Below are 230,686 nucleotides of genomic sequence, written 5' to 3' on the forward strand. Positions count from 1 at the left end.
TTCCTTCGTACTCACCCCAGCCATTCGGCTCAGGCTTTCCTCCGGGCGCTTCCCTTCGGTGTTTCAAACTCTACCAGGTCTTTTTCCGCTCCCCGACCCGCATCTCGCAGACATGCGAAAGGGAATCCGAAGAAAGGGAATCGAACTCTCATAGAGACTGCCCTGACACAAGCGCCTGAAGAGGCGGTCGGCTGCGGGCAGGAGTACGACTGTACAGGGGGCTTGACAGCAGGCGCAAATCAGCAGTGCACCGGCCTCCAGCTTCGCCAACCGGGAGCTCTCATGCGGAACCCGGACTTTTCATGACTTACCCTGCTGAACAGTGCGCCGTTCCTGGACAGACAGTGACGGCCCGGTGATTCCCAGCCTGGGAGGCTTGCCCATGACCAGCGTGACAGCCCCTGTGTCCGGCCGTGCCATCGGACTGACCGAGGTGCCGGACCCCGTCTTCTCCGGCGCGATGGTGGGGCCGGGGACGGCGATCGATCCCGACCGTGTCCCCGCCGAGGCGGTGTCCCCCGTCTCCGGTGTCGTCGTCTCCCTGCATCCGCACGCGTTCGTGGTGGTCGACGGCGACGGGCACGGTGTGCTCACCCATCTCGGTATCGACACCGTGCAGCTCAACGGTCAGGGTTTCGAGCTGCTGGTGAACAAGGGGGACACCGTGCAGCGCGGGCAGGCCGTGATCCGCTGGGACCCCGTAGCGGTCGAGGCCGCCGGGAAATCACCGATCTGTCCGGTGGTGGCGCTGGAGGCGACGGTGGACTCGCTGTCGGACATCACGGAGAGCGGGGACGTCAAGGTGGGCGACGTGCTCTTCGACTGGCAGTAGCACAGGGTGCCGTCAGGCCGACGGCAGGCAATCATCCCGGCGGGAGGGCCCGCCGCACCTATCGGAGACGGTGAGATGGAGACAACGCTGCGAGGCGTCGGCGTGAGCCACGGTGTGGCGATCGGCGAGGTACGGCACATGGGGACGGCGGTCCTCGAACCGCCCGCGAAGCAGATCCCCGCCGAGGAGGCGGAGCGCGAGCAGGGGCGGGCCCGTCAGGCCGTGGAAGCGGTGGCCGCCGATCTGATCGCACGCGGCAACCTCGCCGGCGGGGAGGCCCAGGCGGTGCTCGAAGCACAGGCCCTCATGGCGCAGGACCCGGAGCTGATCGCCGATGTGGAACGGCGGATCGTGGTCGGCAGCAGCGCCGAACGCGCGGTGTACGACGCGTTCGCCTCGTACCGCGCGCTGCTCGCCGGGGCCGGTGAGTATCTGGCCGGGCGGGTCGCGGACCTGGACGATGTGCGCAACCGTATCGTCGCGCGGCTGCTGGGGGTGCCGATGCCGGGCGTGCCGGACAGCGACGAGCCGTATGTGCTCATCGCGCGGGATCTCGCACCGGCGGACACCGCCCTGCTCGATCCGTCCCTGGTGCTCGGCTTCGTGACCGAGGAGGGCGGGCCGACCAGCCACAGCGCGATCCTGGCACGGGCGCTCGGGGTCCCCGCCGTGGTGGCGCTGCCCGGGGCGGGCGAGATCACCGAGGGCACCGTGGTCGCGGTGGACGGCAGCACGGGTGAGGTCTTCGTGGACCCCAGTGCCGAGAAGCGGGCCGTGATGGAGGCCACGGCGGCCGAGCGGCGGGCGGCGCTGTCGGCCTCCACCGGTCCGGGGGCCACGTCCGACGGTCACAAGGTGCCGCTGCTGGCCAATATCGGGGGTCCGGCGGATGTCCCGGCCGCGGTCGAGGCCGGTGCGGAAGGGGTGGGGCTGTTCCGTACGGAGTTCCTGTTCCTCGACGACAGCGCCGAGGCGCCGTCGCAGGAGAAGCAGATCGTGGCGTACCGGCAGGTGCTGGAGGCGTTTCCGGAGGGCCGGGTCGTCGTCCGGGTGCTGGACGCGGGGGCCGACAAGCCGCTGGCCTTCCTGACGCCGGCCGATGAGCCGAACCCCGCGCTGGGTGTGCGGGGGCTGCGGTCCTTGCTGGAGCATCCGGAGGTGCTGCGGACCCAGCTGACCGCGCTGGCGAAGGCCGCGGAGGGGCTTCCGGTGTATCTGGAGGTGATGGCGCCGATGGTGGCGGACCGCGTCGATGCCAAGGCGTTCGCGGACGCGTGCCGTGCGGCGGGGCTGCGGGCGAAGTTCGGGGCGATGGTGGAGATCCCGTCGGCGGCCCTGCGGGCGCGTTCGATCCTTCAGGAGGTGGAGTTCCTTTCGCTGGGGACGAACGATCTGGCGCAGTACACCTTCGCGGCGGACCGCCAGGTGGGGGCGGTGGCCCGGTTGCAGGACCCCTGGCAGCCCGCGTTGCTCGACCTGGTCGCGCTGTCGGCCGAGGGGGCGAAGGCGGAGGGCAAGAGTTGCGGGGTGTGCGGTGAGGCGGCGTCCGATCCGTTGCTGGCGTGTGTGCTGACGGGGCTGGGGGTCACGTCCTTGTCGATGGGTGCGGCGTCGATCCCGTATGTGCGGGCGGCGCTGGCCACGTACACGCTGGCGCAGTGCGAGCGCGCGGCGTCGGCGGCCCGTGCCGCGGACACGGCCGAGGACGCGCGGAGCGCCGCGCGGGCGGTGTTGTCCGGCGAGTAGTCGTGCGGGAGCCGGGCCCGGGGCGCTCCGCCGCGGCGGGGCGCCCCTTGGGCTGTCGTGCCTTGTCGGGGCGACGGCCCGGCCGGTCAGTGGTGGTGTTCGTCGGTGCCGGGGGCGATTCCGTCGATGTCGGGCGGGGCGCAGTAGTCGACGCCCGACTCGGGTGAGACGAGTTCGCCGGTGAGGGCGTCGGTGCAGTAGGCGTCGAAGACCTCGGCCGCGGTGAGGGGTGCGAGGCCGTCACCGCTGAGGCGCCAGCCGTGCACCCGGTCGTCCTGGTCGAGGGTGGTGGTGCGCATGACGAGGCCGCCGGGGCTGCCGGCCGCGAGCCCGGCGGCGAGGACCGTGGCGAGTTCGACGGCCTCGGTCTCGTCGATCTCGGTGATGCCGGTTTCGTCGCTGTGGGCGGTGAGGGTGCCGAGGAGGGGTTCGGCGGGGGTGTCGACGCTGCACACCAGGTGGTGGGAGCCGGGGCGGGCGGCGCGCAGGATGCGCAGTAGCAGGTCGGACGCGCGGACGAAGGAGGCCCGGCCGATGTCCTCGCCGCAGGAGGCGCACTCCCCCGCCCGGGCGAGCACATGGGTGGCGTACTCCCAGGTGGCCTGGCGGGCGGCCTCGTCGACGAGGTCGGGGAGCAGTTCGGCGAGGGGCTGTCCCTCGTAGGGGACGGTGGGGCCGGTGGCGGCGAGTTCGGCGGTGAAGCGGGTGCGGGAGGCGCGGGCGTCGGGTTCGATCCCGTGGCGGGTGCAGTAGGCGGCGTACTGGTCGGGGTCGAAGAGGGTGAGGGTGGTGTGCCGGCCCTGGTCGGTGCGGGTGCGCAGGACGGCTTCGATCTGGTCGAGGTAGGTGTCGTGGTCGTCGAAGGTGAAGGTGCGGTAGCGGCGCATGGCCGTGAAGTCCGCTTCGTCGGCGAGCAGGCCGATGGTGCCCGCGATCTCGTGGTGGAGCTGGTCGCGGACGGTCCGGTGGTGCTGGGTGTGCGTCATCGTTCCCCCTGGTGCACAGTCATCGATGCTCACTCACCGTAACCGGGGGCACTGACAACGGGGCCCGGGGACGGGCGCCGGGGGGTGCGGTCGGCGGGGCGGCCGGAGCTCCGGGCCGGGTGGTCCGGAGCTCCCGGGCCGGTGGGGTCAGGTCCGTCGGCGGGCGAGGTCGACGTAGAACTGGAGGAGTTCGATCCGGTCGACGGAGCCGGGGTTGACCGCTTTGTCGAGCGGGGTGCCCTGGAGGAGTCGTTTGACGGGGACCTCCAGTCGTTTGCCGGTCAGGGTGTGGGGCACGGCGGGTACGTCGATGATCTCGTCGGGGACATGGCGGGGTGAGAGGTTCTCGCGGATGGTCCGCCGGATGCGGGTGCGCAGCTCGTCGTCGAGGGTGGCGCCGGGGGCGAGGTGGACGAAGAGGGGCATCCAGTACCCGCCGTCGGGCTGTTCGACGCCGAGGACGAGGGATTCGCGGATCTCGGGGAGGCGTTCGACGGCCTCGTAGATGTCGGCGGAGCCCATCCGGACGCCCTGGCGGTTCAGGGTGGAGTCGGAGCGGCCGTGGATGACGACGGAGCCGTGGGAGGTGACGGTGATCCAGTCGCCGTGCCGCCAGATCCCCGGGTAGGTGTCGAAGTAGCTGTCGTGGTAGCGGTGGCCGTCGGGGTCGTTCCAGAAGCGGGTGGGCATGGAGGGCATGGGCTGGGTGACGACGAGTTCGCCGACCTCGCCGGTGAGGGGTGCGCCCTGGGGGTCCCAGGCCTGGAGGTCGGTGCCGAGGCAGGCGGCCTGGAGTTCCCCGATGTGGACCGGCAGGGTGCGGACGGCGCCGGCGAAGCAGGAGCAGACGTCCGTGCCGCCGCTCACGGAGGCGATCCACAGGCCGCCGGGGCGGTCGGTGAACTGGTCGCGCAGCCAGCGGAATCCGTCGGGGGGCAGGGGGGAGCCGGTGGTGGCGACGCAGTGGACCCGGCTGAGGTCGAAGTCGCGGGCGGGGTGGATGTCCGCCTTGTGGCAGGCCATGACGTAGGCGGCGGAGGTGCCGAAGAGGGTGGCTCCGGTGCGTTCGGCCACCCGCCACTGGGCGCCGGTGTCGGGGTACCCGGGGCTGCCGTCGTAGAGGACGATCGTGGTGCCGGTGAGCAGGCCGGAGACGAGGAAGTTCCACATCATCCAGCCGGTGGACGTGTACCAGAAGAAGCGGTCCTCGGGGCCCAGGTCGCAGTGGAGCGCGAGCTGTTTGCAGTGTTCCAGGAGGATGCCGCCCTGGGGCTGGACGATCGCCTTGGGCAGTCCTGTGGTGCCGGAGGAGTAGAGCACCCACAGGGGGTGGCCGAAGGGGACCTGCTCGAAGACCGGCTCGGTGTCGCCGGCGGTGAGCGCGGACCATTCCAGGGTGCCCTCGGGGGCGGGGGTGCCGAGGAGGGGGACGTGGACCACGGCGCGCACGGTGGGCAGGGCGGCGCGGAGTTCGGCGACGGTGCCGGTGCGGTCGTGCTCCTTGCCTCCGTAGCGGTAGCCGTCGACGGTGAACAGGACGACGGGTTCGACCTGCTGGAAGCGGTCGAGGACGCCGCGTGCGCCGAAGTCCGGGGCGCAGGAGGTCCAGACGGCGCCGACGGCGGCGGTGGCGAGGAAGGCGACGACGGCCTCGGGGATGTTGGGCAGGTAGCCGCTGACGCGGTCGCCGGGGCGGACGCCGAGGTCACGGAGCGCGGCGGCGAGGGAGCCGACCTGGCGGCGCAGTTCGGCCCAGGTGACGGGGGTGGGGTCGTGGGTCTCGTCGACGTGGAGCAGTGCCGGTTCGCCGGGTCGGTCGGCGGCGGCGCGCAGGGCGTGTTCGGCGTAGTTGAGGGTGGCGCCGGGGAACCATTCGGCGCCGGGCATGTGGCGGTCGCCGAGCACGCGCGCGTAGGGCGTCGAGAAGCGGATGTCGAACCACTCGGCGACGGCCTGCCAGAACGTGTCGAGTTCGTCGACGGACCACTGGTGCAGGGCCGGGTAGCCGCCGTCCCGTGGGGCGCCGTGGTGTTCGGCGGCCCAGGTCTGGAAGCGGGTCACGCGCGCGTGGTCGATGGTGTGCTGGTCGGGTCGCCAGAGCGGCTCGGGGTTCGCTGAGGACATGGAGGGTGCTCCCCTGGTGGGTGCGTCGTGGGCGTCTTCGACGCACGGGGGGGGTGCTGCGCGCGTCGGCGGCTGAGGGGGACGATGCCATGTGATCGACTCCGGCACCAGGGTCGTGCGGTCGGGTGTGGCCGGGTCGTGGGGAACTGCCGGTGCCGGGGGTGAACGACAGTTGAACGCGGCGCGTGGCCCGGGGCGGCGGTGGCAGGCTGATCGGTATGGATGGTCGTGACCTGTGGCGTTCGGTGAAGACGGTCGGTTCGGTGGGTCCGGCGCGGGGGTTGCGGGCGCTGCGGGCGGCGCTGCGCAGGCAGCGGACGGACGCGGTGGGGCTGACGGTCCGGGGGGCCGAGCGGGCCCGGGTGCCGGGTGGGGTGACGGGGGTCGAGTCGGGGCCGGGCGGTGGGGTGATCCGGTTCGCGCGGTCGGATCTGCGCATCCTGGTGACGACGACGGGGGCGGTGTTCTGGGGGTGGGACGGGGTGGGGCCGCAGCCGTCGTACGCGCTGTCGGGGGCGGCTCCGGAGGCCGATCCCCGGGCGATGCTGGAGCCGGACAAGGACGGTGGCTGGCGGGTCGTGTCGGAGCGGGTCACGCTCGCGGTGTCGCGGAGCGGCGCGGTCGAGGTGCGTACCCCGGGCGGGGTGGTGCTGCGGCGGGATCTGCCGCCGCGCTGGTGGGAGCCGGTGGCGGGTGAGGGCGGGGCGCGGTGGGTGCAGCGGTCGGAGGTGGCCGCGGACGCGCGGTTCTTCGGGCTCGGGGGGCGGGCCGGCGGGCCGCGGCTGAGGGGTGGTGTGTACCGGCTGTGGAACAGCGATCCGGGGGGTTCGTCCGGTCCGGGTGGCGATCCGCCGCATCTGACGATGCCGGTGCAGTGGGTGGTGGCCGACGCGGGTACCCATCTCGTCTTCCATGACACGACATGGGACGGGACCGTGCGTCTGCGGGAGGGCGAGGAGGGCGCGGGGTCGGGGCACGACCGGGCGGGGGCGTCGGAGCTGCGGGCCGACGGGGGGCCGCTGCGGTGCTGGGTGGTGGTGGGGTCCCCCGCGCGCGTGCTGCACGCGTGGGTGTCGTTGACGGGTGCTCCGGCGGTGCCTCCGTCGTGGGCGCTGGGGCATCATCACGCGACTCCGGGGTCCGGCGGCGCCGAGGAGGTGCGGCGGGTGGTGGCGGGGTACCGGAGCCGGGGGCTTCCGCTGGACGCGGTGCATCTCGGCGTCGACCATCTGGACGGGCGTCGGGTCTTCACGGTGGACGAGGCGCGGTTCCCCGATGTGGAGGGGCTGGCGCGGGATCTGGCGGACGACGGGGTGCGGCTGGTGTCGATCGTCGATCCGGCGGTGAAGGCGGAGCCCGGGAACGCGGTCCATGAGTCGGGGCGGGCGGCGGACGTGTTCGTGCGGGACGGTGCGGGGCGTGCGGTGACGGGCACGGGGTGGGCGGGCGAGTCGGTGTACCCGGACTTCACGGACGCGCGGGTGCGCGCGTGGTGGGGCGGGTGGTATGGGGAACGGCCGGCCCGGGGGTTCGCGGGGTTCTGGCACGACAGGAACGAGCCGGTCGCGTTCGTGGCGTTCGGGGAGGCGACGCTGCCGCGTTCGGCGCGGCACGCGCTGGAGGGCCGTGGCGGTGACCACCGGGAGGCCCACAACGTGTACGCGTTGGGCATGGCGCGGGCGGGGTACGAGGGGCTGCTGCGGTCGCGGCCGGGCGAGCGGCCGTTCCTGTTCTCGCGGTCGGGGTGGGCGGGGCTCCAGCGCTACGGGGGGACCTGGTCGGGGGATGTGGCGACGGGGTGGGCGGGGCTGCGGGCGTCCCTGTCGCTGGTGATCGGGACGGGGTTGTGCGGGGTGCCGTACTCGGGTCCCGATGTGGGCGGGTCGACGGGTGATCCGTCGCCGGAGCTGTATCTGCGGTGGCTCCAGCTGGGTGCGTACATGCCGTTGTTCCGGACGCGTTCGGCGTCGTGGGCGGGCCGCCGGGAGCCGTGGGAGTTCGGGCCCCAGGTGCTGGAGCACGCGCGGGAGGCGTTGCTGGAGCGGCGGCGGCTGTCGCCGTACTTCGTGACGCTGGCGCGGCTGGCGTCACGTACGGGGGCGCCCTATGTGCGTCCCTTGTGGTGGGGTGCTCCGGAGGACCGGGCGGCGCGGGAGTGCGAGGACGCGTTCCTGCTGGGTGACGCGTTGCTGGTGGCGCCGGTGCTGGAGCCGGGTGCCGACCGGCGGGCGGTGCGGCTGCCGAAGGGGCTCTGGTACGACGCGGTCACCGGTGCGGGGTTCTCGGGGCCGGGGCAGGCCCTGGTGGACGCGCCGTTGTCCCGGGTGCCGGTGCTGGTGCGTGCGGGGGCCGTGCTGCCGGTCCGGGGCGCGGACGGGGGGTTGGAGCTGGAGGTGTGGCCTCCCGCGCGCGGGCGCGCTGGAGGGGGGCTCGTGGTGGCCGACCCGGGTGACGGCTGGGACGTGCCGGAGGTGCAGCGGTTCACCACCCGGGTGCGGGACAGCCGGGTGGTGGTGGAGCGGGAGGGCGGTGGGCCGGTGGGGTACCCGGTGCGGCTGCGTGAGGTGTGACGCGGGGCCGGGGCGGGTCGCCGTGCCGGTGGCCCGGACGCCGTCGTCCGGGCCGGTGGGTGCGGCCGGGGGTCAGTGGTAGCGGCCCTCGAACCAGGCGTGGACGGCCAGGGTGTGCAGGGGGAAGGCCATCTCCTGGGGGCGGCGCAGGAGTTCCCAGCCCTCCGTCTCGTCGGTGGCGGTCGAGGGGGGCAGCTCGGCCACGGGGCGGTCCGGAAGGGCACCGAGGAGGAGCAGGTATCCGTCGGCCGAGCTCAGGGCGTCGACGATCCGTACGTCACGGCTGGCGGCGTCGATGCCGGTCTCTTCCTTGAGCTCGCGGACGAGGGCGTTCCGCCAGTCCTCGTTGTGGTCGACGTGGCCGCCGGGCAGGGCGAGGCCACCGCGCGCGGGTGGCACGGTCCGGGTGATGACGATCAGGGCGGAGCCCGAGGCGTCGTAGACCGGCTGGAGGACGATCGCCACGGGCAGCGGGTTCCCGTAGGCGGTGCCGCCGCACGGGACGCAGGTTCGGGGCCAGCCGGTGTTTCCGGCGTCGTAGGGAGCTCCGCAGTGCGAACAGTGGGAGTTCCGTACGGGGTTGGTGGTCGGGGTTTGCGATTCGGGCACGCGCGGACTGTATCCGATCAGCGGATGGTCGGACCGCCATGATCGCCGGGTCCGGGCGGGGAAAGGGCGGTTACGTGCCTTTCGCGTCCGTTCCAAGGGGCGTCGCGGGGTGCGACGGGGCGGCGGGCCGGGGCCGGCAGGGGGCGGGGCCGCAGGGTGAGGGTGGCCGGAACCACCCCCGTCGGCCCCGGCCACCCTCACCGAATAGACCTGACGCAATTCACCCCTGTGCGGTTCTCCTGTTGCCCGGCCGTCTGCCCGGGGACGCTGTCGCGCAGGGGCCGCCGACGGTCGTGGCGTGGCGTGCCGCAGCCCGGCCGGGACGCCGTGCCGCGGGGGTTCACGTCCGGGCGTCCGCGGTGCCCGGTGCGGCCGTACGGGGCGCGCTGCGCCCCTCGTGGACGCCTGTGCGGCCCAAGGGGCGTTCAAGCCGGGAAGGGTGCCGTGACGCGCGTGGGCGGGCCCGGGGGGCCGTGCGCGGGCGTGGGGGATCAGGTGGCCGTGGCGGCCGCCCGCCGGGAGGCCGCGAGCTTCATCGCGTGCTCGACCACGTCGATGAGGACGTCCTTCACGGATTCACGGTCCCGCGCGTCGCACAGGACGACCGGGACGGCGCTGTCGAGGTCGAGCGCCTGGCGTACCGAGTCGGCGGGGTAACGGGCCGCGCCCTCGAAACAGTTGACGCCGACCACGAAGGGTATGTGCCGTCGTTCGAAGTAGTCGACGGCCGCGAAGCAGTCCTCCAGGCGGCGGGTGTCGGCGAGGACGACGGCGCCCAGTGCCCCGGTGGCCAACTCGTCCCACAGGAACCAGAACCGGTCCTGTCCGGGGGTGCCGAACAGATACAGCACCAGGTCCTCGCGGACGGTGATGCGGCCGAAGTCCATCGCCACGGTGGTGGTGGTCTTGCCCTCGACGCCACTGATGTCGTCGATCGGACGACCCGCCTCGCTCAGGGTCTCCTCGGTGCGCAGTGGCTTGATCTCGCTGACCGCGCCGACCAGGGTCGTCTTGCCCACACCGAAGCCGCCCGCCACGAGGATCTTGAGCGTGACGGGTTCTATGGGGGCCTTGCCGCGCTCAGTACGCCCCAGGATCATCGCTTTCTTCTCCTGCCTCGGTGGAATTGAGCGTCGGTGGACCATACCCGCCGCCGCCCGGTGTCTCGACGACGAGTACGTCGCCTGGGCCGACCGTCACCGAATCGCTGCCGTCGAGCGGCTGCACGGTGCCGTCGGCCCGTTCGACGCGGGAGGTGCCGAGCGCGCCCGGCGCGCCGCCCGCGAGGCCGTAGGGCGCGATCCTGCGGTGCTGCGCCAGGAGGGACACGGTCATGGGCTCCAGGAACCTGATGCGCCGCAGCGCGCCGTCACCGCCGTGCCAGCGGCCCGCTCCCCCGCTGCCGTGCCGGACGGAGAACTCCTCCAGGAGGACGGGCAGCCGCCACTCCAGGACCTCGGGGTCGGTGAGCCGTGAGTTGGTCATATGGGTCTGCACGACGGACGCGCCGTGGAAGCCGTCCCCCGCGCCGGAGCCCGAGGCCACCGTCTCGTAGTACTGGTGGCGGTCGTTGCCGAACGTCACGTTGTTCATGGTGCCGGAGCCCTCCGCCTGGACGCCGAGTGCCGCGTACAGGGCGCCGGTGATGGCCTGTGAGGTCTCGACGTTGCCCGCGACGACCGCGGCGGGCGGTCGTGGGGCGAGGAGACTGCCGGGTGGGACGACGATGCGCAGCGGGCGCAGACAGCCGTCGTTCAGCGGGATGTCGTCGGCGACGAGGGTGCGGAACACGTACAGGACCGCGGCGTTGACGACCGCGTAGGGGGCGTTGAAGTTGGTGGCGAGCTGGGGTGAGGTGCCGGTGAAGTCGACCGTCGCGGAGCGGTCCGCGCGGTCGACGGTGACCCGTACGTGGATGACGGCGCCGGAGTCGGTCTCGTAGCCGTACTCGCCGTCGTCCAGGGCGTCGATGACACGGCGTACGGATTCCTCGGCGTTGTCCTGGACGTGTCGCATGTACGCCTGGACGACATCGATGCCGAAGTCGTCGATCATGCGCCGGACCTCGTCGACGCCCTTCTGGTTGGCGGCGATCTGGGCGCGCAGGTCGGCCAGGTTGGTGCGCGGGTCACGTGAGGGGTGGGGGGCCTCGGTGAGCAGGCGCAGGGTCTCGTCCTCGCGGAGGCGTCCGTCCTCGGTGAGGAGCCAGTTGTCGAGGAGGACGCCTTCCTCGTCGAGGGTGCGGCTGTCGGCGGGCATCGAGCCGGGGGCGATGCCGCCGATCTCGGCGTGGTGGCCGCGTGAGGCGACGTGGAAGAGGAGGTGTTCCCCCGCCGGGTCGAACACGGGGGTGATGACGGTGACGTCGGGCAGGTGGGTGCCCCCGTGGTAGGGGTCGTTCACCGCGTAGGTGTCGCCGGGGCGCATGGTGGTGCCGCGTCTGCCGATGACCTCCTGGACGCTGGTGCCCATCGAGCCGAGGTGCACGGGGATGTGCGGGGCGTTGGCGACGAGGTTGCCCTCGGGGTCGAACAGCGCGCAGGAGAAGTCCAGGCGTTCCTTGATGTTGACGGACTGGGCGGTGGACTCCAGCCGGGCGCCCATCTGTTCGGCGATGGACATGAACAGGTTGTTGAAGAGTTCGAGGAGCACCGGGTCGGCCTCGGTCCCCGGCCGGGAACTCCCGGGCGGGACGGCCCGTTCCAGGATCAGATGGCCCAGGGGGTGCGGGGTCGCCCGCCAGCCGTCGTCGACGACGGTGGTCGCGCCGTCCTCGGTGATGACCGCCGGTCCGGTGACGGTGCGGCCGGGCGGCAGCTGCGCACGGCGCAGCAGGGGTACGTCGTGCCAGGTGCCGCCGGTGTGCAGGGCCGCGGTGTGCGGGGGGCCGGGTGCGGTGGGGTGCTCGGTGAGGGTGGACAGATCGGGGGGTTCGGTGAGGCCGGTGGCTTCCACGGAGAGGGATTCGACGACGACGGGGCGGTCGAGGGCGAAGGAGTACATGTCGCGATGGCGGTCCTCGAACGCCTCGGCCATCGGGCCGGGTCCGGTGAGATCGACGGTGAGGGCGGTGTCCGTGCCGTCATAGCGGAGCTGGGCGCGCCGGGTGACCCGGACGCGGTCGTCGGGTACTCCCTCGGCGCGCAGCTGGCCGCGGGCTGCCTGTTCCAGTTCGTCGGCGGTCGCGAGGACGCGGGGCATGGCGCGGGGTCCGAGTTCCGTCTCGACGGAGCGTTCGCGCATGGCGGTGGTGTCCGCGAGCCCGATGCCCAGGGCGGAGAGCACTCCGGCCAGGGGTGGGACGAGCACCGTGCGGATGCCCAGCGAGTCCGCGACCATGCAGGCGTGCTGGCCGCCGGCTCCGCCGAAGGTCGTCAGGGCGTAGCGGGTGACGTCGTGGCCCTTCTGCACGGAGATGCGTTTGACGGCGCCCGCGATATTGGCGACGGCGATCCTGAGGTAGCCCTCGGCGACCTGTTCGGGGGTGCGGTCGTCGCCGGTGCGGCGGGTGATGTCGGCGGCTAGCGCGGTGAAGCGGTCGCGGACGAGGGCCGCGTCGAGGGGCTGGTCGCGGCCGGGGCCGAAGACGTGCGGGAAGTGCGCGGTCTGGATGCGGCCGAGGGCGACATTGGCGTCGGTGACGGTGAGCGGTCCCCCGGCGCGGTAGCAGGCGGGGCCGGGCACGGCTCCGGCGGAGTCGGGGCCCACCCGGTAGCGGCTGCCGTCGAAGCGCAGTACGGAGCCGCCGCCCGCGGCGACGGTGTGGATGTCGAGCATCGGCGCCCGCAGCCGGACCCCGGCGACGGTGGTCGTGAAGACGCGTTCGTAGGCGCCCGCGTAGTGGGAGACATCGGTGGAGGTGCCGCCCATGTCGAAGCCGATGACCCGGTCGTAGCCCGCGAGCTGCGACATCCGGGCCATCCCGACGATGCCGCCGGCCGGTCCGGACAGTACGGCGTCCTTGCCGCGGAACTGTCCGGCGTCGGTGAGTCCGCCGTTGGACTGCATGAACATCAGCCGCGGGCCGCCGGGGGCGTCCGGATCGCCGGTCGCGTCGAGGTCGTGCGCCAGCCCCCGTACATAGCGGCGCAGCACGGGCGAGAGATAGGCGTCGGCGACCGCGGTGTCCCCGCGCGGGACGAGCTTCATCAGTGGGCTGACCTCGCTGGACAGTGAGATCTGCGGGAAGCCGATCCGGGCGGCCAGTTCGCCCACCCGCTGTTCGTGGGCGGGGTGCTGGTGGCTGTGCGCGCAGACGACGGCGAGCGCGCGGATGCCGTCGGCGTGGGCGGCGCGCAGGGGGCCTTCGAGGGCGTCGAGGTCGGGCGGGCGCAGGACCTCGCCCTGGGCGGTGACGCGTTCGTCGACCTCGATGACCCGTTCGTACAGCGGTGGCGGCAGGACGATCTCACGGTCGAAGATCCGCGGCCGGTTCTGGTAGGCGATGCGCAGGGCGTCGTGGAAGCCCCGGGTGATGACCAGGGCGGTGCGTTCCCCGGTGCGTTCGAGGAGGGCGTTGGTGGCGACGGTGGTGCCCATGCGGACGGATTCGACGGCGGCGTCGGCGTCGGAGGGGTGGTCGCGCAGGATGCGGCGGATGCCCTCGACGGCTGCGTCGGCGCCGGGGGCGGCGGGCGCCGCGGCGGCCGACGGTGGGTCGTCGGTGGCCGGGGCGGGGTCCTGGGCCGCTTCGGGGTGGGCGGACAGAAGTTTGCGGGTGAGGAGGCGGCCGTCGGGGCGACGCGCGACGATATCGGTGAAGGTGCCACCGCGGTCGACCCAGAACTGCCAGCCCGTCATGTCGTTCTCCCCGCTGCCGCGCTGTTCAGAGCGCCCGGAGGCCGTTGATCACGTCGCGCAGAATACTCTCGTCCGGCAGTTCGGCGGGCGGTACGGGACGGGTCACATGGACGAGTTCGTCGTCGACGAGGTCCCCGATGAGGACGCGTACCACGCCGATCGGGAGGTCGAGTTCCGCCGCGAGTTCGGCGACGGACTGGGGCGTGTCGCGGCACAGCTCGACGATGTCGACATGTTCCGGGGAGAGGGTCTGGTCGGCCTCCGGGTCGGCGGTGTGAGGTTCGGTGACGACCACCGCGATGAGATCGAGGCGGTGCTGTGCGGCGCTGGTGGTACGGCCCCGGGTCATGGCGTACGGGCGTACCACGGGGCCGGCGTCGTCGTCGAACCAGTGGGGGGGTCCCTGACCGTCTGGTCTCATGTCATCCCACTACCCTCCCGCGGGCAGACCGGTGCGCGGAGCGGCCCCCAGATGCACGCCGACCCGCTTGACGAGCAGGGTCATCTCGTAGGCGACCTGTCCCACGTCGGAGTCCGCGTCGGACAGCACGGCGAGACAGCTGCCGTCCCCGGCGGCGGTGACGAAGAGGAACGCGTCGTCGAGTTCCACCACGGTCTGGCGGACGCTGCCCGCGTCGAAGTGGCGTCCCACACCCTTGGCGAGGCTGTGGAAGCCGGACGCGACGGCGGCCAGGTGTTCGCTGTCCTCCCGGGTGAGGCCCTGCGAGACCCCGGTGGGCAGGCCGTCGCCGGACAGGACGAGTGCCTTGCGGATGCTGGCGACGCGTTCGACGAGTTCGTCGAGCAGCCAGTTCAGATCGTTGTTCCCCCCGGGGCTGTCGAGCCCGTCGGCCTTCGGTGCGGTCATCGACCGTCCCCCTCAGATGTCGTTCCCTGTGCTGTGCCGTCCGGGGCGGTGTCGCCCTCGGCGTTCTCCTCACGGCCGCGTGCCCACCCGCGCTGGAGCGAGGCCATACGGCTGCGTACTTCGTCGGCGTCCCGCTCCTCGGCGGGACGGACCGGCCCGCCGCCGCCTCGGCGGGTGGGGGCCTTCTTGAGCTGGGGGGCGAGATTGGCCTGGCGGACCCGGCGGGGCAGTGCTCCGTCGGCGGGTTCGGCCGGGCCGTCACCGGCGCGGGGGACCCGTTCGCCGGTGACCCGGTCGAGCCGGGCCAGGCCGGGTGCGCCGCGGTCGGGTGCGGCGCCGCGTGGGGAGGCGCTGGGGGGTGCGGCGTCACCGCCGCGCGCGGGGGTGCTCGTGGTGGCCTCCGGGAAACGGCGGCGGCGCGGCAGGACCGGCGCGGTGGTGGGGGTCTCGGGGGTGGGGCGGTCCGTGGCGGGGTCGGGTACCCGGTGCTCGGGGTCCACGACGGGCCGGCCGTGGGAGCTCACGAGTTTGGGGGTGTGCCGACGGGGCAGCGGGACCGCGCCACCGAGGCGTTCGTCGTCGGAGCCCCGCGTGGCGCCGTCGGGGTCCTCGGCGGGCTGCTGTTCGTCCGGGAGCGCGGTGACGGTGCGGCGCGGTCCGAGCAGCGCGTGTTCGCGTTCGGTGTCCCTGCGGCGGGCGGGGAACATCTCGATGTCGTCCGCGGAGCCGACGGGTGCTTCCAGTTCGACGGGGACGTCGAGCAGGGAGGGGGGCAGTCCGGGGAGCTTCGCGGCGGACCTCCCGAGCGCGGGGCGGCTCCCCGCCTCGGCGAGGGACCGTCCGGTGCGCAGACCCGCGTCCTCGGCGTCGGCGGCGGTGATGCCGCCGGCGTCGGTGAGCAGGGTCTCGGGCAGGAACACGACGGCGGTCGTGCCTCCGTACGGCGACGGCTGGAGCGAGACGCGGACGTTCTGGCGCTGGGCGAGACGGCTCACCACGAAGAGGCCGAGCCGGTCGGTGTCGGAGAGTTCGAACTCGGGGGTCTCGGAGAGCCGGAGGTTCGCGTCGAGGAGCGCGTCGCTCGCCATGCCGAGGCCCCGGTCGTGGATCTCCAGGGTGAAGCCGTTGGCGACATAGTCGCCGTGGACCTGGACCGCGGTGTGCGGCGGTGAGTAGAGGGTCGCGTTCTCCAGGAGTTCCGCGACGAGATGGGTGAGGTCGGCGACGGCGGGACCGGTCACGGCGATCCTCGGCAGCCGGCGGACCTCGATGCGCTCGTAGTCCTCGACCTCGCCGACGGACGCGCGGACGACGTCCATGAGCTGGACGGGCTTGCGCCACTGCCGGGACGGGGCGGCGCCGGAGAGGATGACGAGGCCCTCGGCGTGGCGGCGCATCCGGGTGGTGAGGTGGTCGAGGCGGAAGAGGTCCGCCAGTTCGTCGGTGTCCTCGGTGCGGCGTTCCATCGTGTCGAGGAGAGTGAGCTGCTTGTGCAGCAGGACCTGGCTGCGGCGGGCGAGGTTCACGAAGACGTCGGAGACACCGTGCCGCAATTCGGCCTGTTTGACGGTGGCTTCGACGGCGGCGCGCTGAAGGGTGTTCAGGGCGAGTCCGACCTGGCCTATCTCGTCCTTGCCGAACTCCAGCCGGGGTGCTTCCGTCTCGACGTCGACCTGTTCGCCGGCCGCGAGGCGCCGCATGACGCCGGGCAGCCGCACGCCGGACGCCTCATGGGCGTCCAGGCGCAGGGTGCGCAGGTCGCGGATGAGACCGCGGCCCACCCGTACGGAGAGGAAGACGGAGAACAGCAGGGCGATGAGGCCGAGGATGCCGGCGATGACCGCGCGGGCGATGACCCCGACGGCGATGGGGTGGACGCGGTCCTGGTAGCGGTCGTTGGCGGCGGCGTTGCGGGTGGCCAGCTCGTCGAGGACGGCATCGGTGGCGCGGTTCCAGCTCGCCGCGGTGAACATGCTCGCCGCGCCCGGGGACGCGGCGGAGACGGACTCCTCGGCGACCCGCAGCGGGGTGGCGTCGGCGCTGCGCCAGAAGCGCTCGTAGCGGACGCGTTCCGCCTCGGGCAGCAGGGTCAGGTTCACCTCGTAGAGGAGGGTCCGCTGCGCCACGAGGTCGGAGATGTCACGGATCTCGTGCCGGGTCAGGCGTCGGGCGGCGAGGGCCGAGCCGAGCAGGGCGTCCTCACGGGAGAGCAGTTCACGGGCGCGGGCGAGACCGACGAGGGCGCGGCCCTGCTTGTCCATCTCGGGGTCGTCGAGACCGTGGACGGTCATCAGCAGGGCGTAGCTCGGGTCGATCAGCCGGTTGTAGAGGTCGAGCGCGGTGCTGCGGCTGACGGTTCCCTCCTCGACCGCGTGGCGCAGCGATTCGAGGCCGTCGAGCGCGTCGAGGAGTGCGCTGAGCCGGCCGCGGGACTCGGTGTCCAGGTCCTCGGCGACACCGGAGTCGGTCGCGTTGCCGCGGATCTTCGCCACGAGCTTGTCGGTACGTCCGCGCAACAGCCGCAGGTCGGACAGGGCTTCGGAGGCCCGGGGGTCGGCGAGGTAGGTCAGGGACTGGCGCCGTTCCTCCTGCACCGCCTGGACCATGTCCTCGATGGGGTAGCCGATCTTGTCGACCACCTCGGCGACCGTGAGCAGACGGACCGCCTCACGGCTGGTGATGATCGTGGAGAAGCTCCACAGGGCGGTCAGGGAGACAAGCGGCACGAGCAACAATGCCACGATCTTCCGACGGATCGACTTCCCGCGAAAGCGCATGGCCTCCCCCACATCGAGCCCCCGCTCAGGGGGGATACACAGGTGCGTCAAGAAACGGCGTGAGCCTACTACTCACGTGGGAACAACTCGAAGACGTGTCCGGATGCTTTTGCGTCGCGACCAGCGGTCCTGATCATGAGTTGTCCGGGTATGAGGGCAGATTTCTGCCCGGTTCGGACGGCCAGGAAGCGGGGCCGACGCACACATTATTCACGATCACTTGGCTGAAAACGTTCGCCCCCAGGGAATCTTCGCGGCCGTTCGTTCGTCTACCTCACAGGAGTTGGGTCACGGGGCGGGATCACCGAGGGACGAGTGGGGCGGACGCCGGGGGGAACAAGGCGTGGAGGTCCGCAGGTCTCCAATGGATCACATCCGCCCCATGCCGCTCCCAGGTGGCGTAAAACAGAGCAAGACGGGCAGCCACTTGGGTGTCGATGCCTGTGGCACCAGGGGGTTGGCCGGTGAACGGTGGGGAGTGACGAGGTCATGAACACGGCAGAGCGGCAGCCGTCGGCCGTCCGGGGGGCCGCGGCCGTCCGTCCCGGCGCGGGGGGCGGGGCCGAGGGAGCCCGGGGGGCTCGCCGTGCGGGCGGCGCGGGGGACGGCCGTGCGGCGCCCTCCGCGAGGGCGCTGTGGGTCGAGGAGCCCGCGAACAGGTTCCGGATGGCGGACCCGGTGCGTACGGCGGCGGTGCGGGCGGTGATCATCGTGTCGCTGACGCTGATTCAGGCGATGGTCGCCTTCTTCTGCACCCTCGCGGGGTCGTGGCTCGCGTTCCCGATGGTGCTGAGCAGCGTGGCCAGCACGGTGGTCGCGACCTGGGGCGTGCTCGACGTCTGGGTGACGCGGCAGGTGTGGAAGCAGCGGCACGGCGTGGTGTCCATACCCAGCAGCACCGCGCGGGCGCTGCGGCGTGAGCGGCGTCGGGCACGGCGGCGGGCCAGGTCGGCGGAGCGCGCGCGAATACGCGGCGAGCGGCGCGGTGGACAGCAGTTGTCCCACTCGTAGGCGACGTCCGGACGGTGCGACCGCGGCCGTGCGTCCGGACTATGGGTTGTGGGCTGTGGGCCGGTGCACCGGGAGCGGGTCGGCCGTGGCCGTGCGGCGAGACGGTCGGCCGTGGTCGTCCGGCGGGCGGACCGGCATCCGGACGGGCGGACGGGCGGACGGGCGGACGGGCGGACGGGCGGACGGGGCATGGTCGTCCGTCGCGCGGGTGGGGTTTCGCCGTACCGGGTGAGCCGCCTCAGGAAGGCCCGGGAGCGCCGGGGGCTGCCCCGGGGCGGCCGGAGCCGCCCCGGAAGGGCTGAGGGCGGCCCGCCGGATGGGGTGGGAGCGCGGCGCCGCCCTGGGATGCCGCCCACCGAGGCGGGGGCTTTGAACTCAGATCGCTCCGGTGGGCCGCTTGTACATCCGGGTCGCGGTGATCTCGCCATGGACGCCCTCGTCGGAGGCCGTCCGGTTCGGCAGACCGGGGCGCAGATGTTCCTCGACGCTGATGTACTTCAGACCGGCCCGCAGGTCGGCGTCATTGCGCAGCCGGATCACCAGGGGGAACTCCGCCAGCGCGGTCGTGTCGAAGAGACCGGTCGTGTAGAGCAGCTGCACACCGAGCGCGTCCGACACCGCGCGCTGGAGCTCCAGCAGATAGGTGGCGTTGGCGCGGCCGATGGGGTTGTCCAGGAACAGGGTGCCCGCGTGCCGGTGCTTGTCGCGGCCCCGGTCGTTGGATCGGAGCGCGGCCATCGTGCAGTACAGCGCGATGGCGGCGGTCAGCAGCTGACCGCCGGAGAAGACGTCGCCCATCTGTCCGACGGGCACCCGCTCCGCGCGCAGCACGGCGTCGGGCTTGAGGATCTCGACGGAGATCCCGCGTGGCTGGAGCGCGGCCTGCACCCCGCGCAGCAGCAGGGACATCCCGTCCCGCCGCAGATCGGAGTTCTTGCGGAGGGCCGCGCGGGTGGCCTCGTCGATGACCTCGCCGAGCCGTTCCACGAGGGTGGTCTGGTCGGGCTCCTCGAAGCGGATACGCAGGAACTCCTGGCCCGACCAGTCGCCCAGCCCTTCCGGGAGCCGGGAGAGCCGCTGCGCGGACCGCAGGGTGGCCAGCGCGGACTCCACGAGACCACGCAGCCGGTCCACGATCGAGTCGCGGTTGCGTTCCAGCTGGGCCAGTTCGTCGGTGAGGACGCGCAGCCGGGGTGCGAAGGCGTCGGCCCACTTCTGCGCGTGGTCGGGCAGCGCGGCGGCGGGCAGTTCACGGATCTGCTGCCGGGCCGGGGTGCGGACCTGCTCGTAGCGGGTGGAGTTGGCGTGCCGTACGAGGGTGTCGCTCGCCTCGCGCACCGTGCCGTCGGCGGTGGACAGGTCGGTCGCGCAGCCGCGCAGTGCCCGCCGGGTCTCGGCGGCGGCCCGGCGGGCCTCGTCGAGGGTGCCCGGGTAGGGCTCGGCGGTGTCCGCGGCGCTCTCGTCGTCCTGGTGGTCGCGCAGCAGGTCCCGCAGCAGGGCGGCGGTCTCGTCGAAGCCCCCGGCGGCGTCCTCGGCGGCGCGGTGCGCCTCCAGCAGGGTGGTGTGCGCTTCCCGGGCGGAGGCGACCGCCCCGGTACGGGTGGCGAGTTCGCCGGTCGCGGTCCGCAGCAGGGCCTGGGCGTGCTCGGCGTCCTTGGGTGTGAGCTCGTCGGGCAGCTCGGTGTGGGAGCCGCCGTCGTCGGGGGCGTGGCGCTCGGCTTCGCCGCGCAGCCGTCCGAGCTGCTCGCTGGCGAGCGAGGTGCGGTTCTCCAGGAGTTGGACGAGTTCGTCCGCGCGGGCGGCGGCGGCCTGCCGGGACGGGCCGTCGGACCCGTCGGGTGACTGGAGGAGCTGTGCGGCACGGGTGCGGACCTTGTTGCTGAGGCGGTCCAGTTCGGCGAGCGCGGCGCTCTCGTCGCTCTCGGCACGGGCCTGTTCGGCCCGCAGGTCGGCGCCGACGCCGACCTTCTCGTAGAGCTGTGAGGCGGCGCGGTAGGCCTCGCGCAGCGCCGGGAGCGACGCCTTCGGGGCCTCGTCGTCCGGGGCGGTCCGCGCCGACAGGTCGTCGGGGGCGCCCGCGATCTCGGCGCGTTCGGCGCGCAGGGCGCGGGCGGTGCGCCGGGCGTCGTCGGCGCCGCGCTGCGCGGCGCGGCGGTCCTCGTCGGCGGCGCGGGCGCGGTCCAGACAGGTCTGGGCGCGGGCCTCCGACTCGACGGCGTCGTCGGCGAGTTCCCGCAGTCTGACCTGCCAGCCCGCGCGTTCCCGCAGCCGGAAGGCGAGGCCCGCGAGGGCGTCGGCGGCGCGGCGGGCGCGCTGGGCGGTCTCCTGGCGGGCCTCGCGGAGCCGGGCGGCCTCGGTGGCGGTCTCCTCGGCCTCGGCGCGCGCGGTGCGGGCCTCGGCCAGTTCGCCCTCGGCCTCCTCGGCGAAGGTGTGCGCCTGGCGGGCCGCCGTGGCGAGTTCGGTGAGGCGCCCGGCGGGGCATCCCGCGCGCCAGGAGGTGAGCCGGGAGGCCAGCTCGCGGTCGCCTGCGAGCCGGGCGGCGAGCGCGCGGATCTCCTCGTCGCGGGCGGTGGCGCGGGTGCGCAGGGCCTGGCGTTCCTCGTCGGCGGCGTGCTCGTCGTGCATGGCCGGGTTCGGCGGGACGAGGAACACCCCGGAGTCGTCGCCGGTCCCGCTGGCCGGGGTGGGCGCGAGGAGGGCGGCGGCGGTGCCCACGGCGACGGCGGAGCGCGGGAGCAGGGCGGCGCTGCCGAGGGTCTCGCGGGCCCGGGTGTGGGTGTCGGGGTCGGTGATGACGACGCCGTCGACGAGTTCGGGGCGCGCGGCGAGCACCCGCGCGTGGTCGGCGGGGTCGACGGCCTGGGCGAGGTAGCGCCAGCCGGGCAGGGCGGGGATGCCGTGCTCGCCGAGGTATTCGACGGTCGCGAGGACGTCGGGGCCGGGGGGCAGGAGTCCGCCGTCACCGAGGGCGCCGAGGATGCGGGAGTCGTCGGCGGCGGCGGTGCGCAGGTCGAACAGCTGGCGTTCGGCGCCGGCCACGCCGTCGTCGAGGAGGCGCCGCAGCTCGTCGGCGACCCGGTCGAGTTCCTCGGGTGACAGGGGCAGGTCCGGGGCGGAGCCGTCGTCGTGGCCCGGACGGCCTCCCTGGGCGGCGGGACCCGTGGCGGTGTCCGGGCGGGCGCCCGCCGGTGTGCCCGTGCGGGGCTCGCCCGCCTTGCGGGGCTGCGGGACGGCGGCGCCGTCCGGGGTGCGGACGGGGGCCCCGGGCAGGCTGAGGAGTTCGGCGAGGCGTTCCTCCGCGGCGAGAGCCTCGGCGGTCAGCCGCTCGGCGTCGTAGGCGCGTTGGGCGGCGCTCGCGGCGTCGGCCGCGCGGGCGGCGGTGAGTTCGGCGCGGGCTTCGGCGGACGCCGTGCCGCGGGCCTCCTCGGTGGCGCGGTGGGCGGTCTCACGGGCGGCGTCCCAGGCGGCGACGGCGGTCTTCTCGGCGTCGCTGGCGGCGAGCGCGGCCCGCGCGGGGTCGGCGTCGGGGGCGGCGTCGTCCAGCCAGCCTGCGCGGACGGCCTCGGTGGTCTCCTGCTCGACCTCGTCGAGCCGCTGGCGCAGATGTCCGGCCTCGCTGCGGGCGCGCTGCGCCTCGGTGGCGGCGGCGGTCGCGTCGCGGTGGGCGGCCTCCCCGGTCTCCTGGAGGACGGCGGAGCGCTCCTCGCCCTCGTTGGCCAGGTTCTCGGCGCCCTCGGCGGCGGAGTGCAGGGCGCGGACGAGGTCGGCGGCGGCCCTCGCGCGGGCGGCGAGCGCGGGGGCCGCGTCCCGCTCGGCCTCCAGGATGGCGGCGGCGACCCGGCCGGAGCGGTCGGCCGCGGCACGGTGCCTGAGCACGTTCTCGGCGGCCTGCCACGCGGCGTGCAGCGTACGGGCGTCCGCCAGCTCGCGCTTCTGCGCGGCGGCGGTCCTCTCGGTGGCGGCCAGGGCGAGCGAGGCGTGCCGGTAGGCGAGTTCGGCGGCGATCAGCTCCGTACGGCCGCGCTCCCGGTCGGCCTCGGTGACGGTGTGCGCGGCGGCGGTGACCCGCTGGGCCAGTTCGGCGGTGCGGTGGCGTTCGCCCGCGCCCCGGGCGGACAGCGCGCGGGCGAGGGTCCGGGTGCGGCGTTCGGCGGCGCTGTGGACGTCGCGCGCGCGGGCGCGGGTGGCCGCGGCGTCCACGATCCGGCCGAGGAGGTCGACGGACCCCGCGGTGAAGTCGCGTTCGGCGATGAGCTCGTCGCGGCGGCCGAGTTTGTTCCCGAAGCCGCTGACGAGGTCGGCGAGGCCGTCGGTGTCGCGGGTGTCGGTGACGGCCCGCAGCAGCAGATCGGTGAAGTCGGAGTCCTTCTTGACGGCGAAGAGCCCTGCGGCCTCGCCCTCGTCGGCGTTCATCTCCCGCTGGTAGCGGAAGAGTTCCGGGTCGAGGCCGAGTTCACCGAGGTGCTCGGTCCAGCGCTCGTGGATCTCCTCCCAGTGCACATCGAGGTGCGGGTACGCCTTGCCCGCCTCGGTCAGGGCGTCGCGGAAGCCCTTCATGGTGCGGCGGCGGCCCTGCGCGCCGGAGGCGCCCTCCACCGGCGGGCGGACGGCGGTGGACTCGGCGACCGGCAGATTGTCCAGACCGAGGCCGGGACCGGGGCGCAGGGAGTACCACGCCTCGGCGAACTTGCGGGGGTCGCCCGAGACCTGGCGGCCCCGCCATTCGCTGACCTTGCCGACGACCACGCACTCCCCGGTCAGGGTGTGCTGCCACTCCAGGGCGACATGGCCGCAGTCGTCCGCGAGCAGGAACTTGCGGAGCACCCCGGAGCTGGCACCGCCGAGGGTGTTGCGGTGGCCGGGGAGCATCACCGAGAAGATCAGCTTGAGCAGGACGGACTTGCCGCCGCCGTTCTCCAGGAACAGCACGCCCGCGGGCGCGGGGCGGCGGGGCGGACCGACGGGCTCCGCCGCGAAGAACTCCGCCTGGGTGGGGGCGGGATCGGGCACGGGGGCGCCGACACCGCGCAGGTCCAGCACGGTGTCGGCGTAGCGCGCACCGGCCGGCCCGATGGAGTAGAGGCGGACCCGGGACAGCTCGTACATGGCGGCGGACTCTCGTCGAGGACCCGGACGCAGGGGGGCGTCCGGCGGATGGGGCGGGGGCGGTCGGGGCGGCGGAGGCGGTCGGTCAGGGCGGTGGGATCGGGCGGGTACCGGGGGTGGGGCGTTGACGTTGGCGTCGGGGGCGGGGTACCGGACAGGCGGGGCGGGGCGGGGCGTCAGGAGTGGAACGGGAGGCCCGCCCCGGCGACCAGCTCCAGGTCGTCGGCCTCGTCGGCGGGCAGCAGCGTCGCCGTGCCGTCCGACACGGGGACCACCCCCAGCTCCAGCAGCTCGCCCAGCGCGGCACTGCCCGCCAGGTCACGGACCTGGAGCTGATAGCGCGCGGTGGTGCGGTACGTGCCCCCGGAGTCGTCGCCGGTGCGCTGGAGGAATCCCGACTCGGTGAGGAACGCGACGGCCTTGGCGACGATCCCGGTGGTCGAACCGGCGAGTCTGCGGGCGTCCTTGGTGGCACCGGTCGAGCTGCGGCGGGCCCAGATCCGCCAGGCGGCCTCCAGTCCGGGGGCGTCGGTCGCGGGGTCGGTGTTCTCCCCCTGTGCCTCGGCGCGCTCCTCCAGCCGGTGGCACGCCTGCCGGACGAACGCGTCGACGCCGTTGACGGTGACACGGCCGATGTACGCGTCGTCGGCGAGGTCCTCGGGGCGGGGGAAGGCCAGCGCGGCGACGGCGAGATGGGCGAGGCCGTGCAGGAAGCGGTCGGCGGAGTCGGCGGCGGTGCGCCGGGCGTAGTCGCCCATCCGGACGGCGAACACCGAGTCCTCGGCGGCGGTGACGGCCATCCCCGCGCGCGGGGAGACCTCCAGGACGATCAGTCCGAGCCCGGTGGCGACGGCGTCCGCGAGGCGCGCGAACGGCGGGTCCTCCCGGTAGCGGCGCAGCAGTTCGGCGTACTCCTGGTCGCGGGCGGGCTGGAGCTTGGGCTGAAGGCCGAAGGCGACGAGCCGGGCCGCGTCCGCGGTGTCGGCGGGGGTGACGGGCGCGGCGGCCGTGGGCTGCTGCCGCTCCTCCGGCTCGCTCCACGCGGCGGTGTCTGCGTGGTGGTCGCTCACGGCTGGTGCTCCTCGGTGCGGTGGTGTGACGGTGTGCGGGGTAGGGCGACGGCAGGGCGGCGGCCGGCGGCCGGACCGGGGGCAGGTGCCCGACCGGCGGCGGGTGCCCGACCGGCGGCCCGACCAAGGGCGGGTGCCCGACCAGGGACGGCCGTCGGACCGGGTGCGGGTGCCGGGTGGAGGGGCTTCCTCATGCCGCCTCCTTGCGGTCGGCGGCCATGCCCGCCGCGTCCAGCAGCGCGGTGCCGACGATGAGGTCGGCGCCGCCGAACTCGATGTCGTCCAGCTCGGTGCCGTCGTCGACGGCGAACACCAGCTTCTCCTCGCCCTGCCGGTAGGCCGTACCGACCGGGGGACTCGCCGCGTGCACCGCGAGGAGGGCCACGAGGTAGGGCAGCTCGGGGTCGCCGCGCCGGGCCTCGGCGAGCAGCCCGGACAGCCGCCTGGGGGCGTCGGCGGGCAGGTCGAGCAGCCGGCGCGCGCTCGCGAACTGTTCCTCGCTGAACCGGCTGTCGTCGGGGGTCGCGATCAGATCGGGCTCGGGCATCTCGGCGCCGAGGTGCTCCCGCTCCTGGGGCGGGGTGAGCAGGATGTCGACCAGATCGGTCACCCGTACGGACACGGGGGTGCGCAGGCCGGTGCCCCCGGCGAAGAACGCGTCGGTGACCCGCTTCGCCTGCTCGACGGGCAGCGGCAGGGTGGGGGCCACGAGCTGGCCGTACAGATCGAGTCCCGCGCGCGCGGTGGGCGCGGCGAACGCCTGGCGGTCCTGCTCGGCGCGGAACAGGGGGCCCGCTTCGAGGAGACGGGACTGGAGCTGGGTGTGCCGGCGGATGCAGTCCTTGACGATGTCGACGAGCTCGGCGGCGCGGCGCTTCTGCTCCGGCTCCTCGGACTCGTCCCGCGCCTTTCGGATGTTGGTGAGGATGGCGTTCTCGTGGCGGTAGCGGTCGGCGACATGGTCGAGGGCTTCGTCGATCATGTCGGGGACGCCGTGGAGCCAGTCGACCGCGCGGACGTTGCGCCGGGTGGCGTCGAGGGCCCTGCGGAGCGTCTCGGAGTACTGCACCGTGCGGTACCGGGCCTGCTCGGCGGCGAGTTGGGCGTCGGCGAGGCGGCCCCTGCGGATCAGGACCTCCAGCTTGACCTCGGCGGCGATCTGCGCGCTGGTGACGTCGGTGTCGAGGGCACCGACGAGGACGTTCACCGCCTCGTCGGTGGTGCGCAGGAAGACCCCGCCGCCGTAGCCGGGGACCTCCTCGACGAGTTTGAAGTCGTAGTCCCGGCGCACATAGGTGCCGTCCGGCGCGAAGGTGCCGTACACGGCGCGGAAGCCGCGGTCGACACTGCCGACGTTGATCAGGTTCTCCAGGACCCAGCGGGCGACCCGCTCGTGCTCCTCGCCGGGGCGGGCCGGGGCCTGGGCCGCGATCCGGGGGACGAGCCGGGCGACGATCTGTTCGTGGTCGGCGCCGGTGTCGAAGTCCATGTTCAGGGTGACCAGGTCGATGGCGGCGAGCGCCACCTCCGCCATGCCGTACCCGGAGTACTCGCCCGCGAGGTTGGCCTTGCGGGCGTCCAGGTCGTGCAGCGGGGCCGTGCACGCGAGCGCGCGCAGCCGCCGCGCCAGGCCCTCGTCGGCGGCCGGGCCCGGGGCGGGCCGCGCCGCCGCGCTGAGCTGGGGCGGAACGGATTCCGTCGAGGCAGGCGAAGTCACGTGGCACAGCCTAGGTCCTCGGTCTGACATCGACCCAAACGACGCAGAAGCCACGGGCGCCGCCACGGGAGCGCGGCGCGAGGCGGGTCGGGCCGCGGGTGCCGACGAGCGCGGGGGAACGCCGGCCGCCACCGGGTCCGCGGCCCGCCTCCGTCGGGGATTGAGGGATCGTCGAACGATCCTCTACCGTGCTCGGCAGGACACCGCCCGCTCCCCCCGCTCCCCCACTCACCCGCGCCCCGTCCCCGGCACTCGGCTCCCCTCATCCCCACTCCCGTCACCCAGCGCCCCGCCGCCTCACCTCAGCCCGCAACCCGCAACCCAGCGCCCCGACCCCGCCACCACGCCCCACCCAGCCGCTCCCAGGTCGAGAGAGGTCCCATGAGCACCGTCGACGACCGCACGCGCGCGGGACGGTCCATCGAGGCACACCCGGGGGTCATCGACCTCAACGCCGATCTCGGTGAGGGCTTCGGCCGCTGGACGCTGACCGACGACAAACAGCTGCTGTCCGTCGTCACCAGCGCCAACGTGGCCTGCGGATTCCACGCCGGGGACGCCGTGACGATGCGGCGGGTGTGCGAGCTGGCGGCGGCCCGGGGGGTGCGGATCGGCGCCCAGGTGTCGTACCGCGACCTGGCGGGGTTCGGGCGCCGCGCGATGGACGTGCCGTCCGACGAGCTGGCGGCCGAGGTCGCCTACCAGATAGGCGCGCTCGGGGTGTTCGCGCGCGCGGCGGGCACGCGCGTGGCGTACGTGAAGCCGCACGGGGCGCTGTACAACCGGGTCGTCGGGGACGGGGAACAGGCCCGTGCCGTGGTCGACGGGGTGCTCCTCACCGGGGAGCCGCTGCCGGTCCTGGGGCTGCCCGGTTCACGGTTGCTGGAGGCCGCCGCGGGGGCCGGACTGCCGGTCGTCACCGAGGCGTTCGGGGACCGTGCCTACACCGACGAGGGCACCCTCGTCCCGCGCGGCCTCGACGGTGCCGTCGTCACGGACCCGGACGCCGTCGTGACCCGGTCGGTGGGGCTCGCGCGCGAGGGCGCGGTCGTCGCGCACAGCGGACGCGAGATCGAGGTACGGGCACGGTCGCTGTGCCTGCACGGCGACACCCCCGGGGCGGTGCTCCTGGCCCGCCGGGTGCGCGCGGAGCTGGAGCGGTCCGGGGTACGGGTCGAGGCGTTCGTATGAGGCCGCTGGAGGTCGGGGCGCACGCGCTGCTGGTGGAGCTGGACAGCGGTGAGGAGGCGCGGGCCCTGCACGCCGAACTGCTGCGCCGCCGCGCCGCCGGGGAGCTGCGGGTCCGGGAGATCGTCCCCGCGGCCCGTACGGTGCTGCTGGACGGTCTGGACGATCCGAGGGGGCTGGCGGCCCGGCTCCCGGCCTGGTCGGTCCCGCCGCCCCGGTCCCGCGCGCGGGACGTCGTGGAGTTGGCGGTGCGCTACGACGGACCGGACCTCGCGGAGGTCGCGGCACTATGGGGTGTCAGCCCCGGTGAGGTGGCCGCGATCCACTCCGGGACGGAGTTCCGGGTCGCCTTCTGCGGGTTCGCGCCGGGCTTCGGCTATCTGACGGGCCTGCCGGACCGCTACGGGGTGCCGCGCCGCGCCACCCCCCGTACGGCGGTGCCCGCGGGGGCGGTGGCCCTCGCGGGGCCGTACACGGGGGTGTATCCGCGGGCGTCGCCGGGCGGCTGGCAGCTCATCGGCACGACCGACGCGGTGCTGTGGGACCACGCGCGCGTGCCCGCGGCGCTGCTCGCCCCGGGCACCCCCGTACGGTTCGTGCCCCAGGAGCGGCCGTGAGCGGCCACCCGGGCGGGGTGGGGTGTTGACGACCGGCCGCGCGGTGGTCGTCGTACGGGCGGGCGCGCTGACCACCGTGCAGGACCTGGGGCGCCCGGGGTACGCGCATCTCGGGGTGCCGCGGTCCGGGGCGCTCGACGCGCCGGCCGCCGCCCTGGGCAACCGGCTGGTCGGCAACGCGCCGTCGGCCGCCGTTCTGGAGACGACCGTGAACGGCTGCGCGGTGCGTACCCGCCAGGGCGTCACGGCGGCCGTCACGGGGGCGCCCTGCCGGGTGACCGTGGACGGTCGCCCCGCCCCCTTCGGCGCGCCCTTGTGGGTGCCCGCCGGGGCGGTGCTGGACGTGGGGTCGGCGGTGGCCGGGGTGCGGACCTGTCTGGCGCTGTCCGGCGGGGTCGCCGTCGAGCCGGTGCTGGGGAGCCGGTCGGCGGATCTGCTGTCAGGGCTCGGGCCCGCGCCGCTCACCGACGGGTGCGTACTGCCGCTGGGGCCGGAGAACGCGCCCCACGCGCGCGTGGACGTCGCCCCGCAGCCGGGACCGCCCGCCGAGCTGGTGCTGCGGGTGCGGCTCGGGCCGCGCGCCGACTGGTTCACGGCCGACGCGCTGCGGACGTTCGGCACCCGCGTGTACCGGGTCTCCTCGGCGAGCAACCGGGTCGGGCTGCGTACCGAGGGGCCGCCGCTGGAGCGGGCGGTGAGCGGGGAGCTGCCCAGTGAGGGCATGGTGCTGGGCGCGGTGCAGGTTCCGCCGGACGGGCGCCCGGTGGTGTTCCTCGCCGACCATCCGACGACCGGCGGCTATCCGGTGGTCGCCGTGGTCCTCGAGGACGGTCTCGCGGCGGCGGCCCAGGCACCTCCGGGCACACCGGTGCGCTTCGTCCCGGTCGGCCCGGGCGCGATCGGCTCCCGCCCGGTCGGTTCCGTTCCGCCCGCGCGCCGCCCCTGACCCGGCCGTCCTGACCGGGCATCCTGACCCGAGCCGTCCTGATCCGGCGCCCCTGATCCGTCCGGTCCCGACGGACGGCGACCGCAGCCGCGAGGTCGCCGCGGCGGGCCTGCCCGCGAGGGTGCGACGGGCGGTTCGCGGCGGTATGTCAGCCGATCGCCCGGCGACGCGGCGGGCCGCCGGGCGCGGCGGCCGCGAGCGTCTGCGTCTGCGGGTGCGTCCGCGGGTGGATGTACCCGTCGGCGGACTCACACGTGGGTGGGTGTACCCGTGGTGGCGGTACCGGTGGTGGAGGTACGGCCGGGCCCGGCGGCGCTTCGGGGGCGCGGCGGGGTCAGGCGGCCTCCGGTCCGATCCGGCTGCGCACGGCGGTCTGGACCTCGTCCTCCTCGGCGGGGTCGGCCGCGAGCCTGCGCAGCTGCTCCACCACGCGCGCGTCGCCGGTCTCCGCGTGCCGTGCGGCGATCTCGCGGGTGGTCTCCTCGCAGTCCCAGAGGCATTCGACGGCGAACCCGGCCGGGAACGAGCCGTCGGTCGCGGCGAGCGCGCGGGCGGCGCGTCCCCGCAGCTGGGAGGAGGCGGTCTCCCGGTACACATGGCGCAGTACGGGTGCCGCGCAGACGATGCCGAGGCGGCCGGCCCCGTCGACCAGGGTCCACAGGGTGGGTGCGTCGGGGCCCTCGGCGCGCACCGCCTCGCGGAGGGCGTCGAGGACGAGCATGGTGTCCTGGGTGCCGCCCCGGCAGGCGAGCACGCGTCCCGCGGCGGCGCCGAGCGTGTCGGGCCGCTGGACCCAGGCGCGGGCCCGGTCGACGGCGGCGGGCCCGCGCATCCGCTCGAAGGACTCGACGGCCGCTTCCGCCACGGTCGCCGAGGGGGAGGCGACCGCGATTTCGATCAGGTCGAGGGCGAAGGGGTCGTGGGTGTCGGCGAGATAGCGCAGGGCGGTGCAGCGGGCGCCGTCGGCGCCGTCGCGGGCGGCCCGCACGATCTCGGCGTGGTCGTCGGGTCCGGCGACCGCCGTCAGGCAGCGGGCGGCGGGCACATGCAGGGGGGTACCGCGTTCGGCGCCGCGTTCGGCCCAGTCGAGGACGGCCCGCACGCTCCAGTCGGGGCGTGGCCCCGTGGAGTCGAGCTGGCGCTGCCAGCGGTCGAAGGAGCCCTGTTCGCGGGCGGCCCGCACCCGGGCCGCGACGGATTCGCGCGGGTCGTCGGCCCACAGCCGCCAGGGCCGTGGCTCGAAGGCGTCCCGGACGGTCGCGGCGAGCGCGGCCTCGCCCTCGGTGTCGCGGGCGAAGCGGGCGAGGACGGGGGCGGCCAGCGAGCGCAGCCCGGCGTCGTCGTCGCGCAGCGCCAGTTCGTCGAGGGCCCAGGCCCAGTTGCTGCCGACGGTGGCGTACCGGCGGAGCAGCTCCAGGGCGTCGCGCCGGCCGTAGGCGGCGAGGTGGCCGAGGACCGCGAGGGCGAGTCCGGTGCGGGACTCGTCCGGGTCGAGGACGTCCTCCGGGTGGAAGAGGTGGGCCTCGACCGCGTCGAGCTCGCCGTCCAGGTCGAGGTAGAGGCGGGCGTAGTAGAGGGAGCGGTTCTCCGCCTGCCAGTCGTGGCGGGGATCGTGGAGGACGCAGTTGTTGAGTGCCGCGAGCGCGTCGGCCCGCGGGGCGGTGAGCGCGTGCAGTGTGCCGTCGCCGCGGCCTCTCTGAAGGAGACCTAGCAGCGTGCCACTGGGCGCTATGACCGAATCGAACATGGGAAACAGCCTCACATCAAGCGTCGACGTGACCAGGGACTCGCGACTACCAGGTCTCGCGGCAACACGTCGGGGCGCCCGTCGTCTCATGCTTGTGGTAGACCATCTCTTCCTCTGCCTCTCGTCGGTGGCCCGTGCCGGGCCGTTCAGGGCCCGCGCGGTGCGGCAACACCTGCCCCGCCGTCGCGTCCGTGAATCACCTCGTCATGATGACCCAGGCGTTCACAATGCCGCGACCGATTTCCCGGACCGGCGTTCCGCCTGGTCAGGGGGCGGTGCTCAGCCTGTACCGAAGAGTGCCAGCAGGTGTGTCCGGCCGAACATGCGGGCCGTGTCGACGGCGGAGGGCGTACCCGCGGTGGGGTCCGCGCCGCCCTCGACGAGGGCCTGGACGACGGCGTCCTCGCTCTTGAAGACGGCGCCCGCGAGCGGGGTCTGGCCCCGGTCGTTGACCCGGTCGGGGTCGGCGCCGCGCTCCAGCAGGGCGCGGACCGTGGCGACGTGGCCGTGGTAGGCGGCGAGCATCACCAGGGTGTGGCCCTGGTCGTTGGTGAGGTTCGCCGGGACCCCGGCGTCCACGTACGCGGCGAGCCGCTCGGTGTCGCCCTGCCGGGCCAGACCGAAGAGCTTCGTCGCCAGCTCCACGACCTCGGCGTCGGGGGTGGGGGCGGCCCCGGGCTCGGAGGCTTCGCTCATCGGTCGGACCTTCTTTCGGGCAGCGGGCAGGGGCGGGGGGCCGTGCGGGTGAAACGTCAGGGTACTGCCCGTCGGGGCATATGACGGGCCGAGTCCTCGGTTCGGTGCCGGGCGGCCCGGGGCGTGGCCGTGGGGATGTCCGGACGGGGTGACCGGGAGGGTCCGGACGGGGGTCGGCTCCCCGCCGTCCGGGTGAGCGGATGTCCGCTGTTCAGGCGAAACGTCCAGCAATTCACCCAGTTGCACCTTTTATCGTATGGATACCTCCTGTGAGCCTGGAACAACTCATGGTGTCTGTCCCCACCGACCAGGAGAAACCTCATGATCCTCTCCATCTCGGGCGTCGTGCTGCTCGGAATCATCGTGTTCCTGTTCTTCCGGAAGGACGGCCTCAAGGGCTCGCACGCCGTGGTGTGCGCGCTCTTCGGCTTCTATCTGGCGAGTACCGCCATCGCGCCGAGCATCAAGGCGGGCGGGGCGAGCCTCGCCAGCCTGCTCGGCGGGATCAAGTTCTGACCCAGTCCCCCGCACCCCCTCCGCACGCACCTTCAGGAGACCGATGTGGCCCGGCGCCCCCTTGCCCGCGTCCTGCGTGACGGCAGCGCACAGATCGCCCGAAGCCGGGAGCTGGCCCGGTCGGCGGCCGACAGCGCCACCGATGTCCTCCATCCGCTGATCACGATCACTCGCGGACTGCACCGCCTGGCCGGGGCCGGGCGGCGCAGATGGACCGACACCCCGGCCGACCGCCGGGGCGGACTGCTGTTCCTGGCGGCCTCCGTCGTCCTGGTCGTGGCACTGCTGCCGTACGGACCGCTGCTGGCCGTCATCACCCTGATGGCGGCGGCGGCCTGGTACGGCCGGGACCGGGCACCCGCGACCCCGGCGGGCCCCGACGAGTCCCAGGTCCAGCGGCTCACCTCGCTGTACGAGGCGCTGGTCCCGTACTTCTCCGTCGCCGAGGACCCCAGCCCGCTGTACGCGCACGGCGGTGACTGGGAGAAGGCCTTCGACGCCTTCGAGTTCGACGGCGACGGGCGGATCAGCCGTCTCCTGGTGCGCTACCCGGCGTACTTCACGGACGGCGAGCCCGCCGCGCGCGCCCGGATCGAACATCTGCTGCACGCGAAGTCCGGGCGCGGGCGCGAGTACCGGTTCGACTGGGACGAGGAGGGCAACGAGCTGACGGTCGCCGTACTGCCGCCGCTGCCCACCGACATCACGGCCCAGCCGTTCGTCACGGCCCCCGGCGAGATCGTGCTCGGCTTCACCGACCCCACCGGTGTGCGGCGCACCCTCCCCGTCCGGCACGGCGACGGACACCGGGACGAACCGCCCGTCGTCTGGCGCACCGGGTACCGGTCCACCGAACCGCATCTGCTGGTGGTCGGCGCGCCGGGCAGCGGTACGTCGACCCTGCTGCGCTCGATCGCCCTCCAGGCGCTCCGGCACGGTGACGTCCTGATCGTCGAGGGCACGGGCACCGGCGAGTTCGCGTGTCTGGCCGGACGGGCCGGGGTACTGGCCGTCGCCTGCGGACCGGCGGGCGCGCTCACCGCGTTCCAGTGGGCGGCGGACGAGACGGAGCGGCGGCTGGTCGCCGCCAACCAGGCCCGCCAGGCGGGGCATCCCCCGCCCGAGGACGTCACCCGCCCGCTGTACGTGCTGGCCGACCGGCCCTCCGCGCTCGGGCGGCTCGCGGCGGACGGGCAGGGCGAGGGGGACCGCGATCCGCTGTCCCTCCTCCAGGTCCCGCTGCGGCACGGCCGGGCGGCGGGTGTCACGGTCGTCGTCGCCGATCAGTACGACAGCTACGACGGCACGATCACCGTCCCGGACAGCGTGCTCCCCTGCACGCGCGCGCGGGTCGTGCTCGGCCCCGTGGCCGACCGGCTCGCCGGGGTGCTGGGCGCGGCGCCGTCCACCACGCCCGCCCCGCGGATGCCACCGGGCCGGGGGCACGCCCGGCTCGGCGACGGACCCGTGCTGCGCTTGCAGGTGCCCGCCACCCCCGACCCGTACGACGACGCCACGAGCGACGCGCACCGGCAGGCCGTGCTGGCGCTGCTGCCGCCCCGGGCCGCCGCGCCGGGCGGCGAGGGCGCCGCGGACGTCGAGGGCCCGCCGACCCAGGAGGTACGGACGGCCCGCGCGGACAGGGTCCCGATCGAGACGGCGGCCGCGGAGGGCTGACCGCCCCGGCGACCGTCCCGCAGCCGTCGCCCACCCCCACCGGCCCCGCGCGTCCCCGACACCACGCGTTCCTGGTGGACGGTGGACGGTGAGCGGTGCGCGGTGCGCGGTGGCGGCTCGAACCACGAACGGGCACATCACGCCGTATGAACGGGCGCCCCGGGCCACGAACGGCACCCGAGGGCCACGGCGACGTACGCCCAGGCCGCGAACCCGCGCTCAGGCCACGAACGTGCGCGGGGGCTCGGCGCCGTGCGCCCCGCCCGCACCGCCGCGCACCAGCCGCGCCGCCGCCGCGAGACGGGACGCCGCCTCCTCCGCGACCGGGCCGCCGACCGTGAACGGCAGTCGTACATAGCCCTCGAAGGCGCCGTCCACCCCGAACCGCGGCCCGGAGGGAACCCGTACCCCGACCCGCTCCCCCACCTCGGCCAGCCGCGATCCGGACAGACCGCCGGTGCGCACCCACAGGGTCAGACCGCCGTGCGGCACCTCGAACTCCCAGTCCGGCAGCTCCCGGCGCACGGCCGCCACCAGGGCGTCCCGGTTCTCCCGGGCCTGGGTACGGCGCAGGGCGACCGCCTGCTCCCAGCCGTCGCCGCGCAGCAGCCAGTTGACGGCGAGCTGTTCCAGTACGGGGGTGCCGAGGTCGGCGAAGGCGCGGGCCGCGACCAGACTGCGGATCACATCGGGGGCCGCGCGGACCCAGCCGATACGCATACCCGCCCAGAACGCCTTGCTCGCGGAGCCGACGGTGATCACCGTGGAGCCCGCGGGGTCGAAGCCGCACACGGGCCGCGGCATCGGCAGATCCGGGTCCAGCCGGACCTCGCTCATCGTCTCGTCCACGATCAGGACGGTCCCCGCCGCGCGGGCCGCCTCGACCAGGGCGCGCCGCTGGTCCTCGGGGATCAGCGCCCCGGTGGGGTTGTGGAAGTCCGCGACGACGTACGCGAGGCGGGGCGCCGCGTCCCGCAGGACCTGGCGCCAGCGGTCCAGGTCCCAGCCGCCGAGCCGTTCGGCCATGGCGACGGGGACCAGCCGGGCGCCGGCCTCCCGCATCAGCTGGAGGATGTTGGCGTAGCTGGGCGACTCGACCGCGATGCGTTCGCCGCGCCCGGCGAAGAGATGGCAGATCGCGTCGGTCGCGCCCATCGCCCCGGTGGTGACCATGATCTGCTCGGGCATGGTGGGGATGCCGCGCGCGGTGTAGCGGGCGGCGATCATCTCCCGCAGGGCGGGCAGCCCGGCCGGGTAGTCGCCGTGGGTGTGGGCGTACGGCGGCAGTTCCTCCAGCGCGCCGTGCACGGCGCGGGTCAGCCAGGGCTCGGGGGCGGGGAGCGCCGCGCAGCCGAGGTCGATCATCGACCCCAGGGCCTCGGGGGGCAGCGGTTCGAGGCCGCGCGCGGGGAGGGGGTTCCCGGCGGGGACGGAGGTCCAGCTGCCGGCGCCGCGCCGGGACTCCAGGAAGCCCTCGGAGCGCAGTTCCTCGTAGGCGGCGGCGACGGTGGTGCGGCTGACGGCGAGGGAGAGGGCGAGTTCGCGTTCGGCGGGGAGGCGGGCGCCCACCGGGACCCGGCCCTCCAGCACGAGCAGCCGGACGCCGTCGGCGAGCGCCCGGTAGGCGGGGGGCTTGCGGCTGCCGGGGCCGGCGGGGCGGTCCTGCTGGGAGCTGAGCAGCCGGGCGAGCTGTGCCGCTCCGACCGTGGAGGTCCACTGCACCATGCTTTTCAGTCCACCTTTATCGGATTGGCCATGGATCGATGGTTCCTGCAAGCCACAGAGTGACATGAGCCAGGCCACCATCACCACAGAGGGGCACTGCTTTGCCGATCACACGCTTCACCCGGAGTCCCCGCGACCCGCAGGCCGCCCCCGCCCGTCTCCCCCGCCGCCTCACCCAGCTCTACGGCGGCCTCACGCTGTACGGGGTGAGCTGTGCGCTGATGGTGGAGGCGGGGCTCGGTCTCGAACCATGGGGTGTGCTGCACCAAGGCCTCGCCGAGCTGACGGGCCTGACGATCGGCGTGGTCACGATCGTCGTGGGCGCGCTGGTGCTGCTGCTGTGGATACCCCTGCGCCAGCGCCCCGGTCTCGGCACCGTCTCGAACGTGATCGTGGTCGGCGTCGCCATGGACGCGACGCTCCTCCTGTTCCCGGACACGCGAACGCTGGCCGTCCGCGTTCCGCTGATGGTGCTGGCCGTCCTGCTGAACGGCGCCGCGACCGGCCTCTACATCGCGGCGAACTTCGGTCCGGGCCCGCGTGACGGGCTGATGACCGGACTGCACCGCCGCACCGGGCGGTCCATCAGACTGGTGCGCACCGCCCTGGAGGTCGCGATCGTGGCCACCGGCTTCGCGCTCGGCGGCACCGTCGGCGCGGGAACGGTCCTGTACGCCCTGGCGATCGGACCGCTCGCCCAGCTCTTCCTGCGGATGTTCGCCGTCGCACCGGCCTCCGACCTCGCCGATCCCCCCGCGGACCGGACTCCCGTCACCGGGGTGTCGCCCGGACACGCGATAATCCGGCCGTGACCTCCCGTACCCGGCACCCCTATCTGGACCATCCCGCGCCGCTCGCGTTCGCCCATCGCGGCGGCGCGGCGGACGGCCTGGAGAACACCGTGGCCGCGTTCCGGCGGTCGGTGGCCGCGGGCTACCGCTACATCGAGACGGACGCGCGCGTCACCGCGGACGGCAGACCGGTCGCGTTCCATGACGCGACGCTGGACCGGGTGACGGACGGTGCCGGGCGTATCGCGGACCTGCCCTGGTCGCGGGTGCGACGCGCGCGCGTGGGCGGCACCGAACCCGTACCGCTCTTCGAGGAACTGCTGGAGGAGTTCCCCGAGGTCCGCTGGAACATCGACGTCAAGGCGGACGCGGCCCTCACCCCCCTGCTGGCGCTGATCGGCCGCACCGGCGCGTGGGACCGGGTCTGCGTGGGCTCGTTCTCCGAGGCCAGGGCCGCCCGCGCCCAGCGGCTGGCGGGCCCCCGCCTCGCCACCTCCTACGGGATGCGCGGGGTGCTCGGGCTGAGGCTGCGCGGGTACGGCGTGCCCATGGCCCCGCGCGGCTCTGCGGTGTGCGCGCAGGTACCGGAGAGCTGGGCGGGGGTGCGGGTGGTGGACCGGCGCTTCGTCCGGACGGCCCACGCGCGCGGGCTGCCCGTGCATGTGTGGACGGTGAACGACCCCGCGCGGATGCACGCCCTCCTCGAACTCGGCGTGGATGGCATCATGACCGATCACATCGACACACTGCGGTCGGTCCTTCAGGACCGGGGCGTCTGGGTCTGAGCGCGCGCCCGGCCGGGCACCGCGCCGGGCCCACCAGGGGGAGGCGAGGGGCCGGTGGGTGCGAAGACCGTGCGGGCGGAACCGGACGACGGACCCGGGGACCGGCGGCGCGAACAACACGGGTGGTACGTCTACGACTGGGCGTGCTCGGTCTACTCGACGACGGTCCTCACGGTGTTCCTGGGCCCCTATCTGACAGAGATCGCCAAGGCCGCCGCCGACAGCGACGGCTATGTGCATCCGCTGGGCATCCCGGTGCGCGCGGGATCGTTCTTCGCCTACTCCGTGTCCCTGTCCGTGGTCGCCGCGATCCTGGTGATGCCGCTCGCGGGAGCCGCCGCCGACCGCTCGGGACGCCGCAAGCCCCTGCTCGCGGTGTCCGCCTATGTGGGGGCCGCCGCCACGACCTGCATGTTCTTCCTCGAAGGCGACCGCTATCTTCTCGGCGGACTCCTGCTGATCGTGGCCAACGCCGCGCTCGCCGTGTCGATGGTCCTGTACAACTCGTACCTCCCGGTGATCGCCGGGCCCGAGGAGCGCGACACGGTCTCCTCACGCGGCTGGGCCTTCGGCTACGCCTCCGGCGCGCTGGTCCTGGTGGCCGATCTGATCCTGTTCACCCAGCACGACCGGTTCGGGGTGACGGAGAGCACGGCGGTGCGGATCTGTCTGGCGACGGCGGGTCTGTGGTGGGGCGCCTTCACCCTCGTCCCGCTGCGCCGTCTGCGTGACCGGCGGCGGCCCGCCGCCGGCGCGGGAACCGCCCTCAAGGGCTGGCGGCAGCTGGCGGCGACGATCCGGGACATGCGCCGCTATCCGCTCACCCTGGCGTTCCTGCTGGCGTACCTCGTCTACAACGACGGGGTGCAGACCGTGATCACCCAGGCGTCGGTGTACGGCTCCGAGGAACTCGGACTCGAACAGTCGACGCTGATCGTCGCGGTCCTGCTGGTCCAGGTGCTCGCGGTGGCGGGCGCGCTCGGGATGGGCCGGCTGGCCCGTACGCACGGGGCGCGCCGCACGATCCTCGGGTCCCTGGTCGTCTGGACGCTGCTGCTGGCGGCGGGGTACTTCCTGCCCGCCGGGCGGGCCGTGTGGTTCTTCGCCCTGGCCGCCGGGATCGGCCTGGTCCTGGGCGGCACCCAGGCCCTGTCCCGGTCGCTGTTCTCGCATCTGGTGCCGCCGGGCAAGGAGGCCGAGTACTTCTCGGCGTACGAGCTGAGCGACCGGGGGATGTCCTGGCTGGGGCCGCTGCTGTTCGGTCTGACGTATCAGCTGACCGGGAGCTACCGGGACGCGATCCTGTCGCTCGTGGCGTTCTTCGCGCTCGGTTTCGTCCTGCTCGCCCGGGTGCCCGTACGGCGCGCGATCCAGGACGCGGGCAATCCCGTACCGGAACGGATTTAGCGCCTGCGGGCAAAGGGCGGTAGTGTACGCCTTTGGCCTGCCAGGCGTACCGTTACTGCGCGCGAAACCAGCCTCAACGCTGGGTGACATCTCACGCCAGGTGTGACAAACCGGGCGTCGGTGGGTATTGCATTGGTCAACAAGGCTGCGGCTACGACGGCGACGCAGGACCCGGAACGGGAATCTTTACCGCCGACCGGACGTTGACCGGATGACGACGACAGCGACACCTGTCCTGTGGGCGACAAGCCCGGGAGGCACGATTCATGAGTGAGCGAGCTCTTCGCGGCACGCGCCTCGTGGTGACCAGCTACGAGACGGACCGCGGCATCGACTTGGCTCCGCGCCAGGCCGTGGAGTACGCATGCGAGAAGGGCCATCGATTCGAGATGCCCTTCTCGGTAGAGGCGGAGATCCCGCCGGAGTGGGAGTGCAAGGTCTGCGGGGCCCAGGCACTCCTCGTGGACGGCGACGGCCCTGAGGAGAAGAAGGCGAAGCCCGCGCGCACGCATTGGGACATGCTGATGGAGAGGCGCACCCGAGAGGAACTCGAAGAGGTCCTTGAGGAGCGGCTCGCCGTCCTTCGCTCCGGGGCGATGAACATCGCCGTACATCCGCGGGACAGCCGCAAGTCCGCCTGACCCTTACGGGGAAGGTCGGCAGAGAGCTTCAAGAGCCGCGGGCGGGTGCCATATCAGGTGTGGCACCCGCCCGCGGCTCTTGAGCTGTCCCCGGGCCCCTTCGGCGGCCCATCTGTGCAGATACGGGTACTGCCCCGTGCCGTTCAGCGGCACGGGGCAGTACCCGTATCTGCACAGATGCGTGAAGCCGGTGTCAGGGGCCCGCGGTCACGGCGTCAGCGGAGGGTTCTGACCCGGGTTCGGGTCCCTGCGGGGGTCGGCCTTGTCGTGGATGACCTCGCCCGGGACGACCTTGCCGTCCGGACGGCGCATCCGGGCCTGCTGGAAGGCGTCCCCCAGGGTGCCCGGGGAAGCGGCCCGCATCCTGCGCTCCAGCGCCCGCTCACCGCGGCGGCTCACCGCCTTCCGGACCGGGGGCACGAGCAGCAGCAGCCCCAGCGCGTCCGTGACGAGCCCGGGGATGATCAGCAGCAGACCGGCGAGCATCACCAGTCCGTTGCCCTCGCCGGAACGGCCGCCTTCCGGCGGCATCACACCGCTCTGGGCCTGCTGGACCGCCTCGCTCAGATTCTTGAAGGCCCGGCGCCCGGCGGCCTTGATCACCACGCCGCCGAGCACGATCGCGCCGACGAGCAGCAGGAAGACGGTGAACCCGCCCGCCGCGTCCGCGACCAGGGTCAGCAGCCAGATCTCCAGCACGAGCCAGGCCACCAGGGCCAGCGGAAGAAACCTCCGGACCTTGGAGGGCCGGGGGCGGGTCGGGTACGGCGGGTTCGGTGCACCGGTCGTCATACGTCCAGTGTGCCTGGCCGCACATCGGTGCGGGATAAAGCGATGCGGTCAACAATCCTGCGCGGGGCGGACTCAGGGTCCGACGCACCGCCGTACGGACGGCGGGGCGGCCCGCCTCAGCGGTCCTGGGCGCCCGAGGAGTGCCGCTCGGCCGGGGCGGAGGCGGCGGACGAGGAAGAGGCGTCCACGGAGCTCTTCGCGGCGGACGGGGCACCGGAGGGGCCTGCCGGGGCGGATCCGTCGGACGCTCCGGCGGGGCCGTGGGACCTCAGCTTGCCGAAGCGCTCCGCGACCCCCCAGGAGGTGACCCGCCACAGGGCCTCGACCAGGATGTCCTTGCTCATCTTGGAGTCGCCGTGCACCCGCTCCACGAAGGTGATCGGGACCTCGACCACATGGAAGCCCGCCTTGACGGCACGCCGGGCCAGGTCGACCTGGAAGCAGTAGCCCTGCGAGGCGACCTCGGCCAGTCCGAGCCCTTCGAGGGTCTCGCGCCGGAACGCGCGGTAACCGCCGGTCACATCGCGGATCGGGACGTCCAGCAGCAGCCGGGAGTACGTGCTGCCGCCCCGGGAGATGAACTCACGGGACTTGGGCCAGTTCACGACGCGCCCGCCCGGCACCCAGCGGGAGCCGAGGACGAGGTCGGCGCCCTTCAGCGCGGTAAGCAGCCGGGGCAGTTCCTCGGGCTGGTGGGAGCCGTCGGCGTCCATCTCGACGAGGACCCCGTAGCCGTTCTCGATGCCCCAGCGGAAGCCCGCGAGATAGGCGGCGCCGAGCCCTTCCTTGCCCTTGCGGTGCAGGACCTGGACGTGGTCGTCCTGGGCGGCCAGCTCGTCGGCGAGCTTGCCGGTGCCGTCAGGGCTGTTGTCGTCGGCGACGAGGACGTGCGCCTCGGGCACCGACTCCCGGACCCGGCCGACGATCGACTTGATGTTCTCGGCCTCGTTGTAGGTCGGGATGATCACCAAGGCCGTACCGAGCGGGCCGAACCGCCGCTCTTCGGCACCGGCCGAGGAGATCTCGTCGCCGTCGTTCACAGGAGCCCCTTCGTGCAGGTCGTACGCAGATGACCACCATAGTGGGCGCGGCCTGCGTGGCAGCGCCGCGACGGGCCCGTACGGGCACACGCTTGGTGACGGTGCCGTGGGGCTGCGGATCGGGCCCGGCGCCCTTCGGTCCGGCCCGGGACCCGCTGGCTGCGGATCGACCGGGGCCGTTGTCTACTGAGCTGCCGGGCCCACCCGGGTCACAACCGGCCCCGGGCTCCAGTGGAGCAAGGGGGGACCCCCGACCGGCCGGAACGTTCCCTCGCCCCCGAGGCGCGGGAACTGGGCCTGGCTCCCAGCGGTGCGGCACCGGTCGTGGCGCCGTACCCCTGACCCAGCGGCGTTCGACGACTGCGTGGACGTTCGCCGGTCGGACGTCCTGTGGTGGACCCGGCCGAACCTACCCGGCATCGGCGGCTCCGTGTCAACAGCCCTCCCACCTGGGTCGTTTCCAGGAACCAGCAGGTCAGCGAGGAGACCCGCAGGTCGGGTGCGGCGGTACGGCACCCCCGGCCGGGTGCGCGCCACCCCGGCACATCACTCGTTAGGCCGCACGAAGACCGTGCGGCCGCCGACCACGGTGCGCAGACAGACGGGGAGTTCGGCGCCCGGGGAGAGGTCGGGCAGTCCCGGGGTGCCGGAGCGCGGGTCGGTGGACCAGCGGGCCACCCGGTCGTCGGGCGCCTGGACGAGCAGGGCCCCGGTACGCCACAGAGCGTAATCGGCGGGGGCGCCGGGGACGAGGATCCCGGCGTCATCCCGCCCGACGGCCCGCCAGCCGCCCCGGGTGTGGGCGGCGAACGCGGCCCGTACGGAGACCCCGTGCCCGGGGGTGCGGTGGAAGGCCGCCGCGCGGACGGCCGCCCAGGGGCCGAGCGGGGTGACCGGGCTGTCGGAGCCGAAGGCCAGCGGGACACCGGTGCGCAGCAGCGCGGCGAACGGATTGAGGGTGCGGGCCCGTTCGGTGCCGAGGCGGCGCGCGTACATGCCCTCGTCGCCGCCCCACAGGGTGTCGAAGAGCGGCTGGACGGAGGCGGTGAGGCCGAGTTCGGCGAAGGCGGCGATCGTCTCGGGGGTGAGCATCTCCGCGTGCTCGACCCGGTGGCGGGCGGCGCGGATCCGGGCGAGCCCGAGCTTCTCGGAGGCGGCGCGTACCCCCTCGACGACGGCGGTGACAGCGGCGTCGCCGATGGCGTGGAATCCGGCCTGGAGGCCCGCCTCGGTACAGACGACGACATGGGTGGTGATGTCGGCGGCGTCGAGGTATGCGGCGCCGGTGTGCGGGGCGTCGGCGTACGACTCACGCAGACACGCCGTGTGGGAGCCGAGGGAGCCGTCCACGAAGAGGTCGCCCGCGGCGCCGACGGCGCCGAGCGCGCGCACCCGTTCGGCGTCCTTGGGGCCGGTGAGGCGTTCGCCCCAGTAGCCGACGACCCGGGGGCCGGGTTCCGTTTCCGCGAGGCGCAGCAGGTCCGTCAGGTCGTCCTCGCCGGAGATGTCCGGGCCCGCGCACTCGTGGACGGAGCCGATCCCGAGGGAGGCCGCGTGGCGCAGGGCGGCGCGCTGGGCCTCGGCGCGCTGGGCGGGGGTCACGGCGCCGTAGGCGGCGGCGCGCACCGCGTGGTGGGCGTCGCGGGTCAGCGGGGCGTCGGCGTCGTAGCCGTCGCGGGCGGTGACACCGGGGACGAGGTCGAGCAGGGCGGTGGTGGCCGCGGCGGAGTGGACGTCGATCCGGGAGAGGTAGAGGGGGCGGCCACCGGTGGCGGTGTCCAGTTCGGTGCGGGACGGGGGCCGGGTGTCGGGCCAGCGGGAGGCGTCCCAGCCGTGTCCGAGCAGGACCGGGTCGCGGGGGCGGGCCGCGGCGTGCGCGCGGACCTGTTCCAGGGCGGCCTCCCTGGTGGCGGCGCCGCTCAGGTCGAGTCCGGTGCGGGTCAGCCCGGTGGACGTGGTGTGGACATGCGCGTCGGTGAAGGCCGGGGTGACGAGGGCGCCCGCCAGATCGACGGTCTCGTCGGCGGTCGCGGCGAAGGCGTCGGCCGCGCCCTCGGAGCCGACCCAGGCGATCCGGCCGTGGGAGACCACCATGGCGGTGGCGAAGGGGTCGGCGGGTGAGTGGATCTCTCCCCCGCGCAGAAGGACGGTTCCCTGGTCCTGGCCCTGGTCCGTCCCGGGGGCTGTGCGCTGGCTCATGCCCCCAGTGTCCTCGCCCCCGGGTCCGTCCTCGTCCCGGGGTTCGCGCGGCGGGCGGTACCGGCCGGCGGCCCGGGATCAGATGACGCGGGGCGGGCGGGACTCGTAGGGGGTCGACAAGACGACGGTGGTGCGGGTGGAGACCCCGGCGAGGCCGCGGAGCCTGCTGAGGAGGTGTTCGAGTTCCCTCGGGGTGGCCACCCGGACCTTGAGGATGTAGTTCTCGTCGCCCGCGACGCTGTGGCACGCCTCGATCTCCGGAACGCCCGCGAGGCGCTCCGCGATGTCGTCCGGCGCGCTGGGATCGAAGGGTTTCACCGAGATGAACGCGGTGAGCGGCAGACCGACGGCCTCCGGGTCGACGACCGCCGCGTAGCCGCGGATCACTCCGCGCTGCTCCAGTCGGCGTACCCGCTGATGCACGGCCGAGGTGGACAGGCCCGTGGCCTTGCCCAGGTCGGTGTAGCTCATGCGCCCGTCCTTGACGAGCAGCTCGACGATCTGACGATCCAGCTCCTCCATGGCGGAAACCTACAGCTCCGATGATCGCCCGGGGGACCGGAACGGCATTCGGCTCCGTTCCGAGACCATTCGGTGACGCGCGGGGCGCACACGACCCTTCGCACGCCCCGCCGGACACCATCTATGTGACGAACGCCACAGCCCTATGGGGGGGTCCAGGACCTTGGGGTGATTATCGCCCTGACCGGACGGGAAATGCTTGCTGTGGCCGAGGACACAGCGCCCGGCCCACCCATCGAGGGGGAGAGTTCCCAATATGCAGAGTGTGAAGCGTCCAGGCCGCCCCGCGCGTGCCAAGCAGCAGCCCGTCGTCGAGTCCGCGCCGGAGGGCGTCGAACCCGGTGACGACGAGTTCGACGAGTACGACACGTTCGAGATGTACCGGGTGATCTGCCCGGACTGCGCCCAGCCCATCGCGCTGCTGGCCGACGAGGACACCCTCCCGGAGCACGCGCGGTGCCCCACCCCGTGGAACCCGTTCGGCCTCCAGGTCTGCGCCGGTACGGGCCGGCTCGCCACCGGTACCCGGCCCGCCGACGAGACCCGTGAGGTCCAGGAGCAGGACACCGCCCTGCTGCTGACACTCCCCCAGGGCCTCGACTGGCGCACCCAGCCCTTCTCGCACGTCGGCGGCCCCGGGTCGCGGCCGATGCGGGTCCCCCAGATGCGGCGCGACGCGGCCTGAGCGCCCCGCACCCCGTACCCCCGCACCACCCCCACCCCGTATCTCCCGCGCGCCGGTCGTCACCCGGCGTCCGTGTCCCGGACGCCCGGTCAGCCGTCCCGCGCGCGACCCCCCTTCACCGAGCCGCCGCCGCGTCGGCGGTGTCCTGACCGTGCCGCAGCGCGGGCACGGCACGGCCCTCGCCCGCCCGGTGGTGACAGCGCGTCAGGTCCGTCAGGGCCGGTGGCCGACCGGCCGACTACCGGTCGGCCGCGGCGAAACCCGGGGTGACGGCCGCGCTCAGGCGCCGTCGAACTCCCGGACCTCACGGACCTCCGCGGTGATCGTGAGGTGGTCGTCATGGGCCGCGAGGAACCGGCGGACCCACTCGACGGCCTCGGCCCGGTCCCCGGCCTGGATCATCGAGTAGCCGAGGATGGCGTCACCGCCGCCGAAGGGGCCTTCGGTGTCGGTGAGTCCACCGCCGGACCAGACGACCCGCACGCCCTCGGCGGTCGGGGCGAGACCGGCGGTGTCGAGCATCACGCCCGCCTTGGAGATCTCTTCGAACAGCGTGCCCATCCGCTCCGCGAAGGCGGGTGAGCGGGGTGCGGCGGCGGCGGTCTCGTCGAGCTGGATCAGGGTCAGGAATCGGGGCATGGAAAGGCTCCTCCACGAAAGGGCGGGACTCTCCCGCCTCTGCCTCTACGTCGAACGGAGGGCGCCCGGATCGACAGACCGGGGGAAAGTCGTCCCGTTCCGGCAGGAGGGCGCGTGTCCGTTCACGGGGATCGAACTCACGCGCACCCGGGCCCGAGGGTGACCCGCGCGGGGGTCGCCGCGTTCGCCGGGTATGACCTCGACCCTTCCCGGTCCGGGCAGGCTGCGCCGCGTCCTGTTCTCCGCGCCCGAAGAATCGGTTCCGCTGTCGGCGCCCCGGCAGCGGGGACCCGAGCAGTCCGGCCCCCCGCCACGGCACCCGTATCCGGTGCGCGCCACGCCCGCGCCGCCGGGCCCGGCCCCGGAGCCGTCGCCCCGGCCCGATCCGCCCCTCTACCACGAGCTGCTGGCCCAGTGGACGGAACGGGGACGGACGCTGCCCGGCCACCCGGACCCGGAGTGGGACCGGCTGACGGCCCCGCTGGTGCGGCCCGGTGAGTTCGGCGGGACGGGGGCCGCGGGGGCACCGCGCGGCGGCGGCCGGTGAAGGGCTCCGCGGACGGCTTCGGTGGTGGGTGCGGGGTTCCGGGCACCGCGTCGGCGGCCGGTGCGGGCGTTCCTCGGACCGCGTCGGTGGCCGGTAGGGGCGTTCCGCGGCACGCCGGGGTGTTCCGGGGGCCGTATCCGGCCGCCGGTGGTGGAGCAGCGGCTCTCAGCGGCTCTCCGGGCCCGCCAGGTGCCGGGCGATGACCATCCGCTGGATCTGGTTGGTGCCCTCGACGATCTGGAGGACCTTCGCCTCCCGCATGTACCGCTCCACGGGGAAGTCGGCGGTGTAGCCGTAGCCGCCGAGCACCTGGACCGCGTCGGTGGTGACCTTCATCGCGGTGTCGGTGCACATCAGTTTGGCCATCGCGGCCTCCTTGGCGAACGGCAGCCCCGCGTCACGCAGCCGGGCCGCCGCGAGGTAGAGCGCCCGGCCCGCCGCGATCTGGGTCGCCATGTCCGCGAGCAGGAAGCGCAGTCCCTGGAAGTCGGCGACGGGACGGCCGAACTGGCGCCGTCCGGTGGCGTACTCGACCGCCCCGTCCAGCGCCGCCTGGGCCACCCCGATCGCGCAGGCGGCGATGCCGAGCCGGCCGGAGTCCAGGGCGGCGAGGGCGATCGTGAAGCCCTGGCCCTCCTCGCCGAGACGGCGGGAGTCGGGGACCCGGACCCCGTCGAAGTGGACCTGCGCGGTCGGGGAGCCCTTCATCCCCATCTTCCGCTCGGGCACCGCGGCGCTCAGGCCCGGCGCGTCCCCGGGCACCAGATACGCGGTGATGCCCCGGGCGCCCGGACCGCCGGAGCGGGCGAGCACGGTGTAGAAGTCGGCGATCCCGCCATGGGTGATCCACGCCTTGGTGCCGGTGAGCACCCAGTCGTCACCGTCCCGCACGGCCTTGGTCCGCAGGGAGGCCGCGTCCGAGCCCGCGGCGGGCTCCGAGAGGCAGTAGGCGCCCAGCAGGCCCCCGCCCAGCATCGCGGGCAGCAGTTCGGCGCGCTGCTCCTTGGTCCCGAAGCCCGCGAGGGCGTGACAGGCGAGGGTGTGGACGCTGGCCCCGAGACCGACGGTCAGCCGGACGGCGGCGAGTTCCTCCAGGACCTGGAGATAGACCTCGTAGGGCTGGTCACCGCCGCCGTACGCGGAGTCGTAGGGCAGTGCGAGCAGTCCTGACCGGGAGAGCAGGGTGAAGACCTCACGGGGGAAGCGGCCCGCCTCCTCCTCGTCGGCCGCCGTCGGGGCGATCTCACGCCGGGCGAGTTCGCGGACGAGCGCGAACAGCTCCCGGGCCTCGTCCGTGGGGGCGATCCGGTCCACGGGCTGCGGGGCGTGGTCGGGCATCTGCGGTCCTCCCTGTCGGGCTGATCGGGGACGACCGCACTAGGGTGTGGCGGCGCCTCCGGTGGGTCCGCGGCATCGTTCCGGCGCCAGGCGCACGGTCCGTCCCCGGAGATACGGCACTGCCCGGCCGATGGTGCCCTTCCGGATCACGGAGGGGCGCTGACCAGCGACTGTGGCGCGTCGAGTATGCCCGATCGGAGGCAGTTCGTCACGGGTGCGCGATCACCTGGCACCACCACGGAAATTGGTCCGCACCATTGACCCCACTGGTCTAGTCCTCCTACTGTTCCCTGCGAACGCCCCACGCGTTCATGCCAAGAGGAACAACCGCGTTGTCCCACAAGGCCATTGTGGTGCTCCGCGCGGCCTCCACGGCTTGCCCCCCACCGTTCTCCTCCCCCACGAGGTGACCACCGCATGTCCGCACCACACCGTCCCCGAGGCCGCTTCCGGGCGCTCGTCTCCACCGTCTGCTGCGCCGTGCTCGGCGCCGGACTGCTCGCCGGGGCCACGACCGGCGCCAGCGCGAGCGCCGAGGACACCACCGCCACGACCCAGGCCGCGGCGGGCTCGAAGGTCATCGGCTACTTCCCCGAATGGGGCGTGTACGGCCGGAACTACCACGTCAAGAACATCCAGACGTCCGGCTCCGCCGCGAAGCTGACCCACATCAACTACGGATTCGGCAATGTCCAGGGCGGCCGCTGCACCATGGGTGACGCGTACGCCGCGACGGACAAGGCGTACCCCGCCGCCGGTTCCGTGGACGGCGTCGCCGACACCTGGGACCAGCCGCTGCGCGGCAACTTCAACCAGCTCAAGAAGCTGAAGGCGAAGAACCCGAACCTCAAGGTGCTGTGGTCCTTCGGCGGCTGGACCTGGTCCGCCGGGTTCACCCAGGCCGCGCAGAACCCGGCCGCGTTCGCCCAGTCCTGCTACGACCTGCTCAACGACCCGCGCTGGACAGGGGTCTTCGACGGGATCGACATCGACTGGGAGTACCCCAACGCCTGCGGTGCCGGCTGTGACACCAGCGGACACGCCGCGTACCGGAACCTGATGCAGGCGCTGCGCGCCAAGTTCGGCTCCACCAAGCTGATCTCCTCCGCGATCCCGGCCGACGCGTCGGCGGGCGGCAAGATCGACGCCGCCGACTACGCGGGCGCCGCGCAGTACGTCGACTGGTACAACCCGATGACGTACGACTACTTCGGCACCTGGTCCGCCAAGGGCCCGACCGCCCCGCACTCGCCGCTGAAGAGCTACCCGGGCATCCCGAAGGCCGAGTTCCACTCGGACGCGACGATCAAGAAGCTGAAGAACCTCGGCATCCCGTCGAACAAGCTGCTCCTGGGCGTCGGCTTCTACGGCCGCGGCTGGACCGGCGTCACCCAGTCCGCGCCCGGCGGCACCGCCACCGGCCCGGCCCCGGGCACGTACGAGCAGGGCATCGACGACTACAAGGTGCTCAAGACGAAGTGCCCGGCCACCGGTACGGTCGGCGGCACCGCGTACGCCAAGTGCGGCAACGAGTGGTGGAGTTACGACACCCCCGCCACCCTCGCCACCAAGATGGCCTACAAGAACGAGCAGGCTCTCGCCGGCACGTTCATCTGGGACCTGAGCGGTGACACCGCGAACGGTGAGCTGATCAAGGCGATCAACTAGCCTTCGCGGAAACCGGGGCGGCGGCCCCGGCGCACGAACCAGCATCACAACGGTGGAGGGGCGGGACCCGGTCGCGGGTCCCGCCCCTCCACCGTGTGCGTGGACTTCTCCGGTACGTGGACCGCTCCGGTACGTGGAACCTACGCGGGCCGCACGCGCGGGGGCGCCGGGCAGGACGGTTCCAGCTCCTCGATGGTGCGCAAGGTGCTGCCGAGCAGTCTGACCAGCAGCTCACGGACGGTGTCGCGGGGCGGTCCGTCCCGGCCGATCCAGTCGAGGGTGACGCCCTCCACGCTCCACTGCCAGCCCAGGATCGCGAGCCGGGCGAGCCGCGGGATGTCCCGGCGGCCGTAGGCGCCCTCCGCGATGGTGTCGACGATCGCCTCGCGCACCCCGTCCCGGATCGCCTGCACCTCGGCGTCGAAGCCGACCCCGCCGCTGACGATGGTGCGGTACGCGGCCTGGTTCTGCTCCGCGTAGCGCAGATAGCCGTCGATGGTCCGCTCGACACGGGCCCGGCCCGGCAGTTCGGTGCCGCTCGCCGCCCGGGAGACCAGCTCGGCGACGGCGTCCTCCACGATGGCCAGGTAGTAGCCGCGCTTGGACGTGAAGTAGTAGTAGATCAGCCCCTTGGCGACATGGGCCTGACGTGCGATGTCGTCCATCGACAGGGCGTCGTAGGACGTGTCGGCGAACAACTTCCGCCCGATCTCGATGAGTTCGGCCCGGCGGGCGTGGGAACGGTCCGTGCCGCGCGGGCGGGGCCGCTCGGGGTCGGGAGACCGGGAACCGCTGACGCCCTGCTGCTGGCTGGTATCCAAATGGGGCCTTTGTCTGCTGGCTGGCGACGAAACACCGGCAGTATGGCAGAACGGAACGCTCCGCAACGGGCGTCCGGGAGACCTTCCCCCGCCACACCGGACAGCACCGGCCACATCGGTCCCACGCGACGGCATCCGTCCCACCCGGCCCGGCCGCATCGGTCACGGCGCCCGGCCCGGAGGGACCGGGCCCGGCTCACATCAGGCCGAGGCGGGTGACGAGCATCGCGATCACCACGACCAGGGTCCAGCCGAGGACGTGTTCGAGGACGCGGGGGCCGTCGGTGCGCGGGCCACCCGTGCGGGCGGCGGCGCGGCGGGTCTGGAATGCGGTCGCGTTCATGGGGTCTCGCTTCGTCGAGCGGAGGGAAATGTCCCCGAATGGTCGCGCCACTGTGCCACCCGCACCGGGGATCGCGATAGGACGCCGGTCACGTCCCCGCCGGGCCCCGGTGCCGGAGGGCGCGCGGGGCGCGTCGGGCGCCCGGGGGCGTGCGACCGGCGCGCGTGGGCGCCGGTTCACTCCCACGGGTGGTACCTGGCCGGTTCCCGGGCCAACGATCTCCACGCGCCGGTCGTCCTCCTCCCAGGGGGATGAACCGGCCCGGCCGACCACCGGGCGCCGCCGTTCCCGCGACCACCGACGACAGCGTGCACGGAGGGGATCTCGATGAGCTCGCACCACACGTCCCGCCGCCGACCCCGGCTCGCCCTGGCCACCGCGATCACCGCGCTGGCGGCCCTGGCCGGGCCCGCCGCCCAGGCCGACCCCGCGGGCCGTCCGACCTCGCCCCAGGCAGCGCCCCCGGCGACGGCTCCCACGCCGGGCGCCCCGGGAGCGGGCGATCCGCTGTTCCCGCTCGACGGGAACGGCGGCTACCGGATCAGCCGCTACTCCCTGGACTTCGACTGGCAGGCCCCGCGGACCGCGTTCCCGGCGAGCGCCACGATCACCGCCCGCACCACCCAGGCCCTGTCCCGCTTCAACCTCGACTTCGCCGGGAACACGCTGCGCTCGGTCACGGTGGACGGCGCCGAGGCCCGGACCACCCGCGACGGCGACGAGCTGGTCATCACCCCGGCCCGCCCCCTCGACAAGGGCAGCCGCTTCACGGTGGTGGTCCACTGGACCGCCGACCCGACCCAGATACGCCACCGGACCGACGCCATCGAGGACTACGGCTGGATCCCCACCCCGGACGGCACGGTGGTGTACCCGCAGCCCAACGGCGCCCGCATGCTCTTCCCCGCCGACGACCACCCGAGCCGCCGCGCGCCCGTCACCTTCCGGATCACCACCCCGCCGGGGATCCAGGCCGTCGCGGGCGGCCGGCTCACCGAACGCGCCGAGCGGCCCGACGGCCGGGTCCGGTGGACCTACGACTCCGGGCAGCCGGTCGCCGCGCAGCTCGTCCAGCTCGCGATCGGCCGGTTCACCTTCGTGGAGAGCGAGGGGCCGCGCGGGCTGCCGATCCGGGACGTGGTCCCCGACGCGCTGGTCGCGCCCACCGAGCGCTACCGGGCCCTGACGCCCACGCATCTGGCCTGGCTGGAGGAGCGCCTCGGCGCCTATCCGTTCGACCGGTACGGAATCCTCGTCGGTGACACCGGTCTCGGGGTCGCCCTGGAGACCCAGACCCTGTCCCTGGCGCCCAAGGCCGATCTGCTCGGGAACCAGGTCGACGCCGAGCGCAATCTGGTGCACGAACTGGCGCATCAGTGGCTGGGAAACAGCAACGGCATCCGCGAGTGGTCCGATCTGTGGCTGAGCGAGGGGCACGCCCGCTTCTACGAGCGGCTGTACTCCGAGGAGCACGGCGGGACCTCGCTGGAGGCGTCGATGAGGACGGCGTACGAGCAGCACGACCAGTGGCGGCGCGACTTCGGCGCGCCCGCCGAGCCGACCGAACCGAACCTCTTCAAGCGGATGCGCTACGACGGCTCCGCGCTGGTCTTCTACGCGCTGCGCCAGGAGGTCGGTGACCGGATGTTCCGGAAGATCGAGAAGGAGTGGGCCAAGCGCTACCAGGGCAAGGTGACCGGGAGCCGCGAGTACTTCGCGCTGGCCTCCGAGGTGACCGGGCGGGACATGGACGCGTTCCTGCGGCCGTGGGCGTACGGGCCGAAGACACCGCCGATGCCGGGGCACCCGGACTGGGTGGTCCGGCCGGCCATCCGGTGACCGCGCGGGCGACGGCTCAGCCGATCCCGGCGGCGGCCAGGGCCCGGCGCTGCCGCTCGTCCGGTTCGGCCGGGAAGTACAGGTAGCACACCCCGCCGGAACCGCCGACGGCCTTGCCCGCCGCGTTGTACCGCCGGGTCCGCAGCCAGACGTTCTCCCATTCGCGTCGGCGGTAGACCCGGCGGACCTCGGCGTTCGACGGGGAGGACGGGTCGTTGGCGATCACATCGCCGTCCGCGGTGAAGCCGACGACCGTCATCAGATGCCCGGCGGTGCCGTACCCGGCGCCGGTCAGCTCCTCGGCCCGGAAGGACTGCGAGGTGATCACCGGGAGCCCGGCCGCGATCAGGCCCTCCAGCTCGGTGAGCGTGGCCAGCCGGGTGACGACCGCCTGGAGACCGGGGTGACTCGCCGCGTAGGCCGCGTTGAACGGCCAGTTCCCGCAGCCCCGGTACGTGTGGTCGTACGTGGCGCGCGCCGCGTGGCACACCTGCGGATCGGCGTACGCGGGGTCCACCCAGGCCAGGTCCTCCGGCGCCGGGCGGTGCCCCCAGTACTCGACCACCATCTGCGAGGACGTGGGGCTGCACCAGGCCTCGCCCCCGTTGTCGTACTCCGGGTACTGACCGATGTGGGTGTTCTGCGAGTAGCGGGGCACCGCGAGTTCCCGCGCGGTCGCCGGGACGGAGGCGGGCACGGTGAAACGGTCCGGGATGTCGGAGCCCATCAGATGCAGCCGGTGCACCCTCGGGGTGAGCGCGGTACCGGCCCGCCGGTGCAGGGTGAGCCGCGCGCGGCAGGCGGTCAGCCGCAGTCCCGAGGCGGGATCACCGATCGCGAGGGTGTCGGTCAGGACCGCGCTGCGGCCGTCGCCCTGGCCGTCGGCCGAGGCCCGCCGGATGTCCTGGTCGCCCGAGGCCCAGTCGCCGAGCGAGTACCAGGGGGTCAGGGTGCCGTCGGAGTAGGTGCCGCGTACCTCGGTCCGCAGCCAGGTCCCGGCCGGGGTGTGCGCGTTCCAGGAGACGACGGCCTCCGTCGAGGGCACGGCGAGCGGCTGCTCGGGGCCGGTCCACACCGCGTGTTCCCAGGTCACCGCCCGTCCGGAGACCGGGTCGGCACGCTGGACGCGGCCCGCCGCTGCGGCGATCGCCAGATACGGGCGGGCCCCGGCGACGGTACGGGTGCCCTCGGCGGCGCCCTGCTCCCAGTCGGCGTACGAGGCCCAGGCGTGATTGGCGACCCCCCGGCCGCCGGCCCGGCCCGCCGGGAGGGCGGAGCCGCTGGCGGGACCCGCCGAGCCGCCCGCGGTGACGGCGACGGCCGCCGAGCAGACGGCCGTCAGCAGTGCGCGGCGGGAGGTCCCCGCTGATCCGGTCATGGACGGCTGCTCCCGGTCGGCGGGCCCGCGGTGGAGCGGCGGGCGGGGCGATGGCGACCGGCATCCGCCGGTCCGCCGTGGGGACACTATGTCCGCCGGACCGGCCCCGGCCAGCACCTCCGCCCCCGCCACGCCCACCGGACCCCGCCCGGACCAGCCGTACGAGCCGCACGGGAGACCCCGCCCGGACCAGCCGCACGTGAGGCCCGGGGGCGGCCCCCTACCCTGGGAAGGGTGACCGGAACCACCCCGCCCGCACCACACGCCCCAGCCGCCCCGCCGCCGGGGCTCGCCGGGGAACTCGCCCTGCTGCCGCCGTCCTGCGGGCCGGTCCGGCTGATCGCGGTCGACGGCCACGCGGGCTCGGGCAAGACGACCTTCGCCGCCGCCCTCGCCGCCGCGCTGGGCGGTGCTCCCGTGCTGCATCTGGACGACATCGCCACCCACGAGGAACTCTTCGGCTGGACGGACCGGCTGCTGAGCCAGGTCGTGGCACCACTGCGGGACGGGCGGCCCGCGCGCTACACACCGTACGACTGGACCGCCCGCGAGTTCGGTCCGCCGCGGCTGCTGCCCCCGGCCCCGGTGGTGCTGGTCGAGGGGGTCGGCGCGGGACGGCTGGCGCTGCGCCCGTATCTGGCCCGGGTGCTGTGGATGGAGTTCGAGCCGGACGCGGCCTGGGAGCGGGGACGGCTGCGGGACGGTCCCGCCCAGCGCGCGTTCTGGCGCGGGTGGGTCGCGGCCGAGCGACGGCACTTCGCACAGGACCCTTCGCGCCCCTACGCCACCCAGCTGATCCAGCAGGGACAGAAGGGGTACGTGGTGTCTCCTGGGCCCGCCGCGCCGCGTGGGACGCGGGAATCGCCCGTTCCGTGACCGAGGGTGAAGTCCGGCAGGGAGGCTGAGAAGCGCCCGGAAAGTGGTTTTCGTCAGTGCTTCAACTCCGCTTGACCAGTGGGCCGTACACGTCCTACGTTCTCAATGTGCGGCCTTTCGGGTCGCCCGCAGTCGCGAGGCCCCCGGTTGTTCCCCCGTGACCGGGGGCCTCGTTCTGCCCGTCACGCCCCGCTTCGCCCCTTCGGTCCGTCCCGGTACGGCGTCGCCCGCTCACCCTCGGTCACCGCCGGGTATCCGTCCGGTCCCCGTGCCGGATACCGGACTTCGCGGAACCGGCATTGCGGGCACCCGTAGGCCCAGCCTGATCGCGCGGGTACGATGCGTGCGGTGCGGCCAACGGACACTGCTCACCGCACCGCGTCAACTCCCGTGCCCGGCTATGCGGTTCCGAGGGGCGGGACGGGGGGAGAACACGGACTGAACCGACGAGCAGCGGCAGGGCACACCATCGGGGGCAGGGCTTGTGGGGGACGTGATGGACTTCGGCACCCAGGGCACACCGGCCCCGGCGGATCTCGCCTGGCTGCGCGGGGTGGACGCCTACACCATGGGCGCGTATCCGCAGGCGGAGGAGGAGTTCCGGGCCTCCGTGCGGATGGACCCCGGCATGTCCGACGGCTGGCTGGGGCTGCACGCGCTGCGGGTGGACACCACGACCGCGCTGCTGCGTATGTACCAGCACCGCGACCGCTTCGGTGAACAGCGCTCCCGCCACCGGCGGACCCTCAACTCCTGGTACTGGCTCGGCTGGTGGGTCCAGCCGGTCCTGGAACGGCCCCGCGATCTGCTGCTCGCGCACGCGTCGCACTGGCTCGACGGACGCCATGTCCCCGAACTGGACCGGGCGTTGGCGGGGCTGCCGCCCGTGGACACCGACCCCCAGGTCCGCTTCCTGCACGCCTGCCGTTCCTATCTCGTCAAGGACTGGGAGCAGCTGGTCCGCCACACGGACTCGCTGCTGGAGGACCAGCTGCTGGGGATCGAGGCGGGGCTCTTCGGCGGTATGGCCCGCGTCCGGCTGGAGATGTTCGGCCACGCGGAACCCCTGCTGGCGGCGGCCTTGATGCGATGTCGCAGCGAACAGCCACAGCGCAAGGAACTGCGGTACTGGCTGGCCCGCGCGCACGAGGGCACCGGGCGCAGCGCGGCGGCACTCCCCCTGTACCGGGCGGTGCACCGGGTCGATCCCGCGTTCATGGACACCTCTGCCCGGCTGGCCGCGATCTCCGAGGGCGACGGGTACGACGAGGCGATGGACCTCGGCGCGGTGGCGCTGCCCGGTTTCGGGCCGGACGCCACGGACGGGGTGGACCCGCTGTTCGACGCCGAGGGACGTGACCTCAAGGTCAGCGAACCGGCGCCGCCGGGTGGCGGGGCGCCCGGTCCGGGGGACATCGTCCGTGAGAAGGCAGCCGGTCCCACGCAGCACCGGCAGCCGGCCGGGCCGGCCGGACCGGCCGGCCCCCCGGTGACCGCCGATCCGGCGCTGCTCGCCGACGCGCTCGCGGAGCTGGAGCGGATGGTCGGGCTGGAGCCGGTGAAACGCCAGGTCAAGGCGCTGTCCGCACAGCTCAACATGGCGCGGCTGCGGGCGGGTCAGGGCCTGCCCGTGCAGCCCCCGAAGCGGCACTTCGTCTTCTCCGGCCCCTCCGGCACCGGCAAGACGACGGTCGCCCGAATACTGGGCCGGGTCTTCTACGCCCTCGGGCTGCTCGGCGGTGACCATCTGGTCGAGGCGCAGCGCGCGGACCTGGTCGGCGAGTATCTGGGCCAGACGGCGGTGAAGGCGAACGAGCTGATCGACTCCGCCATCGGCGGGGTGCTGTTCCTGGACGAGGCGTACGCGCTGTCCAACTCGGGGTACGGCAAGGGGGACGCGTACGGGGACGAGGCCCTCCAGGTGCTGCTGAAGCGCGCCGAGGACAATCGCGACCATCTGGTGGTGATCCTCGCGGGCTATCCCGAGGGCATGGACCGGCTGCTCGCCGCCAACCCCGGACTGTCGTCACGTTTCACCACGCGGGTGGACTTCCCGTCGTACCGGCCGCTCGAACTCACCGCGATCGGTGAGGTGCTCGCCGCGGAGAACGGGGACGCGTGGGACGAGGAGGCCGTGGACGAGCTGCGCTCGATCAGCGGCCATGTGGTGGACCAGGGGTGGATCGACGAACTGGGCAACGGCCGGTTCCTGCGGACGCTGTACGAGAAGAGCTGTGCGTACCGGGATCTGCGGTTGTCCGGCTACACGAGTACGCCGGGCCGGGACGATCTGGCGACCCTGCGGCTGCCGGATCTGATGCAGGCGTACGGCGAGGTGCTGTCGGGCCGCAGCCCCACCGACCCCCGCGCCACCTAGGCCGGGGGCGGCGGAGCGGGGACCGGGGAACGGAGACCGGGCCGACAGCCGGGCCGGAACCGGAAGCGACGGCACCGGTCCCGTGTCCGGCATCCGGGGCCCCGAGGTCCCGGGCCCCGAGGTCCCGGGCCCCGGCATCCGGGCTACCGGCTACCGGCTACCGGCTACCGGCTACCGGCTACCGGCTACCGGCTACCGGCTACCGGGGAGGGTGTCACCCGCCGCGGAGGTGTGCCGGGTCCCGGGACTCGCCGACCAGGAGGGCGAGGACGTCCTCCAGGGCGATCACCCCCAGCGCCCGGCCCGACGCGTCCGCCACCTCCGCGAGATGCGCGGACGCGCGTCTCAGCGCGGCGAGTGCCTCGTCCAGCGGCAGTCCGGCCGGCAGGGTCGTCATCGGACGCCACAGCCGCCGGGGCAGGGGCCGTTCCCTCTCCGCCGGTCCCATCAGGTCCAGGACGTCCTTCACATGGACGTAGCCCAGGAGGGGACCGTCCCCGGCGCAGACCGGGAAGCGGGAGTAGCCGGTCCGCCCGGTCAGCTCCACGATCCGCGCGGGGGTGACCCGCGGACCGACCGTGACCAGCGAGGACCGGCGCAGCAGGACGTCGGTCACCGGGCGGGAGCCCAGCGACAGCGCGTCCCCGAGGCGTTGGCGTTCCCGGGGGCCGAGCAGTCCGGCGCGGCCCGCGTCACCGACCAGCCGCCCCAGTTGCTCGCTGGTGAAGACCGCCTCGATCTCGTCCCGGGGCTCGACCCGGAAGACGGCGAGGACCAGCCGGGCGCACACCCCGAGCGCACCGGTCACCGGCCCGCACAGCCGGGCGAAGGCGACCAGGGCGGGACCGAGCCGCAGCGCGGTCCGTTCGGGGTCCGCGAGCGCCAGGTTCTTCGGCACCATCTCCCCGATGACGAGATGGAGGACGACCACGAGGGCCAGCGCGATGGCGTAGCCGAGCGGATGGACCAGGCCCTCGGGGACCCGGGCCCCGGCGAAGACGGGTTCCAGCAGCCGGGCGACGGTGGGTTCGGCGATCGCGCCGAGGGTCAGCGAGCAGACGGTGATGCCGAGTTGGGCGGCGGCCAGTATCTCCGGCAGATGCGCGAGCCCGTACAGGACCTGGCGGGCCCGCGGGGTGCGCAGCGGCTCGATCTGGCTGCGGCGGACCGACACCAGTGCGAACTCGGCGCCCACGAAGAAGCCGTTGGCGAGGACCAGCAGTCCGGCGAAGAGCAGATGCAGCAGGCTCATCGGGCCGCCTCCGGGGTCCACGCGGCGGTGCCGGTCGCGGTCGCCGGGCGTCCGGCGGCCACGCGCGCGCGGCGGTCCCGGGCGGTCGGGAGGTCCTGGGCCGCCGGGTGGTCCGGAACTGCCGGTATACGGATGAGGCGTACCCGGTCCGCCCGGTTGCGGGTGACCCGGCGCACCGACAGCCGCCAGCCGGGGAGTTCGGCGTGGTCGCCCGGTACGGGGACCCGGCCGAGCAGCTCGGCGACCAGTCCGGCGACCGTCTCGTAGGGGCCGTCGGGGGCGTCGAGTCCGATCGGGCGCAGGGCGGCGACCCGGCAGCGGCCGTCGGCGTCCCACGCGGGGCGGCCCTCGTCGGGGGCGGCGGCGGTGAGCCGGGGCGGCGGGGGGCCGTCGTGCTCGTCGCGGACCTCTCCGACGAGTTCCTCGACGATGTCCTCCAGGGTGACGACCCCGGCGGTGCCCCCGTACTCGTCCACGACGACCGCCAGCGGCCGGCCGTCGCGCAGGATCTCCAGCAGCGACTGGACCCCGGCGGTGCCCGGGACCAGCAGGGGCGGTCCGGCGATCCGGCCTACGGGGGTGCGCAGCCGGTCGGCGGCGGACAGCGCGAGGGCGTCCTTCAGCTGGACCACACCGGCGATCTCGTCGATACGGTCGCGGTAGACGGGGAACCGGGAGAGTCCGGTGGCCCGGGTCAGATTGACGACGTCCTCGGCGGTCGCGGTCACATGCAGCGCGCTGACATGGACCCGGGGCGTCATGATGTGCTGCGCGGTGAGGGAGCCGAGCGCGACCGAGCGGACGAAGAGCTCGGCCGTGTCCTGTTCGAGGGCTCCGGCGCGGGCGGAGTGCCGGGCGAGGAAGACCAGCTCACCGGGGGTGCGGGCGGAGGCGAGCACTTCGGCGGGCTCGACACCGACGAGCCGGACGAGCCGGTTGGCGACGGCGTTCAGCGCGGCGATCACCGGCCGGAAGACCCGGGCGAACGCGTGCTGGGGGCCGGCGGCGAACCGGGCGACCTGGAGGGGCCGGGAGACCGCCCAGTTCTTGGGGACGAGTTCCCCGATCACCATCTGGGTGACGGTGGCGAGAAGCATCCCGACGACGACGGAGATCCCGGAGACGGCGGGGCCGGACAGCCCGAGCGCGGTGAGCGGTGCGGTGAGCAGCCGGGCGAGCGCGGGTTCGGCGAGCATGCCGACGACCAGCGAGGTGAGGGTGATGCCGAGCTGGGTGCCGGAGAGCTGGAAGGACAGCTCCCCCAGGGAGCGCACGACGGTACGGGCGCGGCGGTCACCGGCGGCGGCGGCCCGTTCGGCGTCGGGGCGGTCGACGGTGACAAGGCCGAACTCGGCGGCGACGAAGAAGCCGTTGGCGAGGATCAGCAGGAACGCGGCTCCGAGGAGCAGCAGCGGGACGTTCATGCCACCGCCTCCGCAGGGACACGGAGCGGGTCCGGGTCCGGGGAGGGGGTGGCGCAGGTACTACAGGACGGTCCGTCCATCGCCGGAGGGGGTCACTCCTCGGGTGGGGGGAGCCCCGGCGCGGTCCGGGCGGGCCGGCGCGGGGGCGGGGTCCCGGAAGGGGCACCCCGCCCACAGCGTAGTCACGGTCCGGTCACCCTGCGTAGACCTTGTCAGCCTCGCGCGGCGGTGCCGTGCGTCTGGACGAGGGCGCGCAGGGCGCGGGCGTCCGTGATGGCGCGTTCCCGGGAGACGCCGGGCTGGATGCCCATCGCGGCGAGGCTGGTGCCGTCGCTGAGGTCGAGGAAGACCCAGGGGTCACCGGGGCGCAGATTGACCTGGAGGATCTGTGCCCACTCCAGCCGCCGGGAGGAGGCGACGTTGACGACGGTGAGGCCGGTGTCGTCGGCGACGATCTTCGGCCGGCCGAGCAGGGCCAGTCCGGCGAGGCAGAGCGCTCCGGTGAAGATGAAACTGCTGCGCTCCCCCGGGCTCAGCTGCGGCAGGACGAACGAGATCACCGTGAGCAGGACGAGGATCGCCACGCCCGCGGTGATCAGGATGATCCGGACGAGGGAGGGCCGGAAGGTCACCGGGAGCGCGGGCGGCGGGGGCGTGCCCTGTGCGGCCGGGGAGGGGGTGCCGGGCGCCGGGGTGTCGGACATGGTGTGGGGCCTCTCAGAGACGGCAGGCGTGGATGGCCGTGGTGAGGATGGCCCGCGCCCCGATGTCGTAGAGGTCGTCCATGATCCGCTGGGCTTCCTTGGCGGGGACCATCGCGCGGACGGCGACCCAGCCCTCGTTGTGCAGCGGCGACACGGTCGGGGACTCCAGACCGGGGGTGAGGGCGACGGCCTGCTCCAGGTGTTCGGCGCGGCAGTCGTAGTCCATCATCACGTAGGTGCGGGCCACCAGGACGCCCTGGAGGCGGCGGAGGAACTGGCCCGCCTTGGCCTCGTCGGCGGCGGCCCCGGTGCGGCGGATCACGATGGCCTCGGAGGTCATGATCGGCTCGCCGAAGACCTCCAGGCCCGCGTTGCGCAGCGAGGTGCCGGTCTCCACGACATCGGCGATGACCTGGGCGACCCCGAGTTCGATCGCGGTCTCGACGGCGCCGTCGAGGTGGACGACGGACGCGTCGACCCCGTGGTCCGCGAGGTGCTTGGCGACGATGCCCTCGTAGGAGGTGGCGACGGTGAGTCCGGAGAGGTCCTCGATGGCGCTCGCGGTGCCGGGCTTGCCGGCGAAGCGGAAGGTGGAGCGGGCGAAGCCGAGCGGCAGGATCTCCTCGGCGTCGGCGCCGGAGTCGATCAGCAGATCGCGGCCGGTGATCCCGATGTCGAGCCGCCCGGAGGAGACGTAGATCGCGATGTCCCGGGGGCGCAGATAGAAGAACTCGACCTCGTTGTCCGGGTCGACGATGACGAGTTCCTTGGACTCGCGCCGCTGCTGGTAGCCGGCCTCATGGAGCATCGCCGACGCAGGTCCGGACAGTGAACCCTTGTTGGGGACGGCGATGCGCAGCATGAGGCCAGTTCCTTCGCGTGAGGCACGCGGATGATCGCGTGCGGGTGAATCCGAAAGGCGCGGACGTGCGGGTACGGGGCCCGGCGAAAGGGCCGGTCACCACCGGCCGCGGGGTCGCGGGCGGTGGTGCGCGGGGTGGTGGAGCGCAGGCGCGGTCGCGGCGTGCGCTCTACAGATGGGCGTACACGTCGTCGAGGGAGATCCCGCGCGCGACCATCATCACCTGGACGTGGTACAGCAGCTGCGAGATCTCCTCGGCGGCGGCTTCCTTGCCCTCGTACTCGGCTGCCATCCACACCTCGGCGGCCTCCTCGACGACCTTCTTGCCGATGGCGTGGACGCCCTTGTCGACCAGTTCGGCGGTGCGTGAGGTGGCGGGGTCGCCGTGGGCGGCCTTCTGCTGGAGCTCCGTGAAGAGCTCCTCGAACGTCTTCTTGGACATGGTGCGGAACATTCTACGGGACCGGGGGGTGCCCCCGGCCCGGCAGGGTCACCGCCAGGGTTCGGCGACGGTACGCAGGGTGGTGGCCGTCGCGACGGCGGCGGTGACCGCCTCGTGTCCCTTGTCCTCGCGGGACCCCTCGATCCCCGCGCGGTCGAGTGCCTGCTCCTCGGTGTCGCAGGTCAGGACGCCGAAGCCGATGGGGACCCCGGAGTCGACGGCGACCTGGGTGAGGCCCTGGGTGACGCCCTGGCACACGTACTCGAAGTGGGGGGTGCCGCCGCGGATGACGACGCCGAGGGCGACGATCGCGTCGTAGCCGCGGCCCGCGAGGACCTTCGCGACGACGGGAAGTTCGAAGCTGCCGGGCACCCGCAGCAGGGTCGGCTCGTCGATGCCGAGTTCACGCAGGGCGCGCAGGGCGCCGTCGACCAGACCGTCCATGACCTTGTCGTGCCACTGGGCCGCGATCACGGCGACCCGCAGGTCCCCGCAGTTCTTCACGGTCAGTTCGGGTGCGCCCTTGCCGCTCACGTGCTGCTCCTGGTGCTGGGTTGCGGACGGCCGACCGGGTGGGTCCGGGGGCCGGTGGTGCGGTGGTGCGGTGGTGCGGGTGACCGCCGGGGTCACTGGTTGCCGCAGGCGGTGGTGACGGGGGTGTCCAGCCCTGGCAGGTCGTGGCCCATGCGGTCGCGCTTGGTGCGCAGATAGCGCAGGTTGTGCTCCCCGGCGGTGACGGGCATCGGTTCCCGGCCGTGGACGGTGAGGCCGTGGCGGACCAGGGCGTCGGTCTTCTCGGGGTTGTTGGTGAGCAGCCGCAGACCGCGGACGCCGAGGTCCTTCAGGATGCGGGCGCCCGCGCCGTAGTCGCGGGCGTCGGCGGGCAGTCCGAGTTCGAGGTTGGCGTCGAGGGTGTCGTGGCCGCGCTCCTGGAGTTCGTAGGCGCGCAGTTTGGACATCAGACCGATGCCGCGGCCCTCGTGGCCGCGCAGATAGACGACGACGCCGCGGCCCTCGGCGGCGACCCGGGCCAGGGACGCCTGGAGCTGGGGGCCGCAGTCGCAGCGCAGCGAGTGGAAGACGTCGCCGGTGAGGCATTCGGAGTGGACGCGGACCAGGATGTCCTCGCCGTCGCCGAGGTCGCCGTGGACGAGGGCGACATGTTCGACGCCGTCGGTGGTGGAGCGGTAGCCGTACGCGGTGAACTCGCCGTACTCGGTGGGCAGCCGTACCCGGGCCTCGCGGCGGACGGCGGGTTCCTGGGCGGCGCGGCGGTAGGCGATCAGGTCCTCGATGGAGATGATCGTGAGGCCGTGCTTGCGGGCGAAGGGGACGAGTTCGGGCAGCCGCAGCATCCGGCCGTCCTCGCCCGCGATCTCCACGATGGCTCCGGCGGGCCGCAGTCCGGCGAGCCGGGCGAGGTCGACGGCGGCCTCGGTGTGGCCGTTACGGGTGAGCACTCCGCCGGGGCGGGCGCGCAGCGGGAAGACATGACCGGGGCGGACGAGGTCGCCGGCCGTGGTGGTGCCCTCGGCGAGCAGCCGCAGGGTGGTGGCGCGGTCGGCGGCGGAGATGCCGGTGGTGACGCCGTGGGCGACGCTCGCGTCGACGGAGACGGTGAACGCGGTCCGCAGGGACTCGGTGTTGTGGTCGACCATCTGCGGGAGCTGGAGGCGGTCGAGCTCGGGGCCTTCCATGGGCGCGCAGATCAGACCGCGGCACTCGCTCATCATGAAGGCGACGATCTCGGGGGTCGCCTTCTCGGCGGCCATGACGAGGTCGCCCTCGTTCTCGCGGTCCTCGTCGTCCACGACGACGACCGGACGGCCGGCCGCGATGTCACGGATGGCCCGCTCGACGGGGTCGAGGAGGGGACGCGGGGCGTCGTCGGCCCCGGGGTCCGTGGTCCAGGGGGACGTGGGCCAGGGGGACGGCGGAAGGCCGGTCGGGTCCTGGTCCGGGGTGACACCGGGGGCCGGGCGGGTCGTCATGCGGGGGCTCCATTCAGGGTGGGCGGCGTCGCCGCGCGGGAGCGCAGCCACCAGTCGCGCATGCCCCACAGGACGAGGGCGAGATAGATGACGTAGACGAGGCCCGAGAAGGCGAGGCCGCTGCTGAACGCCAGGGGGACGCCGACGAGGTCGACGAGGAGCCAGGCGAACCAGAACTCGATCAGACCGCGGGCCTGGGCGACCATCGCGGCGAGGGTGCCGACGAAGATGTACGCGTCGGGCCACGGGTTCCACGACAGGCTGGGCACGGCGGTGAAGAGCAGTCCGACGGCGGCGGTGCCGAGGGCGGTGCCGCCGAGCAGCAGTCCGCGTTCGCGCCAGGTGGCGAAGCGCACGGCGATGGAGCCGTCCTGGGCCTGCTGCCGTCCGTTGGTCCACTGGCGCCAGCCCCAGATGGCGACCCCGATGACGAGGAGCTGCTTGCCGACACCGCCCGCGAGTTCGGCGGAGGCGTAGGCGGCGACCAGGATCACCCCGGACACCAGCTGGGCGGGCCAGGTCCAGATGGAGCGGCGCCAGCCGAGCGCGAGGGCGATCAGCCCGATGGTGTTGCCGATCATGTCGGACCAGATGACGCGCTGGCCGAGGACGGCGAACGCCTCGCTCTGGAGCCAGTCGAGCGCGCTCATCCGGCACCCCCTCGGGCGCCGAGCAGCCGCTCGACGTACTTGGCGATCACGTCGACCTCCAGGTTGACCGGGTCGCCGGGCTGCTTGAGGCCGAGCGTGGTCAGGGCGAGGGTGGTGGGGATGAGGCTGATGGTGAAGCGGTCGGTGCCCGCGTCGACGACGGTGAGGCTCACTCCGTCGACGGTGATGGAGCCCTTCTCCACGACGTAGCGGGAGAGGGTGTCCGGGAGGGAGACGGTGACGATCTCCCAGTGCTCCGAGGGCTCGCGGGCGATGATCCGGCCGGTGCCGTCGACATGGCCCTGCACGATGTGGCCGCCGAGCCGGTCGCCGACGGCGGTGGGCCGTTCCAGGTTGACCCGGGAGCCGACGGTCAGGTCGCCGAGGCTGGAGCGGCTCAGGGTCTCCGCCATCACATCGGCGGTGAACTCGTCACCGGTGAGCTCCACGACGGTCAGACAGACCCCGTTCACCGCGATGGAGTCGCCGTGCCCGGCGTCCTGGGTGACGACGGCGCCACGCAGCCGGAAGCGGGAGGCGTCACCGAGCTCCTCGATCGCGGTGACGTGGCCCAGCTCTTCGACGATTCCGGTGAACACTCAGATCTCCTTCGTGGAGGTGGGACGGCCCGCGGTCCCGGTCCCGGACCCGCTCCGGGGGACCGCGGTGATCCGGAGGTCGGCTCCGATACGGACGGCCTCCGTCATGTCGAGCCGCAACGCTTCGGGGAGGGTGGTGATTCCTGCGCCGTCCAGGGCGGCCGGTCCTGCGCCGAGCAGGACGGGCGCCAGATAGCCGATGACACGGTCCACCGCCCCGGCGGCGACGAAGGCCCCGGCGAGGGTCGCCCCGCCCTCCAGCAGCACGGACCGCACGCCCCGGACGTGCAGCTCGGCGAGCAGCGCGGGGACGGCGAGCCCGCCGCCGGGGGCGCGCGGCAGCCGTACGGTCCCGGGCCGTGCGCCGGGGTCGGCCGGACGGTGGGGGTAGGCGGGGGCGGGGGCGTCCTCGGCGATGGCGACGAGGGTGGGCGCGGCGTCGTCCAGGACCCGGGCGCCCGGCCGTACGGCGGTGGCGGAGGTGTCGACGACGACCCGCAGCGGCTGGACGGCGCCCTCGACGCCGCGGACCGCGAGATGCGGGTCGTCGGCGCGGGCGGTGCCGGAGCCGACGACCACGGCGTCGGACTCGGCGCGCAGCCGGTGGACGTCGGCGCGGGACTCGGCGGAGCTGATCCAGCGGCTGGTGCCGTCGGCGGCGGCGGTGCGGCCGTCGAGGGTGGCGGCGTACTTCCAGGTCACATGGGGGCGGCCACGGCGTACGGAGGTGAGCCAGGCGGCGTTCCCGGCGGCGGCCTCGGCGGCGAGGACGCCCGCCTCGACGTCGACACCGGCCGCGCGGAGGGTCGCGCCGCCGCCGGTGGCGGCCGGGTCGGGGTCGCCGACGGCGTAGACCACTCGGGTGACCCCGGCGGCGACGAGGGCCTGTGAGCAGGGGCCGGTGCGGCCGGTGTGGTCGCAGGGTTCGAGGGTGACGACGGCGGTGGCGCCCCGGGCGCGTTCCCCGGCGGCGCGCAGGGCGTGGATCTCGGCGTGCGGTCCGCCCGCGCGCTGGTGGTGGCCCTCGCCGACGACCTCGCCCCGGGCGTCGAGGAGTACACAGCCGACGACGGGATTGGGGCTCGTGGCGCCGAGTGCGCGCGCGGCGAGCGCGATCGCGTGCCGCATGGCGGCTGTTTCGGCTGGGGTGGCCACCGGATGCTCCTGCCTCTTGGGGCACGGACTCCGGGGCCTGTCACGAGGACAGTGGACACGGACGGGAACACACCGGGAACGCCTGCTCGCGGACCGTCCCCACAGGGAACGGAACCGACGGCGGCGCACACTGGTGCATGCCTGCCCGCCGCGCACTGCCTCCCATCCGGACTTTAACCGTCGGTCCAGGAATTTCACCTGGTCAACCGGCCACTGGACGTGGCCGGGTCGCGGACTGTAACCGCCGGTTCGGACTTTCACCGACCCCGGAGTGCGCTGCTACTGGTACCCAACCAGTTTGCCACGGTCGCCGCGCGGCCATGCGGGCGAGCTGTTGTGTGCTGGCTCACAGGGCGGCGCAGAGGGGCGTACGGCACCCGTCCCGGGCATCAACTCCGCTTCCGGACAACTGGCTTGGAGCAGGTACATACCTATTGACGGGGTCGCGGCGGGCTCCCTACTGTCTGCGTGACCCCCGAGGGGAGTCCTGCCCGAGGGCGCGTCCCGCGTCCGGCGGAACGCCCGGCGGCGGACTCTCGGCCCTTGCCCGCCGCCGGGTCCAGGGCCTGCCGAAGACGGCCCCTGAGCCCCTGCCGGTCCGCGTCACGACCTCCGGGCCCGCCGGGCCGGTGACCAGCGCGCGCCGCCCGGGAGGCGGATACAGCAGTGCCCGGGTGCCGGACGGCGGCGGATGCCCCCAGGGCCGGGGCCACGGGCCCGTACACGGTGCCGAACCCCGGCAGGCTCATCCGTCCGGCGCCGGGCACCGACCCGGGGACCGGCAAGCGGCCGTGCGGGGCCGATCGGGTGCGCCGTGGCGGGGGGTTGTCACAAAAGCCGGGGCCCGCCGGTTCTCCGTGGTGAGCGGTGTCCCGGCCGGGGCACCGGCACCGGGTGGCGAAGGGCGGACGGACGATGACGACGATGCTGGTGACCGGGGGAACGGGCACGCTCGGCAGGCTGGTGGTGGAGCGGCTGCGGGGCGCGGGGCACGAGGTCCGGGTGCTGAGCCGGTCCTCGCAGCCGTACGCGGTCGACCTGGTCAAGGGCACCGGGCCGCTGGACGACGCGGTCACCGGGGTGGAGGTGGTCGTGCACTGCGCGAGCGGGCGGCGCGGGGACGAGGCGGCGGCGTGGAACCTGATCGAGGCGGCCCGCCGGGCCGGGGTGCGGCATCTGGTGTACATCTCGATCGTCGGCGTCGACCGGGTGCCGTTCGGCTACTACCGCGCGAAGCACGCGGTGGAGGGGCGGATCGCGTCGTCGGGGCTCGGCTGGACCGTGCTGCGCGCGACCCAGTTCCACGATCTGGTGCTGACCCTGCTGACGGCGCTCGCCAGGCCGCCGGTGATGTTCGTGCCGGCGGGTGTCGCGGACCAGCCGGTCGAGGTGCGGGAGGTCGCGGACCGGCTGGCTCAGCTGGCGGCCGGGGAGCCCGCCGGGCGGGTGCCCGACCTGGGCGGGCCGCAGGTGCTGGAGTTCCGGGAGCTGGCGGCGGCGTATCAGGCGGCCGGTGGGCGACGGCGGCGGATCGTGCCGGTACGGCTGCCGGGGAAGCTGGTGGGGGCGCTGCGCTCAGGTGCTCATCTGGCCCCGGAACGCGCGGTCGGGCGGGTGACGTTCGCGGATTTCCTGACCAGCGTCCGCGGGCCGTCGAAGGGGGCGGGCGGGGAGAACAGCTCGTCCTGAGCGGCGTCCCGGGCGGTGAACAGGGCGCCCCGCAGCACACCCGAGCCGCCCAGTTCCCCCGCTCTGACCTCGGTGGGCAGGGGTGACATCGCGGCGAGGCGGGCGCCGACCCGGGCGGCGAGTCCGGCTCCCCCGGCATGGCCGACCTCGCCGCCGAGCACCACGCAGCCGGGGTCGAGGACGGCGGTGACGGACGCGGCGGCGAGCGCGATCCGTCCGGCGAGTTCGTCCAGGAACGCGTCCGCGTCCGGGGCACCCGCGTCCGTGGCCGCCGCGGCCACCGCCGCGCGGACCACGGCGGCGGCGGGCGGTTCGTGCGGCTGCGGCTCGGCCGTCAGCCCGTGGCGGGCGGCGAGCGCGACGACGGCCGCCGACCCGGCGAGGGTGTGGAACCCGCCGTCGCAGGAGGTGGCGGAGGGCAGACCGCCGGTGCCCGGCACCGGCAGGAAACCGATCTCGCCGGTGCCGCCGGAGGCTCCCCGGCGCAGGACGCCGTCCAGGACGACGGCCGCGCCCACGCCGTGGTCCAGCCAGAGCAGGACGAAGGTGTCGCGGTCCCGGGCCGCTCCGGCGCGCTGTTCGGCGAGGGCCGCGAGATTGGTCTCGTTCTCCACGAGGACCGAGGCGGGCACGCGTTCCTGGAGGGCGGCCATCAGTCCCCGGTGCCAGGCGGGCAGTCCCGAGGCACCGCGCAGCACCCCGGTCACCGGATCGATCAGACCGGGCGCGCCGATGCCGACGCTGTGCAGGGCCGGGGCCCCGGCCCTGCGGACGGCCCGCTCGACCAGGGCGACGGCCCGGTCCACGGCCTCCTCGGTGGCCGTCCCGGCGGGGACGGGTGCCGCCGCCTCGGCGCGGACCCGCCCGAGCAGATCGGCGACGACGACGGCGACGCTGTGGGTGCGCACGTCGAGCGCGCCCAGGTACGCGTACTCGGCGACGATCCCGTAGAGCCGGGCGTTGGGGCCGCGCCGCTCGGCGCCGGCCTCCCCGACGACGGTGATCAGACCGCTGTCCTGGAGTCGTTCGACGAGGTCGGAGACGCTCGGCCGGGACAGTCCGGTGAGCTGTTTGAGCTGGGCCGCGGTCAGCGGGCCCTCGCTCTGGAGCAGCCGCAGCGCGAGCCGGTCGTTGATGGCGCGGGCCGTACTCGGGGATGCGGGCATGCGGCGATCCTTCCAGATCCGTGCGGCCCCCGGCCTGCGACCCGGGGTCTATTTATCAGGCAGGGTTCCTGATAGTTTACGCGGCGGCCGTTCCTCCTGGACCGGTCCGGGTACGGGAACCAGGGCCGGCAGGCCGGGGAGAGCGGGAGGGCGGTACCTGATGGGCAGCACGGGGAGCGGGAAGACGCACGACATCACGGAGGTGCGCCGGGCGAGGTTCGCCGTGGCGGCGGTGTTCTGTGTGCACGGCGCGGTGACGGGTTCGTTCGCCACCCGGGTGCCGTGGATCGCGGACCACGCGTCCGTGAGCGCGGGCCAGTTGGGGGTGGCGCTCGCCTTCCCGGCGATCGGCGCGGCACTGGCGATGCCGCTCGCGGGCCGGATCAGCCACCGGTTCGGCGCGCGGGCCGCGCTGCGCGGGCTACTGGCCCTGTGGACCCTGGCGCTGGTACTGCCCGCGCTCGCGCCGAACCTGCTGACGCTGTGCGCCGCGCTCCTGGTCTACGGGGCCAGCGCGGGGATGTCCGACGTGGCGATGAACGCGCTGGGTATCGACATCGAGAACCGGCTCGGCAAGTCGATCATGTCCGGGCTGCACGGCTGGTGGAGCGTGGGCGCCCTGGTCGGCTCGGCGGGCGGCACCCTCGCCGCCCATCTGGGCACCGACGCACGTATCCATCACGCCCTGGCGGCCCTGGTGCTGACCGCGCTCGGGCTGCTCGCCTGCCGCCACGTACTGGATCTGCGGGCGCGGGCGGACGAGGAGCCGCCGCCGCGGTTCTCGCTGCCGCCGCGTTCGGCGCTGCTGATCGGCATGGTCGGCTTCTGCGCGGTGTTCGCGGAGGGCGCGAGCCTCGACTGGTCGGCGGTGTACCTGCGGGACGTGCTCGGTTCCTCGGCCGGTCTCGCGGCGGCGTCCACCACGGGCTTCACCCTGACGATGGCGGTGGCGCGGATCGCGGGCGACCGGATCGTGGACCGGTTCGGCGCGGTGCGCACGGTACGGGTGAGCGGCGCGCTCGCCACTCTCGGCGGGCTGCTGGTCGTGACGGGGAACAACGCGGCGGTGGTCATGAGCGGGTTCGCGCTGCTGGGCCTCGGGGTCGCGGTCGTCGTACCGCTGGCGTTCGCGGCGGCCGGGCGCAGCGGCCCGAACGCGAGTCAGGCCATCGCGGGGGTCGCGACCGTCACCTACACCTCGGGGCTCATCGCGCCCTCGGCGATCGGGACGCTCGCGGATCTGACGAGCCTGGTGGTGTCGTTCGGGGTGGTGACGGTGCTGGCGTTCGGGCTGATCGCCTTCGCGGGGGTGCTGCGGTCGGCGGAACGGACCACGGCCCCTGCCGGGATCACCCCCGCGGAGACGGCGGTTCCCGACCCGCGGGCCTGAAGCGCTCGTTCCGGCGGACGGGGACGGGGACGGCGACGGGGCGCGGGTGAGAGCGGGGCGCGGGCGGGGCCCCGGGTGAGAGCGAGGCCACGGGCGGGGCCTCGGGCGAGGGCGTCCGTCGCGGGCGGCCAAGGGTGCGCGGGCGGCGGAGGGTGCGCGGCGGAGGGTGCCGGGCTCGCCGGACATCCGAGCCGGACCGTACCCGTCCGCACCCGGCCCGCTACCCGGCCGCACCGGTCCCCACCCCTCCGTACCGGTGCTGACCTGGCCGGTGCCGTCCGACGGGGAGCGATCGGCGGACGCTTAACATGTCCACGATCATCCCCGGCGTACAGAAAGTGACCTCTTCCATGGATCTCGGTGTGCGCTGGAAGCTGCACGGTGACGGACGGACCCCCGCCCCGGGCGCCGTCGTCCGGCCGGACGAGCGGCTTTCGTGGCCGCGGACGTTCGGTCTGGGCGCGCAGCATGTGGTGGCGATGTTCGGGGCGTCGTTCGTCGCACCCGTGCTGATGGGTCTGGACCCCAACCTCGCGATCATGATGTCCGGGGTCGCGACGGCCATCTTCCTGCTCGCCACCAAGGGCCGGGTGCCCAGCTATCTGGGCTGTTCGCTGTCCTTCGTGGGCGTCGCCGCGGTGATCCGGGCGCAGGGCGGCACCAGCGCGACGGTGACCGGCGCGGTGTTCGTGGTCGGCGTGGCGCTGTTCCTGGTCGGCGTCGCGGTGCAGCGGTTCGGGGCGCGGATCATCCACGCGGCGATGCCGCCGATCGTGACGGGCGCGGTCGTCATGCTGATCGGCTTCAACCTCGCACCGGTGACGGCCGCCACGTACTGGCCGCAGGACCAGTGGACGGCTCTGCTGACGATGCTGTTCACGGGCCTGGCCGTGGTGTGTCTGCGGGGCTTCTGGTCACGGATCGCGATCTTCCTCGGGCTGATCTTCGGGTACGCCGTCTCCTGGCTGTTCGACCTGGTCTTCGGGCGTATCCACTCCAACGACGGCTCGGGCAAGGTGGTCGACCACTGGCGGCTGGACCTGTCGGCGGTGGGCCCGGCGGACTGGGTCGGGCTGCCGTCCTTCCACGGCCCGTCCTTCGAGTGGTCCGCGATCCTGGTCGCGCTGCCGGTCGTCATCGCGCTGGTCGCGGAGAACGCGGGCCATGTGAAGGCGGTCGGTGAGATGACCGGTGACCCGCTGGACGACAAGCTGGGTACCGCGATCTCGGCCGACGGCGCCGCGTCGATGCTGTCCACCGCGGTCGGCGGGCCGCCCAACACCACGTACTCCGAGAACATCGGGGTGATGGCCGCGACCCGGGTCTACTCGACGGCCGCGTACTGGGCGGCGGCCGCCTTCGCGCTGCTGTTCGGGCTCTGCCCCAAGTTCGGGGCGGTGGTGGCCGCGATCCCCGGCGGGGTGCTCGGCGGGATCACCGTGATCCTCTACGGGATGATCGGGCTGCTCGGCGCGCAGATCTGGATCAACGCGGGGGTCGATCTGCGCAATCCGCTGAACCTGGTGCCCGCCGCGGCGGGCATCATCATCGGCGTCGGCAACGTCACCCTGGAGTTCACCGACACCTTCTCGCTGAGCGGTATCGCGCTGGGCACCATCGTCGTGATCACCGGCTATCACGTGCTGCGCGCGCTGGCCCCCGCCCATCTCAAGACCCAGGAGCCGTTGCTGGACTCGGGCACGTCCGCGTACGACACACCGCCCGGCGGCGGTTCGAAGGACGAGGAGAGCGGCACCGGGAAGTAGCCGCCATGCCCCGGTGGTCCCCCGGTGTCAGGAGCCGCCCGTGGCCAGGTCGTAGGCGTAGCCGGGGACGAACGTCCCCGGGCGGCCCCGGCAGCCGTCGGACTCGCCGGGGAGCTTGACCCACAGGAACGCGTCGATCCGGGCCTGACCGGTGGTCAGGGTGGGCGGAGCGCCCAGTTCGCGGCCCCTCGGGTCGCACCACGCCCCGTCCGGCGGCGCGCCGTTGCCGTTGCGGCTGGTGTCGACGACGGCGCCGAGCCCGGGGGCCCCGCCGAGGGCGTCCAGGACCCGGCGGGCGAACGCCACCTCGTCGGCGGTGCGGTGGAAATTGGACACATTGGTGAAGATGCCGTCCGACGCGTCCGCGGCGCCCGCGCCCGCCGCGCGCAGCCGTTCCGCGATCGTCGCGGGCGCGTGCCAGGCGGAATGCCCGGCGTCGAAGTAGACCCGGGCGTTCGGATTGGCGGCCTTGAGCACCCGTCCGGCGCGCGCCAGCGACCGGTAGCGGCGGTCCCTGTCGTTGCCGGACAGGCATTCGGCCAGGGCTATCGAGTCGGGCTCCAGCACGACGACGACCTCGTCCTCACCGAGTCCGGCGGCGAACAGATCGATCCACCCGTCGTACGCGGCCAGGTTCGGCGCCCCGCCCTGGGAGGCGCCGCCGCAGTCCCGGTCCGGGACGGTGTACGGGACGAGCACCGGGACCTGGCCGTTCGCGGCCCCGCCGGAGGTGACGTCACGGACCCGGGCGGTGATGTTCTCCGGGGTGTAGTCCGCGAACCACACGGCGGCGGGCCGGTCCGCGATCCGGTCCCGGATCACGGCGGCGCGGGGGTCACCGGGGTTGGCCCGCACCCAGTCGAGCACCTGGGACCCGGGGTGCCGGTAGAGCCCGGCGGACGAGGGCTGGGCCCGGGTCGTGGGCGCGGCCGTCGTACGGGACGGGGCCGGGCGGGTCGGCGGCGGGGCCGGGGCCGTGGTGCGGGTCGGCGCGGGCGCCGGGGTCGGTGAGCCGGTCCTCGCGGACGGGGAGGGCGACGCGGAGGGTGAGGGGGTGGGCGTGGGGGTCGGCGGCCCGGACGTCCGGACGGGCGGCGGCAGCGGGGCGGGTACGTCGGTGACCACCGGCCTCGCCTCCTCCCGGGGGCGCCGGCCGTCGTCGTCCAGCGCCTCCAGCGTCCCGGCGACCGTGCCGAGCAGAGCGACCACCGAGGCGGCCACCACCATCACGTTCCGGCCCCGTCCGGGTACCCCGCTCCCCGGTCGCCGGTATGTCCGGCCCCTCGGCTTCCCGTGCTTCCTCGCGTGCGTGCCGGGCACGACGCCTCCCCTCCCCCGGCGCCGCACCGGACCGTTCCCCCGTGCTGGGGACAGCCCCCGGCCCCGCGGCACCGGCGCCAGCCTAGAGCCGCGACGCCGCCCCCACGACACGCTCGGACGAGTTCCCGCCTCCGGTACGTCCACGGCGGGTCAACGGCCGTGTGACCTGGGGGACTCAGGACCAGTAGTGGGTCCCGTGGTCGAGAACGGTCCCGAGGTGCCCGTCCCGGGGGTCGTGCCCCGGCTCACGGGCGCACAGCACGACGAGGTTCGACAGATCCCGTCCGGTGATGTGCCGGTGCGACACCAGCATCTCGTCCGGCAGATACGTCAGCGCCCCGCACACGTCGTCAAGGACGCCGTCCGACTCCTCCGACTCCTCCGGCGGCTCCGCGTCCTCGACCGTCCCGTCCACGGGGATCATCCGCCACACCGATGTGGCGACCCCCTTGTACGCGGTGTGCGACGGATGGTGGCCCGTATGGTCCATGGCCCATTCCTCCGCCTCGGTCCGGTCCTCCCAGTCGACGGCTGCGGAGCGCGCGCCGCACGACGAACAGACAGCCCGCACCTCGGGCGACGGCGGAACCGTGACGAGCCGCCACCGGACGTACCGGAACACGGAGCGGGTCATCGGACCGCCCCCGTGGACCGCGCGTTGACGAGTGCGACCTTCGCCGCCGGCACTTCCGCCTCCGTCGCGGGCCGTACGTGACCCGGGTCGGGGGTCCACTCCCGGCCTCCGCCCAAAGGGCGGAGGTGGATTCGGCCATCCACGGTGTCCATGACCTGGCCCATGCGTTCGCGTGCTGTGTCGATCACGAGGCCGCCCGGTGTGGGACGCTCCATCGCGCACCGCCTCTCCTCAGTTGACTGGCATGGTCCACCGGTGGACTAGTCAGGTCAAGAGGTGCGGAAAAACGACCCCTGCCGGGACAGGGGCCGTTGAGGGAGCGTCAGCAGTCAGTTCCCCATGGGGTATTCCTCGGTCCGGGACCAACGTCCGGCGGGGACCACACCCACTTCGTAGGCCAGTGGCAGGCCGTCCGCGTCGTACGCGATGTGCCGCACCTCGCCCACCGCCTGGGGACCCTCAAGCTCCAGAATCCGCAGTTCATCGGCCGTCGCCAGGCGCGCGGTCCACCAGTCCCGACCCGTGTGAGGGGTCCGGCCGGTCTGCATCTCGACGTAGCGGGTCGTACCTTCACGCACGCGCTCCGCCTGAAGCAGCCGAGGAGCCGCCCCGGCAACCTCGGCGGTGAACCAGGAGAACGATGCCGCCGTGGCCGTTTCACCCTCCCGGGTGACGCGATGCCTGCGGGCCACCTGATCACCAGCAGCCACCCCGAGAGCGGTCGCGACATCCTCCGGGGCGGGAACCATCTCGGCGGAGAGGATGTCCGCGTGCTCTCCCGCGGTGTAGATGAAGCCGGTCGCCCGAGCGGTCCGGTAGCGCTCGCCCGCCGTACGGGCAAGCGGCAGCCGCTCGCGGACCAGGGTGCCGACGCCCTGGCGGGTCTCCACCAACTCCTCCTGCCGCAGCACCTGGATCGCCCTGACGACCGTGGCCCGCGCCACCTTCCAGCGTTCGGTCAACTCCCGCTCCGACGGCAGCACGTCCCCGGGCTTCAGATCACCACGAACGATCTGACCGCGAAGGTCAGCGGCGATCTGGTCGTACTTCGGCAGCGCCATTTCGCGTCTCCCCTGACTAGTGGACTGGTCCAGTAGTCATGTTGGTCATCCCACGCCGCGCGGTCAAGGGTGATTCCCGACGCCGACGGACCACCGAGACCTCGTCCCTCCGGGCGAGTTGAGCGCGGTACGGAGCGAGTGACGTACCCCCGTTCCGGCGAAGCGGCGGCCCTTCGGCGCCCGCGCGGGCAGGACGGCTGCGACGCTGCGTCCATGACGCGGTTGGAGGAGTTCCCCGCCCCGGCGCACGGGATCGACGGGGTGGTGCGCAGGATGCGCGCGCTGGGCGACGGGTGGCGGCCGGACGACGGGGTCGCGGTGTTCAACCGGCTGTATCTGACCGTCACCGAGGCCATCGGCCGGGACATCGACGGCGGCGGCTTCGCCGACCGGCGGGCCGCCGTCACGCTGGACGTCCGGTTCGCGGAGCGGTACCTGGCGGCGGTGGACACGGTGGCGGGCGGCGGACGGGCGCCCGCGTGCTGGCGGCCGCTGTTCCAGCTCCGGAGTCATCCGGGGGTACGGTCCGTCCAGTTCGCCCTCGCGGGCGTGAACGCCCATATCGGGCACGACCTGGCGCTCGCCGTGATCGACACCTGCCATACGCTGGGCTGCGAACCGGCCGACCTGGAGGACGAGTTCGAGCGGGTGGGCGAACTGCTCGCCCTGCTGGAGGAACGGGTCCGCGAGGAGCTGATGCCCGGACCCGATGTACTCGAACTCGCCGATCCGCTGACCCATCTCATGGCCTCCTGGAGCCTGGACCGGGCCCGGGACGCGGCCTGGGCGGCGGCCCGGGGACTGTGGGCCCTGCGCGGGCTGCCCTCGCTCGCCGCGGAGACGGCCGTCCGTCTCGACTCCGCGGTGGGCCTCGTGTCCCGATTCCTGCTGACCCCGGCCCGCTGAGCCGCCCTCCCGGGCCCCGCTCCCCCGCCCCCCGCGTCGGCGCACCCCGCTCCCGCCCGCCACCTGGGAGAATGGCGGGACGCGACATGGATGAGTGCGTACACACACGGAGGAGGCACGAGGGATGGCGCGGACGAATGCCGACGCGATGTCCCGGCCGTTCAAGGTCGGGGTCTGGCGCACGCTCATGGAGGTCCACAACGAGGTCCTGCGGGAGATCGAGCGGGAGCTCGCGGACCGCCACCGGCTGTCCGTCAGCGAGTTCGACGCGCTGGTGAACATCCCCCTGGCGGGGACCCGGATGAAGGACCTCAAGCACCGGATCGTACTGACGGCGAGTGCCGTGAGCAGGCTGTGCGACCGGCTGTCGCAACGGGGCCTGGTGACCCGTACGCCCGTCGAGGAGGACCAGCGCGGGGCGCTGATCCAGCTCACCGACGAGGGCCGGAAGCTGCTGCGGGCGGCCGTGCGGACCAATGCCGAGGTGGTGGAGCGGATGTTCGCGGACCGGCTCACCCCCGATGAGCTGCGGATGCTCGGCGGTGTCCTGGGCCGGCTGAGGAGCGGCGAGGGCCCGGAGGCATGCGACACCGAGGTGTGACCCGGATCACCTGACCTTCCCGCCGGAAGGCGGAAATAGGAAGGGCACTGTCTCGGTTAAGGTGATTGCGCAAGCAACAAACGGGGCTTGCGGAACCCCATCGACAGGGAGCCTCGCGGAACACCCGCCCGGAGCCCGAGGGAGACACGACGACATGAGCGGCAACAGCTACGTGACGAACCGGCTGACACCCGAGAACACGGGCATCCTGCTGGTCGACCACCAGAGCGGACTCCTCCTCGGCGTCCAGGACCACGACCAGAACGAGGTCCGCCGCAACGCCCAGGCGCTGGCCCGTACCGCGAAGGTCTTCGGCCTGCCGATCGTGGCCACCACCTCCGCGCCGCAGGGCCCCAACGGCCCGCTGCTGCCGGAACTGGCCGCCGAGCTGCCGGCCGGGGCGCCGGTCATCCACCGCTCCGGTGAGGTCGACGCCTTCGACGACCCGGCGTTCGAGGCCGCCGTACGCGCCATGGACCGGCCGAACCTGGTCATCGCCGGTGTCATCACCGACGTCTGCTTGATGTTCGCCTCGCTGTCGGCCCTGGGTCACGGCTACCACGTGCACTCCGTGACGGACGCCTCCGGCACCACCAACAAGCTGGCCCGTGAGACCTCCCTGCTCCGCCTCCAGAACGCGGGCGCCACCCTCAACAGCACGGTCGGCGTGATATCCGAGCTGCTGCGGGACTGGAAGAACCCCGGCGGTCCGGGTACGGCCGACATCTTCGCCAACCTGGCAATGCCGTTCTACGGCGCGGTCATCGCCAGCCACTCGGCGGCGAGCGGCAACAACAACGGCTGACACCACCCGAAGCCCCCGGTGCCGCCGAAGGGACAGCGGTCATGGCACCGGGCACAACACGGCGCCGTCCGGCACCGGCCCCACACGGGCCGGACCGGACGGCGCCGCGCGTCCACCCCGGCGACCGCGGCACGGGCCCGGGTGCGGGTGCGGGTGCGGCGCGGGCGCGGCGCCGCCCGTTCGCTCCAGGCCCGGCACCTCCCCGTTCGCTCCGGGCCCACGACCGGGGACTCCGGGGCGCAACCATTCACCCCGGGCCCGCCCGGCACGCGCCACCAGCACCGGGGCGGGCCCGCACGCACGCCCCGCACCGCCCCGGACACACCACCCGTACGCCCGCCCCGCCCAGGGGCCTACGCGTTGCTGCCCGCGTCGACCGTCAGCGCCGCGCCCGTGATGTTGCGGCCTCCGGGACCCGCCAGATGTGCGATGGTCGCCGCGACGTCGTCGGGGTCCATGAAGCGTCCGAGTGCCGCCAGCGCCCGCTGTTCGTCGGCGCCTTCGGCGTCCACCGGGTTCATTTCGGTGTCCGTGGACCCGGGGTGGACGACGTTCACGGTGATCCCCCGGGGGCCGAACTCCCGGGCCAGCGCCCGGGTCAGACCGCTCAGGGCCGCCTTGGTCATCGAGTACAGCGCGATCCCGCCGAACGGCGCGCGCTCCACCAGGCTGCTGCCGACGCTGATGATCCGGCCGCCCTCCGGCAGATACCGCGACGCCGCCTGGGCCGCGAGGAACGCGGCGCGCGCGTGCACCGCCAGCGCCCGGTCCAGCTCGTCGAGCGTCACGTCCTCGACCGGTCCGAACGGGAAGATGCCCGCGTTGTTGACGAGGATGTCCAGCCCGCCCAGCTCCGCCACCGCGCGTTCCACCGACGCCACGACCGCCGCCGCGTCGGCCGAGTCCGCCTCCAGCATCACCGCGCGCCGGCCCATCGCCTCGACCTCGGCGACCACCCCCTTGGCCCGCTCCGCACCGAGCGGACTGACGTACGTGAACGCGACATCCGCGCCGTCCCGGGCGAGCCGCCGCACCACCGCCGCCCCGATCCCCCGGCTGCCACCCGTCACCAGCGCGACCTTGCCCCGCAGCGCGTCCATATGTCCCACTCCCCTGTTCCCCTGATCGTTCCCACGACCTCGGACACTATTTCTGTGTCGGTCGACACAGAATATATTCACGCGCCACCCCGGCACGTCAAGGCATATATTTGTCACTCGACACAGAAAGACAGCCGACCGGTACGCGCGACGGCGGACCGGGTACGGCGAGCAGCGGAGGAGGAGCGCCATGCCCCCGGCACGCGGACGCCCCCGGGCCTTCGACCGGGACATCGCCCTGGCCCGCGCCATGGAGACCTTCTGGGAGTACGGCTACGAGGCCACCTCGATGACCGACCTCACCGCCGCGATGGGCATCAGCTCGCCCAGCCTCTACGCGGCGTTCGGCTCCAAGGAGCGGCTGTTCCGGGAGGCCGTCGAGCTGTACGAGCGGACGGCGGGCGAGCCGGTGAGCCGCGCCCTGGTCGAGGAGCCCACCGCGTACGACGCCGTGGCCGCCATGCTGCGGACCAACGCCCGGGACTACACCGGGCCCGGGCATCCGACCGGCTGCATGATCGTGCTCTCGGCGCTGAACTGCTCGGAGTCCGGCGCGGGCGCCCGTGACCATCTCGCCGGTATCCGCCGGGACGGGGCCGACGCCCTGCGCGCACGGCTCGACCAGGGGGTGCGCGAGGGCGAACTGGCGCCCGGTACCGACACCGGCAGCGCCGCCGCCTTCTACACGGCCGTCCTCCAGGGCATGTCGGTGCAGGCCAGGGACGGCGCCGGACGGGCGGAGCTGGAGCGGATCGCGGACCGCGCGCTGGCCGCCTGGGACGCGGTGACGGCGCCCACCGGCTGAACGGGGGCGCCGTCGGGAACGGGCGGGGAAACGGTCCGGGTCCAGTTTCGGTCCGGGTCCCCGGGGAGGGTCAGTCGTCGGGGAGTTCCACCGGGGCGATCTCGTCGTACCGGTCGCCCGGGCCCGGGTTGGTCGCGTCGGTGGCGCCGCCGAACTGGCGCATCACACCCCATACGGCGTTGAGCGCGGTCTGCACGGCGCCCTCGGCCCAGCCCGCGGTCCAGGAGATGTCGTCGCCCGCGAGGTAGATGCCCCGCTTGTCCTCGGGCAGCCGGTCCTGCATGAAGTGGGTGAACAGCCGCCGCTGGTAGCGGTAGTGGCCGGGCAGGTTGGCCTTGAACGCGCCCATGAAGTAGGGCTCGTTCTCCCAGGACACGGTGACCGGGTTGCCGATGATGTGCTTGCGGATGTCGACGTTCGGATAGATCTCGCCGAGCGACTTCAGCATGACCTCCATCCGCTCGTGGGCCGACAGCGGGAGCCACTTGAGGCTGTCGTCGCACCAGGTGTAGGAGAGGCAGATCACGGCGGGCTTGTCCGGGCCGTCGTCGAGCAGGTACGTACCCCGGGTCATCCGGTCGGTGAGCGTCATCGACATCACGTCCCGGCCGGTCTCCTCGTCCTTGTCCAGCCAGAACGGCCGGTCGACGGGGACGAACAGCTTGCTGGACTCCATGTAGTGGGTGCGCTCGATGGCGGTCCAGTGGTCGATGGGGAACAGCTCGTCGTCGCACTCGATCTTCGACAGCAGCATCCAGGACTGCGCGGTGAAGACGACCGCGGGGAAGGTCCGGATGTCACCGGAGGAGTCGGTGACCGTGATCCGGTTGCCCGCCGTACGGTGCAGCCGGGTCACCGCCGGACGCGGGGTGCCGCCGTGCAGCGAGGACAGCGAGGTGCCCTGCGCCCAGTGGACGATCTTGCCCGGCTCGCGCTCCCACAGCCGCAGCGGAAGCTGCTGGCTGCCGCCGACGATGCCCCGGTGGTGGTCGTCGGCCTCGGTGTAGACGACACGGAGGATCTCCAGGATGGAGTTGGGGAAGTCGGTGTCCCAGCCACCGGTCCCGAAGCCCACCTGGCCGAAGATCTCCCGGTGCCGGAAGGACTTGAACGCCTCCGAGTCGCAGAGGAAGCCGTAGAAGGTCTGGTTGTCCAGCTTCTCCACGAGCTTCGCCCAGATCTCGCGGATACGCGGGACGTCGCGCTCACGCATCGCCTGGTTCATGTCGGAGAAGTCGGCGCCCTCCTCCAGACAGGCGCTCCACGCCTCGGCGACCTGGCGGTACACGCCGGGCAGGTCGTCCAGGGTGCGCGCGTAGTGCGACTCGCCCTTGAGGTCGACCACCGTGGACGGGGTGACCTCGGCCAGCGGGTTCGGGAACGGGCGGGTCGTGAGGCCCACCAGGTCGATGTAGTGCTGGAGCGCGGTGGACGACGGCGGGAACCGCATCGCGCCCATCTCGGCGGTGAGCTCCGGGTCGCAGCCGTCGAAGCCGACGGTCCGCAGCCGCCCGCCGATCATGTCCGCCTCGTAGACGACGGGCCGCAGCCCCATCTTCATCAGCTCGTACGCGGTGACGATCCCGGACAGCCCGCCGCCGATCACGGCCACCTCACGGCCGTGCTCCGTCGCCGGGATCTGCCCGAGCCCGGCCGGGTGCGCGAGGAAGTCGTCGTACGCGTACGGGAAGTCCGGGCCGAACATCGTGATCGGCGGCTGCGCGTCGGTGTGCTGGACGGCGGTGGGCACCGTGGACGTCATGGGGCGGGGACTCCTTGCACGGGAAAGCCGCGCGGGGCGCGAGGGGGCGGGACGACCCCGGCCGGGCGCGGGGGGATCACTGAACGGCGCGGGGACGACATCGACGGTACGTTCCGGCGTTCCACCGGGACAAGACGCGTCCGTTGCGCTCCACCTGGCGATTCATTGCGTACGGCGACGCCCGTGCGGCGATTCGTTGCGTGGCGGGGAGAGAACGGGGAAAGGGTGACGGCGGCCACACCGGTGCCAGCCCCTACGGGGGTGTCACCGCAGGTCGGCGGCGGTGGGCCCCGGCGCTCAGCCCGGGGTGCCGGAGGCGAAGCGGCGCAGCAGCGGGGACAGCACGAGCACCGACTTGGTGCGCTCCACGAAGGGCTCCGCCGCGATCCGTTCCAGGACCCGCTCGAAGTGCCGCATGTCGGAGGCGAGGACCTGCACGATCGCGTCGGCGGCCCCGGTCACCGTGGAGGCGGCCATGACCTCCGCGTACGGTTCGAGGCCCCGGTGGATCTCGTCCGCCGAGGTGTTGCCGCGGCAGTAGATCTCGATGAACCCCTCGGTCTCCCAGCCCATCGCCGCCGGGTCGACGCGCACCGTGAACCCGGTGATCGCACCCGTCGCCCGGAGCCGGTCGACACGGCGTTTCACCGCGGGCGCCGAGAGGCCCACCTGCTGGCCGATGTCGGCGTAGGAGCGGCGGGCGTCCTGGGCGAGGGCGTGCACGATGGCTTCGTCGAGGTCGTTCAGTCGCACGGGGGTCGTTCGCTTCTCTTCGCTGGCCCCGGGGACACGGGGACGGCGGTGGGCCGTACCCGCAGTAGAACACGGCCGCCGGGGAGGACCTGCCGGGCCGGCCGGGTGTCGTCCGGCGCCCGCCGCGGGACGGCCGGCTACCGCCCGGGAGCCGCCCAGGGACGGCGCGTGCGGGCGCGGGACGGCTCCCGGACGACATCCGAACAGCTCCGGACGGCTCCCCGAACGCGGCGGGGAGCCGTCCGGACGGGCCGTCGGCCCGGGATCAGTTCCAGCTCGCGTGCAGCGGCTTGCCCTCGGCGTACCCGGCGGCGCTCTGCACCCCGACGATCGCCCGCTCGGCGAACTCCTCCAGGGAGCCCGCGCCCGCGTAGGTGCAGGACGAACGGACGCCCGCGATGATCGAGTCGATCAGGTCCTCGACACCGGGCCGGGCCGGGTCGAGGAACATCCGCGAGGTGGAGATGCCCTCCTCGAACAGGGCCTTGCGGGCCCGGTCGTACGCGGACTCCTCGCTGGTGCGGTTGCGGACCGCGCGGGCGGACGCCATGCCGAAGGACTCCTTGTAGAGCCGTCCGTCGGCGGCCTGCTGAAGGTCGCCCGGGGACTCGTACGTACCGGCGAACCAGGAGCCGATCATCACGTTCGACGCCCCGGCGGCCAGCGCCATCGCCACATCGCGGGGGTGCCGGACCCCGCCGTCGGCCCAGACGTGCTTGCCGTACTTCTTGGCCTCGGCGGCGCACTCCAGCACCGCGGAGAACTGCGGGCGGCCCACTCCGGTCATCATCCGGGTGGTGCACATCGCGCCGGGGCCCACCCCGACCTTGATGATGTCGGCGCCCGCCTCGATCAGGTCACGCACCCCTTCGGCGGCCACGATGTTGCCCGCGACGACCGGGACCGCGGGGCCGAGGGCCCGTACGGCGCGGACCGCGGCGATCATCGACTCCTGGTGGCCGTGCGCGGTGTCCACGACGAGGGTGTCGACCCCCGCGTCGAGGAGCTGCTTCGCCTTGCCCGCGACATCGCCGTTGATCCCGACGGCCGCGGCGATCCGGAGCCTGCCCCGGTCGTCCGTCGCCGGGGTGTACAGCGTGGCGCGCAGGGCACCGCGGCGGGTGAGGATGCCGACCAGCCGGCCCTCGGCGTCCACGGCGGGCGCGTAGCGGCGGTTGGCGGTGTCGAGCTGGTGGAACGCCTCACGGGGGTCTATGTCCGCGGCGAGGAGCAGCAGGTCCCGGGACATGACCTCGGTGAGCTGGGTGAACCGGTCGACCCCGGTGAGGTCCGTGTCGGTGACCACACCGACGGGCCGGTGGTGCTCGTCGACGACGACACCGGCGTTGTGGGCCCGCTTCGGCAGCAGCGCCAGCGCGTCGGCGACGGTCTGGTGCGGGGCCAGCACGATGGGGGTGTCCAGGACGTGATGACGGCTCTTGACCCAGCCGACGACCTCGGTGACGACCTCGATCGGGATGTCCTGGGGGATCACGACGAGCCCGCCGCGCCGGGCCACGGTCTCCGCCATCCGGCGGCCCGCGATCGCGGTCATGTTGGCGACCACGAGCGGGATGGTGGTGCCCGTACCGTCCGGCGACGCCAAGTCCACGGCCTGCCGGGAGCCGACGGCGGACCGCCTCGGCACCATGAAGACGTCGTCGTACGTCAGGTCGTACGGGGGCTGGAGATCATTGAGGAAACGCACGTGCTGCTCATCCCAGTCGATCAGAGGTGGCCCCCGGACAGGTCAGCCGGGGGGAAGAGCACGTACTTCAGTGTCCCATGACGGGGGTCCCGTCCGACCTGGGACGATCATCCAGGGCCCTCGACGCCCCCTTCGTCACTTCCTCCAGCCCGGACCTCCCCCAGGCCAGGACCCCGCTGCCGACTTGCACCTTCCCCGGCCAGGACTCCCTCAAGCCCGGATTCCCGCAAGCCCGGATTCCGCAGTTCACGGTTCACATCCCGGCTGCCCGGCTTTGCCCGGTCCGGTCCGGTTCCGTTCCGATCCGTTCCGGTGCCCCGGCCCCGGCACGTCGTCGTGCCCGGAGCGGTCCGGCACGGAATCGTGTGCCGTGCGGCGCATCCGGTGCGCCGCCGGGGCCGGAATGGTCGGCGGACGGACCGGGCCGGGGTCACCGCGAGCGGCAGGCGCGCCGCGGCCGGGGCGGCGGCCCGGGACCCCGGGCGAGCGGAAGGGGAGGCGGGTCGGGATGTCCCGTACGGACGTGGTGATCGTGGGGGCGGGCGCCGCCGGGCTCTCCCTGGCGCACTGGCTGACCGAGCCGGGAACGCCGGGCAGCGGCCCCGGTACGGGGACGGGTTCCGGTACGGAGCGGGGTACGGGGACGGGTGGCGGGCCGCTCGATGTGACCCTGGTCGAGGCCCCCGGGGGTCCGCTGCGGCCCGCGCCCCGGACCTGGTGCTACTGGGAGCCGCCCGGCGGTCCCTACGACCATCTGCTCACCGCGTCCTGGGACCGGCTGCGGGTCCGGGCGCCGGACGGGAGCGGCGAGGTCCGGCGGACGGACCCGCTGCGGTACAAGATGCTGCGGTCCACCGACTTCGAGGCGGCGGTCGGCGCCCGGCTCGCACAGGTGCCCTGGGTACGCCGGGTGACGGCCACCGTCGACACCGTCGTGGACTCGCCGGGCGGCGCGGAGGTGGTGGGCACCCGCGCGGACGGCTCCCCGCTGCGGCTGCGGGCCCGCTGGGTCCTCGACTCCCGCCCGCCGCGCGTCCTGCCCCCGGCCCGTACCGTGCTGCTCCAGCACTTCCGGGGCTGGTTCGTGACGACGGACGACCCGGTGTTCCGCCCCGGTACCGCCGACCTGATGGACTTCCGGACCCCGCAGCCCGACCGGGGCCTGTCCTTCGGGTACGTCCTGCCCACCGGCCCCCGGACCGCGCTGGTCGAGTACACGGAGTTCTCCCCCGGGGTGATCGGCGACGCGGCGTACGACCGGGCGCTGCGGCACTACCTCGGCACGGTCCTGGGGGTCGGGCGCTACACGGTCACCGGGACCGAGCACGGGGTGATCCCGATGACGGACGCGCGGCTGCCGCGCCGCACCGGCGCCTCGGTGTTCCCGATCGGGGCCGCGGGCGGCGCGACCCGGCCCGCGACCGGGTACACCTTCGCCGGGACCCAGCGCCAGACCCGCGCGGTCGCCGCCGCGCTGCGCTCCGGCCGCACGCCCCTGCCGCCGCCCGCGCACGGCGCCCGTTCCCGGGCCATGGACGCCGTGCTGCTGCGCGCCCTGGACACCGGACGGGTCGGGGGCGCCGACTTCTTCGCCCGGCTGTTCCGCACCGTCCCCACCCCGGTCCTGCTGCGGTTCCTCGACGGGGGGACCGGGCCCGTACGGGATGTGTCGATCGGGCTGCGCACCCCCGTCCTGCCGATGCTGCGCACCGCCCTGGAACTCCCGCTGCTGCGGCGCCGCCCCCATCCCGGGGCACCCGCCGCACCGGCGTCCCCGCCCCCTCCCACCCCCCACCGTGAAGGGTCACCGTGATGACACTGCTGCGCGACGACGACCTGTCGGACGCGTTCGACCACGCGTCCCGCACCTACGACCGGCTGGTCGCCGTCAACCCTGGCTACCACGCCCAGCTGCGGCGCTCCGCGCGGCGCCTCGGGCTGCCCCACGGGGGCGCCGGGCTGCGCGTCCTGGACCTGGGATGCGGCACCGGCGCGTCCACGGCCGCGCTGCTGAGCGTGGCGCCCCGGGCCCGGATCACCGCCGTCGACGTGTCGGAGGGCATGCTGGACCGGGCCCGCGCGAAACGCTGGCCGCCGTCGGTGTCGTTCGTCCGCTCACCGGCCGAGGCGCTCTGCGACCACCAGGTCGGAGGGCCCTTCGACGCGGTGTTCGCGGCCTATCTGTTCCGCAATCTCACCGACCCCGACCGGGTACTGACCTCGCTGCGCGCCCTGCTGGCGCCCGGCGGGCGCTTCGCGGCGCACGAGTACGCGCTGAGCGGCCGTCCCGCGCACCGCGCCGTGTGGCGGGCGGTGTGCGCCGGGGTGGTCCTGCCCGCGGGCACCCTCACCGGCGACCGGGTGCTGTACAAGCATCTGCTGAGCAGTGTCACCCGCTTCGACACGGCGCCCGCGTTCGGTGAGCGGGTGCGGCGGGCCGGGTTCGAGCGGGTGCGGGTGCTGCCCGTGTCCGGCTGGCAGACCGGTGTCGTCCACACGGTCGTCGCGGCGGCCCCGGGCGGAGGAGCGGCGTGAACACGTATCTCACCGGCGCCGGCGGCATCCGCCGTCCGGCGCCGCGCCGGGGCCGCGACCGCCGGGCCGTGGCCGTCCGCGCCGCCGCCGGGCGGCCCCGGGTCGAGGGGCCCGCGCCCCGGGCGGCCGTGGTCGGCGGGGGGATCGCGGGGCTCGCCGCGGCGACCGCGCTCGCCGAGCGGGGGGTCCGCGTCACCCTGTACGAGCGCGAGCCCGTCCTCGGCGGACGGCTCGCGGGCTGGCCGGTCCGGCTGGCCGACGGGTCCACCGCGACGATGAGCCGCGGCTTCCACGCGTTCTTCCGGCAGTACTACAACCTGCGGGGGCTGCTGCGGCGGGTCGACCCGGGACTGGACGTGCTGCGCCCGCTCCCCGACTACCCGCTGCTGCACAGCGACGGACAGACCGACGGGTTCGCCCGGGTCCCGCGCACCCCGCCGTTCAGCGCGCTCGGCTTCGTCGCGCTGAGTCCGTCGTTCGGCTGGCGGGACCTGGCCCGGATGAACCCCCGGGCCGCGCTGCCGCTGCTGGACGTGGGGGTGCCCGGGGTGTACGACCGGCTGGACGGGATCAGCGCCTGGGACTTCCTGGAGCAGGTGCGGTTCCCGGCGGCGGCCCGGCATCTGGCGTTCGAGGTGTTCTCCCGCAGCTTCTTCGCCGACCCCCGGCAGCTGTCCGCGGCGGAACTGGCCCTGATGTTCCACATCTACTTCCTCGGCTCCAGCGAGGGCCTGCTGTTCGACGTGCCCGCCGAGCCGTTCCCGGCGGCGCTGTGGGACCCGCTCGCCGGATATCTGACCGGGCACGGCACCGAGGTGCGCACCGGGTCGGGCGTCGACGAGGTGACGCCCCTGGACGACGGCGGGGTGTCCGTCACGGGCGACGGCCGGAGCACCCGGTACGACGCGGTGGTGCTGGCGCTGGACCCCGCGGGGCTCACCCGGCTCGTCGCCGCCTCGCCGCGCCTCGGTGACGGCCCCTGGCGGGAACGGGTCCTCGCGCTGCGGACCGCGCCGCCGTTCCTGGTCTCCCGGCTGTGGCTGGACCGGCCGGTCGCCGCGGACCGGCCCGGGTTCCTGGGCACCAGCGGGTTCGGCTCGCTGGACAACATCAGTGTGCTGGACCGCTGGGAGGGCGAGGCCGCGCGGTGGGCCGCCCGGCGGGGCGGGGCGGTGGTGGAGCTGCACGCGTACGCCCTCGATCCGGGGGCCGACCGGGCGGCGGAGGAACGCGCGCTGATCGGGCAGTTGCACCGGGTCTACCCGGAGACCTTGCAGGCCCGGGTCGTCGACCAGCGGCATGAATGGCGGGCGGACTGTCCGCTGTTCCCCGTCGGGGGGTACCGGGAGCGGCCCGCGGTGCGGACGCCGGACCCTGCGGTGAGCCTGGCGGGGGATCATGTGCGGACGGGGCTGCCGGTGGCGCTGATGGAGCGGGCCGCGACCAGTGGGTTCCTGGCGGCGAACTTGCAGTTGGCTCGGTGGGGGGTCGGGGGGCAGCACCTCTGGTCCGTCCCCACCCAAGGCCGCACCCCGGCCCTACGCGCCCTGACCCGAGCGTTTTCCGCATAGGCGTTCGCTTGTGCGTTCGGGGTATGTCCGGGTGAGCGCACTCCGTCCCTGCGCCGTCGCTCGTGGGTTTCGCGCAGTTCCCCGCGGGTCGCCTTCGCTTGCGCTTCCCAGGTCCGTCCGGCGGGGCGTACTTCGTCCCTGTGCCCTCGCTCGTGGGTTTCGCGCAGTTCCCCGCGGGTCGCCTTCGCTTGCGCTTCCAAGGTCCGTCCGGCGGGGCGCACTTCGTCCCTGTGCCGTCGCTCGTCGTTTTCGCGCAGTTCCCCGCGCCCCTTTGGGGGCGCTGCCTGCCTGGTGCTGTCGGTCAAGTGCGGGCCTGTTCTCGTTTTCGCGCAGTTCCCCGCGCCCCTTTGGGGCGCCTTCTGCCGGTTCTTCGGGTCGGTGCCGGTCGGGATTCTCCGTCCTCGCTCCAACGCGCTCGGTAGGGACGGGAAGGTGACCCCACTGGTGGCGTCGGAGTCTGCGGGCAGAGATTCCCGCCCACCCCCTCCCGCAGCAGCGCGACCGCGCCAGGAGGGGGGCCCGCACCCGAAAGACAACGGGAATGGGGCGCCCCGTCAGGGGCGCGGGGAACTGCGCGAGCAACCAAGAGCTATCCGCAGCCGAGCAGGTACCGGAAGGGGCGCGACCTCAGGGGCGCGGGGAACTGCGCGAAGACGAGGGCAGACCCGCACCCGACGAACAAGCCCGAAGGGGCAGCATCCAGGGGCGCGGGGAACTGCGCACCCCACGAACGACGGCACAGGAACAAGTGCGCCCGGCACAGGAAACCCAGGGGCGCGGGGAACTGCGCGCCCACGGACGACCCGGACAGGGACAAGTACGTCCAGCACAGGAGACCCAGGGGCGGGGGGGAGGGCACCCGTGGGGGGCGGGGTCAGCCCGGGAAGCGGCCCGCCGCTCTCAGGCGCCAGCGGCGCTCCGCATACGCCAGGTCGTCCCGCCAGAGCCGCCCCGCGGCCCTCCGCACCAGCGGCCGCAGCACCGGCGCCACGGCCCGCGCCACCCCGAACCCGGCCCGGTCGGACGCCGCGATCACCGCCTCCACCACCGCCGTACGCGGCACCCCCGCCGCGTCCGCCCCGAGCGGTGTCGCGTGGGACTCCACGACCGACCCCCGCCCCTCCCCCCGCACGATGCGCATGACGACGGTCCGCGGCTCGGGCGCGGTGAACTCCGCCCGCACCGGGACGACGGCCCGCCCGGCGACCTTGAACGAGACGTCCACCACGAACGCGTCGTCGTCCTCCGCCGCCCCGTCGGCCGGCGCGCTCACCACCGTGAGGTCCACGAAGGAGTACGGATGGAACCAGGCACCGTGCCAGGGGTCGAGCCGGTTGGCGACGATGTCCTCGGGTTCGCAGCGGCCGACGGCGGTGTACACCGCGTCCACCACGCCCCGCGCCAGGTCCGGCCGAGGGGGCACCACGGGGCGTTCGGTGGCGGGCTCGCCGCCCACCTGGTCGAGCCGGACCCAGACAAGGACCCCGTCGTCGTGCGCGGGATACGGTTCCCAGCCCGCGAACGGCCGCCCGTCGAGGGCCATCCCGTGCCAGTGGCACACCAGCGTGCCGCACCGCACCGGACTGTCCTTGAGGGGTGCCCCGAGATGGGGACACGCGCCCGGCCCGGCCCGCAGCCCGCCCGTCGCGTCCCGCCAGACGACGATCTCCGTGCCTTCCACGGTCCGGCCGAGCGGCCGGTCCCGGGGCACGTCACGGGAGGCACCGACGACGTACCAGTTGCCGGAGGGGCGGGCCTGGGCCCGTTCGAGGGCCTGGGCGATCAGCGCGGGCCGCGCGTCCCGCCAGGTGGGACGCATGTGCTCCCAGGGCACGACCGCACGGCGCAGCCGCAGCGGGACCCGGGGCCGCCGGGGGGAGGACGGATCCGTCACGCGGCACCCCTCCCGGAGCCTGTCGAAGCGGAGGCGGAGGGCATAGGGGCGGGCGACGGGGATGGCGCCGTCCGGAAGCGGGCGCGGCCCCGGGCGAACAGGGCGCCCGTGAATCCCCGGAGCGCGACGGCGGCCCGCCGCCGGTCGCTCACCACGGCCCTGCGGTGCAGTACCGCGTACCCGTCGGCCGCGATGGCGTCGAGGATCTCCCCGTACAGCACGAACGCCGTCCGCACGCATGGCCGGGACACCGGGTCGAGGAGTTCGACGCCGGGCGCGGCGGCGGTGTAGACCCGGCGGGTCAGCGCCTCCGCGTCGGTGAGGGCGGCGGTGATCCGCGGGTCGCGGTGCCCGGTGGTCCTGCTCCAGCCCAGCAGGTCCCGGTCGACGCCGTGCGCGGCGAGCAGATCGGCGGGGAGGTACACACGGCCCCGGTCCAGGTCCTCCCCCACGTCCCGCAGGAAGTTGGTGAGCTGGAAGGCGACCCCGAGGTCGGCGGCGTACGGCTCGGCCGTGGCGCGGGGGACGACGGTCCCGAGGACGGGCAGCATCTGGAGGCCGATCACCGCGGCGGACCCGTGCATGTAGCGGCGCAGCTCGGCGTAGGTGGCGTAGTCGGTGACGGTGAGGTCGCTGCGCATCGACGTCATGAAGTCGCTGAACAGGCCGGGGTCGATGGCGTACCGGGCGGCGGTGTCGGCGAGGGCGGTGACGACCGGTTCCCCGGTGCGTGCGCCGCGCAGCCCGGCCAGCAGCCGCTGGTGCAGGGCGTCGAGGGCGTCGGCCCGTTCACCGGGGGTGGCGGTGGCGCCGAGGTCGTCGACGATGTCGTCGGCCCGGCGGGCGAAGCCGTACAGGGCGTGCACGGCGGGCCGGCGCGCGGCGGGCAGCAGCCGGGTCGCGAGGAAGTACGTCCTGCCGTGGCGGGCGTTGAGCGTGCGGCAGCGGGTGTAGGCGGCGCGCAGGGCGGGGTCGGTGATCCCGGCGGCGTCCAGTTCACGGTCCGTCATGCGCGGTGGCCTTCCTTGGCGGACGGGGAGCGGGGGGCCGTGACGGTCGTGGGACGGCCGTGCCGGACCAGACGGGGGCCGGTGACCCGGGCGGCGGCGAGCTTGCCGGAGAGCAGCACCGTGGGTACGCCGACCCCGGGGGTGGTGCCGCAGCCCGCGAGTACGGCGTTGGCGGTGCCGTTCACCAGGTTCCGGGGGCGGAACGGGCCGGTCTGCGCGAAGGTGTGCGCCACCGCGAACGGGGTGCCCGCCGCGTGTCCTTCGGCCGTCCAGTCGACGGGGGTGACCAGGCACTCCTCCTCGATCGCGGCGGCCAGGCCGGGCATCCCCCGCCCCTCCAGCTCGGTGAGCAGGGCGTCCCGGTAGCGGGGTCCGAGCCGCCGCCACTCGTCGGTGCCCGGTCCGATGTCGGTGTTGGGACAGGGCGCCAGCACATAGTGGAGATGGCGGCCGGGCGGGGCGAGGGAGGGGTCGGTGGCGGTGGGCCGGGTGATGAGCAGGGACGGGTCGCTCATCAGACGCCCGGTGCGGGTCAGTTCACGGAACGTCTCCTTCCAGGCGCCGCCGAAGGAGATCGTGTGGTGCCCGAGGTCCGGCCAGGTGCGGTCCGTCCCGGCGTGCAGCACCACGGCGGACGGGGCGTGCCGCAGCGGGCGGACACGCCGTGGGGCGCGGCCGAGCAGCCGGTAGCTGACGGGCAGGTCCGGGGTGAGGACGACGGCGTCGCAGGCGATCCGGCCGTCCTCGGTGTGCACGGCGGTGATCCGCTCGCCGCGCCGCTCCAGCCGGGTCACCGTGCTCCCGTACCGGAGGTCGGCGCCCGCGTCGGCCGCCGCGTCGGCCATGGCCCGGGGCAGCGCGTGCACCCCGCCGCGCGGGAAGTACACCCCGGCGACGGTGTCCATGTACGCGATGACGGCGTACGCAGCGAGCGCGCGGGCCGGTGCGACACCCGCGTACAGGGACTGGAAGGAGAAGACCCTGCGCAGCCGTTCGTCGGAGAGGAACCGTCCGATCCGGGCGTCGAGGCGGCCGAATCCGCCGAGGGCCGCGAGCCGTACGAGGTCGGGGTGCAGCAGACCGAGCGGCGAGTCGAAGTTGGTGTCGATGAACCGGGCCTTCTGCGCCCGGTAGACCGCCTCCAGCCAGCTCCGCAGCCGCCGGTATCCGAGGGCTTCGCGGGCTCCGGCGAACCGGTGGATCTCGGCCTCCATCGCCGCCGCTCCGGTGTGCACGTCGAGGGCGGAGCCGTCGGCGAAGCGGGCCCGGTAGGCGGGGTGGAGCGGGATCAGGTCGAGCCGGTCGCGCAGGTTCTCCCCGACGGCCTCGAACGGCTCCGCCATCAGGTCGGGCATCGTGAGGACGGTCGGCCCGGTGTCCATCCGGTACCCGGACCGGGTCATCGTCCCGGCCCGGCCGCCGGGCCCGGTGTGCCGTTCCACGACGGTCACCCGCCGTCCGGCGCCGAGCAGATGCAGGGCGGCGGCCAGCCCGCCGAGTCCGGCACCGACCACGACGACATGGTCGGTGGGTCCCTTCAGGGCTCTCATCGGGATGCTCCTTCGTGGGGTGCGGTGCGGGGACGCCCGGCGGCGGAAGCGGGACGCGCCGGGGGGCGGGGCGGGTCCGACGGGCCGCCGCGGGGGGCGGGCTCGTCCGGGGCGGGCGCGGGCTCGTTCGAGACGGGTGGGGGAAGCGGGTCGGGGGCCGGGGGCCGATCGGGCGGGGGGTCGCCGCGGGCGATGGTGGCGAGCAGGTGCCCCAGGCGTTCGGCGGCCCGGGGCGAGCCGCCCGTCACGGCCGCCAGATGGCGGCCCGCGAGCGTGACGAGGTGGTCGATCCGGGCCTCGACGACCTCCCGCGCCCCGGTCGTCACGAGCGTGGCGCGGACCCGGTCGAGGTCGCCGGCCGAGAGCTGCGGGTCCCCGAGTGCCGCGTCGAGGACGGCCACCGCCGCCCGGTCCCCCGACGACTGCGCGCGAGCCCGGCCCACCGCCGTCAAATAGGTCAGCTTCCCCTCCCGGATGTCCTCACCGGACGGTTTGCCGGTGGCCTCCGGGTCCCCGAACACCCCGAGCAGATCGTCGCGGAGCTGGAAGGCGATCCCGGCGCAGCGGCCCGCCGCGCCGAGGGACCGCGCGGTGCGTTCGTCGGCCCCGGCGAGCGCCGCGCCCAGGGCGAGGGGCCGTTCCACCGTGTAGAGGGCGCTCTTGAGCCGGGCGACCCGCAGTGCCTGGGCGCGGGAGCGGGCGCCCGTCACCTGGCCGTGCAGGTCGAGGTACTGCCCGGCGACCATCTCGGTGCGCAGCGCCCGCCATTCGGCGCGGACCCGGGCACGTACGGCGTCCGGCAGGTCGGTGTCGGCGACCGTGTCATCGGCCCAGGCCAGTGCGAGGTCCCCGGCGAGGACGGCGGCCGAGCTGGCGAAGTCGGTGCCGCCGGGGCGCCGCGCGCCGGAGCCGTACTGCTCGCGCAGGGCGGTGTGGAGGGCGGGACGGCCCCGGCGCAGCGGTGAGCCGTCCATCACGTCGTCATGGACGAGGGCACAGGTCTGGATGAGTTCGAGGCCCGCCGCGAACCGCAGCGCGGGGGCGACGGTGCCGGGGTGGGCCCCGCAGGTGCGCAGGGCCCACCACAGGAACTGGGACCGCAGCCGTTTCCCGCCGTCCAGGGTGAAGCGGGCGACCCGTTCCGCGAGGTCGCGGGCGAAGAGCGGGTCGAGGTGCGCGGCTTCCCGGCGCCGCTCGCCGAGCACGGCGGCGAGGGTGCGTCCGACGGCGGCGGGCACGTCCGAGTCGATCAGCCGTGCCTCGCTCTCCGGGGACGGTACGCGGCGGTGGCCGGGCGGGGGTTCGCGCAGCGACGCGGGGCCCGTGGGCGGGCAGGGGGCGGCGGCGGGGTGGTCCTGCGCTGCGGTGCGACGCATCGCGCATCCTCTCGTCGCGTGGTTCGGCTGTCTCCCGGGACCTGTTCGGGACGAGGGCCTCGTTTGGATGCGGGGTGCCGTGCGGCAAGCTGTTCGGGTGCCACGCGTCTGGCCTACCAGCGCGGTGCGGTGGGCGGCCCGAAACCCACCGTGGGTGGGCCACGTTCCACACCACCGGCCCATCGGGGGTGCGCTCGCAGGTCGCCTTCGCTTGCGCTTCTGAGGTTTCCTGGGCTGGGCGTACTTGTTTCCTGTGCCGTCGCTCGTGGGGTGCGCGGTTCCTCGCGCCCCTGGGTACGCGGTGCTGGGCGTACTCCGTTCCTGTGCCGTCGTTCGTGGGTTTCGCGCAGTTCCCCGCGCCCCTTTGGGGCGCGTTCTGCCGTCTTTCGGGTCGGTGCCGGTCGGGATTCTCCGTCCTCGATCCGACACGCTCGGTACGACGTGTCGTTGCCCGACTGAAGAGCATCGGAGTCTGCGAGCAGAGATTCCCGCCCACCCCCTCCCGCAGCAGCGCGACTGCGAGAGGAAGGGGGCCGCACCCGAAAGACAGCAGCAATGAGGCGCCCCGTCAGGGGCGCGGGGAACTGCGCAAAAGACGAGGGCAGACCCGCACCCGACGAACAAGCCCGAAGGGGCAGCATCCAGGGGCGCGAGGAACTGCGCGAGCAACCACAGGCGACCCGCACCCGAACAGGAACCGCAAGAGGCGCGCCGTCAGGGGCGCGGGGAACTGCGCAAAACGAGGACAGCCCCGCACCCGAAGAACAACCCGAAAGGGCAGCATCCAGGGGCGCGGGGAACTGCGCACCCACGGACGGCTCGCACGGGCACAAGTACGCCCAGGGGTGGAACCCCAGAAGCGCGAGCGAAGGCGACCTGCGGGGAACTGCGCACCCACCGAGTGACGGGGCCGGGACAAGTACGCCCGGCACCGGAGACCTGGGGAGCGCAAGCGAAGGTGACCCGTGTGGAGACGGTCAGACGCGGGTCAGGGACCCGGGGCGAGCTCCGTCAGACGCCGCCGCTGGTCCGCGTCCAGGGTCAGCCCGGCCGCGGCCACGTTCTCCTCAAGATGCGTGATCCGGGACGTGCCCGGGATCGGGAGGACCACGGGCGAGCGGTCCAGGAGCCACGCGAGGGCGACCTGGGTGGCGGTGGCGCCGAGCTCCGCGGCCACCGCGGCGACCTCCTCCCGCTCCCCCGCGCCACCCCAGGCGATCGGCCGCCACGGCAGGAACGCGATGCCCGCGGCCGTGCACGCGTCGAGCACGGCGTCATGCTCACGGTCGAGCAGGTTGTAGCGGTTCTGGACACTCGCGATGTCGACGATCTCCCGTGCGCGCGCGAGTTCCGCGACGGTGACCTCGGACAGTCCGACCCGGCCGATCTTCCCCTCGGTACGGAGGTCGGCCAGGGTGCCGAGCTGATCGGCGAAGGGGACCTCCGGGTCGACGCGGTGCAGCTGGAGCAGCTCGATCCGGTCGGTACGCAGTCGCCGCAGGGCCAGGTCGACCTGGTCGCGCAGCACGGCCGGGCGGCCGTCCAGGCCCCACTCCCCCGAGTCGGCCGAACGCGCGAGCCCGACCTTCGTGGTGACGAGCAGTCCGTCCGGGTAGGGGTGCAGGGCCTCGGCGACGAGTTCCTCGTTGGCGCCGCCGCCGTACATATGGGCGGTGTCGATCAGGGTGACGCCGAGGTCGACGGCCCGCCGGAGGACCGCGAGGGACGTGGCCCGGTCGGCGGCGGGTTCGGTCGGCAGCTGCATCGCGCCGAAGCCGAGCCTGCGCACGGTCAGGTCCCCGCCGATGCGGAATGTGGTCGGATTCATGTGCGGTGCTGCTCCCTTTTCGCTCAAGCGGCCACGCTAGCAGCGGCTTTGAGGGCGGCGAACCCCCGTTCGGGGGGTCCGCGCTCACCCGGGCAGGTCCCGCCCGTACAGTGCGCCGAGCATCCGCAGCGCCTCGCCGAGGCTCGCCGGCTGTACGGCGCCCTCGACCGGGGCACCCGCCCAGCCGGGCCCGGCGGCCATCACCGTCGCCCGGGTGCGGGCGCCCCGTACGCCCCAGGTCATACCGCCGACGCGCCGGACCAGCGCGCGGCCGGCGGTCGCACGGGACTGCGACCACAGCACCACCGCGGCCGGACCCGCCCGCCGGACCGCCTCGTCGAGGGCGTCCGCGGGCACCGCCGCGCCGAACATCCGTACCGGCACGCCCCGTTCGGCCAGGCCCGCCGTGAGCGCCTCCAGCGGCAGGGTGTGCAGCTCGCCCGGCGCGCACGCGACCACGACGGGCGGACCGGGCTGCGGCGGGACGGGCCGCGCGGGGACCCGGCGCAGCGCGGACGAGATGTGCCACGACAGCAGATGCTCCACCTCGACGTACCGCTCCCCCGATGTCTCCCACTTCCGGCCGACCGCGCGCAGCGCGGGCATCATCACCTCGTCCCAGGCGGTGACGAGTCCGTGTGCGGCGAGCACCTCGCCGAGCAGCGCGTCGACGGCCCCGGAGTCCAGCCGGACGGCGGCCCGCGCGAGGCCCCGGCACTCCGGGCGCACCCGGCCGAGCGGCAGCGCGCCCCAGTTGCCGGGACGGGCCGGACGGCGCGCGGGGCCGTCGGCGGGACCGTCCGGCGGGGCGTCGGGGCCGGTGGGAGCCTCGGCGGGTGCCGCGGCGACGGCGCCGGGCGGGCCGGAAGGGGCCACCGCGGCGGACCGGGCCGTCCGTGCGGCCTCCGCCGGGGGCACACCGGCCGCGGTGAGGCGGCACATGGTCTCCAGGACGGCGATGTCCGCCGGGGTCCAGCGCCGGTGCTTGGCGCCCTCGTGGTGGACCGGTCCTATCCCGTAGCGGCGGTCCCAGGACCGCAGCGTGGTCGGGGCGACACCCAGCCGACGGGCGACGGCACCGGTGGTGAGCGCGGCGCCGTACGGGGTGTCGGGCACGGCGGCCGGACCGCCGTCCCCGGCGGCGGATACCGGGTCGGGGTCGGCCGCCGCGACGGTGATCGTCGTGGACGGGCGGGCGGTGCGCCGGGACGCGGGGGACGACGGAGTGCGGTGGGGCATGCCCACAGCCTAGGACCGACGCACAAACGACGCGTGTTGCGCCGGATGTACGGGGAACCCGAGGGTCGGACCGGGCGGCGGCGCCCGAGCGCGCCGTCATCCGTATTCCGCACGCCAGCTCAGAGGAGTCACCGTGGTGGCCACCGACGTACCGCGCGAAGCACCCAGCGCGCTCCCCCGGCGTGCGCCGGCCGAGGAGACAGGGCAGGACGAGCGGTTGTCGGCCGCTCTGGTCGCGGGCGACCCGGACGCCCTCACCGATGCCTACCGCCGCTGGGGAACCCTGGTGCACACCCTGGCGACCCGGGCCATCGGTGACGCCAGGGAGGCGGAGGACGTCACCCAGCAGGTGTTCCTCGCGGTGTGGCGGGGCCGGGCCGGATACCGTCCGGAGCGCGGACCGCTGGTGGCCTGGATCGTGGGCATCACCCGCCGGAAGACCGCCGACGCGCTGTCCGCGCGGACCCGGCGGGGCACCCTGGCCGCCGCCGCGGCGGCCGTCGCGGCCCCCGAGCCGTCCCGGCCCGAGGCGGACCCGGAGTCCGCTCTCGACCGGGTGCTGGTGACCCAGGCGCTGCGTGGTCTGACACCCGTCCAGCGGGATCTGCTGTGCCTGGCCTTCTACGAGGATCTGACCCAGGCCCAGATCGCCCGGCGCACCGGGCTTCCGCTCGGCACGGTCAAGAGCCATGTCCGCCGTGGCCTGCACCGGCTGCGCGGCAGCCTGGCACCGGAGGAGCGCCCCGCCCTGCGGACCGCCGCCTGACCCGCGGGGCGTTGTCACACCCCTCTGCTACAACTTCCGGCCATGAGCACTCAGACCCACGACGCACCGACCCCCTCCGAGCTGGAGTCCTTCATCGTGCGGGCCAAGTCCGCCACGTACGCCGCGGGCGGCGGCCGGATCGCACCGGTCCGCACGGCTTCGCACGACCTGGAGTACCGGGAGGACGGACTCGTCTACCGGGACAGCTACTTCGGGGGCACCGACTTCCTCGGGCAGGAGACCGTCCACTCCCATGACCTGCCGGTCTGGGGCATGAACTACCACGGGTACCTGCTGACCGGGGGAATCGACGCCCGCACGGCGGGCGAGGTCATCCAGGAGGCGCTCACCGCCCTCTACGCGGAGGGCCGCTTCCTCGGAGGGTTCCGGTACACCGTCGGCGGCTTCGTCTATCACGACGAGACCACCGGCGAGGTGAACCGCTTCCGGGGCACCGAGCACATCACGCTGCCCGACGGCACCCGCGCGTACGAACTCGTCTACCACGGCGGACGCGTACTCGACTGATCCGCTGTCCCCCGCTCAGTCCTTGCCCCGGGCCGCCCGGAAGCGGTCCAGCCCGTCGGCCAGTTCCACGATCGGCTCGGGGTAGTCGTAGCGGGCCCGTTCGGATGCCGCCAGCTTCCACGGCTCATGGACGGCGGCGCCCGTGAGCCCGGCGAGTTCGGGCACCCAACGCCGTACGTACACCCCGTCGGGGTCATGGCGTCTGCCCTGGCGGACCGGGTTGAGGACGCGGCCCGGCCGGGTGTCGGTGCCGGTCCCGGCCGCCCACTGCCAGTTGAGCTGGTTGTTGGCGAGGTCACCGTCGACCAGCAGGTCGAGGAAGTGCCGGGCGCCGGTCCGCCAGTCGATGTACAGGGTCTTGGTGAGGAAGCTCGCGGCGAGGAGTCGGCCCCGGTTGTGCATCCAGCCCTCGTGGGCGAGCTGACGCATGGCCGCGTCCACGGCGGGGTAGCCGGTGCGGCCCGCCTTCCAGGCGGCCACGTCCCGGTCCGCGCCGGCTCCGGTGCGCCAGTGGTCGTGCTTGGTGCGGTAGTCACCGGTCGCGGCGCCGGGGCGGGCCGCGAGGACCTGGTGGTGGAAGTCCCGCCAGCACAGCTGGCGGACGAAGGCCTCGGCACCCGGCCCGCCCGCCTTGCGGGCCCGGTGCACGAGCTCGGTGGCCGACAGGGTGCCGAAGTGCAGATGGGGGGAGAGCCGTGAGGTGAGGTCGCCGGGCAGGTCGTCGTGCCCGTCCTCGTAACCCGCGAGATGTCCGCGCAGCCAGCGGGAGGCCCGCGCCCGTCCCGCGCGCTCCCCGCCCTCGGTGAGTCCCGGCGACACCCCGGTCACCGCCGCACGGGTGGGGACGGGGTCCGATCCCGCGTCCCGCGGCACCCGGACCTTCCGGGGCGCGGCCAGCGGACCGCGCAGCCGCTGCTCGGCCCAGCGGCGGTGGTACGGCGTGAAGACGGCGAAGTGGTCGGAGCCCTGCGGGGTGACGGCGCCCGGCGGCAGCGCGGTGACGACCGCGTCATGGACCCGCAGCAGCCCGCCCGCGGCCTCGACCGTCTCCCGCAGCCGCTGCTCCCGGCGGGCCGCGTAACCGCTCACGCCCGCCGCGACATGGACCTCCCGGGCGTCCGTGGCCGCCATCACCTCGCGCACCACGTCCGCCGGGTCACCGGTGCGGACGACGAGCCGACCGCCCCGGTCGCGCAGCGCGGCGTCGAGATCCTGGAGGCAGTCGGCGAGGAACGCCCGCCGGTTGGGCGCGCCGAATCCCGCGGCCTCGACACCCGGGTCCAGCACGAACAGCGGCACGGTCTCCTCGGCCGCGTCGAGCGCGGCGCGCAGCGGCGGATGGTCGTGCAGTCGGAGGTCGGAGGTGAACAGGACGACGGAGACGGTCATGGCGCCATTCCTTGGTCGGGCCGGGTCGGGTACGCCCTGTTCGGCCGGGCCCCGGTCCCTGGATGCACCGGGACGGGCGGTCAGCCGGTGGGAGGTGTGCCCGCGGGGTCGGGGACGGCCTTCGGCGCGCGTTCCGCCGTCCGGGCGATGTTGCGGGCCATCCCGCCGAAGACGACGGAGTGGAACGGGGAGACGCTCCACCAGTAGAGGTGCCCGAGCAGGCCGCGCGGATGGAACAGCGCGCGCTGCCGGTAGCGGGTGCGGCCGTCGTCGGTGCGGTCGGCGGTCATCTCCAGCCAGGCGAGGCCCGGCAGCCGCATCTCGGCGCGCAACCGCAGCAGATGTCCCGGTTCGATCTCCTCGACCCGCCAGAAGTCCAGCGAGTCCCCGGCGCGCAGCCGGTCCGCGTCCCGGCGTCCCCGGCGCAGCCCCACCCCGCCGACGAGCCGGTCGAGCTGGCCGCGCACGGCCCACGCGAGCGGGAAGGAGTACCAGCCGTTGTCCCCGCCGATGCCCTCGATGACCCGCCAGAGCGCGTCCCGCGACGCGTCGACGACGGCTTCCCGGCGGTCGGTGTAGAGGCTGCCGCCCGCCCAGTCGGGATCGGTGGGCAGCGGGTCGCTGGGGGCACCGGGGGTCGAGGCGGACGACCAGCGGGTGGTGACGTTCGCCTCCTTGACCCGGCGCAGCGCGAGGGACAGCGCGGTGTCGAAGGGCAGGGGGTGGCCCGGCGGGTCGGGTACGTAGCGGGCGATGTCGTGGTCCTGCTGGACGACCTCGTAGCGCAGGGATTCGGCGAGCGGACGCGCGATGGTCCGGGGGACGGGGGTGACGAGTCCGATCCAGTGGCTGGACAGCCCCGGCGAGAGCATCGGCACGGGCAGGATCAGCCGTCGCGGGAGTCCGGCGACCTCGGCGTAGCGGGCCATCATGTCCCGGTACGTCATGATGTCGGGCCCCGCGATGTCGAAGGAGCGGTTGACGTCGTCGGGCATCCGGGCGCTGCCGACCAGGTAGCGCAGCACGTCACGGACGGCGACCGGCTGGACGCGGGTGCTGACCCAGCTGGGGGTGACCATGACCGGCAGCCGCTCGGTCAGATAGCGCAGCATCTCGAACGAGGCGGAGCCGGAGCCGATGATGACGGCGGCCCGCAGCACCGTCGTGGGGGTGCCGGATTCCAGCAGGATGCGGCCGACCTCCGCGCGGGACCGCAGATGGGGCGAGAGATCGTGCTCGGGTACGCCCGCGGGGGTGAGTCCGCCGAGGTAGACGATCCGGCGGACGCCCGCGGCACGCGCCTGCTCACCGAAGTTGCGGGCGGCGTCACGGTCGGTGCGTTCGAAGCCGGAGCCGCCGCCGAGGGCGTGCACCAGGTAGTAGGCGACATCGATGTCCTGGAGCGCGGCGCGGGTCGACGCGGCGTCGGTGACGTCGCCGCGGACCGTCTCCGCGTCGGCGGACCAGGGGTGGTCGCGCAGTGCCGCGGGGTTGCGGGCCAGGCAGCGGACCTGGTGGCCCGCGTCCAGGAGTTCGGGGACGAGCCGTCCGCCGATGTATCCGCTGGCCCCGGTGACGAGGCAGCGCAGCGGTGGGGTCCCGTCGGGCATCGTGGCCTCCCGTGCTCACGCGGTCGGCCTGCCGCCGCACCGCTCTGCGGTCCTCCCTCACCCGGACTTCCGTCCCGCCCCGCCCACCGGATGCACCCACCCGCACCAGCTTCCCGCCCCGAAGCCCCCTTGTCCTCCCCAGCCCGCCATTCGCCCCCGCGTCCGGGTTCCCTGTGCCGGGCGTACCGACGCCCGTGCGGGTCGCCTTCGCTCACGCTCCCGAGGTCTGTCCGACTGAACGCACTCGTCCCTGTGCCGTCACTCGTGGGGTGCGCAGTCCCCGCGCCCCTGGGTTTCTGTGCTGGGCGTACCGACGTCCGTGCGGGGACGTCCGGGGGTGCGCAGTTCCCCGCGCCCCTTTGGGGGCACCCACCTGGGGCTGTTCTCAGTCTGCGGGTGGGATCAGACAGCGGACCGGCATCAGCCCGGCCGGGGTGCAACCACCCTCCTCGCGGACTCGCATGGCTGCCGAAGGGGGTGGGCGGGAATCTCTGCCCGCAGACTCCGATGCTCTTCAGTAGGACCACATGAACGTCGTACCGAGCGTGTCGGATCGAGGACGGAGAATCCCGACCGGCCCCGACCCGAAAGACAGCAGAACGCGCCCCAAAGGGGCGCGGGGAACTGCGCGAAGACGAGGACAGCCCCGTACCCGAAGAGCGACCGCAAGGGGGCAGCATCCAGAGGCGCGGGGAACTGCGCAAACCCACCGAGCGACGGCACAGGAACGAAGTACGCCCAGCCGGACAGACCTGGGAAGCGCAAGCGAAGGCGACCCGCGGGGAACCGCGCGAAACCACCGAACGACGGCACAGGAACGAGGCGCGCCCAGCGCAGGAAACCCAGGCGGGCGCAAGCAACCGCGACCGCCGGGGCCGGAGGAAAAGCCCCCCGACCCCGACGGCGTCAGTCGTCGGGGTCGACCCGCTCAAGCGCGGGCGACGGCGCACTCCCCGCCGCCAGCAACGAATCCGCCGCAGCCGTATCGGTCACGAGACTCGTGACCAACCCGGACCGCAGCACCGCGTCGATCGCCGCCGCCTTCCGCCGCCCCCCGGCAATCGCTATGACCTCGGGAATCCGCCGCAGCCGATCGGCCTCGACGGTGATGCACCGCTCCCCCAGGTCCCGCCCGACCCGCCGCCCGTCCGCGTCGAAGAGATGCGCGGACATCTCCGCGGCGACCCCCAGCGACGCGTAATGCGCGCGTTCCTCGTCGGTGAGCATGTCGTGCACCGTGGAGATCCCGGGCTCCCAGGAGCCGATCGACACACAGGCGACCGTCACCTTGTCGAAGTACTCGAAGGCACGGGCGATCCCGGTCTGCTGCCGCAGCGCGTTGGCCGTCGCCGCGTCGGGCAGCAGCATCGGCGCGTAGATGGGGTGCGCGTCGCCCCCGGAGACCTGGGCCGCCCGCCGTACCGCCTCCACGGACCCGCGCTCGGCGGTCCCCGCGTCGTAGACACCGGTGAGCTGCACGACCGTGCAGGGCGGCAGCCGGTCGAGGGCGGCGGCCATATGGATGGTGGAGCGCCCCCAGGCGAGCCCGAGGACATCGCCTTCCGCCACCAGCTCGCCGAGAAGGTCCGCGGCGACCTCGCCGAGGTTCTCCGGGTCCGGCGACTCGGCGGCCTCGGCGGGCGACTCGACGACCACGGCGTGCCGCAGACCGTAGCGGGCCCGCAGGGCGTCGGAGCGTTCCGCGTCGAGCTCGGCGGGTACCCGGATCTCGATCCGCACGAGATCACGCTCAAGGGCGGTTTCCAGGACCCGGGCCACCTTGAAGCGGCTGACGCCGAACTCCTCGGCGATCTGGATCTTGGACTTGCCCTCAAGATAGAAGCGGCGGGCCATGGCGGCGGCCTGAACCAGCTCAGCGGGTCCCATCCGCAAGGCTGATCTGCCCGCCGAGAAGCCAGTCACGGCGATCTCCTCACTGCTGTTCACTTCTGTTCACAACCTGGGTATTGCCGTTCATCCTCGCAGATCCGGACCGGCCGAACAGCTCGGACGAACGCCGTTCACTATTCGGTGGCTCAGTGGTCGCAGGCCCAGGCCGCACCGGCGGTGGCCGACTCCGCCAGGGTGCGCAGCCCGCGCACGGCGTCCGCGGGGTCGTCCGCGCCGTAGACGGCGGAGCCCGCGACGAACACGTCCGCGCCCGCCTCGGCGCACCTCTCGATGGTGGTGGCCGAGACCCCGCCGTCGATCTGGAGCCACAGTTCAAGGCCGTGCTTGGCGATCAGCTCACGGGTGCGGCGGATCTTCGGCAGCATGATGTCGAGGAACGATTGCCCGCCGAACCCCGGCTCGACCGTCATGATCAGCAGCATGTCGAGCTCGGGGAGGAGGTCCTCGTACGGCTCGATGGGGGTGGCCGGTTTCAGGGCCATCGAGGCGCGGGCGCCCTTGGCGCGGATCTCGCGCGCCAGCCGTACGGGGGCGGCGGCGGCCTCCGCGTGGAAGGTGACCGACCCGGCACCCGCCTCGACGTACTGGGGGGCCCAGCGGTCGGGCTGCTCGATCATGAGGTGGCAGTCGAGCGGGATGTCCGTGGCGCGCGCCAGGGACTCCACGATCGGTACGCCCAGCGTGAGGTTGGGCACGAAGTGGTTGTCCATCACATCGACGTGGAGCCAGTCGGCGCCGTCCACCGCACGGGCCTCGTCGGCGAGGCGGGCGAAGTCTGCGGAGAGAATACTGGGATTGATCTGCACGGCCATGGTCCAAGACTGCCATGCCGCGCGGCGGTTGCCCGCCGCGGTCCGGACCGGAACCCCGCAGACCGGTACGGACCGCCGCACGGCGGGACAGCGGCGGCGGCGCGGACCGGCGTACGGTGCCGGAACCGGCGCTCGGACCGGTACGGCATGCCCTCGACCCAGGGAGCGAACGACATGACGCACAGCGACCCGCACGCGACGGTGGCGGATGTGTCCGTACCGGACACCAGGATCGCGGTGGCGGCCACGGAACTCGTCCGGGACACCACCGACGACCTCGTCTACCACCACTCCCGCCGGGTGTACTTCTTCGGTGCCCTCCAGGGGCGGCGCCGGGGGCTGAGCTTCGACCCGGAGCTGCTGTACGTGGCGGCCATGTTCCATGACATCGGCCTCGGCGCCGAGCACCGCGGCAGCGGACGCCGCTTCGAGGTGGACGGGGCGGACGCGGCCCGCGCGTTCCTGCGCGGGTACGACGTCCCCGAGGACAGTGTCCGCCGGGTCTGGACGGCCATCGCCCTGCACACCACCCCCGGTATCCCGCAGTACATGGAACCGGAGGTCGCGCTGGTCACGGCGGGCGTCGAGTACGACGTGCTGGGGATCGGCTACGACGAGCTGAGCCCGGGTGCCCGGGAGGCCGTGGTCGCCGCCCATCCGCGGCCGGACTTCAAGCGGGCGATCCTGAAGGCGTTCACGGACGGCATCGCGCCCAAGCCGGAGACCGCCTTCGGCAATGTGAAGGCCGATGTCCTGCGCCACTTCGTCCCCGGCTTCACGCCCGGCGACTTCGTCGAGGTGATCCAGGACTCGCCCTGGCCCGAGTGAGGGGCCAGGGCGGGCACGGCGGTCAGGCGGTGCGGCGCAGCAGGGCGAGGTACATGGCGTCGGTGCCGTGCAGATGGGGCCACAGCTGGACGTCGGGTCCCTCGCCGAGCGCGGGGACGCCGGGCATCAGGGGGCGTGCGTCGACGAGCTCGGCGGCGCCCGTGAAGTCCCGCAGGACGTCGTCGACGACCGCGCGGGTCTCCGCGAGGTGCGGCGAGCAGGTGGCGTAGCCGACGATCCCGCCGACCCGTACCGACTCCAGCGCCCGCTCCAGCAGCGCGCGCTGCAAGGGCGCGAAGCCCGCGAGGTCCTCCGGGCGGCGCCGCCAGCGGGCCTCCGGGCGGCGGCGCAGCGCGCCGAGGCCGGTGCAGGGCACATCCATCAGGACCCGGTCGAAGCTGCCGGGGCGCCAGGGCGGGCGGGTGCCGTCGGCGGTGATGACCTGGTACGGGCCCGGGTTGCCGCTGAGGGCGCGGGCGACGAGTCCGGAGCGGTGCGGCTGCTTCTCGGCGGCGAGGAGGAAGGCGCCGCGTTCGGCCGCGAGTCCGGCGAGCAGGGCCGCCTTGCCGCCGGGCCCGGCGCAGCCGTCGAGCCACTTCTCGTCCCGCCCCTCGACGGGTGCGGCGGCCAGCGCGAGGGCGACCAGCTGGCTGCCCTCGTCCTGGACCCCGGCCCTGCCCTCCCGTACGGCGTCCAGCGCGCCGGGCTCGCCGCCCTCGGTGAGGCGTACGGCGTACGGGGACCAGCGGCCCGGCAGGCCGCCCTCGGTGGGCAGCCCGTCCAGCAGGGCGTCGGCGGTCATCCGGCCGGGGCGGGCGACGAGGGTGACCTCGGGGCGTTCGTTGTCGGCTTCGAGCAGGTCCTCGATTCCGGCACGCGGGCCGCCGAGGGAGTCCCACAGCGCGGAGACCACCCAGCGGGGATGCGAGTGGACGACCGCGAGGTGGTCCTCGGGGTCCTCGTCGTAGGGCGGCGCCACCAGCTCCAGCCAGCCGTCGAGATCGTGCTGGGCGACCTTGCGCAGCACCGCGTTCACGAACTTCGCGCGGCCGTCACCGAGGACGACCCGGGCCAGTTCGACGGACGCGGAGACCGCCGCGTGGGTGGGGATACGGGTGCCGAGCAGCTGGTGGGCGCCGAGGCTGAGCACATCGAGGACCGGCGGGTCCACCTCGCGCAGCGGCCGGTCGACGCACCGGGCCAGCACGGCGTCGTACGTGCCCTGACGGCGCAGGGTGCCGTACACGAGCTCGGTGGCGAGGGCCGCGTCCCGGTGGTCGAAGTCGCCGTTCTCCCGGGCCTTGCGCAGCAGCGGGGGCAGCACGAGGTTGGCGTAGGCGTCCCGCTCGTCCACGGCCCGCAGCGCGTCGAACGCGAGCATCCGTACGGGGTCCTTCTGCGGACGGCGGTAGGGGCGGCCCTGGGGGGCGCCCTTGCCGCCCGGCCGCCGGGAGGTGGACTGCGTCGGCCTGCGCCGCTGATCGTTCACGAAAAGGTGCTCCGGGGAGAATCGGGACTGCGCGGTGGTGAGGACTGCGGGGTTTCGGGGACCGCCGGGTACGGACGTGGTGCCGGGGCACCGGGCGACGTACCCGGGACGGCCGCACCGGCTCCGTCAAGCGTACGTCGCCCCCGCGCGGGCGCGGTCCGCGAGCCGTCAGGCCCCGACCCGCTCCCCCGCCGTGATCCGCGCGCCCCGCGCCCAGTCGGCGGCCCGCATCGGCTTCTTGCCCTGGGCCTGCACCCACATCAGCTCCACCGCGTACGAGCCGGTGCCGACGTGCACGCTGTTCTTGCCGACCCCGAGTTCCCCGGGGGCGAGGTCGGTCCGGGCGGGCGCGGGTGTGGCCTGGACCAGCTTGAGCCGCTCGCCCCGGAACACCGTCCAGGCGCCGGGCGCGGGGGTGCAGCCCCGTACCACCCGGTCCACGCGCAGCGCGGGCGCCGTCCAGTCGACGCGGGCGTCGTCCACGGTGAGCTTCGGCGCGAGGGTGATCCCGTCGGCGGGCTGCGGGACGGCCTTGAGTCCGCCGTCGGCGATGCCGTCCATGGTCGCGGCGAGCAGCCCCGCGCCCGCGAAGGCGAGCCGGGTCAGCAGATCACCGCTGGTGTCGGTGGGCCGTACGAGCTCGGTGACGGTGCCGTACACGGGCCCCGAGTCCAGCCCCTCCTCGATGAGAAAGGTGGAGGCGCCGGTGATCTCGTCACCGGACATGACCGCGTGCTGGACGGGGGCCGCGCCGCGCCAGGCGGGCAGCAGCGAGAAGTGGAGGTTCACCCAGCCGTGGCCCGGGATGTCCAGCGCGGTCCTGGGCAGCAGCGCGCCGTAGGCGACGACCGGGCAGCAGTCCGGCGCGATCTCGCGGAGCCTGGCGAGGAAGTCCTCGTCCCGGGGCCTGCGCGGCTTCAGCACCTCGATCCCGGCTTCCTCGGCGCGCTCGGCGACGGGGCTCGCGACGAGATGACGGCCCCGGCCGGCGGGGGCGTCGGGCCGGGTGACGACGGCGGCCACCTCGTGCCGGTCGGAGGCGATCAGGGCGTCCAGGGCGGGAACGGCGACCTCGGGGGTGCCTGCGAAGACGAGCTTCATCAGTGGCTGTGGGCCTCTCGGGCGGGATTCCGGTCGTGATCGGTACGGCGTCACGGGGCAGCGCACCAGTCTAGATCGTGTCGCCCGCGCCGGGGTCGCCCGCCCGGTGCCCGCCACGGGTGCCCCCGGGCGGACCCCGGAACGGGTCCCTGGGCGGGTGCGGAGCGAGTCCCTGGGCGGGTGCGGAGCGGGGGGCGGAGCCAGGAGTGACCGGGCGGGGCACGCCGGGGGCGTACGGCGCGCTTCACGCCCCGCACCACGATCCGTGCGCCCTGGCACCGTGACCCCTGCCCGCGTGGCGCGTTGGTCAAGGAAGAGTTGACTCTGCGGACCGCGGACGCGGTCCGGTTCTTTCCCCCTCCGCCGGTTCGAGAGGCTTGTTTGATGGCCGACCACGCAACCCACGACGCACAGGCCCGAGCCAGTCTGCACCTGCTGGTGCGGGACATCGAGCGGGTCCGCCGCCAGGTGGACGCCCTGCGTACGCTCACCGCCCAGCTGGGCAATGTGTACCGCCCGCGCCGTTCGGGCCCGTCCACGGGCTTCGTCGTCTACGGCCGCGCGCCCGCACCCACCGTCCGTCTCGCGCAGGAGCTGCGGGACAGTGTCGAGACCCTGGTCACCGCGGCTGTGGACTTCGACCGGTCGCTGGGCTTCTCGTGGGACGCGGTGGGTTCCGCGCTGGGTGTGACGAAGCAGGCGGTGCACCGGCGGTACGGGGCGCGGCGGGCCGCGGCGCAGGCTGCCGCGGAGGCGGAGCGGGGGGCGGAGCCGGCCGCTGCGCGCGGGGCGGTGGGGGTCGCCGGGCCGCTGCCGTCCGTGCCCGCGGCGCGTTCCATGCCGACCCAGCCCGTCGGTGGCAGTCCGGCTCTCCGCGACGATCCCCGCCCCCCGGTCTTCCCCGCCCCCCGAAACGGCTGACCCCAGTTCCGGTTACGCGTCCGGGTTCCTTGTGCTGGACGCACTTCGTTCCTGTGCCGTCGCTCGGTGGTTTCGCGCAGTTCCCCGCGCCCCTTTGGGGCGCATCCGGTCGGTTCTTCGGGTCGGTGCCGGTCGGGATTCTCCGTCCTCGATCCGACACGCTCGGTACGACGTTCATGTGGTCCGACTGAAGAGCATCGGAGTCTGCGAGCAGAGATTCCCGCCCACCCCCTTCGCTGAGTCCGGCGAGTGCGCGAAGAGGATGGTTCAACCCCGCCCGGGCTGACGCCGGCCCGCTGTCTGACCCCACCCGCAGACGGAGAACCACCCCAGTTGGGCGCCCCCAAAGGGGCGCGGGGAACTGCGCAAAAGACGAGGGCGGACCCGCACCCGAAGAGCGACCGCAAGAGGGCAGCACCCACCAAGGGCCACCCGCACCCGAACGGGAACCGCAAGAGGCGCGACCCAAGGGGCGCGGGGAACTGCGCACCCGCCGAGTGACGGCACAGGGACAAGTGCGTTCAACCGGACAGACCTCGGGAGCGCGAGCGAAGGCGGCCTGCGGGGAACTGCGCACCCCCGGACGTACCCGCACGGACGTCGGTACGCCCAGCACAGGAAACCCAGGGGCGCGAGGAACTGCGCACCCGCCGAGTGACAGCACAGGGACAAGTGCGTTCAACCGGACAGACCTCGGGAGCGCGAGCGAAGGCGGCCTGCGGGGAACTGCGCACCCCATGAGCGACCCGCACAGGGACAGGTACGTCCAGCACAAGGGACCTCGGAAGCGCCAGCGAAGTGCGGCTAGCCGATGTCCGGGGGGTCGACCCGGATACGCACCGCGCCCCCGGCCCCCCGGGCCGTCCGCAGGGCCTGCGCGGCCTTGAGCGCCGCGGCGAGGGCCGCCCCGCTCCCGGGCGGCACCCGCAGCAGCGCCCGCTCCCACACCGCCCCCTCGCCCGCCGCCAAGGCGCCCGCGGGGACGGGCACCGGGACCGGCCCGAGCAGCACCGCGTCCCCGGGCAGCTCCACCGACGCCAGGAAGTCCGCGACAGCGTCCGGCGGGCCCGTCACGGACGCCATCCGGGACACGGGCGGGAACCCCAGCTCGGCCCGCTCCGCCAGCTCCCGGACCGCGTGACCCACGGGGTCCCACCGCACCAGCGCCTGCACGGGCCGCAGCGAGGGCTCGGCTATCACCACGACCGTGCCCCCCGCCTCCTGCCCGCGCACCAGCGCCGCCGCGCCGAGCCAGTGCCGCAGGGCCTCCTCACCGGCCCGCAGATCGGGCCGCCCGAGCATCGCCCATCCGTCGAGCAGCAGGGCCGCCGCGTACCCGCCCTCGGCGACGGGTTCGGCGCCGGGTGTGCTGACCACCAGGGCCGGGGTGTCCGGCACCGTGTCGAGGATCTGTTCCCGCCCGGAGGTGCGGACCGGGACGGCGGGGAACGCCCGGCCCAGTTCCTCCGCGGTCCGCCGGGCGCCGACGACCTGCGCGCGCAGCCGGAACGACCCGCATTCGGGGCAGTGCCAGTCGCCCTGCTCGCGCCCGCACCAGCCGCAGCCCAGCGGTCCCGACTCACGGGCCTCCAGCGGTCCGGCGCAGTGCCGGCAGCGGGCGGGGGCCCGGCAGCGTTCGCACGCCAGCCTCGGGACATAGCCGCGGCGCGGCACCTGGACGAGGACGGGGCCCCGCGTGAGTCCCTCGCGGGCGGTCTTCCAGGCGAGGGAGGGGAGGCGGGCGGCGCGGGCGGCGCCGTCGCGGGCGAGTTCCCCGTCGCCGACGGTGCGGATCAGGGGGGCCGCGGCGCGGACCCGGTCCCGGTCGGCGACCAGGGGGCGGGCCCAGCCGGTCTCGACGAGCTGCGCGGCCTCGACGGTGCAGCCGATGTCCCCGAGCAGGAAGGCGCAGCCCTCGTGGGCGGCGCGCAGCAGCAGCACCTCGCGGGCGTGCGGCTGCGGGGCGTGCTGTTCGCTGTGGCTGGAGTCGCCGTCGTCCCACAGGACGACGAGGCCGAGGTCGCGGACGGGGGCGAACATCGCGGCGCGGGTCCCGACGACGGCGCGCACCGAGCCGCGCCGTACGGCGAGCCACTGGCCGTAGCGCTTCTCGGGGCCGGCCTCGGCGGTGAGCACGGCGTGCCAGCCGGGGCCCAGCAGCGCGCCGAGGGCGGCGTCCACGCGGGCGACGACGCGTCCGTCGGGGACGACGACGAGGGCGCCCCGGCCGGAGGCCAGGGTCGCGGCGACGGCGTGGGCGATCGCGTCGGCCCAGTCGGGGCCGGGCAGCGCGTGCCACACGGCTCGGGGGGCGGCGCCGTCCGCGAGGGCCCGCAGGAAGGCCGGTCCCTGTCCGTACCGCTCCCAGGGGCCGGGGGCGGGCGCGGGGGGCGGGGGCAGCGGTTCGGGTGAGGGGCGTTTCTCGGCGCGGGCGCTGCGCGGGGGGACGGCGAGCTGGAGCACATCGGCGAGGCTGCCCGCGTAGCGGTCGGCGACGGCGCGGGCGAGGCCGAGCAGATCGGGGCCGAGGACGGGTTCGGGGGAGACGACCTGGGCGAGGGCGGCGAGGGGGCCGCTGTAGTCGGACTCGGCGACGCGTTCCACCAGGAATCCGTCGACCAGGCCGCCGCCCTCGCGGCGGCCGTCCCGGACCTGGCCCCGGCCGGCGCCGAACCGGACCCGGACCCGGACCCCGGGCCGGGCGTCGGCGTCCATCTCCTCGGGTACGGCGTAGTCGAAGTACCGGTCGAGGTGCAGGACGCCCTTGTCCACCAGGACCCGGGCCACGGGCAGCTCGCGGGCGAGGGGTGCGCCGCGCCAGGTGCGGGGCTTGGCCTTGGGCACCTTGGCCTGGCGGATCGTCTCGCGGATGAGCGCGAGCTGCTCGGGCGGGGTGGTGTCGTCGCCGTCGGCGCTGTTTCCGCTGCTCACATCCGCATTCCTACCAGACGCCACCGACAACGCGCGGACCGTGCCGGGCGGTCCGCCGGGCACGGCCAAGGGCCGGGCCCGCGATGCGGGTCCCGGCCCTCCGTGACGCTGGTGTCAGCGGGTGCTGACGCGGATCACAGTCCGGCGGCGGCGCGCAGCGCGTCGACGCGGTCCGTGCGCTCCCAGGTGAACTCCGGCAGCGCACGGCCGAAGTGGCCGTACGCGGCGGTCTGGGCGTAGATCGGGCGCAGCAGGTCGAGGTCGCGGATGATGGCGGCCGGGCGCAGGTCGAAGACCTGGCTGATGGCGCTCTCGATCCGCTCGGTGTCGACCTTGTTGGTGCCGAAGGTCTCGATGAACAGGCCGACGGGCTCGGCCTTGCCGATCGCGTAGGCGACCTGGACCTCGCAGCGGGAGGCGAGTCCGGCGGCGACGACGTTCTTGGCGACCCAGCGCATCGCGTACGCGGCGGAGCGGTCGACCTTGGACGGGTCCTTGCCGGAGAAGGCGCCGCCGCCGTGGCGGGCCATCCCGCCGTAGGTGTCGATGATGATCTTGCGGCCGGTGAGGCCGGCGTCGCCCATGGGGCCGCCGATCTCGAAGCGTCCGGTCGGGTTGACCAGCAGGCGGTAGCCCTCGGTCTCCAGCTTGATGCCGTCGTCGAGGAGTGCCTTGAGCTCCGGCTCGACCACGAACTCGCGGATGTCGGGCGCGAGCAGCGACTCCAGGTCGATGTCCGAGGCGTGCTGCGAGGAGACGACGACCGTGTCGAGGCGGACGGCCTTGTCGCCGTCGTACTCGATGGTGACCTGGGTCTTGCCGTCGGGCCGCAGGTAGGGGATGGTGCCGTTCTTGCGCACCTCGGACAGCCGCCGGGACAGGCGGTGGGCGAGGTGGATGGGGAGCGGCATCAGCTCGGGCGTCTCGTCGCACGCGTATCCGAACATCAGGCCCTGGTCTCCGGCACCCTGCCGGTCCAGCTCGTCCTCGTCGCCCTCGACCCGCTGCTCGTAGGCGGTGTCGACACCCTGCGCGATGTCGGGCGACTGGGCCCCGATGGACACCGAGACCCCGCAGGAGGCGCCGTCGAAGCCCTTCTTCGAGGAGTCGTAGCCGATCGCGAGGATCGTGTCGCGTACGAGCTGCGCGATGGGCGCGTACGCCTTCGTCGTGACCTCGCCGGCCACATGGACCAGGCCGGTGGTGATCAGTGTTTCCACGGCGACCCGGGACTTCGGGTCCTCCCGCAGTAGCGCGTCGAGGATGGTGTCGCTGATCTGGTCGGCGATCTTGTCGGGGTGACCCTCGGTCACGGACTCCGAGGTGAAGAGACGGCGGGACACATCGCTCCCTGTGGTTGCAGCGGCTGCTGGCTGTTCATTGGCGGACCGGCCGGAGGCTGCGCCCGGCGTGGTCCGTCATCAGTTTATCGGTCGCGCTCGGTCGGCAGGTCACGTGTCTCGCCACTTGGGAGGGCGGTGAGCTGCGGCACTGGCATTCTGGGCCACGGGGGCGCTCTCCACCAGACCGGCACCACCCGAATGTGCGGGTTGCGCCGATACCGGCGTCCCGCACAAGCGATTGTCGCGCAGGATTCGAGGCTCACTCGGCGGACGCGCCGGAAAACCGGTCGGTGACCAGGTCCCACACGGTGTCGGAGAGGACTTCCTTGGGTCCGAAGGGCACGGGGGTCTCACTGCCGTCCGCGCCGAGGACGACGGCTTCGCTCTCCGCCTCGCCGAAGGTCTTGCTTTCCCCGACCTCGTTGACGACGAGCAGGTCACAGCCCTTGCGGCGGAGTTTCGCGCGGCCGTTCGCCAGGACGTCGTCGGTCTCGGCGGCGAAGCCGACGACCACCTGGCCGGGCCGGGCGCGGTCCCGGGAGATCTCCGCGAGGATGTCCGGATTCCGTACCAGCGAAATGGGCTCGGGGTCCTGTCCGTCCCGTTTTTTGATTTTTCCGGCGGCGTACACGGCGGGCCGGAAGTCGGCGACGGCGGCAGCCATGACGACCGCGTCGGCGTCGGCGGCGGCCTTCAGCACGGCCTCGCGGAGCTGGACGGCGGTGCCCACGGGCACCAGGTCCACCCCGGCGGGGTCGGGCAGCGCGGTGGTGTTGGCGGCGATCAGGGTGACGCGGGCGCCCCGGGCGGCGGCGGTCCGGGCGAGGGCGTAGCCCTGTTTGCCGGAGGAGCGGTTGCCGAGGAAGCGGACCGGGTCGAGGGGTTCGCGGGTGCCGCCCGCGCTGATGACGACGTGCCGTCCGGTGAGGTCCGGTTCGCGGACGCCGCGGGCGAGGACCCGGCGGCAGACCTCGAAGATCTCGCCGGGGTCGGGCAGCCGTCCCTTGCCGGTGTCGGCCCCGGTCAGCCGGCCGACGGCGGGTTCCACGACGACGGCGCCCCGGCGGCGCAGGGTGGCCACGTTCTCCTGGGTGGCGGGGTGCTCCCACATCTCGGTGTGCATCGCGGGCACGAGGACGACCGGGCAGCGGGCCGTGAGCAGGGTGTTGGTCAGCAGGTCGTCGGCGAGGCCGTGGGCGGCCTTGGCGAGCAGGTCGGCGGTGGCGGGGGCGACGACGACGAGGTCGGCGCCCTGGCCGATGCGGACATGGGGCACCTCGTGGACGTCCGACCAGACCTCGGTGGCGACGGGGTGCCCGGACAGCGCGGACCAGGTGGCGGCGCCGACGAAGTGGAGCGCCGACTGGGTGGGGACCACCCGGACGTCGTGCCCGGACTCGGTGAGGCGGCGCAGCAGCTCGCACGCCTTGTAGGCGGCGATACCGCCGCTCACCCCCAGGACGACCCTGGGCCTGGCCGCCTCGTTCTTGTCGCTCACCGGCATGTCGCTCCCCGGACTCGGTGCGCGCACGGCCGTGCCGCCGTACGCATCCTGCGCAGTCGCGTCTGCGTATGTGTACGTACCCATGACACACCACGGGCCCGGACAGCTCGGCTGCCGGGCCCTTGGTGGATGAAGCGGTGGTTACTGCGCGGGGCCGTCGATGGCCTCGGAGGTCAGCAGGCCCGCGTTGATCTCACGCAGGGAGATCGACAGCGGCTTCTCGTGGACGTGGGTGTCGACGAGGGGGCCGACGTACTCCAGCAGGCCCTCGCCCAGCTGGGAGTAGTACGCGTTGATCTGGCGCGCGCGCTTGGCGGCGTAGATCACGAGGCTGTACTTGCTGTCGGTGGCCTCAAGCAACTCGTCGATCGGCGGGTTGATGATGCCCTCGGGCGCGGTGATGGAAGAGGACACGCTCTACCTTCCGAAGGTGTGGATGGGATCAGTGAAGATCACACAACGTCCATCAAGGCTAGCAGCTCACGGGCCACGTCCTTGACGGAGGTGTTGACCAGGGTGGTGTCGAACTCCGACTCGGCGGCCAGTTCGGTCCTGGCCGCTTCCAGGCGGCGCTCGATCACCTCGGGGGACTCGGTGCCGCGGCCCGTGAGCCGGCGGACCAGCTCCTCCCAGGACGGCGGGGCGAGGAACACGAGCCGGGCGTCCGGCATGGACTCGCGCACCAGCCGGGCACCCTGGAGGTCGATCTCCAGCAGGACCGGTTCCCCGGACTCCAGCCGCTCCAGGACGGCCCCGCGGGGCGTGCCGTAGCGGTTTCCGGCGAACTCGGCCCACTCCAGCAGCTCACCGTTGGCGATCAGCTTGTCGAACTCCTCGTCGGTGACGAAGAAGTACTGCACACCGTGCTGCTCGCCGGGCCGGGGCCTGCGGGTGGTGGCGGAGACCGAGAGCCAGACCTCGGGGTGTTCCTCGCGCATATGGGCGACGACCGTGCTCTTGCCGACCCCGGAGGGGCCGGAGAGCACGGTCAGCCGCGGACGTACGTCCGGGGGTACGGGGGTCGTCCCCCGGGATGTTGCAGCCATGGAGCGATTATCCCGCTTCGCGGGGGTGCCGGGGAACGTCAGGCGGGTCCGCCGCCGAACTCGCGCTCCAAGGACGCGATCTGGTTGGAGCCGAGCCCCCGGACTCGCCGGCTCTCGGAGATGCCGAGCCGCTCCATGATCTGCTTGGCGCGGACCTTGCCCACGCCCGGCAGGGACTCAAGGAGGGCGGAGACCTTCATCTTGCCGATGACGTCGTTCTCCTGGCCCGACTTGATGACCTCGTGGAGGGAGGCGCCGGAGTGCTTGAGTCGATTCTTGACCTCGGCCCGCTCCCGGCGAGCCGCGGCGGCCTTTTCGAGCGCGGCTGCGCGCTGTTCAGGGGTAAGGGGCGGAAGAGCCACGCCTACGTCACCTCGGATGTCGAACTGTCGGATGTCTGTCAGGTACAGCGGCCCGGTGGGGAACTCGGTCGCCCCACACCTGGGGAGTAACGGGCAACGCGCTGCCCGTTCGCTCTCGACGGAGACTAGCGGCCAAGGCCCTCCGAGTCAGCGAGAACAGCGGAAAAGTCCTGGTCAGCCTCAACCGAGTCCGACATTCTGGGGCAAAAAACCCCGGATCTGAGAACTCTTTCAGAATGGAGATCCGCCAAGGAGCCTCCGAAGGGGCCCGCGGAGGGCTCACGCGGGCCCGAAAACCGGAGACTGCCCAGGCCCGGACCCCGCGAAACCGACTCCTCGTTCGATCCACCCGCGAAAGGGGCATCCGGTGCCGCCAGGACGGCTCAGACCGCCGCGACCGCGTCCCGTACCTCGTCCGCGAAGCGCTCGGCCGCGCCGCGCAGCGCGGCGGTGTCGGGCCCGTGCCGCAGGACTCCCCTGCTGACGTTCGGGACGACCTGGCGCACGGCCGCGCCGAACACCTTCGGCAGATCCGCCGGGGTCGCCCCCTGCGCGCCGATCCCGGGGGCCAGCAGCGGCCCGCCGATCGCCAGGTCGTAGGAGGACAGGTCCCCGAGGGTCGCCCCGACCACGGCCCCGAAGGAGCCGAGCGCGGCGCCCGCGGCCACCTCGGCCGCGTTCTCCCGCGCGAGGCGCGCCAGCATGGTCGCGCCGATGTTCCGTCCGTCGGCGCGCAGCGCGTGCTGCACCTCCGCGCCCTCCGGGTTGGAGGTCAGCGCGAGCACGAACAGGCCGGTGCCGGAGGCCCGCGCCAGGTCCACCGCGGGGCTCAGCGAGCCGTAGCCGAGGTAGGGCGAGACGGTGAGGGCGTCGGAGAACAGCGGCGCGCCGGGAGCCAGGAAGGTGTCGGCGTACGCGGCCATGGTGGAGCCGATGTCCCCGCGCTTGGCGTCCATCAGGACGAGGGCGCCCGCCGCGCGTGCCTCGGCGACCGTCGTCTCCAGGACGGCGACGCCCCGGGAGCCGAAGCGCTCGAAGAACGCGCTCTGCGGCTTCAGCACGGCGACCCGGTCGGCCAGTGCCTCGACCACGGTCCGGCTGAAGCGCTCCAGTCCGGCGAGGTCGTCGGTGAGGCCCCAGGAGGTGAGCAGCGAGCCGTGCGGGTCGATGCCCACGCAGAGCGGGCCCCGCTCGTCCATGGCGTGTCGCAGCCGGGTGCCGAAGGGGACGGGGCCGGTGGACGCGGGACCGGTGGGTGCGGGGCTGTGGGTCATACGGGCTTCCTGGTGTCGGCGCCGACGGCCTCGGCGAGGGTGGCGTACGGGGAGGAGGCGAGGCGGGCGGCGAGGCCCCGGTGGACGGCGCGGGACCAGCAGGGGCCCTGGTAGACGAAGGCGCTGTAGCCCTGGACGAGGGTGGCTCCGGCGAGGATGCGCCGCCAGGCGTCCTCGGCGTTCTCGACGCCGCCGACACCGACCAGGGTGATGCGGTCGCCCACCCGGGTGTAGAGGCGGCGCAGCACCTCCAGGGAGCGCTCCTTGAGGGGTGCGCCGGACAGGCCGCCGGTCTCCGCGACGACGGCGGGGTCGCTGGTGAGGCCGAGGCTCTCGCGGGCGATGGTGGTGTTGGTGGCGATGATGCCGTCGAGGCCCAGGTCGACGGCGAGGTCGGCGACGGCGTCGATGTCGTCGTCGGCGAGGTCGGGGGCGATCTTCACCAGGAGGGGGACGCGGCGGCCGGGGACGCTGCGGTCGGCGGCCTCGCGGACGGCGGTGAGCAGGGGCCGCAGCTGGTCGACGGCCTGGAGGTCGCGCAGTCCGGGCGTGTTGGGCGAGGAGACGTTGACGACGAGGTAGTCGGCGTGCCGGGCGAGCCGTTCGGTGGAGGTCACGTAGTCGGCGACGGCCTCCTGTTCGGGGACGGCCTTGGTCTTGCCGATGTTGACGCCGACGGTGGTGCGGAAGACCTCGCGGCGGCCTGCGAGCCGGTCGGCGACGGCGGCGGAGCCCTCGTTGTTGAAGCCCATGCGGTTGATGAGGGCGCGGTCGGCGGTGAGCCGGAAGAGCCGCTTGCGGGGGTTGCCGGGCTGGGGTTCGCCGGTGACGGTGCCGATCTCGACATGGTCGAAGCCGAGCATGGCCATGCCGTCGACGGCGACGGCGTTCTTGTCGAACCCGGCGGCGAGCCCGAACGGGCCGTGCATCCGCAGTCCGAGCGCCTCGGTGCGCAGTTCCGGGTGGCGGGGGGCGAGGAAGGCGGCGAGGTAGGTCCGCAGGACCGGGACGCGCGCGGCGCGGATGATCCAGCCGACGGCCAGACGGTGGGCCCGCTCGGGGTCCATACGGCGGAACAGGAGCTGGAAGAGAAGCTGGTACATGGGCTGGTGTCCTCGGGCCGGGGGCGGGATGGGGCGCGGGCCATGGGACGGGGGCACCGTTTCCGGTGCCCCCGGGTCCGGCGGCGTGCGGGCCGGGTGCGGCGGGGTGTCCGCCGCACCGGGCCGTGCGGTCAGTCGCGGGCCGCGATCAGCCGCTCCGCGTGCTCCTGGAGCGAGCGGACGCCCACGTCGCCGTGGTTCAGCGCGTCGATGCCCTGGACGGCGGCGGCGAGCGCCTGGACGGTGGTCAGACAGGGCACGGACCGCGCGACGGCGGCGGTGCGGATGTCGTAGCCGTCGAGGCGGCCCCCGGTGCCGTAGGGGGTGTTGACGATCAGGTCGACCTCGCCGTCGTGGATGAGCTGGACGATGGTCCGCTCGCCGTTCGGTCCCTCGCCCTCGCTCTGCTTGCGGACGACGGTGGCGTTGATGCCGTTGCGCTTGAGGACCTCGGCGGTGCCGGAGGTGGCGAGGAGTTCGAAGCCATGGGCGACGAGTTCCCGGGCCGGGAAGATCATCGAGCGCTTGTCGCGGTTGGCGACGGAGATGAAGGCCCGGCCCTTGGTGGGCAGCGGCCCGTACGCCCCGGCCTGCGACTTGGCGTAGGCGGTGCCGAAGGCCGTGTCGATGCCCATGACCTCGCCGGTGGAGCGCATCTCCGGGCCGAGGATCGTGTCGACGCCGCGGCCGTGGATGTCGCGGAAGCGCGACCACGGCATGACGGCCTCCTTGACGGAGATCGGCGCGTCCAGCGGCAGGGTGCCGCCGTCGCCGTTCGCCGGGAGCAGTCCTTCGGCGCGCAGCTCCGCGACGGTGGCGCCGAGCGAGATGCGCGCGGCGGCCTTGGCGAGCGGGACGGCGGTCGCCTTGGAGGTGAAGGGCACGGTGCGGGAGGCGCGCGGGTTGGCCTCCAGGACGTAGAGGATGTCCCCGGCCATCGCGAACTGGATGTTGATCAGTCCGCGGACGCCGACGCCCTTGGCGATGGCCTCGGTGGAGGCCCGCAGCCGCTTGATGTCGAAGCCGCCGAGGGTGATCGGGGGCAGGGCGCACGCCGAGTCGCCGGAGTGGATGCCGGCCTCCTCGATGTGTTCCATCACACCGCCGAGGTACAGCTCCTCGCCGTCGTAGAGCGCGTCCACGTCGATCTCGATGGCGTCGTCGAGGAACCGGTCGACGAGGACCGGCCGGGACGGGGAGATCTCGGTGGACTCCGCGATGTACGAGGACAGCCGGGTCTCGTCGTAGACGATCTCCATGCCGCGGCCGCCGAGGACGTACGAGGGGCGCACCAGGACGGGGTAGCCGATCTCGTCGGCGATGGCCTTGGCCCCGGCGAAGGTGGTGGCGGTGCCGTGCTTGGGCGCGGGCAGTCCGGCCTCGGCGAGGACCCGGCCGAAGGCGCCGCGGTCCTCGGCGGCGTGGATGGCCTCCGGGGGGGTGCCGACGACGGGGACGCCGTTGTCCTTGAGCGCCTGGGACAGTCCGAGGGGGGTCTGGCCGCCGAGCTGGACGATGACGCCCGCGATCGGTCCGGCGAGCGACTCGGCGTGGACGATCTCCAGGACGTCCTCCAGGGTGAGCGGCTCGAAGTAGAGCCGGTCGGAGGTGTCGTAGTCGGTGGAGACGGTCTCGGGGTTGCAGTTGACCATGACGGTCTCGTAGCCCGCGTCGTGCAGCGCGAAGGACGCGTGGACGCACGAGTAGTCGAACTCGATGCCCTGGCCGATGCGGTTGGGCCCGGAGCCGAGGATGATCACGGCGGGCTTCTCGCGGGGCGCGACCTCGCTCTCCTCGTCGTACGAGGAGTAGAAGTACGGGGTGCGGGCGGCGAACTCGGCGGCGCAGGTGTCGACGGTCTTGTAGACCGGGCGGACGCCGAGGGCGTGCCGGACCTCGCGGACGACGTCCTCGCGCAGGCCCCGGATCTCGCCGATCTGGGTGTCGGAGAAGCCGTGCCGCTTGGCCTCGGCGAGGAGGTCCGGGGCGAGCTTGTCGGCGGCGGCCAGCTCGTCGGCGATCTCCTTGATGAGGAACAGCTGGTCGACGAACCAGGGGTCGATCCTCGTGGCGTCGAAGACCTCCTCCTGGGTGGCTCCGGCGCGGATGGCCTGCATCACGGTGTTGATCCGGCCGTCGGTGGGCCGCACGGCCTCGCGCAGCAGTCCGGCCTTGTCGCCGGGGTCCCCGACGAAGGTGAACTGGCTGCCCTTCTTCTCCAGCGAGCGCAGGGCCTTCTGGAGGGCCTCGGTGAAGTTGCGGCCGATGGCCATGGCCTCGCCGACCGACTTCATGGTGGTGGTGAGGGTGGAGTCGGCGGACGGGAACTTCTCGAAGGCGAAGCGGGGCGCCTTCACCACGACGTAGTCGAGTGTCGGCTCGAAGGAGGCCGGGGTCTTCTCGGTGATGTCGTTGGGGATCTCGTCGAGGGTGTAGCCGACGGCGAGCTTCGCGGCGATCTTGGCGATGGGGAAGCCGGTGGCCTTGGACGCCAGCGCGGAGGAGCGGGAGACCCGGGGGTTCATCTCGATGACGATGACCCGGCCGTCGGCGGGGTCGATCGCGAACTGGATGTTGCAGCCGCCGGTGTCGACGCCGACCTCGCGGATGATCGCGATCCCGATGTCGCGCAGCCGCTGGTACTCGCGGTCGGTGAGGGTCATCGCCGGGGCGACGGTGATCGAGTCACCGGTGTGCACGCCCATCGGGTCGAAGTTCTCGATGGAGCAGACGACCACGACGTTGTCGTGCTTGTCGCGCATCAGCTCCAGCTCGTACTCCTTCCAGCCGAGGATGGACTCCTCCAGGAGCACCTCGGTGGTCGGGGAGAGCGTGAGGCCCTGTCCGGCGATGCGGCGCAGCTCGTCCTCGTCGTGGGCGAAGCCGGACCCGGCGCCGCCCATGGTGAAGGACGGGCGGACGACGACGGGGTAGCCGCCGAGGGTGTCGACGCCCGCGAGGACGTCGTCCATCGTGTGGCAGATGACGGAGCGCGCGGACTCGCCGTGGCCGATCTTCGCGCGGACGGCCTCGACGACACCCTTGAAGAGTTCGCGGTCCTCGCCCTTGTTGATGGCCTCGACGTTGGCGCCGATGAGCTCGACGCCGTACTTCTCCAGGACACCGTTCTCGTGCATGGAGATCGCGGTGTTCAGCGCGGTCTGTCCGCCGAGGGTGGGGAGCAGCGCGTCGGGGCGCTCCTTGGCGATGATCTTCTCGACGAACTCGGGGGTGATCGGCTCGACGTAGGTGGCGTCGGCGATCTCCGGGTCGGTCATGATCGTGGCCGGGTTGGAGTTGACGAGCACGACCCGCAGGCCCTCGGCCTTGAGGACGCGGCACGCCTGGGTGCCGGAGTAGTCGAACTCCGCGGCCTGGCCGATGACGATCGGGCCGGAGCCGATGACCAGGACGGACTGGATATCGGTGCGCTTAGGCACGCTGGCCCTCCATCAGGGTGACGAAGCGGTCGAACAGGTACGCGGCGTCGTGCGGGCCCGCGGCGGCTTCGGGGTGGTACTGGACACTGAACGCGGGCTTGTCGAGGAGCCGCAGCCCCTCGACCACCTGGTCGTTCAGACAGATGTGGGAGACCTCGGCGCGGCCGTAGGGGGTGTCGCTGACCCGGTCGAGGGGGGCGTCGACGGCGAAGCCGTGGTTGTGCGCGGTGACCTCGACCTTGCCGGTCGTGCGGTCCTGCACGGGCTGGTTGATGCCGCGGTGGCCGTACTTCAGCTTGTAGGTGCCGAAGCCGAGGGCGCGGCCGAGGATCTGGTTGCCGAAGCAGATCCCGAACAGCGGGGTGCCGCGGTCCAGGACGGCGCGCATCACGGACACCGGGTGGTCGGCGGTGGCGGGGTCGCCGGGGCCGTTGGAGAAGAAAACGCCGTCGGGGGCGACCGCGTAGACGTCCTCGACGGTCGCGGTGGCGGGCAGGACGTGCACCTCGATACCGCGTTCGGCCATCCGGCGCGGGGTCATGCCCTTGATGCCGAGGTCGACGGCGGCGACGGTGAACCGCTTGGTGCCGATCGCGGGGACGACGTACGCCTCCTTGGTGGCGACCTCGGCGGAGAGGTCGGCGCCGCTCATCTCGGGGGCCTGGCGGACCTCGGCGAGCATGGTGCCCTCGTCGGGCAGCGCGTTGCCGGAGAAGATCCCGACGCGCATGGCGCCGCGTTCGCGCAGATGCCGGGTGAGGGCGCGGGTGTCGACGCCGGAGATCCCGACGACGCCCTGGGCGGCGAGCTCCTCGTCCAGCGAGCGCCGGGAGCGCCAGTTGGAGGGCTTCCGGGCGGGGTCGCGGACCACATAGCCGGAGACCCAGATACGGCCGGACTCGGGGTCCTCGTCGTTGACGCCGGTGTTCCCGATATGGGGGGCGGTCATCACGACGACCTGGCGGTGGTACGAGGGGTCGGTGAGGGTCTCCTGGTAGCCGGTCATCCCGGTGGAGAAGACGGCCTCGCCGAAGGTCTGGCCGGTGGCCCCGTAGGCCCGGCCCCGGAAGAGGCGGCCGTCCTCCAGGACGAGTACGGCGGGGACCTGGGCCGCCCTGGTGGAGGAGGTCGGCTGCGCTGTCTGCGCGCTCATCGTTCCGCGCCTTCCGTGGTGGTGGTGTGCTGGGGGGTGTCCTGGTGGACGGTGGTCCGGGCGTTGATCCCGGCGACCCAGGCGGTGTGCTCGGCGGCGGTGTCGGAGCGGAACCCGGAGTCGATCAGCCGGTCGCCGTGCGCCCAGGTGACGACGAGCAGTCCGCCCTCGGCGAGGACCTTGCCCGCGATGCCCTTGTCGAGGCGGGCCCCGCGCAGCTGCGCGGTGGGCACGAAGAAGTCGGTGGCCCCGGGGCGTACGACGTCGAGTCCCGCGTCGGTCAGGGTCAGCTCGGCGCGGGAGCGGGTGCCGAGACCGCGGGCGACGATCCGGTCCAGCCACTGTCCGGCGGTGGTGGAGCCGTGGTAGCGGCCGCGCAGGGTGAGCCGGGGGGCGCCCGGGTCGTCCGGGGCGGTGGGCAGCTCGGGGAGGTCGCCCTGGAGGGTGCCGCGCCAGCGCCAGCCCTCGCGCATCAGCCAGTAGACGAGGACGACGAAGAGGATGAGGCCGACGAGCCAGCCGATCCGGGCGGCCCAGTCGGTGACCTCGGCCGATTTCTGCTCGGCGGCGAGCACGGAGAGGGCTTCTGCACTGCGGAGGGGGTGAGGCATCACACGAGCTTCCCGTCGACGACCGTGGCACGGCCCCGCAGCCAGGTGTGGGTGACGCGTCCCGGCAGCTCACGGCCCCGGTAGGGGGTGTTGCGGCTGCGGGAGGCGAAGCCCGCGGGGTCCACCTCTCCACGGTATGCGGCATCGACCAGCGTCAGGTTGGCGGGCTCACCTTCCGAGACGGGACGGCCGTGTCCGGCGAGCCGGCCGATCCGCGCGGGCCGGAACGACATCCGGTCGGCGACCTGCGCCCAGTCGAGGAGTCCGGAGTCGACCATCGTGTGCTGGACCACCGACAGCGCGGTCTCCAGGCCGACCATGCCCATGGCGGCGGCGGCCCACTCGCAGTCCTTGTCCTCGTGGGGGTGCGGGGCGTGATCGGTGGCCACGCAGTCGATGGTGCCGTCGGCGAGCGCCTCGCGCAGGGCGAGGACGTCGGCCTCGGTGCGCAGCGGCGGGTTGACCTTGTAGACGGGGTCGTAGCTGCGGACCAGCTCGTCGGTGAGCAGCAGATGGTGCGGGGTGACCTCGGCGGTGACGTCCCAGCCCTTGGACTTGGCCCAGCGGACGATCTCCACGGACCCGGCGGTCGACAGATGGCAGATGTGGATACGGGAGCCGACGTGCGCGGCGAGCAGCACATCGCGGGCGATGATCGACTCCTCGGCGACGGCGGGCCAGCCGCCGAGTCCGAGTTCGGCGGAGACGACGCCCTCGTTCATCTGGGCGCCCTCGGTGAGCCGGGGCTCCTGGGCGTGCTGGGCGACGACCCCGCCGAACGCCTTCACGTACTCCAGGGCGCGCCGCATGATCACGGCGTCGTCCACGCACTTGCCGTCGTCGGAGAAGACCATGACCCCGGCGGCCGAGTCGTGCATGGCGCCGAGCTCGGCGAGCTGCTTGCCCTCCAGGCCGACGGTGACGGCGCCGACCGGCTGGACGTCGCAGTAGCCGTGCTCGCGGCCGAGCCGCCACACCTGCTCGACGACGCCGGCGGTGTCCGCGACGGGGAAGGTGTTGGCCATGGCGTGGACGGCGGTGAAGCCGCCGACGGCGGCGGCGCGGGTGCCGGTGAGGACCGTCTCGGAGTCCTCGCGGCCGGGCTCGCGCAGATGGGTGTGCAGGTCGACCAGGCCCGGCAGGAGGACCTGTCCGGCGGCCTCGACGACGGTGGCGTCGCCGGCCGTGAGGCCGGTGCCGACGGCGGCGATGGTCCCGCCGTCGATCAGCACGTCCTGGGGGTCGCCGCCGAGCACCCGGGCACCGCGGATAAGGATCTTGCTCATGTCGGTTACTTCTCCTCGGTACGGGTGTGGGTGACGGCGGGCTCGTTGCCGCCGAGCAGCAGGTACAGGACGGCCATCCGGATGGAGACCCCGTTGGTGACCTGTTCCAGGGCGGTGCAGCGGTCGGAGTCGGCGACCTCCGCGGTGATCTCCATACCGCGGACCATCGGCCCGGGGTGCATCACGATCGCGTGTCCGGGCATCCGGGCCATCCGGTCGCCGTTGAGCCCGTACCTGCGGGCGTACTCGCGCTCGGTCGGGAAGTACGCGGCGTTCATGCGTTCGCGCTGGACGCGCAGCATCATCACGGCGTCCGACCCGGGCAGCACGGTGTCGATGTCGTAGGACACGTCGCAGGGCCACCGCTCGACGCCGACGGGCACCAGGGTGGGCGGGGCGACCAGGGTGACCTGGGCGCCGAGGGTGTGCAGCAGGTCGACGTTGGAACGGGCGACCCGGCTGTGCAGGATGTCGCCGACGATCGTGATGCGGCGCCCGGCGAGGTCGCGGCCGAGTCCGGTGTCCCGGCCGACGAGGCGGCGGCGCATGGTGAAGGCGTCCAGCAGGGCCTGGGTGGGGTGCTGGTGGGTGCCGTCGCCCGCGTTGATCACGGCGGCGTCGATCCAGCCGGAGGTGGCGAGGCGGTAGGGGGCGCCGGAGGCGCCGTGCCGGATGACGACGGCGTCGACGCCCATCGCCTCCAGGGTCTGCGCGGTGTCCTTGAGGGACTCGCCCTTGGAGACCGAGGAGCCCTTGGCGGTGAAGTTGATGACATCGGCGGACAGCCGCTTCTCGGCGGCCTCGAAGGAGATCCGGGTACGGGTGGAGTCCTCGAAGAACAGGTTGACGACGGTACGGCCGCGCAGGGTCGGCAGCTTCTTGATCGGCCGGTCGGCGACCCGGGCCATCTCCTCGGCGGTGTCGAGGATCAGGACGGCGTCGTCACGGGAGAGGTCGGCGGCCGAGATGAGATGACGCAGCATCTGTATGGCTCCGTAGGGCAGTTCGGCGTGTCGGAGGTCCGGGCGGTCCCGGAGGGGGGTGCGGCGGGCGGCACCGGGGCGGGGCCGGCCGGGGGCGGGCGCGCGGCGGCGCACCGCGGGACGCGGAGCGGTGGCGGCGCGGCCCGTCCGGGCCAGGGTCAGACGGTGCGGCTCATCCGGCGGGGCCCACGGGCTTCAGCCCGAGCAGGACGGTGTCGCGCCCGTCCTCCTCGTCGAGCTGCACCCGGACCGTCTCGCGCAGCGAGGTCGGCAGGTTCTTGCCCACGTAGTCCGCGCGGATCGGCAGCTCGCGGTGGCCGCGGTCGACGAGGACGGCGAGCTGCACCGCGCGGGGGCGCCCGATGTCGTTCAGGGCGTCGAGGGCCGCGCGGATGGTGCGCCCGGAGAAGAGCACGTCGTCGACGAGGACCACGAGCCGGCCGTCCAACCCGTCGCCGGGGATGTCGGTGCGGGCCAGGGCGCGCGGCGGGTGCATCCGCAGGTCGTCGCGGTACATGGTGATGTCGAGGGAGCCGACGGGGATCGCGCGCCCGGTGATCTCCGCGAGCTTCGCGGCGAGCCGCTGCGCGAGGAAGACCCCGCGGGTGGGGATGCCGAGGAGCACCACGTCGTCGGCGCCCTTGGCGCGCTCCACGATCTCGTGGGCGATACGGGTCAGCATCCGGGCGATGTCGGGAGCCTCCAGGACAGGCCGCGCGACGCCCTCGGGGGCGCCGGTGCCGTCGTGGACGGGTCCGGTGGGACCGGCGGCGGGGCCGGCCGGTTCGGGGTGGTTCGTACCGCTGGTGTCCATAAGAAACGGACCTCCTTCTCCGCCTCACGGGACGGACCTTAAAGGACGTCGGAATTGCGCCCTGCACGATAGCAGGTCGCCCATTCCCCCAGTTCACCCCCTCACCGTGCGCCCCGGGCCGAGGCAGGGAAGAGTCGGTGCTGACCGTTCGGCTTGACGCATTCAAGTCACGCTGCGTAACCTCACAGTGAGTCACCAGCCTTCGTCCGGGGAGCTATATGTCCAGCGAATACGCAAAACAGCTCGGGGCCAAGCTCCGGGCCATCCGCACCCAGCAGGGCCTGTCTCTCCACGGCGTCGAGGAGAAGTCCCAGGGCCGCTGGAAGGCCGTCGTGGTCGGGTCCTACGAGCGCGGGGACCGTGCCGTGACCGTCCAGCGTCTCGCCGAGCTGGCGGATTTCTACGGGGTCCCGGTCCAGGAGCTGCTGCCCGGCACCACGCCCGGCGGCGCCGCCGAGCCGCCGCCGAAGCTCGTCCTTGACCTGGAGCGCCTGGCGCATGTCCCGGCCGACAAGGCGGGCCCGCTCCAGCGTTACGCCGCCACGATCCAGTCCCAGCGCGGCGACTACAACGGCAAGGTCCTGTCGATCCGCCAGGACGACCTGAGAACCCTCGCGGTGATCTACGACCAGTCCCCCTCGGTCCTCACCGAGCAGCTCATCAGCTGGGGCGTGCTGGACGCGGACGCCCGTCGCGCGGTGGCCCACGAGGACAACTGACCCCTCACCCACCAGCAGAAACGTGCCGCCGGGGTGGCGCGGACCTCAGGGTCCCGCGCCACCCCGGCATGCGTTCACCCGGACGGCCCAGCGGTCGGTGCGCGGGTCGCACGGTGGACGCGATATGCGCGGCACGGTATGGGGCGGCGGTCGGACGGTCGGGCCCCCAGAGGTCGGACCGCGTGGCGGTGAGACGGCCGGGCGGACGAGTCCCCGGGTCGTGCGGCGCCGGACGGACCGGCCGCCGGATCACCGGGTCGTGCGGCGTCCGGCGGCCCGGACAACGACCGGGCCGGACAACGACCGACCGCCCGCACCGCGCCGGGGGCAGGGCCCCCGCGGGTACGGGCGGGCGGATGAGCGGCGTCCCCCGCCGCGGGGCGGCGGGGGCGGCACGGCCGGTCGGGCGGCGTCAGTCCCGTCGGAGACCGGGCTTCAGCTCCTTGAGCCGTCCGAGCAGGCCGTTCACGAAGTTCGGCGAGTCGTCGGTGGAGAACTCCTTCGCCAGCTCGACGGCCTCGTCGAGGACCACCGCGTCGGGTGTGCCGTCCACCCAGATCAGCTCGTAGGCGCCGAGCCGCAGGATGTTCCGGTCCACCACGGGCATCCGGTCCAGCGTCCATCCCACGGCGTACTGCGCGAGCAGCTCGTCGATCCGCGCGGCGTGCTGCGCGTACCCCTCGACCAGCTCCATGGTGTACTCGCTCACCGGCGGCTGCCGGGTGTCCGTACGTGAATGACGCACCCAGTCCGCGAGGACCGTGGTCACGTCGGCATCGCGCTGATCGCCTTCGAAGAGGATCTGGAAGGCGCGTTTGCGGGCCGTGTTCCGGGCAGCCACGGTTAGCTGTTCACCCGGCCGAGGTAGTCGCCCGAGCGGGTGTCGACCTTGATCTTCTCGCCGGTCGTGATGAAGAGCGGAACCTGCATCTCGAACCCGGTCTCCAGCTTCGCGGGCTTGGTGCCGCCCGTGGAGCGGTCGCCCTGGACGCCCGGCTCGGTCTCGGCGATGACCAGCTCGACAGCGGTCGGCAGCTCGACGAACAGGACACTGCCGTCGTGCTGCGCCACGGTGGCCGAGAAGCCCTCAAGGAGGAAGTTCGCGGCGTCACCGACGGTCTTGCGGTCGATGTGCAGCTGGTCGAAGGTCTGCATGTCCATGAAGACGAAGTACTCGCCGTCCATGTAGGAGAACTGCATGTCCCGCTTGTCGACGGTGGCCGTTTCGACCTTCACGCCGGCGTTGAAGGTCTTGTCGACGACCTTCCCGGACAGCACGTTCTTGAGCTTGGTGCGCACGAAGGCAGGGCCCTTGCCGGGCTTGACGTGCTGGAACTCGACGACGGACCAGAGCTGGCCCCCGTCGAGCTTGAGTACCAGGCCGTTCTTGAGGTCGTTCGTGGAAGCCACGGTTGCGGAATCTCCTGGACTGACGTGGACGACCAGCGGGGGCCCGCGTCCGGCAGCTCAGCGGTGGGCTGAGGCTAGAGCGCCAGGAGCTCCTTGGTCGTGATGGTGAGTAGCTCGGGTCCGCCGTCCGCCTCTGGGCGCACGACGAGCGTGTCATCGATCCGGACCCCGCCCCGGCCAGGGAGGTGAACCCCCGGTTCGACGGTGACCGGCACACAAGCGTCCAGTTTACCCATGGCCGAGGGCGCCAATTGCGGGTCCTCGTCGTTTTCGAGCCCCACACCGTGCCCGATGCGCGGCGGAAGGCCCTCCCGGTGGCCCGCGGACTCCAGGATCTGGCGGGCCGCGCGGTCCACATCGCGGCAGGCGGCGCCGGGCACCAGGGCCTCCCGTCCGGCCCGCTGAGCGGCGAAGACAAGGTCGTACAGCTCGATCTGCCAGTCCGCGGGCGAGGTCCCGATGACAAAGGTCCGGCCGATCTCGCAACGATAGCCGCGGTAGGACGCGCCCAGGCCCACGGACAGAAAATCGCCTTCCTCGACCCTGCGGTCGGTGGGACGGTGCTCACCGAGACCCGCGTGCGGGCCGGTGCCCACCGAGGTCGCGAAAGCGGGGCCGTCGGCCCCGTGGTCGACCAGCCGGCGTTCCAGCTCCAGGGCGAGATGCCGCTCCGTGCGGCCCACCAGGATCGATTCGAGCAGTTCGCTCAGGGCCTGGTCGGCGATCTCCGCGGCGATCCGCAGACAGCCGATCTCCTCCTCGTCCTTGATCAGCCGGAGCTGTTCGACGGCTCCCGCGAGGTCGGTGAGCCGCAGACCGGGGGCGACGGTCCGCAGCGCCCGGTGGCGGGCGACCGTCAGATGGTGCTCCTCCACGGCGAGGGCGTCCGTGCCCCGGGCCGCGGCGATGCCCGCGGCGGTCACCGCGGGGTCCCCGCCCGGGTCGGGGAGGGTCTTGGTGAGCAGCGTCTCGTCGGGGCGGCCCTCGTCCGGGCGGCCGCTGGGCGGGTGCGCGCAGACCAGGAGGTCGCCGTTGCCGCCCTCGCCGTCGCCGTCGTCCTCGCTCTCGCCGAGGAGGAGGACCGCGCCGGGGGGCGCGGTGCCGGTGAGGTAGCGGACGTTGGCGGGGCGGGAGATGAGTGCCGCCGCGGGGCCACCTGCGGTGTTGCGTTCCCGTAGGCGGTGTCTTCGGGACGCGTACGCCTCTGCCATGGTCCGAGCGTACGAGTGACCTGGCGCGGGGGCCCGGTCTGCGCGGCCGGACGGGGGGTCCCCCGTCCGGCGGCTGGGTTCGGCGTGCCTCTGGCCGTCCTCCCTTGCGGGTGGGTCCTGGGTGCTCGCGGTGTTGCTCGCGCCCTTCAGGTCTCCGCACCTGGGCCCACTTGTTCCTGTGCGGGTCCGACGTGGGGCACAGTTCCCCGCGCCCCTTACGGGGCGCCACCGGGTGTGGGCCTTCACCTGCGGGTGGGCACTGGGTTGCTCGCGCCGTTCCTCGCGCCCCTTAGGTCTCCGCCTGTGGGCCTACTTGTTCCTGTGCGGGTCGCACGGGGGTGCGCAGTTCCTCGCGCCCCTTGCGGGGCGCCTCCTGGCGTGGGTCCTCACCTGCGGGTCGGTACGGGGTTGCTCGCGCAGTTCCTCGCGCCCCTTAGGTCTCCGCACCTTGGCCCACTTGTTTCTGTGCGGGTCGCACGGGGGTGCGCCGTTCCTTGCGCCCCTTACGGGGCGAACCTGGACGTCGTCCGTCCTGTCCGGGCAGGGGTTACCACTGTGGGGGGCTGGCTACCGAGCGGGTGAGGGCTTCTGTGAGGGCCTGGGCCGTGCTGGGGATGTCCAGGTGGGAGTTGTCGATGATCGGGAGGCCCGAGCCGTACCAGCCGGCCATCCGGCCGTGGATACGGGCCACCTCCTCGTCGGCGAGACGGCGGTTCCCGCTGCGCTCGGCGTTGCGCTCCAGGACGATCTCCAGGCCCGGCAGCAGGACCACGGGCAGCAGCCCGGGCCCCACATGCCGCTTCCAGCCGCCGAGGCCGACCACCGGGCGGTCGGGGAAGACCGCGTCGTCGAGGATGCAGGAGATGCCGTTGGCGAGGAAATTGCGCGCGGCGAAGCCGCAGGTGCGGCGGGCCAGCCGGTACTGGGCCTCCGAGTGGTCGTTCCACCCGGACTGCGGGTCGGCGAAGCCGGAGCGCACCCATTCCCTGACGTCGTCGAGGCTGATGTGCGCGGTCGGGGCGCGGCGGTGCTCGGCCCAGTACTTGGCGACGCTCGTCTTGCCCGCGCCCGCCGGGCCGATCAGCAGCACCGCGAGGGTGATCCCGGTCGTGTCGGGTCCGCCGTGGGCGGGTGGCGGGCTGGGGAGCGCGACGGGGCCGCCGGGCGGCAGCCGGACATGGCCGGTGCTGTCCGGACGGGCCTGGGGCGGGCCGCCAGGGGCCTGCGCCGAGGCAGCCGGGGCCTGGCGGGGTGCGGGATGCGGGGGCGCGCCCTGGTGCGGAGGCGAGTGCGGCGGGGGGCCCTGCCGCGGCGCCGGGGGCGGCGGCGGGCCCTGCCGCTGTGGCGGGCCCTGCTGCGGCGTGGGGGGCGGAGGCGGGGCTTGGTGCGGGGGCGAGTGCGGCGCCGGGGGCGGGCCCTGGTGCGGGTGGGGGGCCGGTGGGGGGCCGCTGGGAGGCGGGGGCGCGGCGTGGCCCGAGTGCGGGGGCGGGGGGACGGACAGGTAGGGCCCCGGAGGGGGCGGCCCGGTGGGTACGGGGCCCGGGTGAGGTGTGCCTGGGCGGTGCGTGCCCGGGTGGTGCGGGGCCGGCCAGCCCGCGGCCGGTTCCCCGCCCGGCCGCTCGGGCGGCGGCAGCGGTGCTCCCCCTGCGTGCTGCATCCGGTGCCACTCCGTCTCGTACAGGCCGTACCGGCGCGTCGGGTCGTGTCGTCCAGACAACTCGCGGCGACCCCGCCGGAGTTCCCGGCCGGGCGGCGCCGCTCCCCCGCGGCCGTGGCGGCCGGGGAACATCCACCGAACGGTACCTTCCCGGGCGGTCCCCGTGGGGACGGGCCGGGTGAACGGACGGCGGACGGCGGAGGATGCGCTCAGGGACGCGGGGCCGGTCCATCGGCCCCGCGTCCCGTGGGAGCGGGGACTAGCCCGCGACCTCGCCGTAGGCGGCGAGCAGCACCGCCGGGTCCGGGCCCTCCAGGACAGTCGGCCGCGCGAGGCCGTCGAGCACGATGAACCGCAGCAGGTCGCCCCGGGACTTCTTGTCGACCTTCATGGTCTCCAGGAGCTTGGGCCACTGGTCGTAGCGGTAGCTGAGCGGCAGCCCCACGGACTCCAGGACCGTGCGGTGGCGGTCGGCGGTGGCGTCGTCCAGGCGTCCGGCGAGCCGGCCGAGCTCGGCGGCGAAGTGCATACCGACGGAGACGGCGGCGCCGTGCCGCCACTGGTAGCGCTCGTTCTTCTCGATGGCGTGCGCGAGGGTGTGGCCGTAGTTGAGGATCTCCCGGCGCCCGGCTTCCTTGAGGTCGCCGGAGACGACCTCCGCCTTGACCCTGATGGACCGCTCGACGAGTTCCGCGGTGTGCGGGCCCGCCGGGGTCCGGGCGGCCTGCGGGTCGGCCTCGACCAGGTCGAGGATCACGGGGTCGGCGATGAACCCGGCCTTGATGATCTCGGCGAGCCCGGAGACGTAGTCGTGGACGGGCAGCGACTCCAGCGCGGCGAGGTCGCACAGCACCCCGGCCGGCGGGTGGAAGGCGCCGACGAGGTTCTTGCCCTCGGCGGTGTTGATGCCGGTCTTGCCGCCGACGGCGGCGTCGACCATCCCGAGGACGGTGGTCGGGACCGCGACCCAGCGCACGCCGCGCAGCCAGCTCGCCGCCACGAACCCGGCCAGGTCGGTGGTGGCGCCGCCGCCCACGCCGACGATGACGTCGCTGCGGGTGAAGCCGGACTGCCCGAGCGCCTTCCAGCAGTAGGCGGCGACCTCGGCGGTCTTGGCCTCCTCGGCGTTGGGCACCTGGATGGCGACCGCTTCGAAGCCCTGTCCGGCGAGGTCCGCGCGCAGCGCCTCCCCGGTCTCGGCCAGCGCCTCCGGGTGGATCACGGCGACCCGCTTGACCCGCGGCCCGATCAGGGCGCCCAGTTCACCGAGGAGCTGCCGCCCGACGAGCACGTCGTACGGGTCGGTGCCGGCCGAACCTGCGACCTGGATACGGGTGGGTGCCTGCGCGCTCATGGGGTCTCCTGGCGGGGGTCGTGCGGGTCGTCGTCCGGGGCGGCGGGGCCGTCCGGGACGGGTGGTGCGCCGGGGCCGGCCGTGAGGCCCAGCGCTTCGAGGACGGCGCGGGCCACCTCTTCGGGGCCCCGGTCCGCGGTGGTGACGACCGCGCGGGCCACCTCGGTGTAGAGCGGGAGGCGGGCCTCCATCAGCTCGCGCCAGGTACGGCGGGGGTTGACGGCGAGCAGCGGCCGGGCGACGTTCAGCCCGGTGCGGCGTACCGCCTCGTCCACGTCCATCGTCAGCAGGACGACGGGCCGCCCGGCGAGCAGGGCCCGGGTGTCGGCGTCGAGGACGGCGCCGCCGCCGAGGGCGAGGACACCGTCGTGGGTGCGCAGCGCGTCCCGGACGGCGGCCTTCTCGGCGGCGCGGAAGTACGGTTCGCCGTCGTTGACGAAGATGTCGGAGATCGGGCGGCCCTCGGCGGCCTCGATGTCGTCGTCGGTGTCCCGGTAGGGGCGCCCCAGCCACTCGGCGAGGAGCGCCCCGACGGTGGACTTGCCGACGCCCATCGGTCCGACGAGGACGACGGCGGGCCCAACCGGTCCGGGTGTGTCGGGCATCGTCGTCACCGGATGCGCAGGTGGTCGAGGTAGGACTCGACGTTGCGGCGGGTCTCGGGGACGCTGTCGCCGCCGAACTTCTCCGCGACGGCGTCCGCGAGGACCAGGGCGACCATGGCCTCGGCGACGATCCCGGCGGCCGGGACCGCGCAGACGTCGGAGCGCTGGTGGTGGGCCTTGGTGGCCTCGCCGGTGACGATGTCGACGGTGGCGAGGGCCCGCGGGACGGTCGCGATGGGCTTCATCGCGGCGCGCACCCGCAGCAGTTCCCCGGTGCTCAGACCGCCCTCGGTGCCGCCGGAGCGGCCGGTGACGCGCTTGATGCCGTCGGCGGTGCGGACGATCTCGTCATGGGCCTGCGAGCCGGGGACGCGGGCGAGGCCGAAGCCGTCGCCGAGTTCGACGCCCTTGATGGCCTGGATGCCCATGAGGGCGGCGGAGAGCCGGGCGTCGAGACGGCGGTCCCAGTGGACATGGGAGCCGAGGCCGACGGGCACGCCGTAGGCCAGCACCTCGACGACGCCGCCGAGGGTGTCGCCGTCCTTGTGGGCCTGGTCGATCTCGGCGACCATCGCCTCCGAGGCGGCGCTGTCGAGGCAGCGCACCGGGTCGGCGTCGAGCTTGTCGACGTCCGAGGGGACGGGGTGGACGCCGTACGGGGCCTTGGCCGCCGCCAGTTCCACGACATGGCTGACGATCTCGATGCCCGCGGTGGCCTTGAGGTAGGACCGGGCGACCGCGCCGAGCGCGACCCGGGCCGCGGTCTCCCGGGCGGAGGCGCGCTCCAGGATGGGGCGGGCCTCGTCGAAGCCGTACTTCTGCATGCCCGCGAGGTCGGCGTGACCGGGGCGGGGGCGGGTCAGCGGGGCGTTGCGGGCCATGGTGGCGAGTTCGGCCGGGTCGACCGGGTCGGCCGCCATGACCTTCTCCCACTTGGGCCACTCGGTGTTGCCGACCATGATCGCGACCGGGGAGCCCAGGGTGAGACCGTGGCGTACCCCGCCGAGGAACGTGACCTCGTCACGTTCGAACTTCATCCGGGCACCGCGTCCATAGCCGAGGCGCCGCCGGGCCAGGTGGTCCCCCACCATCTCCGTGGTGATCGGGACACCGGCGGGAAGGCCCTCCAGTGTCGCCACCAGGGCGGGGCCGTGCGACTCCCCCGCGGTCAGCCAGCGCAACCTGCTCAACGGTGCTCCTCTTGCTCGCGCCCGAACTGCGACGGCGCGACCGGGTGCGCGGCCCTGGCCCGCCACCCCTGATCCTCCCATGCCCCGGACCCGTGCCTGTTCGAAGGTCCATCAGGCGGACGCCCCCGGGGCCAGCGGGTCAGCGGGAGGCGAGCGCGAGCTCTCCGGCGCGGCGCATCGCGGCCAGCGGCGCGGGGCCGCGCCCGGTCATCCGCTCGACCTGGAGCACGGCCTGGTGGACGAGCAGGTCGAGGCCGCTGACGACGGCGCCGCCGTACGCCGACCAGCGGGCGGCGAGCTCGGTGGGCCAGGGCTCGTACAGCACGTCGAACAGCGTCGCGGGGCGTTCGGGCAGCCGGGCGGCGAGGGCGTCGGTCGTCCCGGCGGGCGTGGTGGCGATCACCAGGGGGGCGTGCAGCGCGCGGGCCGCGTCGTCCCAGTCCTCGGTGCGGACCTCGACGCCGAGGCGTTCGCCCCACTGCCGCATTTCCGCCGCGCGGGCGGCGCTGCGGACGTAGGCGACGACCTCGCCGGTGCAGATCCGGGCGAGGGCGGCGAGCGCGGACGAGGCGGTGGCCCCGGCGCCGAGCACCGCCGCGGACTCCACGGACTCCACGCCGCGCTCCCGCAGCGCGGCGACCATCCCGGGGATGTCGGTGTTGTCCCCGGTGCGGCGGCCGTCCTCGGTGAGGACGACGGTGTTGACGGCTTCCACGGCGGCGGCCGTGTCGCTGATCCCGTCGAGCAGCGGGATCACCGCGCGCTTGAGCGGCATGGTCAGCGAGAGTCCGGCCCACTCGGGGCCGAGCCCGGCGAGGAAGCCGGGCAGGGCCGCCTCGTCGGTCTCGAAGCGGTCGTAGCTCCAGCCGGTCAGTCCCAGTTCGGCGTAGGCCGCCCGGTGCAGCACCGGGGACAGGGAGTGCGCGATCGGTGAGCCGAGGACCGCCGCGCGGCGCCGCCCGGCGTGCTCAGTCGCCGTTCTTCCGTCGCTCATTGAATTCGCGCACCAGTTCCTCGTGGTCGGCCAGTTCCTTGGTGAACGTGGTCGTCTTGCCGTCGATGGAGATGAAGAACATCCAGCCGTCGGTGTCGGGCTCGACCGCGGCCTGCATCGCGTCCTTGCCGGGGTTCCCGATCGGGCCGGGGGGCAGTCCCGCGTAGAAGTACGTGTTGTACGGGTCGTCGTAGTTCCGGATCTCCTTGGTGGAGATGTCGATCTCGCTCTGGTTCTTCACGTAGTTGTACGCGGAGTCGAACTCGACCTTCTGGTTGGTGACCACGTTCGTCGGCTTGAGGCGGTTGTAGACGACGGCCGCCATCTTCTTGAAGTCGTCGTGGGTCATGCCCTCGGCCTGGACCATGCTCGCGACGGTGACGACCTCCAGCGGGTCCTTCAGCCCCAGCTCGCGGGCCTTCGCCTCCAGGTCGTAGGTCTCGTACTGCTCGACCGCCCGGGCGACCATCTTCTTGAGCACGGCGGCCGGTTTCATACCCTTGGCGACGGAATAGCTCGACGGGTAGAGGAAGCCCTCCAGCGGATCCTTTATGTCCTTGTCCGCGTTCGCCCAGCTGGGCAGACCGAGGGACTTCGACTCCTTGAGGGCGACTTCCTTGGTGGTGCCGCCGGGCAGTTCGAGGCGCTTGTCGATCTGCGAGTAGACCCAGGCGTTGCGGCGGCCCTCCGCGATGATGAGGTTGTTGCGGCTCTTGGGACTGAGCATCAGTTCGACGGCACTGGCCGCCGACATCTGCTTGCGCAGCAGATAGACGCCGTCCTGGATGGTGTTGCCCTTGGGGTTCTGCTGCTGGGCGGACACGAACGCGTCGACGCTCCTGATGACGCCGGCTTCCTTGAGTTTCTGGCCGATGCCGGAGCCGAGCGAGCCCTTGGGGATGTCCACGGAGACGGTCTCGCCGGTGCCGTCGCCCGCGAAGTCCGGGGCCGTGCCGAAACGATCCTGGTAGAACTGGAACCCGAAGTAGCCGACCGCGCCGATACCGCCCGCGAAGACCGCGGTGACCAGCAGGCACGCGACCCCGCTGCGGCCTTTCCTGCTCTTGCCGCCGCGGCCGCGCCGGTCACCGCCCCGGCCGCCGGAACGGCCCTCGGGCTCCTCGTCGTCGTATCCGTCGCCGTCGGGCGCGTCCTGGCCGGTGAAGAAGGCGTGGTCCTCGCCCTCCTGACCGGCGTCCCACTCGGTGGCCTCGTCCGGGTCGGGCGCGGCGCGCCGCCGGCCGGGGGGCTCGGGCGGGGGGTACGCCGCGTCCGAGCCGTAGTGGTCGGGCTGCTCGGCGCCGTACGCCTCGGGCTGTCCCGCGTAGGTGCCCGCGGGGTCGGTGCCGTAGGGGATCTGACCGGGCTGCGCGGCCTCCCAGCCGCCCTGGTACTGGCCGCCGTGCGCGTCGCCCTGCCCGGGGGCGGGCTGGTTGTGCCATTCGTCGTACTGCGGGGACTGCCCGGCGTGCTGCGGGGCGTGGCCCTGCTGCGGGTACCCCTGCTGGGTGTGGTCCTGCGGATACTGCTGCGGGTCGTACCCCTGGCCCTGGCCTTGGCCCTGGTCCTGCGGGTACGACTGCTGCGGCTGGCCCTGCTCGTAATACTGGTGCTGCTGGCCCTGCTGGTGCTGCTGGTGCTGGTCCTGGTGGCCCTGCTGCTGGTGCTGCTGCCCGTGCGGGTACTGCTGACCGGTCTGGGGGGACTGGCCGGGGTGGCCCTGCGAGCCCTCCCATCCGACGTCCCCGTACAACGGGTCCTCCGGATACCACGGTTCGGAGCCTTGGCCCCGGCCATATTCAGTCATCTGTCCCCTAGTGCCGCGAGGCGGGGTCCGCTGAGCACTCGCGGCGCGGCGTCGCATCCACCTCAATTGCTGTGCGCCGGCTGTTCGAACCCCGTCGCATCGCGCGGAACGTTACCGTATCGCGATCAGATGACCACTTCGACGCCCTCACCGGGTGCAGCGCCTGACGCCCGTTCGGACTCCAGAGCGTTCTGGAGGATCACCACAGCGGCAGCCTGGTCGATGACAGACCGGCCCTTTCGGGACGTCACGCCCGAGGCGCGCAGTCCCTGACTGGCCGTGATTGTGGTCATCCTCTCGTCCATCAGGCGCACCGGGACGGGCGCGATACCGGTGGCGAGGACCTGGGCGAAGGCCCGGACCTTGACCGCCGCCGGGCCCTCGCCGCCGCGCAGGGAACGCGGGAGCCCGACGACGACCTCGATCGGCTCGTACTCCTCCACGAGGGCCCGCAGCCGCCGGTGGGCGGCCGGGACATCACGTCCCGGCACGGTCTCCACCGGCGTGGCGAGGATGCCGTCCGGATCGCAGGAGGCGACACCGATCCGGGCGTCCCCCACGTCGAGCGCGAGTCGGCGGCCCCGGCGCATCAGGCGGCGGTGTCGGCGACGAGCCGTTCGACGGCGTCGATGGCGTCACCGATCGCGGCGGCGTTCTGGCCGCCGCCCTGGGCGACGTCCGGCTTGCCGCCACCGCCGCCGCCGAGGGTCTTGGCGGCGGCGCGGACCAGCTCACCGGCCTTCAGACCGCGTGCGCGGGCGGCGTCGTTGGTGGCGATCACCGTGAGCGGCTTGCCGTTCACGGCGGTGAACAGGGCCACGACCACGGCCCGGTCGCCCTGGATACGGCCCCGGACGTCGAGGACCAGCTTGCGCAGGTCGTCGGCGGTGGTGCCGTCGGGGACCTGGCCGGTGACGAGGGCGGTACCGCGCACGTCCTTGGCGGACGAGGCGAGCCCGGCGGCGGCCTGGAGGACCTTCTCCGCGCGGAACCTCTCGATCTCCTTCTCGGCCTCCCGCAGCTTGGCGAGCATCCCGGCGATCTTCTCGGGCAGCTCCTCGGAGCGGCCCTTGACCAGCTCCTGGAGCTGGGCGACGACGGTGTGCTCACGGGCGAGGAAGTTGTAGGCGTCGACGCCCACCAGGGCCTCGATACGGCGCACCCCGGAGCCGATGGAGGACTCCCCGAGCAGCTTCACCAGGCCGAGCTGCGAGGTGTTGTGGACATGGGTACCGCCGCAGAGCTCCTTGGAGAAGTCCCCGATGGTGACGACCCGGACCCGCTCGCCGTACTTCTCGCCGAACTCGGCGATGGCGCCCTGCTTCTTGGCGTCGTCGATGCTCATGACCTCGGCCTGGACGTCGAGGTCCCGGGCGAGGACCTCGTTGATCCGCTGCTCGACGTCGGTGAGGACGGTGCCGGGCACGGCGGCCGGTGAGCCGAAGTCGAAGCGGAAGCGGCCGGGCTGGTTCTCGGAACCGGCCTGGGCGGCCGTCGGGCCGAGCGCGTCACGCAGCGCCTGGTGGGTGAGGTGGGTGGCGGAGTGGGCGCGGGCGATGGCGGTGCGGCGGCGCACGTCGATGGTGGCGTGTGCGGCGGCGCCGACGGTCACCTCACCGACCTGGACGACGCCCTTGTGGACGTACACGCCCGGCACCGGCTTCTGGCAGTCGCGGATCTCGACCACGGCCCCCGAGTCGAGGCGGATCCGGCCGGTGTCACCGATCTGGCCGCCGCCCTCGGCGTAGAAGGGGGTGCGGTCGAGGACGATCTCGACGTCGTCGCCCTCGGTGGCGGCCGGGGAGGAGACCCCGTCCACCAGGATGCCGACGATCCGGGACTCGCCCTCGGTGTCGGCGTACCCGGTGAACTCGGTGGCGCCCGCGCGGTCGGCGATCTCGCGGTAGGCGCCCATGTCGGCGTGACCGGTCTTCTTGGCGCGGGCGTCGGCCTTGGCGCGCTCCCGCTGTTCCTTCATCAGCCGCCGGAAGCCGTCCTGGTCCACGGCGAGGCCCTGTTCGGCGGCCATCTCCAGGGTGAGGTCGATGGGGAAGCCCCAGGTGTCGTGGAGCAGGAACGCCTTGTCACCGGTGAGGACCGTGCCGCCGGTGGCCTTGGTCTCCGAGACGGCGCTGTCGAGGATGTTGGTGCCGGCCTTCAGCGTCTTGAGGAACGCGGCCTCCTCGGCGAGGGCCACGGTCTCGATACGCTCCCGCTCGCTCTCCAGCTCCGGGTACTGGTCGGCCATCGAGCGGATGACCGTGTCGACCAGCTCACCGACGACGGGGCCGGTGGCGCCCAGCAGCCGCATGTTGCGCACGGCGCGGCGCATGATGCGGCGCAGTACGTAGCCGCGGCCCTCGTTGCCGGGGGTGACGCCGTCGCCGATGAGCATCACGGAGGTGCGCATGTGGTCGGAGACGACGCGCAGCGAGACATCGCTGTCGTGGGCCTTGCCGTAGGCGATACCGGTCAGCTCGGTGGCCTTCTCGATCACGACACGGGAGGTGTCGATCTCGAACATGTTCTGCACGCCCTGGAGGATCATGGCGAGGCGTTCGAGACCGAGACCGGTGTCGATGTTCTTGTTCGGCAGGTCTCCGAGGATCTCGAAGTCTTCCTTGCCGGTGCCCTCGCCCCGCTCGTACTGCATGAAGACGAGGTTCCAGATCTCGACGTACCGCTCGTCGTTGACGGCGGGGCCGCCCTCGACGCCGAACTCGGGGCCGCGGTCGTAGTGGACCTCGGAGCAGGGGCCGCAGGGGCCGGGGACGCCCATGGACCAGAAGTTGGGGCCCATCCCGAGGCGCTGGATGCGCTCGGCGGGCACCCCGATGACGTCCCGCCAGATGCGCTCGGCCTCGTCGTCCTGCTCGTAGACCGTGATCCACAGCCGCTCGGGGTCCAGGGCGTAGCCGCCGTCCGCGAGGGAGCCGGTCAGCAGCTCCCAGGCGTACTTGATGGCGCCTTCCTTGAAGTAGTCCCCGAAGGAGAAGTTGCCGCACATCTGGAAGAAGGTGCCGTGCCGGGTGGTCTTGCCGACCTCTTCGATGTCCGGGGTGCGGACGCACTTCTGGACGCTGGTGGCGCGCTCGTAGGGCGGCTTGACCTCACCGAGGAAGTACGGCTTGAAGGGGACCATGCCCGCGGGGACCAGCAGCAGGGTCGGGTCGTCCGCGATCAGCGACGCCGACGGAACGACGGTGTGCCCGCGCTCCTCGAAGAAGCGCAGCCAGCGGCGGCGGATTTCAGCCGACTCCATCAGTGGTCCTCATTCCGGTTGTGCGAGTGCGTCCTGTGCTCGGCGTACTTCGCGGCCTTCGGGTGGTCGGGGTGGTAGGGGCTTTCCAGGGCGGCGGCGCGGCGCGGCGCGGGGAGCTCACCGTCGACGGGGGCGTGCAGGCCCAGCGCGTCGCCCAGTTCGTGCTCGCGCTGGATCATTCCGGCGCGGACGTCGAGGGCGAACTCCTTGAGCCGGTGGCCGGTGTCGACGGCCTTGTTCGCGGCCTGGGCGGCGAGGCTCTCCGGGGTGAGCTGCTTGAGCTTGCGGTTGACCTTGGTGGTGGCCCAGACCCCGGCGGCGGCGCCCGCGGTGAACCAGAACGTACGGCGGAACATCGCTGCGTCAGTCCTTCTTGCGCCTGCCGCGCCGCTTGGCCGGGACGGCCCGGCCGAGGATCACGGTGCGACGGGCCTGTTCGGTGGGCGGGGTGGCGGCGGGCGCGCCCTTGCGGCCGATGGCCTGGCGGACGCCGTAGCCGAACGCGGCGACCTTCACCAGGGGGCCGCCGAAGGTGGCGGCGACCGTGGTGGAGAGCGCGGAGGCGTTCGACGTGACCTCCTGGACATCGGAGGCGATGGAGTCGACCCGGTCGATCTGGGTCTGTGCCGAGCGCACGGCCGTGGCCGCGTCCGCCAGCAGCGGGACTGCCTGGTCGGTCACGTCCGCGACGAGTTTGGTGGTCGCCCTGAGCGTCTGGGCCAGCCTCGCCAGCGCGACGGCGAGGAAGGAGACCAGGATCGCCCAGAAGACGGCCACCAGGATCCCGGCAACCTCTCCACCGGACACAGTGCACCGCTCCCTGAGATCTTCGCCCGGGGTGACCGGGACGCCCGTACGTCGACCGCGCCGGCCCTGCGGCGGTCCTTCGCCGGTGCCCGGCGGTCGACAAGTATGGCCCGAGCCTATCGCGCCACGCGCCCGCCTCCGTACCGGATTACGGCCCCCCGTCACGGTGTGTGCCGGTGCGGGTCCGGGCGGGCGGGCGAGGGGTCCGCGACGGGGCGGCCCGTGCGGGCTGATTGTACGGACCGCTTATGCCTGGGTACGCTCCGTCTCTCATGCGACGCACATCGCGGCCCGGGGCCCGAAGAGACGATTCTGCGCAGTTCCCGGGGGTGTCCGGTGCCCTGCCGCTGGAGCTGAACACCTTCGTGGGACGCGCTCCCGAGCTGGCCTGTCTGGCGGGCGCGCTGGAGGAATCCCGGCTGGTGACCGTGACCGGTATGGGCGGGGTCGGCAAGTCCCGGCTGGCGGCGCGCGCGGCGGCCGTGTGCGCTCCGCCGGGCGGGGCGCGGCTGGTGGAGCTGGCGGCGGTGACCGCCGACGATCTGCTGGAGTACGCGGTCGTGGAGGCCCTGGCGCTCACCGACCACACCGCCCGGCCCGCCCGTGAGGTGCTGCTGGAGCACTTCGCGGACCGCCGGGTCCTGCTCGTCGTGGACGGCTACGAACATCTGGTGGACCCGTGCGCGGCGCTGGTCGGGGCGCTGCTGCGGGCCGCGCCGGGGCTCACCGTCCTCGCCGCGGGCCGGCGTCCGCTGGGGCTGAGCGGGGAGCGGGTGGTGCCGCTCGCCCCGCTGGGCGAGCCGGACGCCCTGGCCCTGCTCACGGACCGGGCGGCGGCCGTGGTGCCCGGCTTCGCGCTGGACGACGCGGCGGCGGACGACGCGCGGGAGGTCTGCCGCCGGCTGGACGGCATACCGCTCGCGCTGGAGCTGGCGGCGGGACGGCTCACCGCGCTGTCCCCCGGTCAGCTGCTGCACCGCCTCGACGACCGTTTCCGGCTGCTCACCGGGGGCGGCCGGGACGCTTTGCCCCGCCATCAGACGCTGCGTACGGCGATCGGCTGGAGCCATGAGCTGTGCACCGCGCGGGAGCGGCTGCTGTGGGCGCGGCTCTCGGTGTTCTCCGGCGCCTTCGACCTGGACGCCGTCGAGTACGTGTGCGGCGGGGACGGGCTGCACGCGGACGATGTCCTCGATGTGCTGTCGGCCCTGCTCGAACAGTCCGTGGTGGGCCGTGAGGACGGGCCCGCCGGGGTGCGCTACCGGATGCTGGACACGGTCCGCGCGTACGGCGCCGACTGGCTGGAGGGTTCCGGGGACGCGGTACGGCTGCGGCGGCGCCACCGGGACTGGTACATGGGGCTGGCGACCTGGTGCGAGCTGGAGTGGTTCTCCCCGCGTCAGGCGGAGGTGGCCGCGCGGATCGAGGCGGAGCTGCCCAATCTGCGTACCGCCCTGGAGCACTGCCTCACCGAGCCCGGCGACACCCGGCTCGGCCAGCATCTCGCGGGCACCCTCTGGTTCTACTGGGTGGGCTGCGGGCGGCTCTCGGAGGGCCGGCACTGGCTCCAGCGCAGCGTGGAGCTGGACGCGGGGGCGCCGGAGCAGCCCGACGACTTCCCGCAGGCCCGGCTCAAGGCCCTGTGGGTGCTGGGCTATGTGGCGATCCTCCAGGGCGACCCGGTCCCGGCGCTCGCCGCGCTCCATGAGTGCCAGGACGAGGCGGAGCGGACGGACAACGCGGTCGCCGTCGCGTACGTCGAGCACCGCAGGGGCTGTCTGGCGCTGGTCGGTGACGATGTCCGCCGCGCCGAGGTGCTGCTCCGCTCGGCGCTGGAGCGCTACGAGGAGATCGGGGAGCTGAACAGCAATGTCCTGATGGCCCGGGTGGAGCTGGCCATGGCGCTGGCGTTCCAGGGCGAGCTCGGGGACGCGGTACGGCTGTGCGAGGACGTCCGGGAGGTGTGCGAGGACCACGGGGAGCGCTGGACCCGGGCGTACGCGCTGTTCGTCCTCGGGTACGCGGCCCGCTGCGAGGGTGATCCGGCGCGGGCCCGGCGGCTGCTGGAGGAGTGCCTGGTCATCGACCACACGTTCCGGGACCTGCTGGGCGCGGTCCTCGCGATCGAGCTGCTGGCGCTGGTCACGGTGGACGAGGGCGATCCGGCGGAGGCGGCGGTGCTCCAGGGCGCGGCGGGCCGGATGTGGGCGTCGGTGGGTCTGCCGCTGTTCGGCTCACGCCACTACAACGCGCCGCACGAGCTGTGCGAGGAGCGCTCCCGGGCGGCGCTGGGCGACGTCCGGTACGAGGAGTGCGTGCGGGAGGGCGCCCGGCTGGGCATGGACGCGGCGGTGGGCCGGGCCCTGGGCCATGGGCCGGCGCCGGACGACGGGCCGGGGGCGGCCGGGGTGGTGCCGGTCGCGGGACCGGGGGCGCCGGACAGCGCACCGGATGCCGGGGCGGACGGTGCGGGGGCGGCGCGGACGGACGGTGTGGAGCCGGGCGGCGGCGGGCCGCGGGGCGCGGAGCCGGACGGGGGCGCGGCGTCCGTGGGGCCGGGGGACGGCGGCGGCGCGGGTCCGGGAACACCGCGGCCCGCCGCCTCGCCCGCTCCGGGGAGCGGGGAGACGACGGGCTGAGGCGTGGTGACGCGGGAGAGCGCTACGTCCGGATCAGCGGGCGTAGTACTCGACGACGAGCTGCTCGTCGCAGATCACGGGGATCTCCTTGCGCTGCGGGTCCCGGTCCAGGCGGAACGCCAGGGCCTTCAGGTTGACCTGAAGGTAACGGGGGGTCTCACCGTCGGCGGCGTAGCCACCCTCGCGGGAGACCTGGAACAGCGTCTTCTCGCGCGAGCGCTCGCGGACCATGACGACATCGTCGGGACGGACACGGAAGGACGGCTTGTCGACCTTCTTGCCGTTGACCTCGATGTGGCCGTGGACGACCATCTGGCGGGCCTGGTAGATCGTGCGGGCGATGCCCGAACGCAGCACCAGCGCGTCCAGACGGCGCTCCAGCTCGATGATCAGGGCCTCGCCGGTCTTGCCCTGGACCTTGCTGGCGCGGTCGTAGGCGCGGACGAGCTGACGCTCGGACACGTCGTACTGCGCGCGCAGACGCTGCTTCTCCAGCAGACGGACCTTGTAGTCCGAGGTCTGCTTGCGGCCGCGGCCGTGCTCGCCCGGCGGGTAGGGGCGGGCCTCGAAGTACTTGACGGCCTTGGGGGTCAGCGCGATGCCGAGGGCACGCGACTTCTTGACCTTGGGACGGGACTGGTTCGGCACGAACCAACCTCTCTCACTTTGAACGAATACGGCTCACCAGGGTTAAGGGAGGTCGCATCCGCAGCCCGGGGAAACCCGGGGGGTCCGCTGGACCCCTGGGCAGCCGCTCCCTGGACTGGGCACATACGTGCAGCACGCGAGTGGCCCACCGACCGCTGGGGTGGTGGGCTGCCCGCGACACCTTTCGACGGTGCGCGACGCTCCTGGAACCCGCCCGTGAGGGCGCGGGCTCCGGCTGCTTGTCCCGTTCTGGTGAACCGGCCGGGGCCGGACACGGGACGCAGCGCTCGGGGAAGTTTACCGGGTGTCCGGGGGTGCCTGCTACCGGGGCCCGGACCCGGTGGGCGGGGCGGCCGGACCCTGCTCCCCGCGCAGCCGCTCACGGACCCGCTCCACGACATCGGCGTAGCGCGCTTCCGCGCCGTACCGGGTGGGCTGGTAGTACCGCTTGCCGTCGACGGCCTCCGGGGCGTACCGCTGGGCGGCGATACCGCCGGGGACGTCGTGCGGATAGACGTACCCCTTGGCGTGGCCGAGGGTGGCGGCGCCCTTGTAGTGCCCGTCCCGCAGATGGGTCGGCACCGGACCGGCGAGGCCCTTGCGGACATCCTCCATGGCGGCGCCGATGGCGAGCGTCGCGGCGTTCGACTTGGGTGCGAGGGCCAGTGCGATGGTGGCGTGGCTGAGGGTGAGGGCGGCTTCGGGGAAACCGATGAGGGCGACGGCCTGGGCGGCGGCCACGGCGGTGGGCAGGGCCGTCGGGTCGGCGAGGCCGATGTCCTCGCTGGCGGAGATCATCAGCCGCCGGGCGATGAAGCGGGGGTCCTCCCCCGCCTCGATCATCCGGGCCAGATAGTGCAGGGCGGCGTCCACGTCCGAGCCGCGGATGGACTTGATCAGCGCGCTGGCCACGTCGTAGTGCTGATCACCGGCGCGGTCGTACTTCACTGCGGCCCGGTCGACGGACTCCTCAAGGGTGCTCAGCGTCAGGGTGTCGTCCCCCTTGGCGAGGGCGGCGCCCGCGCCCGCCTCCAGTGCGGTGAGTGCCCGGCGGGCGTCGCCGCCCGCGATCCGCAGCAGATGCGCCTCGGCGTCCTCGGCGAGGGCGACCGCGCCGCCGAGGCCCCGCTCGTCGGTGAGGGCGCGCCGCAGCAGTCCGCTCACGTCGTCGTCGGTGAGGGGTTCCAGGGTGAGCAGCAGGGAGCGGGACAGCAGCGGGGAGATGATCGAGAAGTAGGGGTTCTCGGTGGTGGCGGCGATCAGGGTGACCCAGCGGTTCTCCACGGCGGGCAGCAGCGAGTCCTGCTGGGCCTTGCTGAAGCGGTGGATCTCGTCCAGGAAGAGCACGGTCTCCTGGCCGTATCCGCCGGTGGCGCGGCGGGCGCTCTCGATGACGGCGCGGACCTCCTTGACGCCCGCGGTGATCGCGGAGAGCTCCACGAAGCGCTTCTTGGTGGCCTTGGAGACCACGTACGCGAGGGTCGTCTTGCCGGTGCCGGGCGGGCCCCAGAGGATCACCGAGGAGGGGCCGGCGGGACCGCCGCCGCCCTCGCCGACGAGCCGGCGCAGGGGGGCGCCGGGCTTGAGCAGATGCTGCTGGCCGAGGACCTCGTCGAGCACGCGCGGGCGCATGCGTACGGCGAGAGGACTGCTCGCCGGGTCTTTCTCCTGGCGTTCCTCGGCGGCGGCGGTGAACAGATCGGGCTCCACCCGGGGAACCCTATGCCACACCACCGACACTCCGGCCGGGCACCGTCGTGCGCGGTGCCCGGCCGGGGCGTCGAAGGGTGCGGGGGCGGCTCAGCTGGTCCAGAACTCCCACCAGCGGGTCATGATCAGTATGCCGATGGCGCCGATGTGCAGGACGGGCAGCACCCAGGTGAACTCGCCGAGGAAGCTCTTCAGCCAGCCCGGGGCGGGCAGATGTCCCGCGCGGACGTTGAACGAGGTCACGTACCAGAACATGATGATCGTCGCGACCCAGGCCAGACAGCACCACAGGCACAGCGCGTGGATGCGGTAGAGCGACTGGAACATCAGCCAGCCGCAGAAGGCCACGCCGAAGAGCATCCCGGCGTTCATGGTGAGCCAGTACCAGCGGGGGAGGCGGGCGCCCGCGAGCAGGGTCATCCCCACGCAGATGATCATGCCGTAGGTGACCAGGCCGAGCATCGGGTTGGGGAACCCGAAGACATGGGACTGCTCGCTCTCCATGATGTTGCCGCACGACACCACGGGGTTGAGGCTGCACCCGGGGACGTAACCCGAGTCCTCCAGGAGCTTGAACTTGTCGATGGTGATGACCCACGCGGCGAGCAGCCCCGCGGCGCCGGTGATCACCAGGAGCAGGGCGAGTCCGCGACCGGCGCCGACGCTGCCGGGGGCGTCGGACCGGGGGGAAGCGGAGGACACGTCGTTGTCTGCTGTCATCGTCTCGGTCATCACGCCGTTCCGTCAGTCGAGTCGCGGGCCAGGGCATCGTCATTGTGCCGTACGTGTCTGTGTGCCCCCCGTCCGGCGGACCGGATCGCGCCGGTCCGGCGGGAAGGGGTCCCGCCCCAGGTGGCGGGCGGTCCCGGCGGACGACGAGGGGGCCGCGCGGCACCTGGCCGCGCGACCCCCTCGACATCGGTTCTCACCCTCGCGGGGGACCCTGTGGAGGTCCCGCGCGGTCAGCCCAGCCGGGAGCGGAGCGTGTCGGTGACGGCGGCCAGGGCCACCGGCTCCTGTGCGCCCGACTCCATGTCCTTGAGCTGGACGACCCCTTCGGCGAGGTCCCGTTCGCCCGCGACGAGGGTGAAGCGGGCTCCGGAGCGGTGGGCGCCCTTCATGGCGGCCTTGACGCTCCGGCCGCCGTACGCGAGGTCCGTGGCGACCCCGGCCCGGCGCAGTTCGGCGACGACGCCGAAGAGAACCGTGCGGGCCTGCTCGCCGAGCGGGACGGCGTACACGCTGGTGGCGGGCGGGATGTCGAGGGTGACGCCCTCGGCCTCCAGCGCGAGGACCGTGCGGTCGACGCCCAGTGCCCAGCCGACGGACGGCAGCGCGGGGCCGCCGATCATCTCGGAGAGCCCGTCGTAGCGTCCGCCGCCGCCGACCGCGGACTGGGAGCCCAGACCGTCGTGGACGAACTCGAAGGTGGTGCGGGTGTAGTAGTCGAGGCCGCGGACCAGCTTGGCGTCGTCCTCGAAGGCGACGCCCTGCGCGGTGAGCAGCGCGCGGACCTCGGCGTGGTAGGCGCGGCACGCGTCGCAGAGGTGGTCGCGCAGCAGGGGCGCGTCGACGAGCTGCTTCTGGACGTCGGGGCGCTTGTCGTCGAGGACCCGCAGCGGGTTGATGTCGATCCGGCGGCGGGTCTCCTCGTCGAGGTCGAGGCCGCGCAGGAAGTCCTGGAGCGCCGTGCGGTAGGCGGGGCGGCACTCGCTGTCGCCCAGGGAGTTCAGCAGGATGCGGAAGTCACGCAGCCCGAGGGAACGGTACGCCTGGTCGGCGAGCAGGATCAGCTCGGCGTCGAGGGCGGGGTCCTCGGTGCCGATCGCCTCGGCGCCGATCTGCGAGAAGTGGCGGTAGCGGCCCTTCTGGGGGCGCTCGTAGCGGTAGTACGAGCCGGAGTACCAGAGCTTGACCGGCAGGTTGCCCGCCTTGTGCAGACCGGCCTCCAGGGTGGCGCGGAGCACGGAGGCGGTGCCCTCGGGGCGCAGCGCGAGTTCGTCGCCGCCCTTGGTGGTGAGGGTGTACATCTCCTTGGTGACGATGTCGGTGGACTCACCGACACCGCGGGCGAACAGTTCGACGTTCTCGAAGCCGGGCGTCTCGATGTAGCCGTAGCCCGCGATGCGCAGGGGCGCGGCCAGGGCCTCACGGACGGCGAGGAACGTCGCGCTGTCGGGCGGGGTCAGGTCGTACGTGCCCTTGGGGGCCTTGAAGGTGCTCACGAAGGTCTCTGGTCACATTCCTCGTCGGGGAGCCGAGGGGGCTCCCTGGCCGTCGGCCACCTGCCGCAGATACGGGTTGGTGGCGCGTTCCTGGCCGATGGTGGTCTGGGCGCCGTGGCCGGACAGCACCACGGTCGAGTCGTCGAGCGGCAGGCACACCCGGGCCAGCGACCGCAGGATCTCGGGGTGGCTGCCGCCGGGCAGGTCGGTGCGTCCGATGGAGCCGGCGAACAGCAGGTCGCCCGAGAAGAAGACGGACGGGACGTCCGCGTTCTCGGGCATCCTGAAGGTCACCGACCCCTTGGTATGGCCGGGGGCGTGCGCGACGGAGAGGTCGAGTCCGGCGAGCTCCAGCGAGGCGCCGTCGGTCAGTTCCCGCAGATCGGCGGGTTCCCCCACGGTCAGTTCGCCCATGAGCGGGGCGCCGATGGCGCGGCCGAGCGCCTTCTCGGGGTCGCTCAGCATGTACCGGTCCTCGGGGTGGATCCAGGCGGGCACGTCGTGCGCGCCGCACACCGGGACGACCGAGGCGACATGGTCGATATGGCCGTGGGTGAGGACGACCGCGACGGGCTTGAGCCGATGCCTGGCGATTGCCTCCTCGACCCCGGGGGCGGCCTGGTGCCCCGGGTCGATGATCACGCACTCCTCGCCCGCGGCGGGGGCCACCAGATAGCAATTGGTGCCCCAGGCCCCGGCGGGGAACCCCGCAATGAGCACGATCGTCCTCTGCTTCTCGAAATGTCTCTCGGATGTCTCGCGGCGGGTCCGCCGGGAGGGTCTGTCCGGTCTTCCCCGGTTGTGCCGGGGCGTTCCCGGGACGTTCCCGTACGGATGAGACGCGTCCGGCGTCCCGGCTCCCGCGGGACGCGGCTCCCCCGAGCCTACCGGCGGTGCCGTTTCCACAGCGAACCCATATACGGTACGGGACACACCCAGACGGTCAGGCTTTCGAGACGTACGAGGAGACAACCCGGTGGTCAGCCAGGAGCAGCGGCGGCGGCAGCTCGCCCGGGAGAAGTTCTTGCGGCAGCAGCAGCGGCGCGAGGGCACCCGGCGCAGGGCACGCACCCGGAACGCGGTGATCGCGGCGGCACTGGCCGTGGTGGTCGCCGGGGGCGCGGTGTCGTACGCGGCGGGAGCGTTCGACGGGAGCGACGGCGAGAAGGACTCGGCGGGTTCGCAGGCGAGCCCGTCGCCGTCGAAGGCGCCCGATCCGTGCGAGAAGCCCGCGGCGGGCGAGCCCTCCACGAAGACGTACAAGAAGGAACCGGCGCTGTCGATCGACAAGTCGGCGAAGTACACCATGAAGCTGGACACCACCTGCGGCGCGGTGGATGTGGAGCTGGACGCGGCGGCGGCGCCGCGGACGGTGAACTCCTTCAACTTCCTGCTCGGGAAGGGGTATCTGGACCACACCAAGTGCCACCGGCTCACCACCTCGGGCATCTACGTGCTCCAGTGCGGCGACCCCAAGGGCACCGGCGAGGGCACCCCGGGCTACACGATCCCGGACGAGAACCTCAAGGACAAGCGGCTCAAGGGCGGTGTCTACCCGGCGGGCACGGTCGCCATGGCGAACCGGTACAACGCCCAGACCAAGGAGGGCAAGAACTCCGGCGGCAGCCAGTTCTTCGTGGTGTACCAGGACAGTCAGCTGCCTCCGCACTACACGCCGTTCGGGACGCTCTCCGAGTCGGGCATGAAGGTCCTGTCGAAGATCTCGAAGGCCGGGGAGAACTCCGGGATGGGTGACGGGGCCCCCAACGCGACCGTGGTCATCGACAAGGCGACGGTCACGAAGTCGTGATCCCCACCGCGTAATTTCGGTCGCGCGGGATGCGGACAGCCGCCCCGCCGGTCGCCTAGATTGGCCGTGACGAAACTGTGGACGATGCCCGGGGGCCCGACAGGCCCCCGCGGACATCATGTGGAGGAGGCGCTGTGAGCAGCGACCCGTGGGGCCGCGTCGACGAGACGGGGACCGTGTACGTGCGTACGGCCGACGGTGAGCAGGTCGTCGGTTCCTGGCAGGCAGGCTCCCCCGAGGAGGCTCTGGCCTACTTCGAGCGCAAGTACGAGGGCCTGGTCGTGGAGATCGGCCTCCTCGAACGCCGGGTCAGGACGACCGATCTGTCCAGCAAGGACGCCCAGACGGCGATCGGTCATATCCGGGAGCAGGTGGACGCGCACCACGCGGTGGGCGATCTCCAGGCGCTGCGCGTACGGCTCGACAAGCTGGTGGAGAGCGTCGAGGCGCGCCGCGAGGAGCGCCGGGTCCAGAAGGCGAAGCAGTCCGACGAGGCCCGGCACGCCAAGGAGGCCCTGGTCGTCGAGGCGGAGGAGCTGGCGGCCAGCGAGCAGTGGCGGTCGGCCGGTGAGCGGCTGCGGGCGCTGGTGGACACCTGGAAGGGTCTGCCGCGGCTGGACCGCAAGTCCGACGACGAGCTGTGGCACCGCTTCTCGCACGCCCGCTCGGCCTTCTCCAAGCGGCGCAAGGCGCACTTCGCGTCCCTGGACGCGCAGCGCGAGGAGGCCCGCAGGACCAAGGAGCGGCTGGTCTCGGAGGCCGAGGCGCTGTCGGGTTCCACGGACTGGGGTCCGACGGCGGCCCGCTACCGCGATCTGATGGCCGACTGGAAGGCCGCGGGCCGCGCCCAGCGGGAGCACGAGGACGATCTGTGGAACCGCTTCCGGGGTGCGCAGGACGTGTTCTTCGCGGCGCGCAGTTCGCTGTTCGCGGAGCGTGACGCGGAGCAGTCGGAGAATCTGAAGGTCAAGGAGGGGCTGGTCGAGGAGGCCGAGAAGCTCGTCCCGGTGGGCGATCTGAAGTCCGCGCGGGCCGCGTTCCGGTCGATCAACGAGCGCTGGGAGGCCGTCGGGCATGTGCCCCGGGACGCCCGGCCGCGCGTCGAGGGCCGGATGCAGGCGGTGGAGCGGGCCCTCGCGGAGTCGGAGGAGACCGAGTGGCGCCGGACCAACCCGGAGGCACGCGCGCGTGCCGAGGGTCTGACCGGTCAGCTCCAGGCCGCGGTGGACAAGCTGCGCGGGCAGGCCGAAGCGGCGCGCGCGCAGGGCAACAACGCCAAGGCGGACAAGCTGGAGCGGGAGCTGGAGGGGCGGCAGGCGCTGCTCGACCAGGCGCTCAAGGGCCTTCAGGAGTTCGGGGGCTGATCTCCCTCCGGCACGGAACCGCACAGGGGTGGGCCCCGGCACCGAAAGTGCCGGGGCCCACCCCTGTGCGCGTCCGGTTCAGGGCCTGCGGGCCGAGGTGACGCGGTACACGTCGTAGACGCCTTCCACTCCCCTGACCGCCTTGAGGACGTGTCCGAGGTGCTTGGGGTCGCCCATCTCGAAGGTGAACCGGGAGGTGGCGACCCGGTCGCGGGAGGTCTGGACGGCCGCCGACAGGATGTTGACGTGCTGGTCCGACAGGATGCGGGTGACGTCGGAGAGCAGCCGGGACCGGTCCAGTGCCTCGACCTGGATGGCGACGAGGAACACCGAGGACTGGGTGGGTGCCCACTCGACGTCCAGCATGCGTTCGGGCTGCTTGGACAGCGACTCGACGTTGACGCAGTCCGCGCGGTGCACGGAGACACCGCTGCCCCGGGTGACGAACCCGATGATGGGGTCGCCGGGTACGGGGGTGCAGCAGCGGGCCAGCTTCACCCAGACGTCGTCGACGCCCTTGACGACGACCCCGGGGTCGGCGTTGGAGCGGCGCTTGCGGGAGCGTCCGCGCGCGGGCGGTACGTCCTCGATGTCCTCGCTGGCGGCCTCCTCGCCGCCGAGGGCCTGGACGAGCTTCTGGACGACGCTCTGCGCGGCGACATGGCCCTCGCCGATCGCCGCGTACAGCGACGAGATGTCGGGGTAGCGCATCTCGTGCGCGAGGGTGACCAGGGAGTCGCCGGTGAGGATGCGCTGGATGGGCAGGTTCTGCTTGCGCATCGCGCGGGCGATGGAGTCCTTGCCCTGTTCGATCGCCTCGTCGCGGCGTTCCTTGGAGAACCAGGCACGGATCTTGTTGCGGGCCCGTGGCGACTTGACGAAGCCGAGCCAGTCGCGGGAGGGTCCCGCGCCTGTCGCCTTGGAGGTGAAGACCTCCACCAGGTCGCCGTTGTCGAGCGTCGATTCGAGCGGCACGAGACGGCCGTTGACCCGGGCTCCTATGGTGCGGTGCCCGACCTCGGTGTGCACGGCGTACGCGAAGTCGACGGGGGTGGCGCCCGCGGGCAGCGCTATGACGTCGCCCTTGGGGGTGAAGACGAAGACCTCGTTGCGGGACAGGTCGAAGCGCAGGGACTCCAGGAACTCGCCCGGGTCCTCGGTCTCCTTCTGCCAGTCGAGGAGCTGGCGCAGCCACGCCATGTCGTTGACGGCGGCGCTGTCCTTGCCCGACCGGCCGGCGGGGCTGCGGGGCGCGTCGGTGCGTACCTTGGACGCGCCCGCCACGGCCTCCTGCTTGTACTTCCAGTGCGCGGCGATGCCGTACTCGGCGCGGCGGTGCATGTCGAACGTACGGATCTGGAGCTCGACGGGCTTGCCGTTGGGGCCGATCACCGTGGTGTGCAGCGACTGGTACATGTTGAACTTGGGCATCGCGATGTAGTCCTTGAAGCGCCCCGGAACCGGGTTCCAGCGCGCGTGGACGGTGCCCAGGGCCGCGTAGCAGTCGCGGACGGTGTCCACCAGGACACGGATGCCCACCAGGTCGTAGATCTCCGCGAAGTCCCGGCCGCGGACGATCATCTTCTGGTAGACGCTGTAGTAGTGCTTCGGGCGGCCCGTGACGGTCGCCTTGATACGGGCGGCGCGCAGATCGGCCTGGACCTCGTCGGTCACTATGGCGAGGTATTCGTCCCGCTTGGGGGCGCGCTCCGCGACGAGCCGGACGATCTCGTCGTACATCTTGGGGTAGAGGATCGCGAAGGCGAGGTCCTCCAGTTCCCACTTGATGGTGTTCATGCCCAGCCGGTGGGCGAGCGGGGCGTAGATCTCCAGCGTCTCGCGGGCCTTCTTCTCCTGCTTCTCCCGCTTGAGGTAGCGCATGGTGCGCATGTTGTGGAGCCGGTCGGCGAGCTTGATGACCAGGACGCGCGGGTCCTTGGCCATGGCGACGACCATCTTGCGCACGGTCTCCGCCTGCGCGGCCTCACCGAACTTGACCTTGTCCAGCTTGGTGACGCCGTCCACGAGGAGGGCGACGGTGTCCCCGAAGTCGCGGCGCAGGGTGTCCAGGCCGTACTCGGTGTCCTCGACGGTGTCGTGCAGCAGGCCCGCCATCAGCGTCGCCGGGTCCATGCCCAGCTCGGCGAGGATCGTGGTGACCGCGAGCGGGTGGGTGATGTACGGGTCGCCGCTCTTGCGCTTCTGGCCGCGGTGCCAGCGTTCGGCGACCTGGTAGGCCTGCTCGATCTGGCGGAGCGTCGCCGTCTCGATCTTGGGGTCGTTGCCGCGCACTATCCGCAGCAACGGCTCCAGGACCGGGTTGTACGGGTTGGAACGCTGGACGCCGAGCCGGGCGAGCCGGGCCCGGACACGGTTCGGCGAGGCGGAGCGCGCGACGGACTGACCGGCGCCGCCGCGGGCCGGGGCGGGCTTCACGGGAGCGGGCGCGGGCGCGGCGGCCGGAGCGGGCGCGGCGGCGGGGCGCTCGGGCGGCTTGGGGCGTGACGGCTCCGCCGCCTGGCCGGCGCTTCGCGTGTGCTCGGCGGGCTTCCCGTGCGGCGCGCTCTGCGCGTGGGCCACGGGGGCGGTCGCGGGGGCCGCCGCCCGGTCGGCCTGCGTGTCGGGCGTGGCGGCGAGTGGCTGGGGCTCGTCTGGCAAGTGCGCTCCTCGTGCGCTTCCGGGTCCCTGGGTCGGGCCCCGGAAGGCCCATGGTATCGACCCTGGGCCGTGTCCTCCCCTTGTGCGCCTCGGGGCCGGGACCGGGCGGCTCCCCGGACCGGGGCCGCCGGGCCCGGGTGTCCGGGGCGGGGGCGGTGCCGGCCCGGTGCCGGGGGCTCGCGGGCGTGGTGCGCGGGCGGGACCGCGGCCGGTGGGCCGTCGCGGGTCGGGTGACCCGTGCCGTCCATCGGACAGCCTGGGAGCGGTGGAACGCAAGGGACGGGCCCGGAATTCCTCCGGGCCCGTCCCATGTGTGCTGTGCGAGGCCCGCGGATCAGCGGTGCCCCGTCGTACCCCGTGGGTGTCCGTCCGTCGGCACGTGGTCAGCGGCCGGCGGACGGGGTGATCAGCGCCAGCGGAAGAGCGAGGCGCCCTTCACCTGGATCGCCTTCTTGGCGGCGACGTTGCCCCACGGCACATTGCGGATCTGGCCGCTGCGGCCGCAGCCGGCGTTGAACCACTTCTCACGGCCGTTCTGGAAGCCCTTCACCTTGATGCAGGGCGCGCCGCGCTCGGCCTTCCACTGGTAGGCGGCCTTGTAGCTGGGGCTCCCCCAGGTCGAGCAGTTGGAGGTGATCTTCTTCCAGCGGAGCGGGACGCCGACCGCGCGCTTCCAGTCGCCGCCGCACTGGGCGCCGACGTCGGGGACGGCGGTGAGGGTGATCTCGACCGGCTTCTCCGCCTTCGGCGCGGGCTGGGCCGCGCCGGCGGGAGAGGCCAGGGACGACATCGTGGCCACGGAGACCAGGGTCAGCGCGCCGGTGGCGAGCTTTCGGGAAAGCTGCATCGTGTTCCTCCGTTTTTTCATTCCCCTTGCGGGGTGGGTCGCCTCAGATCATGGCCGGTATTCACTTCGGCCACCAAGCGACTTGAGGAACATTTGAGCCACTTCCCAATTCCGTTGTCCGTTTCAACATTACAGGCTGACATCCGCTCTGACCTGCATGTTTTCTTAACCCACCACGGGTCGTCCACCAGATGACGGGAGTCGATATCCGCCAGTCGAATACCACCGCCTGTTTATTCCCCCGCCATTGGGAGTGGCCGGAAAACTCTCTTCACCGGACACGTAAAAGGCGCCCCGGGAATTCCTTCCCGGAGCGCCTTCGTGAATCTTCGTACGGTCAGACCTTGATCAGTGCCTCCAGCGGAGCGCCGTCCAGCGCCGCCTCCAGCCGGGCCCGGCCGTCCAGGAAGCCCAGCTCCATCAGGACGGCGACCCCCGCGACCTGGGCGCCGGCCCGGCGGATCAGCGACAGCGACGCCTCGGCGGTGCCGCCCGTCGCGAGGACGTCGTCGATGACCATGACCCGGTCGCCCGGGCTGAGGTCCTCGGCGTGCACCTCGATCTCCGCGGTGCCGTACTCCAGGGCGTACGCCTGGCTGAGCGTCGCACCGGGCAGCTTCCCCGCCTTGCGGACGGGGATGAAGCCGACACCCGCGCGGACCGCCACCGGGGCCCCCAGGATGAAGCCACGGGCCTCCAGGCCCACGACCTTGGTGGCCCCGTGGCGGACGGTGAACTCCGCCAGGCTGTCCGTCAGCGCCGTGAACGCGGCCGGGTCCGCGAGCAGCGGGGTGATGTCCTTGAACACCACGCCCGGCTCCGGATAGTCCTGCACATCGCGGATACGGCTCAGCAGCAGCTCGGAGATCCCGGTCATCGGCGCTTGCCCGACGGACGGCCGCGGCCACGGCCACGGGACGGCGGCTGGGTACGCGGGCCGACGACGGCGGCCTGCGCCTCACCCGGCAGGACGTCCTGCGGGTCACCCTCGTCGTCGCCCTGCTCACCGGGGACCCGCTCGTCACGGGCGGCCTGCGCGCGCTTGGCGAGGACCCGCTTCTTGAGGGCCTTCATCTGCGGCTCGCGCTCCTTGAAGTCGGCGACGAGCGGCGTGGCGATGAAGATCGACGAGTAGGCACCGGCCGCGAGGCCGACGAACAGCGACAGGGAGATGTCGTTGAGCATGCCCGCGCCCAGGACACCGCCACCGATGAACAGCAGACCGGCGACCGGCAGCAGCGCGACGACCGTGGTGTTGATCGACCGCACCAGGGTGCTGTTGATGGAGCGGTTGGCGACCTCGCTGTAGGTGAACTGGGTCTGTTTGGCGAGGTCCTTCGACTGTTCCTTGAGCGAGTCGAAGACCACCACCGTGTCGTACAGCGAGTAGCCGAGGATCGTCAGCAGACCGATGACGGTACCCGGGGTCACCTCGAAGCCGACGAGGGCGTAGACACCCACGGTGATGGTGAGGTCGTGGATCAGGGCGATCAGCGCGGCCAGCGCCATCCGCCACTCGAAGGCGATGGCGAGATAGATCACCACCAGGATCATGAACACCGCGAGACCGGTCCACGCCTTGTTGGCGATCTGCTCGCCCCAGCTCGGACCGACGAGCTCGGCGTTGATCACCTTCGGGTCGACGTTCAGTTCCTTGGCGAGCATGGGACGGATCTGGTCGGCCTTGGTGGTGTCGACGTTGCTGATCTGGATACGCAGACCACCGGTGCCGAGCTCCTGCACGATCGCGTCGTGCCCGGCCGCCTCCTCGGCGACCTTCTCCGCCTGGCCGGCGGACACGCTCGTCTTCGGCGTGGTGAAGACGGCGCCGCCCTGGAACTCGATGCCCATGTTGAGACCGCGCACCCCGAGGCCCACGATCGCCGCGATGGTGATCAGTATCGAGACGCCGTACCAGAACGTGCGCTTGCCGACGAAGTCGTAGCCGACCTCACCGCGGTACAGCTTGGCGCCAAGTTCGCCGAGTCGCGACATGTCACGCCTCCTTCGGGTCGGTCAGCGGGGCGACGGGGCGACGGGAGCGGCGGACCGGGGGCTTGACGCCGAGCCGCTTCGGGTCGAAGCCGGACCAGGGGTGACCGTCCGAGAAGAACTTGGAACGGGCGGCCAGGGTCAGCAGCGGCTTGGTGAAGAAGAACACCACGAACACGTCCAGCAGGGTGGTCAGACCCAGCGTGAACGCGAAGCCCTGGACCTTGCCGACCGTGACCACGAAGAGCACCGCGGCGGCGAGGAAGGACACGAAGTCCGAGACCAGGATGGTGCGCCGGGCGCGGGGCCAGCCGCGCTGGACGGCGGGACGCAGCGTGCGGCCCTCACGGACCTCGTCCCGTACCCGTTCGAAGAACACGATGAACGAGTCGGCGGTGATACCGATGGCGACGATCGCGCCGCAGACGGCCGGCAGGTTCAGCGCGAAGCCGATGGCCGGGCCGAGCAGCGACATCAGCACATAGGTCAGCGCCGCGGACAGCAGCAGGGAGGCGATCGCGATCAGCGCCAGACCGCGGTAGTACACGACGAGGTAGATCACGACGAGCGCCAGACCGATGGCACCGGCGATGAGACCCGCTTCGAGCTGCTCCCCGCCGAGCGCGGCGGTGACGGTGGTGACGCTCTGCTCCTCGAACGTGAGCGGCAGGGCGCCGTACGAGAGCATGTTGCCGAGCGCCTCGGCGGACTTCTGGTTGAAGCCACCGGAGATCTGGGCGTTGCCACCGGAGATCGCGGTGCTCACGGACGGCGCGGAGACGATCTCACCGTCGAGGACGATCGCGAACTGGTTCTCCGGGGCGGGCTTGGCGGCGAGCTGACCGGTGATGTCGCCGAACTGGTCGGCGCCCTTGCCGTCGAAGGTCATCTGCACGATCCAGCCCTCGACACCCCGGGGGTCGATGGCCGCGCTGGCTTCCTTGATCCGCTTGCCCTCGACGGCGACCGGCCCCAGCGCGTACTTGAACTGGGACTCCGGGTCACAGGAGACGATGCTCTCGCCGTTCTTCGCCACGCCGGCCTTGGAGCCCGCGTCGGCGCGGGCAGGGGCGGTGGAGCAGTCGAGCGCTTCGAGCTTCTTCTGGAGGTCTGCGGGGATGCCGGGGGCCGCCGCGGGGGCCTCGGGGGCCACGGCGGAGGGGCTGCCGCTGGGCGCGGACGAACCGGGGTTCGTGGAACCGCTGGGGGCCGGGGTCTCGTCCTGGGCGGCGAGACCACTGGTGACCGCGCGGCCCTGGGTGGTGGCCGACGGGGACGGCGAACCCGGGGGGTCGGCGGAGGTCGAGCCGGACGGCTCGGCCTTGGCGCCCTTGTCCTTCTTGTCGCCCTCGGCCTTCTCACCGGAGGTGCTGGGCGACGGCTTGGGGGTGGCCTCGCCGCCCGCTACCGCGGGCATCCCGGCGAGCACCGGGCGGAACGCCAGCTTCGCGGTCGTGCCGACCTGCTCACGGGCGGACTCCTCGTCGGTCCCCTTGGGGATGTTGACGATGATGTTGTCGTTGCCCTGGGTCTGCACCTCGGCCTCGGAGACACCGAGACCGTTCACCCGCCGCTCGATGATGCCGACGGCGGTTTCCATGTTGGTCTTGTTGACCGCGTTCTTCTGACCGGGTTCGTTCTTCGCCTTGAGCGTGATGCTCGTACCACCGGCGAGGTCGATCCCGAGCCGCGGAGTAGTGTGCCCCGAAAGGAACATTCCCCCGGTGAGCGCCACCATGGCGATCAGGGTCAGGACCAGCGTGCGCCCCGGCCTGCCCTGTGCGCTCGGCTTACGGCCCTTCTTGGGTGCTGCCACCTTGTCGTTTCTCCCTCTCCAGCCGTCCCACGCGGGTCGGGCGCCGACGGCCGGTCACTGGTGTGGAGAGATGCGGCGTGAAGCCAGCACGACCCGGGAGCCGCCGCTCGTGAGCGGTCTCGGCGGGACTCCCGGGCGTGACTACTTCGCGTCCGACTCGCCGTCGGTCTTCTTCGGCTCGGCGTCGGCCGGCCGCTCGGCCTGGGCGGCCGGCGTGTCCTCGGTGTCCGGCTTGTCCTTGGCCTCGGCGTCGGACTTGCCGAGGTCGATCCGGGGACCGGCGCCGTCGGCCTCGGTGAGGGAGGAGGCGTCGTCGGGGACGGCGGAGCCGGTGATCTCGTCGGCGTCGTCGTCGGAGAACTCGGTGCCGTGGACGAGACGGTTGTACTCGTCGTCGTCCAGCACGGCGCCGATGGCGTTCTTGGCGAAGATCAGATGGACGCCGGGGGCGGCCTCGACGAGGACCGTGTCGTCACTGACCTCCTTGACGGTGGCGTACAGGCCACCGATCGTGCGGACACCTGATCCGGGCTGCATCTGGTCCCGCATCTGGACGGCCTGCTGCTGCTTCTTCTTCGCAGACCGGGTCATCAGGAACATGGCCCCGATGAGCACGATGAACGGGAGGAGGGTCACGAGACTCACGGGTCGGAACTTCCTTCAAGGGACCGCCGCTGCTGAGCGGCCTGATCGTTGGGGGTGTGTGATCGCCGTCCCGATAAGGGGGGCATCGGCGGAGTCTAAGCGAGTCCGCGCTGATGGAACAACGCTCAGCATGGCACCGGGGTTCCCGGCCCGGGGTGAGCGCGCGCCGTCACGCCCCGAACAGGTCCTGTTGTCCGATTCCGCCCGCGAAACCGCCGGGGGCCCGCTCAGGAGCCGTCAGTCCCAGATGCGCCCACGCGGCGGGCGTGGCCACCCGGCCACGGGGTGTACGCGCCAGCAGTCCCTCCCGGACCAGGAACGGCTCCGCGACCTCCTCGACGGTCTCCCGCTCCTCCCCCACCGCCACGGCCAGCGTGGACAGGCCGACCGGGCCGCCGCCGAAGAGCTTCAGCAGGGCCTCCAGGACACCGCGGTCCAGCCGGTCGAGTCCGCGCGCGTCCACCTCGTACACCCGCAGGGCGGCCCGCGCGATCTCGCGGTCGATCACCCCGTCGGCCTTGACCTGGGCGTAGTCCCGCACCCGGCGCAGCAGCCGGTTGGCGATCCGGGGGGTGCCGCGGGAGCGGCCGGCGATCTCGGCGGCTCCGGCGGTGTCGATCTCCACGTCGAGCAGTCCGGCGGAGCGGTGCACGACCCGCTCCAGCTCGGCGGGCTCGTAGAACTCCATGTGCGCGGTGAACCCGAAGCGGTCGCGCAGCGGCGGGGGCAGCAGCCCGGCGCGGGTGGTGGCGCCGACCAGGGTGAAGGGGGGCAGCTCCAGCGGGATCGCGGTGGCGCCGGGGCCCTTGCCGACGATCACGTCGACCCGGAAGTCCTCCATCGCCATGTAGAGCATCTCCTCGGCGGGCCGCGACATCCGGTGGATCTCGTCGAGGAAGAGGACCTCGCCCTCCTGGAGGGACGAGAGGATCGAGGCGAGGTCGCCCGCGTGCTGGATGGCGGGGCCGCTGGTGATCCGGATCGGGGCCTCCATCTCGGCCGCGATGATCATGGAGAGGGTGGTCTTGCCGAGGCCGGGGGCGCCGGAGAGCAGGACGTGGTCGGCGGTGGCGCCGCGCGCGCGGGCCGCCCGCAGGACGAGGTCGAGCTGCTCGCGGACCTTCTCCTGGCCGATGAACTCGTCCAGGTCCTTGGGCCGCAGCGCGGCCTCCACGGCCTGGTCCTCACGGTCCGCGGACGCGCCCACGAGCCGGTCGGCCTCGGTGTCGGGCGCCTCGTCGGTCGTGTCGTCCCGGTTCATCAGGTGTGTGCCTCGCGGTTCGGTGGGGCGGGGGGCGGCGGTGCGGGGGCGCTCAGCGGGTCCGGTTGAGGGTCTGGAGCGCGGCCTTCAGGAGCGGGCCCACCTGGGGGGTGCCGTCGGCGGCCTCGGCCTGCGGGGTCACGGCGGCGACCGCCTCGTCGGCCTCGCGGCCCGCGTAGCCGAGGCCGATCAGGGCGGCGTGGAGCTGGTCGCGCCAGCCGCTGACCGCGGCGGCGGCGACCGGGGCGGTGCCCCGGGGGGCGCCGAGGCGGTCCTTCAGCTCCAGCAGCAGCTTCTGGGCGCCCTTCTTGCCGATACCGGGCACGGCGACGAGCGTCTTCTCGTCGGCGGTGGCGACCGCCCTGCGCAGGGTGTCCGGGCTGTGCACGGCGAGCATGGCCTGGGCGAGCCGGGGGCCGACGCCGCTCGCGGTCTGGAGCAGCTCGAACGTCTGGCGCTCGTCGTCGTCGGCGAAGCCGTACAGCGTCAGCGAGTCCTCGCGGACGACCAGCGAGGTCGCGATACGGGCGGGGGTGCCGACGCGGAGGGTGGCGAGGGTGTTCGGCGCGCACTGCACGGCGATGCCGAGGCCGCCGACCTCGACCACGGCCGCGTCGGGGGCGAGGGCTGCGACGGGTCCGCTGACGAAGGCGATCATCGGGTGACCTTCCGGGCGAGGGGGCGGGCACGGCGGGCCTCGTCGTGCGCCTGCTGGAGGCGGTTGACCGCGGGGCCGCGCCAGATGTGGCAGATGGCGAGGGCGAGGGCGTCGGCCGCGTCGGCGGGGCGGGGCGGGGCGTCGAGCCGCAGCAGCCGGGTGACCATCGCGCCCACCTGCGCCTTGTCGGCCCGGCCGCTGCCGGTGACGGCGGCCTTGACCTCGCTGGGGGTGTGCAGGGCGACGGGCAGCCCGCGGCGGGCGGCGCAGAGCATCGCGACGGCGCTGGCCTGGGCGGTGCCCATCACCGTGGTGACGTTGTGCTGGCTGAAGACGCGCTCCACGGCGACGTACTGCGGGTCGTGCTCGTCCAGCCAGCGCTCGATGCCCCGCTCGATGGCGACGAGCCGCTGCCCCAGCTCGGCGTCGGCGGGCGTCCGCACCACTCCGACGCCGATCATGGTGAGCTGCCGCCCCGCGACGCCCTCGACCACCCCGACCCCGCAGCGGGTCAGCCCGGGGTCCACCCCCAGTACACGCACCCCGACCGCTCCCTTCGCTCACCTGTTCACGCAGGCTATCGGCTCCCACCGACAATCGGGGCCGACGCACGGACGGGCCGGCGGGGAGGGCTCCCCGGCGGCCCGTCCCGCGGGTGGGTCCGGCGCGTCAGGCGTCGACCTTCTCCATCACGTCGTCGGGGACGTCGAAGTTGGCGAAGACGTTCTGCACGTCGTCGCTGTCCTCCAGGGCGTCGATCAGCTTGAAGATCTTCCGCGCGCCCTCCTCGTCCAGCTCGACCTGCATGGTCGGGACGAAGTTGGCCTCGGCGGAGTCGTAGTCGATGCCCGCGTCCTGGAGGGCGGTGCGCACCGCGACCATGTCGGACGCCTCGCTGAGCACCTCGAAGGACTCACCGAGGTCGTTGACCTCCTCGGCGCCCGCGTCGAGAACGGCTCCGAGCACATCGTCCTCGCTGAGCTCGCCCTTGGGCACCAGGACGACGCCCTTGCGGTGGAACAGGTACGACACCGAGCCCGGGTCGGCCATGGAGCCGCCGTTGCGGGTCATCGCCACGCGCACGTCCGAGGCGGCGCGGTTGCGGTTGTCGGTGAGGCACTCGATGAGGACCGCGACACCGTTGGGGCCGTAGCCCTCGTACATGATCGTCTCGTAGTCGGCGCCACCGGCCTCAAGGCCACCACCGCGCTTGATCGCGGAGTCGATGTTCTTGTTGGGCACCGACTGCTTCTTGGCCTTCTGCACGGCGTCGTACAGCGTCGGGTTGCCTTCGAGGTCGACACCGCCCATCCGGGCGGCGACCTCGACGTTCTTGATCAGCTTCGCGAAGAGCTTGCCGCGTTTGGCGTCGATCACGGCCTTCTTGTGCTTCGTCGTGGCCCATTTAGAGTGGCCGGACATCTGCCTGTCTCCTTCGCGTAACCCATCTCCGTACGAACGCCAGCGATCCTACAAGGATCGCGCCGCCCGTATCTCGCGCACCGGGCGCACCGCGTCGGGTGCCCCGGTGCGCCCGTCAGCGGGTGACGGCGGCCGTCGCCATCGCGACGAAGAGGGCGTGCACCCGGTGATCGCCCGTCAGCTCCGGATGGAACGACGTGGCCAGGACGTTGCCCTGGCGCACGGCGACGATGTGCCCGCCGTGCTCGGCCAGCACCTCGGCGCCCGCCCCGACGGACTCCACCCAGGGAGCGCGGATGAAGACACCCTCCACGGGCTCCCCGGGCACGCCCTTGACGGCGACCGCGGCCTCGAACGACTCGTTCTGCCGCCCGAAGGCGTTACGGCGCACGGTCATGTCGATACCGCCGAAGGTCTCCTGGCCCGAACGCGGGTCGAGGATCCTGCCTGCCAGCATGATCATGCCCGCGCAGGTGCCGTACACGGGCATCCCGTCGCGCACCCGCGCGCGCAGCGGTTCCATCATCCCGAAGAGGACCGCGAGCTTGGAGATGGTGGTGGACTCGCCGCCCGGGACGACCAGGGCGTCGACCGCGGCCAGTTCCTCCGGACGGCGGACCGTCCTCGCCGTCACCCCCGCCGCGGCCAGGGCGGTCAGATGCTCCCGTACGTCGCCCTGGAGGGCGAGGACGCCGATGACCGGCGCCCCGGCCCCGGGTGCCGCTCCCGGGGCCGTCGTGATCGTCGTGGACGGGCTCGTCATGCCCTGCTGACCTGTGCCTCGCTGCTCGGTGGGGACGGGACGGGGACGCTCACCAGCCGCGGTTGGCGTACCGCTCGGACTCGGGCAGCGTGTCGCAGTTGATGCCGACCATGGCCTCGCCCAGATCACGGGAGGCGTCCGCGATGACCTTCGGGTCGTCGAAGAAGGTGGTCGCGCGGACGATCGCCGCGGCGCGCTTGGCCGGGTCGCCGGACTTGAAGATGCCGGAACCGACGAAGACGCCCTCGGCCCCGAGCTGACGCATCAGCGCGGCGTCGGCGGGGGTCGCGACCCCACCGGCGGAGAACAGCACCACGGGCAGCTTGCCGAGCTCGGCGACCTCCTTGACCAGCTCGTAGGGGGCGCGCAGATCCTTGGCGGCGGCGTACAGCTCGTTGTTGTCGTAGCCGCGCAGCCGGGCGATCTCGTTCTTGATCTGCCGCAGATGCCGGACCGCCTCGACGACGTTGCCGGTGCCGGCCTCGCCCTTGGAGCGGATCATGGCGGCGCCCTCGGCGATCCGGCGCAGCGCCTCGCCCAGGTTGGTCGCACCGCAGACGAACGGGGTGGTGAAGGCGAACTTGTCGGAGTGGTTGACCTCGTCGGCGGGGGTCAGCACCTCGGACTCGTCGATGTAGTCGACGCCGAGGGCCTGGAGCACCTGGGCCTCCACGAAGTGGCCGATCCGGGACTTCGCCATCACGGGGATGGAGACGGCCGCGATGATGCCCTCGATCATGTCCGGGTCGGACATCCGGGCCACCCCGCCGTCCTTGCGGATGTCGGCGGGGACCCGCTCCAGGGCCATGACGGCGACCGCGCCCGCGTCCTCGGCGATCTTCGCCTGTTCGGGGGTGACGACGTCCATGATCACGCCGCCCTTGAGCTGCTCCGCCATACCGCGCTTGACGCGCGCGGTGCCCGTGGCGGGGACGGTCTGGTCGGTGCTGGCAGGGGTGCTGGACACGGGTGACCTCACTCGGTGAAGAAGGTGTGTGCTCCACCGAGGAAACCCTTCCGGTCCGGCGGCCGACAAGGGCCAATGAACAGCCCGTGGATCGTTTTCGCCCGCGGCGGGGTCCGGTGGCCCCCGAACGGCGCCCCGGTGGACCGTGCGAGGGGTACCCGGAGTGGCCACGCGTGCCCTGCCGGTCGGCGTCGGCAGGACCTAGCGGTTGGGGCGGTCGGCGAGGGCGACCGGGGGTTCGTCGTCCATCTCGAAGGCCAGCGGGAACGGAGCGTGGCCGGCCAGCCGGAACCAGCGGACCTTGCGGTGCCGGCGCAGGGCGCGGGCCGCGCGGACGGCGTCGTTGTGGAAACGGCGCGCCATGGGGACCCGGCGGACGGCCTGCGCCAGTTCCTCGGCCGCCTCCTCGCCGCCCGGGACCTCGCGGACCGCCTCCACCTGCTGGGTCTCGCCGAACACGGCCCGCAGGGCCTGGCTCAGTTCGCTCTCCGCGACCTCGCGCTGGTCCTCCTCCGCCTGGCGGGCGGCGTGCGCGGCCTCGTACAGCACGATCGACGCGGCCGGGTCGAGGACCCCGGAGGTGGCCAGCTCCTGGGTGACGGAGGCGCGGCGCAGGAGCTGGGCGTCCAGGGCGGCCCGGGCGGCTTCGATACGGGTGTGCAGGCGGTCCAGGCGGCCCGCCGTCCAGCTGAGGTAGAGGGCGATCGCCACGAGTGCGGTGGCGATCCAGATCAGTGTCGAGGTCACCCCGCAAGGCTAACCGCCGGTCCGCCACCCGTTCCCCCGCCCGTACCCGAGCGGGTCGCCTTCGCTCGCGCCTCCGGGGTTCCCTGTGCTGGGCGTACTCGTCCCAGTGCGGGTCGTCCGTGGGTGCGCAGTTCCCCGCGCCCCTGGATGCTGCCCCGATCGGTTGTTCTCCGGGTGCGGGTCGGCCCTCGTCTTTTGCGCAGTTCCCCGCGCCCCTGGATGCTGCCCCATTACGGTCGCTCTTCGGGTGCGGGTCTGCCCTCGTTTTTGCGCAGTTCCCCGCGCCCCTGAAGGGGCACCCCCTTCCTCGCGCAGTCGCGCAGCTGCGGGAGGGGGTGGGCGGGAATCTCTGCTCGCAGACTCCGATGCTCTTCAGTCGGGTACGGGTACGTCGTACCGAGCGTGTCGGATCGAGGACGGAGAATCCCGACCGGCACCGACCCGAAGAACAAGCCGGACGCGCCCCAAAGGGGCGCGGGGAACTGCGCGAAAACGACGAGCGACGGCACAGGGACAAGTACGCCCTGCACAAGAGACCCGGGGGGGCGTCCACCGGCGAGTACCCGCACCCCCCGGGAAGGGATTATGTTCCGATGCCGAACCGGGCCCGCAGCCCGCTGGCCCGCTCATCCGTCGCGACGGCCGCCGCCCCCGCGGTCACCGTCTCGTAGACGGACAGGATGTCCGCCCCGACCGTGGACCAGTCGAACCGACGGACATGCTTGCTGCCGTGCCGGCTCAGCTCGGCCCGCCGCTCCTCGTCCCCGAGCAACCGCACCGCCGCACCCGCCAGCGCCCCCGCGTCCTCGTTCGCGAACAGCTCCCCCGCCGCACCCTGGTCCAGCACCTGCGCGAACGCGTCGAGGTCGGCGGCGAGCACCGGCGCGCCCGCCGACATGGCCTCGACCAGGATGATCCCGAAGCTCTCGCCGCCGGTGTTGGGCGCCACGTACAGATCGACGCTGCGCAGCAGCCGTGCCTTGTCCTCGTCGCTGATCATGCCGAGGAACTCGACCCGGGACCGCAGCTCCGCGGGGAGCGGTGCGAGGGCCTCCTCGGCGTCGCCCCGGCCGGCGACCAGGAGCCGGGTGCCGGGGCGTTCGGCGAGGATGCGGGGCAGGGCCTTCATCAGGACGGGCAGGCCCTTGCGGGGCTCGTCGATGCGTCCGATGAAGCCGATGGTGCCGCCCTGCCACTCGGGGCGTGGCTCGGCGTGCGCGAAGAAGTCGACGTCGACGCCGTTGGGGATGACGACGGCGTCGCCGCCGAGGTGCTCGACCAGGGTGCGGCGGGCGTACTCGCTGACCGCGATCCGGGCGCTGATCTTCTCCAGCGCGGCCTGGAGGATCGAGTACGCGGCGATCATCGCGCGGGACCGCGGGTTGGACGTGTGGAAGGTGGCGACGATCGGCCCCTGGGCGGCCCAGCAGGTCAGCAGGGCGAGCGAGGGCGCGGCGGGCTCATGGATGTGGATCACGTCGAAGGTGCCGTCGTGCAGCCAGCGGCGGACCCGCGCGGCGGAGAGGAACCCGAAGTTCAGCCGGGCGACCGAGCCGTTGTACGGGACGGGGACCGCGCGGCCGGCGGAGACGACGTACGGGGGCAGGGGGGTGTCGTCGTCGGAGGGGGCGAGGACGGAGACCTCGTGGCCGAGCCGGATCAGATGCTCGGCGAGGTCACGGATATGGAACTGGACGCCGCCCGGCACGTCCCAGGAGTACGGGCAGACGATGCCGATCCTCATGCGGTGGCCCCGCTTCGCGGGTGCGCGGGGTCGAGGTCGTCGAGCCACAGCCGTTGCAGCATGTGCCAGTCCTCCGGGTGCTCGGCGATCCCCGACGCGAAGGCGTCCGCGAGTGCTTGTGTCATGACGAACGTCCTCGCGGCCCGGTCACCTGAGCCGGGCACCTCGACGGGCGGGTGGACCCGGCCCCGCATCACGGGCGAGGAGTCGTACCAGAGGGTGACGGGGAGCAGCAGCGCGCCGGTCTGCTGGGCGAGCAGCGCGGGTCCGGCGGGCATCCGGGCGGTGGCGCCGAAGAACTGGACCTCGACCCCGGACGCGGACAGGTCGCGGTCCGCGACCAGGCACACCAGGCCGCCCGCGCGCAGCCGCCGGGCGAGGGTCCCGAAGGCGGCGCCGCCTTCGTGCGGGAGGACCTCCATGCCGAGGCTCTCGCGGTAGGCGACGAAGCGGTCGTACAGGGTCTCGGGCTTGAGGCGTTCGGCGACGGTGGTGAACGGGGTCTTCAGCTCGGTGGTGACCCAGGCCCCGGCGAGGTCCCAGTTGGCGAGGTGGGGCAGCGCCAGGACGACGCCGCGGCCGGTGGCGAGTCCGTCGGTGAGGTGGTGGAGACCGGCGACGTCGACCCCGGAGCGGATGCGCTGCTCGCTCCACGCGGGCAGCCGGAAGGACTCCATCCAGTAGCGCAGATAGGAGCGCATCCCGGCGCGGGACAGTTCGGCGAGCCGTTCGGGTCCCGCGTCCGGGACCACGCGCGCGAGGTTCGCCTCCAGGCGCAGGACGCCCTTGCCGCGGCGTTTCCAGACGAGGTCCGCGAGGGTGCGGCCGAGCCGGACGGCGACCGGTTCGGGGAGCTTCTTGGCGGTGGCCCAGCCGGCGCCGTACAGGGTGTCCGTGAGGCGCCCGGCGGTGCTCATGAGGCGGCTCCGCTGCCCTGCGGCTTCTGGTCGCCGGGGACCCGGGGCTGCTCGGCGTCGGCCTCGGCGGCCTCCCTGCGGACGGTGACGACCCGCTGGACGAGCGTGACGAGGCTGCCCACGGCGACGATCCACAGCGCGATCGGCAGCAGGATCTCGACACCGGGTACGCCGAAGGTGTGCATCCCGGCGAGACCGGCGGCGACCAGGGACACGACGAGGCGTTCGGCGCGCTCCACGAGGCCGTTCACGGCGACGGGCAGCCCGATCGACTCGCCCCGCGCCTTGGTGTACGACACCACCTGGCCGCTGGCCAGACAGAAGATCGAGACCGCGCAGAGGATGTTGTTGTCGCCCTGGCCCGCGTACCAGAGGGCGAAGCCGCCGAAGATGGCGCTGTCGGCGACCCGGTCGAGGGTGGAGTCGAGGAAGGCACCCCAGCGGCTGGAGCGGCCGAGCTGGCGGGCCATGTTCCCGTCGACGAGGTCGGAGAAGACAAACAGCGTGATGACGATCGTGCCCCAGAAGAACTCGCCCCGGGGGAAGAAGACCAGCGCGCCCACCACCACTCCGGCGGTTCCGAGGAGGGTGACCGTGTCAGGGCTCACCCCGCGGCGGATCAGAAACGCGGCGAACGGTGTGAGGACACGCGTGAAGAATGCACGCGCGTACTTGTTCAGCATGGCCTTCCCGGAGGGTCGGAGGACCGGGTGGCCCTTGCTGGCCCCCGGCTGGCCCATCGTAGCCACGCGCGGGCGGTTGCTCCCCCCGGGCACCGTGTGCCCCTGTGCGCGTGTACGACGTATGGACGCACCGTGACGGGAGTGAACGTCCGGAGGAACCGCGGGCACGGACCGCGGCGGACCCTTCGTAGGCGACCCCGCGGGTCCGCGCCCGGCGTACGCCCGGCACGGAACGGTGCCGCGGCAGGTCGCGGACCGGGTACGGGTGCGGGTGCGGTGGGCCGGGGCCGGTCGCGGGCCGGGTGCGCCGGGTCGTGCGCCGTCCCCCGGGCGGGCGGCCTTCCGCCGACCGCTGACGGATGACGGTGGCGCCGGATACGCTGAGTCCCGATCAGATCGACGGTGCGTACCAGTGTGCGATCCGGTCGCAGACCTGATCAACAGGTGTGCGGGACAGGCAAGTCGGGAAGGGCCGCAGAAGCGAAGGCGCGGCGGCGAGGGGGTTCTGCGGTGGCGGACGAGGGTTTCGATTTCAGGCCGGGGGCGCAGGTTCCGCTCTCGGGTGCGTCGGGTCAGACCGCGGCGACCACGGCACTCGCGTCGGCCGCGTACCGCGACAGCGACCTGGCGGACATCAAGCAGGCGGACAACGACCTGTACCAGTCCACGATCGCGGGGGGCCGCAAGTGGGCGTCCCTGTTCACGCCGAACCTCGGTGAGGCGTTCTCGCGGGCCGTCCAGACGCGCATGCTGGGCGGCGGCCGGGCGCCGCTGATCCAGTCGTTCGGGATCGATCCGCAGGCGGTCGTCGAGCACTGTCTGGCGGCGACCCGTATCCGCAAGCACCGCGACAGCTGGCTCACGGCGATCATGGCGCTGTGCGGGGTGGTGTTCCTGCCCGGGCTGCTCGGCTGGCTGCTGGTCTTCCAGCTCCGCAGGTGGAGTTCCGGTTCCACCAACAAGAGGATGTCCGCGCTCGGTACGACCCTGCTGTTCGCGGTGGGGGTGCTCGCGGTGATCATGCTGTGGCGGCTGCCGCTGCACGGCTTCTGGCCCTGGTACGCGCGGGCCGCGATCGTCGCGCCGGTGATCGGCTGGCTGTGGGCGAAGCGGATCTGTGAGCAGACCGCGGTGGATCTGCGCTCGCGCTGGGACGGGCTGCTGTCGGGCGGCGGGGTCGGGGCGAAGATCCCCGAGTCGGTGCCGACCTCCCCCAACGAGACGGCCGCGGAGGCGCTGCGCCAGGGGCTGGCCCGGCTCGGCGCGGAGCAGCAGTCGAACTCCGTGTTCTACGCGGGCCCCAAGGGCATCCTCGGGATGGGCACCCGCTGGGGCAGCTGGCAGCTCGCGGAGGATCTGATCCCCCGCGAGGAGGGCAAGGAGATCAATCCGTTCCGCAGCTGGGACGTGATCCGGTCCATCCACGACCAGCTGCGGATGCTGACGCGCGGGCCGCTGCACACGGGCGGGTTCCCGACGCCGTCGATACGGCACTGGATCGTCACCCCGGTCGGGGAGGGCGCCAAGTCGGTCTCCCGCCCCAGCGGTACGGATGTCGAGGCTTACCAGCTCAAGCCGCACGAGATACAGCGGATCTGCAACGAGCAGCAGTTCGGCAGCGGTGACCGCCACTATCTGGGCGTCCAGTTCACGTTGTGGGACGGTCAGCTGGTGATCACGATGATGATCACCGTGACGGTGCTGCACGAGACGCTGCGGATCGAGGTGACGGGGCACGCGCTGGGTCCGGTGCACGGGTTGTTCACCACGTCGTCGTCGCCGAAGACGAAGTCGGTCGCCAAGGCGATCAGGTTCTGGGAGACCAGGACGGTGTCGCTGCCGCTGATCGAGCCGGACGAGGTGGTGCGGCTGGCCGCGCGGGCGCCGTTCACCTGGTACCCGCCGCTGCTGGACTGGCTGGGCGGCAAGCTGGTCCTGCCGGAGCCGTTCGGGCTGCGGCACGCGTGGGCCTCGCAGCCGTGGCGGCACCGGTTCATGGCGGACGACGCGTTGCGGGCGGCGACGCCGGTGCTGCGTGTGGTGCACTCGGCGGCGCTCAAGGTGCTCAAGGAGAACGGGGTCGACACCGACAAGTTCGGTGCGCGGTCGTCGTTCCTGTCGGGCGCGGTGCAGGACCCGGCGCCTCGGAAGGCGGATGTCTACGATGCGTGACGCCGTCCGGCGGGGGTGAGCGGGGCGGTCGGTGCGGGTCCTTGGTGGCCCGCGCCCCCTTGGGTCTGTCCGGCTGGGCGCACTTCGTACCTGTGCCGTCGCTCGGTGGGTGCGCAGTTCCCCGCGCCCCTTTGGGTCTGTCCGGCTGGGCGCACTTCGTACCTGTGCTGTCGCTCGTCGTTTTTGCGCAGTTCCCCGCGCCCCTTTGGGGCGCCCCCGGCCGGTTCTTCGGGTCGGTGCCGGTCGGGATTCTCCGTCCTCGCTCCAACGCGCTCGGTACGACGTCCAGCGGAGCTACTGAAGAGCATCGGAGTCTGCGGGCAGAGATTCCCGCCCACCCCCTCCCGTGAGTCCTGCGACTGCGCGAGGAGGAGGGTGAAAAACAACCTCAGGAGGCTGAGGCGCCCCCGAAGGGGCGCGGGGAACTGCGCGAAGGACGAGGGCCGACCCGCACCCGAAGAGCGGCCGTAAGGGGGCAGCATCCAGGGGCGCGGGGAACTGCGCGAGCAACCACGGGCCACCCGCAGCCGAACGGGAACCGCAAGAGGCGCGACCTCAGGGGCGCGGGGAACTGCGCACCCACGGGCCGCCCGCACCCTCGCGGAGACCTGGGGACGGAGAGACCTGGGGGCGCGGGGAACTGCGCGAGGCCGCGGACTGCGGGGGCCTGTGGGGACGGGGCGGAGGGGTTACTTCGGCCAGGAGTCTGCGAGCATCGCCCGGGTGTCCGCCAGCAGCTGCGGCAGCACCTTCGTGTGGCCGACGACCGGCATGAAGTTGGTGTCACCACCCCAGCGGGGGACCACATGCTGATGGAGATGCGCCGCGATCCCCGCCCCCGCGACCGTCCCCTGGTTCATCCCGATGTTGAAACCGTGGGCCCCGGACGCGCTCCGCAACGCGGTCATCAACCGCTTGGTGAAGTCCGCGAGCTCCAGCGTCTCGGCCTCGTCGAGCTCGGTGTAGTCGGCGACGTGCCGGTAGGGCACGGCCATGGCGTGGCCGCCGGTGTACGGGTACAGGTTCAGCACGGCGTACACCCGCTCGCCGCGGGCGATGATCAGCCCGTCCTCGTCCGACTTGGCGGGAATCGCGCAGAACGGACAGCCGTCGTCGACCCCGGGGCCGGTCGGCTTGTTCTCCCCTTGGATGTACGCCATCCGATGGGGCGTCCACAGTCGCTGGAAAGCGTCCGGGACACCCACTCCGATCTGCTGTTCCGGCTCACGCGAAGTCATGCCAAGCAGCATAGGACCCCCGGGCGGACGAGCCGCCCGGGGGCCGTGGGCGCGGGGCCCGTCAGATCTGGGTGCGCTCCGCGACGACCTGGGCGATCTTCGCGAGGGCGTCCCCGACGGGGATGCCGTTCTCCTGGGAGCCGTCGCGGTAGCGGAAGGACACGGCGCCGTTCGTCATGTCCTCGTCGCCCGCGATGACCATGAACGGCACCTTCTGCTTCTGCGCGTTGCGGATCTTCTTCTGCATCCGGTCGGAGGAGGAGTCGACCTCGACGCGCAGCCCCTGCTTGCGGGCCTGCTTCGCGAAGTCCTCCAGATAGGGCACGTGCCCGTCGCCGATGGGGATGCCGACCGCCTGGACGGGTGCGAGCCAGGCGGGGAAGGCGCCCGCGTAGTGCTCCAGGAGGACCGCGAAGAAGCGCTCGATGGACCCGAACAGCGCACGGTGGATCATGACCGGGCGCTGCTTGGAGCCGTCGGGGCCGGTGTACTCCAGGTCGAACCGCTCGGGCAGGTTGAAGTCGAGCTGGACGGTCGACATCTGCCAGGTGCGGCCGATGGCGTCCTTGGCCTGGACGGAGATCTTCGGCCCGTAGAAGGCGGCGCCGCCCGGGTCGGGGACCAGCGGGAGGCCCTGCTTCTCGGCGACCTCGCGCAGCGTCGCCGTGGCCTCCTCCCAGATCTCGTCGGAGCCGACGAACTTCTCCGGGTCCTTGGTGGAGAGCTCCAGATAGAAGTCGGTGAGTCCGTAGTCGCGCAGCAGGTTCAGCACGAAGGTCAGCGTCGAGTCGAGCTCGTCCGCCATCTGCTCCTTGGTGCAGTAGATGTGCGCGTCGTCCTGGGTGAAGCCGCGGGCCCGGGTCAGCCCGTGCACGACGCCGGACTTCTCGTACCGGTACACGGTGCCGAACTCGAACAGGCGCAGCGGCAGTTCACGGTAGGACCGGCCGCGCGCGTCGAAGATCAGGTTGTGCATCGGGCAGTTCATGGGCTTGAGGTAGTAGTCCACGCCCTCGTCGAGCTGCATGGGCGGGTACATGCCGTCGGCGTACCAGTCGAGGTGCCCGGAGGTCTCGAAGAGCTTCCCCTTGGTGGCGTGCGGGGTGTAGACGAACTCGTACCCCTCCTCCTCGTGGCGGCGCCGGGAGTAGTCCTCCATGACCCGGCGGATGATGCCGCCCTTGGGGTGGAAGACGGCGAGGCCGGAGCCGATCTGGTCGGGGATGGAGAAGAGGTCCAGCTCGTTGCCGAGCTTGCGGTGGTCGCGCTTCTCGGCCTCGGCGAGGAATTCGAGGTGGGCCTTCAGCTGGTCCTTGGAGGGCCAGGCGGTGCCGTAGATGCGCTGGAGCATCGGGTTCTTCTCGCTGCCGCGCCAGTACGCGGCGGCGTTGCGCATCAGCTTGAACGCGGGGATGTTCCGGGTGGTGGGCAGGTGCGGACCCCGGCAGAGGTCCTTCCAGCACAGCTCGCCGGTCTTCGCGTCCAGGTTGTCGTAGATGGTCAGCTCGCCGGCGCCGACCTCGACGTCCGCGCCGTCGTCGTGCGAGGCGGAGCCCTTGATGCCGATCAGTTCCAGCTTGTACGGCTCGTCCGCGAGCTCCTCGCGGGCGTCGTCGTCGCTGACGACGCGGCGGGAGAACCGCTGGCCGCGCTTCTGGATCTCCTGCATCTTCTTCTCGACGGCCTTGAGGTCCTCGGGCGTGAACGGCTTCTCGACGTCGAAGTCGTAGTAGAAGCCGTCCTTGACCGGCGGGCCGATGCCGAGCTTGGCGTCGGGGAAGAGTTCCTGCACGGCCTGGGCCATGACGTGGGCGGTGGAGTGGCGCAGGATGTTCAGGCCGTCCTCGGAGGAGATGTCGACGGCCTCGACGCTCTCCCCCTCGCGCAGCTCGTACGCCAGGTCCTTCAGCTCGCCGTCCACCCGGGCGGCGACGACGGAGCGCTCCCCGGGGAAGAGGTCGGCGGCCGTAGTGCCCGTGGTCACCACGCGTTCTTCCCGCTCGGAATCGCGTTGGATGACCACACGGACGTCTGACACCGGACTCTCCTGCCTGAAGGTGGGGGCGGTACCGCATGCGGGTACGCGCTCCCCCGGATCGTACCGAGCGGGGGGCGTCCACCGCGAAACGGCGGTCCGGAGCGTGGGCGGCCCCGGGTGACGGTCGCGGTACGGAGGGTGTTCGGCGGGTGGGGGCGGAGCGTCAGTGGGGCGCGGCGCGAGGGCTCCGTCTCCCCCGGCGGGGCCCCGTGGGTGCCGGGTGCGGCGGCGGGGGTCGCGCGCGGTCGCCCGGTCGTTCCTCTTCCCCGCCCCGGGCGCTCATGGCCGGGGTGTGAACGCCCGTGTCCCGCGGTCCGGTTCGGCGTATCGCGTGGACGGCCCGGGTATCACGCCAGCAGCAGCGGCACTGGGGCAACTGCTGGAGGCGCGGGAGGGGTTGGGTGGCCTTGACGCTTTGGTACGAGGGTCCGTTGGTGGCCTTCGACACGGAGACCACGGGTGTGGACGTCGAGTCCGACCGGATCGTGTCGGCGGCCGTGATCTGCCAGGACGCGCCGGGCGGCCGTCCCCGGGTCCGGCGCTGGCTGGTGAATCCCGGGGTGCCGATCCCCGAGCAGGCGACGGCGGTGCACGGTCTGACGGACGAGCAGGTGGGGCGGACCGGGCGGTGGCCGGCCCCGGTGATGGAGGAGATAGCGCGGGAGCTGAGCGGGCACAGCGCGGCGGGCCGCCCGCTGGTGGTGATGAACGCGCCGTTCGACCTGACCCTGCTGGACCGGGAGTTGCGCCGTCACCGGGCCAGCAGCCTGGGGCGCTATGTCGAGACGAGCCCCTTGCAGGTCCTCGACCCCCGGGTCCTGGACAAGCACTTCGACCGATACCGCAAGGGCCGCCGGACCCTGACGGATCTGTGCGCGCTGTACGGGGTGGAGCTGACGGGCGCCCATGACGCGGCGGCGGACGCGCTGGCGGCGACGGAGGTGGTCCGGGCGGTGGGGCGCCGGTTCGCGTCCCGGCTGGGCCGGTTGTCCCCCGCGGAGCTGCACACCTTGCAGGCGGTGTGGCACGCGACGCAGGCGCGCGGACTCCAGGCGTGGTTCGCCCGTACCGGGAGCGAGGAGGCGGTGGACCCCGCGTGGCCGCTGCGCACCGGACTGCGGGCGGCGGTCTGAGCGGGGTGCCGTGGATGTGGCGGGGGTGTGCGGACACAGAAGAACCGGCCCGTCTGCTGACGGACCGGTTGTCTCCGGGTGGGCGATACTGGGTTCGAACCAGTGACCTCTTCGGTGTGAACGAAGCGCTCTCCCACTGAGCTAATCGCCCGGGAACGAGCTGAACAATACAGGTCTCCGCGCTCCTCGTTCAAACCGGTCGGCCGGGGCGGTGACCGGTTCGGTCAGGGCGAGCGCAGCAGCGCGGTGAGGCCGCGCCGTCCGCCGCGCATCATCCACGCGTGATTGAGGAGGAACAGGGGCCGTCCGGGCACCGCGAGCCCGCGCATCAGGGGTTTGCGTACCTCGACCTCCTGCTCGTAGCGCGCGATCGTGCCCGCTCCGCCGGGCCGCAGGGTCCAGCGGGCCCAGCCGTCGAGATCCCCGCTCATGGCGATCTCCAGGACACCGGCCGCACGGTCCCGCCGGGTCTCCGTGGCGGTGACCACCAGTTCGTAGGGCAGGAACGAGCGGAACCGTCCCGTACCGCCCGCGCCGGACGTACCGCTGCCCGTCACCGAGCGGACCTGCGGCCACCAGCGGGGGTAGTCCTCGGCGCGTTCCAGTACCGCGAACACGGCGTCGGGGGGCGCGGGCAGGTCCCAGCGGCTGAGGAAGCGGTATCGGCACCAGTCCATACGGGGAGTCTGCCTGGCCGGACCCCTCCCCGTACCTGTCCGGCGCCGGCCGTCCATCCCTCGGAACGCCCCGGGGTGTCCGGCGGCCCGTTCCCGGCGTCGGCGCGCGGGGGCACATCCGGACATTCGTCCCCAGAACCTGAGTACGCCCTGAGTACGCGCACTCATGCCGGGCCCGGTGGCCACGATCACACTCACCGCTATGACGAACAATCCGACCCCGGCCGAGGAGTTGCGCTACCTGGACCGTGAGCTGGGGCATCTGGACGCCCGGCGGGCCCAGCTCCTGATGCGCCGCGCGTGGCTGGTGGCAGCCATCGGGGCGGCCGCCGCCGCGCCCGCGGGTCCGTCCGCCGCCGCGCCCGCCGGGGCAGCGGGTCGGCGTCCCGAGGCGCGGGCCAGCGGGGTGCAGAACACGCTGCTGGTCCTCGGCGGTGTGCTGCTGACGGTGGCGGCGATCGCGTTCACGCTGGTCAGTTGGGGTCGGATGGGCATCGTCGGCCGGTCGTCGGTGCTGGGCGCGGTGACGGTCGCCGCGCTCGGTGCGCCGGTGCTGCTGCTGCGCAGGGGGCTGCGCTCGACGGCGGAGACCGTCGCGGGCATCGGTCTGGCGCTCACCGTGCTCGACGCGTACGCCCTGCACCGGGTGGCGCTGCCGGGGGTGCCGGGCACGGAATGGACGGCCGCGTCGGCGGCGGCGCTCGGCGCCCTGTGGGCGGGGTACGGGCTGCGGTGGCGTGCGCTGCGGCTGCCGCTGCCGGCCGCCGTGCTGGTCGTGCAGCCCGCGCTGCCGCTGTGGGCACTGGCCTCGGCGGCGGACTTCCCCGTGGTCGCCGGAGCGATCGTGGTGACCAGCGCGTCCGGCGCGGCGCTCGCCCTGCGCGTGACGACGCCCGCGCTGCGGACCACCGCCGCCGTCGCCGCCCTGACGAGCGGTCTGGGCGCCGTGCTGGCGAGCGGGTGGCAGGCGTGGTCGGCCACCTCGGGTCCGGACATCGCCGCGGGGGCCGTGCTGCTGGCGTCGGTGGCGGTCCTCGCGGTGGCCGTGGCCCACGCCTCGGGCCGTCCCGGGATCGCGCTCACCGGCGCCCTGACGGGCGGTCTGCTCGCGGTGGCCGCGCTCGGTGTCGTCCCGGCGAAGGCCCTGCCGGGCGACTGGCCGGCGGCCGGCTGGCTGCTGTGCGCCCTGGCGCTCGGCGTGACCGTCCTGCTGCCGGGGACGTCCCCGCTGCCGCCGGGCCCGGTGCGGCGCGGTCTGCTGCTGGCCTCGGGCATCGTGTCGGCGGGTGCGGCGCTGTGGTCGGCCCCGGTGGTCGCGGTGGGCCTGGTCGGACCGGTCCGGAACACGGAGGACGTCTGGTCGGGTGCGGGCGCCGATCCGCTGCCGTCGCCGCTGGACGCGAGGCTCCCGGACCCGCTGGTCGTGCTCCTGGTGCTCGGCGCGCTCGCCGTCGCGCTGTACGGGTACGCCGTGCTGGCGCGGCGGCGCGGCGGTCACGGTCCTTGGCCGTCGCTCGGTGCGCTGGTCCTCGCCTGGGGCGCGGCGCTGGTGCTGCCGCTGACCCTGCGGCTGCCGTACTGGGCGGCGGTGGCGGCGTATCTGGTGCTGACGACCGTGCTGCTCGCGCTCGCCTGGTTCGGGCGCCCGGTCACCGCTCCCGGTCCGGGCGCGGCCCCGGCCGTGCCACCGTTCCCCCACCCGGCGCTGGCGCTCGCGGTGCTGACCTCGCTCAGCACCGCGTTCCTGGCGCTGGCCGCCGAGGTGGCGACCCTCACGGTCCTGGCCCTGCTCACCACGCTGTTCGCGGTTACGTGCACGGCCCTGCGGTCCGGTGCGGGCCCCGCGCCGACGGCGGCGCCGGTCGCGGCGGTGGCCGCGTTCGCGTACGGCACCGGTCTGTTGGGCGCGGTCGCCGCCTCCCTGGAGCTCGGGCCGACCGGAACGGCGCTGCTGCTCCTGGTGGCGCCCACGGCCGCGGTCGTGCTCGCCGGGTGGCTCGGCGACGATCCGCTGACCCCGGCGGTCGAGATCACCGGTGCGGTGGCGGCGCTCTTCGCTGTCGGTGTCGCGATGTCCCACGCACCCGCGCTCGCGCTGGTCCTGGGGCTGTGCGGGGTGCTCGCCGGAGCCACCGCGCTGCGCTCCGGCCGGCGGTCCGTGGGGTACGCGGCGGCGGCGCTGTTCCTGCTGGCGGCCTGGGTCCGGCTGGCCGCGTGGGAGGTCGGGACCCCGGAGGCGTACACACTGCCGGTGACGGTGCCCGCGCTGGTGGTCGGGCTGCTGCGGCGACGGCGCCCGGGGACCACGTCCTGGAGGGCGTACGGACCGGGCCTCGCCGCGACACTGCTGCCGTCACTGGCGACGGCCTGGAGCGACCCCGGGTGGCCGCGTCCGCTGCTGCTCGGGACGGCGGCGCTCGCCGTGACCCTGCTCGGCGCCCGGCACCGGCTCCAGGCTCCACTGGCCCTGGGCGGCGCCACCCTCGGCCTGGTGGCCCTGCATGAACTGGCCCCGTACCTGGTCCAGTTGGCGGGGGTGCTGCCGCGCTGGCTGGCCCCGGCGCTGGCCGGGCTGCTGCTGCTCGCGGTGGGGGCGACGTACGAGCACCGGCTGCGGGACGTACGGCGGGCCAAGGACGCGCTCGGCCGGCTGGGGTGAGGTGCCGGGCGCGGGCGGGGTCCGGCGGTTTCCGGCCCGGGTCCGACCGCTCCCGGCGAGGTCCGACGGCTCCCCGCTGAGACCGGCCGGCTCCCGGACGCGGTCCCGCGGGCGTCGGCGGTGGGACGGTCGGTGTGCGCGGGGCGTGACTTCGGGCGGCGGCTTCGAGCCGTGGCGACGGAGGGTGACGTGCCGGGGCATGACTGGGGGACGCGGCTGGAAGCCGCCGTCCGAATCCCGTCCGTCGAAACGGGTGAATCCGGCATATCGATCGGGCGTACCAGAGGTGTCGGCCCCATGAACCGTTCGGCCGGGGTGAACTGATAACCGGTCAGAATCCCTGCGGACCAGCAGAGTTCCGGGCGATGGAATTCGCCGGAAATCGACGGTGGCAATTCCATGACGAACACGCACGGTGAAGAGTCGCGACAAATGCCCGCGGCCCGAAGGCGATAAGCCTTCGGGCCGCGGGTCCGGGGTGGGCGATACTGGGTTCGAACCAGTGACCTCTTCGGTGTGAACGAAGCGCTCTCCCACTGAGCTAATCGCCCGGACGCACGGAGAACATTACCGCATGTCAGCCGGTGCCCCGGACCAGCCCCGCCCCGGACCCCGCCGCACCGGGCGCGGCGGGCCGGGACCGGGTCGTCACCACTTGACCTTCCAGGGCAGCTCCAGCCCGAACTTCCACAGGTAGACCCCCATGAGCACGGCGATGATCGTGAGACCCAGCGCGGTGAGGATCATGTTCCGGCGGCGCACCTTCGGGTCGAGAGCACGCTGTGCCGCCTCTGTGACCTTGCGTTTCGTCCAGCGGAGCACCAGCTGCGCCCAGACGAACTCGGTCGCCCAGATCGCCATGCCGCCGAAGATGACCAGCCAGCCGGGACCCGGCAGGACCAGCATCGCGGCACCCGCGCCGACGACCGCGAGGCCCACCACGAAGACCCCGACCTGCCAGCTCAGATGCAGCACCTTGCGGCGCTGGACGTACTCGGGGGCCCGAGAGCCCAGCGGGCGCTCCGGCTGCTCGTCTTCCGCGTCGTCGGTTGCCAAGGCCACCTTCCCCGTTCCGTCACTCCCCGTATTCATACGGACAAACCTACCTGAAGGAATCCGGTCACCGGAATGGTCCCGTGGTACGAACAATGACTCCGCCGTACGGGGTACCTAAAGACACGCAAAACCCTCAGAGGGGTTTACAACGACACCGTAGGTGGCATGTCGATTTCGCCGACGTGCGAATCCCCGAGCGCACACTGAGCGAAAGGCCCTGGCGCTTATGAACACCACGGTCAGCTGCGAGCTGCACCTGCGCCTCGTTGTGTCGAGCGAGTCCTCACTGCCTGTTCCCGCGGGACTGCGGTATGACACGGCCGATCCCTACGCCGTGCACGCCACCTTCCACACCGGAGCCGAGGAGACGGTCGAGTGGGTATTCGCCCGCGATCTCCTCGCCGAGGGCCTGCACCGGCCCACCGGTACCGGCGACGTCCGAGTCTGGCCGTCCCGGAGCCACGGTCAGGGCGTCGTGTGCATCGCCCTGAGCTCCCCCGAGGGTGAGGCTCTGCTCGAGGCCCCGGCGCGGGCCCTGGAATCGTTCCTGAAGCGGACGGACGCCGCCGTGCCCCCGGGCACGGAGCATCGTCACTTCGACCTCGACACGGAGCTTTCCCACATCCTGGCCGAGAGCTGACCGGGAGCAAGGAGCGACCAACCGGAACAGCCGGTCACCGAACGCGCGCCCGACACCGTCCGACTCGGGGAGACGGTGCGGGCCGCGACAAGCGCATCACGGCATCACGGCACGTACCGGCGCCGCCGCCGCGGATCTTCCGCGCGGCGGCGCCGGCGCGTGCGCGCCCCGGTGGCGGTGGGCACACAGGGTGACGGGCCCCGTACCGGCGTGCGCGGAGCCAGTAGCATCGGCCAGCACGCGGGCGAGCGGCCCGCCCCGAGCCGAGTGCCCCCAGGGAGCGAATCGTGCTGATCACCCATGACACCGGGTGCGCCCTCGACACCGTGGTGGCCCTGGTGAACTCCGCGCCACAGGACGACGGCGGGAGCGCGGTACGGGGCGCCGAGGCCGACTCCCTCACCGATCTGGCCGCGCTGCGGGCGTTCGTCCGCAAGCACGAGATCAGCGATGTCGGGGAGCTGACCGACGAGGACCTGGCGGCGGTGCGCCGGGTGCGCGGCCGGTTCACCGAGGCGTTCGCCGGGACCGGCCCGGCGGCACTGGCGGAACTGATCAACGAGCTGGTCGCGGCGGCGGGCACCACGCCCCGGCTGACCGACCACGACGGCTACGACTGGCACATGCACTACTTCGCGCCCGGCGCGTCCGTCGCGGACCACCTGGCCGCCGACTGCGGTATGGCCCTCGCGTTCTTCGTCGTGGCCGGGGAGCAGGAGCGGCTGCGGCGCTGCGAGGCGCCGGACTGCCGCCGCGCCTTCGTGGACCTCTCCCGCAACCGTTCACGCCGCTACTGCGACAGCCGGACCTGCGGGAACCGGCTGCATGTCGCCGCGTACCGGGCGCGCCGCAAGGAAGCGGCGGGCTGACCGACGGGCCCGCGCGGCGCGCGCGGCGCGCGCGGCCCGTCGGCGGGCCGGACGGGTCGGTCGTCGCGGGGCGCCCTCCGGGGTCGTCCGGGATCACCGTCCCAGCAGGAACAGATCGTGCACGGCGCCCATCATCAGCAGCCCGCCGATCACCGCCAGGAAGATCATCAGTGGTGGTTGCGAGAGCGCGAAGAGACATCCCTTCGGCTCCTCCGGGACCGCGCCCGCTCCGGGCGGCCGGGCCCCGGCGGCGCTGCCGCCGCTCCCGGGCGGCCGGGGCGCGGGCACCAGCGGACCACGCGGAGTCACCGCCCCGGCCGCCGCCGACCCGGTCCCGGCCGCCGCGGCGACCTTCCCGGGCGGCGTCACGGACCCCGGCGGTGTCGGCGGCTTCGGCTGCTTCGGCTGCTTCGGCGCGGGACGGGCGGGTGGCGCCGGACATGGTGCCGTCACGGCCGTCTGGCACGGCTCTCGCGCCGTTTCGGGGCGGCAGGCTGGGTGGAGCCCCGGACATGGCTCCGGGTGCCCTGACGGCGTCGGGTGGGAGGGCCGGACGGGTTCCTTGCGGGGGACCGCGTGGGGGTGCGCGCGAGGGGAGGCGGGCGGGGCCTGGGGTGTCCCCGCCGCCGTGGGGCGGAACGTCTCGGGGACGACAGGCCGCGCGCCGGGTGCGGGAGCGCGCCGTTTTCGCGCTCGGGGTGCGTGGGGGCGCACGGTGCCGGTGGTGGGGGGAGCGGGGTGGTTCCTGATGGCGCCGTCGTCCCGGAGGGCCGGGTCGGCCTGGTGGTGCGCGGCCGGGCCGGAGCGGGGGGCGCCGCTGTGCGTGGTGTCGAGCATCTCGCGCAGATGATGACGCAGAGGAGCACCCCCGCGCGATCAACACGCCCGTATTGGGCGGGAGTTCGCCGGAATCCGCGACCACATGCTGAGACGTCCCAGCTCGCGGCGAGCCGCCCGCCCATATGCTGAGACGCCCGAGCATCCGTACGAATCCGCGATCCGCCGCGTGGGACGGTCCCGGAGGAACGGGACGACTGTCAGATCTCCCGGTGGGACGGTCCCGGAGGGACGGGACGACGGTCAGATCCCCCGCACGCTCCCGTCACCGCGCTCCCCCGCACCCCCTCCGCTTCCCCGGATCCCGTACCGCGTCAGATCCCGTGCTTCTTCAGGATGGCCTCGATGTCGCTGAAGTCGTCCCCGCTCTTCGCGGGGGCCGCGGGGGCCGGACCGGTCTTCCGGGCCGACGGCTTGAGCGACGGGCGGCCGGTCGCGGGCGCGGAGGCCCCCGGCTCGACGGCCTCCCGCCGCGCCGCCTTCGCGGCCTTGCGGTCCTGGCGGCTCACCCCGCGGCGGCGTTCGACGGCGCGGGTCGTCATGAACAGCGCCCAGGAGAGGCCGAGCACCCCGAACCCGGCCCAGGCCACCGGGCTGAACGCGGTGTCCACGACCCACTGCACCGCCCCGGTCATCACCAGGCCCAGCGGCACCAGCGAGTAGGCGGCGAGGCGGGTCGCCGCGAGGAATCGCTTGCGGTAGGCGGTGACCGCCGCGATGCCCAGGCCCGCCACGGCCACGGCGGAACACACGGTCTCGGCAATCATTCCGGCCTCCTGCTGCTGAACGGTCGAACGGTTCGTCCCCATCCATCCTGCACCGACCGGCGCCCTCGGGGCCACGGCCCCGACGCTCCTCAGGGAGATCTCCGGGTCCGATCTCCTCCCCAGGTGCCGGACCGGCGCCGGTGCACCCCCGGTGAGCTGCGAGACTTGCCCCATGAGTGACTCCACCGCCGCGCAGACCGAAGGCCGCCCCGTCCTGGACATCTGGTACGAACTCCAGTGTCCGGACTGCCGTACGGCGCTGGACGACGTCCACGCGCTGCGGGCCCGCTACGGCGACCGGCTGGAACTGCGGCTGCGCCACTTCCCGCTGGCGAAGCACAAGCACGCCTTCGCCGCCGCCCAGGCCGCGGAGGAGGCCGCCGCGCAGGGCCAGGGCTGGAGTTACGTCGAGGCGGTCCTCGACCGGGTCGGGGAGCTGGAGCGCGGGGGCGAGACGCTGCTCGTCGAGATCGCGGGCGGGCTGGGGCTGGACGCCGACGAGTTCGAGACCGCGCTGATCGACGGCCGGCACATCCTGATCGTGGACGCCGACCAGGCGGAGGGCAAGGCGATCGGGGTGACCGGCACCCCCACGTACGTCATCGACGGCGAGCGGCTGGACGGCGGCCGGCGCCAGGACGGGCTGCGGGAGCGGATCGAGGCCGTCGTGGACCGGCTGCTGGGCTGAGCCCCGCCGGTCAGGGCCCGCCCGGAACCCGTCCGGACCGGCCTACGCCAGTTGCTTGTACAGATGGTGGCTGACGGGCTCGTGGCCCAGGGACTCGTAGAGGCGCAGGGCCGGGGTGTTGCCGACGAAGACGTTCAGGCCGAGGACGGTGCGTCCGGCGGCGGTCGCCTCGGTCTCGGCGTGCCGCATCAGGGTGCGGCCGTGGCCATGGCCCCGGTGCGCGGCGTCGACCTTCACATCGAAGACGAAGGCGTCCTCGTCGCGGATGGCGACCCACACCGTCCCGACCACCGTGCCCTCGTGGTGGAGGACCCGGACGACCGTGCCGGGTGTGGCGAGGCCGTCGGGCAGCAGCCCGGCGTGGTCGCGCTCGGACTTCGCCCTCGCCTCGGCCTCCGGCACCCCGCGCCCGATCCAGCCCTGGGCGTAGTCCTCCTTGCCCGCCGCGAGCCAGGGACCGTACTCCTCGGCCGTCATCGGCCGGACGACGGAGCCGGTCGGCGCGGCCGGGGCAGCGGTGCCCAGGTGTTTGGCCATGCCCCGGTTGCGTTCGGTCCAGCCGAGGGCGGTGGCGAGCCGCAGGGCGGCGGCTTCGGTGGCCTGGACCGACGCCTCGATCCGGTGGCAGCCCCAGCCGCGGGCCACCTCCTCGGCGGCGAGGGCGGCGACCGTGGCCCGGCCGCGCCCCCGGTCGGCCTCGTCGACGCGCAGTCCCCGCAGCCGGGCGACCTTCGGCCCGTACACCTCGTGCGTGGCGAGTTCGATCTCCCCGACGGGGCGGCTGTTCACACAGATGAGGAAGTGGCGCGAACGGCCGCCGTCGGCCCGGTCCTGGAGCGGCCCGGTCGGCCGCAGCGTGGTGGTCATCAAGGATGTCTACCCGACGGGGACGGGAGCGTCATCCTCAATTCGGCGGGAGCCGGCCGCGGATGTCCGGGCCTACGGGTCGAGGTCGTCGGCGGCCCGCTCGTCGAAGATCCGCATGGCCTTGGCGGTCACGGGGCCCGGCGCGGTGGGCAGTTCACGGCCGTCCACCCGGCGCACGGCCTGGACGTCACGCAGGGTCGACGTCAGGAAGACCTCGTCGGCCCGGTCGAGGACGTCCATCGCCAGCTCCGTCTCCCGGGCGCCGGTCCACTCGACGGCCAGCGCGCGGGTGATGCCCGCGAGGCAGCCCGAGGCGACGGGCGGGGTGTGGATCTCACCGTCGAGGACGACGAACACATTGGAGCCGGTGCCTTCGCAGAGCCGGCCGACGGTGTTGGCGAACAGCGCCTCGGTGGCGCCCTGTTCACGGGCGCGGGCGAGCGCGACGACGTTCTCCGCGTACGAGGTGGTCTTCAGTCCGGCGAGGGCGCCGCGTTCGTTGCGGGTCCAGGGGACGGTGATGACCTCGGTCGTGTCGGCGCGGCGGGTGACCGGGCCGATCGCGACGACCAGGGTCGGCCCTCCCTCGCCCCGGTCGGAGCCGAGCGGGGAGTCGCCGCCGGTGAGGGTGATCCGGAGCCGGCCGAGCGGCATCGGGTTGGCGTCGAGGACGGCGCGGCAGGCCCGGCGGACCTCGTCCGGGTCGGGCTCCGGCAGGCCGAGGCCCCGGGCGGAGCGGGCGAGCCGGTCGAGGTGCCGGGTCAGGGCGAACGCCTGCCCGTCCACGGCCTTCATGGTCTCGAAGACACCGTCACCGACGGTGAGTCCGTGATCGAACACCGAGACACGTGCGGACGCGCTGTCGCGCAGTTCTCCGTCGAGCCAGAGCTTCACGAGGGAGCCCCTCCCCTTCGTCGGCGGGTTTCCCCGGTGGCCGCCGCGGTGCGCGGCGGATGGCTGTGCGGTGCGCCGGCCGGTCGCCGGTCGCCGGTCATGGTGTCCCGTCCGGGTCCGGGCAGGTGCCCGAGGCGACGGCGAGCAGCCGGGACGCCTTCAGCTCGGTCTCGCGCCACTCGCGCTCGGGGTCCGAGCCCCAGGTGATGCCCGCCCCGGTGCCGAACCGTAGCCGTCCGGCGGCCCGGTCGATCCAGAAGGTGCGGATACCGACGGCCAGCTCACCCGTGCCGCGGTCGGCGTCGACCCAGCCGATCCCGCCGCAGTAGGGGCCGCGTGGCGCCGTCTCCAGGGCGTCGATGATCCGCAGGGCGCTGGACTTGGGGGCGCCGGTGACGGACCCGGGCGGGAAGGTCGCGGCGAACAGCGCCGCCCAGCCCGCGCCGGCGGTCAGCTCCCCGCGGACGGTCGACACCAGGTGGACCAGTCCGGGGTGCTTCTCCACCACGCAGAGGTCGGGGACGGTGACCGTTCCGGTGGCGCAGACCCGCCCGAGGTCGTTGCGGACGAGGTCCACGATCATGACGTTCTCGGCGTGGTCCTTCTCCAGGAGGTCGGCCTCGGTGCGGCCGGTGCCCTTGATGGGGCCGGACTCGACGACGCGGCCCGCGCGGCGCAGATACAGCTCGGGCGACGCGGTGGCGATCTCCACTCCATGACCGGGCAGGCGAATCGTTCCGGCGTAAGGGGCCGGATTGCCGCGGGCCAGCAGCGCGGTCAGCGCGTCCACATCGGCGTCCGGGCCGACGGGCGCGGAGAGCACCCGGCACAGATTGGCCTGATAGACCTCACCCGCCGCTATGTGCTCCCGTATCCGGCGCACCCCCGCCGTGTACGCGGCGCGGTCGAGGGAGGACACCCAGTCACCGCGGGCGGGGCCGCGCCACGCGCCCGGTACCGGTGCGGGGACCGGGTCGGGGCGGACGTCGTCGAAGCGCGCGCACACCAGCCGGCCCTCGAAGTCGGCGGACACGGCCCAGAAGCCGCGGCTGTCCAGCGCGGCAGCGTCGCTGGTCACGTCACGCAGCCCGGTGGCGAGAAGACCACCGAAGCGGGCCAGAGGAGGGAGGATGCGCACGGCTGCGAGTCTAGGACGGCCGGGCCGCGGCTGCCCCGGGGCGGTCGTGGGGCAGCACGCTGCGTAAACGCGTTTTTGTGCTCGCCCAGGAATCCGCTAGAGTTCAACACGTCGCCGGGACGCGCAAGCGCACCGAAACGACAGGCGGACGTAGCTCAGTTGGTAGAGCGCAACCTTGCCAAGGTTGAGGTCGCGAGTTCGAACCTCGTCGTCCGCTCAGGAGCGGGGAGTCCTCAGGGACCCGCCGTGACTCCTGGTGGAGTGGCCGAGAGGCGAGGCAACGGCCTGCAAAGCCGTCTACACGGGTTCAAATCCCGTCTCCACCTCCAAGGACGATTAGCTCAGCGGGAGAGCGCTTCCCTGACACGGAAGAGGTCACTGGTTCAATCCCAGTATCGTCCACTGCCCCGGTAACGGGGGCCCGCGCGATTAGCTCAGCGGGAGAGCGCTTCCCTGACACGGAAGAGGTCACTGGTTCAATCCCAGTATCGCGCACGCAGTACCACTCTCCGTATCACCCTTCGTGAGACCCCGGTCGGCGCCCAGCGGCGTGGGTACTGGTAGTCTCCCCGAAGTCCCGCGCGATTAGCTCAGCGGGAGAGCGCTTCCCTGACACGGAAGAGGTCACTGGTTCAATCCCAGTATCGCGCACCATCCGCAAGCCCCCGGCCGTCCTGGACGCCGGGGGCTTCGCCGTGCCTCAGTGGGTCACGGGGCTGTCAGCGGCTCACGAGGAGAACAGCATCCGGCCGAAACCCTTGTTGCGGTGATGGCCGTGGTGACCACCGTGACCACCGTGACCGCCATGGCCGCCGTGCGGGGCGCCCCAGGCGGGCGCGGGCGCCGCCGGGTAGCCCTGCTGCGGGCCGGGTGCGGCCGGGTAGCCCTGCTGCGGGGCGGGCGGCGGGGGCGCGGGCTGCGACCACTGGGACTCCAGCCGGGTGAGGGCCTCAAGCTCGCCGTAGTCCAGGAATATCCCGCGGCAGCCGCCGCACTGCTCGATCTGGATGCCGTTGCGGTTGTAGGTGTTCATCGGCGCGTGACACTTGGGACACTGCATGCGTGGGCTCAACTCCTGCACGTTCGGTACGGCTTCGCCGGAATACTGCCCGGCTTCTCCTGTGGATGCACCCTACTTCGCCCCACTCCTCGCCAACTGCGCCGGACCGGGCCTCATTCGGCCATGGGTGTTCCGGCCATCCGGGCGCACGCGTCGATCACCGCGCGCTCGTCCTCGTCGGGCGGCCGCTGCTCCCGGCGGCTCCTGACGACCGCGAGGGCCGCCGTCTGCACCGCCAGGGTCCGTGCCGCCACGTCCAGGGCGGGCCAGGGATCGGCGGCAGCCGGTACGGCGGGACCGCCGGCGCTCCGGTAGGCGCCGAGGAAGCGGGCCCACTCCCCCGGCCCGAGCAGCCCGCAGGCGAACCACGCGGCGGGCCGGGCCAGATCCCAGGCGGCGTCGCCGACCCCGAGGTCGTCGATGTCGATCAGCAGCCAGGGGCCGCCGCCCTGGGGCGCGGGGGTGGCCGGGGCCCGGACGAGCTGGCCGAGATGCAGATCACCGTGGCACAGGGTGCGGGAGGGCGGTGGGGGCGCCTCGTCGCGCGCCCACGGCGGGAGGGTCCGCCAGGCGGCCTCGACCCGGGTGACCGCGTCGGCGTCACCGTACCGGGCGAGGGCGTCCAGGGGCTCGGGCGTCGTGGCGCGCATCCGGCGGACGGCGCGGGCGGCCTTCGCGGGGCCGCGCATCGGCGGCAGCGGGCCGGGCAGCGCCGTCAGCCGGGCGGTGTCCACCCGGTGCAGCCGGGCCAGCAGATCACCGGCCGCCTCCCAGGGGGCCAGCTCGGGGCTGGCGGGGTCGACGGGCGCACCGTAGGGCCAGAGGCTGACGGGGCGGCCCGCGAGCGGTCCGGTGGAACCGGGCGGGTCGGGCGGCCAGGTCCGGGCGGGCGGGGCGGTCCGGGGCCGGTTGGGCGGGTCGGGCTTACCGGTGGGGTCGGTCGGACCTGGCGGGGCCGTCGGGTCGGGCGGGGCCGTCGGGTCGGTGGGGCCGGTCAGCGGGGGGAGCAGGATGCCGTGGAGGGCGGGGTGGGACGCCAGCGCGAGGCGGACGGCCAGGTCGCCGGTGTCCGTGTCGCCCGCGTGCGCCTTGGCGACGACTCCGCCGTGCCGGACCACCACCCCGTCGTCCCGCTCGGCGAGCACGTCACCGGCCGTGCCGCAGACACACGCACCGGCCGTGCCGTGCGCCGCTCCCCTGGCCCGGGTCCGCAGACCTCCCACCACACCACCGTGCACCGAACCCCACCCCTGAGCCGAGGACCCGCCCGTCCGGACGGGCCCGGACCACGAGCGCCCCAGCCTACGGACACACAGAAAAATGCCCGCGCAACCTCCCCAGGTTGCGCGGGCACAGTGCCGTCCGCCGCACCCCCGTCCCCACGGGGTTTCATGGTCCGATGTCCCCGCCCGGACCGCTCTTCCGGGCCTGGGGCGCCGCTCAGCGCCCCAGCATCTCGACCACGGACGACGCTTGGGTGACCACTGCCTCCCAGCCGCCGAAGACGACCACGAGCAGGGCCGCCAGGGGGAGCACCATGGCCATCGCCACCAGTGGGTGACGCTGACCGGACCGGCCGTCGAACGCCGCGTACGCCTTGCGTCCTCGTGCGCGGATCATCGTCCGCGTGGCCGTGTCCGCCATGGTCCTTCTCCTGGTCGTTCCGTACGGGGTCCCGCTGCCGGAGCCCCGTCGCACATGTGGTGATGCGGGCGGCGGGCGCTTGACCTCGGGGGACGAGTACCGCACCCGCCGCTTGACCTCAAATCTACGGCCCGGCGGGACCCCGGTCGTCATGCCCTCGTACCTATTGCCTGGCCTCCCCGAGGATGACCACCGGGCGGACATGTACTCCCCAGGGTGGAGACGTGCGCCGGGGTCTCGGGGTCTTCCCGGAGGGGACACGTATCCGGGAACCCACCAGGTGGCGGGCCCCGTGCCGGGCACCCCTCCGGCCGGACGGTCCGCCGCCGCCCGGCCGCCGGGAAGCCGGGCGGCCGCCGGCGGCGGGCGCGGCGGGCCCGTGGGGCGCTCTGGTGACTTCGCTCACTCGGCCCGGCCCCCGGGCCCCGGAGCCCGGCCCCGGCGCCGGGCTCCGGCCGCCGCCGGGGCGGCCACGCGCACGCCGTCCGGGAACCGGCCGGGGGTCACGATCCGGTCACCCCGCCGGGCGTCAATCCGCCCTCCCCGCAATGGGGTTGGGCGGGTGGCCGGGGCAAGGGGCGTCCCGGCCCTGGGGCCCTGACCCTCCTTCATCCCGTACGCCCGGCACGGACAATCCCCGGGCCCGCGAGGGCGCGGCCTCTGCGCGCTCCCGGCCCCGGGTACGTAAGCTGTGGCTCGTCAACCGGACCGGGCAGCGGGGATGAACATGGCGATGATGCGCCTGAGGCGTGAGGACCCGCGTGTGGTCGGCTCGTTCAGGCTGCACCGACGGCTCGGGGCGGGCGGCATGGGAGTCGTCTATCTGGGGTCGGACCGCCGTGGCCAGCGGGTCGCGCTGAAGGTGATCCGCCCGGATCTCGCCGAGGACCAGGAGTTCCGTTCGCGCTTCGCCCGTGAGGTGTCGGCGGCCCGCCGTATCCGCGGCGGCTGCACGGCGCGGCTGGTGGCCGCCGATCTGGAGGCGGACCGGCCGTGGTTCGCCACGCAGTACGTCCCCGGGCCCTCGCTGCACGACCGGGTCGCCGACGAAGGGCCGCTGCCCGCCACCGAGGTGGCGTCGATCGGCGCGGCGCTGTCGGAGGGCCTGGTCGCGGTCCATGAGGCCGGGGTGGTGCACCGGGACCTGAAGCCGTCGAACATCCTGCTGTCGCCCAAGGGCCCCCGCATCATCGACTTCGGTATCGCCTGGGCGACCGGTGCGAGCACCCTCACCCATGTCGGTACGGCGGTGGGCTCGCCGGGGTTCCTCGCGCCGGAACAGGTGCGCGGGGTCGCGGTCACCCCCGCCACGGACGTGTTCGCGCTGGGCGCCACGCTGGCGTACGCGGCGACCTCCGACTCACCGTTCGGGCACGGCAGTTCCGAGGTGATGCTGTACCGCGTGGTGCACGAGGAGCCCCATCTGCACGGGGTGCCGGACGCGTTGGCTCCGCTGGTGCGGGCCTGTCTGGCGAAGGACCCGGAGGAGCGGCCGAGCACCCTGCAACTGTCGCTGCGGCTCAAGGAGATCGCCGCGCGTGAGGCGCAGGGTCTGACGGACCCCCGGCCGCCCGGCCCGCGCGGTGAGCCGGACCGGCCGTCGGGGCGGCTCGCCGACGAGTACGCGGCGCAGCGCACCCAGCGTCGTCCGCAGGGCACTCCGCCGCCGCGTTCACAGTCCGGGCGGCCGGGCCGTACGGGGCAGTCGCCGTCGCAGCCGACCCGGTCGGCCAAGGCGCCCTCGTCGCGTCCGGGGGCCCGGCCCGCCGGTTCCCCGGGGTCCCGGGGCTCGTCGCGCACCAGCCGCTCGGGCGGCAGGCCCGCGCCCCGCAGCGGTGCGGGGCGGCCGGGCGGGCCCCGCACCACGGGGACCGGGCTGCGCCCGGCCAATCCCCGGCTGCTGCGGCAGCGGCTGATCGTGTTCGTGGTCGTGACGCTGCTGGTCGCGCTGGGGATCGCGGCGGCTCAGGGGTGCCAGGGGCCCGCCCGGGGGTTCGGTGGCTCCGGCGGTGGGCCGCCGGGGGCCTCGGGGGTCACGGTCGGTTCGGCCGTGGCGGGGAGCGGCTTGGGGTTCGTGGCGGGCTGAGGCTCGCGGGGCTGTCCTGTGCGGGTTCTTGGCGGCCCGTGTCGCCGGGTTCCCCACCTGGGTGTACTTGTTCCTGTGCGGGGCGTTCGTGGGTGCGCGGTTCCTCGCGCCCCTGGGTCGTCCCGGCTGGGCGTACTTGTTCCTGTGCGGGTCCGTCGTGGGTGCGCAGTTCCCCGCGCCCCTGAGGTCTGTGCGTCCACAGGTTTCTCGGTCGGGTGCGGGTTGCCCGTGGGTGCGCAGTTCCCCGCGCCCCTGAGGTCTGTGCGTCCACAGGTTTCTCGGTCGGGTGCGGGTTGCCCGTGGGTGCGCAGTTCCCCGCGCCCCTGAGGTCTGCCCGGCTCGGCGTACTTGATCCTGTGCGGGTCCGTCGTGGGTGCGCAGTTCCCCGCGCCCCTGAGGTCTGTGCGTCCACAGGTTTCTCGGTCGAGTGCGGGTTGCCCGTGGGTGCGCGGTTCCTCGCGCCCCTGAGGTCTGCCCGGCTGGGCGTACTTGTTCCTGTGCGGGTACTCCGGGGGTGCGCGGTTCCTCTTGTCCCTTTGGGGTGTCAGGGGGTGGGGCGGCCGGTGGCTACCGCGTAGAAGGCGACCGCTGCCGCGGCGCCGACGTTCAGTGAGTCCACCCCGTGCGCCATCGGGATGCGGACCAGGGTGTCGGCGGCGGCCATCGCCCTGGCGGAGAGTCCGTCGCCCTCGGCGCCGAGCATCAGGGCGACCCGGTCCATCCGGTGCGGGGCGGCCTCGTCCAGGGTGACGGCCTTCTCGTCCGGGGTGAGCGCCAGTAGCCCGAAGCCCGCTCCCCGTACCTCCTCCAGCCCGCGCGGCCAGGTCTCCAGACGGGCGTACGGGACGGAGAACACCGCGCCCATCGACACCTTCACCGAGCGGCGGTAGAGCGGGTCCGCGCAGTCCGGGGAGAGCAGGACGGCGTCCATGCCGAGGGCTGCCGCGGAACGGAAGATCGCGCCGATGTTGGTGTGGTCGTTCACGGACTCCATGACCACGACCCGGCGGGTGACGGCCAGGACCTCGGCCGCGGTGGGCAGGGGCTTGCGCTGCATCGACGCGAGGGCGCCCCGGTGGACGTGGTAGCCGGTGACGCGTTCCGCCAGTTCCGGGGTGACCGCGTAGACGGGGGCGGGGAGTTCGTCGATCACGTCGCGCATGGCGTCGACCCATTTGGTCGAGAGCATCATGGAGCGCATCTCGTACCCGGCGTCCTTCGCCCGACGGATGACCTTCTCGCCCTCGGCGATGAACAGTCCTTCGGCGGGTTCGCGTCTGCGCCGCAGTTCGACGTCGGTCAGCCCGGTGTAGTCACTCAGGCGGGGGTCGTCGGGGTCCTCGACGGTGATGAGTTCGGCCACAGGGTGATACTGCCTTGTCGGTGCGGAGCGGAGCGGGCGGCTGGGTTCGAGGCGGGTCGCCCGGGTCAGGTGACGGGGTGCTGTCCGGGGGCGACCGGGGCGTCGGGGCCGACGCGGACCACCTCACCGATCACGATGACGGCGGGCGGGCGCACCCCCTCACGGACCACGGTCTCCGCCACGGTCGCGAGCGTCGCGTCCACGCGCCGCTGGGCGGCGGTCGTGCCCTCCTGGACCAGGGCGACGGGGGTGTCGGCGGCCCGGCCGTGCGCGATCAGCGTCTGTGCGATCCGGCCGATCTTGTCGACGCCCATCAGGACGACCAGGGTGCCGCGCAGGGCGGCGAGCGCGGCCCAGTCGACCAGGGAGCGTTCGTCGTCGGGGGCCACATGGCCGCTGACGACGGTGAACTCATGCGCGACCCCGCGATGGGTGACGGGGATGCCCGCCGCGCCGGGCACCGAGATCGAGCTGGAGATACCGGGGACGACGGTGTACGGGATACCGGCCTCGACCAGGGCCTCGGCCTCCTCCATGCCCCGGCCGAAGACGAACGGGTCACCGCCCTTGAGCCGGACCACCGTCCGGCCCGCCCTGGCGTGGTCGATCAGCGCCTGGTTGATGGCTTCCTGGGCCATGAACCGGCCGTACGGGATCTTGGCCGCGTCGATCACCTCGACGTGCGGCGGCAGTTCGGCGAGCAGGTCGCGGGGGCCGAGCCGGTCCGCGATGACGACGTCCGCCTCCGCGAGCAGCCGGCGGCCTCGTACCGTGATCAGGTCGGGGTCGCCGGGGCCGCCGCCGACAAGGGCGACCGACGCGGCGCGGGCGCGGTGGTGCCGGGCGACGAGGGTGCCGTCCCGCAGCCCCTCGACCACGGCGTCGCGGATCGCCGCGGTGTGCCGGGGGTCGCGCCCTTGCGCGTCGGTGGTGAGGACGGCGACGGTGACGCCCGCGCTGTGGCCGGTGGCCGGGGTCCAGGCGGTGGCGGCGTCGGCGTCGTCGGAGCGGACGCACCAGACGCGGCGGGTCTCGGCCTCCGCCGACGCACGGGTGTTGGCGTCCCGGTTCTGGGTGGCCACCAGGACGTACCAGGCGTCGGCCAGGTCCCCGTCCTCGTAGCGGCGGCGGTGCCAGGTGATCTCCCCCGTGTCGGCCATGGCCTCGACGGACGGGGTCGCGGAGGGGGAGATCAGCTGGACGTCGGCGCCCGCCGCGATGAGCGCCGGCAGCCGCCGCTGGGCCACTTGGCCACCGCCGAGCACCACGACACGGCGACCGGTGAGACGGAGCCCGACGGGGTACGCCGGGTCACTGGCGGGGCTGGGCATGGCGGCTCCTCGGATGGGCCGCTGCGACGGTGGAGCGGCGGACGGTTCCTGTCGGTGGGTCGACGGTCGGGGACGGGGGTCCCGGCGGCAACGATACGGTTCCGCTGGTCACAGCGGCGGAGGGGCCCTGCGGGTGCGGGGCCTGGGCGTCGTCGCCGGGGGCGGGGGTCCGGGAGTCGCGGCCGACGGGCGGTGGACGGGGACGGTGCTGGACGGCCGCTTCGGGCCGGACGCGGCCGGGCCGGGCACCCGGTGCGGGTGCCCGGCGCGGGCGGGTGCCGGTGGGGCTACTTCTCGGTGACCCCGGCCGAGTCGAAGGTGGCGACCTCGTGCATCGCGCGGGCCGCGCTCTGCACCAGCGGCAGGGCGAGCAGCGCGCCCGTGCCCTCCCCCAGCCGGAGGTCCAGGTCGATCAGCGGGCGCAGACCCAGCTTGTTCAGCGCCGCGACATGGCCCGGTTCGGCGCTGCGGTGGCCCGCGATGCAGGCGGCCAGCGCCTCGGGGGCGACCGCGCGGGCGACCAGGGCGGCGGCGCCCGCGCTGACCCCGTCCAGGATGACGGGGGTGCGCAGCGAGGCTCCGCCGAGGATCAGACCGACGAGGGCGGCGTGTTCGAGACCGCCGACGGCCGCGAGGACGCCGATGGGGTCGGCGGGGTCCGGCCGGTGCAGGTCCAGGGCGCGCCGGACGACATCCGTCTTGCGGGCCAGGGTCTCGTCGTTGATGCCGGTGCCGCGGCCGGTGACCTCGGCCGGGTCGGCGCCGGTGTAGACGGCGATCAGGGCGGCCGACGCGGTGGTGTTGGCGATGCCCATCTCGCCCGTCAGGAGTGCCTTGTTGCCCGCCGCGACCAGGTCGCGGGCGGTCTCGATGCCGACCTCGACGGCGGCCTTGACCTCTTCGCGGGTGAGCGCGGGCCCGGTGGTCATGTCGCCCGTACCGGCCCGGACCTTGCGGGGCAGCAGCCCCGGGGTCGCGGGCAGGTCGGCGGCGACCCCGACGTCGATGACGCAGACCTCGGCGCCGACCTGGTTCGCGAAGGCGTTGCAGACCGCGCCGCCGCCGAGGAAGTTCGCGACCATCTGGCCGGTGACCTCCTGCGGCCAGGGCGTCACACCCTGGGCGTGGACACCGTGGTCGCCCGCGAAGACCGCGACGGCCGCGGGCTCCGGGATGGGCGGCGGGCACATCCGGGAGAGCCCGCTGAGCTGCGCGGAGATGATCTCCAGCATGCCGAGCGCCCCGGCGGGCTTGGTCATCCGCTTCTGCCGCTCCCATGCCTCGCCGAGCGCCTTGGCGTCCAGCGGGCGGATGGCGGCGACGGTCTCGGCGAGCAGGTCGTGCGGGTCCTCGCCGGGCAGCGCGCGGCGGCCGTACGTCTCCTCGTGGACGACCCAGGACAGCGGGCGGCGCTTGGCCCAGCCCGACTGGGCGAGCTCGGGCTCCTCCGGGAACTCGTCGACGTACCCGACGCACAGGTAGGCGACGACCTCCAGGTGTTCGGGCAGATCGAGGGCGCGGACCATCTCCCGCTCGTCGAAGAAGCTGACCCAGCCCACGCCGAGGCCCTCGGCACGGGCCGCGAGCCAGAGGTTCTCGACGGCGAGCGCCGAGGAGTAGGGCGCCATCCGGGGCTGGGAGTGGCGGCCGAGGGTGTGCCGGCCGCCCCGGGTCGGGTCGGCGGTGACGACGATGTTCACCGGGGTGTCGAGGATCGCCTCGATCTTCAGTTCCTTGAACTGCTTCGCACGGCCCTTGGGCAGGGACCTGGCGTACGCGTCGCGCTGGCGCTCGGCCAGTTCGTGCATGGCCTGCCGGGTCTCGGCGGACCGGATGACGACGAAGTCCCAGGGCTGCGAGTGCCCGACGGACGGCGCGGTGTGCGCGGCCTCCAGCACCCTCAGCAGGACCTCGTGCGGGATCGGGTCCGGCCGGAAGCCGTTGCGGATGTCGCGGCGTTCCCGCATGACCCGCAGTACGGCGTCGCGTTCGGCGTCGTCGTAGGCGGGGGCGGGGGCGGCGGGACGGGACGACGGCTGCTCGACGCCGGGGGTGTCGTCCGGACTGTCAGCCTTCTCCGGGGTCTCCGGGGTCTCCGGGGCGGTCGCGGCGGCTTCCTCGGGGGATGCCGTCTCGGCGCTGCCGTCCGGGGCCTCGGCTTCGACCGTGGCCGGGGCGGCGGGCTCCGGGGTGACGGTCTCCGCGGCGGGGGGCGTCGCGTCCTCGGTGGCCGCGTCGGCGGCCGGGGCGGTGGCGGCTGCGTCGGCTTCCTCGGGGGCGGCCGTCTCCGGTGCCGCCTGGGCGGGGGCCTGGGTGACCTCGTCCGTCGGCGCGGGCCCGGCGGCGGGCTGCGTGGCCTCGGTGGTTCCAGGCGCGTCCGGGGTGCCTGCGGGGTCCGGGGCCTCGTGGGCGTCCTGGGCCTCCGTCGGACCGTCCGTGACGGCGTCGGGGGACGGCTCGGGGGCGTTCGCACCGGTGACGGAGGTGACGGACGGGGACGCGGGGGTACCGGCCGTCGCGTCGGGCGCCACGGGCGCCTCGGGTGTCTGCGGTGCGGCGGCGGGCAGGGGGGCCGGGTCCGGTGCGACGGCGGACTCCGGGGTCTCCGGGTCCGTCCGGGGGGCTGCGTGGGTCACTTCGCTGTCGGCTTCTTGCGGGTGCGGGTGCGGGTGAGGCTGGAGGGCCGGTGCGTCGGGGGTGTCCGGCGACTCGGCTGTCACGGCGGGGGTGGCGTCGGCGGGGGTGGTGCCGGTCACCGTGTCCGTGACGGCGGGGGTGGTGGGGCCCTCGGCGGAGTCCGTGGGGGCGCCGGGGACGGTCTCAGCCTCGGGAGCGACGGTTTCCGTGGTCTCCACGGTGGCCGGGGCGGACGCGAGCTGGTCGGCTGCTTCGGGGCCGACGGCCTCGGTCCCGGCCAGTGCCTGGTCCGAAGCCTCCGCCTGTGCCGGGGCCTGCGCGGCTGTCCCGGCGACGGGGTCCTCGGTGGGCGTGGCCTCGCCGGGCCCGGTCACGGACGCGGTGACGGGACCCTCGACGGCGGACGGCTCCGCGTCGGTGACCGGCGCCTCGGCGACGGTCGCCTCGGGCACGGTCGGGTCAGGCACGGTCGCCTCGGTGACGGTCGTGTCAGGCAGCGGAACGGGCTGCTCCTGGGGCACCGGGGCCTCGACCACGCTCTGCTCGACATCGGCACCGGCACCGGCACCGGCATCAACAGCGGCGTCGACAGCGGCGGTCGGCCCGCCAGGTACCTCGGCCGTCGGGTCCGCCGTCGGGTCCGGTTCCGTCACCTGGACGGCGTCCGGGGTCGGGGCGTCCGGGGTCGGGGCGTCCGGGGCGGGCGGAGCCTGGTCCACCACGTCGACCTGGTCCACCACGTCGGCCGCATCGGCCACGGGCGTCCCGTTCGCCGTGGGCGTCTCATCCGGCACGGGAGCCGTGTCCACCGCCGGTTCCACCACGACCGCGTCCACCGTCGGTTCCGGTGCCCGCGCAGCGTCCGGCGCGGGAGTTCCCGCCACGGGCGTACCGTCCGGCTGCGGTTCGACGGCCTGAGCGGCCTCGGCCTCGTCCGACGCGGTCGGCACGGGTGCCTCGGCGGGCACGGAGGCGTCCGGGGTGACGGCCGGGTCCGGCTCGGGGGCGGCGGGTGCGGCGGTGCCGTCCGTGGCCGGGGCCAAGGGGGACGGCGCGCTCCCGGGGGGTCCGGCCTGGGCCGGGACCGGCAGGGGAGTCCCGCGCGGCGGCGTCGGCGCGAGGTGCGGGGTGGTCGGGACGAAGCCCTCGACCGGGACGAACTGTCCGGTCGGTTCCGTCACCGGGGGTTCCGTCACCGAGGGCTCGGCCACAGCTGCGGCGACCGGCCCGGCCTGGGCGCCACTCGTACCGTCGACGGGCGTGCCGTCGGTGGCCGCACCGGCGGCGGGCGCGTTCTCGTGCTGGTGGAGGTCGAGCTGGAGTCCTCGGCCGTCGGTGAGATCGCCCGCCGGTGTGCCCGTCGTGCCGGTGGGCAGCGGCGGGGCGATGGCGTCCGCGTCGGGCACGGGGGCGTCACCGATGCTCTGCGGTCCCTGGGACGGCACGGCGGCGACGGCGTACGCGTCCGGTGCGGTCGGCGCGGTCGGCGCGGCGGCCGGGTCCTCGGCGACGGCGTACGCGGGCGCCTCGGGCGCGGGGTCCTCGGCGGGCAGCGCGCCCGGCGCGGCGAACGCGGCGTCCGGCACCAGCACGGCCCCGGTGTCGGCGGGGGACGCCATCACCTGGTCACCGTCCATCGTCGGCACGGCGGTCGTGGCGTCGGGGGCGGGGGGGAACGGTGTGGTGGACGGGGCCACCGGTGCGCTCTGCGCGGCGGCTTCCCCGGCCTGGGTCTCCGGAGCGCCGGGCGCGGGACCCCAGGGGGCGCCGCCCTGCGGCGGGATCTCCGCGAGCTGGGGGCCGGGCAGCGGGGCGCCGGGGTGCGGCGCGTCGAGGTATTCGGGCGCGCCGGTCTGCTGCGCCTGCGACGGCTCGGACTGCGGTGCCTGCTCGGCCTGCCTGCGGACCTTGACCGACCCCCGGCGGGAACCGGCCGGTCCCCGGTCGGAGAGCGAGCGTACGGGGCTGGAGGCGGTGTCCGGGGTGGGCGGGCCGAGGTGCAGCGGGCGCCGGGCGGTCCCCGGCGCGGAGGCGGCGTGCGCGCCGGGGGTGCGGACGTCCGTCAGATCGACGGCGCCGCTGTCCCGGCCGCCCGTCTCGTGCGGACCGGGTTCATGCCCGGGGGATTCCCGCGCGGCGGGCTCGGCGGTCTGCTCATGGGCCACGGCGGCGGCGCCGGACGGCTGTCCGGGGGCCGGTGCGGTGGCGGTGGGCGTGGCGGGGTGCTCGGCGGTCACGGGTGCCTCGGCCTCGTACGGGTTCGGGGGCTCGTCGTCGTCGGGTGTCTCCAGCGAGGTGGGCACCGACAGGACCGGGGCGGGCGCCACGGCGTGGACGTTCTCCCCCACGGATGCCTGCGCAGGCTCCGGCACCGGAGGCCCGGGGACGGGCGCCGGGTACCGGGCGTCCGGCGGCGGGGTCTGCTGGACCGGTACGGGGGGTGCGCTGGTGGTGTGGACGACCGGCGGGTAGGCGTCGGCGGACGGGAAGAGTCCCGTACCGCCCGGGGTGTCGCTCCAGGCGCCCTGGGAGCCGGGCATCAGGAGCTGATCGTCGTCGGCGGGGGGCTCCGCAGGGCCCGGGTACGGGTACGGGCCCGGGGTGTCCGGGCCGTGCCGCTCCGCCGCCCGGCCCTGGACGGACCCGGCAGCGACCCCCTCGCCGGCGTTGTCCGGCAGTGCCTCGCCCGGAATCCGGCCGGTGTCGGTCATGCGTACCCCTCGCCCATCGGTAGTGCTTCCTCGACCGTCCCGGCCCCCGCCGAGCGGCCCGTGTACCCCGGGCGGCGCACCGACCACCCGTCCATGAGAACGAGCGGAGGCGCCGCGCGGCACGTCCCGTCGGCGGCGCCGGTCGCACCGGCGAACACCGACCACTGGCATTGTCCCGGTCGGCCCCCACCGCGGCACCTGAGTTCCGGCACGGTCTCCTGTGGACTGCGCCACGTCGCGCGTCCTGCGGTCCCGCCGTACCACACTCCACCCAAAACGGGCGGGATTTCCGGACATTGAGCCATGAAGCGCTGCGGGCCCGGTGCGGTACAACGATCGGCCAGCCTACCCCGCGCGTCGCCGGGCGGCGGTCAGGGGGCGCGGTCGGGAAGGCTGCCGGAGAGCAGGAATCCGACCGTCCGTTCCTTCTCCGTCCAGACCCGGGTGTCGAGTTCCACGGACTGGAGCAGGGCACATTCGACGTCGTACCCGTGTTCGACCAGGTCACGGCCGAGGCGTTCGGCGATGTCGCGGGTGGCCGCGTGGGTGACGATGCGCTCGGGGCGGCGGTCCGCGACGGCGGAGACCACGGCGGGTCCGCCGCCCGCGACACGCACGACATCGGGTTCGGGCAGGTTCTCCAGTACATGGGGGGCGCGGCCGTGGACGGTCTGGATCTGGACGCCGAAACGGCGGGCCGCGGCGGTGGTCCGGGCGCAGGCGTCGGGGTCCTGGTCGACGGCGATGACGGCGGCGCCGAAGCGGGCCGCCTCGACGGCGAAGGCGCCGCTCGCGGAGCCGATGTCCCAGACGAGGTCGCCGACCCGGGGGCCGAGACGGGCGAGTTGGGCGGCGCGCAGCCGGTCGTTCTCGCTCTCCCGCAGTCCGGGGCCGTGGACGTGGGCGGGCAGGGCCCAGCCGCGCGGGCCGGCGGCGGGGTCGCGGCCGGCGATCCAGCCGGAGCCGGGGGCGGCGGTGCCGCCGATGACGATGACGACGTTGGGGTCGCGCCAGGTGCGGTCGGCGGCCTTGTCGGAGGTGACGACGGTGACGCGTTCGCTGGTGGTGCCGAGTTCCTCGCAGACGACGAAGGTGCGGTGGACGCCTTCGAGAAGGAGGCCCAGTTCGGCGGGGCCCGCGCCGGGCGAGGTGAGGACGGCGACCTTGGTGTGGGCACGGCAGACGTTGACCGCCCGGCGCAGCGTCCGGCGGTGGGCGACGACGACCTCGGCGTCGTCCCAGGGCATGCCCGCGCGGGCGAACGCCTGCGCGACGGCCGAGGGCGCGGCCACGACCTCGACCTCCAGGCCGAACTCGGGGTCGCGCAGGGCCCGTACGACCCCGAAGAAGCCGGGGTCGCCGTCGGCGAACACGACGGCGGTGCCGCGGTGGGCGGCGATCCGGCGGGCGGCGAGGGAGACGCTGCCGAGCCGGACGCGTTCGGCGCGTTCGGGTACCTCGGGGAAGGCGAGGTGGTGCGCGGCTCCGGCGACCAGGGTGGCGGCGGCGAGCGCCGAGCGCGCCCCGGCGCCGAGCGGTGAGCCGTCCCAGCCGATCACCGTGACCCGGTCGGCCATCGTCGTCAGTCTCCAGGGGTCGGGTGGTGCGGCGGTGCCGCGGGGGCGGCCGGTCGGCGGTACGGCGGCCCGTCGGTGGACGACGGAGGTCCGGTGCGGTCGGTCGCGCGGGCAGCGCGCGGGGCCCGCACAGGTGGCGGGACGGCGCCGCGCACCGTGAGCGTACCCGCTGGAAGGGGGTGGCGCCCCAGCGGTGCGGGGGGTTCCGGGCCGGGTCCGGGCACCGGGTGCCGCACCGGGGCGCGGAACGGGTTCGTCCGCTCGCCGGGGCCGCTGGGCCGCTCAGGGCGGGGTGAGGCGGGGCGGGCCGTGGCCCGCGGACGGGCGCGGGGCCGGATGCCACCGGGACGGACGGCACCGGGGCGGCGGGAGCGGAGGCGGCGGGAACGGGGCCGCGGGAGCGCCGGACGGCGGCGGAGCGGACGAGGGGTGCTCGCCGGTGGCCGTCGATCGCGGGCTGTCGCCGTCGGTCGCCGTCAGTTCCAGTCGGAGAAGGCGGTGTACTCGCTCGCCCCGGCGAACTGCTCGCCCGCGCCCTCCAGGTCCTCGGGCAGCAGGCTCCACACGATCAGATCGGTGCGCTGCTCGGTCCAGCCGCCGCCGTCGTCGGTGCGCGCCCGTGCTATCCAGGCGCCGCGCAGGACGCCCTCGCTGATGCAGCCGATCTTCTGCGCGACCTGCTGGGCTGCGGCGTTGTCGGCGGCGGTGCGCAGTTCCAGGCGCTCGAACTTCTGGTCGCGGAACAGCCACCCGGCGGTGGCGAGCGACGCCTCGGACGCGTAGCCCTCACCGCGCGCCCAGGGGGCGACGACATAGGCGAGTTCGGCGGCGCGCAGACGCCAGTCGGCGTGCCGGAGGTGGACGATGCCCACCAGCCGCTGGGTGAGGAACTCGGTGACGGCGAACACGATCCCGTCCCCCGAGGTGCGTTCGCCGGGGGCGCCTTCGGTGATCCAGGCGTGGGCGTCGTCCGCGGTGTAGGGGTGCGGGACGGAGGTCCACATGGTGACGAGTTCGTCGTTCATCATCTCCGTGAGGGCCGGTGCGTCCGCCTCCTCGAAGGGGCGCAGGACCAACCGTTCCGTGCTGAGGGAGATGTCGGGGAAGGTGGTTGTCATGACGCGCTCCGTAACCTTCAGGAATCCTCAGGTCTGCCGCTGAGTTGACCAGCATGCAGCATCGGAACGCGGAACCGCACCACGGGGTCCGCCGGAAGGCGGGACGGAACCCGTGGTGCGGTCGCGGCCCCCGGTGCGCGGGGAGCCGTGGTCAGGGGGCCTGCTGAGCCGGTGTCAGTTCTTCCCGGCGGGCAGCACGGAGCCCTGGTACTTCTTCTCGATGAACGCGGCGACCTCGGGCGAGGTCAGCAGGTCGGAGAGCTTCTTGACCCGGGGGTCGTCCTCGTCGCCCTTCTTCACCGCGAGGACGTTGTTGTACGGGTTGCCCTCGGCGCTCTCCAGCAGGATGGAGTCCTTCTTGGGGCTGAGGCCCGCGTCGAGGGCGTAGTTGTTGTTCACGACGGCGGCCTCGACATCGCCCAGGGAGCGCGGCAGCTGCGCCGGGTCCAGTTCCTTGAAGACGAGCTTCTTGGGGTTCACGGTGACATCGGAGGGGCCCGCGGTGGGGCCCGCGTCCTTCTTCAGTCCGATGAGGCCCTGGGCGGCGAGCAGCTGGAACGCGCGGCCCTCGTTGGTGGTGTCGTTGGGGACGGCCACGGTGGCGCCGTCCGGCAGGTCGGCTATGTCGCCGACCTTCTCGGAGTACAGGCCCATGGGCGGCAGATAGACCTCGGTGACCGGGACGAGGTCGGTGTTCTTCGACTTGTTGAAGTCGTCGAGGAACGGCTTGTGCTGGTACAGGTTGGCGCCGAGGGAGCCTTCCTGGAGGGCGGTGTTCGGCAGGACGTAGTCCGTGAACTCCTTGATCTCCAGGTCGAGACCGGCCTTCTTCGCGAGGTTGTCCTTGACGTAGGCCAGGACCTCACCGGCCGGGACGGCGGTGGCGCCGACGACGAGGGTGCCGTCGTCACCGCCGTCCGAGGAGCCGGAACCGCAGGCCGTGAGTGCGACGGCGAGGGCGGTCACGGCCGCGGCGGCGGTCAGTGCTCGGGTGGTGCGCATGGGTGGTTCTCCGCGTGCGAGGGATACGAGGGGGTACGAGGGGACCGGCCCGCCGCGGGGACGGCGGGCCGGGGACCTGACAGGCCGGGGGGGGACCGACGGGCCGGGGGAAGGACGGCCGGGGGACGGTCCGGTCAGAAGGCGGCGAGGACGGCGCCGTCGTACTTCTCCTCGATGAACTTCTTCACCTCGGGCGAGGTCAGCAGGCCGGCGAGCTTCTTGACCCGGGGGTCGTCCTCGTCGCCCTTCTTGACCGCGAGGAAGTTCCCGTACGGGTTGTCCTTCGCGCTCTCGGCGGCGATGGCGTCCTTGGCGGGGCTCAGGTCCGCCTCGATCGCGTAGTTGCCGTTGATCACCGCGGCGTCGACGTCCTCCAGGGAGCGGGGCACCACGGCGGCCTCCAGCTCCTTGAACTTGAGGTCCTTCGGGTTGGCGGTGATGTCCTTGGGGGTCGCCGCGAATCCGACGCCCTCCTTGAGCTCGATGACGCCGTTCTCGGCGAGGAGCTGGAGGGAGCGGGCCTCGTTGGTGGTGTCGTTGGGGACGGCTATGGTGGCGCCCTTCTTGAGGTCCGCGAGGTCCTTCAGATCCTTGGCGTACACACCGAGCGGCTCCAGATGCACCGTCGCGCCGGGCACGGGGACGATGTCGGTGCCGTTCTCCTTGTTGAAGTCGTCAAGGTAGGGCTTGTGCTGGAAGTAGTTGGCGTCGAGTTCGCCCTGCTGGACTGCGGTGTTGGGGGCGACGTAGTCCGTGAACTCCTTCACCTCCAGCTCCAGGTCGGCCTTCTTCGCGAGGTTGTCCTTGATGTACGCGAGGATCTCGGCCTGCGGGGTGGCGGTCGCGGCGATCCGCAGGGGACCGTCCGAGCCGGAGTCCTGGTCCGCGCCGCAGGCGGTGAGCCCGAGGGTGAGGGCTCCGGCGGCGAGGGCGGCGGTGGTGATCTTGGCGGCGTTACGCACGAAAAGTGCCTTTCTCCATGGGTGGTACCGCTCCCGCGCGTTCTGTGCGGGACACGGATGAGGGAGGTCGGTGCGCGCCCGGGTGCCGCCGGCCCGCGCGGGGCGGGCCGGTGACCGGGACGTCGGCGGACGGGTCAGGGGACCTTGACGGGGTCGGGTTCGCGGGTCACGTCCGACGCGGGCGACACGACCCGGGAGGTGCGCAGGAAGCGCAGCCGGGGTTCGCCGCCGCCGCGTCCGCCCCTGCGGTGCAGGGTGCGGGCGGCATGGTCGCCGGCGAGCTGGATGAGGGAGATGACGACGGCGAGGACACCCACCGTGATCCACATCAGTTCGTTCTCGAAGCGCAGATAGCCGTAGCGGATCGCGATGTCACCGAGTCCGCCGGCGCCGACCGTGCCCGCCATCGCGCTGTAGCCGATGAGGGCGACGACGGTGGTGGTGGCGCTGGAGAGCAGCGACGGCAGCGACTCGGGTACGAGGACCCTGCGGACGACGGTCCAGGTGTTGCCGCCCATCGCCTGGACGGCCTCGATCAGACCGCTGTCCACCTCGCGTACGGAGGTCTCGACCAGCCGGGCGAAGAAGGGGACGGCGCCGACGGCCAGCGGCACGATCGCCGCCTCACGGCCGATGGTGGTGCCGGTGATCGCCCGGGTGAGGCCCATCAGGGCGACCATCAGGATGATGAACGGCATCGACCGGGCGATGTTCACGATCTGCCCGAGGACCTTGTTGACGACCGTGTTCTGAAGGAGTCCGCCCCGGTCGGTGAGGACGAGGAGGACACCGAGCGGCAGTCCCCCGACCACGGCGATCACCGTGGACCAGCCGACCATGTAGAGGGTGTCCCAACACGCCTGCTCCAGCAGCGGCCACATCTCGGACCAGGTCACTTGGCACCTTCCTTCACCAGGGCGGACGGCTGCTCGGGGATCTGCGCGTCGACCACGTCGACCTGGAGCCCCTGCTCGCGCAGGAAGCCCACCGGCACGACGTTGTCCTCGTAGCGGCCCGGCAGTTCGATCCGCATCCGGCCGACCTGCTTCCCGGCGACGGTGTCCATCGCGGCGCCGAGGATCGAGATGTCGATGTTGTAGGTACGGGAGAGCTGCGAGATGACCGGCTGGGTGGCGGCCTCCCCGTGGAAGGTGACGTCCACGACGGTCCGGTCGGGGCCGGTGGCGTCGCCGCCGACCGGAAAGAGCGCGGCGGCCAGTTCGGAGCCGGGCACGGCGAGCAGTTCGCTGACCGTCCCGGACTCGACGATCCGTCCGTTCTCCATCAGGGCGGCGGAGTCGCAGATCGTCTTGACGACGTCCATCTCATGGGTGATGAGCAGGACCGTCAGTCCGAGCTGGCGGTTGAGGTCGCGCAGCAGCTGGAGGATGGAGCGGGTGGTCTCCGGGTCGAGGGCGCTGGTGGCCTCGTCGGAGAGCAGCACCTTGGGGTCGCCGGCGAGGGCGCGGGCGATGCCGACCCGCTGCTTCTGGCCGCCGGACAGCTGCGCCGGGTAGGCGCGGGCCTTGTCGGCGAGCCCGACCAGGTCCAGCAGTTCGAGGGCCTTGCGGGAGCGGTCCTTGCCCGAGACCCCGAGGATCTCCAGGGGCAGCTCGACATTGTCCTGGACGGTCCGCGAGGACAGCAGGTTGAAGTGCTGGAAGACCATGCCGATCCGGCTGCGGGCCTCGCGCAGCGCCTTGCCCGCGCGGGGGCCGCGTCCGGCGAGCGCCGTGAGGTCCTGTCCGTCGACGGTCACGATGCCGGAGGTGGGGCGTTCGAGGAGGTTGACGCAGCGGATGAGGGAGGACTTGCCGGCGCCGCTCTGGCCGATGACGCCGTACACCTCGCCTTCGCGTACATGCAGGTCGACGCCGTCGATGGCGGTGACCTCGCGTCCGCGGGAGCGGTAGACCTTGGTGAGGCCCTGGGTGGTGATCACTGGGATTCCGTCACTGTCGAGTGCGGGCGCCATGGTGGACGCCGGGCACGGGGCATTCATCTTCGGAACGCGGCACGGTTCTCGGTGTGGCGGTGGCGCGGGGGGAGAAACGTGCGCTCGGGGCGTGCGTGCCGGACGACTCGTGGTCGGGGACACGGCTCAGCTGTCTCGCTTCGGGGCGCGAGGCCGATGGCGGTGCGGGGGCCCTCAGAAGGCGCACATTCGACACATACAAGCAGCACCGGGCGTCATCATCGCCTCGGTCGCAAGGGTGCGGCTGCTCGTCGTGGTCATGTCGGCAAGTAAAGCAGACCTCCGCCCGCTGTCCACCCCCGCTGTCCGTATAGCGGACATCCCTGGACACTCCTTGGACACCCGCCCGGCGGCCCCGGCCCGTCCGCCGGACACCCCGTGGCGCCGCCCGCCACCAGCCGGGACAGGGGGCGGCGGCACCCCGGCCGCCCGTCGACACCGCCCGCCGCGCCCCGGCGGTCCTGGCCGATATGTGGCCAACACCACGATCGTCCCGCCCAGGCCGTGTCCGCCCGGCCCGCGACGCGAGCCGTCCGGACACGGCCCGGGCCGGTGGGGGCGGATACGGTACGGGCCGCCTCGCGTAATAAGGTCGTCGGCATGCTTGCTGCCCTGACGATCGCGACCGCGGTGGCCGCGCTCGTGCTCGCCGCGTGGTGCGGTTTCGCCGCCTACCGCGACCAGCCGACCAAGGACTGGCACTTCATCGGGATGGCCGTGGTGTCGCTGCTCGCACTCGTGCAGCTGGTCGTCGGGATCGTCCAGCTCGCGCGCGGGGAGCGCCCGGAGCAGGGCACGGCGATCTTCGTCGGGTATCTGATCGGCACCGTGTGCTGTGTCCCCGCCGCCGCCCTGCTGTCCCTCGGGGAGCGCACCCGCTGGGGCTCGGTGACGGTCGCCGCGGGTGGTGTGGTCCTCGCGGTCCTCCAGGTACGGCTCTACGACATCTGGGGAGGCTGAGATGACCGTGACCGGAGCACCGCGCGCCGAGGACGGGCGCCGCCGGCTGATCAGCGGACCGGGCACCCTGCTGGTGTGGCTGTACGGGGTGATGGTCGTCGGCGCGGTGTCCCGCTCGGCGGTGCAGATCGCGACGGACTTCGACCGGGCGCCGCTCGCCTACACGCTCTCGGCGGTCGCCGGGCTGGTGTACGGCTTCATCACGTACTCGCTCGTCCGGGGCGGGGAGCGGGCCCGGCGGGCCGCGCTGGTGTGCTGCGCGGCGGAGCTGGTGGGGGTGCTGGTCGTGGGGACCTGGACGCTGCTCGACCCGTCCGCGTTCCCCGACACGACCGTGTGGTCGGAGTACGGCATGGGCTATCTGTTCATCCCGGTGCTGCTGCCCCTGACCGCGATGTACTGGCTGCGCCGCGGCGCGGCGACCCACGCCACCACCTGAGCCGACGCCCGCCACCGTCCGGGCCGACGCCCGCCGGTACCTGCAACCGCGCCCCCGGATCGCCTTCGGCGGAGGCGCGGCCACCCGCGGTCAGGCCGTCCGCGTCAGCAGACCCACGTCCTTGGTGAGGGTGACCAGGGTGAGACGGTCGTCCACCTGGTGCGACCCCACGGGGGCGTAGCCGTGCTTGCGGTACAGCCGCAGGTTCCGGTCGGAGTGATGACCGGTGAAGAGCTGGAAGCGCTTGGCCTCGCGTGCCGTGCGCAGCCGCTCCTCGATGGCGCCGAGCAGCCGTCCGCCGAGACCGTGGCCGCGCATCCGGGGGTGCACGATGAGTTTGCCGATATGGGCGACGCCGTCCTCGTCGACGGTGCCGCGTACCGAGGCGACGACCTCCTCGCCGAGCCGGGCGACGAGCACCTGGCCGGCGTTCAGTTCCGCCCGGATGGAGTCGAGCGGCTGGGTGAGCGGCTCGATGGAGTAGTCGCCGCGGACCTCCGCTTCGCTCTGGTAGCACAGGTACTGCAACTTCAGGATCTGTTCGGCGTCCCGCTCGGTCGCCGCAGAGATGGTCACGCTCATGCCCATGTGCGCATGCCTCCCGCTCACCTGTTCCACCGGTTGTCTAACGCTCCTTTCCCCATGGGTCAGGAGCCGCAACCTCCGCCGCCAGCATTCTGCGCAGACATCCCAGGCATCGGGAACGTTCCGGTCCCAGGCTCCCTTGTGAGATACCCAACTCCCCTGCGATTTCGCGGTACGTCAGGTCCCGGGGCGACAGAAAGGCAGTCATGAGTCGTGCGCAGCGGCCGGGCAGCCGGTGGACGGCGGCGCGCACGGCCCGGTGACGCTCGGCGGTCAGGGCGAGTTCGGCGGGGTCCGGCTGGAGCGGGTCGGACGCCTCGGCGGGACCGGGACGACCCGGGCGGGGCGCCGTTTCGGCGCGGCGGAGCTCCGCGCGCAGCGCGTCCCGCAGCCAGCGCACCGGGTCGGGGGGCGGTCCGGCGGCCCGGGTGTCCTCGGCCAGCCGCAGCCAGAGGGTCTGGGCCAGATCGTCCGGCTCGGTGTCCGCGGCCAGCGCCTCGGCCGCCGCCGCGGCCGAGAGCAGCGGACCCAGGGTGGCCACGAGCCGGGGTGGTACGCGGGGTGTCATGACGCGAGATGTCATACGGACCGGAACGCCGCCGCCCCGGGGCGGGTTGCCGGGACGGCGGGATGTCACCCGGACGGGAACATGTCCGGCGGGACCCGGTCGGGCCGTTTCCGTCAGCGGTCACGCCTCGTCAGCGGTCGAGGAAGTCGGCGCGGGCCAGCAGGGCGGTGTCGGGGTGGTCGGTGAAGATGCCGTCGATACCGGTGGCGAAATAGCGGCGGTACGCGCCGAACACATCCCCGTAGCCGTCGGGCTCGGTGCCCACGCGGTACTCGGCGGGCAGGAAGGGGTTCTCGTTGCGCAGGGTGTAGGGGTGCACGACCAGTCCGGCGCGGTGGGCGTCGGCGACAAGGGTGGTCGGTTCGGTGAGCCGTCCGCCCGCGTCCTTGGGGATGACGAGGTCGAGGGTGGGTCCGATGCCCCGGGCGTACGAGGCGATCCGGCGCAGCTCCGCGGGCCGGACGAGGTCGTCGGTGGTGCGGGGGTCCCCGGCCGTGACGAAATCCCAGGGGCGGGTCCCGGCGGCGGACAGCAGGACGACACCCGGGGTGTCGACAAGTCGGCTCAGCCGCTGGACGCTCGTCGGTTCGAAGGACTGGACGAAGGCGGGCGAGTCACGGCGGTGACGGCCGTGGCGGCGCAGCAGCCGGGCGAGACGTTCCTCCAGGGCGAGGCCGATACCGCGGAAGTAGGTGGGGTGCTTGGTCTCGATGTGCAGCCATACGGGGGCGCCCCGTTCGCGGCCCGCGCGGTCGGCCCAGCGCAGCACCTCCTCCAGGGTGGGGACCGGCCATCGGCCGTCGTGGAGGGTGTTGTGGGGGCGGTTGGCGGGGATGCGTTCCTTGGCGCGCAGGGTCCTGAGTTCGGCAAGGGTGAAGTCCTCGGTGAACCAGCCGGTGACACGGGTGCCGTCGATGGACCTGGTGGTCCTGCGGCCGGCGAAGCGGGGATGGTCGGCCACGTCGGTGGTGCCGCTGATGTCGTTCTCGTGGCGGCACACCAGATGGCCGTCCCGGGTGGGGACGATGTCCTGCTCCACGATGTCGGCGCCCAGATCGAGGGCGAGCTGATAGGCGCCGATGGTGTGTTCGGGGCGGTAGCCGCTGGCACCCCGGTGGCCGATGACGGCGGGTACCGGCAGCGCACCCGCCCCGGGGCGCCCGGCCCCGCGCGCCGTGACGGCCTTGGCGGGCAGCGCTGTGGCGGTGGCGGGCAGCGCTCCCACGGCGCCGATCGCCCCGGCGGTGGCCGCCGCGCCGAGCAGGGCGCGGCGGGCGGGGGCGGCGCCCCGGGCGGGCCGGTCCGGGTGCCGTGCCTCGCCCGTCCCCGTGCGGATTCCCATGAGCGCTCCTCCCGACGGTCCGCGCCGTCCTTCGGCACGGTCTGGCTCCTGGCCCGCTGTCGGCCAGGAGGTGTGCCGATCGTAGGGAGGAGGTGATGACGGGAGAGGAACGTACGGCCGAACCGGAGCGTGCCGTGTGATGGCCGATCGGTGCGGGCCGGGCCGCTGATCGCCCGCCGTGGGAGGTGTGACGGGCGGACGAACGGGTAGTGACAGCGGGCGACGGATGATCAACGACACGTCACTGTTCGGTGAACCCGATGTGCGCGGGCCGGGGCCGCGCGAGTATCGTCCTCACCTGCACGGACTTCGACAGACCGTGACTTGCGCAGTCGTCGAACCCTGACCCCGGAGGGCCTGTTGTCCCGTTTCGCGCTCATCAAGGCAGTGCTCGGACCGATCATGCGCCTGATGTTCCGACTCCGGGTCGAGGGCGCCGGGAACATCCCCGGGACCGGACCCGTCATCCTGGCCGGAAACCATCTGACCTTCATCGACTCGATGGTGCTGCCGCTGGTCTGCGACCGCCAGGTCTTCTTCATCGGCAAGGACGAGTACGTGACGGGCGGGGGGCTCAAGGGGCGCCTGATGGCGTGGTTCTTCACCGGGGTCGGCATGATCCCGGTGGACCGGGACGGCGGCCGGGGCGGGGTCGCGGCGCTGATGACGGGGCGTCGGGTGCTGGAGGACGGCAGGGTCTTCGGTATCTACCCGGAGGGCACCCGCTCCCCCGACGGACGGCTGTACCGGGGCCGGACCGGGATCGCCCGGCTGACCCTGATGACGGGGGCGCCGGTCGTCCCGTTCGCGATGATCGGCACGGACAAGCTCCAGCCCGGCGGCAGCGGTATCCCGCACCCGGGCAAGGTCACGGTCCGGTTCGGTGAGCCGATGGAGTTCTCCCGTTACGAGGGCATGGACCGTGACCGCTATGTGCTGCGGGCGGTCACCGACTCGGTGATGACCGAGGTCATGCGTCTGTCGGGCCAGGAGTACGTGGACATCTACGCCACCAAGGCCAAGGCAGCCTGACCACCCCCGCACCCGCACCCAGGTGCGCGAGGAACCACGCACCCACAGCCGGACCCGCACCCGAGAACCAGCCCCAACCGGGCACCACCCAGGGGCGCGCGGAACCACGCACCCACGAACAGCCCGCACCGCAACAGATACGCCCAGCAGTGGAACCCCAGGTACGCGGGGAACCACGCACCCACAGCCGGACCCGCACCCGAAAATCAGCCCCAACCGGGCACCACCCAGGGGCGCGGGGAACTGCGCACCCACGTCCGGCCCGCACCGGAACAGGTACGCCCAGCAGTGGAACCCCAGGTACGCGGGGAACCACGCACCCACAGCCGGACCCGCACCCGGAGATCAGCACCAGCCGGGCAGCATCCAGGGGCGCGGGGAACTGCGCACCCCCGTCGCACCCGCACCGGGAACAGGTACGCCCAGGAATGGAACCCCAGGGGCCCGAGCCACAACGCCCCCGCACGGGACCAACGACCCGGCCAGTACCCAGTACCCAGCACCCGGCACCCGGCACCCGGCACCCGGCACCCGGAGGGGACCCCGCCCAGGTTCAGGACCGACGGGTCCCCCCGGAGGAATCGGGCGAGGGCGCGGGCGCGGACGGATGACCGGCCCGGGACGCCCCCCCGGAATGACGGGCGGCCCACCGCCCCCTGTGGGCCCGCGACAACGCCGCGGCCCGAGCCGCCGCCACCGGCGGCACACTCCGCGCACCCAGTTCGTCGAGCGCGTCCGCCATCCTCATGGCGAACCGGGCACCGACAGGGGCCAGCCGCCCACTCGCGAGCAGCGTCCCGCATGCCTCCCGTGAGGCGTCCCGCCACCGCGCGAACTCCACCCAGGCCAGCCGCCGCCCGTCCGCGGTCCGCTCGGCGCCGCTCTGCCGGTGCCAGAACAGGGCGACCCCGAGGTGCGCGTACACCCCGTGCAGGAGTCCGCCCAGCGGGCGGGGGTCCTCGCGCCAGGGCGCGTAGAAGTACTCGCCGGGCCGCTCGGCGGTGAGGTCGAACAGGTGGGTGACGGCGGCGAGTTTGTTGTGCTGGAGCTCATGGACGAGGGCCAGCGCGAGGTCCCGGGCGTCGCGCGGGGTGGACAGCCCGGTGCAGCCGAAGGTCTCGTCGGAACTCCCGGCGGCGTCCCGGCCCGGGGGCGCGAGGACGGGGACGACGGCCCGGAAGGTCGCCTCCGTCTCGGCGAGCGGGCCCGGGTGCGCGGCGCGCAGCAGCCGCCGGGCGTCGGCGAACGTCCGCCGCCAGTGGGCCCATTGAGCGGCGGGCAGCCGTCCCGTGCCGGGCGCGGCGGGGAAGGCGTCGGGGTCGATGTCGTCCAGCAGCAGCGGTGTCCGGCCGGGTGCCGTCAGCAGTGGCCGCAGCCCCAGCCAGCCCGTGCCGGACACGGGGTCCGGGCCGGGGCGGCCGGTGTCCGGGGGGACCCGTACCCGCCGGCCGGCCGCCGTCACGCTCGCGCCGCCGGGGCCGACGCGGACGGTGGCGGGCTCGCCGTCGGGCACGCCGTCGAACAGGGCGGCGCCGAGGGACGGCAGCAGCAACCGGCCGTGGCGGACCGGCAGCGTCACCGTGACGGGCAGGTTAGCGCGCAGGGCCCCGGCGACGGCGGTGGCCAGCAGCGGGTCGGCGCAGGGTACGGCGTCGGTGGCGCCGACGAGCACGCTCAAGGACCGCAGTTGGGCCGGGCCGACGGAGGGGTAGGTCAGTACCTCGCGGGCCACGTCCGGCGCGGTGCCGTGGACGCGGGACAGCAGCGACCAGGCCGTCAGGGCCGCCGCGGCGACGGGGGCCGAGTGGTCCCGCGCGCGGGCGACGACCTCGCGGACCAGCATCAGCCGGCGGCTGTACTCGGCGCGGCGCAGCAGTACGGCCGCTTCCCGGCCGCCCTCGCCGGACGCGATCCGGTCGAACAGGGCACCGCTCATCCGGTGAGGCGACGGCGTCACGGCCCGTCCGCCGGGCCGGCCGGGCCGCGGTGGGCGAGCAGTTGTCCGAGGTCCCCGGTGAGCCGGGCGCCCACGTGTCCGATGAGGGCGGCGAGGTCGGGGCAGTAGACGCTGGGGTTGGCGAAGGCGGAGCCGTCGTCGCGGTAGCGGTGGGTGGTGTGGCCGCCGCCGCAGACCCGGTGCAGCGGGCAGGCCCGGCAGGTGCCGGAGAGCCCGGCGGGGCCGGGGAGGGGTTCGCCGGGTGCGGCGGGGCGCAGGGCGCGGTCGAAGGGGTCGCGGGCGACATGGAGTCCGGTGGTGATGGCGCCGGGGTAGGCGGTGCGCAGGGTCGCGTCGCGTCCGATGGCGCCGTCGGTCTCGACGACGGCGTAGCCGACGGGTGCGAGGCCGAGGCCCTCCACCCGGGCCCGGCCGCCGAGCAGCAGGGTGATCAGCTCCTCCAGCAGCCGGACCCGGGTCCGGCGGACGGGCGCGCCGAACCATTCCTCGAACACGGCGATGAGCCACCGGGCGTACGGGGTGTCCGTGCCACCGGGGCGGCGGCCGGGCGGGGGGATGGACCAATTGCCGTGCGGGAGCAGGAAGTCGACCATCGGCGGGTCGTAGCTCAGCAGATGGCGGTAGGTCTCCACGGGGTCGTTGCGCAGGTCGATGGTGCAGAGCAGCCCGCCGAAGAGGGGGCGGTACGGTCCGTCGGCGAGCCGCCGCACGGCCGCGGCGACCTGGTCGTGGCTGCCGCGGCCGTCGGCGCGGCGGCGGTGCCGGTCGTGGGCGGCGCGGTCGCCGTCCATGCTGACGCCGATCCGGACGCCGAGTCCGGCGAGGACGGCGAGGTATGCCTCGTCGAGGCGGACGGCGTTGGTCTGCACGGTGACGTCGAGCCGGATCGCGGGGTCCAGTGCCCGGCGCAGGACGTGGACGGTGCGGGTGAGGGCGGGCGGGCCCGCGAGCAGGGGTTCGCCGCCGTGCAGGACGACGGTGACCGCGTCGAGCCGGTGGGCCGCGGCGTGTTCGGCGATACGGTCCGCGGTGCGGTCGACGACGGCGGGTGCCATGACGCGGGGCTGGGTGCGCCAGCTCTGGTCGACGCTGCGGTACATGTAGCAGTAATCGCAGGCGAGGTCGCATCTGCTGTGGATCTTGAGAATAAAGGAATGAAAAGGGGGAACAGGGTTTTCCGTGCCACTCGTGGACTTCCCGGGAACATCTCCGCGGGTCACCGTTGTCCCCGCTTCGTCGGGTCGGGCCGGATTCGCGTCCTGCACCAGGCGTGCACTCCTCAAGACGATCGTGGCTCGCCGTGTCCGCCGGAAACTGCGGATTCAGTATTTTCAGTGGCTCGTGCCAGCGTCAAGACGGCAAATCGGCCGTCGTGGCCGGGGAAACGGGAGGCTCGCCCGGAGCCGTCGGACAAGGAGCCACCGCCGCCCCGGCGCACGCCGGGCGGACAGGCGGGCCGGACCGTGCGGCGGCCGGGCGTCGGCCGGCGGGGGCGTCGGCTGGCCGCCGGGCCGGGCGGTTGGCTACGATGAATCCCCTTCGCCATAAGGCACTTGATCCGCCCCGTCCGGGCTTACCCTGGTTGCTCCGCTGCTCCGCGTGCCGTGTTCTTCCCCGTGCGAGAAGGGTGGGCGATCCCGACATGGCCGATCCGGCCAAGATGCTCGACGATCTCGATTCCCTGCTGGTGAACCTGTCCGAGCTGACATTCGACGATGTGGCACGGCTGCCCGATTCGGCACTCGGCTGTGTGCTGCGCAGACTTCATGAAGCCGCGCACGCGCCGGACCGTACCTTCGCCGCGGACTACAAGGATTCCATTAGCGTCCTGGACGGTGAGTTTCCCGGCAACCCCCGATGACCCCGGACCCGCGCGTTATCCGGCCGCCGAGCAGCCGGGACGAAGGAGCGGCCCAGAAGTGGAGCGACAATGACCGCCCAGGAAGACCGGGAATCCCGTTCACGTGTGACGCTTTTCTGTTCGGCGGCGGAGAACATCGGTCAGACCACCACCCTCCTGAACGCCGCCCTGATCCTCGCCGAGTCGGGGCGGCGGGTGCTGATCGTGGAGGTCCAGGGCACCGGGGTACGGGCGTCGCGGTATCTCGGCGCGCTGACCGACCGGCCGCCCCGGGACACGGGCGCCCCCGACATCCCGGGTACGGGGGTGCGCAGGCCGAGTGTGTGGGATCTGCGGGCACACGGCCGCGGCCTTCAGCTGTCGACGCTCGCGGTCGCCGATGTCCGCACGCTCGCGTCGCTGTTCGGGCGGGACCCCGGCCTCACCCCGGGGCACCCGTACTTCGAGCGCTACGACGAGATCCTCATCGACGCGCCCGCCCCGCGCGGACCCCGGGAACGCGCGGCGCTCGCCCCGCTGCCGCATGTGCTGGTCACCTGCTTCACCCTCAGCTCCTGGCTGATCGAGGGCGCCGCCGCGCTCGCCCGCGACCTGCGCAGGCGCGCCACCGACCGGATCGGTGTGCTGGCGGTGGGGCTGAAGGCCGACAGCCGCGCCAACGACCAGCTGCGCACCTCGCGGGCCCTGATCCGGGACTGCTTCGAGGACCTCAGCGACGGCCCCGGCGCCCACTACGTGGAGTTCCCCTACGACCCCCAGTACACCGAGTCCGACGTACTGGCCGTCGGGGCGGAACCGCCCGGGACCCAGGAGGGGCTGCGCCCCCGGTTCGTCCGGCTCGCCGCCGAACTCGCCCGCTCCCGCCCGGCACGGCTGAGCGAGGTGACCCTGCTGCACACCCCCCGGCACATCGCGTGGGCCGAGTGGATCGAGGCGCAGCTGGAGTCCTCGGGGGTGCGGGTCAACAGCTCCGGGTTCGACAGGTTCACCGGGGAGGCCCCGGGCCAGGGCTCGATGCTGCTGGCCCTCTCCCCCATCGGTGTCACCCCGGAGCAGGCCGACGCCCTCGCCGCGCTGTCGCACCCCGACATCCGGATGGTGCTGGTCGACGCCGAGCCCCTGCCGCGCGGGCTGTCCCACCATGAGCAGGTGGTGCTGCGCAGGCTGACCGAACCGGAGGCGCTGCGCGCCCTGCGGCGCGGTCTGCATCTGCCGTCCGGCGGGGAACTGCCGGGCGCGGTGAGCCGCTTCCCCCGGCTGCCCCCGTACACCAATCTGCGCCCCCGCAACCTGGCCTTCATCGGGCGGGACCCGGTGTTCGAGAAGCTGCGCGGCGCGCTCGCGACGGCCGCCGTGGCCCGCACCCGCTGTGTGCTGATGGGGCCGCCCGGCATCGGCAAGAGCCAGACCGCCATGGAGTACTGCCACCGCTTCAGCGGGGACTACGACATCGTGTGGTGGGTGCGCGCCGACACCGCGGGGGCGGTCCGGCGCGGTCTGACCCGGCTCGCGGAACGCCTCGGGCTGCCGACCGTCGGTGATGTGCCCGCCACGGTGCTCGCGCATCTGCGGGCCCGGGACCACGGCAGCTGGCTCCTCGTCTACGACGACGTCCGGGACCCGGCGCTGCTCGCGGACCCCCGGCTCGCCCCGGGCAACGCCGACGGCGGCCATGTCCTGGTCACCACCCGGCCCACGGAGGGTCCGCACGGCGGCCATCTCGTGGAGGTGCCGCCGTTCTCCCGGGAGGAGAGCCGCGCCCTGCTCACGAGGGCGGTGCGGGGGCTGTCCACGAAGGACGCCGGGGACGTGAGCGCCGCCGTCGGGCATGTACCGCTGATGGTCCGGCTGGCCGCGGCGTGGCTGGAGGACGCGGCCACCCGGGTGATGGCCCTGAACCGGCCCCGGGCGGCGGCCGTCAAGGAGGCCGCGGGGCAGTTCAACGTCGAGTTCACGGCGGAGCAGGACCGGCTGCTCCAGGAGCACCGCTCGGTGCCGCTGGCCCGGGTGATGCTGGAGGTCGCCCTCGCCTCCCTGCGGCGTTCGCCGGGGGCCGAGGCGTGGAGCCAGGAGCGCGGCGACAGCTCGGTGATGGTGTGGCTGCTGGAGTGCTGCGCGCTGCTCACCGAGTCGGGCGCGAGCCTGCCCCTGCTGCGCTCGCAGCAGATGCGCGCGGCGATCGCCCGGCACACCACGGACCGCGACGGGCCCGCCGACCACACCAGGCTCAGTTCCCTGGTCAGTGACGCCCATATGGTCGACGTGGCGCTGTGGACGATGGCCCGCTACGGACTCGTCGAGGTGGACTTCGCCCGCCCGGACCGCCCGGTGCGCCAGCACCAGGTGCTCCGTGACACCGTCCTGGAGCGGATGGGCGCCACCCGTGCGGCCCGCGAGATCGAGCTGCGCGCGGCCATCGCCGAGTACTCCTTCGGCGGGCCGCCGGGCCGGCCCACGGCCGAGGCGAGCGACCAGCTGGCCCGTCAGCTGACCGCGCTGCGGTTCTGGGAGGACGACCAGCCGGAGGTGCGCCAGCGGCTCATCGAGCATCTGCTGACCCTGGCGCGGACCCGCGACGAACTGCGGCTGCGGGAGGTGCTGGAGCTCGGGGCGAGCGCCGAGGCGCACTGGCGGACGTCCGGTTCGTCCGCCGAACTGCTGCGGCTGCACCAGGTGATGGCCGCCGCGCTGCGGCTGCTCGGCCGGTACGCGGAGGCGTCCCGGCACGCCCGGACCGCCCTGCGCGGGTACCGTGCCGCGTTCGGCCCGCACCATCCGCGCACCCTGCTGTCCCTCGACGCGTACGGGGCGATCCTGCGGGCGGACGGCCACTTCGCGGACGCGCTCGCCCAGGGCCGTTCCGTGGTGCGGGGTCTGCGGGAGATCCTGGGGCCGGAGCATCTGCTCACCGCGCAGGTCGAGCACAACCTCGCGGTGAGCGAGCTGCTGACGGGCAATGCCGCGCAGGCCCTCGACCGGCTCCAGGACCAGCTGGGACGGCGCCGGGCGATCGGCGGTCCCGACGACGAACGCGCCTGGGGGGTGGTCATCACCCTCGCCTCCGCGCACCGGGTGCTGGGGCAGCACCGGGAGTCGTTCGACCTGCTGAAGGAGTATCTCGCGGGGCCCGGCGGCGCGAGCGCCGCCTTCAGCGAGCGGGCCGTCACGGAGACCGGGCTCGCGGTGAGCGAACGGCGGCTCGGCAACCCCCGGGGCGCCCGGGAGCGCGACGGCCGGGTCCTCGCGGACTGTATGCGGTTCCTCGGCCCGACCAGCCCGGTCACCCTGCGCTCACGGTTCAGCCTGGCGGGCGATCTGCACGCGCTCGGCGAGCACGAGGCGGCGGCGGAGCAGTCGGCGCGGTGCGTGGAACTGCTGCGGACCCTGGTGGGCACGGACCATCCGTTCACCCAGCTCGGCCAGATGCAGCTCGCCACGCACCACCGCTCCGCCGGACGCCCCGAGCAGGCCCTGGAGGGGGCCCTGGCCGCCCATGAGGAACTGAACGCGCGGCTCGGGCCGACCCATCCGTGGACGCTGACCGCGCTGTCGTGCCTGGGGAACGTCCACATCGCGCTGAACGACCCGGACGAGGCCGTACGGCTGGAGGAGCTGGCCCTGGACGGCTACGACGAGATCGGGCTGGGCGAACACCCGGACCGGGCGCTGGTCGCCGCCAATCTCCTGGACTCCCTGGCCCGGACCGGCCAGGGGACACCGGGGGCCGGCGGCGCCCCGCGCGGGGACATCGATCTGGAGATGTCCGATGTGTGACGGCGGCGGGCGGCGGGACCCACGGCACGCCCCGCGAGTACGGGGCCGGGCCACGGACGTGAGAGCACAGGGGAGTGACGGGACTTGAGCGGCGACATGCGTCCGGACCAGGAGCGGCTGATCGCGATCGACAGGCTGTACGCGGAGCACTGGTCCGCGCAGCGGTTCGGGCTGATCAACGAGCTGAGCGAGCAGGTGGCGGCCACCTGCCCCGATCTGCGTTCCCTGAGCCACTTCAGCAACGGGGTCGTGGACTTCTCGCTGCGCCCGGCAGGGGTGGCGCCGCTGCCCGGGGGCCGGGCCGGGGATCTGGAGATCGAACGGGAGGGCCGCTCGGGGGCCCAACTGGTGCTGAGCATGCAGCAGTTCGAGAAGACGCTGGACCCGCTGCTGACCGGTGCGCTGATGCGGATGGTGGTCGAGACCCCCACCGGCGGGCTGTACTGCGGACGGGTCAAGGCCGCGCAGCACATCGTCGGCGTCACCCTGGACGGTGCCGGGGTCCCCCCGATGGACGAGGCGCTGAACGCGCTGATCACCGACATCCGGGTCGATCTGCTGTCCCTGTCGGAGGAGCACCCGGGCGGGCTGGACAAGCCGTACCACCGGCTGAGCGGCGGCGAGCGGCTGCACTTCACGGCCGGGCGTCAGATGGACGAGCCGCAGGTGGCCCGGTTGCGCGGGATCTGGCACCGCTTCCTGAACCCGGTGGATCTCCAGTACGCGGCCCTGTTCGCCAACTGGAACCTGGTCTGTGTCGGTGACGCGTTCGAGGACCCCACGATCGGGGTGCGTTTCCTGAACATCGATCCCGCGACCCGGCGGCGCAAGTACCGGGACACCGCCGACCAGCTGCGGGACACCATCGCGCAGTTGCGCAACCTCCTCCAGCCGGTGAGCCGGGAACCGATGACCCGGCTCGTGCTGGACGTCCAGGAGGGCGCGATCTACTTCCACTGGCTGCCGAACGGGCACAACGGCGACTTCGTGTGCGGGGTCACCCTCGACCAGCACCAGGTCGACAACGCCGAGCGGCGGATGCGGGAACTGCTCACCGAGCTCCCGCAGCCGATCCCACGCCCCCGTTCCCGCCGTCAGTGAGCTGGATCACGGTCTGCTGCACGCGTTCCGCGAGGGTGCTCAGTGTCTCGGTGACCTGGGCGCGCCGCACCTCGCGGGTGCCGGCGCCCTTCCCCGGGGCGCCGGGCAGGGCGTCGGGCCGCAGTTCGGGCAGCACCTCCAGGGTGATCTCGAAGCTGCGGCACATGACGAAGAGGCTGTTGCGCTGGTCCTCGGTGAGGCCGCCCTCGCGGTCGGCGGTGACCGTGGCGATCCAGTCGCCGACGCTGTCGTGGAACGTGTCCAGCAGCATCCCCAGCAGGGTGGCCAGGCCGATCGCCTCGAACTGCGGCGCGGAGAAGGTGACCCGGCGGGGCCGTCCGCCGGGTTCGGCCATCCCGCTGCTGTCGACGCCGAGCGCCTCCCGCAGATCGGCGGGCCGGTCGAGGAGCCGTTCCAGGGTTCCGGACGCCTCGGCGAACAGCCGGGCGACGGTCAGCGGCAGCCGGGGGCTCTCGGCGCGGGCGGGCGGCTGGAGGGTCTGGGTGTGCGCGAGGCGGTCCAGCCGGGTGTCGAGCCGCTCGATGCGTTCCAGGACCCCGCTCTGGTGCTCGGTGACCCGGGTCAGCCGGGCGCGCACCTGGTCGAGGGTCGATTCGCGCTGGGCGGCCTCCAGCCGGGCGGCGAGCAGTTCGAGGGAGCGGTCGAGGCGTTCGGTGAAGTCGGGGTCGGTGACGACGACGGGTGAGGTGCGGGTGACCTCCGCGACCCGGTCGCGCATCCGCCGGGACACATAGCCGTTGACGACGACGAGGATCTCGCACTCCCCGCGGGGGAACGCCCGGTGCGCGGCCCGGGTGATCCGGCCGATCCGTTCGATCTCGGCGTGCTCCAGCACGGAGGTGAACGGCAGTACGCCCAGTGCCCCGCCGGCTCCCACCCGTACCCAGTAGGCGATGTCCCGGGTGGCCGGCTCGGGCGGATCGCCGAGTTCCGGTGGGGGTGCCTCCCGGCGCCACTGCCCGGCCGCGAGCGCGCGTTCCACGGCCAGCAGGACGTCCGAGTGGGACCGCTGTTCGTACATCCGCCGTACGGCGGTGTGGACCCGGGGGACGTCGATGACGGGGGTCGCTGGGGCTTGCGCGCGGGCGGGCTCCAGGGCGGTCCGCCCGCGCGCGGCGGTCGCCTCCTTCTTGACGCGTTTCCAGGAGCGGCGGCAGATCCTGAGGATCTCGCGGGGGATGCCGTTGGACAGTTCCGCGATCTCGTCGACGGCGTCCGGTTCGAACGGCCCGAGGACGATCTCACCGGTCTCGTCGTCGGTGGGGGGCACGACGGTGTCGTAGTCGGCGGGGCGCCCGGAGGTGTCGGGGCGCTCCTCGACGGGGCCGGTGCCCGCCGCCGCGCCGGGCCCGGCGGGCGTACCGGCGCGGGCCGCGCCCACCCGGAGGTAGCCGCTGACCAGGCGGGCGGTCTCGGGCCCGGTGAGGCCGGTGGGCCAGATCTGGAGGACACGTTCGTGCAGTCCCTGGGGCATCCGGCTCCAGGGCTCGGGCTGGATGCACAGGACCAGCAGACCGTCCTGGTTCACAAAGGTGTTGACGAGTTTCTCGAACCCGTTCATGAACTGGCTGTAGTCACGGCGGCGCCAGCCGAGCACGCTTTCCAGCGCGTCGATGACCAGGACGTAACGCTGTCCGACCCGGCCGTAGAGGAAGCTGAGGACGCACAGCGCGTCGAAGACGCCTTCGGTGGTGTCGATGGCGGAGGTGATGCCGCGTTCCTTGAGCGCCGCGCTGGGTTCCTTCGCGGCGAGCCAGTCCCACACGTCCTGCTTGAACGGCCCTTCCAGCAGCAGGGACAGTCCGACGGCGAAGCGCCGGTGGTCGACGGCGACCCTCAGATGTTCCCGGAGATGCCGGTGCATGAGTTCACGGTCGATTCCGAACGCCTGGATCACCTTGCGCGGATCGAACGTGCCCTCCTTGAGTCCCGCGACGACCTCGTGCTGCTGCGGGCCGATGTGCAGTTCGTCCGCGTCGGAGCTGTTGAGCAGTTCCACGACGATGTTGGCGTAGTACGTGGAGACGACCCGTTCGAAGGCCGCGCTGGCCTCCTGGTCGTCCTTCAGACCGAGCATGCGATTGCGGTAGACGGCGCTGAGGTCGAGGCTCGGCTGATTGATCACCCAGAGCGGGATCGAGTGGTCGGCCCGGATCGCGGAGGTGACCTCACGGGCCATATGACTCTTGCCGACGCCGAACTCACCCACGAGTGCGATCGCCCGGCCCAGGTCGCCGCCCGGTTCGGGCCGTTCCAGATAGTCGGAGACCTGGCGTCGCAGGCGGGTCAGCGCGTCGGTGACGATCGTCGGATATCGCTTGGGCCGGTGTTCGCCCACGCGCACCGCGTCGGCGAAGCCGCCCAACTGCACGACCGGGCTGAAGGGGAAGGGGTTCCCCTTGCCGAAGATGGCGTCGGTCTGACTCATCGTGGTGGTCCTCCTGGGCCTGGGGGCCGTGCGGTCGGCTTCAGAACTTCAAGGCCGACAGGTTGAGCGCGGCACGGCGGCGGCTGACGAGTTCCAACCGGTTCAGCCGGACCGCGTTCTCCCGGTGCTCGATCGCCTCGCTCGACATGTCGTGCAGGAATCCCTGCAAATCTCTGACATTTCTGTACAGATGTCGTTCTGGGCGGTTCTGAATGACTTCATCCGCAAATACTATGCTGGCCCCCGGAAGTCCATTCACAACTGTACGCCGCCCGATGAAGATATCCCAGTCCTCCGCATTCACCGAACTCATCTCAAGCAGCGTGTAATGCGGTTCGTACACACCCCTGAACTCCTTCTCCAGTTCTCCCCTGAGCCCCTTGTGCGAGGTTTCCAGAAAGAACACGACAGAGGGATGCGCATAGGTGTGGAAACTACTGATGAACTGAGTGGTGAGCCCGTCACCGAGCCACATCATGTCCGGCACGATGACGAGCAGAATACGGTTCATCAGACCGAGTCGCGTACTGATGGCCTCGTACACCTCACCGAGGTCTTCCGATTCCTTGCGGGGATCATCGAATCCCTGCTCGAATCCCTTGTCCATGGCGAGTTTCCTGAGCACGGTTTTCGCGATCTTCCGGTTCAGTTCCTCGACACTCGTCTTCCTGCCGTTGTTCCTGCTGTACCCGTTGTCGACGTTGCGGAAGTCACCGATGGGCAGGATCTCCACACCCGGATATCCGCCCCGGGGCACCCACAGGGTGGGGCCGCTCTCCGCGCCCGGCAGCTGGTCCGCCGCGTACCCGGCCGCCGCCGCGACGCCGTCCGGCGCGAGCGGGGCGAGCCGCCGCCCCAGATCGTCCACACAGCGGTTGATCAACGAGGTCTTGCCGGTGCCCTGCGCGCCGTTCACGACGACGACATGGCCGTGGTCCTGCCCGTAGGCGAGGACGTCCGGATCGGGACCCGTCTCGACGAACCAGTCGAACTGCGCCTCGGTGTGGTCGACGGGCACCCACAGCTCGCTGTGGCCGTGCACCAGCCACGCGGCGAGCGGGGCGTTGACCTCCCACTTGACGACGGTGGGAAGTCCCTCGCGGGAGTAGGGGACGGGTACCCGGAACGGATTGAACGAAACAGGCTGCGCGTCCGCCGGCGGACCGCTCTCCTCGGATGGACTCATCGGCCGTCCTCCTCCCCCGTGAGGTTCCCCCGCCGGGAGCGCGATACGCCCACCCGGGACCACGCCCTCGTCGCGGCGCGCCCCGCCCGGCGCGCCTGCCAGCCGAGGAAGGACGCGTGCAGTTGCTCGACCCGGGCCACGGCGTCGGCGAGCGACCGCCGCTGGCGGACGGCCTCCTCGCCCATGTCGCGTGCGGTACGCCGGACGAATCCGCCCGCCCCGGCGCGTACCTGGGTGGGGAGTTCATCGGGCAGCGGCAGGGATTCCGCGAGCGCCACGGCCCGGCGGCGGCGGGAGCCGCCGTCCCGGACACCGCGCAGGGCGGTCGCCAGTTCCGCGCGGGCCCGGCCGAGTTCGTCGTACGGGGTGGTGGCCCCGGTCTCCCAGTCGGCGAGGTACAGCGCGGCGGCGTAGGAGTAGGCGTGGGTCGCGCCGGAGAGCGTGTCGGCGCGCTGGCGGCGGTGGGCCGAGCCGCGTTCGACCCCGCTGCCGAGCACGGTGAAGGCGGCGGCGACGCCCGCCAGCAGCAGCCCGTTCGTCAGTGCGCCGGGGCTCTCGCCGCCGCCCTTGTCCGGGGCGTCGCCCGAGGCGGTCATGACGGCGCGGCACACCCGGCGGAAGTCGGGGCGGTGCCGCTCGGCCCACTGGTCGACGGTCAGTTCCCGGCCGTGGCCGGGGCCGGCGCGCAGCTGGCCGGGCTCACCGCGCACGGCGGTGGCCGTGCCCAGCAGGACGGCCGCCGACACCACTTCGGCGCGGCGGTCGTCGGCGAGGCAGTGGACGGTGTGGACGTCGTCCTCCCGGGAGTCGGTGTGCGCGGGCGGCGCGCAGAGCAGCAGCAGGGCGGTGGCGGCCACCGGCAGGCCCGCCACGGCCCGTGGTCCCCCGTGTCTCATCGTTCCCCTCCCCCTGGGCCGGCTACGGACACGTGGTGTCGTCGGCCGGGCGGGAGGCGGGGTCCGCAGCGGGACGCGTGGTCGGCGCCGCGGGGGCGTCGGGCTCCGGGGAGGCGGCGGCGAAGGCGTCCGTGGTGCCGATGAACCGCCAGCCGTGCGCGGGGGCCGTGGCACGGGAGCGGGGCGGGGCCGCGGGCGGGAGGGGTCCGGGGCGCGGGTCGTCGTGCCGGCCCGCCGGGTCGCCGGGGACGGGGTGCGGGGCGCGGTGGTGCTGGGTCGTCGGCTCGTCGTCGGGAGCACGCCGGTCGGCCTTGTCCTGACGGCGGCGCCAGACGCCGTTGGCCGTGTAGTGCAGGGTGTTGATGGTGAGGATCGCCGGACCGACGACGGCGACGGTGCCCGGGAAGTCCGGTTCCAGGGCCAGCGCCAGGATGATGGCGGTGATGCCGTTCTGCTGGCCGAGCCCGAGCTGGACGCGGTCGGCGCGGTCGAGGTCCGGGAAGAGCCGGGGCACGGCGAACAGCCCGATGAGGATCTGCGCGCCGAACGCGGCGGCCCCCAGCACGAAGCCGCGCCAGGGGGACACCCCGTCCACCAGCAGCAGTCCGAGGACGAAGGCCGCGACGGAGAAGGCCACCGCGACGGAACGGTTGACGAGGGCCGCGTACCGGCCGACCCGGACGACCAGGCCGAGCACGGCGACCGCGAGCATCAGCATGGTCTGCGCGGCGACGGCCACCACGGCGGCGACCAGCAGCAGGCACAGCAGATCGGTCAGGCGCGGGAACGGCGAGGCGAGCGGGGCGTCCTGGCCGGGCGGCGGCATCGCCGCCCGGGTCCGCTCCCGGTCCAGGGCCCGGCGCCACAGCCGCCGGGGCACCCACCACAGGCCCGCGGCGACGGCGAACAGCAGCAGGTTCCCGCCGAGGCTCAGGGCGTACGCCGCCAGACCGTCCCCGGCGGGTCCGGCGGCCGGAGAACCGGAGCGGCCGGAGAACCGGAAGGCGAGGACGGAGAAGTAGAGCGTGAGCAGCACGGTGACCGGGTCGTCGAAGGACGCCCAGACCGACAGCAGGTTCTTGGCGCGCGGCGACATCCGGCTGCTGCGGTTCATCGCGGCGACCGACAGCGGGTCGATCTGTGCCACGGCGATACCGAGGACGAGGTACTCGGGCTCCCGGAACGCGGCGATCATGACGCCCGCGATCAGTACGGCCTTGAGCAGGACGCCGAGGGTGACCGTCCAGACAAGGGCCCGCAGATCCTGCCGGATTTCCCCGGGGTCGATCTCATGCGTACTGCCGTAGAGCCCGACGGCGAGCAGAAGTCCCGCCATCGCCGAATACCAGGAGGCTTCGGTCAGGGCCCGGGAACCGAGGAGTTGTCCGGCGGTGAGTCCGGCGAGTACGGCACAGATGGCCGCGACAAGGGCCGGCGGGAAGGAGTTCTCCCCGTCACGGCGTAATAAACGGCGTGCCTTCACGAGCCGGTCCCCCTTCCCCGCCTGCGGTCCCGTCGCACAAGATCAGCGAATGACCGCGGGCCACGCGGGACCCGTCCCGGACACGCATATGCCAGACGGCCCGAAGGAAAGGCCGCACCGGCCGGAATGAACCGGTCGCCGACTGTACGAGCAGCCCATCATGCCGCAAGAAAAGCGGGCTCCACCCGGCTTCACCGACATCGTCATCTCCGGTTCCCCCTCCATACGACGACCCCTGATCTAAAATGACCGCTTGGTCCGGGAATCTCAAGAGCGAGGCAATTTCTCGCCCCCGGCCACCGAAGCCCGTCCCCCGGCGCGGCAGCGCCGTCCGCGCGGACCTGACCCGCGCATACGCCCCCGCACGCCCCCGCACCCCCACCCTGGACACGGCCGGGCGACGGCGAACGGTTCCCGTGACACAACTCACCCCAGGGAGAAGGGTAGTTGGTATCCGCCCGGGGCAGCGCCCGGCGTGACGACGGGACCGGGCGAAGCCGGGCCGGCGTACGCCGATCGGCCGGACGCAGCGGACGGGGGGCCGCCCGGTCACCGGGCCAGGACGCTCCCGGCGGCCCGGACACGCGGCGGGCCCGGCGTCATGTCGACGCCGGGCCCGTCCTCCGTCCGGATCGTTCCGTCAACGCCGGGGACCGGCGTCATCCTCGCCCGGCCGCAGATGTGTTCGGTGAGGGAGTCCCGGACGGGGCTCCCTCACCGGGTCACCCGCGCGCGGGTCACGCGTGGTGCGCGGGTTCGCGTTCGGGCTGCTCCTCGACGCTCTCCAGCCGCTGGCCGCGCAGCATGAACCAGGCGGCGACCGCGGTCGCGAGCAGGACCACCGCGCCGACACCGGCCGCGAGCCGCATCCCGTCCACGAAGGCCGCCTGCGCCGCCGACACCAGGGCGTCCGCCGTCTGCGGCGGCAGGGCCGTCGCGGAGTGGACCGCGCCGCCCAGCGACTCATGGGCCGCCGCGGCCACCTCGGGCGGGGTCCCGGCCGGGACCGTGAAGTCCCGGTACACACCCGTCACGATCGAGCCGAGCAGGGCGATACCGAGCGCCGCGCCGAGTTCGTAGGCCGTCTCGGAGACCGCCGAGGCGGACCCCGCCTGCTCCTTGGGCACGCTGGAGAGGATCACGTCCGCGGTGACCGTGAACGCGAGACCCGAGCCGATGCCGACCGTCAGCAGCACCGCGCCGAGCACCGGATAGCCGGTGGACTGCTGGAGGACCGTCAGCGCGGCCAGCGCCAGACCGATCGCGGCGAGACCGGCGGACACCACGGAGCGTACGGAGAACCGGCGGGCCACCGTACCGGCGGCCAGTCCCGCGGCGACCGCGCCGACCGCGGCGGGGAGTTCGGCGAGACCGGCCTCCAGCGGGGGCCGTCCCTGGACCAGCTGGAGGAACTGGGACAGGAAGAAGATCAGTCCGGCCATACCGAGGATGGTCAGCAGGTCCGCGAGGACCGCGCCGGAGAAACCCCGGTTCTTGAACAGCCGCATGTCCAGCAGCGGAGCGGGCAGCGACAGCTGACGGCGCACGAACCAGACCAGGGCGGCGGCACCGAGCACGGCGGCGCCCAGCGGCACGGGACCCACGCCGTGCGCGGCGGCCTCCTTGATCGCGTAGACGACGGCGATCATGCCGATCAGCGACAGCACGACACTGATGAGGTCCCACGGCCCCGGAGCGGGGTTGCGCGACTCCGGCAGCAGCTTGATGCCGACCACGACGAGCACGGCCATCACGGGCAGGTTGATCAGGAAGACCGAGCCCCACCAGAAGTGTTCGAGCAGGAACCCGCCGACCACGGGCCCGACGGCCATACCGGCGGAGGCCGCGGCGCCCCAGACACCGATGGCGATACTGCGCTCACGCGGGTCGTGGAAGATGTTGCGGATCAGGGCCAGCGTGGACGGCATCAGCGTCGCACCGGCCACACCGAGCAGCGCGCGGGCGAGGATCAGCATCTCGGGCGTACTGGCGTACGCGTTGAGCACCGATACCGCGCCGAACGCGACCGCGCCGATGAGCAGCAGCTTCTTACGGCCGATCCGGTCACCGAGGCTGCCCATCGAGACCAGCAGACCGGCGATCACGAACGAGTAGACGTCACCGATCCACAGCAGCTGGGTACCGGTGGGCGCGAGGTCCTCACTGATGTACGGGGTGGCGAGGCCGAGCACCGTCGCGTCGACCGCGACGAGCAGTACGGCCAGGACGAGGACGGCGAGAGCGAGCCACCGTCCGGGGCCGCGCTCCAGGGCCCCTGGTGCCGCGTTCTTGCTGCCGATCATGATGTCACGCTCCGTCGTACGCCGCCGAGCAGGAGCTCGACCAGCATGAAGTGGAAGTCCTTGGGGGCCAGCCGGCCGCTCGACACCGCCCAGGCGGCCGAGCCGAGCAGCCCGTAGAACGCCTCGGTGAGCCAGACGGTGCTCAGGTCGATACGGAACTCACCGCTCTCCTGGCCCCGGCGGAACAACGCGCAGATCCGCGCGTCGAGCCGGTTCCAGCCCTCGTTCTGCCCGTCCTCGAAGAGCTCGTTCTCCGTGACGAGGAAGGCGATCAGTCCGGCCGAGGGCTCGGCCGCGGCGACGAGCCGGCGGAGGGCACCGAGGGCGTCGCCCTCACCCAGCCGCGCCTCGTCCAGCGCCGCCTCGAACTCCCGCAGGCCCAGGTCCTCCAGCGCGCGGATCAGCGCGTCCCGGCCCGCGAAATGGCGGTGCAGGGTGGCCCGGCTGATACCCGCGGCCTTGGCCACCTCGTCCATGGTGGCGGTGGCCCGGCGGGTGAGCAACGCGGCGGCGCTGCGCAGCACGTCTTCTCGGTCGACTGACATGAGACGAGGGTAGCCCATGTGAGACAGTACTGTCTCATCCTGAACGTCGAGGTCCCAGGCGAGGGGTGAATGCCCAGGTCAGACCCACCAGCGGCGTCACCACGAACATCATCATTGTCAGAGGTACCGGACAGACCGGGAGATACGCACAGGTTCTCTGGGGCCGGGAAAGGCTGCGGGAACGGCGAAGGGCCCGTCGAACGATCGACGGACCCTTGTCACCGCGCGGCAGGGCCGCCGCGCGGTGATCTCGGACTCGGCGCCCGGCCCGGGTACCCGGACTCGGCGCCCGGCCCCGCTACCCGGCCTCGGTGCCCGAGGCGTCACCGGCCCAGGCGCGCTGGACCGTGAGGTCGAACTTGGTCTCCATGAGCTGGAGGGCGACAGCGGACGGCGCGGTCCCGCCCCGGCCGTTGCGCGCGGCGAGCGCGCCGGACACATCGAGGACCACCCGGACGTCGGGCGTCAGATGCGGGGAGATCTTCGCGAACTGCTCGTCGGTGAGCTCGTCCAGCTCGATGCCGTGCGCCTCGCACTCCTTGACGCACTCCCCCGCGACCTCGTGCGCCACCCGGAACGGCACACCCCGCTTGACCAGCCACTCGGCGATGTCCGTCGCCAGCGAGAACCCGGCGGGGGCCAGCTCGGCCATCCGCTCCCGGTTGACGGTGAGTGTCGCCATCATCCCGGTGAACGCGGGCAGCAGGACCTCCAGTTGGTCGCAGGAGTCGAAGACCGGCTCCTTGTCCTCCTGGAGATCCCGGTTGTACGCGAGCGGCAGCGCCTTCAGGGTCGCCAGCAGGCCCGTCAGATTGCCGATCAGCCGCCCGCTCTTGCCCCGGGCCAGCTCCGCGATGTCCGGGTTCTTCTTCTGCGGCATGATCGAGGAACCGGTGGAGAACGCGTCGTGCAGGGTGACGAAGGAGAACTCCTTCGTGTTCCAGATGATGATCTCCTCGGCGATCCGGGAGAGATCGATGCCGATCATCGCGGTGATGAACGCGAACTCCGCGACGAAGTCCCGGGACGCGGTCCCATCGATCGAGTTGGCGACGGACCCGTGCTCGAAGCCCAGCTCACGGGCGACCGCCTCCGGGTCGAGCCCGAGCGAGGACCCCGCGAGCGCCCCGGAACCGTACGGGGAGACCGCCGTGCGCTCGTCCCACTGCCGCAGCCGCTGCGCGTCCCGGGACAGGGCCTGCACATGCGCCAGCACATGGTGCGCGAACAGCACCGGCTGGGCGTGCTGGAGATGCGTACGGCCCGGCATCGCCACGTCCGGGTGCGCCTCGGCCAGACCGACCAGGGCGTCCTGAAGGTCCGCGATCAGCGCGCCGACGATCCGCGCGTGGTCGCGCAGATACATCCGGAAGAGGGTGGCGATCTGGTCGTTGCGCGAACGGCCCGCGCGGAGCTTGCCCCCGAGGTCGGGGCCCAGCCGCTCCAGCAGCCCCCGCTCCAGCGCCGTGTGCACGTCCTCGTCGGCGACGGTCCCGGTGAACGAGCCGTCCGCGACATCCGCCTCCAGCTGGTCCAGTCCGGCGAGCATCCGCTCCAGCTCGTCGGCGGTGAGGAGTTCCGCCTTGTGCAGGGCGCGGGCGTGGGCCCGGGACCCGGCGATGTCGTAAGGGGCGAGCCGCCAGTCGAAGTGGACGGACGCGGAGAGTTTCGCCAGGGCCTCGGCGGGGCCGTCGGCGAACCGGGCGCCCCAGAGCCGGACATCACCGCTGTTGCTGCTCACTGCACTTGCTCCTCGGCTTGCTGGACTCGCTGAACTTGCTGACTTGCTGTCCTGCTGACTTGCTCGACCTACCGGATCTGCTGGATCTACCGGATCCACGGCGATCGTAGGGGGTGGCACCCACACCTGCGGACCGTCCCGGAGAGCCTTCGCGACCGGTGCGCCGCCGGGCCGGTGGTGATGCGCGACCGCCTCCCGGCCGGGTGCGGCGAGGAGGCGGTGGGCACCCGCGGCCGGGACCCGGCTGCGGGCGGGAGGCTGCTCAGTCGCGGACGAGGCGCCGGCGGGGGGCGGTCAGCCGAGGTCCCGCTTGGCGGCGATCTTCGCGGACAGCGCGAAGATGTCGATGAAGCCCTGCGCCTTCGACTGGTCGAAGGTGTCGCCGGAGTCGTAGGTGGCGAGGTTGAAGTCGTACAGCGACTCCTCGGAACGACGGCCCGTGACGACGGCCCTGCCGCCCTGGAGGGTCATCCGGATGTCGCCGGAGACATGCTGGTTGGCCTCGTTGATGAAGCCGTCGAGCGCGCGCTTGAGCGGGGAGAACCACAGGCCGTCGTAGACCATCTCGCCCCAGCGCTGCTCGACCTGGCGCTTGTAGCGGGCGAGTTCACGCTCGACGGTGACGCTCTCCAGCTCCTGGTGCGCGGTGATCAGCGCGATCGCGCCCGGCGCCTCGTACACCTCACGGGACTTGATGCCGACGAGGCGGTCCTCGACCATGTCGATCCGGCCGACGCCCTGGGCACCCGCGCGCTCGTTGAGCTGCTGGATCGCCTGGAGGACGCTGACGGGCTTGCCGTCGATCGCGACGGGCACGCCCTCCTTGAAGGTGATGACGAGCTCGTCGGCCTCACGGGTGAGCGCCGGGTTCTGCGTGTACTCGTAGATGTCCTCGATCGGCGCGTTCCAGATGTCCTCCAGGAAGCCCGTCTCGACCGCGCGCCCGAAGACGTTCTGGTCGATGGAGTACGGGGACTTCTTGGTGGTCGCGATCGGGAGGTCGTTCTCCTCGCAGAAGGCGATGGCCTTGTCGCGGGTCATGGCGTAGTCGCGGACCGGGGCGATGCACTTGAGGTCGGGGCCGAGGGCCTGGATACCGGCCTCGAAGCGGACCTGGTCGTTGCCCTTGCCGGTGCAGCCGTGGGCGACGGTGGTGGCGCCGTGCTTCTTCGCGGCGGCGACCAGGTGCTTGACGATGGCGGGCCGGGACAGCGCGGAGACCAGCGGGTAGCGGTCCATGTAGAGGGCGTTGGCCTTGATCGCCGGGAGGCAGTACTCGTCGGCGAACTCGTCCTTGGCGTCCGCGACCTCGGCCTCGACCGCACCGCAGGCGAGCGCGCGCTTGCGGATGACGTCCAGGTCCTCGCCGCCCTGGCCGACATCCACGGCGACGGCGATGACCTCGGCGCCCGTCTCCTCGGCGATCCAGCCGATGGCGACGGAGGTGTCCAGGCCGCCTGAGTAGGCGAGTACGACGCGCTCGGTCACGGGTTTTCTCCTCACAGTGCATTCGCTGATATGCATGAGTATGCAGTCTTCCGCATGTTTCGTCAATCTCGCCCTCGGGTAGCCCCGGCGGACCCCGATCCGGGCCCCCGCGACCCGCCCGGCCTGGGTCCGCCACCTCCCCGGCCCAGTCCCCCGCGACCTGCCTGAACGGACCACCCGACCTGCCGCCGAAGCCGCCGCCCCGTACGTTCTGAGCCATGCGCACCGGTGCCGTCGCCCTTGTGTCCGCCGTCCTCCTCGCCCTCGCCCTCGCCCTTCCCGCGGCCCCGGCCGGGGCCGCGCCGCGCCCGTTCCCGCTGCCCGCGCTGATGGCGGACACCGGCGGCGGCAGCCAGCTCATCACCGCGACCGCCCCCGGTATCCGCTCCACCACGGGCACCGTCACCTGGTGGGACCGGCGGGGCGGGCGCTGGAGGGCCGCCGGGACCGCGCCCGCCCGGTTCGGCGCGAACGGCCTGGTGGAGGGCGGCGTCCGCGAGCAGGGCACCAGCACCACCCCGACCGGGCTGTACGGC

The 230,686-nt window shown here is 73.2% G+C and carries 186 protein-coding genes, 7 tRNA genes and 1 riboswitch (1 of these 194 cut by a window edge); of the genes, 56 read left to right on the forward strand and 137 right to left on the reverse strand.

From position 1 onward, the window contains the following. The first annotated feature begins 382 nt into the window (after positions 1-382). A complete protein-coding gene (locus AB852_RS22590; RefSeq protein WP_073791752.1) occupies positions 383-832 on the forward strand; it encodes a PTS sugar transporter subunit IIA in 450 nt (149 codons plus the stop codon). Between the two features lie 75 nt (positions 833-907). Next, the gene (gene ptsP / locus AB852_RS22595; RefSeq protein WP_073791754.1) at positions 908-2,578 is read left to right on the forward strand and encodes a phosphoenolpyruvate--protein phosphotransferase; all 1,671 of its coding nucleotides are present in this window, start codon (positions 908-910) and stop codon (positions 2,576-2,578) included. Between the two features lie 86 nt (positions 2,579-2,664). Here the strand turns inward: ptsP and AB852_RS22600 are convergent, their stop codons facing one another. Both AB852_RS22600 and AB852_RS22605 read right to left on the reverse strand, forming a co-directional pair. After that, positions 2,665-3,564 (reverse strand): hypothetical protein, encoded by a 900-nt coding sequence (locus tag AB852_RS22600; RefSeq protein WP_073791757.1) that lies wholly within the window; start codon positions 3,562-3,564, stop codon positions 2,665-2,667. 147 nt (positions 3,565-3,711) lie between these two features. Further along, a complete protein-coding gene (locus AB852_RS22605; protein ID WP_073791759.1) occupies positions 3,712-5,688 on the reverse strand; it encodes an acetoacetate--CoA ligase in 1,977 nt (658 codons plus the stop codon). Positions 5,689-5,906: 218 nt separating this feature from the next. On the opposite strand from AB852_RS22605, the gene AB852_RS22610 reads away from it, so the two are divergent. Beyond that, the gene (locus AB852_RS22610; RefSeq protein WP_073792370.1) at positions 5,907-8,258 is read left to right on the forward strand and encodes a glycoside hydrolase family 31 protein; all 2,352 of its coding nucleotides are present in this window, start codon (positions 5,907-5,909) and stop codon (positions 8,256-8,258) included. Positions 8,259-8,330: 72 nt separating this feature from the next. Here the strand turns inward: AB852_RS22610 and AB852_RS22615 are convergent, their stop codons facing one another. The 6 genes from AB852_RS22615 to AB852_RS22640 all read right to left on the reverse strand — a co-directional run bounded on the left by AB852_RS22615 (position 8,331) and on the right by AB852_RS22640 (position 17,312). Continuing rightward, the gene (locus tag AB852_RS22615; protein WP_073791762.1) at positions 8,331-8,867 is read right to left on the reverse strand and encodes an NUDIX domain-containing protein; all 537 of its coding nucleotides are present in this window, start codon (positions 8,865-8,867) and stop codon (positions 8,331-8,333) included. A 491-nt stretch (positions 8,868-9,358) separates the two neighbouring features. Next, positions 9,359-9,967: a GTP-binding protein gene (locus AB852_RS22620; RefSeq protein ID WP_073791764.1), complete on the reverse strand. Its 609-nt coding sequence runs from the start codon at positions 9,965-9,967 to the stop codon at positions 9,359-9,361. Next, a complete protein-coding gene (locus AB852_RS22625) occupies positions 9,948-13,667 on the reverse strand; it encodes a hydantoinase B/oxoprolinase family protein (protein ID WP_073791766.1) in 3,720 nt (1,239 codons plus the stop codon). Before AB852_RS22625 ends, AB852_RS22620 begins: the two co-directional genes overlap by 20 nt. Positions 13,668-13,692: 25 nt before the next feature. Then, positions 13,693-14,088, reverse strand: coding sequence for a DUF742 domain-containing protein (locus AB852_RS22630; protein WP_073791769.1), 396 nt, complete (start codon positions 14,086-14,088; stop codon positions 13,693-13,695). Positions 14,089-14,097: 9 nt separating this feature from the next. Beyond that, a complete protein-coding gene (locus AB852_RS22635) occupies positions 14,098-14,535 on the reverse strand; it encodes a roadblock/LC7 domain-containing protein (protein ID WP_073791771.1) in 438 nt (145 codons plus the stop codon). Next, positions 14,532-17,312: a nitrate- and nitrite sensing domain-containing protein gene (locus AB852_RS22640; RefSeq protein ID WP_073791773.1), complete on the reverse strand. Its 2,781-nt coding sequence runs from the start codon at positions 17,310-17,312 to the stop codon at positions 14,532-14,534. Before AB852_RS22640 ends, AB852_RS22635 begins: the two co-directional genes overlap by 4 nt. A gap of 489 nt (positions 17,313-17,801) precedes the next feature. Here AB852_RS22640 and AB852_RS22645 point away from each other — a divergent pair, with 489 nt between their 5' ends. Next, positions 17,802-18,323, forward strand: coding sequence for a hypothetical protein (locus AB852_RS22645; protein WP_073791775.1), 522 nt, complete (start codon positions 17,802-17,804; stop codon positions 18,321-18,323). 375 nt (positions 18,324-18,698) lie between these two features. Here the strand turns inward: AB852_RS22645 and AB852_RS22650 are convergent, their stop codons facing one another. The 3 genes from AB852_RS22650 to AB852_RS22660 form a co-directional block, all read right to left on the reverse strand. Beyond that, entirely contained in the window at positions 18,699-23,429 is a 4,731-nt protein-coding gene (locus tag AB852_RS22650; protein WP_073791777.1) for a coiled-coil domain-containing protein, read from the reverse strand. A 176-nt stretch (positions 23,430-23,605) separates the two neighbouring features. Beyond that, a complete protein-coding gene (locus tag AB852_RS22655) occupies positions 23,606-24,499 on the reverse strand; it encodes a hypothetical protein (protein WP_073791779.1) in 894 nt (297 codons plus the stop codon). Between the two features lie 190 nt (positions 24,500-24,689). Continuing rightward, positions 24,690-26,216: a hypothetical protein gene (locus AB852_RS22660; protein ID WP_073791782.1), complete on the reverse strand. Its 1,527-nt coding sequence runs from the start codon at positions 26,214-26,216 to the stop codon at positions 24,690-24,692. Positions 26,217-26,597: 381 nt separating this feature from the next. Here AB852_RS22660 and AB852_RS22665 point away from each other — a divergent pair, with 381 nt between their 5' ends. The 3 genes from AB852_RS22665 to AB852_RS22675 are packed head-to-tail and all read left to right on the forward strand — an operon-like array spanning position 26,598 to position 28,967. Further along, positions 26,598-27,407 (forward strand): LamB/YcsF family protein, encoded by an 810-nt coding sequence (locus AB852_RS22665; protein WP_073791784.1) that lies wholly within the window; start codon positions 26,598-26,600, stop codon positions 27,405-27,407. After that, positions 27,404-28,021 (forward strand): 5-oxoprolinase subunit B family protein, encoded by a 618-nt coding sequence (locus AB852_RS22670; protein WP_073791787.1) that lies wholly within the window; start codon positions 27,404-27,406, stop codon positions 28,019-28,021. The genes AB852_RS22665 and AB852_RS22670 overlap by 4 nt, the downstream gene beginning before the upstream one ends. Positions 28,022-28,046: 25 nt before the next feature. Beyond that, entirely contained in the window at positions 28,047-28,967 is a 921-nt protein-coding gene (locus AB852_RS22675; RefSeq protein WP_073792371.1) for a 5-oxoprolinase subunit C family protein, read from the forward strand. Between the two features lie 334 nt (positions 28,968-29,301). Here AB852_RS22675 and AB852_RS22680 read toward each other — a convergent pair whose 3' ends face one another. Together AB852_RS22680 and AB852_RS22685 are read right to left on the reverse strand one after the other, a co-directional pair. Further along, positions 29,302-30,714: a HEAT repeat domain-containing protein gene (locus tag AB852_RS22680; RefSeq protein ID WP_073791789.1), complete on the reverse strand. Its 1,413-nt coding sequence runs from the start codon at positions 30,712-30,714 to the stop codon at positions 29,302-29,304. Between the two features lie 279 nt (positions 30,715-30,993). Beyond that, on the reverse strand, positions 30,994-31,410 hold the full coding sequence (locus AB852_RS22685) for an ankyrin repeat domain-containing protein (protein ID WP_073791792.1): 417 nt from the start codon (positions 31,408-31,410) through the stop codon (positions 30,994-30,996). A gap of 321 nt (positions 31,411-31,731) precedes the next feature. Here AB852_RS22685 and AB852_RS22690 point away from each other — a divergent pair, with 321 nt between their 5' ends. Further along, positions 31,732-31,926 (forward strand): hypothetical protein, encoded by a 195-nt coding sequence (locus AB852_RS22690; protein WP_073791794.1) that lies wholly within the window; start codon positions 31,732-31,734, stop codon positions 31,924-31,926. Positions 31,927-31,971: 45 nt separating this feature from the next. Beyond that, positions 31,972-33,603, forward strand: coding sequence for an FtsK/SpoIIIE domain-containing protein (locus AB852_RS22695; RefSeq protein ID WP_073791796.1), 1,632 nt, complete (start codon positions 31,972-31,974; stop codon positions 33,601-33,603). 219 nt (positions 33,604-33,822) lie between these two features. Here the strand turns inward: AB852_RS22695 and AB852_RS22700 are convergent, their stop codons facing one another. Then, on the reverse strand, positions 33,823-35,328 hold the full coding sequence (locus AB852_RS22700; RefSeq protein ID WP_073791798.1) for an SCO1417 family PLP biosynthesis transcription factor: 1,506 nt from the start codon (positions 35,326-35,328) through the stop codon (positions 33,823-33,825). Positions 35,329-35,429: 101 nt separating this feature from the next. Here AB852_RS22700 and yczE point away from each other — a divergent pair, with 101 nt between their 5' ends. The 4 genes from yczE to AB852_RS22720 all read left to right on the forward strand — a co-directional run bounded on the left by yczE (position 35,430) and on the right by AB852_RS22720 (position 38,952). Next, on the forward strand, positions 35,430-36,140 hold the full coding sequence (yczE, locus tag AB852_RS22705) for a membrane protein YczE (protein WP_425444184.1): 711 nt from the start codon (positions 35,430-35,432) through the stop codon (positions 36,138-36,140). Next, complete coding sequence (locus AB852_RS22710) at positions 36,137-36,904, forward strand: glycerophosphodiester phosphodiesterase family protein (protein WP_073791801.1); 768 nt, start codon at positions 36,137-36,139, stop codon at positions 36,902-36,904. The genes yczE and AB852_RS22710 overlap by 4 nt, the downstream gene beginning before the upstream one ends. A gap of 54 nt (positions 36,905-36,958) precedes the next feature. Then, the gene (locus tag AB852_RS22715) at positions 36,959-38,311 is read left to right on the forward strand and encodes an MFS transporter (RefSeq protein WP_073791803.1); all 1,353 of its coding nucleotides are present in this window, start codon (positions 36,959-36,961) and stop codon (positions 38,309-38,311) included. 266 nt (positions 38,312-38,577) lie between these two features. After that, positions 38,578-38,952 carry an RNA polymerase-binding protein RbpA gene (locus AB852_RS22720; protein WP_003977404.1) on the forward strand — a complete coding sequence of 125 codons (375 nt, stop codon included), beginning with the start codon at positions 38,578-38,580 and terminating at the stop codon, positions 38,950-38,952. Between the two features lie 207 nt (positions 38,953-39,159). Here the strand turns inward: AB852_RS22720 and fxsA are convergent, their stop codons facing one another. The 4 genes from fxsA to AB852_RS22740 form a co-directional block, all read right to left on the reverse strand. Next, entirely contained in the window at positions 39,160-39,744 is a 585-nt protein-coding gene (gene fxsA / locus AB852_RS22725; protein ID WP_073791806.1) for an FxsA family membrane protein, read from the reverse strand. Between the two features lie 116 nt (positions 39,745-39,860). Continuing rightward, positions 39,861-40,784, reverse strand: a complete 924-nt coding sequence (locus AB852_RS22730; RefSeq protein ID WP_073791809.1) for a polyprenol monophosphomannose synthase — start codon at positions 40,782-40,784, stop codon at positions 39,861-39,863. A gap of 546 nt (positions 40,785-41,330) precedes the next feature. Beyond that, positions 41,331-42,983, reverse strand: a complete 1,653-nt coding sequence (locus AB852_RS22735; RefSeq protein WP_073791811.1) for an amidohydrolase — start codon at positions 42,981-42,983, stop codon at positions 41,331-41,333. 78 nt (positions 42,984-43,061) lie between these two features. Then, complete coding sequence (locus tag AB852_RS22740; RefSeq protein ID WP_073791814.1) at positions 43,062-43,505, reverse strand: Lrp/AsnC family transcriptional regulator; 444 nt, start codon at positions 43,503-43,505, stop codon at positions 43,062-43,064. Positions 43,506-43,761: 256 nt separating this feature from the next. Between AB852_RS22740 and AB852_RS22745 the strand changes: the two genes are divergently transcribed. After that, on the forward strand, positions 43,762-44,190 hold the full coding sequence (locus AB852_RS22745) for a hypothetical protein (protein ID WP_073791817.1): 429 nt from the start codon (positions 43,762-43,764) through the stop codon (positions 44,188-44,190). Positions 44,191-44,469: 279 nt separating this feature from the next. On the opposite strand, the gene AB852_RS22750 is transcribed toward AB852_RS22745, so the two are convergent. Next, a complete protein-coding gene (locus AB852_RS22750) occupies positions 44,470-44,829 on the reverse strand; it encodes a YciI family protein (protein ID WP_073791820.1) in 360 nt (119 codons plus the stop codon). Positions 44,830-45,022: 193 nt separating this feature from the next. Between AB852_RS22750 and AB852_RS40915 the strand changes: the two genes are divergently transcribed. Then, on the forward strand, positions 45,023-45,376 hold the full coding sequence (locus AB852_RS40915; RefSeq protein ID WP_245876879.1) for a hypothetical protein: 354 nt from the start codon (positions 45,023-45,025) through the stop codon (positions 45,374-45,376). Positions 45,377-45,541: 165 nt separating this feature from the next. Here the strand turns inward: AB852_RS40915 and AB852_RS22760 are convergent, their stop codons facing one another. After that, positions 45,542-46,714: an acyl-CoA dehydrogenase family protein gene (locus AB852_RS22760; RefSeq protein WP_073791822.1), complete on the reverse strand. Its 1,173-nt coding sequence runs from the start codon at positions 46,712-46,714 to the stop codon at positions 45,542-45,544. 417 nt (positions 46,715-47,131) lie between these two features. On the opposite strand from AB852_RS22760, the gene AB852_RS22765 reads away from it, so the two are divergent. Further along, on the forward strand, positions 47,132-48,382 hold the full coding sequence (locus tag AB852_RS22765; RefSeq protein WP_073791824.1) for a glycoside hydrolase family 18 protein: 1,251 nt from the start codon (positions 47,132-47,134) through the stop codon (positions 48,380-48,382). 140 nt (positions 48,383-48,522) lie between these two features. On the opposite strand, the gene AB852_RS22770 is transcribed toward AB852_RS22765, so the two are convergent. Then, complete coding sequence (locus AB852_RS22770; RefSeq protein WP_073791827.1) at positions 48,523-49,203, reverse strand: TetR/AcrR family transcriptional regulator; 681 nt, start codon at positions 49,201-49,203, stop codon at positions 48,523-48,525. A 196-nt stretch (positions 49,204-49,399) separates the two neighbouring features. Then, complete coding sequence (locus AB852_RS38755; RefSeq protein ID WP_107499325.1) at positions 49,400-49,546, reverse strand: SCO1431 family membrane protein; 147 nt, start codon at positions 49,544-49,546, stop codon at positions 49,400-49,402. A 327-nt stretch (positions 49,547-49,873) separates the two neighbouring features. On the opposite strand from AB852_RS38755, the gene AB852_RS22775 reads away from it, so the two are divergent. Next, complete coding sequence (locus AB852_RS22775) at positions 49,874-51,385, forward strand: M1 family metallopeptidase (RefSeq protein ID WP_079184861.1); 1,512 nt, start codon at positions 49,874-49,876, stop codon at positions 51,383-51,385. Positions 51,386-51,401: 16 nt separating this feature from the next. On the opposite strand, the gene AB852_RS22780 is transcribed toward AB852_RS22775, so the two are convergent. Continuing rightward, the gene (locus AB852_RS22780) at positions 51,402-52,763 is read right to left on the reverse strand and encodes a C39 family peptidase (protein ID WP_073791829.1); all 1,362 of its coding nucleotides are present in this window, start codon (positions 52,761-52,763) and stop codon (positions 51,402-51,404) included. A 234-nt stretch (positions 52,764-52,997) separates the two neighbouring features. On the opposite strand from AB852_RS22780, the gene AB852_RS22785 reads away from it, so the two are divergent. Together AB852_RS22785 and AB852_RS22790 are read left to right on the forward strand one after the other, a co-directional pair. Next, complete coding sequence (locus AB852_RS22785) at positions 52,998-53,639, forward strand: uridine kinase family protein (protein WP_425444185.1); 642 nt, start codon at positions 52,998-53,000, stop codon at positions 53,637-53,639. 496 nt (positions 53,640-54,135) lie between these two features. After that, positions 54,136-56,016, forward strand: coding sequence for an AAA family ATPase (locus tag AB852_RS22790; RefSeq protein WP_073791831.1), 1,881 nt, complete (start codon positions 54,136-54,138; stop codon positions 56,014-56,016). 214 nt (positions 56,017-56,230) lie between these two features. Here the strand turns inward: AB852_RS22790 and AB852_RS22795 are convergent, their stop codons facing one another. The 10 genes from AB852_RS22795 to ribD form a co-directional block, all read right to left on the reverse strand. After that, positions 56,231-57,268: a CNNM domain-containing protein gene (locus AB852_RS22795; RefSeq protein ID WP_073792376.1), complete on the reverse strand. Its 1,038-nt coding sequence runs from the start codon at positions 57,266-57,268 to the stop codon at positions 56,231-56,233. Next, positions 57,265-58,692 carry a hemolysin family protein gene (locus AB852_RS22800; RefSeq protein WP_079184862.1) on the reverse strand — a complete coding sequence of 476 codons (1,428 nt, stop codon included), beginning with the start codon at positions 58,690-58,692 and terminating at the stop codon, positions 57,265-57,267. Before AB852_RS22800 ends, AB852_RS22795 begins: the two co-directional genes overlap by 4 nt. A gap of 212 nt (positions 58,693-58,904) precedes the next feature. Then, on the reverse strand, positions 58,905-59,396 hold the full coding sequence (locus tag AB852_RS22805) for a PH domain-containing protein (protein ID WP_073791834.1): 492 nt from the start codon (positions 59,394-59,396) through the stop codon (positions 58,905-58,907). A 13-nt stretch (positions 59,397-59,409) separates the two neighbouring features. Further along, complete coding sequence (gene hisG / locus AB852_RS22810) at positions 59,410-60,258, reverse strand: ATP phosphoribosyltransferase (RefSeq protein WP_073791837.1); 849 nt, start codon at positions 60,256-60,258, stop codon at positions 59,410-59,412. Between the two features lie 169 nt (positions 60,259-60,427). Next, on the reverse strand, positions 60,428-60,700 hold the full coding sequence (locus tag AB852_RS22815) for a phosphoribosyl-ATP diphosphatase (protein WP_029383007.1): 273 nt from the start codon (positions 60,698-60,700) through the stop codon (positions 60,428-60,430). 48 nt (positions 60,701-60,748) lie between these two features. Beyond that, positions 60,749-61,234, reverse strand: a complete 486-nt coding sequence (ribH, locus tag AB852_RS22820) for a 6,7-dimethyl-8-ribityllumazine synthase (protein ID WP_073791839.1) — start codon at positions 61,232-61,234, stop codon at positions 60,749-60,751. Positions 61,235-61,326: 92 nt separating this feature from the next. Continuing rightward, complete coding sequence (locus tag AB852_RS22825; RefSeq protein WP_079184863.1) at positions 61,327-62,691, reverse strand: bifunctional 3,4-dihydroxy-2-butanone-4-phosphate synthase/GTP cyclohydrolase II; 1,365 nt, start codon at positions 62,689-62,691, stop codon at positions 61,327-61,329. Then, on the reverse strand, positions 62,688-63,341 hold the full coding sequence (locus AB852_RS22830; protein WP_073791842.1) for a nicotinamide mononucleotide transporter family protein: 654 nt from the start codon (positions 63,339-63,341) through the stop codon (positions 62,688-62,690). Before AB852_RS22830 ends, AB852_RS22825 begins: the two co-directional genes overlap by 4 nt. After that, the gene (locus AB852_RS22835; RefSeq protein WP_073791844.1) at positions 63,338-63,940 is read right to left on the reverse strand and encodes a riboflavin synthase; all 603 of its coding nucleotides are present in this window, start codon (positions 63,938-63,940) and stop codon (positions 63,338-63,340) included. Before AB852_RS22835 ends, AB852_RS22830 begins: the two co-directional genes overlap by 4 nt. Beyond that, complete coding sequence (ribD, locus tag AB852_RS22840; RefSeq protein ID WP_073791847.1) at positions 63,941-65,095, reverse strand: bifunctional diaminohydroxyphosphoribosylaminopyrimidine deaminase/5-amino-6-(5-phosphoribosylamino)uracil reductase RibD; 1,155 nt, start codon at positions 65,093-65,095, stop codon at positions 63,941-63,943. It abuts the gene before it with no gap. Between the two features lie 148 nt (positions 65,096-65,243). Next, a riboswitch (FMN riboswitch) is annotated at positions 65,244-65,374 on the reverse strand. Between the two features lie 636 nt (positions 65,375-66,010). On the opposite strand from ribD, the gene AB852_RS22845 reads away from it, so the two are divergent. Continuing rightward, complete coding sequence (locus tag AB852_RS22845) at positions 66,011-66,784, forward strand: SDR family oxidoreductase (protein WP_073792377.1); 774 nt, start codon at positions 66,011-66,013, stop codon at positions 66,782-66,784. On the opposite strand, the gene AB852_RS22850 is transcribed toward AB852_RS22845, so the two are convergent. Beyond that, the gene (locus tag AB852_RS22850; RefSeq protein ID WP_079184864.1) at positions 66,679-67,950 is read right to left on the reverse strand and encodes an ROK family transcriptional regulator; all 1,272 of its coding nucleotides are present in this window, start codon (positions 67,948-67,950) and stop codon (positions 66,679-66,681) included. The genes AB852_RS22845 and AB852_RS22850 overlap by 106 nt on opposite strands. 160 nt (positions 67,951-68,110) lie before the next feature. Here AB852_RS22850 and AB852_RS22855 point away from each other — a divergent pair, with 160 nt between their 5' ends. Beyond that, positions 68,111-69,340, forward strand: a complete 1,230-nt coding sequence (locus AB852_RS22855; protein WP_073791850.1) for an MFS transporter — start codon at positions 68,111-68,113, stop codon at positions 69,338-69,340. 350 nt (positions 69,341-69,690) lie between these two features. Then, entirely contained in the window at positions 69,691-71,106 is a 1,416-nt protein-coding gene (locus tag AB852_RS22860; RefSeq protein WP_073791852.1) for a uracil-xanthine permease family protein, read from the forward strand. Between the two features lie 27 nt (positions 71,107-71,133). Here AB852_RS22860 and AB852_RS22865 read toward each other — a convergent pair whose 3' ends face one another. From AB852_RS22865 to AB852_RS22880, 3 genes are all read right to left on the reverse strand, one after another. Next, a complete protein-coding gene (locus tag AB852_RS22865) occupies positions 71,134-72,333 on the reverse strand; it encodes a glycoside hydrolase family 6 protein (protein WP_073791868.1) in 1,200 nt (399 codons plus the stop codon). A 268-nt stretch (positions 72,334-72,601) separates the two neighbouring features. Continuing rightward, positions 72,602-73,060 (reverse strand): DUF7848 domain-containing protein, encoded by a 459-nt coding sequence (locus AB852_RS22870; protein ID WP_143201265.1) that lies wholly within the window; start codon positions 73,058-73,060, stop codon positions 72,602-72,604. Positions 73,061-73,389: 329 nt separating this feature from the next. Continuing rightward, positions 73,390-74,121: a GntR family transcriptional regulator gene (locus AB852_RS22880; RefSeq protein ID WP_073791877.1), complete on the reverse strand. Its 732-nt coding sequence runs from the start codon at positions 74,119-74,121 to the stop codon at positions 73,390-73,392. Positions 74,122-74,334: 213 nt separating this feature from the next. Here AB852_RS22880 and AB852_RS22885 point away from each other — a divergent pair, with 213 nt between their 5' ends. The 3 genes from AB852_RS22885 to AB852_RS22895 all read left to right on the forward strand — a co-directional run bounded on the left by AB852_RS22885 (position 74,335) and on the right by AB852_RS22895 (position 76,433). Further along, positions 74,335-75,027, forward strand: a complete 693-nt coding sequence (locus tag AB852_RS22885) for a DUF5995 family protein (protein WP_073791880.1) — start codon at positions 74,335-74,337, stop codon at positions 75,025-75,027. Between the two features lie 124 nt (positions 75,028-75,151). Beyond that, complete coding sequence (locus AB852_RS22890) at positions 75,152-75,628, forward strand: MarR family winged helix-turn-helix transcriptional regulator (RefSeq protein ID WP_245876880.1); 477 nt, start codon at positions 75,152-75,154, stop codon at positions 75,626-75,628. 154 nt (positions 75,629-75,782) lie between these two features. Then, positions 75,783-76,433, forward strand: coding sequence for an isochorismatase family protein (locus AB852_RS22895; protein ID WP_073791883.1), 651 nt, complete (start codon positions 75,783-75,785; stop codon positions 76,431-76,433). A 353-nt stretch (positions 76,434-76,786) separates the two neighbouring features. On the opposite strand, the gene AB852_RS22900 is transcribed toward AB852_RS22895, so the two are convergent. Then, positions 76,787-77,533 (reverse strand): SDR family NAD(P)-dependent oxidoreductase, encoded by a 747-nt coding sequence (locus AB852_RS22900; protein WP_073791886.1) that lies wholly within the window; start codon positions 77,531-77,533, stop codon positions 76,787-76,789. Positions 77,534-77,723: 190 nt separating this feature from the next. Between AB852_RS22900 and AB852_RS22905 the strand changes: the two genes are divergently transcribed. Next, positions 77,724-78,338: a TetR/AcrR family transcriptional regulator gene (locus tag AB852_RS22905; RefSeq protein WP_073791889.1), complete on the forward strand. Its 615-nt coding sequence runs from the start codon at positions 77,724-77,726 to the stop codon at positions 78,336-78,338. 70 nt (positions 78,339-78,408) lie between these two features. Here AB852_RS22905 and AB852_RS22910 read toward each other — a convergent pair whose 3' ends face one another. The 3 genes from AB852_RS22910 to AB852_RS22920 form a co-directional block, all read right to left on the reverse strand. Further along, positions 78,409-80,100: a flavin monoamine oxidase family protein gene (locus AB852_RS22910; protein WP_073791892.1), complete on the reverse strand. Its 1,692-nt coding sequence runs from the start codon at positions 80,098-80,100 to the stop codon at positions 78,409-78,411. A gap of 297 nt (positions 80,101-80,397) precedes the next feature. Next, entirely contained in the window at positions 80,398-80,853 is a 456-nt protein-coding gene (locus tag AB852_RS22915) for an Lrp/AsnC family transcriptional regulator (protein WP_073791895.1), read from the reverse strand. Between the two features lie 265 nt (positions 80,854-81,118). Further along, positions 81,119-82,561, reverse strand: coding sequence for a GuaB1 family IMP dehydrogenase-related protein (locus AB852_RS22920; protein WP_073791898.1), 1,443 nt, complete (start codon positions 82,559-82,561; stop codon positions 81,119-81,121). 508 nt (positions 82,562-83,069) lie between these two features. On the opposite strand from AB852_RS22920, the gene AB852_RS22925 reads away from it, so the two are divergent. Genes AB852_RS22925 through AB852_RS22935 form a run of 3 tightly spaced genes read left to right on the forward strand, consistent with a single transcriptional unit; the run spans position 83,070 to position 86,667 of the window. Further along, positions 83,070-84,374: a lycopene cyclase family protein gene (locus AB852_RS22925; protein ID WP_073791901.1), complete on the forward strand. Its 1,305-nt coding sequence runs from the start codon at positions 83,070-83,072 to the stop codon at positions 84,372-84,374. Continuing rightward, positions 84,374-85,096 (forward strand): class I SAM-dependent methyltransferase, encoded by a 723-nt coding sequence (locus AB852_RS22930; RefSeq protein ID WP_073791904.1) that lies wholly within the window; start codon positions 84,374-84,376, stop codon positions 85,094-85,096. The genes AB852_RS22925 and AB852_RS22930 overlap by 1 nt, the downstream gene beginning before the upstream one ends. Next, positions 85,093-86,667: an FAD-dependent oxidoreductase gene (locus tag AB852_RS22935; protein WP_073791907.1), complete on the forward strand. Its 1,575-nt coding sequence runs from the start codon at positions 85,093-85,095 to the stop codon at positions 86,665-86,667. The genes AB852_RS22930 and AB852_RS22935 overlap by 4 nt, the downstream gene beginning before the upstream one ends. An 874-nt stretch (positions 86,668-87,541) precedes the next feature. Here the strand turns inward: AB852_RS22935 and AB852_RS22945 are convergent. The 6 genes from AB852_RS22945 to AB852_RS22970 all read right to left on the reverse strand — a co-directional run bounded on the left by AB852_RS22945 (position 87,542) and on the right by AB852_RS22970 (position 95,564). After that, on the reverse strand, positions 87,542-88,486 hold the full coding sequence (locus AB852_RS22945; protein ID WP_079184894.1) for a Rieske (2Fe-2S) protein: 945 nt from the start codon (positions 88,484-88,486) through the stop codon (positions 87,542-87,544). A gap of 71 nt (positions 88,487-88,557) precedes the next feature. Continuing rightward, positions 88,558-89,571, reverse strand: a complete 1,014-nt coding sequence (locus AB852_RS22950) for a phytoene/squalene synthase family protein (protein WP_073791916.1) — start codon at positions 89,569-89,571, stop codon at positions 88,558-88,560. After that, the gene (gene crtI, locus AB852_RS22955; RefSeq protein WP_073791919.1) at positions 89,568-91,121 is read right to left on the reverse strand and encodes a phytoene desaturase family protein; all 1,554 of its coding nucleotides are present in this window, start codon (positions 91,119-91,121) and stop codon (positions 89,568-89,570) included. Before crtI ends, AB852_RS22950 begins: the two co-directional genes overlap by 4 nt. Beyond that, complete coding sequence (locus AB852_RS22960; RefSeq protein WP_073791922.1) at positions 91,118-92,497, reverse strand: polyprenyl synthetase family protein; 1,380 nt, start codon at positions 92,495-92,497, stop codon at positions 91,118-91,120. Before AB852_RS22960 ends, crtI begins: the two co-directional genes overlap by 4 nt. A 988-nt stretch (positions 92,498-93,485) precedes the next feature. After that, the gene (locus AB852_RS22965; protein WP_073791925.1) at positions 93,486-94,325 is read right to left on the reverse strand and encodes an aldo/keto reductase; all 840 of its coding nucleotides are present in this window, start codon (positions 94,323-94,325) and stop codon (positions 93,486-93,488) included. An 84-nt stretch (positions 94,326-94,409) separates the two neighbouring features. Further along, positions 94,410-95,564: a MerR family transcriptional regulator gene (locus AB852_RS22970; RefSeq protein WP_079184866.1), complete on the reverse strand. Its 1,155-nt coding sequence runs from the start codon at positions 95,562-95,564 to the stop codon at positions 94,410-94,412. Between the two features lie 133 nt (positions 95,565-95,697). Between AB852_RS22970 and AB852_RS22975 the strand changes: the two genes are divergently transcribed. Both AB852_RS22975 and AB852_RS22980 read left to right on the forward strand, forming a co-directional pair. Then, complete coding sequence (locus AB852_RS22975; protein WP_399505403.1) at positions 95,698-96,330, forward strand: sigma-70 family RNA polymerase sigma factor; 633 nt, start codon at positions 95,698-95,700, stop codon at positions 96,328-96,330. A gap of 42 nt (positions 96,331-96,372) precedes the next feature. Continuing rightward, positions 96,373-96,858 (forward strand): DUF5680 domain-containing protein, encoded by a 486-nt coding sequence (locus AB852_RS22980; protein WP_073791930.1) that lies wholly within the window; start codon positions 96,373-96,375, stop codon positions 96,856-96,858. Positions 96,859-96,873: 15 nt separating this feature from the next. On the opposite strand, the gene AB852_RS22985 is transcribed toward AB852_RS22980, so the two are convergent. The 4 genes from AB852_RS22985 to rpe all read right to left on the reverse strand — a co-directional run bounded on the left by AB852_RS22985 (position 96,874) and on the right by rpe (position 102,580). After that, positions 96,874-98,247, reverse strand: coding sequence for a cryptochrome/photolyase family protein (locus AB852_RS22985; protein ID WP_073791933.1), 1,374 nt, complete (start codon positions 98,245-98,247; stop codon positions 96,874-96,876). Between the two features lie 80 nt (positions 98,248-98,327). Continuing rightward, complete coding sequence (locus AB852_RS22990) at positions 98,328-99,857, reverse strand: SDR family oxidoreductase (protein ID WP_073791936.1); 1,530 nt, start codon at positions 99,855-99,857, stop codon at positions 98,328-98,330. A gap of 906 nt (positions 99,858-100,763) precedes the next feature. Next, positions 100,764-101,804: a sugar-binding transcriptional regulator gene (locus AB852_RS22995; protein ID WP_073791939.1), complete on the reverse strand. Its 1,041-nt coding sequence runs from the start codon at positions 101,802-101,804 to the stop codon at positions 100,764-100,766. An 89-nt stretch (positions 101,805-101,893) separates the two neighbouring features. Beyond that, a complete protein-coding gene (gene rpe / locus AB852_RS23000; RefSeq protein WP_073791942.1) occupies positions 101,894-102,580 on the reverse strand; it encodes a ribulose-phosphate 3-epimerase in 687 nt (228 codons plus the stop codon). Between the two features lie 174 nt (positions 102,581-102,754). Between rpe and AB852_RS23005 the strand changes: the two genes are divergently transcribed. Beyond that, a complete protein-coding gene (locus AB852_RS23005; RefSeq protein ID WP_073791943.1) occupies positions 102,755-103,408 on the forward strand; it encodes an HD domain-containing protein in 654 nt (217 codons plus the stop codon). Positions 103,409-103,430: 22 nt separating this feature from the next. Here AB852_RS23005 and AB852_RS23010 read toward each other — a convergent pair whose 3' ends face one another. Together AB852_RS23010 and fmt are read right to left on the reverse strand one after the other, a co-directional pair. Beyond that, entirely contained in the window at positions 103,431-104,897 is a 1,467-nt protein-coding gene (locus AB852_RS23010; protein ID WP_073791946.1) for an RsmB/NOP family class I SAM-dependent RNA methyltransferase, read from the reverse strand. 168 nt (positions 104,898-105,065) lie between these two features. Continuing rightward, positions 105,066-105,998 carry a methionyl-tRNA formyltransferase gene (gene fmt / locus AB852_RS23015; protein ID WP_073791949.1) on the reverse strand — a complete coding sequence of 311 codons (933 nt, stop codon included), beginning with the start codon at positions 105,996-105,998 and terminating at the stop codon, positions 105,066-105,068. A gap of 384 nt (positions 105,999-106,382) precedes the next feature. Between fmt and AB852_RS23020 the strand changes: the two genes are divergently transcribed. Continuing rightward, positions 106,383-106,919: a hypothetical protein gene (locus AB852_RS23020; protein WP_073791952.1), complete on the forward strand. Its 537-nt coding sequence runs from the start codon at positions 106,383-106,385 to the stop codon at positions 106,917-106,919. An 804-nt stretch (positions 106,920-107,723) separates the two neighbouring features. Here AB852_RS23020 and AB852_RS23025 read toward each other — a convergent pair. The 14 genes from AB852_RS23025 to pyrR form a co-directional block, all read right to left on the reverse strand. Further along, positions 107,724-109,850, reverse strand: a complete 2,127-nt coding sequence (locus tag AB852_RS23025) for a primosomal protein N' (RefSeq protein WP_073791955.1) — start codon at positions 109,848-109,850, stop codon at positions 107,724-107,726. Between the two features lie 134 nt (positions 109,851-109,984). Next, positions 109,985-111,193: a methionine adenosyltransferase gene (gene metK, locus AB852_RS23030; protein ID WP_073791957.1), complete on the reverse strand. Its 1,209-nt coding sequence runs from the start codon at positions 111,191-111,193 to the stop codon at positions 109,985-109,987. A 259-nt stretch (positions 111,194-111,452) separates the two neighbouring features. Continuing rightward, positions 111,453-112,697 (reverse strand): bifunctional phosphopantothenoylcysteine decarboxylase/phosphopantothenate--cysteine ligase CoaBC, encoded by a 1,245-nt coding sequence (gene coaBC / locus AB852_RS23035; protein ID WP_073791961.1) that lies wholly within the window; start codon positions 112,695-112,697, stop codon positions 111,453-111,455. A 141-nt stretch (positions 112,698-112,838) separates the two neighbouring features. Then, complete coding sequence (gene rpoZ / locus AB852_RS23040; RefSeq protein ID WP_073791964.1) at positions 112,839-113,111, reverse strand: DNA-directed RNA polymerase subunit omega; 273 nt, start codon at positions 113,109-113,111, stop codon at positions 112,839-112,841. A 38-nt stretch (positions 113,112-113,149) separates the two neighbouring features. Further along, on the reverse strand, positions 113,150-113,743 hold the full coding sequence (gene gmk, locus AB852_RS23045) for a guanylate kinase (RefSeq protein WP_073791966.1): 594 nt from the start codon (positions 113,741-113,743) through the stop codon (positions 113,150-113,152). A 38-nt stretch (positions 113,744-113,781) separates the two neighbouring features. After that, positions 113,782-114,105 (reverse strand): integration host factor, encoded by a 324-nt coding sequence (locus tag AB852_RS23050; RefSeq protein ID WP_073791969.1) that lies wholly within the window; start codon positions 114,103-114,105, stop codon positions 113,782-113,784. A 383-nt stretch (positions 114,106-114,488) separates the two neighbouring features. Next, complete coding sequence (pyrF, locus tag AB852_RS23055) at positions 114,489-115,379, reverse strand: orotidine-5'-phosphate decarboxylase (RefSeq protein ID WP_073791972.1); 891 nt, start codon at positions 115,377-115,379, stop codon at positions 114,489-114,491. Further along, positions 115,376-116,482 (reverse strand): quinone-dependent dihydroorotate dehydrogenase, encoded by a 1,107-nt coding sequence (locus tag AB852_RS23060; protein ID WP_073791975.1) that lies wholly within the window; start codon positions 116,480-116,482, stop codon positions 115,376-115,378. Before AB852_RS23060 ends, pyrF begins: the two co-directional genes overlap by 4 nt. 131 nt (positions 116,483-116,613) lie before the next feature. Continuing rightward, complete coding sequence (gene carB, locus AB852_RS23065) at positions 116,614-119,922, reverse strand: carbamoyl-phosphate synthase large subunit (RefSeq protein ID WP_073791977.1); 3,309 nt, start codon at positions 119,920-119,922, stop codon at positions 116,614-116,616. Next, positions 119,915-121,075, reverse strand: coding sequence for a glutamine-hydrolyzing carbamoyl-phosphate synthase small subunit (carA, locus tag AB852_RS23070; RefSeq protein WP_073791980.1), 1,161 nt, complete (start codon positions 121,073-121,075; stop codon positions 119,915-119,917). Before carA ends, carB begins: the two co-directional genes overlap by 8 nt. Beyond that, on the reverse strand, positions 121,072-121,686 hold the full coding sequence (locus tag AB852_RS23075) for a PH-like domain-containing protein (protein WP_073791983.1): 615 nt from the start codon (positions 121,684-121,686) through the stop codon (positions 121,072-121,074). Before AB852_RS23075 ends, carA begins: the two co-directional genes overlap by 4 nt. Continuing rightward, a complete protein-coding gene (locus AB852_RS23080) occupies positions 121,686-122,972 on the reverse strand; it encodes a dihydroorotase (protein ID WP_073791986.1) in 1,287 nt (428 codons plus the stop codon). The genes AB852_RS23075 and AB852_RS23080 overlap by 1 nt, the downstream gene beginning before the upstream one ends. A 5-nt stretch (positions 122,973-122,977) precedes the next feature. After that, the gene (locus tag AB852_RS23085; protein WP_073791989.1) at positions 122,978-123,955 is read right to left on the reverse strand and encodes an aspartate carbamoyltransferase catalytic subunit; all 978 of its coding nucleotides are present in this window, start codon (positions 123,953-123,955) and stop codon (positions 122,978-122,980) included. Positions 123,956-124,127: 172 nt separating this feature from the next. After that, the gene (pyrR, locus tag AB852_RS23090; protein WP_425444186.1) at positions 124,128-124,769 is read right to left on the reverse strand and encodes a bifunctional pyr operon transcriptional regulator/uracil phosphoribosyltransferase PyrR; all 642 of its coding nucleotides are present in this window, start codon (positions 124,767-124,769) and stop codon (positions 124,128-124,130) included. Between the two features lie 218 nt (positions 124,770-124,987). Between pyrR and bldD the strand changes: the two genes are divergently transcribed. Then, positions 124,988-125,488, forward strand: a complete 501-nt coding sequence (gene bldD / locus AB852_RS23095) for a transcriptional regulator BldD (RefSeq protein ID WP_073791991.1) — start codon at positions 124,988-124,990, stop codon at positions 125,486-125,488. Between the two features lie 412 nt (positions 125,489-125,900). Here the strand turns inward: bldD and nusB are convergent, their stop codons facing one another. From nusB to AB852_RS23165, 13 genes are all read right to left on the reverse strand, one after another. Then, positions 125,901-126,329, reverse strand: coding sequence for a transcription antitermination factor NusB (gene nusB / locus AB852_RS23100; protein WP_073791994.1), 429 nt, complete (start codon positions 126,327-126,329; stop codon positions 125,901-125,903). 2 nt (positions 126,330-126,331) lie between these two features. After that, a complete protein-coding gene (gene efp / locus AB852_RS23105; RefSeq protein WP_073791997.1) occupies positions 126,332-126,898 on the reverse strand; it encodes an elongation factor P in 567 nt (188 codons plus the stop codon). A 74-nt stretch (positions 126,899-126,972) separates the two neighbouring features. Further along, positions 126,973-128,109, reverse strand: a complete 1,137-nt coding sequence (locus tag AB852_RS23110; RefSeq protein WP_073791999.1) for an aminopeptidase P family protein — start codon at positions 128,107-128,109, stop codon at positions 126,973-126,975. 547 nt (positions 128,110-128,656) lie between these two features. Further along, on the reverse strand, positions 128,657-129,766 hold the full coding sequence (locus tag AB852_RS23115) for an AAA family ATPase (protein WP_073792002.1): 1,110 nt from the start codon (positions 129,764-129,766) through the stop codon (positions 128,657-128,659). A gap of 259 nt (positions 129,767-130,025) precedes the next feature. Further along, positions 130,026-131,120 (reverse strand): 3-dehydroquinate synthase, encoded by a 1,095-nt coding sequence (gene aroB / locus AB852_RS23120; RefSeq protein ID WP_073792005.1) that lies wholly within the window; start codon positions 131,118-131,120, stop codon positions 130,026-130,028. After that, a complete protein-coding gene (locus AB852_RS23125) occupies positions 131,117-131,725 on the reverse strand; it encodes a shikimate kinase (RefSeq protein WP_073792007.1) in 609 nt (202 codons plus the stop codon). The genes aroB and AB852_RS23125 overlap by 4 nt, the downstream gene beginning before the upstream one ends. A gap of 5 nt (positions 131,726-131,730) precedes the next feature. Then, positions 131,731-132,915, reverse strand: coding sequence for a chorismate synthase (aroC, locus tag AB852_RS23130; RefSeq protein WP_073792010.1), 1,185 nt, complete (start codon positions 132,913-132,915; stop codon positions 131,731-131,733). Between the two features lie 139 nt (positions 132,916-133,054). Further along, the gene (locus tag AB852_RS23135; RefSeq protein ID WP_073792013.1) at positions 133,055-133,909 is read right to left on the reverse strand and encodes a shikimate dehydrogenase; all 855 of its coding nucleotides are present in this window, start codon (positions 133,907-133,909) and stop codon (positions 133,055-133,057) included. After that, complete coding sequence (mltG, locus tag AB852_RS23140; RefSeq protein WP_073792015.1) at positions 133,884-135,716, reverse strand: endolytic transglycosylase MltG; 1,833 nt, start codon at positions 135,714-135,716, stop codon at positions 133,884-133,886. The genes AB852_RS23135 and mltG overlap by 26 nt, the downstream gene beginning before the upstream one ends. A gap of 125 nt (positions 135,717-135,841) precedes the next feature. Further along, positions 135,842-136,306, reverse strand: coding sequence for a Holliday junction resolvase RuvX (gene ruvX / locus AB852_RS23150; RefSeq protein ID WP_073792018.1), 465 nt, complete (start codon positions 136,304-136,306; stop codon positions 135,842-135,844). Then, entirely contained in the window at positions 136,306-138,978 is a 2,673-nt protein-coding gene (gene alaS, locus AB852_RS23155; protein WP_073792021.1) for an alanine--tRNA ligase, read from the reverse strand. Before alaS ends, ruvX begins: the two co-directional genes overlap by 1 nt. Further along, entirely contained in the window at positions 138,978-139,334 is a 357-nt protein-coding gene (locus AB852_RS23160; RefSeq protein WP_073792024.1) for a DUF6167 family protein, read from the reverse strand. The genes alaS and AB852_RS23160 overlap by 1 nt, the downstream gene beginning before the upstream one ends. A 7-nt stretch (positions 139,335-139,341) precedes the next feature. Next, positions 139,342-139,785 (reverse strand): DUF948 domain-containing protein, encoded by a 444-nt coding sequence (locus AB852_RS23165; protein WP_073792027.1) that lies wholly within the window; start codon positions 139,783-139,785, stop codon positions 139,342-139,344. Between the two features lie 272 nt (positions 139,786-140,057). Between AB852_RS23165 and AB852_RS23170 the strand changes: the two genes are divergently transcribed. Further along, entirely contained in the window at positions 140,058-142,424 is a 2,367-nt protein-coding gene (locus AB852_RS23170) for an ATP-binding protein (RefSeq protein ID WP_107499326.1), read from the forward strand. 33 nt (positions 142,425-142,457) lie between these two features. On the opposite strand, the gene rpsD is transcribed toward AB852_RS23170, so the two are convergent. The 5 genes from rpsD to AB852_RS23195 all read right to left on the reverse strand — a co-directional run bounded on the left by rpsD (position 142,458) and on the right by AB852_RS23195 (position 147,727). Then, positions 142,458-143,072, reverse strand: coding sequence for a 30S ribosomal protein S4 (gene rpsD / locus AB852_RS23175; RefSeq protein WP_073792029.1), 615 nt, complete (start codon positions 143,070-143,072; stop codon positions 142,458-142,460). 321 nt (positions 143,073-143,393) lie between these two features. Next, positions 143,394-144,782, reverse strand: a complete 1,389-nt coding sequence (locus AB852_RS23180; RefSeq protein ID WP_073792031.1) for a replication-associated recombination protein A — start codon at positions 144,780-144,782, stop codon at positions 143,394-143,396. A gap of 90 nt (positions 144,783-144,872) precedes the next feature. After that, positions 144,873-145,514, reverse strand: a complete 642-nt coding sequence (locus AB852_RS23185; protein ID WP_073792034.1) for a vitamin K epoxide reductase family protein — start codon at positions 145,512-145,514, stop codon at positions 144,873-144,875. A 230-nt stretch (positions 145,515-145,744) separates the two neighbouring features. Then, a complete protein-coding gene (gene hisS, locus AB852_RS23190; protein ID WP_073792037.1) occupies positions 145,745-147,007 on the reverse strand; it encodes a histidine--tRNA ligase in 1,263 nt (420 codons plus the stop codon). 12 nt (positions 147,008-147,019) lie between these two features. Beyond that, positions 147,020-147,727 (reverse strand): MBL fold metallo-hydrolase, encoded by a 708-nt coding sequence (locus AB852_RS23195; RefSeq protein ID WP_073792041.1) that lies wholly within the window; start codon positions 147,725-147,727, stop codon positions 147,020-147,022. Positions 147,728-147,983: 256 nt separating this feature from the next. Here AB852_RS23195 and AB852_RS23200 point away from each other — a divergent pair, with 256 nt between their 5' ends. Next, on the forward strand, positions 147,984-148,817 hold the full coding sequence (locus AB852_RS23200; protein ID WP_073792043.1) for a peptidylprolyl isomerase: 834 nt from the start codon (positions 147,984-147,986) through the stop codon (positions 148,815-148,817). Between the two features lie 134 nt (positions 148,818-148,951). Beyond that, positions 148,952-150,181, forward strand: a complete 1,230-nt coding sequence (locus AB852_RS23205) for a DUF349 domain-containing protein (RefSeq protein ID WP_073792046.1) — start codon at positions 148,952-148,954, stop codon at positions 150,179-150,181. Between the two features lie 78 nt (positions 150,182-150,259). Here the strand turns inward: AB852_RS23205 and AB852_RS23210 are convergent, their stop codons facing one another. The 16 genes from AB852_RS23210 to pgsA form a co-directional block, all read right to left on the reverse strand. Then, entirely contained in the window at positions 150,260-152,839 is a 2,580-nt protein-coding gene (locus tag AB852_RS23210; RefSeq protein WP_073792049.1) for a RelA/SpoT family protein, read from the reverse strand. A 406-nt stretch (positions 152,840-153,245) separates the two neighbouring features. Further along, positions 153,246-153,686, reverse strand: a complete 441-nt coding sequence (locus AB852_RS23215; protein WP_073792052.1) for a hypothetical protein — start codon at positions 153,684-153,686, stop codon at positions 153,246-153,248. Between the two features lie 337 nt (positions 153,687-154,023). Next, complete coding sequence (locus AB852_RS23220; protein ID WP_073792055.1) at positions 154,024-154,563, reverse strand: adenine phosphoribosyltransferase; 540 nt, start codon at positions 154,561-154,563, stop codon at positions 154,024-154,026. Then, positions 154,560-155,681 carry a protein translocase subunit SecF gene (gene secF / locus AB852_RS23225; RefSeq protein ID WP_073792058.1) on the reverse strand — a complete coding sequence of 374 codons (1,122 nt, stop codon included), beginning with the start codon at positions 155,679-155,681 and terminating at the stop codon, positions 154,560-154,562. The genes AB852_RS23220 and secF overlap by 4 nt, the downstream gene beginning before the upstream one ends. 1 nt (position 155,682) lies before the next feature. Next, positions 155,683-157,494, reverse strand: coding sequence for a protein translocase subunit SecD (secD, locus tag AB852_RS23230; protein ID WP_073792061.1), 1,812 nt, complete (start codon positions 157,492-157,494; stop codon positions 155,683-155,685). A 141-nt stretch (positions 157,495-157,635) separates the two neighbouring features. Next, a complete protein-coding gene (gene yajC / locus AB852_RS23235) occupies positions 157,636-158,139 on the reverse strand; it encodes a preprotein translocase subunit YajC (RefSeq protein WP_073792064.1) in 504 nt (167 codons plus the stop codon). Between the two features lie 169 nt (positions 158,140-158,308). Continuing rightward, complete coding sequence (ruvB, locus tag AB852_RS23240) at positions 158,309-159,400, reverse strand: Holliday junction branch migration DNA helicase RuvB (RefSeq protein ID WP_073792067.1); 1,092 nt, start codon at positions 159,398-159,400, stop codon at positions 158,309-158,311. A gap of 52 nt (positions 159,401-159,452) precedes the next feature. Then, positions 159,453-160,058: a Holliday junction branch migration protein RuvA gene (gene ruvA, locus AB852_RS23245; RefSeq protein WP_073792070.1), complete on the reverse strand. Its 606-nt coding sequence runs from the start codon at positions 160,056-160,058 to the stop codon at positions 159,453-159,455. Beyond that, a complete protein-coding gene (ruvC, locus tag AB852_RS23250; protein WP_073792073.1) occupies positions 160,055-160,600 on the reverse strand; it encodes a crossover junction endodeoxyribonuclease RuvC in 546 nt (181 codons plus the stop codon). The genes ruvA and ruvC overlap by 4 nt, the downstream gene beginning before the upstream one ends. 127 nt (positions 160,601-160,727) lie before the next feature. Then, the gene (locus AB852_RS23255; RefSeq protein WP_073792075.1) at positions 160,728-161,480 is read right to left on the reverse strand and encodes a YebC/PmpR family DNA-binding transcriptional regulator; all 753 of its coding nucleotides are present in this window, start codon (positions 161,478-161,480) and stop codon (positions 160,728-160,730) included. A gap of 115 nt (positions 161,481-161,595) precedes the next feature. Then, positions 161,596-162,243, reverse strand: coding sequence for a pyridoxal 5'-phosphate synthase glutaminase subunit PdxT (gene pdxT / locus AB852_RS23260; RefSeq protein ID WP_073792078.1), 648 nt, complete (start codon positions 162,241-162,243; stop codon positions 161,596-161,598). 49 nt (positions 162,244-162,292) lie between these two features. Further along, positions 162,293-163,222, reverse strand: a complete 930-nt coding sequence (pdxS, locus tag AB852_RS23265) for a pyridoxal 5'-phosphate synthase lyase subunit PdxS (RefSeq protein WP_405646384.1) — start codon at positions 163,220-163,222, stop codon at positions 162,293-162,295. A gap of 189 nt (positions 163,223-163,411) precedes the next feature. After that, on the reverse strand, positions 163,412-163,957 hold the full coding sequence (locus AB852_RS23270) for a hypothetical protein (protein WP_073792083.1): 546 nt from the start codon (positions 163,955-163,957) through the stop codon (positions 163,412-163,414). A gap of 583 nt (positions 163,958-164,540) precedes the next feature. Further along, positions 164,541-165,701 carry a glycosyltransferase family 4 protein gene (locus AB852_RS23275; RefSeq protein ID WP_073792086.1) on the reverse strand — a complete coding sequence of 387 codons (1,161 nt, stop codon included), beginning with the start codon at positions 165,699-165,701 and terminating at the stop codon, positions 164,541-164,543. Then, positions 165,698-166,618, reverse strand: coding sequence for a phosphatidylinositol mannoside acyltransferase (locus tag AB852_RS23280; RefSeq protein ID WP_073792089.1), 921 nt, complete (start codon positions 166,616-166,618; stop codon positions 165,698-165,700). Before AB852_RS23280 ends, AB852_RS23275 begins: the two co-directional genes overlap by 4 nt. Continuing rightward, on the reverse strand, positions 166,615-167,358 hold the full coding sequence (gene pgsA / locus AB852_RS23285; RefSeq protein WP_073792092.1) for a phosphatidylinositol phosphate synthase: 744 nt from the start codon (positions 167,356-167,358) through the stop codon (positions 166,615-166,617). The genes AB852_RS23280 and pgsA overlap by 4 nt, the downstream gene beginning before the upstream one ends. 453 nt (positions 167,359-167,811) lie before the next feature. Here pgsA and AB852_RS23290 point away from each other — a divergent pair, with 453 nt between their 5' ends. Beyond that, positions 167,812-169,473, forward strand: a complete 1,662-nt coding sequence (locus AB852_RS23290) for a hypothetical protein (protein ID WP_073792094.1) — start codon at positions 167,812-167,814, stop codon at positions 169,471-169,473. 689 nt (positions 169,474-170,162) lie between these two features. Here AB852_RS23290 and AB852_RS23295 read toward each other — a convergent pair. Then, positions 170,163-170,723: an HIT family protein gene (locus AB852_RS23295; protein ID WP_073792097.1), complete on the reverse strand. Its 561-nt coding sequence runs from the start codon at positions 170,721-170,723 to the stop codon at positions 170,163-170,165. Positions 170,724-170,772: 49 nt separating this feature from the next. Further along, complete coding sequence (gene thrS, locus AB852_RS23300; RefSeq protein WP_073792099.1) at positions 170,773-172,749, reverse strand: threonine--tRNA ligase; 1,977 nt, start codon at positions 172,747-172,749, stop codon at positions 170,773-170,775. Positions 172,750-173,156: 407 nt separating this feature from the next. On the opposite strand from thrS, the gene AB852_RS23305 reads away from it, so the two are divergent. Further along, positions 173,157-173,882 carry a 3'-5' exonuclease gene (locus tag AB852_RS23305; protein ID WP_073792381.1) on the forward strand — a complete coding sequence of 242 codons (726 nt, stop codon included), beginning with the start codon at positions 173,157-173,159 and terminating at the stop codon, positions 173,880-173,882. A gap of 79 nt (positions 173,883-173,961) precedes the next feature. Here the strand turns inward: AB852_RS23305 and AB852_RS23310 are convergent. Continuing rightward, a tRNA-Val gene (locus AB852_RS23310) sits at positions 173,962-174,033 on the reverse strand. Positions 174,034-174,106: 73 nt separating this feature from the next. Then, positions 174,107-174,559 carry an SRPBCC family protein gene (locus AB852_RS23315; protein ID WP_073792102.1) on the reverse strand — a complete coding sequence of 151 codons (453 nt, stop codon included), beginning with the start codon at positions 174,557-174,559 and terminating at the stop codon, positions 174,107-174,109. 202 nt (positions 174,560-174,761) lie between these two features. Between AB852_RS23315 and AB852_RS23320 the strand changes: the two genes are divergently transcribed. Then, positions 174,762-177,218, forward strand: a complete 2,457-nt coding sequence (locus tag AB852_RS23320; RefSeq protein WP_073792382.1) for an SCO7613 C-terminal domain-containing membrane protein — start codon at positions 174,762-174,764, stop codon at positions 177,216-177,218. A gap of 479 nt (positions 177,219-177,697) precedes the next feature. On the opposite strand, the gene AB852_RS23325 is transcribed toward AB852_RS23320, so the two are convergent. After that, positions 177,698-177,769 (reverse strand) — tRNA-Val (locus AB852_RS23325). Between the two features lie 97 nt (positions 177,770-177,866). Next, the gene (locus tag AB852_RS23330; protein ID WP_073792105.1) at positions 177,867-178,310 is read right to left on the reverse strand and encodes a TIGR02611 family protein; all 444 of its coding nucleotides are present in this window, start codon (positions 178,308-178,310) and stop codon (positions 177,867-177,869) included. 190 nt (positions 178,311-178,500) lie between these two features. On the opposite strand from AB852_RS23330, the gene AB852_RS23335 reads away from it, so the two are divergent. Further along, positions 178,501-178,914, forward strand: coding sequence for an SsgA family sporulation/cell division regulator (locus AB852_RS23335; RefSeq protein ID WP_003959770.1), 414 nt, complete (start codon positions 178,501-178,503; stop codon positions 178,912-178,914). A 287-nt stretch (positions 178,915-179,201) separates the two neighbouring features. Next, positions 179,202-179,783 carry a CGNR zinc finger domain-containing protein gene (locus AB852_RS23340; protein WP_073792107.1) on the forward strand — a complete coding sequence of 194 codons (582 nt, stop codon included), beginning with the start codon at positions 179,202-179,204 and terminating at the stop codon, positions 179,781-179,783. A 93-nt stretch (positions 179,784-179,876) separates the two neighbouring features. Here the strand turns inward: AB852_RS23340 and AB852_RS23345 are convergent, their stop codons facing one another. Together AB852_RS23345 and AB852_RS23350 are read right to left on the reverse strand one after the other, a co-directional pair. Further along, on the reverse strand, positions 179,877-180,152 hold the full coding sequence (locus tag AB852_RS23345) for a hypothetical protein (protein WP_073792110.1): 276 nt from the start codon (positions 180,150-180,152) through the stop codon (positions 179,877-179,879). A 782-nt stretch (positions 180,153-180,934) separates the two neighbouring features. Beyond that, positions 180,935-181,387 (reverse strand): hypothetical protein, encoded by a 453-nt coding sequence (locus AB852_RS23350; protein WP_073792113.1) that lies wholly within the window; start codon positions 181,385-181,387, stop codon positions 180,935-180,937. 172 nt (positions 181,388-181,559) lie between these two features. Between AB852_RS23350 and AB852_RS23355 the strand changes: the two genes are divergently transcribed. Further along, positions 181,560-182,075, forward strand: a complete 516-nt coding sequence (locus AB852_RS23355) for a DsbA family protein (protein ID WP_073792116.1) — start codon at positions 181,560-181,562, stop codon at positions 182,073-182,075. Between the two features lie 42 nt (positions 182,076-182,117). On the opposite strand, the gene AB852_RS23360 is transcribed toward AB852_RS23355, so the two are convergent. The 3 genes from AB852_RS23360 to AB852_RS23370 form a co-directional block, all read right to left on the reverse strand. Further along, positions 182,118-182,942, reverse strand: a complete 825-nt coding sequence (locus tag AB852_RS23360; RefSeq protein WP_073792119.1) for a GNAT family N-acetyltransferase — start codon at positions 182,940-182,942, stop codon at positions 182,118-182,120. Positions 182,943-183,014: 72 nt separating this feature from the next. After that, the gene (locus tag AB852_RS23365) at positions 183,015-183,836 is read right to left on the reverse strand and encodes an aminotransferase class IV (RefSeq protein WP_073792122.1); all 822 of its coding nucleotides are present in this window, start codon (positions 183,834-183,836) and stop codon (positions 183,015-183,017) included. 97 nt (positions 183,837-183,933) lie between these two features. After that, on the reverse strand, positions 183,934-184,974 hold the full coding sequence (locus AB852_RS23370) for a chorismate-binding protein (protein ID WP_073792124.1): 1,041 nt from the start codon (positions 184,972-184,974) through the stop codon (positions 183,934-183,936). A gap of 144 nt (positions 184,975-185,118) precedes the next feature. Here AB852_RS23370 and AB852_RS23375 point away from each other — a divergent pair. The 5 genes from AB852_RS23375 (at position 185,119) to AB852_RS23395 (ending at position 185,628) form a co-directional block, all read left to right on the forward strand. Then, positions 185,119-185,191 (forward strand) — tRNA-Gly (locus AB852_RS23375). Between the two features lie 38 nt (positions 185,192-185,229). Continuing rightward, a tRNA-Cys gene (locus AB852_RS23380) sits at positions 185,230-185,303 on the forward strand. A 1-nt stretch (position 185,304) separates the two neighbouring features. Continuing rightward, positions 185,305-185,376 (forward strand) — tRNA-Val (locus tag AB852_RS23385). 21 nt (positions 185,377-185,397) lie between these two features. Then, a tRNA-Val gene (locus AB852_RS23390) sits at positions 185,398-185,469 on the forward strand. Between the two features lie 84 nt (positions 185,470-185,553). After that, positions 185,554-185,628, forward strand: a tRNA-Val gene (locus AB852_RS23395). A gap of 73 nt (positions 185,629-185,701) precedes the next feature. Here the strand turns inward: AB852_RS23395 and AB852_RS23400 are convergent. The 3 genes from AB852_RS23400 to AB852_RS23410 all read right to left on the reverse strand — a co-directional run bounded on the left by AB852_RS23400 (position 185,702) and on the right by AB852_RS23410 (position 187,678). Continuing rightward, on the reverse strand, positions 185,702-186,034 hold the full coding sequence (locus tag AB852_RS23400) for a TFIIB-type zinc ribbon-containing protein (protein ID WP_073792127.1): 333 nt from the start codon (positions 186,032-186,034) through the stop codon (positions 185,702-185,704). A gap of 113 nt (positions 186,035-186,147) precedes the next feature. Next, entirely contained in the window at positions 186,148-187,260 is a 1,113-nt protein-coding gene (locus AB852_RS23405; protein ID WP_079184896.1) for a phosphotransferase, read from the reverse strand. Positions 187,261-187,474: 214 nt separating this feature from the next. Next, positions 187,475-187,678 (reverse strand): hypothetical protein, encoded by a 204-nt coding sequence (locus tag AB852_RS23410; protein ID WP_073792132.1) that lies wholly within the window; start codon positions 187,676-187,678, stop codon positions 187,475-187,477. 721 nt (positions 187,679-188,399) lie between these two features. Here AB852_RS23410 and AB852_RS23415 point away from each other — a divergent pair. Further along, entirely contained in the window at positions 188,400-189,764 is a 1,365-nt protein-coding gene (locus AB852_RS23415) for a serine/threonine-protein kinase (RefSeq protein WP_073792135.1), read from the forward strand. 544 nt (positions 189,765-190,308) lie between these two features. Here the strand turns inward: AB852_RS23415 and AB852_RS23420 are convergent. The 9 genes from AB852_RS23420 to AB852_RS23460 all read right to left on the reverse strand — a co-directional run bounded on the left by AB852_RS23420 (position 190,309) and on the right by AB852_RS23460 (position 204,407). Beyond that, on the reverse strand, positions 190,309-191,127 hold the full coding sequence (locus AB852_RS23420; protein ID WP_073792137.1) for a TrmH family RNA methyltransferase: 819 nt from the start codon (positions 191,125-191,127) through the stop codon (positions 190,309-190,311). Positions 191,128-191,192: 65 nt separating this feature from the next. Next, positions 191,193-192,458: a uroporphyrinogen-III C-methyltransferase gene (gene cobA / locus AB852_RS23425; RefSeq protein WP_073792140.1), complete on the reverse strand. Its 1,266-nt coding sequence runs from the start codon at positions 192,456-192,458 to the stop codon at positions 191,193-191,195. Positions 192,459-192,745: 287 nt separating this feature from the next. Next, on the reverse strand, positions 192,746-197,806 hold the full coding sequence (cobT, locus tag AB852_RS23430; RefSeq protein ID WP_073792143.1) for a nicotinate-nucleotide--dimethylbenzimidazole phosphoribosyltransferase: 5,061 nt from the start codon (positions 197,804-197,806) through the stop codon (positions 192,746-192,748). 371 nt (positions 197,807-198,177) lie between these two features. After that, a complete protein-coding gene (gene cbiE, locus AB852_RS23435; protein WP_073792146.1) occupies positions 198,178-199,383 on the reverse strand; it encodes a precorrin-6y C5,15-methyltransferase (decarboxylating) subunit CbiE in 1,206 nt (401 codons plus the stop codon). 476 nt (positions 199,384-199,859) lie between these two features. Continuing rightward, positions 199,860-200,501, reverse strand: coding sequence for a GNAT family N-acetyltransferase (locus tag AB852_RS23440; RefSeq protein WP_073792149.1), 642 nt, complete (start codon positions 200,499-200,501; stop codon positions 199,860-199,862). A gap of 174 nt (positions 200,502-200,675) precedes the next feature. After that, the gene (locus AB852_RS23445; RefSeq protein ID WP_073792151.1) at positions 200,676-201,503 is read right to left on the reverse strand and encodes a MetQ/NlpA family ABC transporter substrate-binding protein; all 828 of its coding nucleotides are present in this window, start codon (positions 201,501-201,503) and stop codon (positions 200,676-200,678) included. A 134-nt stretch (positions 201,504-201,637) separates the two neighbouring features. Continuing rightward, entirely contained in the window at positions 201,638-202,465 is an 828-nt protein-coding gene (locus AB852_RS23450) for a MetQ/NlpA family ABC transporter substrate-binding protein (RefSeq protein ID WP_073792154.1), read from the reverse strand. 134 nt (positions 202,466-202,599) lie between these two features. Further along, on the reverse strand, positions 202,600-203,361 hold the full coding sequence (locus AB852_RS23455) for a methionine ABC transporter permease (RefSeq protein WP_073792156.1): 762 nt from the start codon (positions 203,359-203,361) through the stop codon (positions 202,600-202,602). Continuing rightward, entirely contained in the window at positions 203,358-204,407 is a 1,050-nt protein-coding gene (locus tag AB852_RS23460) for a methionine ABC transporter ATP-binding protein (protein WP_073792158.1), read from the reverse strand. The genes AB852_RS23455 and AB852_RS23460 overlap by 4 nt, the downstream gene beginning before the upstream one ends. Positions 204,408-205,040: 633 nt before the next feature. Between AB852_RS23460 and AB852_RS23465 the strand changes: the two genes are divergently transcribed. After that, on the forward strand, positions 205,041-205,400 hold the full coding sequence (locus AB852_RS23465) for a hypothetical protein (RefSeq protein WP_073792159.1): 360 nt from the start codon (positions 205,041-205,043) through the stop codon (positions 205,398-205,400). 1 nt (position 205,401) lies between these two features. Next, positions 205,402-205,839, forward strand: a complete 438-nt coding sequence (locus AB852_RS23470; protein WP_073792160.1) for a hypothetical protein — start codon at positions 205,402-205,404, stop codon at positions 205,837-205,839. A 90-nt stretch (positions 205,840-205,929) separates the two neighbouring features. Here the strand turns inward: AB852_RS23470 and AB852_RS23475 are convergent, their stop codons facing one another. The 3 genes from AB852_RS23475 to AB852_RS23485 form a co-directional block, all read right to left on the reverse strand. Then, positions 205,930-206,427 carry a GNAT family N-acetyltransferase gene (locus AB852_RS23475; RefSeq protein WP_073792161.1) on the reverse strand — a complete coding sequence of 166 codons (498 nt, stop codon included), beginning with the start codon at positions 206,425-206,427 and terminating at the stop codon, positions 205,930-205,932. Between the two features lie 37 nt (positions 206,428-206,464). Next, entirely contained in the window at positions 206,465-206,992 is a 528-nt protein-coding gene (locus AB852_RS23480) for a sigma-70 family RNA polymerase sigma factor (RefSeq protein ID WP_073792162.1), read from the reverse strand. Positions 206,993-207,122: 130 nt separating this feature from the next. Beyond that, a complete protein-coding gene (locus AB852_RS23485; protein ID WP_073792163.1) occupies positions 207,123-208,334 on the reverse strand; it encodes a glycerophosphodiester phosphodiesterase in 1,212 nt (403 codons plus the stop codon). 411 nt (positions 208,335-208,745) lie between these two features. On the opposite strand from AB852_RS23485, the gene AB852_RS23490 reads away from it, so the two are divergent. Then, positions 208,746-209,366, forward strand: coding sequence for a lysophospholipid acyltransferase family protein (locus tag AB852_RS23490; protein ID WP_237542937.1), 621 nt, complete (start codon positions 208,746-208,748; stop codon positions 209,364-209,366). A gap of 553 nt (positions 209,367-209,919) precedes the next feature. Here the strand turns inward: AB852_RS23490 and AB852_RS23495 are convergent. Both AB852_RS23495 and AB852_RS23500 read right to left on the reverse strand, forming a co-directional pair. After that, positions 209,920-211,302 carry an HEXXH motif domain-containing protein gene (locus AB852_RS23495; protein WP_073792164.1) on the reverse strand — a complete coding sequence of 461 codons (1,383 nt, stop codon included), beginning with the start codon at positions 211,300-211,302 and terminating at the stop codon, positions 209,920-209,922. Between the two features lie 17 nt (positions 211,303-211,319). Then, positions 211,320-212,588 carry an FxsB family cyclophane-forming radical SAM/SPASM peptide maturase gene (locus AB852_RS23500; protein WP_425444187.1) on the reverse strand — a complete coding sequence of 423 codons (1,269 nt, stop codon included), beginning with the start codon at positions 212,586-212,588 and terminating at the stop codon, positions 211,320-211,322. Between the two features lie 362 nt (positions 212,589-212,950). Here AB852_RS23500 and AB852_RS23505 point away from each other — a divergent pair, with 362 nt between their 5' ends. From AB852_RS23505 to AB852_RS23515, 3 genes are all read left to right on the forward strand, one after another. Continuing rightward, positions 212,951-213,184 (forward strand): hypothetical protein, encoded by a 234-nt coding sequence (locus AB852_RS23505; RefSeq protein ID WP_143201266.1) that lies wholly within the window; start codon positions 212,951-212,953, stop codon positions 213,182-213,184. A gap of 105 nt (positions 213,185-213,289) precedes the next feature. Next, positions 213,290-216,958, forward strand: a complete 3,669-nt coding sequence (gene fxsT, locus AB852_RS23510) for an FxSxx-COOH system tetratricopeptide repeat protein (RefSeq protein WP_143201267.1) — start codon at positions 213,290-213,292, stop codon at positions 216,956-216,958. 84 nt (positions 216,959-217,042) lie between these two features. Then, entirely contained in the window at positions 217,043-218,059 is a 1,017-nt protein-coding gene (locus AB852_RS23515) for a hypothetical protein (protein WP_143201268.1), read from the forward strand. On the opposite strand, the gene AB852_RS23520 is transcribed toward AB852_RS23515, so the two are convergent. The 8 genes from AB852_RS23520 to AB852_RS23555 all read right to left on the reverse strand — a co-directional run bounded on the left by AB852_RS23520 (position 218,010) and on the right by AB852_RS23555 (position 230,150). Beyond that, positions 218,010-220,508 carry a serine/threonine-protein kinase gene (locus tag AB852_RS23520; protein ID WP_073792168.1) on the reverse strand — a complete coding sequence of 833 codons (2,499 nt, stop codon included), beginning with the start codon at positions 220,506-220,508 and terminating at the stop codon, positions 218,010-218,012. The two genes, AB852_RS23515 and AB852_RS23520, sit on opposite strands and share 50 nt — an antisense overlap. Positions 220,509-220,548: 40 nt before the next feature. Further along, positions 220,549-221,694, reverse strand: coding sequence for a hypothetical protein (locus tag AB852_RS23525; protein WP_073792169.1), 1,146 nt, complete (start codon positions 221,692-221,694; stop codon positions 220,549-220,551). After that, positions 221,691-222,590 carry a hypothetical protein gene (locus tag AB852_RS23530; protein WP_143201269.1) on the reverse strand — a complete coding sequence of 300 codons (900 nt, stop codon included), beginning with the start codon at positions 222,588-222,590 and terminating at the stop codon, positions 221,691-221,693. The genes AB852_RS23525 and AB852_RS23530 overlap by 4 nt, the downstream gene beginning before the upstream one ends. A 22-nt stretch (positions 222,591-222,612) precedes the next feature. After that, positions 222,613-224,073: a cation:proton antiporter family protein gene (locus tag AB852_RS23535; RefSeq protein WP_143201270.1), complete on the reverse strand. Its 1,461-nt coding sequence runs from the start codon at positions 224,071-224,073 to the stop codon at positions 222,613-222,615. A gap of 737 nt (positions 224,074-224,810) precedes the next feature. Then, positions 224,811-226,376 (reverse strand): MFS transporter, encoded by a 1,566-nt coding sequence (locus AB852_RS23540; protein WP_073792172.1) that lies wholly within the window; start codon positions 226,374-226,376, stop codon positions 224,811-224,813. Further along, the gene (locus tag AB852_RS23545) at positions 226,373-226,921 is read right to left on the reverse strand and encodes a TetR/AcrR family transcriptional regulator (RefSeq protein WP_073792173.1); all 549 of its coding nucleotides are present in this window, start codon (positions 226,919-226,921) and stop codon (positions 226,373-226,375) included. Before AB852_RS23545 ends, AB852_RS23540 begins: the two co-directional genes overlap by 4 nt. Before the next feature lie 298 nt (positions 226,922-227,219). Continuing rightward, positions 227,220-228,662, reverse strand: coding sequence for an argininosuccinate lyase (gene argH, locus AB852_RS23550; RefSeq protein ID WP_073792174.1), 1,443 nt, complete (start codon positions 228,660-228,662; stop codon positions 227,220-227,222). Between the two features lie 294 nt (positions 228,663-228,956). After that, positions 228,957-230,150, reverse strand: coding sequence for an argininosuccinate synthase (locus tag AB852_RS23555; RefSeq protein ID WP_073792175.1), 1,194 nt, complete (start codon positions 230,148-230,150; stop codon positions 228,957-228,959). Between the two features lie 218 nt (positions 230,151-230,368). Here AB852_RS23555 and AB852_RS23560 point away from each other — a divergent pair, with 218 nt between their 5' ends. Then, a protein-coding gene (locus AB852_RS23560; RefSeq protein WP_073792176.1) for a L,D-transpeptidase family protein crosses the window boundary here: on the forward strand, positions 230,369-230,686 show its 5' portion. Its footprint extends 402 nt past the window's final position; 318 of the gene's 720 nt are visible here — the first part of the coding sequence; it begins with the start codon at positions 230,369-230,371; its stop codon lies off the right edge, out of view.

This window comes from Streptomyces uncialis (genome assembly GCF_001905345.1).
Lineage (GTDB): Bacteria > Actinomycetota > Actinomycetes > Streptomycetales > Streptomycetaceae > Streptomyces > Streptomyces uncialis.

Excerpts from the sequence above, each read along its gene's own strand:
- AB852_RS22590 (WP_073791752.1), top strand. The coding sequence starts at position 383 with ATGACCAGCGTGACAGCCCCTGTGTCCGGCCGTGCCATCGGACTGACC.
- ptsP (WP_073791754.1), top strand. The coding sequence starts at position 908 with ATGGAGACAACGCTGCGAGGCGTCGGCGTGAGCCACGGTGTGGCGATC.
- AB852_RS22600 (WP_073791757.1), bottom strand. The coding sequence starts at position 3,564 with ATGACGCACACCCAGCACCACCGGACCGTCCGCGACCAGCTCCACCAC.
- AB852_RS22605 (WP_073791759.1), bottom strand. The coding sequence starts at position 5,688 with ATGTCCTCAGCGAACCCCGAGCCGCTCTGGCGACCCGACCAGCACACC.
- AB852_RS22610 (WP_073792370.1), top strand. The coding sequence starts at position 5,907 with ATGGATGGTCGTGACCTGTGGCGTTCGGTGAAGACGGTCGGTTCGGTG.
- AB852_RS22620 (WP_073791764.1), bottom strand. The coding sequence starts at position 9,967 with ATGATCCTGGGGCGTACTGAGCGCGGCAAGGCCCCCATAGAACCCGTC.
- AB852_RS22625 (WP_073791766.1), bottom strand. The coding sequence starts at position 13,667 with ATGACGGGCTGGCAGTTCTGGGTCGACCGCGGTGGCACCTTCACCGAT.
- AB852_RS22630 (WP_073791769.1), bottom strand. The coding sequence starts at position 14,088 with ATGAGACCAGACGGTCAGGGACCCCCCCACTGGTTCGACGACGACGCC.
- AB852_RS22635 (WP_073791771.1), bottom strand. The coding sequence starts at position 14,535 with ATGACCGCACCGAAGGCCGACGGGCTCGACAGCCCCGGGGGGAACAAC.
- AB852_RS22640 (WP_073791773.1), bottom strand. The coding sequence starts at position 17,312 with ATGCGCTTTCGCGGGAAGTCGATCCGTCGGAAGATCGTGGCATTGTTG.
- AB852_RS22645 (WP_073791775.1), top strand. The coding sequence starts at position 17,802 with ATGAACACGGCAGAGCGGCAGCCGTCGGCCGTCCGGGGGGCCGCGGCC.
- AB852_RS22650 (WP_073791777.1), bottom strand. The coding sequence starts at position 23,429 with ATGTACGAGCTGTCCCGGGTCCGCCTCTACTCCATCGGGCCGGCCGGT.
- AB852_RS22665 (WP_073791784.1), top strand. The coding sequence starts at position 26,598 with ATGAGCACCGTCGACGACCGCACGCGCGCGGGACGGTCCATCGAGGCA.
- AB852_RS22670 (WP_073791787.1), top strand. The coding sequence starts at position 27,404 with ATGAGGCCGCTGGAGGTCGGGGCGCACGCGCTGCTGGTGGAGCTGGAC.
- AB852_RS22680 (WP_073791789.1), bottom strand. The coding sequence starts at position 30,714 with ATGTTCGATTCGGTCATAGCGCCCAGTGGCACGCTGCTAGGTCTCCTT.
- AB852_RS22685 (WP_073791792.1), bottom strand. The coding sequence starts at position 31,410 with ATGAGCGAAGCCTCCGAGCCCGGGGCCGCCCCCACCCCCGACGCCGAG.
- AB852_RS22690 (WP_073791794.1), top strand. The coding sequence starts at position 31,732 with ATGATCCTCTCCATCTCGGGCGTCGTGCTGCTCGGAATCATCGTGTTC.
- AB852_RS22700 (WP_073791798.1), bottom strand. The coding sequence starts at position 35,328 with ATGGTGCAGTGGACCTCCACGGTCGGAGCGGCACAGCTCGCCCGGCTG.
- AB852_RS22720 (WP_003977404.1), top strand. The coding sequence starts at position 38,578 with ATGAGTGAGCGAGCTCTTCGCGGCACGCGCCTCGTGGTGACCAGCTAC.
- fxsA (WP_073791806.1), bottom strand. The coding sequence starts at position 39,744 with ATGACGACCGGTGCACCGAACCCGCCGTACCCGACCCGCCCCCGGCCC.
- AB852_RS22735 (WP_073791811.1), bottom strand. The coding sequence starts at position 42,983 with ATGAGCCAGCGCACAGCCCCCGGGACGGACCAGGGCCAGGACCAGGGA.
- AB852_RS22740 (WP_073791814.1), bottom strand. The coding sequence starts at position 43,505 with ATGGAGGAGCTGGATCGTCAGATCGTCGAGCTGCTCGTCAAGGACGGG.
- AB852_RS22745 (WP_073791817.1), top strand. The coding sequence starts at position 43,762 with ATGCAGAGTGTGAAGCGTCCAGGCCGCCCCGCGCGTGCCAAGCAGCAG.
- AB852_RS22750 (WP_073791820.1), bottom strand. The coding sequence starts at position 44,829 with ATGCCCCGATTCCTGACCCTGATCCAGCTCGACGAGACCGCCGCCGCC.
- AB852_RS40915 (WP_245876879.1), top strand. The coding sequence starts at position 45,023 with ATGACCTCGACCCTTCCCGGTCCGGGCAGGCTGCGCCGCGTCCTGTTC.
- AB852_RS22760 (WP_073791822.1), bottom strand. The coding sequence starts at position 46,714 with ATGCCCGACCACGCCCCGCAGCCCGTGGACCGGATCGCCCCCACGGAC.
- AB852_RS22765 (WP_073791824.1), top strand. The coding sequence starts at position 47,132 with ATGTCCGCACCACACCGTCCCCGAGGCCGCTTCCGGGCGCTCGTCTCC.
- AB852_RS38755 (WP_107499325.1), bottom strand. The coding sequence starts at position 49,546 with ATGAACGCGACCGCATTCCAGACCCGCCGCGCCGCCGCCCGCACGGGT.
- AB852_RS22775 (WP_079184861.1), top strand. The coding sequence starts at position 49,874 with ATGAGCTCGCACCACACGTCCCGCCGCCGACCCCGGCTCGCCCTGGCC.
- AB852_RS22780 (WP_073791829.1), bottom strand. The coding sequence starts at position 52,763 with ATGACCGGATCAGCGGGGACCTCCCGCCGCGCACTGCTGACGGCCGTC.
- AB852_RS22790 (WP_073791831.1), top strand. The coding sequence starts at position 54,136 with ATGGACTTCGGCACCCAGGGCACACCGGCCCCGGCGGATCTCGCCTGG.
- AB852_RS22795 (WP_073792376.1), bottom strand. The coding sequence starts at position 57,268 with ATGAGCCTGCTGCATCTGCTCTTCGCCGGACTGCTGGTCCTCGCCAAC.
- AB852_RS22800 (WP_079184862.1), bottom strand. The coding sequence starts at position 58,692 with ATGAACGTCCCGCTGCTGCTCCTCGGAGCCGCGTTCCTGCTGATCCTC.
- AB852_RS22805 (WP_073791834.1), bottom strand. The coding sequence starts at position 59,396 with ATGTCCGACACCCCGGCGCCCGGCACCCCCTCCCCGGCCGCACAGGGC.
- hisG (WP_073791837.1), bottom strand. The coding sequence starts at position 60,258 with ATGCTGCGCATCGCCGTCCCCAACAAGGGTTCACTGTCCGGACCTGCG.
- AB852_RS22815 (WP_029383007.1), bottom strand. The coding sequence starts at position 60,700 with ATGTCCAAGAAGACGTTCGAGGAGCTCTTCACGGAGCTCCAGCAGAAG.
- AB852_RS22825 (WP_079184863.1), bottom strand. The coding sequence starts at position 62,691 with ATGACGACCCGCCCGGCCCCCGGTGTCACCCCGGACCAGGACCCGACC.
- AB852_RS22830 (WP_073791842.1), bottom strand. The coding sequence starts at position 63,341 with ATGAGCGCGCTCGACTGGCTCCAGAGCGAGGCGTTCGCCGTCCTCGGC.
- AB852_RS22845 (WP_073792377.1), top strand. The coding sequence starts at position 66,011 with ATGACGACGATGCTGGTGACCGGGGGAACGGGCACGCTCGGCAGGCTG.
- AB852_RS22850 (WP_079184864.1), bottom strand. The coding sequence starts at position 67,950 with ATGCCCGCATCCCCGAGTACGGCCCGCGCCATCAACGACCGGCTCGCG.
- AB852_RS22855 (WP_073791850.1), top strand. The coding sequence starts at position 68,111 with ATGGGCAGCACGGGGAGCGGGAAGACGCACGACATCACGGAGGTGCGC.
- AB852_RS22860 (WP_073791852.1), top strand. The coding sequence starts at position 69,691 with ATGGATCTCGGTGTGCGCTGGAAGCTGCACGGTGACGGACGGACCCCC.
- AB852_RS22865 (WP_073791868.1), bottom strand. The coding sequence starts at position 72,333 with ATGGTGGTGGCCGCCTCGGTGGTCGCTCTGCTCGGCACGGTCGCCGGG.
- AB852_RS22870 (WP_143201265.1), bottom strand. The coding sequence starts at position 73,060 with ATGACCCGCTCCGTGTTCCGGTACGTCCGGTGGCGGCTCGTCACGGTT.
- AB852_RS22880 (WP_073791877.1), bottom strand. The coding sequence starts at position 74,121 with ATGGCGCTGCCGAAGTACGACCAGATCGCCGCTGACCTTCGCGGTCAG.
- AB852_RS22885 (WP_073791880.1), top strand. The coding sequence starts at position 74,335 with ATGACGCGGTTGGAGGAGTTCCCCGCCCCGGCGCACGGGATCGACGGG.
- AB852_RS22890 (WP_245876880.1), top strand. The coding sequence starts at position 75,152 with ATGGCGCGGACGAATGCCGACGCGATGTCCCGGCCGTTCAAGGTCGGG.
- AB852_RS22895 (WP_073791883.1), top strand. The coding sequence starts at position 75,783 with ATGAGCGGCAACAGCTACGTGACGAACCGGCTGACACCCGAGAACACG.
- AB852_RS22900 (WP_073791886.1), bottom strand. The coding sequence starts at position 77,533 with ATGGACGCGCTGCGGGGCAAGGTCGCGCTGGTGACGGGTGGCAGCCGG.
- AB852_RS22905 (WP_073791889.1), top strand. The coding sequence starts at position 77,724 with ATGCCCCCGGCACGCGGACGCCCCCGGGCCTTCGACCGGGACATCGCC.
- AB852_RS22910 (WP_073791892.1), bottom strand. The coding sequence starts at position 80,100 with ATGACGTCCACGGTGCCCACCGCCGTCCAGCACACCGACGCGCAGCCG.
- AB852_RS22925 (WP_073791901.1), top strand. The coding sequence starts at position 83,070 with ATGTCCCGTACGGACGTGGTGATCGTGGGGGCGGGCGCCGCCGGGCTC.
- AB852_RS22930 (WP_073791904.1), top strand. The coding sequence starts at position 84,374 with ATGACACTGCTGCGCGACGACGACCTGTCGGACGCGTTCGACCACGCG.
- AB852_RS22945 (WP_079184894.1), bottom strand. The coding sequence starts at position 88,486 with ATGCGTCCCACCTGGCGGGACGCGCGGCCCGCGCTGATCGCCCAGGCC.
- AB852_RS22950 (WP_073791916.1), bottom strand. The coding sequence starts at position 89,571 with ATGACGGACCGTGAACTGGACGCCGCCGGGATCACCGACCCCGCCCTG.
- crtI (WP_073791919.1), bottom strand. The coding sequence starts at position 91,121 with ATGAGAGCCCTGAAGGGACCCACCGACCATGTCGTCGTGGTCGGTGCC.
- AB852_RS22960 (WP_073791922.1), bottom strand. The coding sequence starts at position 92,497 with ATGCGTCGCACCGCAGCGCAGGACCACCCCGCCGCCGCCCCCTGCCCG.
- AB852_RS22965 (WP_073791925.1), bottom strand. The coding sequence starts at position 94,325 with ATGAATCCGACCACATTCCGCATCGGCGGGGACCTGACCGTGCGCAGG.
- AB852_RS22970 (WP_079184866.1), bottom strand. The coding sequence starts at position 95,564 with ATGCCCCACCGCACTCCGTCGTCCCCCGCGTCCCGGCGCACCGCCCGC.
- AB852_RS22980 (WP_073791930.1), top strand. The coding sequence starts at position 96,373 with ATGAGCACTCAGACCCACGACGCACCGACCCCCTCCGAGCTGGAGTCC.
- AB852_RS22985 (WP_073791933.1), bottom strand. The coding sequence starts at position 98,247 with ATGACCGTCTCCGTCGTCCTGTTCACCTCCGACCTCCGACTGCACGAC.
- AB852_RS22990 (WP_073791936.1), bottom strand. The coding sequence starts at position 99,857 with ATGCCCGACGGGACCCCACCGCTGCGCTGCCTCGTCACCGGGGCCAGC.
- rpe (WP_073791942.1), bottom strand. The coding sequence starts at position 102,580 with ATGGCCGTGCAGATCAATCCCAGTATTCTCTCCGCAGACTTCGCCCGC.
- AB852_RS23005 (WP_073791943.1), top strand. The coding sequence starts at position 102,755 with ATGACGCACAGCGACCCGCACGCGACGGTGGCGGATGTGTCCGTACCG.
- fmt (WP_073791949.1), bottom strand. The coding sequence starts at position 105,998 with ATGAAGCTCGTCTTCGCAGGCACCCCCGAGGTCGCCGTTCCCGCCCTG.
- AB852_RS23020 (WP_073791952.1), top strand. The coding sequence starts at position 106,383 with ATGGCCGACCACGCAACCCACGACGCACAGGCCCGAGCCAGTCTGCAC.
- coaBC (WP_073791961.1), bottom strand. The coding sequence starts at position 112,697 with ATGCCGGTGAGCGACAAGAACGAGGCGGCCAGGCCCAGGGTCGTCCTG.
- gmk (WP_073791966.1), bottom strand. The coding sequence starts at position 113,743 with ATGGCTGCAACATCCCGGGGGACGACCCCCGTACCCCCGGACGTACGT.
- pyrF (WP_073791972.1), bottom strand. The coding sequence starts at position 115,379 with ATGACCCACAGCCCCGCACCCACCGGTCCCGCGTCCACCGGCCCCGTC.
- AB852_RS23060 (WP_073791975.1), bottom strand. The coding sequence starts at position 116,482 with ATGTACCAGCTTCTCTTCCAGCTCCTGTTCCGCCGTATGGACCCCGAG.
- carA (WP_073791980.1), bottom strand. The coding sequence starts at position 121,075 with ATGAGCGCGCAGACAGCGCAGCCGACCTCCTCCACCAGGGCGGCCCAG.
- AB852_RS23075 (WP_073791983.1), bottom strand. The coding sequence starts at position 121,686 with ATGCCTCACCCCCTCCGCAGTGCAGAAGCCCTCTCCGTGCTCGCCGCC.
- AB852_RS23080 (WP_073791986.1), bottom strand. The coding sequence starts at position 122,972 with ATGAGCAAGATCCTTATCCGCGGTGCCCGGGTGCTCGGCGGCGACCCC.
- AB852_RS23085 (WP_073791989.1), bottom strand. The coding sequence starts at position 123,955 with ATGCTGCGTCATCTCATCTCGGCCGCCGACCTCTCCCGTGACGACGCC.
- pyrR (WP_425444186.1), bottom strand. The coding sequence starts at position 124,769 with ATGGACACCAGCGGTACGAACCACCCCGAACCGGCCGGCCCCGCCGCC.
- bldD (WP_073791991.1), top strand. The coding sequence starts at position 124,988 with ATGTCCAGCGAATACGCAAAACAGCTCGGGGCCAAGCTCCGGGCCATC.
- AB852_RS23110 (WP_073791999.1), bottom strand. The coding sequence starts at position 128,109 with ATGGCAGAGGCGTACGCGTCCCGAAGACACCGCCTACGGGAACGCAAC.
- AB852_RS23115 (WP_073792002.1), bottom strand. The coding sequence starts at position 129,766 with ATGCAGCACGCAGGGGGAGCACCGCTGCCGCCGCCCGAGCGGCCGGGC.
- aroB (WP_073792005.1), bottom strand. The coding sequence starts at position 131,120 with ATGAGCGCGCAGGCACCCACCCGTATCCAGGTCGCAGGTTCGGCCGGC.
- AB852_RS23125 (WP_073792007.1), bottom strand. The coding sequence starts at position 131,725 with ATGCCCGACACACCCGGACCGGTTGGGCCCGCCGTCGTCCTCGTCGGA.
- AB852_RS23135 (WP_073792013.1), bottom strand. The coding sequence starts at position 133,909 with ATGAGCGACGGAAGAACGGCGACTGAGCACGCCGGGCGGCGCCGCGCG.
- mltG (WP_073792015.1), bottom strand. The coding sequence starts at position 135,716 with ATGACTGAATATGGCCGGGGCCAAGGCTCCGAACCGTGGTATCCGGAG.
- ruvX (WP_073792018.1), bottom strand. The coding sequence starts at position 136,306 with ATGCGCCGGGGCCGCCGACTCGCGCTCGACGTGGGGGACGCCCGGATC.
- alaS (WP_073792021.1), bottom strand. The coding sequence starts at position 138,978 with ATGGAGTCGGCTGAAATCCGCCGCCGCTGGCTGCGCTTCTTCGAGGAG.
- AB852_RS23160 (WP_073792024.1), bottom strand. The coding sequence starts at position 139,334 with ATGTTCCGCCGTACGTTCTGGTTCACCGCGGGCGCCGCCGCCGGGGTC.
- AB852_RS23170 (WP_107499326.1), top strand. The coding sequence starts at position 140,058 with ATGCGACGCACATCGCGGCCCGGGGCCCGAAGAGACGATTCTGCGCAG.
- AB852_RS23185 (WP_073792034.1), bottom strand. The coding sequence starts at position 145,514 with ATGACCGAGACGATGACAGCAGACAACGACGTGTCCTCCGCTTCCCCC.
- AB852_RS23215 (WP_073792052.1), bottom strand. The coding sequence starts at position 153,686 with ATGCAGCTTTCCCGAAAGCTCGCCACCGGCGCGCTGACCCTGGTCTCC.
- AB852_RS23220 (WP_073792055.1), bottom strand. The coding sequence starts at position 154,563 with ATGACCGGGATCTCCGAGCTGCTGCTGAGCCGTATCCGCGATGTGCAG.
- secF (WP_073792058.1), bottom strand. The coding sequence starts at position 155,681 with ATGTCGCGACTCGGCGAACTTGGCGCCAAGCTGTACCGCGGTGAGGTC.
- ruvB (WP_073792067.1), bottom strand. The coding sequence starts at position 159,400 with ATGAACCGGGACGACACGACCGACGAGGCGCCCGACACCGAGGCCGAC.
- ruvA (WP_073792070.1), bottom strand. The coding sequence starts at position 160,058 with ATGATCGCCTTCGTCAGCGGACCCGTCGCAGCCCTCGCCCCCGACGCG.
- AB852_RS23255 (WP_073792075.1), bottom strand. The coding sequence starts at position 161,480 with ATGTCCGGCCACTCTAAATGGGCCACGACGAAGCACAAGAAGGCCGTG.
- pdxT (WP_073792078.1), bottom strand. The coding sequence starts at position 162,243 with ATGACGAGCCCGTCCACGACGATCACGACGGCCCCGGGAGCGGCACCC.
- AB852_RS23275 (WP_073792086.1), bottom strand. The coding sequence starts at position 165,701 with ATGAGGATCGGCATCGTCTGCCCGTACTCCTGGGACGTGCCGGGCGGC.
- AB852_RS23280 (WP_073792089.1), bottom strand. The coding sequence starts at position 166,618 with ATGAGCACCGCCGGGCGCCTCACGGACACCCTGTACGGCGCCGGCTGG.
- pgsA (WP_073792092.1), bottom strand. The coding sequence starts at position 167,358 with ATGGGCCAGCCGGGGGCCAGCAAGGGCCACCCGGTCCTCCGACCCTCC.
- AB852_RS23295 (WP_073792097.1), bottom strand. The coding sequence starts at position 170,723 with ATGCTGCTTGGCATGACTTCGCGTGAGCCGGAACAGCAGATCGGAGTG.
- AB852_RS23315 (WP_073792102.1), bottom strand. The coding sequence starts at position 174,559 with ATGGACTGGTGCCGATACCGCTTCCTCAGCCGCTGGGACCTGCCCGCG.
- AB852_RS23320 (WP_073792382.1), top strand. The coding sequence starts at position 174,762 with ATGACGAACAATCCGACCCCGGCCGAGGAGTTGCGCTACCTGGACCGT.
- AB852_RS23330 (WP_073792105.1), bottom strand. The coding sequence starts at position 178,310 with ATGAATACGGGGAGTGACGGAACGGGGAAGGTGGCCTTGGCAACCGAC.
- AB852_RS23335 (WP_003959770.1), top strand. The coding sequence starts at position 178,501 with ATGAACACCACGGTCAGCTGCGAGCTGCACCTGCGCCTCGTTGTGTCG.
- AB852_RS23350 (WP_073792113.1), bottom strand. The coding sequence starts at position 181,387 with ATGATTGCCGAGACCGTGTGTTCCGCCGTGGCCGTGGCGGGCCTGGGC.
- AB852_RS23355 (WP_073792116.1), top strand. The coding sequence starts at position 181,560 with ATGAGTGACTCCACCGCCGCGCAGACCGAAGGCCGCCCCGTCCTGGAC.
- AB852_RS23360 (WP_073792119.1), bottom strand. The coding sequence starts at position 182,942 with ATGACCACCACGCTGCGGCCGACCGGGCCGCTCCAGGACCGGGCCGAC.
- AB852_RS23400 (WP_073792127.1), bottom strand. The coding sequence starts at position 186,034 with ATGCAGTGTCCCAAGTGTCACGCGCCGATGAACACCTACAACCGCAAC.
- AB852_RS23410 (WP_073792132.1), bottom strand. The coding sequence starts at position 187,678 with ATGGCGGACACGGCCACGCGGACGATGATCCGCGCACGAGGACGCAAG.
- AB852_RS23415 (WP_073792135.1), top strand. The coding sequence starts at position 188,400 with ATGAACATGGCGATGATGCGCCTGAGGCGTGAGGACCCGCGTGTGGTC.
- cobA (WP_073792140.1), bottom strand. The coding sequence starts at position 192,458 with ATGCCCAGCCCCGCCAGTGACCCGGCGTACCCCGTCGGGCTCCGTCTC.
- cobT (WP_073792143.1), bottom strand. The coding sequence starts at position 197,806 with ATGACCGACACCGGCCGGATTCCGGGCGAGGCACTGCCGGACAACGCC.
- cbiE (WP_073792146.1), bottom strand. The coding sequence starts at position 199,383 with ATGGCCGACCGGGTCACGGTGATCGGCTGGGACGGCTCACCGCTCGGC.
- AB852_RS23440 (WP_073792149.1), bottom strand. The coding sequence starts at position 200,501 with ATGACAACCACCTTCCCCGACATCTCCCTCAGCACGGAACGGTTGGTC.
- AB852_RS23445 (WP_073792151.1), bottom strand. The coding sequence starts at position 201,503 with ATGCGCACCACCCGAGCACTGACCGCCGCCGCGGCCGTGACCGCCCTC.
- AB852_RS23465 (WP_073792159.1), top strand. The coding sequence starts at position 205,041 with ATGCTTGCTGCCCTGACGATCGCGACCGCGGTGGCCGCGCTCGTGCTC.
- AB852_RS23470 (WP_073792160.1), top strand. The coding sequence starts at position 205,402 with ATGACCGTGACCGGAGCACCGCGCGCCGAGGACGGGCGCCGCCGGCTG.
- AB852_RS23475 (WP_073792161.1), bottom strand. The coding sequence starts at position 206,427 with ATGGGCATGAGCGTGACCATCTCTGCGGCGACCGAGCGGGACGCCGAA.
- AB852_RS23480 (WP_073792162.1), bottom strand. The coding sequence starts at position 206,992 with ATGACACCCCGCGTACCACCCCGGCTCGTGGCCACCCTGGGTCCGCTG.
- AB852_RS23485 (WP_073792163.1), bottom strand. The coding sequence starts at position 208,334 with ATGGGAATCCGCACGGGGACGGGCGAGGCACGGCACCCGGACCGGCCC.
- AB852_RS23490 (WP_237542937.1), top strand. The coding sequence starts at position 208,746 with ATGTTCCGACTCCGGGTCGAGGGCGCCGGGAACATCCCCGGGACCGGA.
- AB852_RS23495 (WP_073792164.1), bottom strand. The coding sequence starts at position 211,302 with ATGAGCGGTGCCCTGTTCGACCGGATCGCGTCCGGCGAGGGCGGCCGG.
- AB852_RS23520 (WP_073792168.1), bottom strand. The coding sequence starts at position 220,508 with ATGAGTCAGACCGACGCCATCTTCGGCAAGGGGAACCCCTTCCCCTTC.
- AB852_RS23525 (WP_073792169.1), bottom strand. The coding sequence starts at position 221,694 with ATGAGTCCATCCGAGGAGAGCGGTCCGCCGGCGGACGCGCAGCCTGTT.
- AB852_RS23530 (WP_143201269.1), bottom strand. The coding sequence starts at position 222,590 with ATGAGACACGGGGGACCACGGGCCGTGGCGGGCCTGCCGGTGGCCGCC.
- AB852_RS23540 (WP_073792172.1), bottom strand. The coding sequence starts at position 226,376 with ATGATCGGCAGCAAGAACGCGGCACCAGGGGCCCTGGAGCGCGGCCCC.
- AB852_RS23545 (WP_073792173.1), bottom strand. The coding sequence starts at position 226,921 with ATGTCAGTCGACCGAGAAGACGTGCTGCGCAGCGCCGCCGCGTTGCTC.